Source organism: Paracoccus marinus (assembly GCF_007018965.1).
Lineage (GTDB): Bacteria > Pseudomonadota > Alphaproteobacteria > Rhodobacterales > Rhodobacteraceae > Paracoccus > Paracoccus marinus.
On record NZ_VJYZ01000010.1, the window covers coordinates 56,901 to 277,597 of the forward strand.

The following is a 220,697-nucleotide window of genomic DNA, read 5'->3' on the forward strand; positions in this document are numbered from 1 at the left end:
GGGGTCTCGCTCGAGGGGTTGGTCACCGCCTATGGCGGCCTTGCGCGCGGCGGGCGGGCGGTCGCGCTGCATGCGCGGGTTGAGCCCGCGCGCGAGCTCGCGCCCTTCGTGGGGCCGGTCGCGGCGTGGTATGCGGGCGCGATCCTTGCGCAGCTGCCGCCGCCGGGGGGCCGCGCGGCGGGGCGCGTGGCCTACAAGACGGGGACGAGCTATGGCCACCGCGATGCGCTGGCGGTGGGGTATGACGGGCGTTTCGTGGCGGGGGTGTGGATGGGGCGGCCTGACGGGACCCCGGTGCCGGGCGCGTTCGGCGGCGATCATGCCGCGCCGCTGCTGTTTGACCTGTTCGACGCGCTCGCCGCGCGCGCGGTGCCGCTGCCGCCCCCGCCCGGCGCGGCGCTGACGGTTCCGAACGCGGCGCTGCCGCCGCCCCTGCGCCGCTTCGCGCCCCCGGGCACACTGCGCGCGCCATCCTCGGCCCCGGCGCGATCCGAGCCGCTGGCGATCCTGTTTCCGCCCGACGGGGCCGAGGTCGAGCTGACCGGCGACCGGCTGGTCGTCCGGGCGCGGGGCGGGCGCGGGCCTTATACCTGGCTGATCGACGGGCGGCCGGTCGCGGTGGGGGTTGCGGACCCGACCGCCGATCTGCCCGCCGCGCCGGGCTGGGGCCGGATCTCGGTCATCGACGCGGACGGCGCATCGACCCGCGCGGGCGTCCGGCTGACGCGACCGGGGCAGGGCTGATTTCAGCCAAGCCCGTGCTCGCGCAGCAGCGCCTGTTCGTCGCCCGAAACCCAGCCGAACACTCGAACGCCCGCGTCATCGCGCCGGACAAAGTAGTGGACGGTGAAGGCAAGCACCTCGGTCGTCCCGTCGGCGCGCGCGTAGGTGGCGGACCAGGCGACGTGGGCCACGCAGTGGTCGGGGCCGAGCGGCGTCAGATCGACCCGGTCGACCCGCATCTCGCGCGCGCCGGTGTCGCGGTAGTGGCGAAATCCCTGCGAAAGCGCCTGTTTCAGCGCCTCGTCGTTCACGCCGGTCATCAGCCCCTCGGGCGAGGCCGCGATGTAGCAGGGGGCATAAAGCCGCGCCGCCTCGTCCACGTCCGCCCGACCCGCGAGCGCGCGGTTCATCGACGCGGCGTAGCGGTCGAACAGGGCGGCCACGTCCTTTTCCATCGTCACCCCGCTGACAGGTCCTGCGGGACGTCCACGTCCACAAGCTCGGCCGCGGGGGCCGAGACGCAGGCGGCGTCCTGCAAAAGCTCGCCCGCGCCGCGGTCGCCGTGCAGGTTCGACAGCGCCGGGAACAGGCTTTCGGGAAAGCAGGCCGGCGCGCCGGGGCGGCCGTCGGGATGGCGCGCCGCGGACGGGGTGTCGTCGGTGCAATCGTCGAGGATGGTGACCGCCAGCCCCTCGGTCACAAAAGGCATGTCGCCCAGCAGCACCAGCAGCCGCGACGCGCCCACCTGCCCGGCCCAAGCGACCGCCGCGCGCAGGCTGCCGGCCTGGTCGTCGCCGTCGGGCGACAGCAGCGTCGCCTGGTCGATCTGCGCGCCGACCTGGGGATCGTGGACCACCGCCGCTCGCAGGTCCACCGGCACCCGGCACAGCAGCGTCGCCGCATAGGACACCAGCGGCCGCCCGTTCCACGGCGCCAGCAGCTTGTTGTCCGCGCCCCAGCGGCGCGAATGGCCCGCCGCCAGCAGCACGGCGGCGGTTCGGACGGTAGCGGTTCGGAGGGGGATTGGCGAAGGTTCGGTCATCGTTCGGCCTCGGACAGGATTTCGGCTAGGACGGACACCGCCAGCACCTGGGGGTCGCGCGCCGACGGGATCAGCCCGATCGGTCCGCGCAGGCGGGCGATGTCGGCGTCGGCCACGCCCATTTCGCGCAGCGCCTGCACCCGCGCGCGGTGGCTGCGCAGGCTGCCCTGCGCGCCGACGTAGAACGCGGGCGAGGCGAGCGCGCGGGCCAGCACCGGCGGCTCCCGGTCATGGTCGTGGTAGAACAGCGTGACGGCGGTCCACGGGTCGGCGTCCAGCGGTGCTGCGCCGCTTGCGGGGGTTGCATCGCGCAGCGGCGACAGGCCTTGGGCGCGGGCCGCGTCCGCTGTCGCCTCGTCGTGGGTCGTCAACTGGGCCGGGTAGCCTGCGGCGCGGGCCAGCGCGGCAAAGCGCACCGCCTCCACCCCCGCGCCCCAGACCATGAACCGCGTCGCGGGCTTCAGCCGCAGCTGGAACCCCGGACCGCCCGGCACCACCGCGCCGCTGTCGAGGTCGATCCCCAGCGTGAAATCCTGCCGCGCTGCTCGCGCCGCGAGCGCGCGGGCGATGGGCGCGGGGCCGACCGGCGTCAGCGCCACGTCCAGCCCGCCGCCGCAGGGCAGCACCAGGTCGATGAACGGCGATCCCGCGCCGTAGCGCAGCCGCCGCGTCCGGCCATCGTGCGCCACCTGGGCCGCGTGGATGGCCAGGTCGGCCTCGATACAGCCGGAACTCAGCTGCCCGACCGATCCGCCTTGCGCCGGGAACGCCATGAAGGTGCCGGGGCTGCGGTAATGCGGACCCTCGACCCCGGTGATGAGCGCGATCACCCCGCCGCCCGCCAGCGCCGCCAGCGGATCGCCCAGCGGGTCGCCTACCGGGTCGCCTACCAGGTCGCCCAGCGGATCAGGCCGGGCGGCCGCCTGCGGATCGGCCGCTGCCCGGTCGGGCGGGAATGGAAATGGGGTGACGTTCGCCGTCATGGATCGTGCTTTGCCTTTATTTGTCCGCTTGGAAAGGAACACCGCCCCCCGCGAGGTCGTTCCCCCCGCAGCCACGCAGCCGACATGAAGGATCCCACCATGGATGTCACCCTTACCGTCAACGGCGCGCAGCGGACCTTGCAGCTGGACGACCCGCGCGTCTCGTTGCTGGACGCGCTGCGCCAGCGACTCGACCTGACCGGGACCAAGAAGGGCTGCGACCACGGCCAGTGCGGGGCCTGCACGGTGATCGTGAACGGGCGGCGGATCAATTCCTGCCTGTCGCTCGCGGTCATGCACGACGGCGACGAGATCACCACGATCGAGGGGATCGGCCAGCCCGGCGACCTTGCGCCCATGCAGCAAGCCTTCATCCGGCACGACGGATTTCAGTGCGGCTACTGCACGCCCGGCCAGATCATGTCGGCCACCGCGATGCTGGACGAGGTGCGGCAGGGATGGCCCAGCCAGCTGTCGGGCGACCTTGGCCCCGCCGAGCTGACCGACGACGAGATCCGCGAACGCATGTCGGGGAACCTGTGCCGCTGCTCGTGCTATCCCAACATCGTCGATGCGATCCGCGACGCGGCGCAGGGCGGCGACCGCGCGAACGCGGAGGACGCGGCATGAAGGCGTTCGATTACTACCGCGCGGAAAGCCCGGCCGACGTGATCGGCACCGACGCCCGCCCGATCGCGGGCGGGACCAACCTTCTGGACCTGATGAAGCACCAGGTCGAGACGCCGGACCGCCTTGCCGACGTGAACCACGTCGGCCTTGACGGGATCGAGCGGGACGGCGACGGGCTGCGGGTGGGTGCGCTGGTGCGGAACTCGGACCTTGCCGCCGACCCGTCGGTGCGCGAGGGCTGGCCGCTCTTGTCGCGGGCGATCCTTGCAGGCGCAAGCGGGCAGATCAGGAACCGCGCGACCACCGGCGGCAACCTGATGCAGCGCACGCGGTGCTATTACTTCTATGACCTCGACACGCCCTGCAACAAGCGCGCGCCGGGGTCGGGATGCAGCGCCATCGGCGGCGTGAACCGGATCCACGCGATCCTGGGCGCGTCCGGCGACTGCATCGCCACCTATCCGGGCGACATGGCCGTCGCGATGAGCGCGCTGGACGCCGTGGTCGAGGTCGAGGGGCCGAACGGCCGCCGCGAGATCGCCGCGACCGATTTCCACCGCCTGCCCGGCGACGCGCCGCAACGCGACAACGACCTGCAGCCGGGCGAGATGATCCTGTCGGTCCGCCTGCCCGCGCCTCTTGGCGGCAAGCACATCTACCGCAAGGTCCGCGACCGGCGGTCCTATGCCTTTGCGCTGGTGTCGGTCGCCGCCGTGGTGGTGATGGACGCGGGCCGCATGTCCACCGTCCGCCTGGCCTTCGGCGGCGTCGCCCACAAGCCGTGGCGGGTGCCCGCGGCCGAGGCGCTGTTGCAGGGCCAGGCGCCCTCGCCCGACCTGTTCGACCGTGCCGCCGATGCCGTGCTGGACGGCGCAACGGGGCAGGGCCACAACGATTTCAAGATTCCGCTGCTGCGGCGCACGCTGAACGCGGTGCTGGCCGAAGCCACGGAAGGGAGCAAGTGATGTCCGATCCGATCGAAGTCAGCCTGACCCACCGGATGAACTTTCCCGACAAGGAAGACCTGCTCGACCGCACCGCGCAGGGCATCCTGGGAACGCCGATGGACCGCCCCGAAGGGCCGCTGAAGGTCAGCGGCACGGCCACTTATGCCGACGAGGATCACCCGCCCGGCACGGTTTATGGCTGGCTGGTCCGGTCCTCGATCTCCAAAGGGTGGGTCACGGGGTTCAACACCCGCGACCTGCGGGCCATGCCGGGCGTGCTGGCGGTGATCCGCGACAAGCGGATGCTGCGGAACCCGGCCCAGGGCCAGGCGTCGAAGGCGCCCTATCAGGGCCCGGCCGAGATATTCTACAAGGGCCAGCCGATCGCGCTGGTCGTGGCCGAGACGTTCGAGCAGGCGCGCGACGCCGCGCTGAACGCGCGGGCCGACTATGACGACCGCAGCGCCAAGGGCGTGTTCGTCCCGGCCGAGGCGAAGTACGAGGCGCCGCGTTCGCAGCAGGCGTCCAAGGGCGATCTGGATGAGGCGATGGACGAGGCGGCGTTCGCCGTGGATGTGGAATACCACACCCCGTCGATGAGCCATGCGGCGATGGAACCCCACGCTGCCGTGGCGTGGTGGGACGGCGGCCACGTGACCCTTCGCGGCAGCTACCAGATGCTCGGGTCGAACAAGGCGGAACTGGCGGATGCGCTGGGGATCAGCCCCAGGAACGTGCGGATCCTGTCGCCCTATGTGGGCGGCGGCTTCGGCAGCAAGCTGGGGATCAGCCACGAGGGCGTCGCCGCCGCCATCGCCGCGCAGAAGCTGGGGCGGCCCGTGGCCGTCGCGCTGCACCGCCGCCAGCAGTTCGAGACGACGCACCGGCGCAGCGAAAGCCGCCAGCGCATCCGCCTGTCCTGCGGCGCGGACGGTCGGATGACCGGCGTGGGCCACGACGCCTGGGTGTCGAACCTGCCGGCGGAAAGCTTCAGCGAGCCGGTGACGCAGGCCACGCCCTTTACCTATGACGGCGAAAACCGGCAGATCGGCCACCACGTCGGCCGCCTGAACATCACCTGCGCCGGATCGATGCGCGCGCCGGGCGAGGCGATCGGCGTGCCCGTGACCGAAGCCGCGATGGACGAGCTGGCCCAGGCGGCGGGCATCGACCCGGTGGAGTTCCGGCTGCGGAACATCCCCGAAAAGGACCCGTCCTCGGGCCGCCCGTTCAGCAGCAACCGCCTGGCGGACTGCCTGACGCGCGGGGCCGAAAGCTTTGGCTGGAAGGACCGGCGCGAAAACGGCGCCCGGCGCGAGGGGGAATGGCTGATCGGCATGGGCGTCGCCTCGGCGATCCGCGTCAACATGCTGGTGCCCAGCACCGCCCGCGTGATCCTGCTGCCCGACGGCACCGCGCGGGTGGAAACCGACATGACCGACATCGGCACCGGCAGCTATTCGATCCTGACCCAGATCGCGGCCGAGGTGCTGGGCCTGCCCGCCGACCGCGTGACGACGGTGCTGGGCGACAGCGACCTGCCGCAGTCGTCCGGTTCGGGCGGGTCGTTCGGCGCTGCCTCGTCGGGCAGTTCTGTCATGCTGGCCGCCAAGGCCGTGCGCGAGAAGCTCGCCAAGCGGATGGACTGCGATCCCGACGACCTGACCCTGAAGGACGGCTACGCAATCGCCGAAAACCGCCGTCGTACGTTGGCCGAGGTGCTGGAAGGCGACACGCTGCAAGGCACCGGCACGATCAAGAAGGGCCTGACTTCGGTCGATCACCAGCAGGCGTGCTGGGGTGCGCAGTTCGCCGAGGTCGCGGTCAGCACCGTCACCGGCGAGGTTCACGTCCGCCGCCTTGCCGCGACCTTCGCCTGCGGGCGGATCCTGAACGCCAAGACCGCGCGGTCGCAGTGCATCGGCGGCATGATCTTCGGGATCGGCCAGGCGCTGCACGAGGAAATCTCGACCGACGCCCGCGACGGCAGCTTCGTGAACCGCGACCTTGCGGAATATCACGTGCCCGCGAACCTCGACGTGCCGCATATCGACATCGAGTTCCTGAACGACCGCGACCCCTACGCCAACCCGATGCAGGCCAAGGGCATCGGCGAATTGGCCTGCTGCGGCACCGCGGGCGCGATCGTGAACGCGATCGCGAACGCGACCGGCGAGCGGTTCCGCAGCTTCCCGGTGACGCTGGACAAGGTGCTGGAGCGGCTGGGGTAAGGGGGCCGTCAAGCCGTCCCCGTCACCCGCCGCAGGATAAGCGGCAGCAGCCCGCCCTGCAGCAGCGTCTCGACTTCCAGCGAGGTTTCGATCGCGGCGGTGGCGGTGAAGCGGGCGGTCCGGCCGTCGGCGTAGCGGATGGTCACGGGGACCTCGCCGCGCGGGGTGATGTGGGCGGGGGCGGCGTCGATGTCCGCCATGTCGTGGACAGTCAGCGCCAGCGTTTGCGGCGTAACGCCCTGGGGCAGGCGCAGGGGCAGGACGCCCATGCCGATCAGGTTGGCGCGGTGGATGCGCTCGAAGCTGGCCGCCAGCACCGCGCGCGCGCCCAGAAGCGCCGCGCCCTTCGCAGCCCAGTCGCGTGACGAGCCCATGCCGTAGCGTTCATCCGCGACGATGACGACCGCCTCGCCCGCCTCGCGGTAGCGCGCGGCGGCCCGCCATAGCGGCAGCACCTCGCCATCCGGCAGAATGGTCGCGCCGGGCGGGACCCCTTCGCCCAGCAGGTTCACCACGTTGCGGTTGGTGAACAGGCCGCGCAGCATCACCTCCCAGTTGCCGCGGCGCGAGGAAAAGACGTTGAGGTCCCGCGGGTTCTCGCCGCGTTCGGTCAACCAGCGTCCCGCCTCGCCCGACGCGGGGATCGCCCCGGCGGGGGAGATGTGGTCGGTGGTGATGTCGTCGCCCAAGACCAACAGCGGACGCGCGGCGTAGCGGCCCAGCCGCGTGCCCGCGTCCATCGCGGCGAACGGCGGCCGGCGGATATAGGTCGAGGCGGCGTCCCACGGGAACAGCGGCGTGTCGGGCGCGTCGAGGTCGGCCCACAGGCGGCTCGCCCCGGCCTCGTCATAGGCTGTGGCGAAGTCGCGCGGGTCGGCACCGTCGGCGAGCGCCGCGTCGATCTCGGCCCCCGTGGGCCACAGGTCGGCCAGCCGCACCCCCGGCGCGATGTCGTCGCGCAGGATGTCGCGTTCCACGTCGCCCGCCAGCGCGAATGCAACGACGAGCGGCGGCGAGGCGAGGAACCCGGCCTCGAGCTGCGGATGGACGCGGCCGGGAAAGTTGCGGTTGCCCGACAGCACCGCCACCTGCAGCCGCCCGTCCGCCATGGCGTCCTGCGACAGGGGCGTCAGGTCGCCCGAGTTGCCGATGCAGGTGGTGCAGCCGAAGCCGACAATGCCGAAGCCGACCGCTTCCAGGTCATCGAGCAGCCCCGCGCGTTCCAGGTAGCGCCGCGCGGTGGGCGATCCGGGCGCGAGCGAGGTCTTGACCCAAGGCGGCGGCGCGAGCCCCAGCGTTCGCGCCCGGCGGGCGACGAGGCCGGCTGCGACCAGCAGGCGCGGATCGGTGGTGTTGGTGCAGCTGGTGATCGCGGCGATGGCGACGGCGCCGTCGGGAACCTCGCCCGGCGGGGTGCGGCGGGGCGGGGCGCCGCGCACGTCGGCCGCGCCCCGCGCGGTGGCGGAGGCGGGCAGGCGGTCCTGCGGGCGGCGCGGTCCGGCGACGCTGACCTCCACCTGCGACAGGTCCAGCTCCACGACCTGGCTGAAGGTCGGCGCTTCCTCAGGGTCGAACCACAGGCCCTGCCTGCGACAGTAGGCGGAGACGCGCTCGACCACGTCAACCGCGCGCCCCGTCGCCGACAGATAGTCCAGCACCGCCTGATCCACCGGAAAGAAGCCGGTGTTCGCCCCGAACTCGGGCGCCATGTTGGCGACGGCGGCGCGGTCGCCCGCCGAAAGGGTGGACACGCCCGGGCCGAAGAACTCCACGAAGCGGTCGGACAGGTCGATCCGGCGCAGCCGCTCGGTCACCGTCAGCGCAATGTCGGTCGCGGTCACCCCGTCGCGCAGGCGGCCCGTCAGGCGCATCCCGACCACGTCGGGGACGCGCAGCATGACGGGCATGCCGAAGAAGACGCTTTCCGCCTCGATCCCGCCGACGCCCCAGCCGAGGACGCCGATCCCGTTTATCATCGGCGTGTGGCTGTCGGTGCCGATCATCGCGTCGGGCATCAGCCAGCCGTCGCGCGCCGCCACGACGGTCGCGAGGCGTTCCAGGTTCAGCGTGTGCATGATCCCGGTGCCGGGCGGGTGGACGCGGAACCCGTCCAGCGCCGCCGTTGCCCACTTCATGAAGCGGTAGCGTTCGCCGTTGCGGCGGTATTCGTTGGCGAGGTTGCGTTCCATCGCCCCGCGCCCGCCGAAGAAATCGACCGCGAGCGAGTGGTCCGTGGACACGTCCACCGGCAGCACGGGGTTGAGGAGGGTCGGGTCGAACCCCGCCTCGGCCAGCGTCGCGCGCAAGCCCGCGATGTCCACCAGCGCCGGGCCGCAGGTGGTGTCGTGCATCAGGACGCGGCCCGGCAGGAACGGGATTTCCGCATCCGACGGGCCGTCGAGCGCGGCCATGATCGCGGCGTGGGCGGCGCGGGCATCCGGTCCGCCGGTCCGCAGGACGTTCTCCAATAGGATGCGGTGGATGTGGGGCATACGCCCGATCCGGCCCGCCGCCGCGGCGGGCAGGTCGATGATCCGGTGGCGGGTGCCGCCCAGCGACAGCTCGGTCTCGAACTCCATCGGCGTCGTCCGGGATCGGCCCGGATCAGTCCTCTTCCTTGCGCAGCCTGGCGAGGCCCCTGAACAGGAACGGCGCCAGCAGCGCGAGGACCGCGATCACGATCATGATCGCCGATCCCGGATGCTGGAACAGCACCATCGGGTCGCCAAGGCTCATCTGCAGCGCGCGGCGCAGCTGGCTGTCGGCCATGGGTCCGAGGATCAGCCCCACGATCACCGGCGCGACCGGGTAGTCGTATCGTCGCATGATGAAGCCCACGACGCCGAAGCCCGACAGCAGCAGCAGTTCCACGACCGAGGGGTTGGCCGCGATCGTGCCCATCGTCGCAAAGACCAGGATGCCCGCGTAAAGCCACGGCATCGGGATACGCAGCAGCTGCACCCACAGCCCGACCAGCGGCAGGTTGAGGACCAGCAGCATGACGTTGGCGATGAAGAGCGAGGCGATCAGCGCCCAGACAAGGTCGGCGTGCTGGACGAACAGCAGCGGGCCCGGCTGGATGTTGTATTGCTGGAACCCCGCCAGCATCACCGCCGCCGTGGCCGATGTCGGCAGCCCAAGCGTCAGCAGCGGCACCAGCGATCCGGCGGCCGAGGCGTTGTTGGCGGCCTCGGGGCCGGCCACGCCCTCGATCGCGCCCTGCCCGAACTCCTCGGGGTGGCGCGACAGCTTCCGCTCGGCGGTGTAGCTGAGGAAGGTCGGGATCTCGGCCCCGCCCGCCGGCAGCGCGCCGATCGGAAAGCCGATCGCGGCGCCGCGCAGCCAGGGTTTCCACGACCGGCCCCAATCCGCGCGGGTCATCCACACCGAGCCCTTGATCGGGATCGGCTTTTCCGGCGCAAAGGCGTGGCGCGAGACGACGTAAAGCGCCTCGCCGATGGCGAACAGGCCGACGGCCAGCGTCGTGACCTCGATCCCGTCGAACAGGTTCGGGACGCCGAAGGTCAGGCGGGTCTGCCCGGTCAGCTGGTCGATCCCGATCAGCCCCAGCCACAGGCCAAGCGCGAGGCTGGTCAGCCCGCGCAACGGCGACGATCCGAACGTCGCCGATACGGTAACAAAGGCGATCAGCATCAGTCCGAAGTAATCCCACGGCCCGAACCGCACAGCGACCTTGACGAGCCACGGGGCGAGGAACGCAAGCCCCGCCGTCGCGATCAGCGCGGCCACGAACGACCCCAGCGCCGCGGTGGCGAGCGCCGGGCCGCCGCGGCCGCTGCGGGCCATGCGGTTGCCCTCCAGCGCGGTCACGACCGACGCGGCCTCGCCCGGCGTGTTCAGCAGGATCGCCGTGGTCGAGCCGCCGTACATCCCGCCGTAGTAGATGCCCGCGAACATGATGAGCGAGCCGCCCGGGTCCAGCTGGAAGGTGACGGGCAGCAGCAGCGCCACCGTCAGAGCCGGGCCGATGCCGGGCAGGACGCCGACGGCGGTGCCCAGCAGCACGCCGATCCCGGCGAACAGCAGGTTCACGGGCAGGATCGCCGCGCCGAACCCCTGGAAAAGATGCGTCAGCGCGTCCATGGCGACCTCAGAACAGCCGCTCCAGCGGACCCATCGGCAGGGCCAGCTGCAGCAGCTTGTTGAAGAGAAGGAAGATCAGGGTGGACAGCGCCAGCCCGATGAGAAGGTCGGCCGGCAGCGCCCGGCGTCCGAACGACCGCGCGGTGAAGGCGAAAAGCAGCGTAGACCCGATGATGAACCCGGCCCCCGCCCAGATCGACCCGATCAGCCCGACCAGCGCCAGCATCACCCAGCCCACGCCCGCCCAGTCGGTGTCGCCGGCGCGGATGCCCGGCCGCATCGCGGCGATCAGGTGACCCGCGCCGAGAGCCGCGAGGAAGGCCGCGACGAAATAGGACGCGGCGTCGGCCCCCATGCCGTAGTTCGCCCGGATCGTCATCGACCGCGCGTCGAACCACGTGACCGCGGCCAGCGCGAACAGGCCCACGCCGATGATGAGGGTGGGGCGATGGAAGCCCGGACGGGCGGGCGGCTGCATGGCGGCGATCCTTGCGAAGGGCGTGGGGTGGCGCGCGAAGGGCGGGGACGACCCCGCCCTGCGCCTGCTTTCTTACTTCGCCAGGCCGATGGCGCGCAGGGTGGTGCCGACGCGCTCGTTTTCCGACGTGATGAACGCCGCGAAATCGTCGGCGGGCGCGTAGTAGTCGGTCCAGCCGCGCGCCTTCAGGATTTCCTGCCATTCGGGCGACTTCACCGTGTTGGCGATAGCGGTGGACAGCGCGGCCTTGGTCTCGTCCGGGATGTCCGGGCCCGCGAACACGCCGCGCCAGTTGACCAGTTCGACATCCACGCCCTGCGCCTTGAGCGGTTGCGCGGCGATCCCCTCGATCGGCTCGGGGTAGGAAATCGCGAGCGCGCGCAGGTCGCCGGATTCGATCTGGCCCTGCCATTCGCCGTAGCCGGAAATCCCGGCCGTCACCTGCCCGCCCAGCATCGCCGCCAGCGCCTCGCCGCCGCCCGAATAGGCGACGTAGTTGACCTTGGACGGATCGGCACCCGCCGCCTGGGTGATGAGCGCGGCAAGGATGTGGTCCGCGCCACCGGCCGAGCCGCCGGCCCAGATGGTGTTGGCGACATCGCCCTTGATCGCGGCGGTCAGGTCCGCGAGCGTCTGGTGGGGCGAGTTCTTCGGCACCACGACGACCAGCGGGTCGCCGGTCAGCCGCGCGATCGGGGTGACGCTGGTCAGGTTTACCGGCGAGTTGTTGGTCAGGATAGCGCCGACCATGGTGATGCCGCCGACGAGCAGCTGGTCATCGGCGCCGCGCGCCTGCTGCGCGAACTGCGCCAGGCCCACGGTGCCGCCCGCGCCCGGGACGTTCTGCACCTGCACGCTGCGGGCGTTGCCCGACTTGACCATCGCGTCCTGCAGCGCCCGCGCCGCGCTGTCCCAGCCGCCGCCCGCGCCCGCGGGCGCGATGATGCTGAGTTCCAGATCCTGCGCCACGACCGGCGAGACGCTGGCCGCGACGGCGATGCATGCGGCCAGAAGCCGCGACTTGAAGAATGACATGAGTTCCTCCCCGGTTGCTCTTTTGCCCTGTGTGTTCCCCGTTCCGCCGAAAAGCAACATCGTTGCTGCCGTGGCGCTGGCGGGGGCAGGCGGTGTCAGCGCAGCCCCAGCAGCCGGCCCAGCCGCGTGTCGGCCAGTTCGCCGACGATGCCGCGCCGGAACAGAAGCACGCAGACCATGAACACGACCCCCGTGACGACCGTGACCGGCACGTTCGAGGTGGCGAGCCGGTCCTGCAGCGCGACGATGACGCCCGCGCCGACGACCGGGCCGGCCATCGTCCCGATCCCGCCCAGAAGCGTCATCAGGATCACCTCGCCCGACATCTGCCAGGCCACGTCGGTCAGGGTCGCGAACTCCATCACCAAAGCCTTCATGCCGCCGGCGAGGCCCGCGAAGGCCGCCGACATCACGAACGCGCCCAGCTTGTAGCGTGCGACCGAATAGCCGAGCGAGATCGCCCGCTGCTCGTTCTCGCGGATCGCCTTGAGGATCATGCCGAACGGCGAATGCACGATCCGCCAGATCGCCCACAGCGCCAGCGCGAACACGACCGCGACGAACCAGTACATGTTGAGGCCACGGTTCAGCTCGATCACGCCGAAGAGCACGCCCTTGGGAACGGACTGGATCCCGTCCTCTCCGTGGGTGAAGGGCACCTGCAGGCAGGCGAAGAAGAACATCTGCGACAGCGCCAGGGTGATCATGGCGAAGTAGATGCCCTGCCGGCGGATCGCGATGGCGCCCATGACAAGGCCCAGGACCGACGCCCCGGCGACCCCCAGAAGGATGGCCCATTCCGGCGGCCACCCCCAGACCTTGGCCGCGTGGGCGGTGAAATAGGCCGCCCCGCCGAAAAACGCCGCGTGGCCGAAGGACAAAAGCCCGGTGAAGCCGAGCAGCAGGTTGAACGCCGCCGCGAACAGGCCGAAGCACAGAAGCTTCATCACGAACACCGGATAGGCCACGAACGGCGCGAGGATCAGGGCCGCCAGCGCGATCAGCACCAGGACCAGCAGCCCGGCACGGCGGCGCGGCGCGGCGGCGGCGGCCCGGGGGGTGGCCGCGGTCTGCATGTGGTCGGCCATCTCAGGCTTCCTTTCCGAACAGGCCCGCCGGGCGCAGGATCAGGACGATCGCCATGATGACGAAGATCACGATGTTGGACGCCTCGGGGTAGAAGACCTTGGTCAACCCCTCGGCGATGCCCAGCAGGTAGCCGGTGACGATGGCGCCCATGATCGACCCCATCCCGCCGACCACGACGACCGCGAAGACGACGATGATGATGTTGGACCCCATCAGCGGCGACACCTGATAGATCGGCGCCGCCAGCACGCCCGCCAGCGCGGCGAGGCCCGCGCCAAGGGCGTAGGTCAGCGTCAGCAGCATCGGCACGTTGATCCCGAAGCTTTGCACCATGACCGGGTTTTCGGTCGCCGCGCGCAGGGTCGCGCCCAGCCGGGTCTTTTCGATCAGCGCCCAGACCGCAAGGCAGACGACCAGCGAGGCGACCACGACCCAGCCGCGATACAGCGGCAGGAACATGAAGCCCAGGTTGACCGCCCCGGTCAGCGCGGGCGGCGCGGCATAGGGCTGACCCGACGCGCCGAACTGCCAGCGGAACAGCCCCTCGAGCGTCAGGGCAAGGCCGAAGGTGAAGAGCAGGCCGTAGAGATGGTCCAGCTTGTAAAGCCGCGACAGCATCGACCGCTCGACCAGCGCGCCGAACGCGCCCACGATCAGCGGCGCGAGGATCAGCGCGAACCAGTAGTTCAGCCCCAGCCATTGCTGCACCAGAAGCGCCACGAACGCCCCCAGCATGTACTGCGCCCCGTGGGCGAAGTTGATGACCCTGAGCAGGCCGAAGATCACCGCGAGTCCCAGCGACAGCAGCGCATAGAACGACCCGTTGATGAGCCCGACCAGCAGCTGCCCCATCAGGGCCTGGACGGGGATTCCGAATATCATCGGCATGTCAGACCCCCAGCGTTTCGTGCAGCATGCCCATGCGGGCGGAAAGCTCGCCCACCGGAAACTCGTGCGCCATCTGCCCGTGGTCCATGACGTAGAACCGGTCCGCGACCCGGGACGCGAAGCGGAAGTTCTGTTCGACCAGCACCACCGTCATGCCTCGCGCGCGCAGTTCCTGCAGCACCTCGCCGATGGCGTCGATGATGACGGGGGCCAGCCCCTCGGTCGGCTCGTCCAGAAGCAGGGTCGTGGCGCCGGTCCGCAGGATGCGGGCGATGGCCAGCATCTGCTGCTCGCCGCCCGACAGTTTCGTGCCGGGGCTGCGGCGCCGTTCCAGCAGGTTCGGGAACAGCCGGTAGATTTCGTCGAGCGTCATCCCGCCCTGGGCGATGACCGGGGGCAGCAGCAGGTTTTCCTCGACCGACAGGGTGGCGAAGATGCCGCGTTCCTCGGGGACGAAGCCCAGGCCCGTGCGGGCGGTGCGGTGCAGGGGCATGGCGATCAGGTCCCGCCCGCCCAGCGTGATGGTTCCCTTGCGCTGCCGCACGATCCCCATGATCGAGCGCAGGGTCGTCGTCTTGCCCATGCCGTTGCGGCCGAGGATGCAGACCGTCTCGCCCTTCTGGACATGCATGTTCACGCCGTGCAGGACGTGGCTTTCGCCGTACCAGGCGTTGAGGTCGCGGACTTCCAGCAGCGGCGTCATGCCTCGGATCCCATATAGGCGGTCCGCACGCGCGGATCGGCGGAAACGGTCGCGTAGTCGCCTTCGGCGAGGATCTCGCCGCGCTGCAGGACCGTGACGTGGTGGCAGATGTCGGCGACGACCGACAGGTTGTGTTCGACCATCAGCACCGCGCGCGTGCGGGCCACGTCGCGGATGATGTCGGCGACCATCCGCACGTCCTCGCGGCCCATGCCGGCCATCGGCTCGTCCAGCAGCAGCACCTCGGGGTCGAGGGCGAGGGTCGTGGCGATCTCCAGCACACGCTTGCGGCCATAGGACAGGTCGGCGGCGCGGGTGTCGCGCCAGGGCGTGAGGCCGAGGTTGTCGATCAGCTCGTCCGCGCGGGCGTTCAGCCGTTCGAGCGCGCCCATGCCGCGCCAGAACTGCACGTGCAGCCCGGCCGGTCGCTGCAGCGCGACGCGGACGTTTTCCAGGACAGTCAGGTCGGGAAACACCGCCGAGATCTGGAACGACCGCACCAGCCCCATCCGCGCCACCGCGTCGGGGCGGGTGCCGGTGATGTCGGTGCCCAGCAGCGTGATCCGCCCGCGGGTCGGTTGCAGGAACTTGGTCAGCAGGTTGAACACGGTCGTCTTGCCGGCCCCGTTGGGACCGATCAGCGCATGGATGCGGGCGTGATGGACGTCGAGGTTCACGTTGTTCACCGCCGTGAACCCGGAAAAATCGCGTCCGAGGCGGCGGGCGGTCAGCACCACCCGCGGCCCCTCGTCGGTTCTGATCGCGTCCACGGCCGTCACTGGACCAGCGGGCAGCCGGACTGCGCCGGGTCCATGTAGGCCTGTTCGCCCGGGATCTCGGCCACGATCTTGTAGTAATCCCAGTCGTACTTGCTTTCGTCCGGCGTCTTGACCTGCATCAGGTACTGCGTGTTCATCAGCCGCCCGTTGGCCGCGACCTTGGCGCCGCGCCCGAACACGTCGTCCACCGGCATTTCCTTCAGCTTCGCGGCGACCGCTGTCGCATCGTCGCCGCCCGCCGCGTCGATCGCCTTGAGGTACTGCGTCACCGCCGAATAGACGCTGGCGTGGACCATCGACGGCATCCCGCCGGTGCGGTCCATGAAGCGCTTGCCGAACTCGCGCGACTGGTCGTCGCGGTCCCAGTAGAAGCCCTCGGTCAGGTACAGACCCTGCGCGGTATCAAGGCCCAGGCCGTGGATGTCGGTGATGAACAGCAGCAGGCCGGCCAGGCTTTGCCCGCCCTGGGTGATCCCGAACTCGGCCGCCTGCTTGATCGCGTTCTGGGTGTCGAGACCCGCCGACGCCAGCCCGATGACCTTGGCGCCCGACGCCTGCGCCTGAAGCAGGAACGCGGAATAGTCGTTGTTGTTCAGCGGATGGCGGACCGACCCCAGCACCTTGCCGCCCGCGGCCTCGACGGTTTTGGTGGTATTCTCCTCGAGCGAATAGCCGAAGGCGTAGTCGGCGGTCAGGAAGAACCAGCTGTCGCCGCCGGCCTTCACGACCGCGCCGCCGGTGCCCACGGCCAGCGCGTGGGTGTCATAGGCCCAGTGGAAGCTGTAGGGGGTGCAGGCCTTGCCCGTCAGGTCCGAGGTGCCGCCGCCGGTCACGATGTCGATCTTCTGCTTCTCGCCCGCGATCGCCTGCACGGCCAGCGCCACGGACGAGGTGGTCAGGTCCATGATCGTGTCCACCTGCTCGGCGTCGAACCACTGCCGGGCGATGGTCGCGCCGATGTCGGCCTTGTTCTGGTGGTCGGCGCCGACGACCTCGACCGGGGCGCCCTGCACGGTGCCGCCGAAATCCTCGACCGCCATCTTCGCGGCTTCGAGCGAGCCTTGCCCGCCCAGCGCCGAATACGGCCCCGACATGTCGTTCAGGATGCCGATCTTGACGACGTTGTCCGAGATTTCGGCGTGCGCGGCAGAAGCCATCAGCGCGGCCGCGCCGACGGTCATCAGGATGTTCTTCATGCTTCCCCTCCCCAGGTGCCGGTCCGACCGGCTTGATCGACGTTGTTTGACGGACGGCCGCGACGCAAGCGAAGGATGGCGGGCGCGGTGCGACCCGCGCCGCCATCCCGTTCGCGGATGCGTCACTTGACCAGCGGGCAGCCCGCCTTGGCCGGGTCCAGATAGGCCTGGTCGCCCGGGATCGTCGCGCGGACGTTGAAGTAATCCCACTCGCCCTTGCTCTCGTCCGGCTTCTTGACCTCGAGCAGGTACACGTCCGAGATCATGCGCCCGTTCGCGCCGACCTTGCCGTTCTCGGCGAAGAAGTCGCTGACCGGCATCTCGCGCATCTTGGCGGCGACCGCCTCGGTCTCGTCCGTGCCGGCTTCCTTGATCGCCTTGAGATAGTGCATGACGCCCGAATAGGTCCCGGCCTGCACCATGTTCGGCATCCGCCCGGTGCGTTCCTTGAAGCGGTTGCCGAACTCGCGCGAGGCGTCGTTGCGGTCCCAGTAGTAGCTTTCGGTCAGCGTCAGCCCCTGCGCCGTTTCCAGCCCCAGCCCGTGGACCTCGGCCAGCGTGAACAGCAGCGCGGCCAGCCGCTGGCCGCCCTGGGTGATCCCGAACTCGGCAGCCTGCTTGATCGCGTTCTGGGTGTCGAGGCCCGCGTTCGCCAGCCCGATGACCTTGGCCCCGGACGCCTGAGCCTGCAGCAGGAACGACGAGAAGTCGGTCGTCGCCAGCGGGTGCTTGACCGCGCCCACCACGGTGCCGCCCTTTTGCGTGACCACGCCGGCGGTGTTTTCTTCCAGCGAGTAGCCGAACGCGTAGTCGGCGGTCAGGAAGAACCAGCTGTCGCCGCCCTGATCGACCAGCGCGCCGCCGGTCCCGACCGCGAGCGCGTGGGTGTCATAGGCCCAGTGGAAGCCGTAGGGCGAGCATGCCTTGCCGGTCAGGTCGGCGGTGGCCGCGCCGGTGACGAGGTCGATCTTCTTCTTTTCCTGGCTCAGCGCCTGAACGGCCAGCGCCACGGACGAGGTCGTCAGCTCCATGATCGAATCGACCTGCTCGGTGTCGTACCACTGGCGGGCGATGGTGCTGGCGATGTCGGCCTTGTTCTGGTGGTCGGCGCTCACGACCTCGATCGGGGCGTCCAGCACGGTGCCGCCGAAATCCTCGACCGCCATCCGCGCCGCCTCGACCGAGCCGGTGCCGCCGAAGTCGGCATAGACGCCCGACTGGTCGTTCAGGATGCCGATCTTGACGCGGCCGTCGGAAACCTTTGCGTCCTGCGCAAGGACAGGCGTGGAAACAAGCGCCGCCGCGGCGACGCCAAGAAGAAGCTTGGTCATGTATCCCCCCATGGACCGGCCTCCCCGCCGGTCCTTGGGCGGCAGCGTTGCCGATGTGGCGAGGCTTTGCAACAGATGACGAAAGGAGGAGGGGGCGCGGCGGGGCGCGGCCCGGGGCGGTCAGCCGCGGACGAAGACCCGGCTGGGATGGACCTCGCCGCCCATGTAGCGGCCGATGGCGATGGCGCGGCCGTCGTGGCTGACCACGACCTCGGTCCCGAACTCGGCGTGGCCAAGCACCTGGCCGGGGTTGCCGTTCGCGATCCGCACCGCGCCCATGTCGGTCGCCTGCAATCGCGGCAGGTCCAGCGCCGCCTCGACCGGCAGCAGCGCGGCGTCCAGCTCGTCGATGTTGGCGCGGTCGATGCGGTCGAACGGGATCGCCTGGTCCACGTCGAACGGTCCCGACCAGACGCGGCGCAGGCCGACCACATGGCCAAAGGTGCCCAGCGCACGCCCCAGATCGCGGGCGATGGCGCGGACATAGCCGCCCTTGCCGCAGACCATGTGCAGGTCGGCCGCGTCCGCGCGCGCGTCCAGCAGTTCCAGCTCGTCCACCCACAGCGGGCGGGGCTGCAAGTCCACCGCCTCGCCCTCGCGCGCGAGGGCATAGGCGCGCGCGCCGTCCACCTTCACGGCGGACACCGACGGCGGCACCTGCACGATGTCGCCCCGGAACCGCCCCAGCGCCGCGGCGATGGCGGCCGCGTCGGGCCGCGCGTCGGACGTGCGCAGCACCGCGCCTGACACGTCGTCGGTCGATGTCTCGGCCCCCCAGCCCACGGTGAAGTCATAGGCCTTGAGCGCGTCGGTGAGATAGGGGACGGTCTTGGTCGCCTCGCCCAGCGCCACCGCCAGCAGGCCGGTCGCGTCCGGGTCCAGCGTGCCCGCGTGGCCCGCCTTCTTCGCGTCCAGCGCCCAGCGGACGCGGCCCACCACGTCGGTCGATCCGATCCTTGCCGGCTTGTCCACGATCAGCCAGCCGGACACGTCCCGGCCCTTCTTGCGCGCCATCAGGGCCCCGCCTTGGCGTGTGCCTTGGCGCCCGCTTCGGCCGCGTCGGTGACAAGGCCCACGATCGGCCCCATCGTGCGGCCCCAGTCGGCACGGCTGATGTCGGGCGCATACAGCCGCGAGATCGAGCCGTCGAAATAAAGCGCGTTGTGCGCGGACAGCTCGTCGCGAAAGAAGCGGGCGAACTCGTGGAACGTCACCGCCCCGTCCGAGATCACGAACCACGCCGTGTTGAAGTCGCGCGACACGCCGACGCCGTTCCTGATGTAGCGGCTGTCGCTTTCGGCCAGGAAGCGCGGGTGCAGTTCGCCCTGGATCAGCAGCATCGGCCCCGATTGCGTGGCCAGCCGGCAGTCGGGCCGCACCTCGGCGAAACGGCGGCTTTCGATCACCTGGAACGGCGCCTTGGCGCCCACGCAGAACACCCCGTTCGGGCGCATCCCGAAATTGCCGCCGCCGCCTGCGGTCACGAGCGCGCCTTTCTCCACCCCGTCGGCGCGGAACAGCCCCACCGGGCTGAAGTCGGGATGATACATGCCCGCGTTCATCGCGAAGGCCAGCACCTGCCCTTGCGGCAGGGTGCCGCGAACGCTACGGAAATCGCCCAGCACGCGGCCGTCCGGCCCGTCCAGCCACAGGCGCAGCTTGTCCTGGTCGGCGGCATCGACGGTGCAGACGGCGTAGCTCTTGCCCTCGAACTGGCGCTTTTCGCAGCTGTCGGCGACGGCGGGCAGGGTCATCGCGATCAGCGCGCCGATGGCGAGGCCGAACCGGCGGGTCAGGTCAAGTCTCATCGCGACCGCCGCTTTCGTCATCGTCGCCGTCCTGTTCCACGTCGCGGCGCACCCGGTCCTGTTCCAGCAGGCGGCGGGTGTCGTCCATCCGGTCGAACGTCTCGTCCAGCACGAAGCGCAGGTTCGGCGCGTATTTCAGCGTCATCTCCTTGGCGACGTGGTGGCGCAGTTCGCCCGTGTTGCGGCGCAGCGCGGCCAGCGCCTCTTCCGCGTCATGGCCGCCCAGCGGCAAGACATAGGCCGTCGCCACCTTGAGGTCGGGCGAGGTGCGGACCTCGCCCACGGTGATGGAAAAGCGGTTCAGGTGGGGGTCGTGCACGTCGCCGCGCAGTAGCACGTCGCTGAGCGTGCGGCGGATCAGTTCGCCCACCCGCAGCTGGCGCTGCGACGGACCGTGCCCGGTATTGAAGCGGTTGGATGCCATGCGCCCCCATCTAGGGTCTCGCGGGGGCCGCCGCAACGGGCTAGGACATCGGGGCAACAGTTCCGGGGCCGCGCATGGATCAGCAATCGACAGGCATCGTCGTCACCGGCGCGTCGGGCCGCATGGGCCAGATGCTGGTGCGCGAGGTCATGGCGACCGACGGCTGCCACCTCGTCGGCGCGGTGGAACGGACGGGCAGCGACTGGGTCGGGCAGGACGTGGGGGTTGCGATGGGCGGGGCGCCCGCAGGCGTCATCGTCACCGACGACCCGGTCGAGGCGATCGCCCGCGCACAGGCGGTGATCGACTTCACCGCGCCCGCAGCCACAGTCGCCTTTGCCGAACTGGCCGCGCAGGCCCGCGCGGTCCACGTCATCGGCACCACCGGGCTGTCGGCGGACGACCTGAGGAAACTTTCCGCCGCTGCCCGCCACGCGCCGATCGTCCGCGCGGGCAACATGAGCCTTGGCGTGAACCTGCTGGCGGGCCTGACGCGCCGCGTCGCCGCCGCGCTGGGCGAGGACTGGGACATCGAGATCGTCGAGGCGCACCACCGCATGAAGGTGGACGCGCCTTCGGGCACCGCGCTGATGCTGGGCGAGGCGGCGGCCGAGGGGCGGGGCGCCACGCTGGACGCGCTGCGGACGCCCGCGCGCGAAGGTGACACCGGCGCGCGCGCCCCCGGCAGCATCGGCTTCGCCGCGATCCGGGGCGGCGACATCGTGGGCGAACACGACGTGATCTTCGCGGGCGCGGGCGAGCGGGTGATCCTGCGCCACGTCGCCACCGACCGCGCGATCTTCGCGCGCGGCGCGGTCAGGGCAGCGCTGTGGGGACAGGACAAGGGCCCGGGCGAATACGACATGGCGGACGTGCTGGGGCTGTAGCGGGCGCGCGTCCGGCCTCCCGTCGCATCGACGCAAGGATCGCGCGCAGGATCCGCGTCGCACCGCATGTTCTTGCGTCGCATTGTCGAACGCCCGAACAGTTTCGCAGTACATTCGCAGCGGTTTGCCGCATCTTCCCCCGGGTTCTTTTCGGGGATGGAAAGCCATGCGAATCGTCGTTCTGGGTGCGGGTGTCATCGGTGTGACCAGCGCGTGGTATCTTGCCCGCGCCGGGCACGAGGTCACAGTCGTCGACCGCCAGCCCGCCGCCGCGCTGGAAACCAGCTTCGCCAACGCTGGCGAGATCTCGCCCGGCTATTCCACCCCCTGGGCCGCGCCCGGCATCCCGCAAAAGGCGCTGCGCTGGATGTTCCAGCAGCACGCGCCGCTGGTGCTGCACGCCTCGCTCGATCGCGGCCGCGCGTCGTGGATGGCGCAGATGCTCAAGAACTGCACCGCCGACGCCTACGGGATCAACAAGCAGCGGATGATGCGGATCGCGATGTATTCGCGCGACTGCCTGGAACAGCTCCGCAAGGAAACCGGCATCCGCTATGACGAGCGCACGCAGGGCACGCTGCAGGTGTTCCGCACCGACAAGCAGGTTCAGGCGGTCGCCAAGGACATCAAGATCCTGAAAGCCGACGGCGTCGCCTATGAGGAGCTGGACGTGGACGGCTGCGTCCGCGCCGAGCCGGGGCTGGCCCATTCGCGCCACCTGCTCGCGGGCGGCCTGCGGCTGCCGGGCGACGAGACCGGCGACTGCAACATCTTCACCCAGTCCCTCGCCGCGATGGCCGAGGCCGAGGGGGTGCGGTTCTTTTATGACACCAGCATCGTCTGCCTGGAATCGGGCACGACCGGCCGGGTCGAGGCGGTCCGCACTTCCGCCGGGCGGCTGACGGGTGACCTGTTCGTCGTGGCGCTGGGCAGCCATTCGCCGGCGCTGGTGCGCCCCTTTGGGGTCCGACTGCCGGTCAACCCGGTCAAGGGCTATTCGCTGACCCTGCCGATCGTGGACGAATCCCGCGCGCCCGTCTCGACCGTGATGGACGAAACCTACAAGGTTGCGATCACGCGGCTGGGCGACCGCATCCGCGTGGGCGGGCTGGCCGAGCTTGCGGGGTTCGACCTGTCGCTGTCGCCGCGCCGCCGCGCGACGCTGGCGAAATCGGTGGGCGAGCTGTTTGGCGGCGCGGGCGATCTGGACCGGGCGACGTTCTGGACCGGGCTCAGGCCGATGACGCCGGACGGAACCCCGATCATCGGGCCGACCTCGGTCGGGAACCTGTGGGTCAACACCGGCCACGGCACGCTGGGCTGGACGATGGCCGCCGGGTCGGCGCGGGTCCTGTCGGACCTCATCAGCGGCCGCACGCCGGAAATCCGGGCCGACGACCTGTCCTGCGCGCGCTACGACCGCAAGGGCCAGGCGCGGCAGTCGGCGCTGGAGCCTGCGGCGGCCTGACAGGCCGGAACCGCCCGTCAGAAATCGACGGCGATTCCCTTGCGTTCGTAATCGCCGTAGCGCACCGGCTCGGGCCCGTCGCGGCCGCCGAGTTCGACCGGCAGGTCCAGCGGCGCGGCGCTGCGGCGGCGTTCCTCGGCCTCGGCCAGTGCGCGCTGGGCGGCTGGCGGCAGCTGCGCGCGATCGCGGCTTTCCGCTTCGGTGCCGGTCGCGTCCGTCGGTTCGGTCATGGCAAAACCCGCCTCGTGTGGATATCACTGTCCCCCAGCTAAGCAGCGGAGCGGCGATGGACAAGCGCGACGACACCGACCAAAGCGGCGCCGAGGCGCGGCCGCGCCGCAAGGCCAAGCCGGTGGCAGAGATTGCGCCCGTGCTGGCGCCGGTGGCGGAACCCGCGCTGGTGGCGGAACCCACGCCCGCCGAACGCCCCGCCCGCGCGCCAAAGCCGCCGCGCGCGCCCCGGCCCCCGCGCCAGCACCGCGCCGAGAGGGCGGAGCGTTCCGTCATCCCGGCACCTAAAAACGCCCGCCCGGAACCCGGCCCGGCAAACCCCCGCGCCGGCGCGCTGGCGCTGATCGCCGCTGTGCGCGGCGGGGCCACGCTGTCCGAGGCGGCGGGCCTGCTGGACCAGCTGACCCCGGCCGAGCGCGCCCGCGCGCAGCGGCTCGCCGCCGAAACCCTGCGCCACCTGGGCCGCGTCGAAGCCACGCTTGACCCCCTTCTCCAGCGTCGGCCCCGGCCCGAGGTCATGGACATCCTCGCCCTCGGCACGACCGAGATGCTGGCGCTGGACGAGGCGCCGCACGGCGTCGTCAACGCCGCCGTGGCGCTGGCGCGGGCCGGATCGCCCAAGGTCGCGGCGGCGTCAGGGATGGTGAACGCGGTCTTGCGCCGCGCGGCCGACGCGAAGGGCGCATGGGCGGCCGCCGCCCCGTCGACCATGCCGGGCTGGTTGCGCGGTCCCGTCGCCGCCGCGTGGGGCGAGGATAAGGCCCTGGCGATCGAGGCCGCGCATGAGCGGGGCGCGCCGATCGACCTCAGCGGTAAGCCGGGCGCGGACCTGCCCGGCGAGGCGCTGCCGACCGGCAGTCATCGCCTGCCCCAGGGCGTGCAGGTGACGGCGCAGCCGAGATATGACGCGGGCGACTGGTGGGTGCAGGATGCCGCCGCCGCGCTGCCGGTCATGCTGCTGGACCCGCGTCCGCGCGAGCATGTCGCGGACCTGTGCGCGGCGCCGGGCGGCAAGACGATGCAGATCGCGGCCGCCGGGGCCACGGTGACCGCCATCGACCTGAGCGCCGCGCGGCTGGACCGGGTGCGCGAAAACCTGGCCCGCACCGGCCTGAACGCCACGCTGGTCATGGGCGACGCGCTGAACTGGCGGCCGGATGCGCCGCTGGACGCGGTGCTGCTGGACGCGCCCTGTTCCGCCACCGGCACCATCCGCCGCCACCCGGAACTGCCGCTTTTGCGCGACGGCGGCGGCATCGCCGAGCTGACCGCGCTGCAGGCGGCGCTGATCGACCACGGGCTGAGCCTGCTGAAACCGGGCGGGCGGCTCATCTATGCGGTCTGTTCGCTGCTGCCGGCCGAGGGCGAGGACCAGCTTGCCGCCGCGCTCGCCCGCCATCCCGGCCTGCGGGTGGAACGCCCCGACCTGCCGGGGATCGAGCCCGCGTGGATCACCGACGCGGGCGGGCTGCGCCTGCGCCCGGACCATTGGCCCGGGCAGGGCGGCATGGACGGGTTCTTCATCGCCCGGCTGGTGCGGGACGCCTGAGCGATCAGGCGGCGCACAGCTCGCGTTTGGCGGCCGCGTATTCCTCGGCCAGCCGGTCCACCAGCGCCGCCGCCGGCTGCACCGACTTGACCGCGCCGATGCCCTGGCCGGAACCCCAGATCTCGCTCCACGCCTTGGCCTTGGCGGTGCCCTTGCCGAAGTCCATCGACGACGGATCGGCGCTTTCCAGCGCGTCCGGGTCCATCCCGGCGTTGCGGATCGACGGCTTCAGGTAGTTGCCGTGGATGCCCGTGAAGAGCGACGAGTTCACGATGTCGTCCGCGCCGCTGTCCACGATCATCTGCTTGTAGCCCTCGACCGCGTTCGCCTCGGCCGTGGCGATGAAGGGGCTGCCGATATAGGCCAGGTCGGCGCCCGCCGCGCGCGCGGCAAGGATCGCGCGGCCCGTGGCGATCGCCCCCGACAGAAGCAGCGGGCCGTCGAAGAACTCGCGAATTTCCTGGATCAGCGCGAAGGGGTTCTGCTTTCCCGCGTGCCCGCCCGCGCCCGCCGCCACCGCGATCAGCCCGTCCGCGCCCTTTTCCAGCGCCTTGCGGGCGTAGGTCACGTTGATGATGTCGTGCAGCGCGATGCCGCCGCAGTCGTGGGCGGCGTGGTTCACCTCGGGCCGGGCACCAAGGCTGGTGATCCAGATCGGGACCTTGTGGCGGTGGCAGATCTCGATGTCGCGTTCCAGCCGGGTGTTCGACTTGTGGACTATCTGGTTGACCGCGAAGGGCGCGGCCGGGCGGTCGGGATTGGCCTGGTTGTGACGGTCCAGTTCCTCCTCGATCCGGGTCAGCCACGCCGCGAGCAGCGGCGGCTCGCCGTCGCGCTCGCGCGCGTTCAGCGCCGGGAAAGACCCCACGATGCCGGCCTTGCACTGTTCGATGACCAGTTCCGGCCCCGACACGATGAACATGGGCGAGGCGACGACGGGGATGCGCAGGTTCTGAAGGATGGGGGGCAGCATGGGTCCTCGCGGCGTTTGGGGTCAGAAGGGCAGCGGGTGGGCGCGGTGGAACGCGTCGATCTGCTTGGCGGCGGCGGCGTCGATGGCCACGTCGAGACCGGCGAGCAGGTGGTCGAGCTGGGTCACGGTCGTCGCGCCGATGATCGGGATCGCCGGGAACGGACGCGCGCGGACGAACGCGATGGCAAGGTGGACCGGGTCGTGGCCCAGGTCGCGGGCCAGCGCCACCCAGTCGTTGGCCGCGGCCACGCCGCGATCGGTGCGCCGCGCGCCCAGGTTGCCCGGCCCGCCGTGTTCCACGTCCACCGCCGCGCGGCTGCCCGGGGGCGTGGCGCCACCCGAATACTTGCCGGTCAGCAGCCCGGCGGCCAGCGGCGAATAGGCCAGCAGGGTCACGCCCTCTTTCTGGCCGACCTCGGCCATGTCGGTGTCGTAAAGCCGGTGCAGCGGCCCGTATTCGTTCTGGATCGACACGACCCGCGGCCCGCCGGTGCGGTCGGCCGCCGCGTTCCACGACATCGTGCCCCACGCCGTCTCGTTCGACAGGCCGAACTCGCGCACCTTGCCGGCGGCCACGATCCGGGCCATCGCCTCGGATATGCCGTTCATGTGGTCCTCGACCCGCGCCTTGCTCGACGTCGAGGGGTCGAACGTCCAGTTGCCGCGAAAGCCGTAGGTGCCGCGCTTGGGCCAGTGCAGCTGATAAAGGTCGATGACCTCGGTCTGCAGCCGTTCCAGCGACAGGTCCACCGCCTCTTCGATGTTGCCCGGCTCGAACCCGGCGTCGTTGCGGGAAAACCGGCCGCTGCCGCCCCTGCCGGATGCCTTGGTGGCGATCTGCACCTCGCCCCGCCGGCCGGTGCGGGCGAACCATTCGCCGATGATGATCTCGCTCAGCCCATAGGTTTCTTGCGTGGTCGGGTTGACCGGATACATCTCGGCCGTGTCCCAGAAGGTGATCCCCGCATCCATCGCCCGGTCCATCTGCGCAAAGGCATCCTCGCGCGGCGTGGCGTTGCCGTAGGTCATCGTGCCCAGGCACACGTCCGGGACGGTCAGCCCGCCGAGCTTGAAGGTCTGCATGCGTGTCGTCCTTTGACGTCAGAGTGGTGCCGCGCGGCGAACCTGCCAGCCCGCCCGGGCGGGTGCAACCTGCCGGGCGGGCGCACCCGCGCCCGACGTTGCGGCGCGCGGGCGGCGGCGTTCCGGCGAACGTGATGCAACGATCCTGCGCGTTTCGCGTAGAACCCCGTGACCGATGAAGGAGGCTGCCATGATGCGTGGCGCAACGATGATGATGGCCGCCGCAGCCCTGGCGCTGACGGGAACCACGGCGCTGGCCGATCCCGGCAAGGGGAACGGGAACGGCAACGGCAAGGGGAACGGCAAGGCCGGGCATGCGCGCCATCAAGCCCCCGCAGCCGGCCATGCCGGGTATGGCCGGGGTTGCCCGCCCGGGCTGGCCAAGAAGGATCCGGCCTGCGTGCCGCCCGGTCAGGCGCGAAATGACGACGACCGCCGCTACGGCAACCGGGTGGGCGACGTGCTGCGGATCGGGGACTATCGCGTGATCCGCGACTTCGACCGCTACGACCTCGATCGCCGCGACGGCTGGGACTACTACCGCGACGACGACCGGGTGTACCGGGTGGACCGGGACACGCGAAAGGTGCTGGCGGTGCTGAACCTGATCGACGCCTTTGCGAACTGACGCCCGGCTGAGCTGATCCTGCCTTGCAGACGCGGCGAGCGGGCCGGCGTATTCACGCCGGCCTCACGCGTCTGTCGGTTGCGGCGCCGGGCGGGCGCGGCCACCCTGCGCCCACATCCATCCGCCGAGGAGCCGCCGATGCCCTGCGTCCGTCCACCCCGCACGGGGCGCCGCGCCCGAAAGCTTCATGCCGCGAGCGCCGCGGCGGCGCTTGGTCTGCTGGCCGCGCCCCTGCCGGCACTGGCCGAAATGCCGCCCGGCGTCGGCAGCTTCACGCTCGACAACGGCCTGCAGGCGGTGGTGATCGAGGATCACCGCGCCCCGGTCGTCGTGCAGATGGTCTGGTACCGGATCGGGTCCGCCGACGAGGTGGCGGGCAAGACCGGCCTTGCCCATTATCTGGAACACCTGATGTTCAAGGGCACCGACACGCTGGCGCCGGGCGAACTGTCCAAGACCGTGACCGCGAACGGCGGGTCCGACAACGCCTTTACCAGCTACGATTTCACCACCTACTTCCAGCGCATCGCCGCCGACCGCCTGCCGCTGGTCATGCGGATGGAGGCGGACCGGATGGCCAATCTTCGCATCGGCGAGGATGACTGGCAGGCCGAGCGGCAGGTCGTGCTGGAGGAACGCGCGCAGCGCACCGACAGCGACCCCTCGGCGCTCTTTGGCGAAGAGGTGTCGGCGGTCCAGTACTACAACCACCCTTACGGCCGCCCCGTGATCGGCTGGCGGGCCGAGATGGAAGGGCTGACCCGCGCCGACGCGCTGGACTGGTACGACCGCCACTATGCGCCGAACGCGGCCGTGCTGGTCGTGGCGGGCGACGTGACACTGGATCAGGTCAAGGCGCTGGCGCAGGAATACTATGGCCCGATCGCGGCGAAACCCACAGCCGAGCGCGCGCCGCGCCCGCAGGAACCCGCGCAGCGCGCCGACCGCCGGATCGAGATGGCCGACCCCCGCGTCCCGCAGCCGGTGCTGACCCGCAGCGTGATGGCCCCGGAACGGAACGCGGGCGACCAGAAGACGGCGGCGGCGTTGTCGGTGCTGGCCGAGCTGCTGGGCGGATCGGCCCAGACCTCGGTTCTGGGGCGCGAGCTGATGCTGACCGGCAAGGCCGTCTATGCGGGCGCGAGCTATGACGGGCTGGCGGTCGATCCGACCACCTTTGCGCTGACGGTCGCGCCTGCGCCGGGCGTCTCGCAGGACGATGCCGAGCGGCTTCTGGACGAGGCGGTGGCCAAGTTCCTGCGCGAAGGGCCGGACCCGGCCGCGCTGGAACGGGTGCGGACCGGGCTGCGCGCCGCGCGCATCTATGAACAGGACTCGGCTCACGGCCGCGCCTACGACTACGGGCAGGGGCTGGCGGTGGGGCTGACGGTCGACGACGTGAACGACTGGCCGGACCTGCTGGCGCAGGTGACGTCCGAGGACGTGATGGCGGCGGCCGCGCTGGTCCTGAACGACGCGCGCGGCGTGACGTCGTGGCTGCTGCCCGCGGCCGAGGGGCAGGTGGCGCAGGCGGATCAGCCCGCCGCGCCGGTGCCGCCCGCCGCCGTCGATCCGGCGACGACCCCCGCTGGCCGCGAGCCGCCGCCCGCCGCCGACGGCGCCGCGCCGATGCCTGAGGCTGACGCGGCCGCCGGTCCGCCGGCGGGCCCGGATGCGCCGGTGGCAGGCCCCGGGGGACCCCCACCCGCTGCTCCGCCCCAGCCTCAATCCGCGCCCGCCGCACCCCCACCCGCACCCCCGGTGCCGCCTTCCCCCGCCCAACCCCAGCCGCCGGAGCCCAAGCCATGATCCGCGCCATCCTCACCGGCGTCGCGCTGGCCGTCATGGCCGCGCTGCCCGCCCGCGCCATCGACATCCAGGACGTACAGTCGCCCGGCGGCCTCACCGCATGGCTGGTCGAGGATCACTCGATCCCGTTCGTCTCGGTCACGATCCTGTTCAGGGGCGGGGCCTCGGTCGATGCGGCGGGCAAGCGCGGCGCGGTCAACCTGATGACCGCCACGCTGGAAGAGGGCGCGGGCGACATGGACGCCAGCGCTTTTGCCGAAGCCGTGCAGGAACAGGCCGCCAGCATCGGCTTTGATGCGGGCGACGATGCGGTGTCGGTGTCGGCCCGGATGCTGTCCGAGAACCGCGACGCCTCTGCCGACCTGATCCGCGCGGCGCTGGTCCAGCCCCGCTTCGACGCCGACGCGGTCGAGCGGGTGCGCGCGCAGGTGCAGGCCGTGATCCGGGCCGAGGATACCGACCCGAACGCCATTGCGGCCAAGACCCTCGCGCGCGAGACGTGGGGCGACCACCCCTATGGCAGCTCGATCAACGGCACGGCGGACAGCGTGGCGGCGCTGACGGCGGACGACCTGCGCGCGGCCAAGGACCGGGTGATGGCGCGAGACCGGGTTCTGGTCGCCGCCGCGGGCGACATCACCCCCGACCAGCTTGGCGCATTGATGGACCGGGTGCTGGGCGACCTGCCCGCGACCGCGACGGCGCCGCTGCCGCCCGAGGCGCCGCTGGCGCTGACCGGCGGCACCACGGTCGTCGACTGGGACAGCCCGCAGACGGTCGTGGCCTTTGCCCAGCAGGGCCTGCCGATGGACGATCCCGACTACTTCGCGGCCTTCGTCTTGAACCACATCCTGGGCGGCGGCGGCTTCTCGTCGCGGCTGATGGACGAGATCCGGGAAAAGCGCGGCCTGACCTACGGCGTTGGCACCGACCTGTCGAACAAGGTGCTGGGCGACACCTGGACGGGCGGGATGGCCACGGCCAACGCATCGACCGCGCAGGCGACGCAGATCCTGCGCGAGGTCTGGGACGGCATGGCCGCGGGCGTGAGCGAACAGGAACTGACGGACGCCAAGACCTACCTGACCGGCGAATACCCGCTGCGCTTCGACGGAAACGGCCGGATCGCGGGAATCCTGGCGGGGATGCAGCTGGTCGGGCTGCCGCGCGATTACGTCAACACCCGCAACGCGCGGGTCGAGGCGGTGACGGCCGAGGACGTGAAGCGGGTCGCGGGCGAGTTGCTGGACGCGGGCAAGCTGCGCGTCGTGCTGGTGGGCCGGCCCGAGGGGATCGACGGGGCCGCGCCCGACGCGGCGCCGAAGGGCTGAGTGATTGTTGGACAAGGAAAGGCCGCGCCATCCGTCGGGATGCGCGGCCTTTCTGTTCTGCGCGGCGCCGGGGGTGGTTTCCCGCGCCCCGCCGCTGGATCAGGGGTTGACCTGAACCGCGCCGGTGGCGCCGGCGAGCCCGCCGGCCGCGGCGCCCACCGGGCCCGCCACGACCGCACCGGTCGTCGCGCCGGTCACGGCCCGCTCGGTCGGGTTCTGGCCGCACGCCGCGACGCCGAACACCAGCCCGCAGGCCATCACAACACCAAGTTTCTTCATCGCTCATTCTCCCGTTACGAAAATCCGGTGGCCCTGCGGCCTGTGATAAGTAGCGCGCGAGGCACTGTTTTTGTTCCCGGAAAGTTGAGCGGGGGTAGCGCGGTGGCCGTCGGACACGGCACGGTCATCCACGCCCCGCGCCGCGAATCTCTGGCGACCACACAAGCCCCCGTGCTACATGTTGCGGCATGACCCGCCATGACCCCCATATCCGCCCGGTCATCCGCCAGCTGGACGAGGCTGCCGCCAACCGCATCGCGGCGGGCGAGGTGGTCGAGCGTCCATCGTCGGCGGTCAAGGAGCTGGTGGAAAACGCGCTCGACGCGGGTGCGCGGCGTATCGAGGTGGCGATCGCGGGCGGCGGCAAGCGGCTGATCCGGGTGACCGACGACGGCTGCGGCATGACGCCCGCCGACCTGCCGCTGGCGCTGTCGCGGCACGCGACGTCCAAGATCGACGGATCGGACCTTCTGGACATCCGCAGCTTCGGGTTTCGGGGCGAGGCGCTGCCGAGCCTGGGCGCGGTCGGCCGGCTGACAATCACCAGCCGGGTCGCGGGCGGCGACGCCGCGCAGATCACCGTCACCGGCGGCCGCCAGTCCGAGGTGCGCCCCGCCGCCGGCAATCGCGGCACGGTGGTCGAACTGCGGGACCTGTTCTTCGCGACGCCCGCCCGCCTGCGCTTCCTGCGCGGCGACCGGGCCGAAACCCAGGCCATCGCCGAGGTCGTGCGCCGCCTGTCCATGGCCGAGCCGCTGGTGACCTTTGCCCTGATCGACGAGGATGACGGCCGCACCCTGTTCCGCGCCGACGCCGAAAGCGGCGGGGGTGACGGGGGGACCGCGACGAACGCCCGCATCGCGCGGGTGATGGGGCGCGAGTTCGCCGAGAACGCGATCGCGATCGACGCCGCGCGAGACGGGCTGCGGCTGACAGGCCTTGCCGCGCTGCCGACCTATTCGCGCGGCGCGGCGGTGGCGCAGCATCTTTTCGTCAACGGCCGCCCGGTGCGCGACAAGCTTCTGACCGGCGCGCTGCGGGCGGGGTATTTCGACGTCCTCGCCTCGGGCCGGCATCCGGCGGCGGTGCTGTTTCTCGCCTGCGATCCGCATGGCGTGGACGTGAACGTCCACCCCGCCAAGGCCGAGGTGCGGTTCCGCGAACCCGACGCCGCGCGGGGGCTGGTGGTGTCGGCGCTGCGGCACGGGCTGGCGGCGACGGGGCCCCGCGCCGCGACCACCGGCGGCGCGGCGACGCTGGCCGCGTTCCGCCCCCAAGAGCTGTCGCGGGCGCCGTCACAGCGGGCAGTGCAAGCCGCCTGGACGATGCAGGCGCCGCTTGCTGCCGACGAGGGGCGCGGCTTCTTCGAGGCGAGCGGCCGGATCGAGCCGCCCGGCCCCGAGGCGGCTATCCCGACCGACATGCCCGCCGACGCTCCACTTGGTGCCGCGCGGGCGCAGCTGCACGAGAACTGGATCGTCGCGCAGACCGCCGACGGTATCGTCATCGTGGACCAGCACGCCGCGCACGAGCGGCTGGTTTACGAGCGGCTGAAGGCGCAGGCGGCGCGGGCGCGCGTTCCCGCGCAGGCGCTGCTGGTGCCGGAAATCGTCGATCTGGGGGACGCGGCGGCGGCGCTGCTGGCGCTCGCGGGCGATCTGGACCGGCTGGGGCTGGTGGTGGAGCCGTTCGGCCCGGGCTGCGTCGCGGTGCGCGAGGTTCCGGCGGCGCTGGGGCGCTGCGACGTGGCGGCGCTGGTCCGCGACATCGCCGACGATCTGGCCGACGGCGACGGCACCGACCGGCTGCGGGGGCGGCTCGACGCGGTGCTGTCGTCGATGGCCTGCCACGGGTCGGTCCGGTCGGGGCGGCGGATGTCGGGGGACGAGATGAACGCGCTTCTGCGCGAGATGGAGCGGACCCCGCGCTCGGGCCAGTGCAACCACGGCCGGCCGACCTGGGTGGAGCTGAAGCTGTCGGACATCGAGCGGCTGTTCGGGCGGTAGCAGGCGATCACCCAACTCTGCTGTCGGCGACGTTCGTCTGCTCCGTCAATGTTGCTGAAGGAAACGGCCTTCAAGGCCGTTTCCGGGCGATTCATTGAAGCCAGCACTCCGGAGGGACGCGTCCGCACGGGTGGGTGCGAAAGCGCACGCCTGAGGGCGGGCGGGCGCGTCCCGGTCCGCTTTGGGCGGACCGGGGGGGTGCATCGAAGGATCGGAGCTAAGGAACAGATCCTGTGGGCCGCAAGTCGGACAATTCCACGCGCTGCCCGCCAATCCCCGAATCCATGGTCAAGTATTAACTGATTTGGCTTCGCAGCTTTGCTGCAGGCAATCGGTCACGCACGACTGTAGATGGGTGCGAGACACGCCCGCTGGTGGGCGGGCGCGCGCGTCGTGCCCCGCATCCGCGGAACGGGCGAAAACGGCAGCGTTGCCTCCCAACGTCCCCGCGGATCACTCCGCCCGCGTCACCCGCACCATCTGCCCGTTGTCGGCGTCGGTCAGCAGCATCAGCGACCCGTCGGCCGCCACCGCCACGTCGCGGACCCGGCCGATCCCTTCCAGGTAGCGCGCCTCGCCCGCGACCCGGTCGCCGTCGAGGTCCAGCCGCACCAGCGCCTGCGCGGCCAGGCCGCCGACAAGGATGTCGCCGTTCCATTCCGGGAACATCGCCCCGTCGTAGATCACAAGGCCCGAGGGCGCGATCACCGGGTCCCAGTAATAGACCGGCTGCTCAAGCCCGTCCTGCGCGGTGATCCCTTCGCCGATCGGGGTGCCGTCGTAATCCTCGCCATAGGTGATGATCGGCCAGCCGTAGTTCAGGCCCTTCTGCGGCTGGTTCAGCTCGTCGCCGCCCTGCGGTCCCATCTCGACCGTCCACAGCCGCCCCTCGCCGTCCAGCGCCGCGGCCTGCACGTTGCGGTGGCCCTTGGACCAGACGTCGGGCAGCCAGCCGGCGGTTCCCGCGCCCGCGGGCTTTCCGTCGGGCGAGATGCGGACCAGCTTGCCGATGTGGTTGTCGTCGTTCTGCGCGGTGGCGCGCGGTTCGGGGTCGGACCGTTCGCCCAGCGTCACGAACAGCATGCCGTCGCGGTCCAGCACCAGCCGCGACCCGAAGTGCTTGTCGCTGGCCCACGCCGGCTGCTGGCGGAAGATCTCGGTCACGCCATCCAGCGTGCGGCCGTCCTGCGACAGCGTGGCCGTGGCGACCCCGGTCGAGTTCTTGCCCGGCTCGGTCGCGGACGGGGCGGCATAGCTCAGCCAGATGCGGCGCGACTGGGCGAAGTCCGGCGCGACCAGCACGTCCAGCAGCCCGCCCTGGCCGCGCGCGTCCACCTGCGGCACGCCCGCGATCGGCTCGGACAGCGTGCCGTCGGCAGCGACCATCCGCAGCGCACCCGACCGTTCGGTCACGAGCCAGCTTCCGTCGGGCAGCGGGTCCATGCCCCACGGGTGGTCCAGCCCGTCCGCTACCACGGCGGTGTCCAGCTGGACTGACCCCTGCGCCTCGGGCGCGCGGGTTTGGCCCTGAAAGGCGGGCGTCTGGCCGTCGGCGTTCGCGCCCTCGTCGTTCCAGTCCTGGGCGCAGGCGGGGGTCGCCAGCAGTACCGACGCGGCGAAAAGGGCGGCGGTGCGTCCGCGTGACGGAACCGGGGGGTCGGGTTGGGGTGTCATGATGATCTCCTCCTCCTGTCAGGGCGAACGCCTGCGACAAGGCGGCGTTCCGGGCGCGCACGCGGGCTTGATCGCGGGCGAGCGGGCGGGAAGGAGCGTTGGCGTCAGGCGCGGGCGAGGGGCGCGCGGTCAGCGGCTTTCCGGGCGCATGACCTGCGGGGTCTCGTCCATGTGGTTCACCTTGGCCATGTGGTCGGCCACGTGCCCGACTTCGGCCAGCCATTCGCCGACCATCAGGGGATCGTCAGGGGCGGCGTGGACCCCCGGGGGGAAGGCGCCGCCATCCACCGCCGCCGCCGCCAGCGCGACCGGGTTCGACACCAGCCGCGCCATCGCCGAGCCCTTGTGCGAACCCTGCGCGTCCAGCACCCATTCCTTGTCGAACACCGCAGCGCCGTCCCGTTCGGCACGCAGCCGCACGAACAGGACCACCCGGTCTGGTTCCTGCGGGTCATAGGCGTGGCTGGCCCACAGCTCGTCCGCCATCTGCTGCAGGCGCACGTCGCCTTCGGGGCCGGTCAGCCCCTCGACCTCGGCGAAGATGTCGGCCCATGCCTCGGACCAGCCCTTCAGGCGGATGGTGCCGCGGACGAAATCGTGCAGCGTCCATTGGGGATCGAAGCCGTAGTGGTCGATGAACTCGGTCGAGTCGCGGTTGGGATAGATCTCGAACCGCTCGGGCGTGGGCAGGGGCGCGTCATAGGGTTCGATCGCGTGCCACGGACGTTCGACCACGCGGTCCGCGCCGCCCCGGATCGACCGCGAGGGGGCGCGCAGCGCGCGCAGCACGCCCAGCGGCGACCAGCTGAACTTGTAGCGGAACGGGTTGGGATGGCGCGGGATGCCGCCGCAATAGCTCGTAAAGCTGACCACATCGCCCGGCTGCGCGATCTGGCGGTAGTCGGCGACCAGGTCGTGGGCCATCAGGTGGTCGATGCCGGGATCCAGCCCGACTTCGTTCACCAGCGCGACGCCGGCGTCGCGCGCGCGCGCGTCCATCGCCGCCATCGCGGGCGAGATGTAGGACGAGCTGACGAAGTTCGCGCCCGCGTCCAGGCACAGCTCGGCGATGCCGGGATGCAGGTCGGCGGGCAGCATCGACACGACCGTGTCGCCGGGCCGGACGGCGGCGCGGATGTCGTCCAGCGAAAAGCCGTGGATGTCGTCGGTGAGGTCGCCCACCGCCGCCTGCGCCACGTCCAGTTCCCGGTTCCAGACCGTGACCTTGCGCCCCTCGGCCAGAAGCCTCCGCAGGCCGGGGACCGACGACAGCCCGGTGCCTATCCAGTGGATCGTCATGCGGGAACCCCCTTCAGCGTGGTGTCGAAGACGTCGGCCGCGCGGCCCCACGGCCCTGTGTCCAGCCGGTCAAGCTGGCGCAGCACCGGCAGCAGCTGCTGGGAATAATCAAGGCTCGATTCACGCGGCAGCAGCGACGGCAGGTTGTCGATCGCCATCACGTCGAGCGGCGGGTGGTCGGCCACCCGCACGGCGGGCGCGATCCAGTTCGTGATCCGGTCATAGACCGGCACCGGGTTGTAGGGCCCGTCGGGGTCGCAGGCCACGTCGCCGATCACCGTCAGGCGGCGCGGGCCGCCGAGCGCCGCGTGCGGGACGAACACCGGGCTGCCGGGGCGGGCGAAGATGCAGTTCAAAAACAGGTCGTGGGCCATGATTTCGGGGAACGGCCCGCCGTGGCTCGTATCCGCCGATCCCCAGCGGGTGACGGGCAGGCCCATCTCGGCCAGCAGGTCCGACGCGCCGGTGCCGACCCGCCCGCGCGCGCCAACGACGATCGCGGTGGGTCGCGCCTGCCCGGTCGCGTCGATTTCGGCCCGCAGCGCATCGGTCAGCGCGTGGCGGTCGGGATAGGGATCGACCGGGCCGCAGATCTCGCCCCGCTGCTGGGCGGCCCAGCATTTCAGGCTGACCGCCGCGCCCGCGAACCCGGCCCAATAGCCGAACGCGGCCAGCCTGCGCCCGCTTTCGTCCACCAGGTATTCCAGATCGTAAAGCCGCCCCCCGCCGGCGCGGAACCGCCTGAGCAGCGTCTCGGCCGAGCGCTGGCCCTTGAAGGCGTGGCCGAACATGATGTGGCGGTGCGGCAGGACGGAATTGTCCTCGGGCAGTTCCTTGAGGCCAAAGACGATGGCGTCGGGCGGGGCTGCGGTCCACGATCCTTCGGGGGCGATCCGCGCGCCCGCCGCCGCGTAGCCGTCGATCGGCAGGATGCGGCGGGCGCTGTCCTCGACCGTGACGGTGAAGCCCTGGGCGATCAGGTCGGCCACGCCGTCGGGGGTGATCCCGACCCTGTCCTCGTTCCGCCGGCTTTCGGCGCGGACCCACAGATGCGTCATGCGGCGATCCTTTTCATCAAAGACCCGTCAGGGAAACTGGTGCGCCGGGGTGGCCGTGGGCCGCCGCGCGCCCCGGAACGGCCCGTCGCCCGCCGCGTCGATGCGGGCGATGGCGGCGGCGATATCCTCGGTCACGACCGACATGGTGAAGGCGGTCGCGTGGACCATGGTCGAGCCGTCCAGCGCCATGGCGACATGGCCGGGCCAGAACAGCAGGTCGCCGCGCCGGATGTCGGCGGTTTCGGGGAACGCCTGCGCCTGCAGGTCGCTGTCGCCGGGGCAGGCGATGGCACAGGCGTGAAGCGCCGCCTGCGCCAGACCCGAGCAGTCGATCCCCGCGCGGCTGTTTCCGCCCCAGAGATAGGGCGTGCCCAGCAGCGACAGCGCCACGGCGGCGGGATCGGCGGCGGGTTCGGCGGCGATGTGCTGGACCGGGACGTAAAGCCCGTCGGTCAGGCGGACGAACCTGCCCTCGATGCCTGCGACCGACAGCCGCGCGCCAAGGGACAGGCCGATCCGCTCGCCCTGCTTGAAGTCGGGATGGGGATACAGATGCGTCGCGGGCGCGCTGACGCGGTGGGTGATCGGCGTCAGGTCGTCGGTCAGGTGGCTGGTCACCACCCAGCCGCAATAGCCGTCGGCGGCGGCCTGCACAAAGGACCAGCCGTCGCGATCCTCGATCACCGTCACGTCGGCGCCCAGAAGCAGCTGCCGGTCACGGGCGCCCTGCGGCGCGCGGCGCAGGTCCGACAGCGCGGCGGCGATCCGCATCGGGCGGCCGTCGGTCATCGTCTCGCGCGCGATGCCCACGCCGCGAAGCGCGGTGCGGTCCGACGCCGGGCTCAGGCGGCGGTCCATCAGGCGATGCCCGGCAGCGCGTGCAGGATCGCGCGCATCCCCTGGCCCACGCCGCCCTTGGCGCGTCCGGGCGCAGGCGAAGGCTGCCAGCCGTAGATGTCGAAATGGGCGTAGGCGGCCGCGCCTTCGGTGAAGCGGCGCAGGAACAGCGCGGCGGTGATCGCGCCCGCGAAGCCGCCGCCCGGCGCGTTGTCGAGATCGGCGATCGTCGGCTCGATCAGCGCCTCGTAGGGTTCCCAGAACGGCATCCGCCAGATCGGGTCGGCGTTGTCGCGGCCCGCGTGGTAAAGCGCGTCCGCGATCCGCTCGTCATCGCAGAAGAACGGCGGCAGGTCCGGGCCCAGCGCGACCCGCGCGGCCCCCGTCAGCGTCGCCATGCTGACGAGCAGCGCGGGCTTTTCCTCGGCCGCGAGCGCCAGCGCGTCGGCCAGCACCAGCCGCCCTTCGGCGTCGGTGTTGTTGATTTCGACCGTCGGGCCCTTGCGGCTGGTCAGCACGTCGCCGGGACGGAAGGCGTTGCCCGCGATCGCGTTTTCCACCGCCGGGATCAGCACCCGCAACCCGCCCGCGCGCCCCAGCCGGGCCAGCGTCTCGGCAAGGCCCAGCACGTTCGCGGCCCCGCCCATGTCCTTTTTCATCAGCAGCATCGAGGCGGCGGGCTTGATGTCCAGCCCGCCGGTGTCGAAGCACACGCCCTTGCCGACCAGCGTGACCGCGGGCCCTTCGCCCGGAAAGCGGATGTCGATCAGCCGCGGCGCTTGCGCGGCGGCGCGCCCGACCGCGTGGATCATGGGAAAGTTCCGCGCCAGCAGGTCGTCGCCCGCGATGACCGTGATCCCGGCGCCGTGGCGTTCCGCCAGCGCGCGCGCCGCCGCTTCCAGCGCGTCCGGGCCCATGTCCGAGGCGGGTGTGTTGATGAGATCGCGGGCGAGGTATTCGCCCGCCGCCTGCGCCAGCACCAGATCGGCGTCCACGCCCGGCGGGCAGACCAGCCGCGCGCGCGGCGGCTCGCCCTTCTTGTAGCGGTCGAAGCGGTATTCCGCGAACAGCCAGCCGAGCGCGCCGTGGGCGAGGTCGTAGTTTTCGGGCGCCGCCTTGATCCGCCAGCTTCCCGCAGGCAAGGCGTCGGCCGCGCGGGCCAGGGTGAAGCGTTCGCGCGCGGGCCGGTCGGCGGGTGTCGCGGGCGTGCCGATGCCGAACAGCGCGCCGCAAAGGCCGGCGTCGCCCGGCAGCAGGCAGACCTGCCCCGGCTTGCCCGTGAACCCCGTCGCCGCGGGCCACGCCGGATCGACGCCGTCGGGCAGGATCGGCCCGTCCGCGCCCTGCGGCACCAGCCACAAGGGGCGGCTGTCTGCGTCGGCGGCGGCAAAGGCGGGCGGGGTCATCGGCAGGCTCCTGCTGGCAGTGGAATGTTTGTCGGCGCGATCATGGCACAATGGAAGCCCGGCGGGCATCCTGCCAGCGCACGGCTTCAATCCGCCAGCGCGCAGGGGGCGCGGCCCACGCACCGTAAATCCTGCGCCCTTCACTTTTCCCGGCGTTTCCGCTAACCGCGCACGTCTGCACCTGAAAGGAACGTCGATGGGCTACAAGGTCGTCGTCGCGGGCGCCACGGGGAACGTGGGCCGCGAAATGCTGAACATCCTCGCCGAGCGGGAGTTTCCGGCCGACGAGGTCGTGGCGCTCGCCTCGCGCCGCAGCCTCGGGACCGAGGTCAGCTTCGGCGACAAGACCCTCAAGACCCGCGATATCGAGGGCTTCGACTTCACCGGCTACGACATCGCGCTGTTCGCGATCGGGTCCGAGGCGACGAAGCAGTATGCCCCCATCGCCGCCAAGGCGGGCTGCGTCGTGATCGACAACTCCAGCCTTTATCGCTACGACCCCGACGTGCCGCTGATCGTGCCCGAGGTGAACGCCGACGCGATCACGGGCTATGCCAAGCGCAACATCATCGCCAACCCCAACTGCTCGACCGCGCAGATGGTCGTGGCGCTGAAGCCGCTGCACGACCGCGCCCGGATCAAGCGCGTCGTCGTCGCGACCTACCAGTCGGTCAGCGGCGCGGGCAAGGACGGCATGGACGAGCTGTGGTCACAGACCAAGGGCATGTACGTGCCGGGGCAGGAGGTCGCGCCGAAGAAGTTCCAGAAGCAGATCGCCTTCAACGTGATCCCGCAGATCGACGTGTTCCTGGATTCCGGCGACACCAAGGAAGAATGGAAGATGGTCGCCGAGACCAAGAAGATCCTCGACACCAAGGTGAAGGTCACGTCGACCTGCGTCCGGGTGCCGGTGTTCGTCGGCCACTCCGAGGCGATCAACGTCGAGTTCGAGGACTTTCTGGACGAGGACGAGGCCCGCGACATCCTGCGCGAGGCGCCCGGCGTCCTGGTGATCGACAAGCGCGAGCCCGGCGGCTACGCGACCCCGGTCGAATGCGTCGGCGACTACGCGACGTTCGTGTCGCGGATTCGGCAGGATTCCACGGTCGAAAACGGCCTGAACCTGTGGTGCGTCAGCGACAACCTGCGCAAGGGCGCGGCGCTGAACGCGGTGCAAATCGCCGAGCTGCTGGGGAATCGGGTGCTGAAGAAGGGGTGAGGGGCGGCCGCAAACAGTCCGGTGGACTGTTTGCAGCCCCGAACGCCCGAAGCGCAAGCGAAGGGCCGGAGGAGGGGCGGCCGCAGCGGCAGCGAAGGCCAGAGGATCGCCACCCCCCCCCACGCAAAAGGGCGCCCCACCGGCGCCCTTCCCCCCTCAGATCACGTGAAACCCGCTGTCGTCCAGCTGCCACAGCCGTCCGTCGCCGATGTCGTGGACGAGGCCGTGCAGCGTCATCTCGCCCGCCTCGACCTTGGCCGCGACGAACGGGAAGGTCATCAGGTTTTCCAGCGACACGACCACCGCCTGCCGTTCCAGTTCACCGATCCGCTCGGGCTCGGGCAGGTCTTTCACCCGCTCGTAGCCGGGGCGCAGGATGTCCATCCAGCGGCCGACGAAGCTGGTCTTTTCCTCGAGCTCGGGCGCGTGGCCCGAACACATCGCAAGGCAGCCCGCGACGCCGCCGCAATTCGTGTGCCCCACGACGATCAGGTGCGCGACCCGCAGCGTCTGCACCGCGTATTCCACCGCGGCCGACGTCCCGTGCTGTTCGCCGTCGGGCGCGTAGGCCGGCACCAGGTTTGCGATGTTGCGGTGGATGAAGAACTCGCCGTTGTCGGCCCCGAAGATCGAGGTGACGTGGACCCGCGAATCGCAGCAGGAAATCACCATCGCCCGCGGCCGCTGGCCATCCTCGGCAAGCCTGCGGTACCAGGCGCGGTTTTCGGTGAACGCTGTCGCCTTCCAGCCGTGATAGCGCTGGACGAGATAGCTCGGCAGGGCCGTGACGTTCCGCATGGCGCACCCCTCGGGTTGTTTCGCGCCCGAGTCTTAGAAGCGAAAAGCCTAAAGTTCGAGAGGCTTATCCGGGCCCGTGTAAGCTTTTCTTGACCCCGACGTGACAATGTTCCTGCGACCCAAGAGGAAGCGACAGGATCGACATGGCGACGTTGGCCAGGCTGGACATCACCGAGGACGTGCGCTTCGACGGGCGCAGGCTGGGCGCGATCATGGACGAGCTGGGCGAAAGCACGGCCGAAAGCGTCATCTGCGCGGCGCTGGAACAGCTGGCGAACGGGCTGTCGGCGACCCGCCGCGCGGCCCTTGCGGGGGATCGCGCGGGGACGGTGGCGCAGGCGGAATCGGTGGCGCGGCTGGCGTGGCAGCTTGGCCTCGTGTCGCTGGCGGGCGTCGCCGTGGACGTGGGGCGCTGCGCCGATCACCGCGATCAGGCGGCGCTGTCGGCGACGATGGCGCGGATGATGCGGGTCGGCCGCCGCTCGCTGACCGAGATCTGGGACGGGGTGGATATCGTCGCCTGACGCGGGGGACGGGCGCGGCCCGTATCAGTTCAGGTGCAGGCGGGGGTCCGACCGGGCGCGCGCGCGGACCCAGCCCGCCTCGGCGGCGAAGTCATGGGGCACGTCCGCCGCGGTGCGCCGCCCCGACAGCGACTGCGAGGCGAAGAAGTCGAAGCCGTAAAGGTCGAGCCGCGCCAGCCCCGACCGCAGGCACAGGTCGATCATCATCGCCCCGGTGGTGGGCGGCGCGGCCAGCCGCGCCTTGAGCGCGCGATAGTCGCTCAGCGGGTGCAGGTAGAAGCCGGGCGCGCGCGCCGTGCGCCAGTCCAGCCGCTTGCGCTTGGGCGACATCCACAGGACCCGCCCCGGCGCGATCCGGTCGCGGTCGGCGCCCGGCAGGCGCGTCGCCAGCGCCAGCCAGTCGGTGCGGATGCCGTGGCTTGTCCGCGCGGGCATCGGAGCGCGGTTGATGCGGATCACCAGATCGGCCGCGTCGATCGCCGCGCCGTGGCGCGCGGCCGCAAGCGCGCGGGCGTTGCCCACAAGCGCGACCCGGCGGCCGTCCAGTGCCGCCAGAAGATCGCGCTGCGGCACCGACAGCGCCGCCAGCGCGGTCTCGTCGCGCAGGGTCCGCGCAAGCAGGAAGCGCCAGCGCGTCACGCGAGAAGCTTCAGGTAGATGTCCACGATCGCCCGCGCCTCGACCTCGATTGCGTGGTTGCGGACCACGTGGCGGCGCGCGACCTCGCCCGCCCGCGCCCGCGCCGCGTCGTCGCCCAGCCAGCGGTCCAGCGCCCGGGCCAGCGCGTCCGCGTCGTCGCGCGGGACCAGCGTGCCGGTGTCGCCGTCGCGGATCAGCGCCTCGTACGCGCCGGCGCGGCTGGCGATGACGGGAACCCCGCAGGCCATCGCCTCGAGCGGGGTCAGGCCGAACCCTTCCCACCGCGCAGGCGCGGCGAACAGGTCCAGCGCCTGGTAGTGGCGGACGACCTGCTCCCACGGGATCTCGCCCAGGAAGCGGACGCGGTCACCGATCCCGGCGGCGCGGGCGCGGGCCATCAGGTCGCCGGCGAAGGCGCGGTTGTCGGGGGTGATGCGGCCGGTGAAGATCAGCTGCGCGCGGGGGTGGCGCGGAAAGACGCGGATCGCCGCCTCGACCAGCAGGTCCACGCCCTTTTGCGCCCGGACCCGCCCGAAGCAGCCGACCAGCACCGCGTCGGGGTCAAGGCCAAGGTCGCGGCGCAGCGCCGCCCGGTCGGGCGCGGGGCGGAACACGTCCGTATCGACCCCGTGCAGGATCACCGTCGCCGGCCGTTCCAGAAAGCCCGCGGCCTGCGGCGAGGTCGCGATCACCGCGTCCTGCCGCCGGATCAGCCAGCGGGTCAAACCGGTATGCGCCCGCTGCGCCGCGCTGGTGAACAGCAGCCGGTAGCGCCGCCGCAGCAGGTGGCGCAGGACCAGCCCCAGCAGCATTTCGGTGTTCCGCCGCGCGTGCCAGACCCGCCAGCGGTCGCGCGGCAGGGTCGCCGCGCGGGCGAGGGGGACGTGGGGCAGGTTGTCCGGCAGCCCCGGCCCCGTGGTCACGATCCCGATCATCCGCGCCTGCACCGGCACCAGCCGCACCACGGTCGCGGTCACGCCCGACAGGCGGCGCTTGAGGTTCGGGGCCACGACCTCGATCAGGCTGCTGCGGGGGGCGGGCGTGGGCATCGGCGGACCATCGGACAAGGGGCGACCCGCCAACCCATACACGGGATGCGGCCGGGTTCGCCACTGCCGGGCGGCGGGGTGGCGCGGCGTCGGCGTGCGGCCTCAGTTCGCCGCCAGCCGCGCACCGGTCGCCGACCGGAACCAGTCGCGCAGCACGGCGCGTTCCGGGGGCTCGATGTAGCTGACGTTGGCGGGCGGCATCGCATCGGTCAGCCCGGCCTGAAGGTAGATGCCGCGGGCCGCGCGGGCGATCTGGGCGTCGGTTTCCAGCATCACGCCGCGCGGGGCGGTGGCGATGCCGGGCCAGCCGGGTTCGGCCGCGTGGCACATGGAACAGCGGCTGAACACCACGTCGCGCACCCGCTCGAAATGCGGATCGGCGACAAGGGCCTGCTCGCGCGCCGACAGCCGGGCTTCCTCGTCGGGCAGCGCCTGCGTGCCCACCGTGGACAGCCACACGACGCCTGCGAACAGCAGCGCCGTCACCCCCCAGGTCCACCACGGCCATGTCCGCCGCGCGTGCTTGGTGTTGAAGAAATGCCGGATCGTCACGCCCATCAGGAACACCAGCGCCGCGATCAGCCAGTTGAACCGGCTGGCGAAGGCAAGGGGGTAATGGTTCGACAGCATCAGGAACACGACCGGCAGCGTCAGGTAGTTGTTGTGGGTGCTGCGCAGCTTGGCGATCTTGCCGTATTTCGGGTTCGGCTTGCGCCCCGACTTGAGGTCGCGGACGACGATCCGCTGGTTCGGCATGATGATGAAGAACACGTTCGCCGTCATGATCGTGGCCGTGAACGCGCCCAGGTGCAGCAGCGCCGCGCGTCCCGTGAACACCTGGTCATAGCCCCAGGCCATCACCACCAGCAGCACGAACAGAAGCAACATCAGCGCGATCGGCCGCTCGGCCAGCTCGCTCTTGCACAGGCGGTCGTAGATCAGCCAGCCGATGCTGAGCGACGCGGCCGAGATCAGGATCGCGGCCCGGACCGACAGTTCCATCTTGGCCGGGTCGATCAGGAACAGCTCGGCCTGCGCCCAGTACACGACCATCAGCAGCGCCGCGCCGGACAGCCAAGTGGCGTAGCTTTCCCATTTGAACCAGGTCAGATGCTCGGGCATCCGCTCGGGCGCGACGAGGTATTTGGTGATGTGGTAGAAGCCGCCGCCGTGGACCTGCCATTCCTCGCCGTGCGCGCCTTGCGGCAGCCCCGGCGCGCGCTGCAGGCCAAGGTCCAGCGCGATGAAATAGAAGGACGACCCGATCCACGCGATGGCGGTGATGACGTGCAGCCAGCGGATCGCGAACGACGCCCAGTCGTGCAGGATGACATAGTCCATCAGCTTCCCCGATAGGTCGAATAGCCGTAGGGCGAAACCAGCAGCGGCACGTGGTAGTGATCGTCCGCGGCCATCCCGAAGCGGATCGGCACCTCGTCCAGAAACCGCGGCGCGGGTCCGGGCGCATCCTGCGCGTCAAGCCACGCGCCGACGTGGAACACCAGCTCGTAGGCGCCGGCGGCGAAGCGGGCCTCCGGCAGGATCGGCCCGTCGGTGCGGCCGTCGGCGTTGGTCGTGACCTGCGCCAGCTCGCGCCGCCCGCCGTCCAGCGCGTAAAGCGTGATCCGCATCCCGGCGGCCGGGCGACCCGTGGCCGTGTCCAGAACATGCGTGGTGAGATAGCCTGCCATGCGTCCCCCTTTGTCAGTCCCTGCCGGCGCTTCGTCCGGCGCTCGGCGTTCTTCTGCATCATGCATAGCGCGTGGCCGCGCGCCACGCCCAAGGGTGCGGCGCCGTCCGGTGTTTATCGTTCCGCAGAATACTGGCATCAGGAAGGGCGCGCAAAGAAGGAGCAGCCCTTGACCCGCCGGATCGTCGCCCGCCTTCTGACACCCACGGATTTCGCCCCCTTCGGGCAGGTGATCGAGGCCGCGGGCGCGCCCGACCGGATCATCAACGCCGGCCGCTGCGGCCGCTTCCACGATCGCGCCCGTCCGGAGATCGAGGGGAGGACGGGGATATCCGTTTTTCGCTCGGAAACCGTGGCGCTTCCTTACAGCTTCACGCTGGTGGAACGGCACCCCCTCGGCAGCCAGGCGTTCCTGCCGATGGCGCAGGACCCGTTTCTTGTCATCGTGGTGCCCGATGCGGGCGGGCGGCCGGGCGCGCCGCTGGCATTTGTCGCGGCGCCGGGGCAGGGGATCAACATCGGCCGCAACGTCTGGCACGGCGTGCTGACGCCGCTGGCGGGTCCGGGCCTGTTCGCCGTGGTCGACCGCTGCGACGAGGGGCCGAACCTGGAAGAATACCTGTACGACGAGCCGTGGACGGTGGTCGCGGGCTAGCCCCCGTTTATCAGACCCCGCCCATCAGCCGCCGTCCATCAGCCGCCGTCCATCAGCCGCCGCACCGCGCGGTTCGCGTCGGCCGCGATCGCGGTTTCGTCGGCGGTCGTCAGGCGGTGGTCGTCGACGACCGCGCGGCCTTCGACATAGACCGCGCGCGGCCGGATCGGCGCGCCGAACACAAGCGCCGCGACCGGGTCCCAGTGCCCGGCGGCGGCGATGTCGCCCAGGTTCCACAGCACGAGGTCCGCCCGCATCCCCGGCGCAAGGTGGCCGATGTCGGACCGACCCAGCACCCGCGCGCCGCCGCGGGTCGCGATCTCAAGCGCCTCGCGGGCGCCCATCGCGGCAGGGCCGTCCCGAAGCCGGGCGACCAGCATTGCCTGCCGCGCCTCGAGCCCAAGGTGGCTGCTGTCGTTCGACGCCGACCCGTCCACGCCAAGCCCCACGGGGACGCCCGCGTCGCGCATCGCGCGCACCGGCGCGATGCCGCTGGCAAGCCGGGCGTTGGAACAGGGGCAATGTGCGACCCCGGTGCCGGTGCGGGCGAACAGCGCGATTTCCGCGGGCGACAGCTTCACGCAATGGGCGTGCCACACGTCCTCGCCCGTCCAGCCGACGCTTTCGGCGTAATCGCCCGGGGTCAGGCCGAACATGCGGCGGGAATAGTCCACGTCCTCGGCGTTCTCGGCCAGGTGGGTGTGCAGCCGCACGCCCTTTTGCCGCGCGAGGATGGCCGCGTCGCGCATCAGCTCGCGGCTGACCGAGAAGGGCGAGCACGGCGCCAGCGCCACCTGCACCATCGCGCCGGGCTGCGGGTCGTGAAAGGCGCCCACGACCCGCTCGCAGTCGCGCAGGATCGCGTCCTCGTCCTCGACCAGCGCGTCGGGGGGCAGGCCGCCCTTGCTTTCGCCGATCGACATCGACCCGCGCGTCGCGGTGAAGCGGATGCCGATGTCGGCCGCCGCCTCGATGCTGTCGTCTAGCCGCGCGCCGTTCGGGAAAAGATACAGGTGATCCGACGAGCAGGTGCAGCCCGACAGCGCCAGCTCCGCCAGCCCGAGCCGGGCCGAGGCGCGGATGTCGCCGGGCGTCATCCGCGACCAGATCGGATAAAGCGTCCGCAGCCACCCGAACAGCGCCGCGTCCTGCGCGGCCGGCACCGCGCGGGTCAGGGTCTGGAACAGGTGATGGTGCGTGTTGACGAGGCCGGGGGTGACGACGCAGCCCCCGGCTTCGACCACATGGGCCCCGTCGCGCGGCAGGTCGGGCCCGACCGCGGCGATCACGCCGCCGTCGATCAGGACGTCGCCGCCCGCGATCTCGCGCCGCTGGTCGTCCATGGTGACGACCGCCAGCGCGCCCCGGATCAGCGTGCGCGCCATGTCAGTGGCTGTCCGCTGCGTGACCGGCGCGGCGGATGTCCGCCTCGTCGGCGTGCGGCGCGCCGTTGAAGAACCAGTTCAGCAGCACCGCCGCGATCGCCGCCAGCAGGATCCCCGAGTGCAGGAGCGAATCCAGCGACTTGGGCATCCACTGCCCGAAGTTCGGCGCGGCCATCGGGATCATCCCCAGCCCTACCGCGATGGCCACGATGAACATGTTGTGCCGGTTGCCCTTGAAATCGACGTTGGACAGGATGCGGATCCCGGTCGCGGCGACGGTCCCGAACATCACCAGTCCGGCGCCCCCCAGCACCATCGTCGGCAGCGATTCGATCAGCGCGCCCATCTTGGGGATCAGCCCCAGCACGATCATGATCGCCCCGCCCGCCACGCAGACGAAGCGCGACCGCACCCCGGTGACGCCGACGAGCCCCACGTTCTGCGAAAACGAGGTATAGGGAAAGGTGTTGAAGATGCCGCCTATGGCGGTTCCCAGACCGTCCGCGCGCAGCCCGGCCGACAGGGCCGCGGGCGTGACCTTCCGCTCGCAGATGTCACCCAGCGCAAGGAACATGCCGGTCGATTCGATCATCGTCACGAACATGACCAGCACCATCGTCAGGATCATCACCGGATCGAACATCGGCGCGCCGAAGTGGAACGGCGCGATCGGCGCGAACCACGGCGCGGCGGCCACCGCGTCGAAGTCCATCTTGCCCAAGCCCAGCGCCAGCAGCGCGCCCGCCGCGATCCCCAGCAGCACGGCGATGTTGGCGACGAACCCGCGCGCGAAGCGCGAGATCAGCAGGATGATCGCCAGCACCGCAAGCGCCACCGCGATGTTGCCCGGCGCGGCATAGGCCGCGTTCGGAACCGACGGGGCCAGCGCCACGCCCTGCGGAACGCCGCCCGCCGTCCGCGCCGCCTCAAGCCAGGCCGCGTGGGCGGGGTCCACCAGCTGCGGCGCGGTCGGTCCGACCGGCAGGCCGAAGATCCAGTTGATCCCGACCGGCATCAGGCTGATCCCGATCACCAGGATCACCGTGCCGGTGACGACGCTGGGAAAGAACCGCAGCAGCCGCCCGACCAGCGGCGCGATGAAGATCGCGATCACGCCCGCGGCCATGATCGCGCCGAACAGCATCCGCGCGCCGTCGGGCCCGGGATGGCTGCCCGCGATCGCGACCATCGGGCCCACGGCGGCGAAGGTCACGCCCATCATCACCGGCAGCCGCACGCCAAACCACTGCGTGGCGCCGAGGCTCTGGATGATCGACACGATCCCGCAGACGAACAGGTCGGCCGAGATCAGGAACGCCACGTCGCGCGGTTCCAGCGCAAGCGCGCGGCCCACGATCAGCGGCACGGCGATCGCGCCCGCGTACATCACCAGCACATGCTGGAACCCCAGCGTGAGCAGCCGGGGCAGCGGCAGCATCTCGTCCACCGGGTGCACGCGCTGCGGGCCGGGCTTGCGGAACGGTTCGGTCGCGTCGGTCATCACTATCTCCTTCCCTCGCCGGCGGCGCGTGGCCGGCCATCGTTGCGGCCCCCGCCGGGCGCCCGTTGGCCGGGCGTCCCGCGACTGAAGGTGGCTCGGGCTCGATGATCATCGGGCACGCGGCGGGTCGCAAGATCGAAACGGTGAAAGCCGCATCCGGCGCGTGCGCGCAGCGCGGCAGGGCCGCAGCGCGGGGGCCCGCAGCGTGGGGGGTGGAGTGCGCAGCCCCGAAGGGCTGCGCACGAGGGCCGGCAAAGCCGATCCGTGAACCTGCGCGCGATCCGCCGTCAACAACGTAACGGTCAAACTTTCACACCGGCGGTGCGCACAATCCGGCTCAGGCCGGACTTTCCGCTGATCAGCGGCACGGAAATTGTGCCGCTGCCGATCCGGCCCCTCCGACGAGACGCCACGAATGTCGCATCCTCATCGTCCCGGCCGCAGGCGTGCAATACTCGCCAACCTTCACGCTCGTCTCGACGAGACGGGTACCGGCTGCGCTGCCTGCGCCCTTCGGGCAATCAACGGTCTTCGGAAATGTTGCACGTCTACGCAGCGGAATGGTTGCATTATCGGTGCGACTTGACAGGGTGGGTGCGAGTTTTTTACGGCGTATCAAGATTTCATGACCGGAACTGATTTAGACGGCTTCGACATCGCCATTCTGTCCGCCCTTCAGCAGGATGGCGCCCTGACCGCCGCGGCCCTTTCCGAAGTCGTCAATCTTTCCCCCAGCCAGTGCGCGCGCCGGCGTTCGGCGCTGGAATCGGCAGGCATCATCCAGGGATACAGCATCCGCCTTGACGCGGACGCGCTGGGGCTGGGGTTGCGGGCCATGGTGCGGATCACGCTGCGCCGGCCGTCGGCCGATAGCGACGCCGACTTCATCCGCTTCGTCAACGCCCAGCGGCAGATCGAATCAGCGTATTCGATTTCCGGCGATGCCGACTACGTGCTGGACGTGCGCTGCCGCGACCTGGCCGAGTTCGGGACGTTCGTCCACGAATGCCTGCTGTCCCATCCGCTGATCGGGCAGGTCCGGTCGGACGTGGTGCTTCGAACCGTCAAGGACCGCGCCGCGCTGGACCTTCGTCCCGACCGGCGATAGGGGACGGCAACGCCGTTCGCCACTGGACGGCGCAGCTGTCCAGAGGGCCCGCATGACCCGCACCATCCCGCTTCGCCGCGCGCTGATTTCCGTATCCGACAAGTCCGGCCTGATCGACTTCGCCCGCGCGCTGGCGGATCGCGGGGTCGAGCTTCTGTCCACCGGCGGCACCTCGGCCGCGCTGCGGCAGGCGGGGCTGCCGGTGCGCGACGTGGCGGACGTGACGGGTTTCCCCGAGATGATGGACGGCCGCGTCAAGACGCTGCACCCGGCGGTCCATGGCGGCCTGCTGGCACTGCGCGACGACGCGGGCCACGTGGCGTCGATGAAGGAACACGGGATCGAGCCGATCGACCTGCTCGTGGTGAATCTGTATCCGTTCGAGGCGACGGTGGCCAAGGGCGCGGCGTATGACGACTGCGTCGAGAACATCGACATCGGCGGCCCGGCGATGATCCGCGCGGCGGCCAAGAACCACGCCTTTGTCACCACCATTGTCGACGTGGACGACTACGCCACGCTGCTGGAGGAGATGGACGCCAACGAAGGCGCGACCACCGAACCCTTCCGCAAGCGCATGGCGCAGGCGGCCTATGCCCGCACCGCGGCCTACGACGCGGCCGTGTCCACGTGGATGGCGGGCGCGATCGGGGCCGACACCCCGCGCCGCCGCGCCTTTGCGGGAACGCTGGCGCAGCCCCTGCGCTACGGCGAGAACCCGCACCAGCAGGCGGCGTTCTATACCGACGGCTCGAACCGCCCCGGCGTCGCCACCGCGCGCCAGTGGCAGGGGAAAGAGCTGTCCTACAACAACATCAACGACACCGACGCCGCGTTCGAGCTGGCGGCCGAGTTTCCCGCCGCCGCCCCCGCCGTGGCGATCATCAAGCACGCGAACCCCTGCGGCGTGGCGCAGGCGGACACGCTGGAAGCGGCCTACCGCCGCGCCTTCGACTGCGACCGCACCTCGGCCTTCGGCGGCATCGTCGCGCTGAACGGCACGCTCGACGAGGCGACGGCTCGCGCCATCGCCGAGATCTTCACCGAGGCGGTGATCGCCCCCGATGCGACCGACGCCGCGCGCGAGGTGTTCGCGGCCAAAAAGAACCTGCGCCTGCTCACGACCGGCGGCATGCCCGACCCGCACGCGGGCGGGCTGACGTTCCGGCAGGTCGCAGGCGGCTTTCTTGTCCAGGGGCGCGACAACGGCCACGTGGCGCGCGCCGACCTGCGCGTCGTCACCCAACGGGCGCCGACCGAGGCCGAGCTTGCCGACCTGATGTTCGCGTGGACCGTCGCCAAGCACGTCAAGTCGAACGCCATCGTCTATGCCCGCGACGGCGCGACCGTGGGAATCGGCGCGGGCCAGATGAGCCGGGTGGACAGCACCCGCATTGGCCGCCGCAAGTCCGAGGACATGGCCCAGGCGCTGGGCCTGCCCGCCCCGCTGAGCGAAGGGGCGGCGGTCGCGTCGGACGCGTTCTTCCCCTTTGCCGACGGGATCGAGGCGCTGGCCGAAGCCGGCGCCCGCGCGGTGATCCAGCCCGGCGGGTCGATGCGCGACGCCGAGGTGATCGCGGCCGCCGACCGGCTTGGCCTTGCGATGGTCTTTACCGGCCAGCGCCATTTCCGGCACTGAGGGCGGGGCGATGACCGACGATCCCGATCGCGGCCCTGCCGTCGCCCCCGATTCGGCCCCGGCCGAAAAGCCCGCGCCGAAGCCGCGAAAGCCGCGCGCCACGCCCAGCGTGAAAAAGCCCGCCGCGTCGGGCGCGCGCCTTGGGCCCGCGTCCTCGAAACAGGTGGTCAGCCGCAAGCGCATGGTCCCCGCCGCGCCCCCGCCTGCGTCGTCCGCGTCCCCCGCGCGCCCGGCGCTGCGGCTTGCGCTGATCGTGGCTGCGCTGATCGTGGCCGTGGACCAGCTGTCGAAATACGTCGTCGTCCACGCGCTGAAGCTCAAGGACATCCAGGAAATCACCGTGTGGGAGCCGTGGCTGAACCTGCGGATGGCGTGGAACCAGGGCGTGAACTTCGGCCTGTTCAGCTCGGACGTCGAGGTGATGCGCTGGGTGCTGGTCGCGGTCGCGCTGGCGGTCTGCGTCTGGGTCGCGGTTTGGCTGTGGCGGACGCGCCCGGGGCGGCTGGCGCAGCTGTCGGCGGGGCTGCTGGTGGGCGGCGCGCTGGGCAACGTCATCGACCGGGTGGCCTATGGCGCGGTCGCGGATTTCCTGAACATGTCGCTGCCGGGCTGGCGCAACCCCTACAGCTTCAACGTGGCCGACATCGCGATCTTCGCGGGCGCGATCGGGCTGGTGTTCCTGCCCGCGCGCGAGGCGGCGGACGGCGGCGGCGCGGGGCCGGGCGACAAGACCCGTGACGGGCGCGGCAAGACGCGCTAAGACGGCGCGACGATTTCTGCGGGAGTGTGAGATGCGGCTGATCGCGCTGGGACTTTCCCTTGCCATGCTGGCCGCGTGCAGCGGCGGCACCGCGCTGCGCAACCCGCAAGCGGGCGGCGACGGCCCGGACGAATTCGCGATCGTTCCCACCCGCTCGTTGCAGATGCCCCCGGACCTCGCGCAGCTGCCCGCGCCGACACCGGGCGGCGGCAACATCACCGACCCGACCCCGGTCGCCGATGCGGTGGCGGTGCTGGGCGGCAACCCCGGGCAGCTTTCGGCCAGAGGGATCGGCGCGGCCGATGGGGCGCTGGTCGCCTATGCCTCGCGCGGCGGGGTGGAACCCGGCATCCGCACCGTCGTCGCGCGCGAGGATGCTCAGGTGCGGTCCGGCCAGCGGCGGCGCCCGCTCGAGGTGCTGGCGGGCACCGACGTCTATAACCGCGCCTACCGCCGCCAGACGCTGGACAGCTGGGCCGAGCTTGGCCGCTGGCGCCCGACCGGGGTCCAGACCCCGTCGGCCCCGCCGCCGGCCGAGTGATCCTGGTTCCGTGATCGCGGACCGGCCCTTTGCGGCCGACCGCTTGACAGACCCGCATTGAAGCCCGTAAGCCGCCCCCGTCCCGAACGCGGGCGGCAATCGGCCGCTCGCTTCCCCGGGGCCGAGTTGTCCGCGACCTTGTAAAACGGAACTTCCGATGCGCTTTCTTCTGCCCGCCATTCTGGCGATGGGCTCTGTCGTCGTTGCCTCCAACATCCTCGTGCAGTTCAGGCTGGGCGAATGGCTGACCTGGGGGGCGATGACCTATCCCTTTGCATTCCTCGTGACCGACATCACCAACCGCATCCACGGCGCGGCCGCCGCGCGGCGCGTGGTGCTGTTCGGGTTCCTGGTCGGGATCGTCTGTTCGCTGATCGCGGCGGGCGCCGGCACCACCACGGTGCGGATCGCGCTCGCCTCGGGGGCCGCGTTCCTGATCGCGCAGATGATCGACGTCGCGATATTCGAGCGGCTGCGCCATGTCGGCTGGTGGCAGGCGCCGTTCCTGTCGTCGGTGGTCGGATCGGCGCTCGACACGCTGCTGTTCTTCGGCATCGCCTTCGCCGCGTTCCTGCCGCACGACGCCAACACCGGCTGGGCGACCCAAGGCGTGCCGCTGCTGGGCGCGGGCCCGCTGGCGCCGGTCTGGGCCTCGCTCGGGATGGCCGACTGGCTGGTCAAGATCTTGCTTGCGGCACTTGCGCTTGTGCCTTTCAGGATGGCTATCGACAAAATATTGTCCCGGCCTGCGTGATTTGCCGTTGACAGGAATCATGGCTGTGGCAGGCTTCCAATCAGCGTCAACGCATTGAAAGGAGGTGGTCCAGTGTCGAGAGTGATGTTGGAGAGGAGTGCCGGGACAAACAGGGGGACGATCGCCTGAGGGCAGCCCCAAGGGTGAGATTCCCTGACTGGGACCGGACTAGTCCATCCCTAACCGTACCATCTCCCAGATCTCGCGGGCCGTCCCCAGGGGGCGGCCCGTTTCGTTTCTGCCGGCCGTCAAGTGCTGGCAGGCGGTCACGGAAAAGCCCGGCCGCATCGCTGCGGCCGGGCCGGCTTCAAGCCAGGTGTGGGGCCGGATCAGATCCGTTCGATCGCCACCGCGATGCCCTGGCCGCCGCCGATGCACATGGTGATGAGGGCCTTCGACCCGCCGGTCCGTTCCAGCTCGTACATCGCCTTGACAGTCAGGATCGCGCCGGTCGCGCCGACCGGGTGACCCAGCGCGATGGCGCCGCCGTTCGGGTTCACCCGCGCCGGGTCCATGCCAAGCTCGTTGCCGACGGCCAGCGCCTGCGCGGCGAAGGCCTCGTTCGATTCGATCACGTCGAAGTCGCCGATCGACAGGCCGGTCTTTTCCATCAGCTGGCGCACGGCGGGTATCGGGCCGTAGCCCATCACCTCGGGGCGGACGCCCGCAACGGCATAGCCAAGGACGCGCGCTTTCGGCGTCAGCCCCGCGGCCTGCGCCGCATCCGCGCGCGCCAGCACGATCGCCGCCGCGCCGTCGTTGATGCCGCTGGCGTTGCCCGCGGTCACGGTGCCGTTTTCCTTGCGGAACGCCGGTTTCAGCCCGGCCAGCGCCTCGGCGCTGGTGGATTTCGGATGCTCGTCGGTGTCGAACGACACGGTGCCCTTGCGGGTCTTGACCTCGACCGGGACGATCTGGTCCTTGAAGCGCCCTTCCTCGATCGCGCGGGCGGCGCGGGTCTGGCTTTCCAGCGCAAAGGCGTCCTGGTCCGCGCGCGAGACGTTGCTTTCGCTCGCCACGTTCTCGGCGGTGATGCCCATGTGGCCGGTGCCGAAGGGGCAGGTCAGCGCGCCGACCATCATGTCGACGGCCGTCTGGTCGCCCATCTTGGCGCCGTGCCGCATGGAGGGGATGACATAGGGCGCGCGGCTCATCGATTCCGCGCCGCCGGCCACGGCGAAGTCCGCGTCGCCCAGCATCAGCGCCTGCACCGCAGACACGATCGCCTGCGCGCCCGATCCGCACAGGCGGTTCAAGTTCATCGCGGGCGTGGTGTCGGGGATGCCCGCGTTGATCATGGCGACGCGCGCCAGGTACATGTCGCGCGGCTCGGTGTTCAGGACGTGGCCGAAGACGACCGTTCCGATCTGCGCGGGCTCGACGCCCGCCCGTTCCATCGCGGCCTTGGTCACGGTCGCGGCAAGGTCGATCGGGGGCACCGAGGCAAGGCTTCCGCCGAAGCCGCCGATGGCGGTGCGGGCCCCGGACAGGATCACGATTTCAGTGTCGGCCATGGCGGCTTCCTTTTTCGGATGAATGGCTGCGTCGGCGGCAAGATAGACGCGGGACCGGCGATGGAAAAGGCCGCCGTGTGGGGACGCGCCCGCGCCCGGCGGGCAGGGTTCCGCCATCTGACACAAAGCTGATTTGCCCGGCCCCCGATTTTCCGTACATTCACCGGCAAAAATACCAAGAAAAAACGAGGCGGCAGATGAACAGGTACCTGAAACTGGGGATCATCCTTCTGGTGGCGTCCTGCGGCGGCGGCGGCGGCGGCACGCCCCCGCGCAACATCGAGAACGCCTGCGCGCTGGTGCGCGAGCGGCCCGCCTATCTGCAGGCGATGCGCGCGGCCGAGCGGCGCTGGGGCGTCCCGATCCACGTCCAGATGGCGGCGATCCACCAGGAATCCAAGTTCGTGGGCAACGCCCGCACCCCGCACCAGTATGCGCTGGGGATCATCCCGATGGGCCGGCAAAGCAGCGCCTTCGGCTATTCCCAGGCGCTGGACGGCACGTGGGAGGAGTATCTCAAGGAAACCGGCCGCGGCCGGGCGCGCCGCGACAACATCCGCGACGCGACCGACTTCATGGGCTGGTACATGAACGGATCGACCCGGCGGCTGGGGATCTCGCCCGGCGACGCGCAAAGCCATTACCTCGCCTATCACGAGGGGCGGACGGGGTTCGCGCGGGCGTCCTATCGCGGCAAGCCGTGGCTGATGACGGTGGCCGCGAACGTGGGCGTCCGGGCCGAGGTCTATCGCCAGCAGCTCGCCGCCTGCCGCTGATCCGCCACGAAAAAAGGGGCCGCGCGGCCCCTTTTTCATCCGTCTCTGCGTCCGGGCGTCCGGGCGTCAGGGCGAGGTGAAGGTCGAGGACGGGATCTGCACGCCCGTCTGCAACTCGCCCAGGATCACGGTCGTCTTCTTGCCCGAGTCGTCGGTCACGATCCACTGGCGCAGCTGCGTCGGGTTGGCCGTGAACACCATCTGGATGTTGCCGTATTCCGGGTGGGCCGGGTCCTGCGCCGTCACGACGGTCGAGTTCTTGACCTCGGAATGGGCGATGACGTTCGCTTTGCCCAGCTTGACGTTCTCGGCCAGGATGATCGAAAGCGGCGTCTTGGACAGCGGATAAACCTGCGGTCCGGTGTTCGACTTGCCGTCCTTGACGGTGACCTGCCCGGCCGATGCCACCACCAGCGTGCCGTCGCCCTTGTATTCGAACCGCACCCGGTTGGGGCGCTGGATATAGACCTTGCCGGTGCCGACCGACCCGTCCGCGTTCACCTGGGTGAAGTCCGCGACCGCCGAGCGCACCGTGTTGAGATAGCGCGACACTTCGTTGAGGGGGATCTTCTCGGCCATCGCCGGCATGGCCGAGGTGAGGGCGAAGGCGAGGGCGAGGGCGGGCGCAAGCGCGAAGGACCGAAGGTTCATGGGGGGGATCATAGCGCCTTTACAAAGCGTTGCACGTCACGAAACGGGGACGGCTCGGGCGGAAAACGCTCGCGCTGTCGTGACGGTTCCGGGGCCGGGCCGCGCGGGTAAGGGGCGCTACAGCGGCCGGCCTTCCAGCAGGCGCGGCATGGGGTCCATCGACAGCCCCGCCGCCTGCCGCATGAAGGCGCGGCGCAGCGGCCCGACCGAATTGATCGCGCCCATGCCCAGCCCGCGCGCCGTCCGCAGGACCGGGTTTCCGTTGGAAAAGAGCCGGTTCACCCCGTCCATCCCCAGCCCCATCAGCGTGGCGTCGAACCGCCGCCAGCCTTGATAACGGGCCAGCACGTCCGCCGCGCCGATGTCCTCGCCCCGCCGCTTCGCCTCGACCAGCACTTGCGCCAGCGCGGCCACGTCGCGCAGGCCGAGGTTCAGCCCCTGGCCCGCGATCGGGTGGACGCCGTGGGCGCTGTCGCCCGCCAGCGCCACGCGCGGGGCGACGTAGTCATGGGCAAGGCCAAGGGCGAGCGGATAGCTGAAGCGTGGCCCGGCCAGCGCGATCCGCCCCCGGAAATCGCCGAAGCGCGGGCGCAGCAGGTCAAGGAAGCCGTCGTCGTCCAGCCGCGCGATGGCGGCGGCGCGGGCCCTGTCCTCGGACCAGACGATCGAGCTGCGGTTGCCGGTCAGCGGCAGGATCGCGAGCGGCCCTGTCGGCATGAAGAACTGATGCGCCTCGCCGTCGTGGGGGCGCTCGTGTTCCACCGCCGCGACCAGCGCCGTCTGCGGATAGTCCCAGCCCGCCCGCCTGATCCCGGCGCGCGAGGCCACGCCGGACTGCCGTCCGTCCGCGCCGACCAGCAGCCGCGCGGACATGCGGCGCCCGTCCGACAGCACCGCCTCGATCCCGCCGGGCACGGCGTCCTGGCCTACGACCGAGGTGCCCGGAACATGCGTCACCCGGCCCTGCATGGCGTCCAGCAGCGCGCGGTACAGGTGCCGATCCTCGACCATGTGGCCGACCGCGCCTTCCTCGATTTCGGCGCTGTCGAAGACCATTGCGAACCGGTCCGCGCCTTCGCCGGGCAGCCCTTGGGTGGCCACGACCTTGCCGATCGCCTGCGCGTCGGGCGCGAGCGTCCCCCACAGCCCCAGCGCCGTCAGCAGCCTGCGCGAGGCGAGCGCCAGCGAATAGGCGCGCCCGTCGAACCCGCGCACGGCGCGGTCCGGCGCGGGGCGGGCGTCCACCACCGCGACCGCCAGCCCCGCCTGCGCGAGCGCCAGCGCCAGCGTCGGCCCGTTCAGCCCGCCGCCCGCGATGATGACGTCGTGATCGTGATCCATGTCGTGTCTCGCGCGGCGGGGTCCGCGCCAAGCTTACCCGCCGCCCCGGCCGGGGTCCATGCGGGCCGGACGCGCGCCCCCGCCCGCCCGCCGCCCGCCCCCCGCGCCATTGCCCGCGCGGCGGGGCGGGGCTAGCCTTTGCGCGTCACCCGAACCGGCGAGGGATAGCGCATGGACTGGCTCAGATCTTCGGCGACCGAACAGGGGCGGGCCGTCATGGCGGGGCTGGTCAGCCCGGTGGACCTGGCCGAGGGCTATCTTGACGCCATCGCCCGCCACCCCGACGCCGCGCGCGTCTATGCCCGCACCACGCCCGACCGCGCCCGGACCGAGGCCGTCGGCGCCCATGACCGCGCCCGCGCCGGGCTGCGGCGGGGCTTGCTGGACGGCGTGGCGCTGAGCTGGAAGGACAACATCGACAGCGCAGGCACCGCGACCGAAGGCGGGACGCGCCTGCTTGAGGGGCGGGTGCCCGGCACCGATGCGCGGCTGCTGGCCGACGCGGCCGCGCAGGGGCTGGTGTGCCTGGGCAAGACCCACCTGACCGAACTGGCGTTTTCCGGCCTTGGCGTGAACCCGTCCACCGCGACGCCGCCCAACAGCCTTGACCCGGCGCTGTGTCCGGGCGGGTCGTCGTCGGGCGCGGCGGTGTCGGTCGCGCTCGGCCTCGCGGCGGCGGCGATCGGGTCGGATACCGGCGGCTCGATCCGGGTGCCTGCGGCGTGGAACAACCTCGTGGGCTTCAAGCCGACCCACGGCGCGACCCCGATGGACGGCGTCCTGCCCCTTTGCACCAGCTTCGACAGCGTAGGCCCCATCGCCCGCACGGTCGAGGACTGCGCCGAGATCATGGCGCTGCTGACCGGCGCCCCGTCCGCCGACCTGCGCGGCGCGGACGACGTGCGCGGCCTGCGGCTGCTGGTCCTGGGCGGGCTGCCTTACGTGGACGCGCGCGAAGCCCCGGTGCAGGCGTTCGAAGAGGCGGTCCACCACCTGTCCGCCAAAGGCGCGGTCATCAGCCACGCCACGCCGCCCGAAGGCCAGCTGGCCATGGACCTCGGCACGCCCCTGTTCGGGCCCGAGGCCTACGGCCTTTGGCGCGCGCAGATCGACGTCGCGCCCGAAATGCTGGGCGCGTTCACGCTGAACCGCTTTCGCAGCGGCGCGGCGATGACGGCGATGGAGTTCGTGGAACGCTGGGCCGACCTGAAACGCGCGCGGCTTGCCTGGGCCGAGGCGGTCGCGGGCATGGACGCGGTAATCCTGCCCAGCGTCGCGTCGCTGCCGCCACCCATCGCCAGGGTCGCGGACGACGCCGACGCCTTTGTCGCGGAAAACATCCTCGCGCTTCGGAACACGCGCTTTGCGAACGTGCTGGGCCTGCCCGCGGTCACGCTTCCCACCGGGCGGCCCGCCTGCGGGATCATGCTGATGGGCGCGGGCGGGCGCGATCGCGCGCTTCTCAGGATCGCGGCGGCGGTCGAGGCCGCGCTGCGGGACCACGGGTGATTCGCGCAAGCCTCGCCCGCCTGCCAGCTGCGCCCTGTGGCTGGACGCAATGGCGAAATGCCGGTAATGTTGCCCCAAACGGGGCGACAACGATCCCGTAACCCGAGGCAGCAATGGCAGATCCCGAGCGGTTTTCGAACCTGCCCGAATACGCGTTTCCGCGCCTGCGCCGGCTTCTGGCCGACGTGACCCCGCCCGCTGGCGTGGCCCCCGTCGTCATGACCATCGGCGAGCCGCGCCATGCCATCCCCGACTTCGTCGCGCCCACGCTGGCGCGCTCGGTGGGCGAGCTTGCGAAATACCCGCCGAACGAGGGCACGCCCCAGTTCCTCGACGCCGTGTCGGGCTGGCTGCAGACCCGCTACGGGCTCGACATCGCGCCCGACCGGATCACCGCGCTCAACGGCTCGCGCGAGGGGCTGTTCAACGCGGCGCTGGCGCTGTGCCCGGAACGCAAGAACGGCGGCCAGCCGGTCGTGCTGATCCCGAACCCGTTCTATCAGGTCTATGCCGTCGCCGCCGCCGCCGTGGGGGCGCGCGCGGTGTTCGTGCCGGCGACCGACGCCACCGGGCACCTGCCCGACTATGCCGCGCTGGACCCGGCGGTGCTGGACGCGACCGCGATCTGCTATCTGTGTTCGCCCGCGAACCCGCAGGGGTCGGTCGCCGACCGCGACTATCTGGAACGGCTGATCGCGCTGGCCGAGCGGCACGACTTCGTCGTCTTCGCCGACGAGTGCTATTCCGAGATCTGGCGCGACGCCCCGCCCCCCGGCGCGCTCGAGGTGGCCGAGGCGATGGCCCTGCCCGAGCGCGTCGTCGTCTTCAACTCGCTCAGCAAGCGGTCGAACCTGCCGGGTCTGCGCGCAGGGATCGCCGTGGGATCGCGGGCCAACATCTCCCGCCTGCGGGTCCTGCGCAGCTATTCCGGCGCGCCGGTGCCGCTGCCGATGCAGCGCGTGGCCGAGGTCGCCTGGGCGGACGAGGCGCATGTGGCGGCGAGCCGGGCGCTCTACCAGGAAAAATACGCCATCGCCGACCGGGTGCTGGGGAACGTGCCGGGCTACAAGGGTCCGGCGGGCGGGTTCTTCCTGTGGCTGCCGGTCGATGACGGCGAGGCGTCGACGATCCGGCTGTGGCGCGAGGCGGGCGTGCAGGTGCTGCCGGGCGCCTATCTCTCGCGCGAGGTGGACGGCGTGAACCCCGGCGCGGGCTTTGTCCGGGTGGCGCTGGTGGGGCCCGCGGACGAAACCGAGGCCGCGCTGATCCGCATCCGCGACGTGCTGTACGAAAGGGGCTGAAAGATGGCGAGCTGGCAGGCCAAGCAACGCAATCCGCTGTTCGACCAGTCCACGCAGGCGGCGCTGGAACGGCGCGGCAAGGAAGTGGTCGGCGCGGCGCTGGTGGCGCTGGGCGCGCTGATCGCGCTGATGCTGCTGAGCCATTCGCCCGACGACCCCAGCTTTCAGTCCGCGACCGACGCGCCCGCGCAGAACCTGCTTGGCGGGATCGGGGCCTATGTCTCGTCCGCGCTCTACATGATCACCGGCTACGGCAGCTACATGCTGGCCGTGGGCGCGGTCGGCTGGGGCCTGCGCCTGATGCTGCACCGGGGCGAGGACCGGCTGATGCGGGCGGTGTTCCTGCCGATCGCGATGGTGCTTCTGTCGGTCTATGCGACCTCGATCGTGCCGCCGCCCGGGTGGCGCGAAAGCTTCGGTCTGGGCGGGCATCTGGGCGACATGCTGATGGGCGCGATGCTGGGGCTGGTGCCGGTCAAGGCGTCGATCGCGATCAAGATCCTGGCGCTGCTGACGGCGGTCGCGACGGTCGCGTTCTCGGCCTTCGTGCTGGGCTTTTCGCGGGCCGAGGCGATCGCGATCGCCCGGTTCCTGCAAAACGGCCTGCGCTTCGCGGCCCACCTGTTCCTGCAGGCCATCGGCCGCGGCGCGGGCGCATCGGCCGGGGCCGCGCGCGCGATCCGCGGCCGGGCCGATGCGCGGCGCGCCCGGCTTGCCGCCGCCGCCGGTGCCGACGTGGCGCTGCCCGACGACGACGCCGGCCGCCCCCGCGCCGGCCGCCAGATCGGCCGTTTCCGCATCGGCGCGCCCGCGCCGGAACCGGACGAAGCCGAACACGCCGCCCACCGCGACCCCGAGCCCGAACTGGTCGATACGCTGCGCGACTATGCGGACGACGATGAGGCCCCGTCGCAGGACGAGATCGACGCCCGCATCAGCGACGCGATCAGCGCCCGCACCGGCGGCGCGGGCGGCACGGGGGGCGCCGGCGGGCCCATCGGCGCGCTGTCGGCCCTGACCGCGCGGCTCGGCCGCAACCGTCCGCCGGGCGATCCCGAACCGGCCGAGCCCGCCCCCTTCGGCGCCGACCGCCAGCGCGTCGTCGTGCCGCCGATGCGCAAGCCCGCACCGTCAAAGCAGGCCCGCAGCGAGGCGCAGCCCAGCCTCGACTTCGACCGGGCGTCGCCGCACTACGAACGCCCGCCGCTGGCGCTGCTGTCCGCCCCCTCGACCGTCGAACGCCACCAGCTGCCCGAAGAGGCCCTGATGGAAAACGCGCGGATGCTGGAGGCGGTGCTGGACGACTATGGCGTCAAGGGGCAGATCACCGCCGTCCATCCCGGCCCGGTGGTCACGCTTTACGAACTGGAACCCGCGCCGGGGCTCAAGGCCAGCCGGGTGATCGGCCTGTCCGACGACATCGCCCGGTCGATGTCGGCGCTGTCGGCGCGCGTGTCCACCGTGCCGGGCCGCACCGTGATCGGGATCGAACTGCCGAACCAGCGCCGCGAAAAGGTCGTGCTGCGGGAAATCCTCGCCGCCCGCGCCTTCGGCGATACCTCCATGCCGCTGCCCTTGGCGCTCGGCAAGGACATCGGCGGCGAGCCTGTGGTGGCGAACCTCGCCAAGATGCCGCACCTCCTGATCGCCGGGACCACCGGGTCGGGCAAGTCGGTCGCCATCAACACGATGATCCTGTCGCTCCTCTACAAGCTCACGCCCGAGGAATGCCGGCTCATCATGATCGACCCGAAGATGCTGGAACTCAGCGTCTATGACGGCATCCCGCACCTGCTGTCGCCGGTCGTGACCGACCCCAAGAAGGCGGTCGTCGCCCTCAAATGGGTCGTCTCCGAGATGGAGGAACGCTACCGCAAGATGTCCAAGATGGGCGTCCGCAACATCGAGGGCTACAACGGCCGCGTCCGCGAGGCGCTGGCCAAGAGCGAGATGTTCCGCCGCACCATGCAGACCGGCTTCGACGAGGACACCGGCGAGCCCGTGTTCGAGACCGAGGAGTTCCAGCCCGAGGCGTTCCCCTACATCGTCGTCATCGTGGACGAGATGGCCGACCTGATGATGGTCGCCGGCAAGGAAATCGAGGCCTGCATCCAGCGCCTTGCCCAGATGGCGCGGGCTTCGGGCATCCACATCGTCATGGCCACGCAGCGCCCGTCGGTCGATGTGATCACAGGCACGATCAAGGCGAACTTCCCGACCCGGATCAGCTTCCAGGTCACGTCCAAGATCGACAGCCGCACGATCCTGGGCGAACAGGGGGCCGAGCAGCTTCTGGGCATGGGCGACATGCTCTACATGGCCGGCGGCAGCCGCATCACCCGCGTCCACGGCCCGTTCGTGTCCGACGAGGAAGTCGAGGAGGTCGTGAACCACCTCAAGTCCTTCGGCCCGCCCAGCTACATGTCGGGCGTCGTGGACGGACCCGAGGACGAGGTCGCGTCCGACATCGACGCGGTGCTGGGCCTTGGCGGCGAGGGCGGGGACGCCGAGCTTTACGACCTGGCGGTGCAGATCGTCGCCAAGGACCGCAAGTGTTCCACCAGCTACATCCAGCGCAAGCTCGCGATCGGCTACAACAAGGCCGCGCGCCTCGTCGAGCAGATGGAGGAGCAGGGCGTCGTGAGTTCCGCCAACCACGTCGGCAAGCGCGAGGTGCTGGTGCCGGAGGTCTGATGCCCTACTGGCAGGTCCATTTCCTGAACGCGCGGCACGACCTGACGGGGATCATGCCCGAACTGCGTACCGCCATCGCCGACAGCGTGGCGCTGGCGTCGGACCATGCGCGCGTTCCCGATTTCGACGTGGTGGTGCGCGCGGGCGAGGGGATCCCCGACTGGGGCGTCGGCGGTGCCGCGCCCGCGCCGGGCGTGATCGAACTGACCGTCGCGCCCGCCCGCTTTGCCGACGGCGATCCGGTGCCGCTGATCCGCACCATGCTGCACGAACTGCACCACATCCTGCGCTGGGACGGCCCCGGCTACGGCCGCAGCCTGGGCGAGGCGCTGGTGAGCGAGGGGCTGGCCGGGCATTTCGTTACGCAGGTGCTGGGCGGCGCGCCCGATCCGTGGGACCAGACGCCGCCCACCGCGGGGCTTGCCAAGCGCGCGATCACCGAATGGGCGCGGCGCGACTATGACCACGCGCTGTGGTTCCAGGGCCGGGGCAACCTGCGGAAATGGGCGGGCTACGGGCTGGCCCACCGGCTGCTGGCAGATCATCTGGACGCGAACCCCGGCGAAACGGCTGTGACGCTGGCCCATGTCCCGGCCGAGACGCTGCGCCCCGCCATGCGGCGATTGTCAGGCAGCGACTTTCCCGAGGAACCGGCGGATGCACCCGGGAATGCGCCCCCCGCCGAACCGGACCAAGGGCGCGAACGGGATGCCGCGAAGGTGGAGCCTTCGGCGCCCGCACCGGCCTCCGAACCGGGCCTCGGCCCGGCAGCCGAGCCGGGAACCACGCCCTGAATACCGCTGCACGATCTTTGTTAAGCTGACCGGAAATGCCGGGACCATCGCCGGTCCTTCGGGTTGTCGCATGGATGCCGATGTCGGCATCCGCCCAAGCGAGGACCGAAAACCATGTTCATGCGCGTCGATCAGCTTCAGACCGAACTGCCGCCCCCCACCCGCGCCGACCCCAACGCCGCCGCCGCCCTGCAGGAGCTGCTCGGCGGCAAGTACGGCGAGATGTCGACCCTTGGAAACTACATGTTCCAAAGCTTCAACTTCCGGTCGAAGTCGAAGCTGACGCCGTTCTACAACCTCGTCGCCGCGATCACGGCCGAGGAACTCGGCCATGTCGAGCTGGTCTCGCACGGGATCGCGATGCTGGCGAACGGCCCCGACAAGCCCGGCGCGGATGAGCGCACCGGCGGCGACGTCTCGGGCGCGCCGGCCGAGGCCATGAAGGACATCCGTTCGGCCGCGTCGTTCTTTTCCCACGCGGGCGGGGCGGTGCCCGTGAACTCGAATTCCATGTCGTGGAACGTCGACATGGTCACGACCACCGGCAACGTCGTCTTCGACCTGCTGCACAACTTCCACCTGGAATGCGGCGCGCGCCTGCACAAGCTTCGGGTCTATGAATCGCTGACCCACGACAACGCCACCGGACGCGAGGTCTGCGGTTACCTGCTGGTGCGCGGCTCGGTCCACGCCCATGCCTACGCGCTGGCGCTGAAAAAGCTGACGGGCGTTGCGATCGAGCAGATGCTGCCGACGCCGAACATCCCGCTGGACAAGATCCCCGAATGCCAGAAGTACCTGGACGAAGGGTCGCACCGGCGGCTGTATACCTTCTCGCAGGGCGACTATCAGGCGATCCGCGGGATCTGGGAAGGCGAGCAGGCGCTGCCCGGCGATCCGCCCGGCGACCTCGTGGTCGTCGAAGGGATGCCCGAAGGCGGCAAGATCCACGACCTCACCGGGGAGCCGAACGTCTTCACCCCCGACTACGCGCCCGAGGAAATGTTCGAGATCGCCGAACGCCTGACCCGCGCGGCGATGCAGGGCGCAGGCTCGCTTTGACCCTCGCGCGGCGGTGAACGCCGCTTGCTTTCGAACGACCCGCCCGGCGCAGGCCCTGCGCCGGGCGGGCTTATGCGCCGTCTCGACCTCCGCCGAATGGAACGGTTCGGTTTCGTGTGCGGTTAAAGCCACGCTGGTCCGCGGCGCGGGGCACCGGCGGGCCGGCTGTCAGGGCCGGACCCCGCAAGGCGCGTCCGGTCTTACCAACAACATCGGGACGCGAGAGAGCATCATGGCACAGAAACCCACCCCCGGCGCCGGCAAGCGGGACAATCCCGTCGCCGCCACGTCGCTGCAGGCAGGCACCAACACCGACGCGACGAATGCGTCCTACCAGGACCAGCGCGGCAACGGGGGCGAACTGCAGCAGACCACAACCGACCGCGACGCGCGGATCACCACCAACCACGGCGTTCCGATCAGCGACAACCAGAACAGCCTCAAGGGCGGGGCGCGCGGGCCGTCGCTGCTGGAAGATTTCGTGCTGCGCGAAAAGATCTTCCACTTCGACCACGAGCGCATTCCGGAACGGATCGTCCACGCCCGCGGCTCCGGCGCGCACGGCACCTTCACCGTCACCCGCGCGATCCCCGAACTGACCCGCGCCGCGCTCTTCCAGGCCGAAGGCACGACCTGCGACGTGTTCGTCCGCTTCTCGACCGTGGCCGGGTCCAAGGGATCGAAGGACACGCCCCGCGACGTGCGCGGCTTTGCCGTCAAGCTGTACACGAGCGAAGGCAACTGGGACCTCGTCGGCAACAACATGCCCGTGTTCTTCATCCAGGACGCGATCAAGTTTCCCGACCTGATCCACTCGGTGAAGCCCGAGGCGGACCGGATGATGCCGCAGGCGGCATCGGCCCACGACACCTTCTGGGACTTCATCTCGCTGATGCCGGAAAGCCAGCACATGGCGATGTGGCTGATGTCCGACCGCGCGATCCCGCGCAGCTTCCGCATGATGGAAGGCTTTGGTGTCCACACCTTCCGGCTCATCAGCGCGGACGGAAAAGCGTCCTACGTCAAGTTCCACTGGAAGCCGAAGCTGGGCCTGCAATCGACCCTGTGGGACGAGGCGGTCAAGATCTCGGGCGCCGACCCCGACTATCTGCGCCGCGACCTGTGGGAGGCGATCGACGCGGGCGATTTCCCGGAATGGGACCTGGGCATCCAGGTCTTCGACGAGGCGTTCGCGGCCGCCCAGTCCTATGACGTGCTGGACGCGACCAAGATCATCCCGGAAGAGGACGTGCCGGTGCAGGTGATCGGCACCATGCAGCTGAACCGCAACCCCGACAACTTCTTCGCCGAGACCGAGCAGGTCGCCTTCCTGCCCACGAACGTGCCGCCGGGGATCGATTTTTCCAACGACCCGCTGCTGCAGGGGCGTCTGTTCAGCTACATGGACACGCAGAAATCGCGTCTGGGCACGACCAACTTCCACCAGATCCCGATCAACGCGCCGCGCTGTCCGATGCACAACTTCCAGCGCGACGGGCTGATGCAGACGCAGGTGCCGAAGGGCCGCGCGAACTACGAGCCGAACTCGCTCAACGAGGCGGGCGAGGCTGCGGGGCCGCGCGTGGACGCCGAGCAGGGGTTCCGCACGATCGCCCGGATGACCGAGCTTGGGAACGAGCCTGCCGAAAAGCTGCGGGTGCGGGCGGAAAGCTTTGCCGACCACTTCAGCCAGGCGCGCCAGTTCTACCTGTCGCAGACAGAGACCGAGCAGGGGCACATCGTCAACGCCCAGGTGTTCGAGCTGTCGAAGTGCCAGATGCCGCATGTCCGCATCCGGCAGATGTCGCAGCTTCGCAACATCGACGAGGACCTTGCCCGCCGCGTGGCCGAGGGGCTGGGGATGGACCTGCCGGAGGCCGCGCCCGTGGCCAAGGCGCCGGTCGATGCGGCCCCGTCCGATCCGCTGTCGATCCTGAAGAACGCCGACCGCAGCGCCAAGGGGCGCAAGCTGGGCGTCCTCGTGACCGACGGCGCGGACGCCGCGGTGGTCGAGGCGCTGGCGTCGGCGGCCCGGTCGCAGGGCGCGTCGGTGATGATCGTGTCGCCCAAGGTCGGCGGGCCGAAGCTCGCCGACGGCAAGCAGATGGCGGCCGACGCGCAGCTTGACGGCGCGCCCTCGGTCATCTTCGACGCGGTGGCCGTGGTCGCGTCTGCCGACGGCGCGGCCGAGCTTGTCCGCCACAAGCCCGCGATCGACTGGCTGTCGGACGCCTTCGCCCACCTCAAGGCGATCGGCTATTCGGCCGAGGCGCAGCCGGTGCTGGACAAGGCCGGGGTGCAGGCCGACGATTTCGTCCTGCAGGCCAGCGCGGCCGACCAGATCGTGTCCAAGCTGTGCGAGCGGAACTGGGCCCGCGAAAAGACCATCTGGGCGCCCAAGTAAGGGGCGGTCTGCAGGGTTTCACGGGGCCGGTGCGATGCGCCGGCCCTATCCCTTTCGGGTCAGCACCGCCTGCGCGATCCCCAGCACCGCGCCGGTCGCGGCGCCCCCCACATGCGCCTGCCACGCGATCTGCGGCACCAGCAGCGCCAGCGCCACGTTCAGGACCACAAGCGTCGCCGCCGACCTGACCAGCGGCTGCATCGGCAGCCGCCGCCGCACCACCACGACGAAGTTGCGCGCGATCAGCGCCCCGGCCAGCCCGAAGATCGCACCGGACGCGCCGACCATGACCGGCCCCTCGGGCGCAAGCGCCGCCTGCGCCAACGCTGCGCCCACCTGCGACACCGCATAGATCAGCAGCATCGCGCGGGCAGCCATCACCGTGGCCATCTCGCGCGCAAGCTGCGCCAGCGCCAGCATGTTCATGGTCAGGTGCAAGAGGCCCGCGTGCAGGAACCCGTAGGTCGCGAACATCGTCATCCGCTGGCCGGGAAACAGCCCGGGCCAGTCGTCCAGCATTTGCGGGTAGAACCCGCCATAGGCGAATGCGCCCAGCCGGACCGCCGGCCAGCCGGCCAGCGCCGCCCCGGTCAGCGCCAGCTCGACCGTGGCGCAGGCGGCGATGATGAGGACGAAGACGAGCGGCACGGGCGGTCACCTTGAAAAAGCATCCGCTGGATACCCCGCCCCGCCGCCGCCGCAAAGCCGTCGCGGCGTTTGGCGCGCGGGCGCGGCAGGCCCGCAGATCGGCATGGCCCTGCCGCGCCCGCGCAGGTAGAAGGGCCGCGTCCGGCGGGGTGCGGCCCTTCGATCCCCGCGGAACGGCAGGAGGCTTTCGATGGATTGCGGACCGCTCGACTTCCACTCGGACATGGCCGGCTGGAACGCCGTTTCGGTCGCCACGCGCTACGTGACCGTCGTGACCGCGCCCGAAAAGCTTCGCACCCGCGACGGCACCGGCGTTCCCGAAAACCTGCGCGGCCACGTCCTTGAGACCGTGAAGAAGCGCAAGGGCAACAAGGGCGGCACGGCCGACCGGGCGATGGCGGAACTGCGGGGCAGCGGACCGGTGGCGCTGCTGCTGGACCCGGTCACGCGGGAACCGGCGCGGCTTGCCGACGGCCGGCTGCTGACGCTTGATCCGCCGCCGAAGAAGGAACCGGTGCCGGGACTCGGCACGATGGTCAGCTGGCGCGCCGACAGCGGCGTGGACCTGCAGATGGGCGGCAGCGGCGAACAGTTCCTTGCCGCGCTGCAAGGCAGCTTCCCCGAGGTGAATGTCCTGCGGCTGGATTTCAACGCGGCCAGCGTGGACAATGCGGGCGTGACCGAGGACTGGCGCGCCTTCGCCAACCTTGCCGCGCAGGCGGGGATGCGGCTGGTGATCCAGAACTCGGACGGGGTGCTGGCCAAGGGGATGACCCCGGCCGAAAAGGCCATGCTGGGCGGCGCGGACGCGCTGCGCGACGATGCCGACGACACCAAGATCGACGACGTGCGGGACGACTGGGACGCGATGCTGGGCTGGTTCCGCCGCCCCGAGAACGCCGCGATCCTGGACGCGGTCGTGGGGTGGGAACTGGTCAACGAGCCCATCGCCTACGGCAACCGCCCCGAGGCGGGGGCGGTTTACAGCCAGCACATGGCCGACCTGATCGGCGCGCTCGACTGGGGCGACAAGCGGTTGTTCGTGGGCGGGCTGAACGCCTCGGCCCAGTTCGCGAACCTCGATCACGACCTGATCCGCAAGGTGGCCGGGGACCGGCTGGTGTGGTCGGTCCACATGTATCCGGCGTGGGTGGTGCCGGGCCAGCCCGACCCCGACGCGCAGGGCTTCGCCGCGCAGGCTTGCAAGCGGATCGGCGACCTGGTGCAGCCGGGCGATGACCTGATGATCACGGAATCGCAGCTTTACACGGCGTCCGGGTCGCTTGATCCGGGCACGAAGGAACGCGCGAGCCAAAGCTACAACATGGCGCGGCTGCTGCCGTGGATCGCGGACCGGGGGATCGGCTTCACCTGGTGGCCGCCCACCGCCCGCTCATCGCAACTGGTGCGCTGGAACGGGCAGGGCAAGGGCTACGCGGCGATGATCGAATCCGCGGCCTTCGCCCATGACGGCTGGGTGCGGGACGAGGACGCCGCGCCCGCCGGCGCCACCGAGCATTGGGGGACGCCCGGCGCGGACGCGGTGGCGATCGGCGCGGCGGACGGGGACGACCGCGATCACGTCACGGACGGCGTGTCGAACCCGCACGGGCTGTTCTTCGCGCTCGGCGGCGACGACCGGGTCGAGGGCGGCGGGCTGACCGACCTGATCTATGGGGGCGACGGCAACGACGCCCTTTCCGGCGGCGACGGCGACGACTGGCTGTTCGGCGGGCGCGGCCGCGACGCGCTGGACGGCGGGCCGGGCGATGACGCGCTGATCGACCCCGAGGGCGCGAACACCCTGTCGGGTGGCGCGGGCGACGATCACCTGGAAGGCACCGGCGCGCTGTCGGGCGGGGGCGGCGACGACGTGCTGTCGGCGCTGCGGCCCGCCGCCGCGCTGAACCCTGGCCGAGCCGCCGGGCCCCCCACCACGCTGGACGGGGGCGATGGCGCCGACCGCTTCCTGCCCGGCCCGTACGGCGACTTCACCATCGCCGACTTCACCCCCGGCACCGACACGCTGGACCTGTCCCTGCTCGCCCGCCCCAAGGACGGGCCCGAGGTGACGATCCGCATCGCGGACGGGTCGGCCACGCTGGCATGGGGCGCGCTGACCGTGGCGCTGCCGGGCGCGGGCGGCCTGACCTTGCGCGACGTCGTCGCGCCCGCGCAGCGCCGCGTCGTCATTCAGGGCGACTGAGCGATGGCCGGCACCGTCGTCATCACCGGGCACGCGGGGTTCATCGGCTTTCACCTGTCGCAGGCGATGCTGGGGCAGGGCTGGCGCGTGGTCGGGATCGACGATCACAACGACTATTACGACCCGGGCCTCAAGGCCGCGCGCGAGGCGCGGCTGACCCCGTCCGCGGCCTTCCGCGCGGTCCGCGGCGGGATCGAGGAACCGGGGCTGCTGGACCGCATCTTCGCCGAGGAACGCCCCGACGCGGTGGTCCATCTGGCCGCGCAGGCCGGCGTGCGCCATTCGATCGACAACCCGCGCGCCTATGTCCGCGCCAACCTTCTGGGCACGTTCGAGCTGCTCGAGGCGGCGCGCGCCCATCCCCCGCGCCACATGCTGCTGGCGTCCACCAGCAGCGCCTATGGCGCCAGCACCGCGATGCCCTACCGCGAGACGGACAAGGCCGACAGCCAGATGTCGTTCTATGCCGCGACCAAGAAATCGACCGAGGCGATGGCGCATTCCTATGCCCATCTTTTCGGCCTGCCGATCACCATGTTCCGGTTCTTCACCGTTTACGGCCCATGGGGGCGGCCGGACATGGCGCCTTACCTGTTCACCAGCGCGATCATGGAAGGGCGGCCGATCAAGGTGTTCAACCACGGCGACATGCGGCGCGACTTCACCTTCGTGAGCGACCTCGTCCGCGCGACCATGCTGCTGCTCGACGCGGTGCCGGGGACCGAAAGGGCGGGGGACTTCGACAGCCTGTCGCCTGTCGCGCCGTTCCGGGTCGTCAACATCGGCAACGGCGCGCCGGTGCGGCTAATGGACTTCATCGCCGCGATCGAGACGGCGACGGGGCGCACGGCGGAAAAGCGGATGCTGCCGATGCAGCCGGGCGACGTGCCCGCGACCTGGGCCGACACGACGCTGCTGCGGGCGCTGTCGGGCTATGCGCCGCAGACGACGGTGGAAGAAGGCGTTGCCGCCTACGTGGACTGGTTCCGGGACTTCTACGGAACCGGCTAGGCGCGCCGGTCCATCGCGTCCGGCACGATCAGCCGCGTGCCGGGCACGGCATGCGCGGCGATCCACCGCAGATGTGCGCGGGCAAAGGCGATGCAGCCGGCCGTCGGCGCGCCCGGCCGCCGCCACTGGTGCAGAAAGATCGCCGACCCTGCCCCCGGCTGCGCGCGGGGCCAGTTCCAGTCCGTGACCAGCACGATGTCGTACAGCGGATCGGCCCGGCGCAGCCTTTCGTGGCTAGGCGCATAGGGCGCGCGGACATGGTGGTTGTAGTTGCGGTCGCCCGGCGCGTCGGACCACAGGTCGCCCGGCCCGATGGTTTCGGCCCACGGCGCGGGCCGCGCCAGCCGGTCGGGGCGATAAAGCATGCCCACGACGCGGTGGACGCCCACGGGGGTCGCGCCGTCGCCCTCGCGCTTGTCGCGGCGCACGCCGCCGCGGCCGATGCTGCAGGGCCACAGCCTGCCCGCGAAGCGCAGCCCCGCGCGGGTCAGGACCATGTCGGCGGCGCTCACAGCAGGTGCCCCGACTTGCCCGCCTTGACGGCCAGATACCCCTCGTTGAAGCGGTTGCGGCCGACGACCAGCGGCACCCGTTCCGTCACCGCGATCCCGTGGTCCTGCATCATCGCGACCTTGCGCGGGTTGTTGGTCAGCAGCCGCACCGCGCCAAAGCCCAGCTTTCGCAGCATCGCCGCGCCGATGCGGAAGTCGCGCTCGTCATCCTCGAACCCCAGGCGGTGGTTCGCTTCGACCGTGTCGAAGCCCTGGTTCTGAAGGCCGTAGGCGCGCATCTTGTTGGCAAGTCCGATCCCGCGCCCTTCCTGGTTGAGATACAGAAGGACGCCCGCGCCCGCCTCGCCCATCGCGCCCAGGGCGGCGTGAAGCTGCGGGCCGCAGTCGCATTTCAGGCTGCCCAGCACGTCGCCGGTGAAGCAGGCCGAATGCAGCCGCGCCAGCACCGGGCGGTCGCGGTGCGGGGTGCCGATCTCGACCGCATAGTGTTCGGCGCCGCCATCGTCGGGGCGATAGATGTGCAGCTTGCTGTCGTGCGACCACGCCAGCGGCAGCCGCGCCGCCGCGACCGGGGCGAGCGCGGTTTCCGCCGCGATCTGCGCCAGCAGCGGCCCGGCGGGCAGGGTGGTCAGCCCCTCGTGGGCCGCGTCCACCGGCACCATGACCAGCGCGGGCAGCAGCTGCGCCGATTTTGCCAGTCCCAGCGCCGCCCGGTGCGCGGTCGTGTCGCCGCCGCGGTCGGTGAAGAACGGCCCCTTCATCGGCGACATCAGGTCCGACGACGGGTCCGCCACCGACCGCAGCCACGCAAGGTCGGCCGCCCCGTCCAGCCGCACCCGCGCCAGCTCGCCGTCATAGACCCGCGCCTTCAGCGTCTCGGCCCGGCGCGCGGTAATGGCCAGCACCGCCGGTCCCGCCGCCCGCAGCGCCGCCAGCCGGTCGGCGGACAGTGTTTCCACCGCCGCCGCCAGATGGCCGTCGATCACGACCGGCAGCCCCACCCGCAGGTCGGACCGCGCCCGCGCGGCGCGCTCGGCAAGGGTCGGGACAAGGCTCATCGGCGATTTTCCTGAAACATTCCGCAACATAACCGCCCCCACGGACAACTGCATGTGAGAAATGTGGCAACCCGCTGGACCGCAAGGGCCGGCATGCGCACCTTCCCGTCAACGCGATTTGCCGCGCGATTTCCGATGGAGGAAAACATGGCCGGTCTGAAGAAGATCCTGCTGGTGGACGACGAGGACGACCTGCGCGAGGCGCTTGCCGAGCAGCTGGTCGAGACCGAGGATTTCGACGTGTTCGAGGCCGGTTCCGGCGCCGAGGCGGTGGAAAAGACCAAGGGCGCGATCTTCGACCTGGTGGTGCTGGACGTGGGCCTGCCCGACACCGACGGGCGCGAGCTGTGCAAGCGGCTGCGCAAGCAGGGCGTCAAATGCCCGGTCGTCATGCTGACGGGTCACGACACCGACGCCGACACCATCCTGGGGCTCGACAGCGGCGCCAACGACTACATCACCAAGCCGTTCAAGTTCCCGGTGCTGCTGGCCCGCCTGCGCGCGCAGCTTCGCACCCACGAACAGTCCGAGGACGCGATCTTCCAGCTTGGCCCCTATACCTTCAAGCCGGCGATGAAGATGCTGATCGACCAGAAGGATCGCAAGATCCGCCTGACCGAAAAGGAAACCAACATCCTCAAGTTCCTGTACCGCGCGCAGGACGGGGTGGTGCCGCGCGACGTGCTGCTGCACGAGGTCTGGGGCTACAACGCGGGCGTCACCACGCACACGCTGGAAACCCACATCTACCGCCTGCGCCAGAAGATCGAACCCGATCCCTCGAACGCGCGGCTGCTGGTCACTGAAAGCGGCGGCTATCGGCTGGTGGCGTGACGCGGCGTAAGGTTTCGTTAACCTGATCGCACGGGAACTTGGGGGTTCCCCCCGGGTTATCCCCACGAAGCCCAGTGACCGGGGATGCGGTCATGTCTCTCTCTACCCCCCTATGCGTCAGGGTCCCGGTGAAAGCCGGGACCCTGACGCGTTCCGGGCCCCTTTGTTCAGGGTCCGTGTGGATTGGCCGCCCGCTCATCAAGCTTTGCGTCCGGGCCGCCGCGACGCTATCAAGACGGCGGTTTCATGGGGTGAGGTGAGGCATGGCGCACAAGGTGTTCATCGACGGCGAGGCGGGCACGACCGGGCTGCAGATCCGCGAGCGGCTGCAGGACCGGTCCGACGTGACGCTGGTGCAGGTCGATGCCGCGCGCCGCAAGGATCCCGCCGCCCGCCGCGAGGCGATGGAGGCGGCGGATGTCGCTATCCTGTGCCTGCCCGACGCCGCCGCGCGCGAGGCGGTGGCGCTGGCCGAAGGGCTGCCGGTCCGCATCATCGACGCCTCGACCGCGCACCGCGTGGCGGACGGCTGGGCCTACGGCTTTCCCGAACTGAACACGGCGGCGCGCGAGGCGGTGACGTCCGCCCGGCTGGTCGCGAACCCCGGCTGCTATGCGACCGGCGCGATCGCGCTGGCCGCGCCGCTGGTGAACGCCGGGCTGATCGCGGGCGACGAGCCGCTCAGCATCAACGCCGTCAGCGGCTATACCGGCGGCGGCAAGGAACTGATCGCCGAATACGACAACGGCACCGCGCCGGACTTTTTCGTCTATGGGCTGGCGCAGGCGCACAAGCATTTGCCCGAGGTGATGCACCACGCCCGCCTGTCGGCGCGCCCCGTCTTCGCGCCCTCGGTCGGGCGGTTCGCGCAGGGCATGGCGGTGCAGATCCCCCTGCAGCTGAACGGCCGCCGGATCGCGGATCTGCGCGACGCGCTCGCCGCCCATTATGACGGCGCGCGGTTCGTGCAGGTCGTGGACGCCGCGCCGCGCGTGGTGCCGACGACGTTGAACGGCACCAATCTGATGGAGCTGTCGGTCCACGGCAGCGACGACAACGGCGTGGCGGTGCTGGTCGCGGTGCTGGACAACCTGGGCAAGGGCGCGTCGGGCGCGGCGGTGCAGAACCTGAACCTGATGATCGGCGCGGACGAGGCGGCGGGGCTGTAGCCCCGGTGCCGTCCGGCGGATCAGTCCGCCTTGATCTGGCGGGCCTCGCCCACCAGCATGATCGGGATCCCCTCGCGGATCGGGAAGGCGAGGCCGACCGTCCGCGAAACCAGTTCCTGCCGCGCCGCGTCATAGTCGAGCCGCCCGTGCGTCACCGGACACACCAGCGATTCCAGCATGTGCCGGTCGAAGGCGCGGGTCGGGCGGTCAGCCTGCACAGCCTGCCCTGCCTGCCCGGACCCGGGCGGCGTCCCTGTCGTGTCGTCGGTCAATGCACCGTCTCCTCTTCGTCGCCGCCGTGCAGCGCGTATTCCAGCAGCCCGTCCAGCATCTCGCGCCGGGCGGGCAGGGTCTCCGCCTCCAGCAGCGCCTGTTTTTCCTCGGGCGAGAACGGCAGCAGCATCGACAGGCTGTTGACCAGCATCTCGTCGTCGGCCTCGCGCGCGGCTTCCCAGTCAGTCGAAAGCTCGCGCGCCTGCATGTAGCGGCTCAGCCGGTCCAGCATCGCGTCCCGGTCCAGCCCGGGATCGGTCGGAGACTTGCTGTCGCGGTCAGGCCCGAAGCCGGTCCAGGCGATCCGGCCGCGCGGATAGGGGGTGAACCCGTCCTCGACCCCCGAAAGCGAGAACCGCGACACCGCGCGCAGCACGATGTCCATCCGCCCGTCGCAGGTTTCCGAAAACATCACCACCCGCCCCGCGCAGCCGATCCGGGCAAGTCCGTCGCCCATCGGCTGGATCATCCCGATCAGCCGGTCGGGGGTTTTGAGCGTGTCGTCCAGCATCTGCAGGTAGCGCGGCTCGAACAGGTGCAGCGGCAGGCTGGCGCGCGGCATCAGCACCGCGCCCGGCAGCGCGAACAGCGGGATCGTGGCCGGCAGGTCGAAGCCGCGCATCGCCATCAGGCGAAGATCAGCGACGACAGCCGCCGCCGTCCCTTCTGCGCCACCGGGTCGGCAGGGCCCATCGCGTCGAAGATGGTGATGAGCTGCGCCTTGGCCGCGCCGTCGTTCCAGTCGCGGTCGCGCCGGAAAGCTTCAAGAAGCTGGTCGATCGCGGCCTCGACCTGGCCCGCGGCGTGCAGCGCGGTGGCGTAGTCCAGCCGGGCCTGCTGGTCGGCGGGATCGGCCGCGACCTTCGCCTCGGCCTCGGTTAGGGGGCCGGCGGCGCTTGCCTGCCGGGCCAGCGCCAGCATCGCGCGCGCGGCCTCGACCGGGGCGGCGTTGGCCGCCGCCGGGGATACCTGCGCCAGCGCGGCGTCGGCGGCGTCCAGATCCCCCGCCGCGACATGGGCGCGGATCAGCCCGCCCCATGCGGCGGCGTTGTCGGGTTCCTCGCCCAGGATCGCCTGGAACGTCTCGGCCGCGTCCTGGTGCGCGCCTTCGGCCAGCATCGCCTCGGCCGCGTCCAGCGCGTCGGCAAGCCCGCCGTCGTCGCCGCCGAGCGCCAGCAGCTTGTCCACGAACTGCTTGACCTGGCTTTGCGGGATCGCGCCCTGGAACGCATCGACCGGCTGTCCCTGGAAGAAGGCATAGACCGTCGGGATCGACTGCACGCGCAGCTGCTGGGCGATCATCTGGTTCTCGTCCACGTTCACCTTGGCCATGACCACGCGGCCCTTGGCCTTGGCGACCTCGGCTTCCAGCTGCGGGCCCAGCGTCTTGCACGGCCCGCACCACGGCGCCCAGAAATCGACGATCACGGGGACGGACATCGACTTGTCGACGACCTCGGTCATGAAGTCTGCTTCGGTGACGTCCTTGACGAAATCGGTGGTCTGCGGCTGATCGCCCGTGCCTTGCAGCAGCATCGCGAACTCCTTGCTGGGTCATTGCGTTGGGCGGAATATGGAGTGCCGCACCCGCAGTTGAAAGCCCCGCCTCGGCGCCCGGGCGACCCGAAGGAGCTTGACTTGGCAACGACCAACCCCGCCGGAACCGGCAAGCCCGATGTTCAGCCCGACGCGCAACCAGACGAGGGGCCGCGCACGCTGCCGCCGCTGTGGGTCGCGATCCTGCCCATCGTGTTCACGCTGGGCATGCTGGCGTTGCAGCTGTTCTACTATGGCGACTTCACGCCCCATATCCCGCTGGCGCTGGGGCTCGCGTTCACCGGCGTGCTGGGCGTGCTGCGTGGGCAGACCTGGATGGATATCCGCGCGGGCGTGTTCCACGTCATCCACGTGTCGATGCCGTCGCTGGCGGTGCTGATCATCGTCGGCATGCTGATCGGCGTCTGGATCGGCGCGGGAACGGTGCCCACGCTCATCAACTATGGGCTGACGATCCTGAACCCGACCGTGTTCCTGCCGGCGGCGATGGTCCTGTGCGCGGTCGTGTCGGTGTCGCTGGGGACCAGCTGGGGGACGGTGGGCACGGTGGGGCTGGCGCTGATGGGGATCGGCGCGGGCTTCGGGATCCCGCCGGTCTGGACGGCGGGCGCGGTGGTGTCGGGGTCGTTCTTCGGCGACAAGATCTCGCCCCTGTCGGACACGACGAACCTTGCCCCCGCGGTCACGGGCACGAACGTGTTCGACCACATCAGGAACATGATGCCGACCACGATCCCGGCGATGCTGATCGCCCTGGTGATCTATGCGGCGGCCGGCTACTTCCTCGTCCAGAAAAGCGACGCCTCGTTCCAGGGGATCGAGCTGATCACCACGCAGCTGCGGGCGGACTTCAAGCTGGGCCTGATCCCGCTGCTTCCGGCGCTGCTGGTGCTGATCCTCGCGGTGACGAAGAAGCCGCCGATGCCCGCGCTGTTCGCGGGCGTGCTGGCGGGCGGCGCGGTCGCGATCTTCTACCAGGGCGCGGGGCTGCACGACGTGTTCGCGCTGGCGCAGGACGGCTATACCAAGCAGACGGGGATCGAGCAGATCGACACGCTGCTTAACAGCGGCGGGATGCAGTCGATGATGTGGACCATCTCGCTGATGCTGATCGCGCTGGGGTTCGGCGGCGCGCTGGAACGCACCGGCTGCCTTGAGGCGATCATCAACGCCATCGTCGCCCGCGTGAAGTCGTTCGCGGCCGTCCAGATTTCCGCGATCGGCGCGTCGTTCACCACCAACATGGTCGCGGGCGACCCCTATATCTCGATCGCGCTGCCCGGGCGCATGTTCTCGCCCCTGTATCGCGGGATGGGGTATTCCACGTTGAACCTGTCGCGAGCGCTGGAGGAAGGGGGCACGATGATGTCGCCCCTGATCCCGTGGAACGCGGGCGGGGCTTTCGTGATCTCGGCGCTGGGCCTGGGGGTCATGCACGGCAACCTCGGCGACCTGATGTACATCCCGCTCAGCTTCGCGTGCTGGCTGTCGCCGCTGATCGGCTGCTGCTATGCGCTGACGGGCTATTTCTCGCCCCGCGCGAGCGACGCCGAGCGCGCGCAGTGGGATGCCGAGAACCATGCCGTGCTGGACCTGGGCGAAACCGAGCTCGGGTCCGCGATCCAGGATACCGACGAGGCCGAAAAGGTCGCCGAGACGGTGGAATCGCGCGCCCGCCCGCACTGAGCGGTTCCGCGCACGGGCAGGTCGCGGGCCTCGTCAGACGGGCAGGTCGAACGCCGCCAGCACCGGGACGTGGTCGCTGGGCCCGTCCCAGCCGCGCACGGGCCGCAGGATGCGGCTGGCGTGGCCCGCCGCCGCGATGTCGCGCGTGGCCCAGATGTGGTCCAGCCGGCGGCCCCGGTCCGACAGGTCCCATTCGCGGTTGCGATAGCTCCACCAGCTGAACAGCGGCCCGGCGGGAATATCCTGCCGGGTGATGTCCACCCAGCCGCCCGCGTCCATGACGTCGCCCAGATGCGCGACCTCGACCGGCGTGTGGCTGACGATCTTGACCAGCTGCCGGTGCGACCAGACGTCATCCTCGCGCGGGGCGATGTTGAGATCGCCGACGAGGATCGAGCGCGCGGGCGGATCGGCCGCAAAGGCGTCGCGCATGTCGGTCAGGTAGTCGAGCTTCTGCCCGAACTTCTCGTTCACCGCGCGGTCGGGCACGTCGCCGCCCGCCGGGACGTAGAAGTTGTGGATCGTGACGCCGTTCTCCAGCCGCGCGGCGACGTGGCGGGCGTGGCCCAGGCGGGCGTGGTCGCGTTCGCCGGCATCGGTGATCGGCAGCCGCGACAGGATCGCCACCCCGTTGTAGCCGCGCTGCCCGCGCGCGACCGACCAGCGGTAGCCCATGTCGTGAAACAGCTGCAGCGGCATCTTGTCGACCGGCGACTTGCATTCCTGCAGGCACAGGATGTCGGGCGCCTGTTCGGTCAAAAGCCGCGCGACCAAGGCGGCGCGCAGGCGGATCGAGTTGATGTTCCAGGTGGCGACGGTGAACATGGCCGCACATCTGGACCATGCGCGGCCGGAACGGAAGCCCGCGCGCCTACGCGGCGTCGGCGAGCCGTTGTTCCAGGAACCGCAGCACCCGCGCCTCCTCGGCCTGCAGGCCGCTCGCGTCCAGTTCGTCCGCGATCTCCTCCTGCACTTCAAGCACCAGGTCGCGGGCAAGGTAGCTGTCGATCACCTGCGGGTGGATGTAGCACTTGCGGCAGATGGTGGGCGTATTCCCCAGCCGCCCCGCCACCCGCTCGATCGCGTCGCGGACGTTGCGCTTGGCGGCGGCGTCGCTGTCCACCGCCTCGTATTCCGCCAGCGCCATCGCGGCCAGCACCGTGCCGGTCCAGGTGCGGAAGTCCTTGGCAGTGATGTCGCGGCCTGTGATTTCCCGCAGATAGGCGTTGACGTCGCCCGACGCGACCTCGCGCCGGTCGCCGTCCTCGTCGAGATACTGGAACAGGTGCTGGCCGGGCAGGTCCTGGCTTTGCCGCACGATCTTCGCGATCCGGCGGTCGCGGACCGACAGGTCCCACTGCTTGCCCGACTTTCCCTTGAAGCGGAACCGCACCTCAGACCCGGAGATGTCGGCGTGCCGGTCGCGCAGCGTGGTCAGGCCGTGGGACTTGTTCTGCTTGACATAGTCTTCGTTCCCCACGCGGATCATGGTCGTTTCCAGCAGCCGCACGACGGTCGCCAGCACCTTTTCGCGCGGCATCCCCCGGCGCGACAGGTCCTTGTCGACATGTTCGCGCAAAGCGGGCAGGGCGCGCGCGAACTCCAGCATCCGCTCGTATTTCGCGCTGTCGCGCACCTCGCGGAAGCGGGTGTGATAGCGGTACTGCTTGCGCCCCTTCGCGTCGCGCCCGGTGGCCTGGATGTGGCCCATCGGGTCGGGGCAGATCCACACGTCCTCGTAGGCGGGCGGGATAGCGAGCTTGCGGATGCGGGCAAGGTCGGCCTTGTCGCGGATGGGCTTTCCGTCGGTGCCGCGAAAGCTCCACCCCGTGCCGGCGCGGCGGCGGGTGATCCCCGGCTCGGTGTCGTTCACGTAGACAAGGCCCGCGCCCTCAGCCGCGTCCTGCGGATCGACGATGGTTCCGGTATCGTTCGGCATGATGGTTCCGGCGGTGTTCACACGTGCGGAACAGTGGCGGGGCGGGTTTCGTTCCGGCGGCGTCGCCGTGTCGCCTCGTCACCGCGTCGTCCGGGCACGCCCGTCATTCGGTGACGCGGTATTCCACCAGTTCCGTGCGCTGCAGGAACATGAAGTTGTCGTCCGAGATCATCGTCAGCCTGATCCCGCGCCCGTCCTGCCAGACCGAGATCCCTTCGAGGTTGTCGTATTGCAGGTAGCCGGTGGTCAGGATCGTCTCGCCCGCACCGATGTCGTCGGCCAGGGTGCCACCCCCGTCACCCCCGTCACCCACATCACCCAGATCGAACCGCCGCACGCGCGAGGCGAAGCCCAGCACGCCCTTGAAGTCGCGTTCCAGCAGGTAAAGCTTGCCGTCCGGGCCGACATCGGCGCCGACCGGGGCATAGGGGCCGTCGCGCGGGATCGTCCACGGCATCGACCAGCGGTCCCCCTGCCGCAGCCATACGGGATAGGCGTTCATCCCCTCGGGCGGGGCTTCGGGGATGGTCAGCAGCGATCCGTCGGGCAGCACCGCCAGCGCCTCGAGCGCCGTGTTGCGCTTGAGCGAGCGGAAGGCCGGATCGCCCTCGACGGGCTGCGAGGGGGCGTCGGGCGTGTCGAAGCGCGCGATGCGGACCATCCCCTCGAAGCTGACCCAGATGCGGCCCTGCGCGTCGGTGGCCATGCCCTCGCTGTCGCCGATCCAGCCGGGGGGCAGCGGCTTGCCGCGCGTGTCGCGCAGCTGCGACGTGCCCGCCACCGTCAGTTCGCGGATGCGCCCCTGGCTGTCGCGGTGAACGCTGCCCCAGCGCAGCGTCGCGCGGTCCGACAGCGCGGTGTAGCGCGCCCCGTCGGCCGACAGTTCGATCGCCGAGAAGCCGCCGAAATCCTCGGGCGACAGGTCCCAGACATAGGTGCCGACATGGGTCGCGGTGGCGGCGGCCGACGGGGTCGCGGTGGGGGCGGCGGCAAAGACGCACGCGCCCGTCGCCGTGACCGCCAGGAACCCGGCCGCGCCGACCGCCCTCAGCGCCCGACGAGCGCCTGGCATGCGCGCGGCATTTCGCTAAGGCCGTAGCTGCGGGGGTGGCGGTAGTTGGGATCGGAGGGGCCGGCGGGCGGCGGGTCGATCCGGTTGCGAATCCACTGCGCCGCTTCCTCGCAGCCGTCGCCGGCGGGCGGGGGGGCCTGATCCTCGCAGCCGGGCGATCCGGCCTGGCACGACAGGCGGACGTGGAAGTGGAAGTCGTGGCCGTCGATCGGGCGGATCTTGCGCAGGTAGCCGCGGTTGCCGCGCTCGGCCTTGCACATCATCACCTTCGCGACCGGATCGACGAAGATGCGGGCGACGCGCGGGTCGCTGGCGGCGGCGCGGATGATCTGGTGGTGCGCGGCCGACCACAACCCGCTGGGCGCGACCCCGCCCCGCACGACCGACTGCGACGAGATGCTTTCGCGCTGTGCCGGCGACAGCCGCAGCGACGACGGCGGCAGCATCCAGATGTCGGCATCAAGCCCGATCTGGTGGCTGGCGTGGCCGGTGACCATCGGCCCGCCCAGCGGCTGGCTCATGTCGCCGATGTAAAGCCCCTGCCAGCCGACCTGCGTCGCCACCTGCGACAGCCCGACCAGGAAGTCGACCAGCTGCGGCTGGCCCCAGTTGCGGTTGCGCGACAGCCGCATCGCCTGCCAGGTCGGCCCGCTTTCGGGCAGCTGCACGTTGCCCGCCGCGCAGCCGCGCGAATAGCCGCCGATCGCCTGCGCCGGGCCGCCGTTCGAGGCGCGAAAGGACCCGAACACGTCCTTGGCCAGCGGCTCGGCCCGCGCGGGGACTGCCGTCATGGCGACCGCCGCGGCCAGCGCCAGCGCGGCCTTCAGTTTCTTGGGGATCACTGCTCGATCTCTCCTTCTGGATTGACCCATCTTAGCAGCAGGAGCGACAGAAGGAACATCACGATCAGCGGCGAAATGCCCAGCCGCTGGCTGCCGGTCAACTGCGTCACGGCGGCGATGCTGAACGGCGCGAGGAACGCCGTGGCCTTGCCCGACAGCGCATACAGCCCGAACGCCTCGGCCGGGCGGTCGGGGTGGGCGTGGCGCACCATCATCGTGCGGCCCGCCGCCTGCATCGCCCCGCCCGCGCCGCCGATCGCGACCCCGCAGATCAGGAAGATCAGGTCGGGCGCCCGCGATCCGGCCGCGAAGGGGATGCCAAAGGCGCCCGCCCGGTCCATGCCCACCAGCAGCGCGCAGACCGCGGCAAGGATCACCGAGCAGGCGACGATCACCGGCTTCGGCCCCCAGCGCCGGTCCGCGCGCCCGCCGATCCAGCAGATCACCGCCGCCGACAGCGCGCTGATGACGCCGAACACGCCCGACCAGATCACCGGCCAGCCCAGCACGGTGCCCGCATAGATCCCGCCGAAGGAATAAAGCCCGTTCAGCGCGTCGCGCGACAGCATCGACGACACCAGCCACGACGCCAGCGACCGCCGGTGCGCGAGGCTGCGAAGAAGCCGGCCCAGGTCCGCCAGCGCCACGCCGATCCGCACCGGGCGGCGCGGGCCCGCAGGCTCACGCACCCAGGCGAAGAACGGGATCATGAAGACGGCGTACCAGACCGCGGTGAAGGGGCCGACGAAGCGCGTCCCCTCGCGCGCCGCGCCGTCCAGCCCGAAGGCGGGCGGGTTCCCCAGGAGCGTAAGGCCGGTGGTCGCGCTTTCCGCAAACAGCAGCAGCATCACCGCCAGCGACAGGACGCCCCCCACATAGCCGAAGGCGAACCCGCTGCCCGACAGCCGCCCCACGTCGTCCCGGGGTCCGATCGAGGGCAGAAGGGCGTTGGTGAAGATGGTCGTGAACTCCATCCCGATCAGGCCGATGCCGAACAGCATCAGCGTCGGCACCAGCGGCGGGTCCACCGGGGTCAGGATCCACAGCCCCGCCGCCCCCACGACGTAAAGCGCCGAGAACAGCCAGATCCACGGCATCCGCCGCCCCGAGGTGTCGGCGACCGCGCCCAGCACCGGCGCCAGCACGGCGATGAACACGCCCGAGATGGCGAGCGCATAGCCCCAGAGCGACTGCGCCCGCGCGCCCGCCGCGTCCGCCGTCAGGCCGTCCGCCATGAACGAGGTGCGCGCGACCTCGGCGAAGTAGATCGAGAAGATGAAGGTCAGAAGCAGCGTGGCGTAGGGCTGGCTTGCCCAGTCATAGAACCACCAGCCCCAGACCCTGCGCCCGTCGCGGGTTTCCCGCGCCACAGCGCCCCGGCCCTCGGTCACGTCCTGCGTCATGCCTGCCCATCCGCCAAGATGTCCGGGGCCGATCCCCGAAGCTGGCGGCATAAGGCCCGGGCTGCGTCAGGCTGGCAAGTCCCGCGTGCGCTCGGCCGCGGGAACCGGCGGCAGCACCGGGGGCCACGGGCGCGTGCCCTCGGCCGCGATCCACGCCTGCACCCATTCGGGCAGGGGCGGGCTCACGATGTCCTGACCCATCGCCCGGATGATCTCGACCGGCGGCACGATCCCCTTTCGGCCGCTGCCGCCGCCGACGACGGCGACGCGCAGCAGGATCTGGTTGCAGCATTCGCCGCGCGACCACATCGACTGCTCCATGTAGACGAAGCGCTCGTCCCAGCCGACCATCCGCGACACCTCGGTGAACTTCTGCATCACCTTGATGCGGCGGCGATAGCGGACCGAGCTGCCGGCGACCGTGAAGCCCCAGCCTTCTCGCTTCAGCACGTCGGTCAGCCCCATCCGCACCGCCATCGGGATCCGGCCCAGATCGTAAAGCGTCAGCGTGCGGCCGTTGTTCAGCTCCATCCACGGGTCGATGTCCCAGGGCATGCAGCGATGGGTCGAGACGTGGGGGTCGAGCGCGCCGATCCGGGGCGCGCGCCGCGCGCTCGCCAGGCCGGACAGGAAACGGATCATGGGGTACAAGGGGTATCCTTTCGGATCGGGCAGCTTTGCCGTTGGTGGCTAGTGGGGCCGCGAAAGGGCGTCAACCGCGACGCCGCGCAACTCGGACGGGGAAGAACGGCGCGCACGAAGGGGGGACACCGCCGACCTGACGCTTGCGCGCGGGCCCGCCGTCCCCTACCTGACAGCCACGCCCGATCCTGAACCCCGACGATGACGCCCCCAGATCGAACCTGACCGGAAGGACGCCGCCATGACCACGCTCTACCAGGCCCTGATGCTGATCCTGAACGTGGTCTGGTGGATCATGATCGCGCATATCATCATGTCGTGGCTCATCAACTTCCAGGTCCTGAACCTGCGCCAGCCGCTGGTCGCGCAGCTGTGGGACGGGCTGTCGCGCCTGCTCGAGCCGCTCTACCGGCCGATCCGCAGCATCCTGCCGGACACCGGCGGGCTGGACCTCGCGCCGCTGGTCGTGTTCATCGGGATCATCGTCCTGCAGCGGGCGCTCGCCAACAACGCCGGCTTCTTCTTCGGCTACTGATGCCACAGGATCTTCTGCGCGAGGTCTGGGGCTTCGACGATTTCCGCCCCGGCCAGCAGGAGATCGTGCAGGCGGTGGCAGACGGCCGCGACGTCCTGGCGATCATGCCCACGGGCGGCGGCAAGTCGCTGTGCTACCAGCTGCCCGCGCTGGTCCGCGAAGGCGTGACGGTCGTCATCTCGCCGCTGATCGCGCTGATGCGGGATCAGGTCCGCAGCCTGTGCGAGGCGGGGGTGGCGGCGGGCGCGCTGACCAGCGGCAACACCGACGACGAGACGCGCGAGGTGTTCGACGCGCTGGGGCGCGGGGCGCTCAAGATCCTCTACATGGCGCCCGAACGGCTCGCCTCGGGCGGGACGCTGACGCTTCTGCGCCGCGCAGGCGTGACCGCCATCGCGGTGGACGAGGCGCATTGCGTCAGCCAGTGGGGCCACGACTTCCGCCCCGACTACCTGCGCGTGGGCGAACTGAAACGCGCGCTGGGGGTGCCGCTGGCCGCCTTTACCGCCACCGCCGACGCCGAGACGCGGGACGAGATCGTGGCCCGCCTGTTCGACGGCCGTGCGCCCGAGACGTTCCTGCGCGGCTTCGACCGCCCCAACATCCACCTGGCGTTCCAGCCCAAAGACGGGCCGCGCGCGCAGATCATGGACTTTGCCCAAGGCCGCCGCGGCCAGTCCGGCATCATCTACTGCGCCACACGCGCCAAGACCGAAACGTTGCAGGCCGCGCTGCAGGCGGCGGGCATCGCCGCCGTCGCCTATCACGGCGGGATGGAGGCCGAGGCGCGGCGCGAGGTCGAGGGGCGGTTCCAGCGCGAGGACGGGCTGGTCGTGACCGCCACCGTCGCCTTCGGCATGGGGATCGACAAGCCCGATATCCGCTGGGTCGCCCACGCCGACCTGCCGAAGTCGATCGAAAGCTACTATCAGGAAATCGGCCGCGCGGGCCGCGATGGCGCGCCGGCCGAGACGCTGACCCTGTTCGGCCCCGACGACATCCGCCTGCGCCGCACCCAGATCGACGAGGGGCTGGCACCGCTCGACCGCAAGCAGGCCGACCACGCCCGGCTGAACGCGCTTCTGGGCCTGGCCGAGGCCACCGCCTGCCGCCGGCAGGTGCTGCTGGGATACTTCGGCGAGACCGCCGCGCCATGCGGCAACTGCGATCTGTGCGACACCCCGCCCGACGTGTTCGACGCCACGCAGGCGGTGCGGATGGCGCTTTCGGCGATCCTGCGCACGGGCGAAAGCTTCGGCGGCGGGCACGTGATCGACGTGCTGCTGGGGGTGCCCTCGGACAAGGCCGTGCAGCGCGGGCACGACCGGCTGCCGACCTTCGGCGTGGGCAAGGGCACGCCCAAGGGCGAATGGCAGGCGATCATCCGCCAGATGCTGGGGCGCGACCTGATCCGCCCCGACCCGGAACGCCACGGCGCGCTGCGCATCACGGAAACCGCGCACCCGGTCCTGCGCGGCGAGGTGCCGGTCCACCTGCGCCGCGACCTGATCCGCAAGGCGCGCCCCGCCAACGTCGTCAAGACCCAGGTGGACGAGGAGGACGCGCCGCTTCTGTCCGCACTCAAGGCCAAGCGGCGCGAACTGGCCGAGGCGCAGCGCGTGCCCGCCTATGTGATCTTCCCGGACCGCACCCTGATCGAAATGGCGCAGGACCGGCCGCAGACGCTGGACGAGATGGCGCGGGTCGCGGGCGTGGGGGCCAAGAAGCTGGACAGCTACGGCGACGCGTTCCTGCGCGTGATCGCGGGCGAGGTGGCGGCGATGCACCCGGCGCGCCGCGCGCTCGCGGGGCGGGACGCGGGCGCGCTTTACGACCGGCTGACCGAGTTGGCGCGCGACCTGGCGCGGGGCGCCGACGGGACCGAAAAGCCGCTGTCGCTGACACCGTCGCTGCTGCGGCGGATCGCGACGGATCGTCCGGGCGACCTGTCGCGCTATCTAGACGCGCCGCGGCTGGACCGGTTCGGCGCGGCCTTCGCGGCCGAGATCAGCGAGAAGCAAGACGGCTAACGTCTCACGCTCGTAACGGTTCCTTGAACAAATGCTGTGACGGCTCCCGTCTTGACCTGCATCCGCATAGCTGCGCTAGGGTGGGGCGTTCGATTGGACCGGGAGGGCCGTTCTGAGCCAAGCTGGCAATCTTCGCGACAGGCTGCGGGCCGACACCCGTGCCGCGCATGACCGCGTCGATGCCGCTTACCGCGCCTGCGACATCGCGTCGCCGCATGGCCTAGGCCTTTTCCTGTCCGACCACCTGCGCGCCTTTCGCGCGCTGGACCCCGGCCCCCTGGCGGTCCCGCTGCGCGACGAATACTGCGACGCGCTTGCCGCCGACCTCGCCGCTCTGGCGCTGCCGGTGCCGCAGGCGCCGTCGTCGCGGCTGCCGGTCCATCCCGACGCGGCGCTTTACATCTTTCTCGGCTCGCGGCGGGGGGCGCAGATGATGCGGCGGTACTGGGCCGCACACGCGCAAGGCCCGGCGCGGGACGCGGGCGCGTTCCTGTCGCTCGACCCCCGGAACGAGGACTGGCGGCGGCTTTGCGCGGACCTGGCCGCGCGCCCGCCCGACGGCGCGCTGGCCGACCGCATCGTCGCCGACACCATCGCCATCTTCGATCTTTTCGACCCCGTGCCCGCCGCCGCGCTTCCGGAAAGTTGCCATGCCTGACAGCACCACGCCGCAAATCCAGGCAGACCCCGTGCAGTCGGCCGTGTCGCAGGACATGATCGACGCCTGCGCGCAGGAACAGATCCAGTTCCTGGGCCACGTTCAGGATTTCGGCTGCCTTCTGGTGATCACCAGCCAGTGGGTGGTGCGGAACGCATCGGCCAACAGCCAGGCGATCCTGGGGATCGCGCCCGAGGCGCTGGTGGCGCAGCGGCTGACCGATCTTGTGCCCGCGTCCACCATGCACACGCTGCGCGGCAAGGTGCAGGTGATGGGCCGCGGGGACGAGGGGATCCGCCTGTTCGACGTGGACGTGTTCGGCGACGGGCGCGGCTTCGACATCGCGATCCACCGCGACAACCAGACCTTCCTGCTGGAGTTCGAGCCCAAGCGCCCCGACCGGGTCCGCGACCCGGCCGCCGTCGCGCAATCGCTGCTGCCCCGGATGGTGCGCGCCGACACGACCGACGAGTTGTGCGAGATCGCGGCCGACGCGGTCTGGGCGCTGACCGGGTTCGACCGGGTGATGGTCTATCGCTTCGAGCAGGATTTCAGCGGCGTCGTCGTGGCCGAGACGCTGAACGGCGCCGCCTCGAGCTACATGGGGCACCGCTTCCCCGCCTCGGACATCCCGGCGCAGGCGCGCGCGCTTTACCGCCGCAACCTGATGCGGATCATCGCCGACGTGGACGCGCCGGTCCATCCCATCGTGCCCCCGCAGGCCCCCAGCGGCGCGCCGACCGACCTGTCGCTCAGCGTGACGCGGGCGGTGTCGCCGATCCACCTGCAATATCTTCGCAACATGGACGTGGGCGCGTCGATGTCCGTGTCGATCCTGCTTGAGGGCGAGTTGTGGGGCATGATCGCCTGCCACCACGCCGGCGCGCATTACGTCGATTACGAAACCCGCTCGGCGATCGAGCTTTTCACCCAGCTTCTCGCCTACGAGATCGGGTTGCGCGCCGTCCGCGAGGAACGCCGCCAAAGCGAGGCGGCGCTCGACGCCCACGAACGCGTGGCGATGCTGGTCGAAAGCTCGACCAGCCCTACGCCCGACCTTGCCGCCATCGCCCGCGAGATCGAACGGGTGTTCGAGATCGAGGGCGTGGCGATGCTGATCGGCGGCCACTACCACGCCGGCGGCCTTGTCCCCACCCGCGAGGAGTTCACGCGGCTGATGGGCGACGTGGCCCGCAACGGGCTCAGCCGGGTGTTCAGCAGCGACAACCTTGGCCTGTCCAGCCCCGGCGTGGTGGCGCCCGAACGCGGGATCGGCGGGATGCTCGCGATCCCGATCCACAGCCAGCGCGGCGACGGGGTGATCCTGTTCCGGCGCGAGATGACGCGCGACCTGATCTGGGCCGGGCGGCCGGAAAAGGAACGGCTTGCCGACGGGCGCCTGTCGCCGCGCACCAGCTTCTCGACCTGGCGCGAGGAACGGCGTGGCTTCTGCCAGTCCTGGACCCGCGCCGACCAGAGCGCGGCCGAGGTGATGCGGGTCAGCCTGCTGGAAACCACGCTCAGGCTCAGCAGCGACCGCGACCGGATGAGCACCAGCCGCAACGAGCGGCAAGAGGTCGTGATCGCCGAACTGACCCACCGGCTGCGCAACGTCTATACCACCATCGCGGCGGCCATCGACAGCGGCGCCCAGAAGGGCGACGACGCGCTGCGCGGCTTTGCTGCCGAGATGCAGGACCGGCTGGGCGCGATGAAACGCGCAAGCGACGTGCTGACGCGCCGCGACCAGCAGTCAAGCTCGCTGCACCGGCTGATCCGCGACGAGGTGCGCGCTTATGCCGGCGCCGACGACCGGCTGGACTATGCGGGCTGCGACGTGATGCTGACCCCCGTCCAGCGGTCGGCGCTGACGCTGGTGATCCATGAACTGACCACCAATGCCGTCAAGTACGGCGCCTTCGCGGCGGCCGCGGGCCGGGTCGAGGTGACGGTGGACAACACGGCCGATGCGGTCGAGATCGTCTGGCGCGAACGCGGCGGCCCGGCCGTCGCCGCGCCGGGAAGGGTCGGGTTCGGGAGCGCCCTGATCGAACAGACGATCCCGCACGAACTCGGCGGCACGGTCGCGACCAATTTTGCGCCCGAGGGGTTCGAGATGCGGATGCGGATCCCCGGGCTCGCGTCCGCGCCCGCGGGTCAGGCCGCGGCCGAGCGTCCGCGCGTCACCCTGGTTCCGCAGGGCAACCTGCGGCTGTCGGGCCGGGTGCTGGTGGTCGAGGACAACACCATCATCGCCATGAACGCGGCCCAGACCCTGCGCCGCCTGGGCGCCGACGACGTGGTGATCGCGCCCGGCGCGGATGCGGCGATGGCGGCGCTCGATGCCGGCGAGGTGACCTTCGCGGTGCTGGACCAGGACCTCGGCGGCATCAGCTCGCAAGCGGTCGCCGAGCGGCTCGAGGGGGCGGGCGTGCCGTTCGTCATGGCAAGCGGCCTCGTTCCCGACCCGGCCGACACGCAGGGGGTGTTCGGCCGCGCGATCTGGATCGAAAAGCCCTACAGCAGCGAGGCGATCGGGCAGGCGCTTGGCCTGCACTTCGCCGACAGGTTCGCGCAGGCCGACGGCTGAGCCGGCGCCGCGCATCCCCGCCGGACGAAATCCGCTTGATCCGCCCGCCGGGCTGGCTTAAGGCGGGCGTCGGCCTAGGGGTATAGCTCAGTTGGTAGAGCATCGGTCTCCAAAACCGAGGGTCGTGGGTTCGAGTCCCCCTGCCCCTGCCAGCCGCTTTCCGTCCGATCCCTGCGAACCTTGCGACGCCCGTCGGGGCGGCCGCCGGCCGGCAGGCCCCGGACGCTTGCATCCGCGCCGCGGGGTCTTTATCTGAGCCGCTGCACCTGAAGGTATCGCCATGATCAACCCCGCCCAGTTCATCAGCCAGGTCCGCGCCGAAGCCGCCAAGATCGCGTGGCCGGGCCGGCGCGAGGTCGTCACGACGACGATCATGGTATTCGTCATGGCCGCGCTGTTCAGCGTGTTCTTCTCGCTTGTGGACCTCGTGATCCGCACCGGCGTCGGCGGCGTCCTGCGGATCGTTTCGGGCTGAGGACGCGCGCGCCCGTCGCGGGCGCGCAGGGACTGCTGCAGGGCGGACTTGCGGCCCCAAGGCTTGCATTGGCGGTGTTTGGCGGATATGTCCCGGCGACCCGGCCGGACCTGGAAGGCGTGCAGCGAATCGGCATGCGCGCCCTTTGCATTTCCGGGCAGGGGCGATTTACGGATTTTGCGCGGACCCGGTTCCGCGTGCAGGGACGAACGAGGAACGGTCTGGCTATGGCAAAACGGTGGTATTCGGTCAGCGTCCTGTCCAACTTCGAGAAGAAGGTCGCCGAGGCGATCCGCCAGGCTGTGGCCGAGAAGGGGCTTGAGGACGAGATCGACGAGGTCCTCGTCCCGACCGAGGAAGTGATCGAGGTCCGGCGCGGCAAGAAGGTCACGTCCGAGCGCCGCTTCATGCCGGGCTACGTGCTGGTCCACATGGACCTGTCGGACCGCACGCACCATCTGGTGAACTCGATCAACCGCGTCACCGGGTTCCTGGGCGCGCAGGGCAAGCCGATGCCCATGCGCGACGACGAGGTGAACCTGATGCTCAACCGCTCGGGCGACGGCGAGACCAAGGCCGAGCCGCGCAACCTGATCCGGTTCGAGGTTGGCGAGAACGTGAACGTGACCGACGGCCCCTTCGAGGGTTTCGCGGGCATGGTCGAGGAAGTGGACGACGCCGCCGGCCGCGTGAAGGTGACGGTGTCGATCTTCGGCCGGCCGACGCCGGTCGAACTGGAATTCACGCAGGTCAGCAAGGCCTCGTGAGTGTCGTGCGGGAGGCGTCGGCCCACGGGCTGAGCCGCACCGCTATGTCGGCCCGCATGGTGCGGGCGTGATGAAAAAGGAGAAGGCCACATGGCCAAGAAAGTCGTCGGCAGCCTGAAGCTGCAGATCAAGGCGGGTCAGGCAAACCCGTCCCCGCCCGTCGGCCCCGCACTGGGCCAGCGCGGCATCAACATCATGGAATTCTGCAAGGCGTTCAACGCCCGCACGCAGGAAATGGAACCGGGCTCGCCCACGCCGGTCATCATCACCTACTACGCCGACAAGTCGTTCACGTTCGAGACCAAGACCGCGCCCGCGTCGTTCCTGCTGAAGAAGGCCGCCGGCCTGAAGCCGGTGGGCAAGCGCAACCGCGCCAAGGGTTCGGACAAGCCGGGCCGCGCGCAGGCCGGCACCGTGACCGCAGCCCAGGTCCGCCAGATCGCCGAAGCGAAGATGAAGGACCTGTCGGCCAACGACGTCGAGGCCGCGATGCAGATCATCCTCGGCTCGGCCCGTTCCATCGGTATCGAGGTGAAGGGCTAAGTCATGGCAAAGATCGCAAAGAAGAAAGCCGCGGCCCGCGCCGCCTTCGAAGGCAAGGCGAACCTCGCGCTTGAGGAAGCCGTCGCGCTGGTCAAGGCCAATGCCACCGCCAAGTTCGACGAGACGGTCGAGATCGCGATGAACCTGGGCGTCGATCCGCGCCATGCCGACCAGATGGTCCGCGGCGTGGTCCAGCTGCCCAACGGCACCGGCAAGGACGTCCGCGTCGCCGTGTTCGCGCGCGGCCCCAAGGCTGACGAGGCGAAAGCGGCGGGCGCCGAGGTCGTGGGCGCCGAGGACCTGGTGGAAAGCATCCAGGCCGGCAACCTCGACTTCGACCGCGTCATCGCGACGCCGGACATGATGCCGCTGGTCGGCCGCCTGGGCAAGATCCTGGGCCCGCGCAACCTGATGCCGAACCCCAAGGTCGGCACCGTGACGATGGACGTGAAAACGGCCGTCGAGGCGGCGAAGGGCGGCGAAGTCCAGTTCAAGGCCGAAAAGGCGGGCGTCGTCCACGCCGGCGTCGGCAAGGCGTCGTTCGACGGCGAGAAGCTGGCGCAGAACATCCGCGCCTTCGTCGAGGCCGTGAACCGCGCCAAGCCGTCGGGGGCGAAGGGCACCTACGTCAAGAAGGTCTCGATCAGCTCGACCATGGGTCCGGGCGTGTCGCTGGACCTGACCTCGGCCACGCAAGGCTGATCTTTCCGGCAGGCCGCGGCGTCTCGCGCGCGCGGCCTGCCGCTTGCCATCCGGCCCATGCGGACGTATGAGGCCGGTTCCATCCCGGACCAGTCGATTCGGGGTGCCTGTCCGAGACGGAGGGCCGGTGCGTGAACACCGCTAAGTCCTTCCCGAGATGGAAGTCGAGCATTTTTCCGAAGGTTCCACCTTTGGGCGATCTCGGGTCCATCATTGCGGACCCGCCCGGCTGCCGCCCTGGCTGCCGGACATGAGAGCCGGGGGGAAACCCCCATACTTGGAGTGAACCGTGGATAGAGCCCAGAAAGAACAAGTGGTCGAGGAACTCGGCCAGATCTTTGCAAGCTCTGGCGTCGTGGTGGTTGCCCACTACGAGGGGATGACGGTTGCCGAAATGCAGGACCTGCGCGCGCAGATGCGCGAAGCTGGCGGGTCCGTTCGCGTCGCCAAGAACAGGCTCGCCAAGATCGCCCTTGAAGGTAGCCCGGCGTCTTCGATCGCCAGCTACCTGACGGGCATGACCGTGCTCGCCTTTTCCGAAGACCCCGTGGCTGCGGCCAAGGTCTCGGACGCGTATGCCAAGTCGAACGATAAGTTCGTCATCCTTGGCGGCGCGATGGGCGGCTCGGCGCTTGACCCGGCCGGTGTGAAGGCCGTGGCACAGCTGCCGTCGCGTGAGGAGCTCATCGCTTCGATCGTGGCCAGCATCGGTGCCCCGGCGTCGAACATCGCGGGCGCGATCGGCGCACCTGCTTCGAACATCGCGAGCATCCTCACGACTCTGGAAGAGCGCGAGGCTGCCTGAGGCAATCCCGTCCGTCGTGGGGCAGATGCCCCGACGTTGGAACAATCTTTACTGAAAGAACGGAAAAATGGCTGATCTTAAACAACTCGCCGAACAAATCGTCGGTCTGACCCTGCTGGAAGCGCAGGAACTGAAGACGATCCTGAAAGACGAATACGGCATCGAGCCGGCCGCCGGTGGCGCCGTCATGATGGCCGGCCCGGCCGCCGGTGGCGCTGCCGCCGCCGAAGAAGAAAAGACCGAGTTCGACGTCGTGCTGACCGACGCGGGCGCCAACAAGATCAACGTGATCAAGGAAGTGCGCGCGATCACCGGCCTGGGCCTGAAAGAAGCCAAGGACCTGGTCGAAGCCGGCGGCAAGGTCAAGGAAGGCGCGTCCAAGGGCGACGCCGAAGAAATGAAGAAAAAGCTCGAAGCGGCTGGCGCCAAGGTCGAGCTGAAGTAATCGACCGTGGTCCCCGCCGGGGACCCGCGCGTGAGACAGGGCAGGGTCCGGCTTATCGCCGGTCCCTGCCGAGCCCGTCTTGAAGGACGCTTGCCGGGGGCATACATAGCCTCGCTCGAGCGTCCTTCAGGGCGTGTTCGCGGTTCGGGAGCTTCGCGGTGGGACGCGGGGCACGAATGGGACCGCACCCCTGACATTCGTATGCGTGCCGCCGATCGTGCCCCGACGATCCGCCGCGCGCGTTGACGAAAGGCGAAAGACCCCATGGCGCAAGCTTATGTCGGCCAGAAGCGCATCCGGCGCTATTACGGCAACATCCACGAAGTGCTGGAGATGCCGAACCTGATCGAGGTGCAGAAGAGCTCGTACGACCTGTTCCTCGCGTCCGGCGAGGGCGGGGGCCATAACGACGGCGACGGCATCCAGGGGGTCTTCCAGTCGGTCTTTCCGGTCAAGGACTTCAACGAGACGGCGACGCTGGAGTTCGTGAAATACGAGCTCGAGCGGCCGAAATACGACGTCGAGGAGTGCCAGCAGCGCGACATGACCTATGCCGCGCCGCTGCGCGTGACGCTGCGCCTGATCGTGTTCGATGCCGACGAGAACACCGGCGCGAAGTCGGTCAAGGACATCAAGGAACAGGACGTCTACATGGGCGACATGCCCCTGATGACGCAGAACGGCACGTTCATCGTGAACGGGACCGAGCGGGTGGTCGTCAGCCAGATGCACCGCAGCCCGGGCGTGTTCTTCGACCATGACCGCGGCAAGACCCATTCCTCGGGCAAGCTGCTGTTCGCCTGCCGGATCATCCCCTATCGCGGCTCGTGGCTCGATTTCGAATTCGACGCCAAGGACCTGGTGTTCGCGCGCATCGACCGCCGCCGGAAGCTGCCGGTGACGACGCTTCTGTATGCGCTCGGCATGGACCAGGAAGGCATCATGGATGCCTTCTACGACACCGTGGACTACACGCTGCAGCAGGGCCGCAAGGGCGTTCAGGAAGGCTGGGTCACCCGGTTCTTCCCCGACCGGATGCGCGGCACCCGCCCGGCCTACGACCTCATCAACGCCGACACCGGCGAGGTCATCACCAAGGCCGGCGAGAAGGTCACCCCCCGCCTTGTCAAGAAGCTGGTCGATTCCGGCGAAGTGTCGAACCTGCTGATCCCGTTCGAGCGGATCGTGGGCCGCTTCGTCGCGCGCGACATCATCAACGAGGAAACCGGCCTGATCTATGCCGAGGCCGGCGACGAGATCACCGCGGAATACAGCAAGGACGGCACCGAACTGGTGGGCGGCCTGCTGAAAGTGCTGCTGGACAACGACATCACCAACGTGCCGGTGCTGGACATCGACCACGTCAACGTCGGTCCCTACATCCGCAACACGATGGCCGCCGACAAGAACATGAACCGCGAAGGTGCCCTGATGGACATCTACCGCGTCATGCGCCCGGGCGAGCCGCCGACCGTCGAGGCCGCCTCGTCGCTGTTCCAGTCGCTGTTCTTCGACAGCGAACGCTATGACCTGTCGGCCGTGGGCCGGGTCAAGATGAACATGCGCCTGAACCTCGACGCGCCGGACACCCAGCGCACCCTGCGTCCCGAAGACATCATCTCGTGCATCCGCGGGCTGGTTGAACTGCGCGACGGCAAGGGCGAGATCGACGACATCGACCACCTGGGCAACCGCCGGGTGCGTTCGGTCGGCGAGCTGATGGAAAACCAGTACCGCATCGGCCTGCTGCGGATGGAGCGGGCGATCCGCGAGCGGATGTCGGGCGTCGAGATCGACAACGTCATGCCCCAGGACCTCATCAACGCCAAACCGGCGGCGGCGGCGGTGCGCGAGTTCTTCGGCTCGTCGCAGCTGTCGCAGTTCATGGACCAGACCAACCCGCTGTCGGAAGTGACGCACAAGCGCCGCCTGTCGGCGCTCGGGCCGGGCGGTCTGACCCGCGAACGCGCGGGCTTCGAGGTGCGCGACGTTCACCCGACCCACTACGGCCGGATGTGCCCGATCGAGACGCCGGAAGGCCAGAACATCGGTCTCATCAACAGCCTTGCGACCTATGCGCGGGTGAACAAGTACGGCTTCATCGAAACCCCCTACCGCAAGGTCGAGGGCGGGCAGGTGACGGACGACGTGGTCTATATCTCGGCCACCGAGGAAATGCGCCACACCGTCGCCCAGGCGAACGCCACGCTGGACGCCGACGGCCGTTTCGTGGACGAGCTGGTCAGCACCCGGCAGGCGGGCGACTTCATGATGAACCCGGTCGATGCCGTGGACCTCATCGACGTGTCGCCCAAGCAGCTGGTGTCGGTCGCGGCCGCGCTGATCCCGTTCCTTGAAAACGACGATGCCAACCGCGCGCTGATGGGCGCCAACATGCAGCGTCAGGCCGTGCCGCTGCTGCGGGCCGAGGCGCCGTTCGTCGGCACCGGCATGGAAGCGATCGTCGCGCGCGATTCCGGCGCCGCCATCATGGCGCGCCGGGGCGGCATCATCGACCAGGTCGATGCCAGCCGGATCGTTGTCCGGGCGATCGAGGGTCTGGGCGCGGGCGACGCGGGCGTGGACATCTACCGCCTGCGGAAGTTCAAGCGTTCGAACCAGTCCTCGACCATCAACCAGCGTCCGCTGGTCAAGGTGGGCGAGCGGGTGCAGACGAACCAGGTGATCGCCGACGGTCCCTCGACCGACCAGGGCGAACTGGCCATCGGCCGCAACGTGGTCGTCGCGTTCATGCCGTGGAACGGCTACAACTACGAGGACTCGATCCTCGTGAGCGAGCGCATCCACCGCGACGACGTGTACACCTCGATCCACATCGACGAATACGAAGTGGCGGCCCGCGACACCAAGCTTGGCCCGGAGGAGATCACCCGCGACATCCCGAACGTGGGTGAGGAGGCGCTGCGCAACCTCGACGAGGCGGGCATCGTCTATATCGGCGCCGAAGTCGGCCCGGGCGACATCCTTGTGGGCAAGATCACCCCCAAGGGCGAAAGCCCGATGACGCCCGAGGAAAAACTGCTGCGCGCCATCTTCGGTGAAAAGGCGTCGGACGTGCGCGACACCTCGCTGCGCCTGCCGCCGGGTGCCTATGGCACGGTCGTCGAGGTGCGGGTGTTCAACCGCCACGGCGTCGAGAAGGACGAGCGCGCGCTGCAGATCGAGCGCGAGGAAGTCGAACGCCTCGCCCGCGACCGCGACGACGAGATGGCGATCCTGGATCGCAACATCTACGCCCGTCTCAAGACGCTGATCGCCGGCAAGAAGGCGGTCAAGGGTCCGCGCGGCATCCGCTCGGGGTCGGACATCGACGACGAACTGCTGGGCACGCTGAGCCGTGGCCAGTGGTGGCAGCTTGCCGTCGCCGAGGAGGACACCGCCAAGGAAGTCGAGGCGCTGAACCAGCAGTACGACGCGCAGAAGAAGGCCCTGGAAGCCCGGTTCGAGGACAAGGTGGAAAAGGTCCGCCAGGGCGACGACCTGCCCCCCGGCGTGATGAAGATGGTCAAGGTGTTCGTCGCCGTGAAGCGCAAGCTTCAGGCCGGGGACAAGATGGCCGGTCGTCACGGCAACAAGGGCGTCGTGTCCAAGGTGGTCCCGATGGAGGACATGCCGTTCCTTGCGGACGGCACGCCGGTCGACCTGGTGCTGAACCCGCTGGGCGTGCCGTCGCGCATGAACGTGGGCCAGATCCTGGAAGTGCACATGGGCTGGGCCAGCCGCGGCCTGGGCATCCAGATTAACGAGGCGCTGGAAAACTATCGGCGCGACGGTGACATGAGCCCGCTTCGCGACGCGATGAAGAACGGCTACGGCGACGACATGTACGCCGCGGACTTCGCCGACATGGATGACGACCACCTGGTCGAGCATGCGGAATCGGTGAAGGGCGGCGTTCCGATCGCCACCCCGGTCTTCGACGGCGCCAAGGAAGCCGACATCAACGACGCGTTGAAGCGCGCCGGTTTCGACCAGTCGGGCCAGTCGGTGGTCTTCGACGGCCGCACGGGCGAGGCGTTCTCGCGCCCCGTCACGGTGGGCGTGAAGTACTTCCTGAAGCTGCACCACCTTGTCGACGACAAGATGCACGCCCGTTCGACCGGTCCCTACAGCCTCGTGACCCAGCAGCCGCTGGGCGGCAAGGCGCAGTTCGGCGGCCAGCGTCTGGGCGAGATGGAGGTCTGGGCGCTGGAAGCTTATGGCGCCGCCTACACCCTGCAGGAAATGCTGACGGTGAAGTCGGACGACGTGGCGGGCCGGACCAAGGTCTACGAGTCGATCGTCAAGGGCGAGGACAACTTCGAGGCCGGCGTGCCGGAATCGTTCAACGTGCTGGTCAAGGAGGTCCGGGGTCTGGGCCTCAACATGGAACTCCTGGATGCGGAGGGGGACGAGTAACGGCGCGTTCCCGCCGCGCGCCCATCGCCGGGCGCGCGGCCCCACGCTTCGTCAATCCCCACCGCGCCACCTCATAAGGTATTCAGATGAACCAGGAACTTTCTACCAATCCGTTCAACCCCGTCGCGGCACCGCGCCAGTTCGACGAGATCAAGATCTCGCTGGCCTCGCCCGAGGAAATCCTCGCCTGGTCGTTCGGCGAGGTGAAGAAGCCCGAAACGATCAACTACCGCACGTTCAAGCCGGAACGTGACGGGCTGTTCTGCGCGCGCATCTTCGGGCCGATCAAGGACTACGAGTGCCTGTGCGGCAAGTACAAGCGCATGAAGTATCGCGGCCTCGTCTGCGAGAAATGCGGCGTCGAGGTGACGCTGCAAAAGGTCCGGCGCGAGCGCATGGGCCATATCGAGCTGGCCTCGCCCGTGGCCCACATCTGGTTCCTCAAGTCGCTGCCCTCGCGCATCGGCCTGATGCTGGACATGACGCTGCGCGATCTGGAACGCATCCTCTACTTTGAAAACTACGTGGTCATCGAGCCGGGTCTGACCGACCTCAGCTACGGCCAGCTGCTGTCCGAGGAAGAGTTCCTCGACGCGCAGGACCAGTTCGGCGCCGACGCCTTTACCGCCAACATCGGCGCCGAGGCGATCCGCGAGATGCTGGCCAACATCGACCTGCAGGCGACCGCCGACCAACTGCGCGAGGAGCTGAAGGAAGCCACCGGCGAGCTGAAGCCCAAGAAGATCATCAAGCGGCTGAAGATCGTCGAGTCGTTCCTGGAATCGGGCAACCGTCCCGAGTGGATGGTGATGACGGTCATCCCGGTCATCCCGCCCGAACTGCGCCCGCTGGTCCCGCTGGACGGCGGCCGGTTCGCCACGTCCGACCTGAACGACCTCTACCGCCGGGTCATCAACCGCAACAACCGCCTGAAGCGCCTGATCGAACTGCGCGCGCCCGACATCATCGTCCGCAACGAAAAGCGGATGCTGCAGGAATCGGTCGATGCGCTGTTCGACAACGGCCGTCGCGGTCGCGTCATCACGGGCAACAACAAGCGCCCGCTTAAGTCGCTGTCGGACATGCTGAAGGGCAAGCAGGGCCGGTTCCGCCAGAACCTTCTAGGCAAGCGCGTGGACTTTTCGGGCCGCTCGGTCATCGTGACCGGGCCGGAACTGAAGCTGCACCAGTGCGGGCTGCCCAAGAAGATGGCCTTGGAGCTGTTCAAGCCGTTCATCTATTCGCGGCTGGAAGCCAAGGGCTATTCGTCCACCGTCAAGCAGGCCAAGAAGCTGGTCGAAAAGGAACGCCCCGAGGTCTGGGACATCCTGGACGAGGTGATCCGCGAACACCCGGTGCTGCTGAACCGCGCGCCGACGCTGCACCGTCTGGGCATCCAGGCGTTCGAGCCGATCCTGATCGAAGGCAAGGCGATCCAGCTGCACCCGCTGGTCTGTTCGGCCTTCAACGCCGACTTCGACGGCGACCAGATGGCCGTGCACGTCCCGCTGAGCCTCGAGGCGCAGCTGGAAGCGCGCGTCCTGATGATGTCCACGAACAACGTGCTGTCGCCCGCCAACGGCGCGCCGATCATCGTGCCGTCGCAGGACATGGTCCTTGGCCTTTACTACACCACCATGCAGCGCGACGGCATGCCCGGCGAGGGGATGGCGTTCGGCAGCGTGGACGAGGTCGAGCACGCGATGGCCGCGGGCGCGCTGCACCTGCACGCCAAGATCACCGCGCGACTGACCCAGATCGACGAGGACGGCAACGAAGTCGTCGAACGGTTCGAGACGACCGCCGGCCGGATCCGTCTGGGCGCGCTTCTGCCCAAGAACGCCAAGGCGCCGTTCAGCCTGGTCAACCGCCTGCTGCGCAAGAAGGACGTCCAGAACGTCATCGACACCGTTTACCGCTACTGCGGGCAGAAGGAATCGGTGATCTTCTGCGACCAGATCATGGGCATGGGCTTCCGCGAGGCGTTCCGCGCCGGCATCTCGTTCGGCAAGAACGACATGGTCGTCCCCGACAACAAGTGGGACATCGTGGGCGAGGTCCAGGACCAGGTGAAGGAGTTCGAGCAGCAGTACCTCGACGGCCTCATCACCCAGGGCGAGAAGTACAACAAGGTCGTGGACGCGTGGTCGAAGTGCAACGACCGCGTGACGGAATCGATGATGTCCACGATCTCGTCCAGCAAGCGCGACGAGAACGGCGCCGAGGCGGAACCCAACAGCGTCTACATGATGGCGCACTCGGGCGCCCGGGGTTCGGTCAGCCAGATGAAGCAGCTTGGCGGGATGCGCGGCCTGATGGCCAAGCCCTCGGGCGAGATCATCGAGACGCCGATCATCTCGAACTTCAAGGAAGGTCTGACCGTTCTTGAATACTTCAACTCGACCCACGGCGCCCGGAAGGGTCTGTCGGACACCGCGCTGAAGACCGCGAACTCGGGCTACCTGACTCGCCGTCTGGTGGACGTGGCGCAGGACTGCATCATCCGCGACCACGACTGCGGCACCGACCGGGCGATTACCGCGTCGGCGGCCGTCAACGACGGCGAGGTCATCGCGCCGCTGAGCGAGCGCATCCTGGGCCGTGTCGCGGCCGAGGACGTGCTGGTCCCGGGTTCGGACGAGGTCATCGTCGCCCACAACGAGCTGATCGACGAGCGCAAGGCCGATGCCGTGGAAGCGGCCGGCGTGACGACCGTCCGCATCCGCTCGGCGCTGACCTGCGAATCCGACGACGGGATCTGCGCGCTGTGCTACGGTCGCGATCTTGCCCGCGGGACGCTGGTCAACATCGGCGAGGCGGTGGGCATCATCGCCGCGCAGTCGATCGGCGAACCCGGCACGCAGCTGACGATGCGGACCTTCCACATCGGCGGTATCGCGCAGGGCGGTCAGCAGTCGTTCGTCGCGGCGAACCAGGACGGCACCGTGAAGTTCGAGAACACGGCCGTGCTGGAAAACGCGGGCGGCGAGCTGATCGTGACCAGCCGGACGATGCAGCTGCATGTCCTGAACGACCAGGGCACGGCGCTGGCCACGCACAAGCTGTTCTACGGCTCGAAGCTGCTGGTCCGCGACGGCGACAAGGTCGCGCGGGGCGGCAAGCTGTTCGAATGGGACCCCTACACCCTGCCGATCATCGCCGAGAAGGCCGGTATCGCGCGCTTCGTCGATCTTCTGTCGGGCCTTTCGGTCCGGGATGAGACCGACGACGCGACCGGCATGACCCAGAAGATCGTCACGGACTGGCGGTCGGCGCCGAAAGGCAACGACCTCAAGCCCGAGATCATCGTCATGGACGAGAACGGCGAGCCGGTCCGCAACGAACAGGGCAACCCGGTCAGCTATCCGATGTCGGTGGACGCGGTGCTGTCGATCGAGGACGGGCAGGAAATCCGCGCGGGCGACGTGATCGCGCGGATCCCGCGCGAGGGCGCACGGACCAAGGACATCACCGGGGGTCTTCCCCGCGTGGCGGAACTGTTCGAGGCGCGCCGTCCCAAGGACCACGCGATCATCGCGGAAATCGACGGCACGGTGAAGTTCGGCAAGGACTACAAGAACAAGCGCCGGATCATGATCCAGCCCACCGACGAGACCCTTGAGCCGGTCGAATACATGGTGCCGAAAGGCAAGCACATCCCGGTGCAGGAAGGCGACTTCGTGCAGAAGGGTGAGTACATCATGGACGGCAACCCCGCCCCGCACGACATCCTGCGGATCATGGGGATCGAGGCCTTGGCCGACTACCTGATCGACGAGGTGCAGGACGTCTATCGACTGCAAGGTGTGAAGATCAACGACAAGCACATCGAGGTGATCGTCCGCCAGATGCTGCAGAAGATCGAGATCCTCGACAGCGGCGACACCACGCTGCTGAAGGGGGAACACATCGACCGCGAGGAGTTCCAGGAAGAGAACGCCAAGATCGAGGCCCGCGGCGGCCGCCCCGCACAGGGCGAGCCGGTCCTGCTCGGCATCACCAAGGCGAGCTTGCAGACGCGCAGCTTCATCTCGGCGGCGTCGTTCCAGGAAACCACGCGGGTGCTGACCGAGGCGTCGGTCCAGGGCAAGCGCGACAAGCTGGTGGGCCTCAAGGAAAACGTCATCGTCGGCCGGCTGATCCCGGCCGGCACCGGCGGCGCGACGCACCGGATCAACGCCATCGCCGAGGGCCGCGACAAGGATGTCATCGAGATGCGCCGGGCCGAAGCCGAGGCCGCGGCGGCGCTGGCGGCCCCGGTCCAGTCCTCGCCCGAGGTGCAGGCGATGAACATCGACGACGTGATCACCTCGCCCGAGGAATGATCGCTTCGGCATGATCGATAAGGGGGCCCGGCGGCGACGCCGGGCCCTTTTTCGTGCCGCGCCGGGTCCGGCGTCATCGTCCTGGGGATCGGCAATCAGCCGCCGATCCGGTGTTAGCGAGCCCGATTGTCACACAAGCGGCGCCGTCAGTTGTTAACCTTTCCACGAATCGCCAATCGCGGAGCACGCAAGATGGTCAACCCGATCAGGCAAGGTGGCAACGTCCCGGCCCGCCCGGCGCCCGAGCCGCACGCACCGACCGCCAACCAGCCGGGCAGCCCGCAACGCTCGACCCCGCAGGGGATCGACAGCGACCTTGCGCTGGACCTGACGCAGATCGGTCTCGACATCGTCGGGATCTTCGATCCGACGCCGGTGTCGGACGGGGCCAATGCGCTCATTTCGCTGGGTCGGGGCGACTTCCTGGGCGCGGCGCTGTCGGGCGTGGCGATCATCCCCGGGGTCGGGGACCTCGCCAAGTTCGGCAAGCTCGGCCGCTATGTCGAGACGCTGGGCAAGATCGCGGACAAGGCGGCCGGCAACCCGGCGGTCAAGAACGCGCTGGAAGGCGCGATGGGCAAGATCGCAAAGGCGCTGCAGGACATCCCGCAGGGGCTTCTCGACAAGCTGCCGCAGGGCGTGAAGGACAGCGTGCAGGGCCTCAAGGACGCGGTCGCGCGGTTCGACAAGGCGCCGGGCCAGCTGCTGGGCCGCGCCCACGGCATGACCGAACTTGCGGCGGAACGCGCGCGCCGTGGCCTGCCCGCCGCCGGATCGGCCGGCGACACTTCGACCACTGCCATGCTGCGGCTTCGCGGCGAGAACTATTTCGGCGTCAACAGCAGCGTCCAGAACCCGCGCACCAACGTGACGCTGGACCGCGTGAATGCGCAGACCCGCACCCACGCCGAGGCCGACGTGATCCAGCAGGGCCTGAACGGCACCGCGCGGATGAACGGCGGCCGGGCCGAGATGTGGGTGGACCGCGACCTGTGCCGGTCGTGCGGCCAGAACGGCGGCATGCGCTCGCTGGCGCGCAACCTTGGCGTGGACGAGCTTGTCGTCCATAGTCCGTCCGGCACGCAGACTTTCACCCCGACGCGGTAGGCAATGCAGGCTTATATCGAACGTTTCGAAGGGACTTCGGTCCTGACCGACAACCGCGAGATCGCGACCGCCGACGACGCGGCGGCTGCACTGGACCAGCTGGACGGGCGCGAGGTGACGTCGATCACCTATGAGCGCGGCGAGGGCGCGAACCTGATGGTGTCGGGCGGGCCCGGCGCTTATCTGGCGAGCCTGTGGGACGACGAGGCCGGCGAGGGCTGGGTCGCCGAGGAAAAGGGCCCGGGCGAGACCGGCGAGGTCGAGGTCGTCTCGGCCGGTCAGTCCGTCCTGGTTCCCGCCAACCAGGTCCTGTCGCGCGGCCGCGTGGCCGAGATCGTCACGGCCTATGTCGCCGATGGCAGCCGCACCGCCGCGGTGGACTGGGCCGCGAACTGATCCGCAGCTGATCGGACCGGCGCCGCTCGGCCCCCGGGCGGGGCGCCGACCCAGTCGGTCACCGCTTGCGCAGCAGCCGGGCGAAGGGTAGCGGTGGCCGACCCGGGTTTTCGGGCATGCTCAGCTGCGATGGTGCCGAAGTGCGAAGGTCGGTCGAACGAGTGACGCGGGGTGCCCGGTCGGGGGTTGTCCTGCCGGGGCGGGTTGCGCCGGCGTTTCCCCCGACAAGCCGCAGCCGCCGCCCCGTGACCTGACCCATGCGCGCGCCGCTCCTCTCCGTCAGTCGCCGTTTGCGTCCGGCCTCCGCGCCCCGCGCCCGCACGCGCGAGGGGGACAACCTGCACGGCGCGGCGCTGATGGTGATTTCGACCATCGCCTTCACCACCAACGACTCGCTCATCAAGCTAGCCAGCCAGACCCTGCCGCTGTCGCAGGCGATGCTGATCCGCGGCGTGATGATCCTGGCGCTGCTGTCGCTGGTCGCGCGCCGCGACGGCGGTGTTCTCTGGTGGCCGCATGCGGCGCGGGATCGCCTCGTGCTGGTGGCGCGCGCGGCGGCCGAGGTCGGGTCCACGGTGCTGTACCTCAAGGCGCTGCAGTCGATGCCGCTGGGAACGCTGGTGGCGATCCTGCAATCGCTGCCGCTGCTCATCATGCTGGCGGCCGCCGTCGTCTATCGCGAACGGCTGGGGGCGCGGCGGCTTGCGGCGGTGGGCGTGGGGATGATCGGCGTGGCGATGATCGTCCGCCCGGGATCGGCGTCCTTCGACGTCTGGTCGCTGGTCGCCATGGGATCGGTCGTCCTGATCCTCGTGCGCGACCTGCTGACCCGCGCGCTGGGACCGGAAATCCAGACCAGCACCATCGCGTTCCAGGCGGCGCTCGCGGTCACGCTGATCTCGCTGGTGATGCCGACCGAGCCGTGGCGGATGCCCGCCGCGGGCGAGCTTGGGCTGCTGGCGCTGGCGGCGGCGTTCCTGACCGTGGGCTACATCGCGGGCGTGGCGACGATGCGGGTGGGCGAGGTCGGGTTCGTGTCGCCGTTCCGCTATGTCTCGCTGATCTCGGCCGGAACGCTGGGGTTCTTCATCTTCGGCGAGCGGCCGGACGGGATGACGCTGATTGGCGCGGCGCTGATCGCGGCGGCGGGCCTGTATTCGATCTGGCGCGAACAGCGGCTGCGGCGGGTCGCCGGCTGATGCGGGTGCAGGTCCTCGGACTGTGCCGGTTTTCCTATCTGGGCGGTGGCGGGTTCCAGACCGATCATCCGACGATCGAGGAGCGGCGGGCGTATCTTTACGACCCCGCCCGCCTGGCCCGCCGCTGGTTCTGGTTCGAGCATGTGGCGCTGCCCGGCCTGCTGGCCCAGACCGACCCGGATTTCACGCTGGTCGTGATGACCGGCCCCGATCTGCCCGCGCCCTTGCTGGACCGGCTGCGCGACCTGGCCGCGACGGCGCCGCAACTGCGGCTGGCGCTCGTCGATCCGGTCGAGGCGCATCTGGACGCCTGCTTGCAGGCGATCGCGCCCCATGTCGAGGCGGAGGCGGACGTGATCGCCCATTTCCGGCACGACGACGACGACGCGGTGGCCGTGGACTACGTCGCCAAGGCGCGGGCCGATTTCGCGCTGGCCCAGCCGGTGTTCCGCCGCTCGCGCAGGGTGTCGATCGACTATCCGCGCGGCTTCGTCCTGACCGCCGACGCGGGCGGGATCGCGGTCCAGCCGCGCATGATCGCCAACGCCTCGGCCGCGCTGACGATCTATCTCAAGCCCGACGTGCGGCGGACGGCCGTGCATTTCCCGCATTGGAAGCTGGCGCTGAGCATGCCGGGGCTGGTCCTGCCGGCGCAGCCGCGCTTCGTGCGGCTGATCCACGGCGACAACGATTCGGGCGCGGTCGGCGCGGGCTACGAATGGCCGGTGCCCGCGGACGGTGTGGACGCGATCCTGGCCGACCGGTTCCGCATCGACCTGCCGGCGCTGCGGGCGGGGGCCGCGACGCTGCCCGGCTGACGGCGCGCACACCCCTGCGTTGACAGCACCGGCGATTCTCCCTATATGCGCCAGCACCCGACGGGAAACCGTGGGGTGCCCAGAACCTTTCCGTGGTCACGATCCGGGCCGAACCAGCCCCGATCCTCTGGATTTAGGCCCGTCCATCCCGCGCGCGGGGTCGGATGGGTTTGGCGTTTTGCGATGGGCGCAGAATGCTGTCGAGAAGTAGCGCACCACAGCCCGGGTGCGAGTATCGCAAAGCAAGGCGGGGAACCGAATGCCGACGATCCAACAGCTGATCCGCAAACCGCGGCAGCCGAAAGTGCAGCGATCCAAATCGCAGCACCTTCAGGGAAACCCTCAGAAGCGCGGCGTTTGCACGCGCGTCTATACCACGACGCCGAAAAAGCCGAACTCGGCCATGCGGAAAGTCGCCAAGGTGCGGCTGACCAACGGGTTCGAGGTCATCAGCTACATTCCCGGTGAAAAGCACAACCTGCAGGAACACAGCGTCGTGCTGATCCGCGGCGGCCGGGTGAAAGACCTTCCCGGTGTGCGCTACCACATCCTGCGCGGTGTTCTGGATACCCAGGGCGTCAAAGATCGTCGTCAGCGTCGTTCGAAATACGGCGCCAAGCGTCCGAAGTGAGGGTTTAGATAGATGTCCCGTCGTCACGCCGCTGAAAAGCGCGAAGTCCTGCCCGACGCCAAGTATGGCGATCGCGTGCTGACCAAATTCATGAACAACCTGATGGTCGATGGCAAGAAATCCATCGCCGAAACGATCGTCTACAACGCGCTCGACCGCGTTCAGACCCGCCTCAAGCGCGAGCCGATCGAGGTCTTTCACGAGGCCCTCGACAACGTGAAACCCTCGGTCGAGGTGCGCTCGCGCCGCGTCGGCGGTGCCACCTACCAGGTCCCGGTCGAAGTGCGTCCGATCCGCCGCGAGGCGCTCGGCATCCGCTGGCTGATCGACGCCGCCAAGAAGCGCAACGAGAACACCATGGAAGAGCGCCTTGCGGGCGAGCTTGCCGATGCCGTCAACAACCGCGGCACCGCGGTGAAGAAGCGCGAAGACACCCACAAGATGGCCGACGCTAACAAGGCGTTCAGCCACTACCGCTGGTAAGGAAAGCTCATGGCACGCGAATATCCGCTTCCGCGCTATCGCAACTTCGGGATCATGGCCCACATCGACGCGGGCAAGACCACGACAACCGAGCGCATCCTTTATTACACCGGCAAGTCCCACAAGATCGGCGAAGTGCACGAAGGTGCCGCGACGATGGACTGGATGGAGCAGGAGCAGGAGCGGGGGATCACCATCACCTCTGCTGCCACCACCACCTTCTGGCAGCGTCAGGAAGACCCGTCGACCGACACCGCGTCGGCCACCAAGTACCGCTTCAACATCATCGACACCCCCGGCCACGTGGACTTCACCATCGAGGTCGAGCGTTCGCTGGCGGTGCTTGACGGCGCGATCTGCCTGCTGGACGCCAACGCCGGCGTCGAGCCGCAGACCGAAACCGTCTGGCGCCAGGCCGACCGCTACAAGGTTCCGCGGATCGTGTTCGTCAACAAGATGGACAAGATCGGCGCGGACTTCTTCAAGTGCGTCGAGATGATCAAGGACCGCACCGGCGGCACACCGTGCCCGATCGCGCTGCCGATCGGCGCCGAGGACAAGCTGGAAGGCATAGTCGATCTGGTGAAGATGGAAGAGTGGGTCTGGAAGGGCGAGGATCTGGGCGCGTCCTGGATCCGCCAGCCGATCCGCGAAGAGCTGCAGGACCTCGCCGAAGAATGGCGCGGCAAGATGATCGAACTCGCGGTCGAACAGGACGACGCCGCGATGGAAGCCTATCTCGACGGCAACGAACCCGACGTCGACACCCTGCGCGGCCTGCTGCGCAAGGGCACGCTGTCGCTGTCGTTCTTCCCGGTGACGGCCGGCTCGTCCTTCAAGAACAAGGGCGTGCAGCCGCTGCTGAACTCGGTCATCGACTACCTGCCGGCCCCGACCGATGTTCCCGACCTGCTGGGCTTCGCCCCCGACGACGAGACGGAAACCCGCAACATCGTCCGCAAGGCCGAGGACACGGAACCCTTCTCGGCGCTGGCGTTCAAGATCATGAACGACCCCTTCGTCGGCTCGCTGACCTTCACGCGCATCTATTCGGGCGCGCTGAAGAAGGGCGACCAGATGATGAACTCGACCAAGGGCAAGCGCGAGCGCGTCGGCCGCATGATGATGATGCACGCCATCAACCGCGAGGAAATCGACGAAGCCTTCGCGGGCGACATCATCGCGCTGGCCGGTCTGAAGGAAACCACGACCGGGGACACGCTCTGCGATCCCAACAAGGCGGTCGTGCTTGAAACGATGACCTTCCCGGAACCGGTGATCGAGATCGCCGTGGAACCGAAATCCAAGGCCGACCAGGAAAAGATGGGCCTCGCCCTTCAGCGCCTGGCTGCCGAAGACCCCTCGTTCCGCGTCGAGACCGATCTGGAATCGGGCCAGACCATCATGAAGGGCATGGGCGAACTTCACCTCGACATCCTCGTCGACCGCATGCGTCGCGAGTTCAAGGTCGAGGCGAACATCGGCGCCCCGCAGGTGGCCTACCGCGAGACCATCTCGCAGCCGGCGGAAATCGACTACACCCACAAGAAGCAGACCGGCGGCACGGGCCAGTTCGCCCGCATCAAGCTGCAGATCGACCCGACCGAACCCGGCGAAGGCTACACGTTCGAATCCAAGGTCGTCGGCGGTGCGGTGCCCAAGGAATACATCCCGGGTGTCGAAAAGGGGATCAAGTCGGTCATGGACTCCGGTCCGCTGGCGGGCTTCCCGGTCATCGACTTCAAGGTCGCGCTGATCGACGGCGCCTACCACGACGTCGACTCGTCGGTGCTGGCGTTCGAGATCGCGTCGCGCGCGGCAATGCGTGAGGGCCTGAAAAAGGCCGGCGCGAAGCTGCTGGAACCGATCATGAAGGTCGAGGTGGTCACGCCCGAGGAATACACGGGTTCGATCATCGGCGACCTGACCAGCCGTCGCGGCATGGTCCGCGGGCAGGACAGCCGCGGCAACGCCAACGTCATCGACGCGATGGTCCCGCTGGCCAACATGTTCGGCTACATCAACAACCTGCGCTCCATGTCCTCGGGCCGCGCGGTGTTCACGATGCAGTTCGACCACTACGACGCCGTGCCGCAGAACATCTCGGACGAGATCCAGAAGAAATACGCCTGATGCGCCTGGGCGGGGGTCGTTCCCCGCCCGGCCTTCACCAGACATTTTGAAGGAGCTTTGCAATGGCAAAGGCAAAATTCGAACGGACGAAACCGCACGTCAACATCGGGACGATCGGTCACGTCGACCACGGCAAGACGACGCTGACGGCGGCGATCACGAAGTACTTCGGCGAGTTCCGGGCCTACGACCAGATCGACGGCGCGCCCGAGGAAAAGGCGCGCGGGATCACGATCTCGACCGCGCACGTGGAATACGAATCGGACACCCGCCACTACGCGCACGTGGACTGCCCCGGCCACGCCGACTACGTGAAGAACATGATCACCGGCGCGGCGCAGATGGACGGCGCGATCCTGGTCGTGAACGCTGCCGACGGCCCGATGCCGCAGACGCGCGAGCACATCCTGCTGGGCCGCCAGGTCGGCATCCCCTACATGGTCGTCTACCTCAACAAGGTCGACCAGGTGGATGACGAAGAGCTGCTGGAGCTGGTCGAGATGGAGGTGCGCGAGCTGCTGTCCTCCTACGACTACCCGGGCGACGACATCCCGATCGTCAAGGGCTCGGCCCTGGCGGCGATGGAAGGCCGCGACGCCGAGATCGGCGAGAACTCGATCCGCGCGCTGATCGCGGCGGTCGACGAATACATCCCGACGCCCGAGCGCGCCGTGGACCAGCCGTTCCTGCTGCCGATCGAGGACGTGTTCTCGATCTCGGGCCGCGGCACGGTGGTGACCGGCCGGATCGAGCGCGGGGCTGTGAACGTCGGCGACGAACTGGAGATCGTGGGCATCCGCGACACCAAGAAGACGACCTGCACCGGCGTCGAGATGTTCCGCAAGCTGCTGGATCGCGGCGAGGCGGGCGACAACGTCGGCGTCCTGCTGCGCGGCATCGACCGTGATGGCGTGGAACGTGGGCAGGTGCTGTGCAAGCCGAAATCGGTGAACCCGCACACCAAGTTCGAGGCCGAGGCCTATATCCTGACCAAGGAAGAAGGCGGCCGCCACACGCCGTTCTTCGCGAACTACCGCCCGCAGTTCTACTTCCGCACGACGGACGTGACCGGGACGGTGAAGCTGCCCGAGGGCACCGAGATGGTGATGCCGGGCGACAACCTGAAGTTCGAGGTCGAGCTGATCGCCCCGATCGCGATGGAAGAGAAGCTGCGGTTCGCCATCCGCGAGGGCGGCCGCACCGTGGGCGCGGGCGTGGTGTCGAAGATCATCGCGTAAGCTAAGGGGGGGGCGTCCTGGCGGCGCCCCACCGCAACGATGCAAAGCCCGTCCTTGGAAGGGACAGGTAGTTTTCTGACTTGGGCGTTTAAGTGGCCAGGACTTTCGTCATTCTCACGCTAATGACGGAAGGTCCGCCGCCCTGACGGACCAGTGTGCCTCCGGAGAACTGTTCAAACTCCCAGCTATCAAATAGTGTCAAGGAACCCGTTTTCTCGTCGGCACTCAGCGCGACCGAGTAGTGCGTAAAGTCATCGCCCTCGAAATACACGATCACGCCCTTGTTCTTACTCAGCAAATTCGCCACGGACTCAATCGTGGCGGGCGAGACTTCCTTGAACTTTGGGCCCCCAAGTTGGGTCGAGAGCCAGATCAAGTCCATCGCGTCCAAACCCTCGGTAACGGTTTTCACGAGGTCGCCCTCGGTATCACTCGCAACAGCGTGGAGGGCGCGGACGAAAAATTCCGCCTCGACGGAAAGACCATCTTCCTCAACATCTCGAGGATCGGTTTCTACATCGCGCTGTAACCGTTGAAGGTTCATGAGGGCGTAGATACCACATAGCGCGTCAACGTCACCCTGGCGTACGGGAACTGGCAAATCTGATCCTCCGTTCATCAGCTCGATGAATTGTGAAACCGTTAACACGCAGTTGTTGACAAGGATAGTGCAGCGCTCCATACACCCCCATCGCCGCCGGTCCCCACAGAATCGGTTGCATCCGCCAGGGCCGCCCGCTATGGGGGCGGCCTTGCGGTTTTTCTATACCAAGGTCCGATGCTGGCGCCGCGTGGTGTGTCGTCAGCCTCTCGACTGAAATCCCCGAAAGAGGGATGCTTTGATGCAAAGCCAGACCATTCGTATCCGGCTCAAGGCGTTTGACTATCGCGTGCTCGATGCCAGCACGCTGGAAATTGTCAACACCGCCAAGCGGACCGGCGCGCAGGTGCGCGGCCCGATCCCGCTGCCGAACAAGATCCAGAAGTTCACCGTACTTCGCGGCCCGCACATCGACAAGAAATCCCGCGACCAGTGGGAAATCCGCACGCACAAGCGCCTGCTGGACATCGTCGATCCCACGCCGCAGACCGTGGACGCCCTGATGAAGCTCGACCTCGCCGCCGGCGTGGACGTCGAGATCAAGGTCTGAGGGGGTCATCATGCTGCGGACTGGTCTTATCGCCAAGAAGCTGGGCATGACCCGGCTGTTCCTGGAAGACGGGCGTCAGGTGCCCGTTACCGTTCTTCACCTCGACAACCTGCAGGTCGTCGCCCAACGCACCGCCGAGCGCGATGGCTATGTCGCCGTCCAGCTGGGCGCGGGCGAGGCGAAGGCCAAGCGCGTGTCGGCGCCGATGCGCGGCCACTTCGCGAAAGCGAACGTCGCCCCCAAGCGCAAGATCGCCGAGTTCCGCGTCGCCGCGGAGAACATGATCAACGTCGGTGAGGAAATCACCGCCGACCACTACTTCGCCGGGCAGTACGTCGACGTGGCCGGCACCTCGATCGGTAAAGGCTTCGCCGGTGCCATGAAGCGGCACAACTTCGGCGGCCTGCGCGCCTCGCACGGTGTGTCGGTCAGCCACCGCTCGCACGGCTCGACCGGGCAGTGCCAGGATCCGGGCAAGGTGTTCAAGGGCAAGAAGATGGCCGGCCACATGGGCGCCGTGCGCGTGACCACGCAGAACCTGCAGGTCGTCCGCACCGATGCCGACCGTGGGCTCATCATGGTCAAGGGCTCGGTCCCCGGCTCCAAGGGTGGCTGGGTCACGATCAAGGATGCCGTCAAGAAAGCGGTCCCCGAGAACGTGATCTACCCCGCCGGCCTGCGCTCGATGGCAGAGGAAGCTCGCCGTCTGGCCGAGGAAGCCGCCGCTGCCGCCGCCGCCGAAGAGGAAGCCGCGCGTCAGGCCGCCGCCGAGGCCGAAGCCGCCGCGATCGCCGCTGCCGAGGCTGAAGCCGCGAACGCTCCTGCCGCCGACGCCGACGCCGCGCCCGAAGGAGACAAGGAATGAAACTCAACGTGATTTCTCTGTCCGCGGGCACCGCCGGGGACATCGACCTGTCCGACGAGATCTTCGGGCTGGAGCCGCGCGCGGACCTTCTGCACCGTGTGGTCCGCTGGCAGCGCGCGAAGGCGCAGCAGGGCACGCACTCGACCCTCGGCAAGTCCGACGTGTCGTATTCGACCAAGAAGATCTATCGCCAGAAGGGCACCGGCGGCGCACGCCACGGGTCCCGCAAGGCGCCGATCTTCCGCAAGGGTGGCGTCTACAAGGGCCCGGTCCCGCGTTCGCATGCGTTCGACCTGCCCAAGAAGGTGCGCGCGCTTGGCCTCAAGCACGCCCTGTCGGCGAAAGCCGCGTCGGGTGAGCTGGTGATCCTCGACAACCTCGACTTCGGCGCCGCCAAGACCGCGGCGGTGGCGAAGGCGGTCAAGGAACAGGGCTGGAAGCGCGTCCTGGTCATCGATGGCGCCGACGTGAACGAGAACTTCGCCCGCGCCGCCCGCAACCTGGAAGGCGTGGATGTGCTGCCCTCGATGGGCGCCAACGTCTATGACATCCTCAAGCGCGACACGCTGGTGATCACGCGCGCGGGTGTCGAAGCCCTGGAGGCTCGACTGAAATGAGCGCGACGGATCGCAACAAGCCCGAGCATTACGACGTGATCGTCAAGCCGATCATCACCGAAAAGGCGACGCTGACCGGCGAGACCTCGAACGCAGTGGTGTTCCAGGTCGCGAAATCGGCCACCAAGCCGATGATCAAGAACGCGGTCGAGGCGCTGTTCGGCGTCAAGGTGAAGGCGGTCAACACCACCATCACGAAGGGCAAGACCAAGCGTTTCCGCGGCCGCCCCGGCGTCCGCAGCGACGTCAAGAAAGCCTACGTCTCGCTGGAAGCCGGCAACACGATCGACGTGAACACCGGTCTTTGACGACCGACCGCGCGGCCCTGCCTAGCCGGGGCCGCGCGGCTTTCGACTGAAACGGACCTTCCGGTCCGCGACTGAAACGGACCTTTGGTCCAAGGCAACGGAAGACAGAAAGCATGGCACTCAAGTCGTATAAACCGACGACGCCTGGCCAGCGTGGGCTGGTTCTGATCGACCGTTCGGAGCTTTGGAAAGGCCGCCCCGTGAAGACCCTGACCGAGGGTCTGACCAAGACGGGTGGCCGGAACAACACCGGACGCGTCACGATGTGGCACAAGGGCGGCGGGGCGAAACGGCTCTACCGCGTCGTCGACTTCAAGCGTCGCAAGTTCGACGTGTCCGCGACCGTGGAACGGATCGAATACGACCCGAACCGCACCGCGTTCATCGCCCTGATCCGCTACGAGGACGGCGAGCAGGCGTACATCATCGCCCCGCAGCGCCTCGCGATCGGCGACAAGGTCGTGGCCGCGGCCCGCGCCGACATCAAGCCGGGCAACGCGATGCCGTTTTCCGGCATGCCGATCGGCACGATCGTTCACAACGTCGAGCTGAAGCCCGGCAAGGGCGGCCAGATCGCGCGCTCGGCCGGCACCTACGCCCAGTTCGTCGGCCGTGACGGCGGCTACGCGCAGATCCGCCTGTCCTCGGGCGAGCTGCGTCTGGTGCGCCAGGAATGCATGGCGACGATCGGTGCGGTGTCGAACGCCGACCACTCGAACCAGAACCTCGGCAAGGCCGGCCGCAAGCGGCACATGGGCGTCCGCCCGACCGTCCGCGGCGTCGCGATGAACCCGATCGACCACCCGCACGGCGGTGGTGAAGGCCGCACCTCGGGCGGGCGTCACCCGGTGACCCCGTGGGGCAAGCCCACCAAGGGCAAGAAGACCCGCAGCAACAAGTCGACCGACAAGTACATCCTGCGGTCGCGTCACGCGAAGAAGGGGCGCTGATCCATGGCACGTTCTATCTGGAAGGGGCCGTTCGTCGACGCCTATGTCCTTCGCAAGGCCGAAAAGGCCCGCGAATCCGGCAAGTCGGACGTCATCAAGATCTGGTCGCGTCGTTCGACCATCCTGCCGCAGTTCGTCGGCCTGACCTTCGCCGTCTACAACGGGCACAAGCACATCCCCGTTGCCGTCAGCGAAGAGATGATCGGCCAGAAGTTCGGTGAATACTCGCCGACCCGGACCTATTATGGTCACGCGGCCGACAAGAAAGCGAAGAGGAAGTAATCCCCATGGGTAAGGAAAACAATCCGCGCCGCGTGGCGGAGAACGAGGCGTTCGCCAAGACCAAGATGCTGCGCACCTCGCCGCAGAAGCTGAACCTGGTCGCCGCCATGATCCGCGGCAAGAAGGTGGACAAGGCGCTGGCCGACCTCACCTTCTCGAAGCGCCGGATCGCGGGCGACGTCAAGAAGTGCCTGCAGTCGGCCATCGCCAACGCCGAGAACAACCACAACCTGGACGTCGACAACCTGGTCGTCGCCGAGGCGTGGGTCGGCAAGAACATGGTCCTCAAGCGCGGCCGTCCGCGTGCGCGGGGCCGGTTCGGCAAGATCATGAAGCCGTTCTCGGAAATCACCATCAAGGTGCGGGAGGTCGATCTGGCCGCCGCCGAAGCCGCCAAGAAGGCCGCGAAGCTGCAGAAGCGCACCGCGTCCAGCCGGCAGGCCGAAGCCACCGCCACCCCTGAAGCCGCCGTCGAGGAGCACGCGTAATGGGACAGAAGGTCAACCCCATCGGGATGCGCCTCCAGGTCAACCGCACCTGGGACAGCCGGTGGTATGCAGACGACAAGGACTACGGCAAGCTGCTGCTCGAGGATCTCAAGATCCGCGAGTTCATCCACGATGACGCCAAGCAGGCCGGCATCAGCCGCGTGATCATCGAACGCCCGCACAAGAAGGCGCGCGTCACGATCCACGCCGCTCGTCCCGGCGTGATCATCGGCAAGAAAGGCGCCGATATCGAAACCCTGCGCGGCAAGCTCGCAAAGTTCACCGATAGCGAGCTGCACCTCAACATCGTCGAAGTCCGCAAGCCGGAACTCGACGCCCAGCTGGTGGCGGAATCGATCGCCCAGCAGCTGGAACGCCGGGTCTCGTTCCGCCGCGCGATGAAACGCTCGGTCCAGAACGCGATGCGGATGGGTGCGCTGGGGATCCGGGTCAACGTCGCCGGCCGTCTGGGCGGCGCCGAGATCGCGCGGACGGAATGGTACCGCGAGGGCCGGGTGCCGCTGCACACGCTGCGGGCGGACATCGACTATGCGCTGTCGGAAGCCACCACCCCTTACGGGATCATCGGCGTGAAGGTCTGGATCTTCAAGGGCGAGATCATGGAACACGACCCGCAGGCCCACGAGCGCCGCGCCGCCTCGGCGCAGGAAGGCCCGGCCTCGCGTGGTCCGCGCCGCGACCGCGACGCGCGCTAAGGAGACAGGGAAATGCTGCAACCGAAACGGACCAAGTTCCGCAAACAGCACAAGGGCCGCATCCACGGCGAGGCGAAGGGCGGGTTCAACCTGAACTTCGGCTCGTTCGCCCTGAAGGCAACCGAGCCGGAGCGGGTCACCGCCCGCCAGATCGAGGCGGCCCGCCGCGCGATCACCCGGCACATGAAGCGCCAGGGCCGCGTCTGGATCCGGATCTTCCCGGACGTCCCGGTCTCGTCCAAGCCGACCGAGGTGCGGATGGGCAAGGGCAAGGGCTCGATCGACTTCTGGGCGGCCCGGGTCCACCCCGGCCGGATCATGTTCGAGATCGACGGCGTCAGCGACGACATCGCCCGCGAGGCGCTCCGCCTCGGCGCGATGAAGCTGCCGGTGCTGACCCGGATCGTGCATCGGGAAGACTGGTAAGGTCTTACGCGAAGTCATTCTACGCAAAGCCCCGCCGGAAACGGCGGGGCTTTTTGCATTGGAACTGGTATGCGGGACGAAGCTACCGTTCATTGTTCTCAGTGTGAAATGCTACTCGTACCTATCCAGAAGTCTCTGACCCGCGTCGGTCCAGCTTGCGAAGCGCACCCCGCCATGCAGCCAAGTCACGAGTCCATGTTCGGCCAATACCTCCAAAGCGAGTTCACCTGAGCTCATAGCCAGGTTGTCTAGTGCGCCTTCATCGCGTCCCAAGTACTGCTCGGCCATCCAAGCCAAGGCCCTGAGTGCCTTCTGCTCCGCGCTCTCTCCCTGGAAGGTCTTCCGCTCGGCACCTGCCGCGATCCGCTCATGGGCGTCACCTGTCATCCCGGTTAGTCATGGATTAACCATACCACGCCAGCGACTGACGGCTATGGACTCAAGGTGGACTAAAGTCTTCTTGCTTCTTTCCCCTTGCCACGTTGGCTGAAACCCCGTATGAGCCACGCTTCATCTCGAACTCCACCGGGAATCAGGGTGGCCCAGGTTTCTGGGGCCCTCCGGTGATGTTGAAAGGAAAACGGCATGAAAGCCGCTGAACTGAACGACAAGACGCCGGAACAGCTGCGCGAGCAGCTGGTGGCGCTGAAGAAGGAAGCGTTCAACCTGCGCTTCCAGCAGGCGACCGGCCAGCTTGAATCGACCGCCCGCATGCGCGCCGTGCGTCGCGACGTGGCCCGCGTCAAGACCGTCATGAACCAGAAGGCCGCGTCCGCGGCCGCGACGAACTGAGGAGCTTGACCCATGCCGAAACGCATCCTGCAAGGCAAGGTGACCAGCGACAAGAACGAGCAGACCATCACGGTTCTCGTCGAGCGCCGCTTCAAGCATCCGCTGCTGCACAAGACCGTCCGTTCGTCCAAGAAGTACCGGGCGCACGACGCACAGAACCAGTTCAAGGTCGGGGACACCGTCCGCATCGTCGAATGCGCGCCGATTTCCAAGACCAAGCGCTGGACCGTCCTGTCCGACGAGGCGCAGGCCGTTCAGGCCTGAACCGCACCAAGACTGATCGAAACCCTGGGGCCGGACCTGCATCCGGTCCCCAAAGGTCGGGAGAAACCGAATGATCCAGATGCAGACCAATCTGGATGTTGCTGACAACTCCGGCGCTCGCCGGGTGCAGTGCATCAAGGTTCTGGGTGGCTCGCACCGTCGCTATGCGTCGGTCGGCGACATCATCGTCGTTTCCGTCAAGGAAGCCATCCCGCGCGGCCGCGTGAAGAAAGGCGACGTCCGCAAGGCCGTCGTCGTGCGCACCGCCAAGGAAGTGTCGCGCGAAGATGGCACGTCCATCCGCTTCGACCGCAACGCCGCCGTCATCCTGAACAACCAGGGCGAGCCGGTCGGGACCCGTATCTTCGGGCCGGTCGTCCGCGAACTGCGCGCGAAGAACTTCATGAAGATCATCTCGCTTGCGCCGGAGGTGCTGTGATGGCTGCCAAGCTCAAGAAGGGTGATACCGTCGTCGTGCTCGCGGGCAAGGACAAGGGCAAGACCGGCGAGATCACGCAGGTCATGCCCAAGGACAACAAGGCCGTGGTCGATGGCGTGAACATCGCGCTGCGTCACACCCGCCAGTCGCAGACCAGCCAGGGCGGCCGCGTTCCCAAGAACATGCCGATCGACCTGTCGAACCTTGCGCTGCTGGACAAGAACGGCAAGGCAACCCGCGTCGGCTTCCGCATGGAAGGCGACCAGAAGGTGCGCTTCGCCAAGACCACGGGAGACGTGATCTGATGCTCGACCAAGCAAGCTACACCCCGCGTCTGAAGGCCGAGTTCCGCGACCGCGTCCGCGCGGCGATGAAGGAAGAGTTCGGCTACAAGAACGACATGCAGATCCCGCGCCTGGACAAGATCGTCCTGAACATGGGCGTCGGCGAAGCGGTCAAGGACACCAAGAAGGTCAAGCAGGCCGCCGAGGAACTGTCCCTGATCGCCGGTCAGAAAGCCGTCATCACCCACGCCAAGAAGTCGATCGCCGGCTTCCGCGTCCGGGAAGAGATGCCGCTGGGCACCAAGGTGACCCTGCGCGGCGACCGGATGTACGAATTCCTGGACCGCCTGATCAACATCGCGCTGCCCCGCGTCCGCGACTTCCGCGGCGTCAAGGGCACGTCCTTCGACGGCCGCGGCAACTACGCCATGGGCCTGAAGGAACAGATCGTGTTCCCGGAGATCGAGTTCGACAAGGTCGACGAGGTTCTGGGGATGGACATCATCATCGCGACCACGGCCAAGACCGATGCCGAGGCGAAGGCGCTGTTGAAGCACTTCAACATGCCCTTCAACAGCTGATCGCGCGAGGAATCTGATAATGGCTAAGAAATCCATGATCGAACGTCAGAAGAAGCGCGAGCGGATGGTGGCGAAGTTCGCCTCCAAGCGCGCGGCTCTGAACGAAATCATCAACGACCAGGAACGCCCGATGGAAGAGCGGTTCAAGGCGACGCTGTCGCTTGCCGAACTGCCGCGCAATTCGTCGGCGACGCGCCTGAACAATCGCTGCGAGCTGACCGGGCGTCCGCGCGCGTATTACCGCAAGCTGCGCCTGTCGCGGATCATGCTGCGCGAGCTCGGCTCGCAGGGCCAGATCCCCGGCATGGTCAAGTCGAGCTGGTAAGGGGGTAACAGATGTCGATGAACGATCCGCTCGGCGATATGCTGACCCGCATCCGCAACGCGCAGATGCGCGGCAAGTCCACGGTCCGCTCGCCCTCGTCCAAGCTTCGCGGCTGGGTCCTGGACGTGCTGAAGGCCGAGGGCTACATCCGCGGCTACGAACAGGTGACGACCGACGCCGGTCACACCGAGCTTGAAATCAGCCTGAAATACTTCGACGGCACCCCCGTGATCCGCGAGCTTGCCCGCGTGTCCAAGCCGGGTCGTCGGGTCTATGCAGGCGCCAGGGAAATCCCGTCGGTCCGTAACGGCCTCGGCGTTTCCATCGTCTCCACGCCCAAGGGCGTGATGTCGGACGCAGCGGCTCGCAACGCCAACGTTGGCGGCGAAGTCCTCTGCACCGTGTTCTAAGGAGGGCAGGATGTCTCGGATTGGTAAGAAGCCGGTCGAACTGCCCAAGGGCGTCACGGCCGAAGTGAAGGGTCAGACCGTCGAGGTGAAGGGGCCGAAGGGCACCCGTTCGTTCACCGCGACGGACGATGTCACCCTGTCGCTGGACGAAGGCAAGGTCACCGTCACCCCCCGCGGCTCGTCCAAGCGCGCGCGCCAGCAGTGGGGCATGACCCGCTCGATGGTGGAAAACCTGGCCACCGGCGTCAGCACCGGCTTCCGCAAGGAGCTGGAGATCCAGGGCGTGGGCTACCGTGCGAACATGCAGGGCAAGGTCCTGAAGCTGGCGCTTGGCTACAGCCACGACGTCAACTTCGAGGCGCCCGAGGGCGTGACGATCACCGCTCCCAAGCAGACGGAGATCGTGGTGGAAGGGATCGACCAGCAGCTGGTCGGCCAGGTCGCCGCGAACATCCGCGAGTGGCGCAAGCCCGAGCCTTACAAGGGCAAGGGCATCCGCTACAAGGGTGAGCAAGTCTTCCGCAAGGAAGGCAAGAAGAAGTAAGGATCACGCAAATGGCACTGAACAAACGAGAGCTGTTCCAGAAGCGCCGTCTGCGCGTCCGGAACAAACTGCGGGCGATGTCCAACGGCCGTCCCCGCCTGTCCGTCCACCGTTCGTCCAAGAACATCAGCGCGCAGCTGATCGACGACGCGAACGGGATCACGCTGGCTTCGGCCAGCACGCTGGAAAAGGACCTGGGCTTCGTCGGCAAGAACAACGTCGACGCAGCGGCGAAGATCGGCTCGGCGCTGGCCGAGCGGGCCCGCGCCAAGGGTGTCGAAGAGGTCGTGTTCGACCGCGGCGGCTTCCTGTTCCACGGCAAGATCAAGGCCCTGGCCGACGCCGCGCGCGAAGGTGGCCTGAAGTTCTGATGACTGCGGGTGGCGTTCGCGCCACCCCGATGATCCGGGGGCACGGCCCGTCGCAGGGCGGCCCACCTGGATCGGCACCAACGGCGCCGCCCGTGCGCCAGACATAAGGAATGCCGCATGGCAGAACGTGAACAACGCCGGGACCGTCGCGACGGTCGCCGTGAAGAGCGTGAAGAAACCCCGGAATTCGCCGACCGCCTGGTCGCGATCAACCGGGTGTCCAAGACGGTGAAGGGCGGCAAGCGCTTCGGCTTTGCGGCGCTCGTCGTCGTGGGCGACCAGCGCGGCCGCGTCGGCTTCGGCAAGGGCAAGGCCAAGGAAGTGCCGGAAGCGATTCGCAAAGCGACCGAACAGGCCAAGCGCGGCCTGATCCGCGTGCCGCTGCGCGACGGCCGGACGCTGCACCACGACATCGAGGGCCGTCACGGCGCCGGCAAGGTCGTGATGCGGACCGCCGTCCCGGGGACCGGCATCATCGCCGGTGGTCCGATGCGCGCCGTGTTCGAGATGCTGGGCGTCCAGGACGTCGTCGCCAAGTCGATGGGGTCGCAGAACCCCTACAACATGATCCGCGCCACCATCGACGGTCTCAAGGCGGAAGCCTCGCCCCGTTCGGTCGCGCAGCGTCGCGGCAAGAAGGTCGCCGACATCATGCCGTCGCACGATCGCGCGCCGGAAGCCCAGACGGGCACCGATGCGACGGTGACGTCGGCCGAAGTGCAGGAGGCCTGATCCATGGGTACCATCGTCGTCAAGCAGATCGGCTCGCCGATCCGCCGCCCCAAGGAACAGCGCGCGACGCTCGCGGGTCTGGGCCTGAACAAGATGAACCGCACGCGCGAGCTGGAAGACACGCCCGCCGTCCGCGGCATGGTCGCGAAGATCCCGCACCTCGCGGTGATCGTCGAGGTCAGGAACTGATCCCGGTCGCCTGACCCGGACGTTCCGCAAGGAAACATCGAACGCCCCGGCTCGCCGGGGCGTTTCGCTTTTCAGGTGCCGCCGATCCGGGCGGACCGGAAGGAAGGGACATCCCATGCGCGCCGTCGTCCACGAACAGTTCGGCGATCCCGCCGATGTCCTGCAACTCTCCGACCGCCCCGACCCGCAGCCCGGCCCGGGGCAGGTGCGGCTGAAGGTCACGCTGACCCCCATCCACAACCACGACCTGTCCACCGTGCGCGGGCAGTACGGCTATCGGCCCGACCTGCCCGCGATCGGCGGGTCCGAGGCGGTGGGCCTCATCGAGGCGGTGGGCGAGGGGGTGGATACCGGCATGATCGGCCGCCGTGTCGCCGCGGCGGGGATCCATGGATCTTGGGCCGAGTATGTGCTTGCCTCTGCCAAAGGGCTGGTGCCGGTGCCCGACGGCGTCCCCGACGAAAGCGCCGCCCAGATGGTGGCCATGCCGTTCAGCGCGATCAAGGTGCTGTTCCGGCCCTGACCGGCCGCGCGGGCGCGTTGTCACGCGCCTGACGCACACTTGACGCGCGGGCGCCGGTTCTGTACCGACCCGCGGGTGGCTTCGCGCCACGACTCACGAACAACGCATGCCGTGTCCGCCCCATCATCGCTTCGGGGGATGTGTCCGGCGATTGGAGAAGCGACATGAAACTGAACGAACTGCGCGACAACGACGGCGCGACCCGCAAGAAGAAGCGCGTCGCGCGCGGCCCGGGTTCGGGCAAGGGCAAGACCGCCGGCCGCGGCATCAAGGGCCAGACCTCGCGGTCGGGCGTGGCGCTGAACGGCTATGAAGGCGGCCAGATGCCGCTGTACCGCCGCCTGCCCAAGCGCGGCTTCACCAAGCCGAACGCGCTGAAGTTCGCGGTCGTCAACCTGGGCCAGCTGCAGTCCATGATCGACGCAGGCAAGCTGACCGCCGGCGCTGACCTGACCGAGGACGCGCTGATCGAGGCCGGCGCCACCAAGCGCAAGCTGGACGGCATCCGGGTGCTGGCCAAGGGCGAGCTGACCTCGGCGCTGAACCTGACCGTCGCGGGCGCGTCCAGGACCGCCGTCGAGGCGATCGAGCGCGCGGGCGGCAAGATCACGTTGACCCGCCCGGTGCGCGAGCGCGCGGAAACCGGCGCCGAAGTCTCGGCCGAATAACCTGTTGAAGGCGTGCCTGCGCGCCAATAGATAGAAGTCGAGTTTCCAAGCGCCGCCGACCGGGAACCGGGCCGGCGGCGCTGACATGACAGCCGACGCGCTGCGTCGGTCCGCATTCACGAGGGCAGCATGGCGTCAGCCGCAGAACAGATGGCCGCCAACCTCAGCTGGGGACAGCTGGGCAAGGCGACCGAACTTCGGAACCGCATCTGGTTCACGATCGGCCTTCTGATCATCTATCGGCTTGGGACCTACATCCCCGTTCCCGGCATCGACGGCGGCGCGCTGCGCAACTTCATGGAACAGGCGCAGTCGGGGATCGGCGGCATCCTGTCGATGTTCACCGGCGGCGCGCTGGGGCGGATGGGCGTGTTCGCGCTGGGGATCATGCCCTACATTTCGGCCTCGATCATCGTCCAGCTGCTGGCGGCGATGGTGCCTTCGCTGGAGCAACTGAAGAAAGAGGGCGAGCAGGGCCGCAAGAAGATCAACCAGTACACCCGCTACGCGACGGTGGCGCTGGCGTTCTTTCAGGCCTACGGCCTTGCCGCCAGCCTCGAGGCGGGGAACCTTGCCCATGATCCGGGGCTGTTCTTCCGCGTGGGCGTGGTCATCACGCTGGTCGGCGGCACCATGTTCCTGATGTGGGTGGGCGAGCAGATCACCTCGCGCGGGATCGGCAACGGCATCAGCCTTATCATCTACGTCGGCATCCTGGCCGAGATCCCGGCCCATATCGCGCAGTTCCTGGCGCAGGGGCGGTCGGGCGCGATCTCGACCCCCGTGGTGCTGGGGATCATCCTGCTGGTCGTCGTCGTGATGGCGTTCGTGGTGTTCATGGAACGCGCCCTCCGCAAGATCAGGATCCAGTACCCGCGCCGCCAGGTCGGGATGAAGGTCTATGACGGCCAGTCCTCGCACCTGCCGATCAAGGTCAACCCGGCGGGCGTGATCCCGGCGATCTTCGCCAGTTCGCTGCTGCTGCTGCCGACCACGATCGCGACCTTCTCGGGCGGCCAGACCAGCCCGGTGATGTCCACGATCCTCGCCTATTTCGGGCCGGGACAGCCGCTGTATCTGCTGTTCCTGACGGCGATGATCGTGTTCTTCAGCTACTTCTACACGCAGAACGTGGCCTTCAAGTCGGACGACGTGGCCGACAACCTCAAGAACCAGGGCGGCTTCATCCCGGGCATCCGCCCCGGCAAGCGGACCGAGGAATACCTCGACTATGTGGTGAACCGGGTGCTGGTGCTGGGGTCGATGTATCTGGCGGCGGTCTGTCTGTTGCCCGAGGTGATCCGGGGTCAGTTCTCGGTGCCGTTCTATTTCGGCGGTACCTCGGTCCTCATCATCGTCTCGGTCACGATGGACACGATCAACCAGGTCCAGAGCCATCTGCTGGCGCACCAGTACGAGGGCCTGATCGAGAAATCGCAGCTTCGCGGCCGGCGCAAGCCCGGCGCGCCGAAGCCGCGCAAGGCACCCGCGCGGCGCTGACCGCCGCGCAAGGCATCCGCCCGGCGTATTTCGCCGCGCGGCCATTCTGATCCGAAGGGGGGACGACACGGTGGCGACGAACATCATCCTGCTGGGGCCGCCCGGCGCCGGCAAAGGCACGCAGGCGCACCGGCTGGTCAACGATCGGGGGCTCGTCCAGCTGTCCACCGGCGACATGCTGCGCGAGGCGCGGACCTCGGGCACCGAGATGGGGCGCGTGGTCGCCGACGTGATGGACCGCGGCCACCTGGTCACGGACGAGATCGTGATCGGCCTGATCCGCGAGAAGCTGGAAGGCGGCGCGGGCGCGGGTTTCATCTTCGACGGTTTCCCGCGCACGCTGCAGCAGGCTGACGCGCTTGAGGATCTGCTGTCCGGCATGGGTCAAAGGATCAACGCCGTGATCGAGATGCAGGTTGACGACGCAGCGCTGGTGGACCGCATCAGCGGCCGCTTCACCTGCGGCAGCTGCGGCGAGGTCTATCACGACCTGACCCGCCCGACCGAACGCGCCGGGGTCTGCGACGTCTGCGGGTCAAGCGACCTGCGCCGCCGTGCCGACGACAACGCCGAAAGCCTGAAGACGCGGCTGCTGGAATATTACAAGAAGACGTCGCCGCTGATCGGTTATTACTATGCCAAGGGAAAGCTGCGCCCGGTGAACGGTCTTGCCGCCGTGGCGGACGTCGCGGCGCAGATCGCGGGGTATCTGCCGGCGGTTGGCGGAGCCGACGGACAGGACGGCGACCGCACCCGTGAAGCGTTGACAGCGGGTGACAGTTCCACTACGGCACAGTCTCTCGTTTGAGAATCGGCCGATGGGCTGATCGAATCGGGCCCGAAGGCACGCCTTCGGGTCTTTGGTTGTGAAAAAAGGTTCCGGCACGACGGAACCGCAACGATAAGGAAAAACGCGTGGCTCGTATTGCTGGCGTCAACATTCCGACTGGGAAACGTGTTCCCATCGCACTGACCTACATTCACGGCATCGGCTCGATGTATGCCGACCAGATCGTCCAGGCCGTGGGGATCGACCCCGCGCGCCGCGTGAACGACCTGTCGGACGCCGAGGTTCTGGCGATCCGCGAATACATCGACGCGAACCTGACCGTCGAGGGCGACCTGCGCCGCGAAAACCAGATGAACATCAAGCGCCTGATGGACCTGGGTTCGTATCGCGGCCTGCGCCACCGTCGCGGCCTTCCCGTGCGCGGCCAGCGCACCCACACCAACGCCCGCACCCGCAAGGGCCCGGCGAAGCCCATCGCCGGCAAGAAGAAGTAAGGAGGGTTCGGGACAATGGCACGCGACAAGACGCGCATGAAGCGCAAGGAACGCAAGAACATCGCCACGGGCGTGGCGCATGTGAACAGCTCGTTCAACAACACCAAGATCCTGATCTCGGACGTGCAGGGCAACGCGATCTCGTGGTCGTCGGCCGGCACCATGGGCTTCAAGGGTTCGCGCAAATCGACCCCTTACGCCGCCCAGATGGCCGCCGAAGATGCCGGCAAGAAGGCGCAGGAACACGGCGTCCGCACGCTTGAAGTCGAGGTGCAGGGCCCCGGTTCGGGCCGCGAGTCGGCGCTGCGCGCGCTGGCCGCCGTCGGCTTCAACATCACCGCGATCCGCGACGTGACCCCGATCGCGCATAACGGCGTTCGCCCGCCCAAGCGCCGGCGCGTCTGACCCGACGACACTTTCGCCGGCCCGCGTCATTTCCGGCGCGGGCCGGTCGTTCGCATTTTACCTCGGGCGTTCGCGGCGGCTTGGACATGGCGCCGGGAACTGGAATGGAGGCAATCGCATGATCCACAAGAACTGGGCCGAACTCATCAAGCCGCAGCAGCTTGACATCCGTTCCGGCGCCGACGCGTCGCGGGTGGCCACGGTCGTCGCCGAACCGCTGGAACGCGGCTTCGGGCTGACGCTGGGCAACGCGCTGCGCCGCGTGCTGATGTCGTCGCTGCAGGGCGGCGCGATCACCAGCGTGCAGATCGACAACGTGCTGCACGAGTTTTCGTCGGTCGCCGGCGTCCGCGAGGACGTGACCGACATCGTCCTGAACCTCAAGGGCGTGACGCTGAAGATGGACGTGGACGGGACCAAGCGCCTGACCCTGTCGGCCCAAGGGCCGGGCGAGGTCAAGGCCGGTCAGATCCAGGAAACCGCCGGCATCACGATCCTGAACCGCGACCACGTCATCTGCCACCTCGACGAGGGCGCGGACCTGCACATGGAACTGACCGTCGCGAACGGCAAGGGCTACGTCGCCGCCGACCGCAACCGTCCCGAGGACGCGCCGATCGGCCTGATCCCGATCGACGCCATCTTCTCGCCGGTCAAGCGCGTCAGCTACGAAGTCACGCCCACCCGCGAGGGGCAGGTGCTGGACTATGACAAGCTGACGATGAAGGTGGAAACCGACGGCAGCCTGTCGCCTGAGGACGCGGTGGCCTATGCCGCGCGCATCCTGCAGGACCAGTTGGCCGTGTTCGTCAACTTCGACGAGCCGGAATCGGCCGTCCGCGGCGACAGCGACGAGGGGCTGGAGTTCGACCCCCGCCTGCTGAAGAAGGTGGACGAGCTGGAGCTTTCGGTCCGTTCGGCCAACTGCCTCAAGAACGACAACATCGTCTATATCGGCGACCTGATCCAGAAGACCGAGGCAGAGATGCTGCGGACCCCGAACTTCGGCCGCAAGTCGCTGAACGAGATCAAGGAAGTGCTGTCGGGCATGGGCCTGCACTTGGGCATGGACGTCCAGGACTGGCCGCCCGAGAACATCGAGGACCTCGCCAAGCGGTTCGACGACCAGTTCTGATGGAATTCGCGGGGCGGCGACGCTGCCCCGCGGTTTACCGGGCCAACAGCCCGACACGACCGGGCACCTGCCCCAAGGAGAGCGGCCGAAACGCATCGCCGCCGGACAAAGCAAAACACGACGATAGGAGATCACCATGCGTCACGCCCGCGGCTACCGCCGCCTGAACCGTACCCACGAACACCGCAAGGCCCTGTTTGCGAACATGGCCGGCAGCCTGATCGAGCACGAGCAGATCAAGACCACCTTGCCGAAAGCCAAGGAACTGCGTCCGATCATCGAAAAGCTGATCACGCTGGCCAAGCGCGGCGACCTGCACGCCCGCCGCCAAGCGGCCTCGCAGCTGAAGCAGGACGCGTATGTCGCGAAACTGTTCGAGATCCTCGGCCCGCGCTACGCCGAGCGCCAGGGCGGCTACGTCCGCGTCCTGAAGGCCGGTTTCCGCTACGGCGACATGGCGCCGATGGCGATCATCGAGTTCGTGGACCGCGACACCTCGGCCAAGGGTGCGGCCGACCGCGCCCGTGTCGAAGCCGAATTCGAAATGGACGACGCCGAAGCCTGATCGGAAATAAACGGGGGTCGGGCGCGCGAGTTCCCGCCTGCCGGATGGCCGTACTCGAATCGGCAATTAACCGGCGATGAAATGCGAAACCCCCGCCGTGAAAAGCGGGGGTTTTCGATGTGCGGCTAATGTGTTGACTGTCGTTCCTGCCGGACTGCGTCACTTGTTTCAGTCCCGCACGGGCCGGGACCGCCGCCGGGGCGGTTCTGATTGCAGGCGGGCGACCAGCCTGCGCGCCACCTCGGCCGCTTCGTCGTGGGTCAGGGCGCCCGAATCACGCATCGCCAGCAGCGCGTCAAGCTCGCGCTGCGCGAGCGGAAAAACGTCATCGCTCAAAGAATCAGCGCGTGGCACTTTAACACCGGACCAGGAACATACACCTACTGCGAGAGTTTTCACGTTGACGAAAGCTTTGGCAATTTGTCTAAAAGGCCATGTCACAACGTTCTGATATAAACGCGGCGATGGCACGCCTGCGGAAGATAGCCCCGGCGGGCTACTTCCTTGCGCTGCACATCCGGTTTGCCGCCCCCCTGATGCAGTTTCAGACCTATCCGGTCGCCTGGACCGACAGGTACGCGCAGAACGCCTATGCGCTGCGCGACCCCACGATCGCGTGGGGCTTTTCCACCACGGGCTCATGCCGCTGGTCTTCGCTGCCGGTGCCCGACCCGTTCGGCATCTGCAAGGACGCCGCCGCCCACGGCCTGACCTACGGGCTGACGGTGTCGTGCGGCCCGATCGGTTCGCGGACCATTTGCAGCTTCGCGCACGACAAGCGCGAATTCACGGATGACGAGGTCGAATCGATCTTGGACACGGTACGACGGCTTCACGAGATCACCGAGCCGCCGGAGAGCCTGACGAAGGCTCAGCAAGAAGCCCTCCGGTGCATCGCGGAGGGTGACCGTCATGCAGCGGCGGCTGCGAAGTTGGGTATCACGGAAAGCGCCTTCAAGGCCCGTCTGATCGCGGCGCGCGAGCGGCTTATGGCGCGCACGACCGCCGAGGCGTTGCAACGTGCCAAGGAGTACCGCTTGCTGTAGCGATGGCGCCCTGACCGCGCCGCTCCCGGGGGGGAAACCCTTTCAAACCCCCAGGAGACTTCCCATGCAGACCACCACTCTTTCTTTCAGCAACCTTCACGTTCACGGCGAACTGTTTGCGAACCTGTTCCGCGCCCGGCGCGAAAGCTTCATCGTCCAGAAGAACTGGGACCTTCCGCAAGCGGACGGGATGGAGTTCGATCAGTACGACACCCCGCAAAGCCGCTGGATCGCGGTGCACGACGCGGGCGACGTTCTGGGCGGCTTCCGCCTGACGCCCACCACCGCGCGCTGCGGTGTCTATTCCTACATGATCCGCGACGCGCAGAACGGCATTCTCGGCGGGTCGATCCCGCGCGACCTGCTGTTCGAGGATGCGCCCGTGGACCCCACCGTGTGGGAATGCACCCGCGTCTTCGTGAACCACGCGACGCCGCAGGCGATCCGTCGCAAGGTCCATTTCAGCATGGTCGACGCGATGACGGCGTCGGCGCGTGAGGTGGGTGCCTCGCGGCTGATCGCGCTGACCGGCGCGACGTGGCCGCGCTGGTACGGGCGCTGCGGGCTGGAAGCGACCGCGATCGGCCGGGTCATGTGGATCGACGACGGCGACTTCCAGTGCGTGTCGATCAACCTCGCGAGCAAGCTGCACTGACAGCCATGTTCAGCGGGGGGATACCAAGCGACTGGCGGGCAGCGTAACATCTGCCCGCCATGGCCGATCTTTTCGACACACCGCCCGGCGCTGCATTTCCCGGCGCCGCATCGCCCGGCGCCGCGTTGCCGGACCGTTCGTCCGCGCGGGCGGCGCCGCGACCGCTTGCCGACCGGATCCGGCCCGCGTCCCTGTCCGAGGTCATCGGCCAGGACCGGGTGCTCGGGCCCGACGCGCCGCTGGGCGCGATGCTGGCCGCGGGCAGCCTTGGCTCGCTGATCCTCTGGGGCCCGCCCGGCGTCGGCAAAACGACCATCGCCCGGCTTCTGGCGCATGAAACCGACCGCAGCTTCGTCCAGATCTCGGCGATCTTTTCCGGCGTGGCGGACCTGCGAAAGGTGTTCGACAGCGCCCGGCTGCGGCGCGAACAGGGGGACGGGCAGGGGACGCTGCTGTTCGTCGATGAAATCCACCGCTTCAACAAGGCGCAGCAGGACAGCTTTCTGCCGTTCATGGAGGACGGGACCATCCTTCTGGTCGGCGCCACGACCGAGAACCCGTCCTTCGAACTGAACGCGGCGCTTCTGTCGCGCGCGCAGGTGGTCGTGCTTGAGCGGCTGAACCTGACCCATCTGGAACTGCTGGCGCAGCGGGCCGAACGCGAGATGGCGCGGGCGTTGCCCCTGACCGGCGAGGCGCGGGACGCGCTATTGGAGATGGCCGACGGCGACGGCCGCGCCGCGCTGAACCTGATCGAGCAGGTGATGGCGTGGAAGGTCGATGCACCGCTCGGCCCTGACGAGCTGGCCCGGCGCCTGATGAAACGCGCGGCCAAGTACGACAAGGCGGGGGATGAGCATTACAACCTGATCTCCGCGCTGCACAAATCGGTCCGCGGGTCGGACCCCGACGCCGCGATCTACTGGCTGGCGCGGATGCTGGAAGGGGGCGAGGACCCGCGCTATCTCGCCCGCCGCATCACCCGGATGGCGATCGAGGATATCGGCCTTGCCGATCCCGCCGCGCAGCGCCAGTGCCTGGACGCGTGGGCGCTGTACGAACGGCTGGGCTCGCCCGAGGGGGAGCTCGCGCTGGGGCAGGCGGTGATCTATCTCGCGCTCGCGCCCAAGTCGAACGCGGGCTACGTCGCCTACAAGGGCGCGCGGGCCGAGGCGCGGCGCACCGGCAGCCTGATGCCGCCCGCCCACATCCTGAACGCGCCGACCGCGCTGATGAAGGATCAGGGCTACGGGGCGGGCTATGCCTACGACCACGACGCCGAGGACGGGTTTTCGGGGCAGAACTACTTTCCCGACGGGATCAGGCGCCCGGTCCTGTATCAGCCGGTCGAGCGCGGGTTCGAGCGCGAGCTGAAGAAGCGGCTGGACTGGTTCGTCAGCCAGCGCGCGAAGCGCGGCGGTTGACTTTGGGCGGGCGGCCCTACAGGTCAGCGGGATGATGAATCCGTATCTTCAGGTGGCGCTTGGCGGCGCGATCGGCGCGACCGCGCGGTTCGGCGTGACCCGCGCGGCGCGGGCCGCGTTCGGGCCGGGGCTGCCCGGGGGCATCCTGCCGCTGCCGACCTTGTTCGTGAACGTCGCCGGGTCGTTCCTGATGGGCGTCCTCGTGGTGCTGCTGGCCGGGCGCGGCAACGCGCTGTCGCCGTTCCTGATGACCGGCGTTCTGGGCGGCTTCACGACCTTCTCGGCGTTCTCGCTGGACACGGTGGCGCTGTGGGAACGGGGCGCGCCGGGGACCGCCGCCGCTTACGTCGCGGCCAGCGTCGGCCTGTCGCTGCTGGCGCTGGTGGCGGGATCGGCCGTCGCGCGGGGGATCGGGGCATGAGTTCGGTGCAGGTGATCCGCGTCGGCGCGGACGAAGGCGATCAGCGGCTGGACCGCTGGCTCAGGCGGCAGTTCCCGCAGCTGAACCAGATCGCGATCGAAAAGCTGTGCCGCACCGGCCAGCTTCGGGTCGATGGCGGCCGGGTCAAGCCCGCGACGCGGCTGGAGCCGGGGCAGGAGGTGCGGGTGCCGCCGCTGCCCGACGCCGCCCCCCCGCCCGCGCCCCGCGCCGGCGCGAGCGAGGCGGACGCGCGCATGATCCAGGGCGCGGTGATCTGGAAGGACGAGCATGTCATCGCCCTGAACAAGCCGCCGGGCCTGCCGAGCCAGGGCGGCAGCGGGCAGGGCGATCGTCACGTGGACGGGCTGGCCGGGGCGCTGATGTTCGGGTTCAAGGACAAGCCGAAGCTGGTCCACCGGCTCGACAAGGACACTTCGGGCGTCCTGCTGCTGGCCCGCACCGACCGCGTCGCGCGGCGGCTGTCGGAATCGTTTCGCGCGCGCACCACGCGCAAGATCTACTGGGCGGCGGTCGCGGGCGTGCCTGCGCCCGCGATGGGCACCGTCCGCTTCGGGCTGGTCAAGGCGCTGGGTCACGGGCGCGGCGGCGAGGGCGAAAAGATGATCGCCGTCCACCCCGCCAAGGTGGACCAGACCGAAGGCGCCAAGCGCGCGACCACGGATTATGCCGTTCTCGACAGCCTCGGCACCCGCGTGAGCTGGTGCGCGCTGGTGCCGATCACCGGCCGCACCCACCAGCTGCGCGCGCATATGGCCGAGCTTGGGCACCCGATCATCGGCGACGGCAAGTATGGCGGCTCGGGGCAGGAAAACCTGGGCGACGGCTGGGGCGCGCAGCTGGGCGGAGAGATCAGCCGCAAGCTGCATCTGCACGCCCGCTCGATCAGTTTCGACCACCCGGTCACCGGCAAGCGCATCACGCTGACCGCGCCCCTGCCCGACCACATGGCGCGCACCTGGAAGACGCTGGGCTGGCACGAGAACGACGTGCCCGCCGATCCGTTCGAGGACCTGACGTGAAGGACCGCAGCCCGTTGAAGCTGGTGATCTGGGACGTGGACGGCACACTGGTCGACAGCGCCGACATCATCATGCGCTCGATGGCGCGCGGCATGGCCGCGGCGGGGCTGCCGGAACTGCCGCCCGCGACCGTCGGCAGCATCGTCGGGCTGTCCTTGCCGGTGGCGGTCGCGACGCTGCTGCCGCAGGCGGACGAGCCGACCCGCGCCGCCGTCGTGTCGGGCTACCGCCAAAGCTATCACGACGACCGCACGCGGGCGGAATCGCCCCTGTTCGACGGGGCGCGGGCGCTGCTTGAACGGCTGGACGCGCGCGGCGACGTGGTGATGGCGGTGGCCACAGGCAAGTCGCAGCGCGGCCTGACCGCGCTGATGGCCGCGCACGACCTGTCGCGGTACTTCGTGGCGATGCACTGCGCCGACGGGCATCCGTCGAAGCCCGCGCCGGGAATGGTTCTGGCCTGCCTGGCCGATGCGGGCGTCCAGCCGGACCGCGCGCTGATGATCGGCGACACCACCTACGACATCGCCATGGCGGGCAATGCGGGCGTGGCGGCGGTCGGCGTGTCCTGGGGCCACCACGACGCCGCCGACCTGACCGAGGCGGGCGCGATCGCCGTCGCCCACGACTTCGCCGAGCTGACCCGGCTGATCGAGGGCTGGATCGACGGGGCCGCGCCATGACCGAATGGAAGCCGCGCAGGTTCTGGACCTCGGTCGGGCTGCGCGCCGCCGATGGCGGCTGGCAGGTTGCGCTGGACGACCGGGTGGTGAACACGCCGGGCAAGCTGCCGCTGGTGCTGCCCACGCGGGCGCTGGCGCAGGCGGTGGCGGACGAATGGGACGCGGTGGACCAGGCGATCGACCCCGGGGCGATGCCGGTGACACGGGCCGCGAATTCGGCCATCGAAAAGGTCGCGCCGCAGTTCGACGCGGTGGCCGGGATGCTGGCGGAATACGGCGGCACCGACCTTCTGTCCTATCGCGATGACCGGCAGGACGCGCTGGCGCGCGAGCAGGCGGCGGGCTGGGACCCGATCCTCGACTGGGCGGCCGACGCCCTGGGCGCGCGGCTGGCGGTGACCGGCGGCGTGATCCCGGTCGCGCAGGACCCGGCCGCGCTGGCGGCGCTGCGCGGGCACGTCGCGGCGCTGGACCCGTGGGGGCTGACCGCGCTGCATGACCTGGTGACGCTGCCCGGATCGCTGATCCTGGGCCTCGCCGTCGTGAACGGCCGCCTGACGGCGGAGCAGGCGCACCGACTGTCGCGGCTGGACGAGGACTATCAGGCCCGCATCTGGGGCCGCGACGACGAGGCGGACGCGGCCGCGCGCCGCCGCCTTGCCGCCATGCAGGATGCAGAGCGGTTCTGGAAGCTTTCCCGCGCCGATTGATCGCCGCACATGTTTTAAGCAATCACGATCAACTTGGCCGTGTTTGGCCGCGCGATTTTCTTGACGCATCAAGCGGCATCGTGATGATGACATTCATTCGGGCACCCGCCCGCAAAGCAAAGGGCCGGACCACGGCCCGTCGTCGTTCCCGAACAGGTCGGGCGAACAGAGAGGTCCTGATGACGAAAACTGTGTTCTTCGGAGCGGTTGCCGCGGCAGCCGTGCTGGGTTCGACCGGTGCCTATGCGGCCGAGGGTGATACCCTGCGGACGGTCAAGCAGCGTGGCGAGCTGATCTGCGGCGTGAACCCCGGCCTCGTCGGCTTTGCCGCGCCGGACGCCAACGGCAACTGGTCGGGCTTCGACATCTCGCTGTGCCGCGCCATCGCGGCGGCGGTCGTGGGCGACCCCAACAAGGTGCGCTTCGTGCCCACCACCGGCCAGACCCGCTTCACCGCGCTGTCCTCGGGCGAGGTGGACGTGCTGACCCGGAACTCGACCTGGTCGTTCCAGCGCGATACCGAGCTGGCGCTCGATTTCCCGGCCGTGAACTACTATGACGGTCAGGGCTTCCTGGTCCGCAAGGATCTCGGCGTGACCAGCGCCAAGGAACTGGACGGCGCGACGGTCTGCATCCAGACCGGCACCACGACCGAGCTGAACCTGGCCGACTACTTCCGCGCCAACAACATCACCTACCAGCCGGTGAACATCGATTCGAACGCCGAGGGCGAGCAGCAGTACCTGGCCGGTGCCTGCGACGCCTACACCACCGACGCCTCGGGCCTCGCGGCCACCCGCGCGGCGTTCGCGGACCCGGAAAACCACATCATCCTGCCCGAGATCATCTCGAAGGAACCGCTGGCTCCGGCAGTCCGCCACGGCGACAACAACTGGGGCGACATCGTCCGCTGGACCCTGTTCGCGCTGGTCGCGGGCGAGGAATACGGCGTGACCTCGGCCAATGTCGAGGAACTGTCCAAGTCCTCGACCAACCCCGAGGTGCAGCGCCTGCTGGGCCAGACCGACAACCTGGGCGGCATGATCGGGCTGGATGCCGAATGGGCCAAGCGCGCCATCATGGCGAACGGCAACTACGGCGAGATCTTCGCCGCCACCATCGGCGAGCAGACCCCGATCGGCCTTGCCCGCGGCCTGAACGCGCTGTGGACGCAGGGCGGCCTGATGTACGCGCCGCCGTTCCGCTGAGCATGACCCGGATGAGGGCGCGCGAACCCGCTTCGCGCGCCCTTTTTCCATGACGGACGACAGACGGCCGACAACAACGGGCAGCAAAGACGGGGGAAGCCCCGCGCTCTGTGGCCAACAGGGGAAAGACATGACGCACCTGCAACCGGCGGAACACCAGCCGTTCCGCCTGTCGATGCTGATCTATGACCGGCGTTACCGATCGCTGACGATCCAGGCGGTGGTGTTCATCGCCGTGATGCTGGCGGGCGCGTGGCTTGTCCACAACACGCTCGAAAACCTGGCCCGGATGGGCAAGACCTTCAGCTTTTCGTTCCTGTGGGCGCGCGCGGGCTACGACATCCCGTTCTCGCTGATCCCCTATACCGCGACCGACACCCATTTCCGCGCGCTGGTCGTGGGGCTGCTCAACACGCTGTTGGTGTCGTTCATCGGCTGCATCCTGGCCACCATCGTGGGCGTGATCGCGGGCGTGCTGCGGCTGTCGAACAACTGGCTCGTCTCGAAGATGATGACCGTCTACGTCGAGATCTTCCGCAACGTGCCGCTGCTGCTGTGGATCCTCGTGATCCTCGCGATCTTCACCGAGGTCATGCCCTCGCCCCGCGACTACAAGGGCGACAATGCCGCCGCCTCGATGATCCTTTTCGACAGCGTGGCGCCGACCAACCGCTACACCGCCGTGCCGCGCCTGGCGATGGAATCCCCGCCCGAGCCGCTGACGATCGCGGGCACGCCCATCAGCGGCACCCTGATCGCGTTCGGCGGCGCGCTGCTGGCGGCCTACCTGATCTTCCGCTGGGTGCGCCGCCGCGCGACCGACCGCCAGAATGCCACCGGCCGCCGCCCCGCGACGTGGTGGATCGGCCTTCTGCTGTTCGCGGTGCCGCTGGCCGCGCTGATGCTGCTGTTCAAGGTCCACCTGATCCCGCCGAAGCTGACCGGCTTCAACTTCACCGGCGGCGCGAACCTCGACAACGGGTTCGTCGTGCTGGTGCTGGCGCTGACCCTGTACACCGGCGCCTTCATCGCCGAGATCGTGCGCGCGGGCATCATGTCCGTCAGCCGCGGCCAGTCCGAGGCGGCGTTCGCGCTGGGCCTGCGGGCGCGCCCGACGATGGGGCTGGTGATCCTGCCGCAGGCGCTGCGGGTGATCGTGCCCCCGCTGATCTCGCAATTCCTGAACCTCACCAAGAACAGCTCGCTCGCCATCGCGGTGGGCTATCCCGACCTTCGCGCGACGCTGGGCGGCACCACGCTGAACCAGACCGGCCGCGAGATGGAGGCGATGATGCTGATGATGGGCATCTACCTTGCCCTCAGCCTGCTGATCTCGGCCGCGATGAACGTCTACAACGCGCGCGTGCGCCTGAAGGAGCGGTGAGATGAGCGAAGTCCACGCCGAAACCGTCCCCTTCGTCCGCGGCACGATGCTGCCCGAGGCGCCGCCCCCTGCGGCCGAGCGCGGCGCGATCCACTGGCTGCGGGCCAACCTGTTCTCGGGCTGGGTCAACACGATCCTGACCTTCGTCGGGCTGTTCGTCCTGTGGTGGCTGTTCCAGCACTTCTATCCGTGGTTCCGCCATTCGGTCTGGAACGCGTCCAGCATGGCCGAATGCCGCACTCTCATCACTGAACGCTGGGGTGAGGGCGCGGGCGGCGGCTGCTTCGGGCTGGTGCGCGAACGCTGGAACCAGTTCCTGTTCGGCTTCTACCCGCCGGCCGAATACTGGCGCCCGATCTCGGCCTTCTGGCTCTTGTTCCTGGCGCTGGCGCCGGTGCTGTTCACCGAAAGCCGCAAGCTGCGCTGGATCGTGGTGGGCGTCGCCAGCGTCATGGCCTTCGCGCTGTCGATGCTGATGGGCGCGCCCGACCCGGTGCTGATCTGCCTTGCGGTGGGCATCGTGCTGTGGGTCGTGCTGATCGAATACATACCCCGCGCGGCGCTGATCGTCAGCGTGATCTTCCCGTTCCTCGCCGTGTGGCTGCTGTGGGGCGGGTCGATCTGGGGTCCGGCCACCATCCTCGCCGGGGCGGTGCTGGGGCTGGCCGTATGGGGGGCGCTGTCGCGGTTCGGCGCGCTGGCGGTGCTGGCGGGTCTTGCCGTCGCGGTGCTGTGGTGGTGGTTCCTGTCGTCGCAGGCGGCCATCGACCTGCAGCGGCTGCTGCCGCTGGAACTGCCCAAGATGGAATCGCGCGGCTTCGGCGGCTTCCTTCTGGCGATCACCATCGGCGTGTCGGCGATCGTCATGTCGCTGCCGCTGGGCATCATCCTCGCGCTCGCCCGGCAGTCCGACCTGCCCATCGTCAAGGGCTTCGCGGTCATCTTCATCGAGTTCATCCGCGGCGTGCCGCTGATTACCCTGCTGTTCGTGGCCTCGCTGCTTCTGAACTACTTCCTGCCGCCGGGGACGAACTTCGACATCATCCTGCGCGTCATCATCATGGTGACGCTGTTCGCCAGCGCCTACATGGCCGAGGTGATCCGCGGCGGTCTCGCCTCGCTTCCCCGCGGGCAGTACGAGGCGGCGGGGGCGCTGGGGCTGAACTACTGGAAGATGCAGCGGCTCATCATCCTGCCGCAGGCGCTCAAGGTGTCGATCCCCGGCATCGTCGGCACCTTCATCGGCGTCTTCAAGGACACCACGCTCGTGACCTTCGTGGGGCTGTTCGACCCCTTGAAGCAGCTGGCCGACACGATCCGCGCGACCTTCGAATGGAAGGGCGCCTACTGGGAGCCGTATATCTTCAGCGGCCTCATCTTCTTCATCCTCTGCTTCAGCATGTCGCGGTATTCCATGTACCTGGAACAGCGGCTGAAGCGCGATCACCGCTGAGGGGCGACCATGACCTATTCCGACAACAGCACCGCCCGCATGACCGCCGACCGGTCCGCCATGTCCGTGGGCGACGAGGTGGCGATCGACATCGTCAAGATGAACAAGTGGTTCGGGACGTTCCACGTCCTGCGCGACATCGACCTGACGGTGCGCCGGGGCGAACGGATCGTCATCGCGGGCCCTTCGGGGTCGGGCAAGTCCACCCTGATCCGCTGCATCAACCGGCTTGAGGAACACCAGTCCGGGCGGATTGTCGTGGACGGGGTCGAACTGACCCACGACCTCAAGAACATCGACAAGGTCCGGTCCGAGGTCGGGATGGTGTTCCAGCACTTCAACCTGTTCCCGCACCTGACGGTGCTGGAAAACTGCACGCTGGCGCCGATCTGGGTGCGCAAGCTGCCCCGGCGGCAGGCCGACGAGATCGCGATGCGCTACCTTGAAAAGGTCCGCATCCCGGAACAGGCGCACAAGTATCCCGGCCAGCTGTCGGGCGGCCAGCAGCAGCGCGTGGCCATCGCCCGCTCGCTCTGCATGGAGCCGCGGATCATGCTGTTCGACGAACCGACCAGCGCGCTCGACCCCGAGATGATCAAGGAAGTGCTCGACACCATGATCGAGCTGGCGCAGGACGGCATGACGATGATCTGCGTGACCCACGAGATGGGCTTCGCGCAGGCGGTGGCCAACCGCGTGATCTTCATGGACCAGGGCCAGATCGTCGAACAGAACAGCCCGCGCGAGTTCTTCAACAACCCGCAATCCGAGCGGACAAAGCTGTTCCTCAGCCAGATTCTGGGGCATTGAACGTCTGAACGGGTCACGTCAGGGAGAGTGCGATGAACCAGATGTATCTGATGCTGCTGGGTATCCTGGCGCTGGGCGGGCTGGTGGGGCTGGTCGGCGGGTCGGACGACGACGATGACGACGACCTGCCCCCTCTGCCCGACGACATCTTCGAGGGCCGCGAAAGCATCGAGGGCACGGACGATGCCGACACCCTGACCGGCAGCGGCGTGGACGAGGTGGTGCAGAGCTACGCGGGCGACGACCGCGTCACGGCGGGCGCGGGCGACGACTATGTCTATACCGGCGCGGGCAACGACACGGTGGCGGCCGACCTGGGCGACGACGCGGTGTTCCTTGGCGCCGACGACGACGTCTATTCGCCGGTCGCGCAGGCCGACGACATGGGCGACGATACCGTCGCCGGCGGCAGCGGCGACGACACGATCTTCACCGGCGTCGGCGATCACGTGATCTACGGCGACGACGAGGACGACGACGTTCAGGGCGGCGATGACAGCATCACCGCGTTGAACGGCCGGGACGAGATCCACGGCGGCGGCGGCGACGACTTCATCAGCGGCCTTGACGCGGCGGGCACGCAGCAGGACCGCGCCGACCTGCTGGAAGGCGGCGAGGACGACGACACCATCCACGGCGACGGCTTCGACACGCTGGATGGCGGCGACGGGTCGGACGACTATGTGCTGGGCGCGGGCGCGGACGGGGCGGCGCAGGTGAACTACGGTTCCGGCGACCGGATCGTCGTCACCTACGACGACAGCTACGAGGGCGCGGGCGAACTCACCGTCGAACAGGACGGGGAAAGCTCGCAGGTGCTGCTGGACGGCCGCGTGGTCGCCGTGCTGCCCGAGACGCTGGCCGACGACGTGGACGTGGAACTGCAGCGGGTCTGACGCCGCCGCGGGAAGCGAAAATGGCCGCGCACGGGCGCGGCCTTTCTTGTGTCAGGGTTGCCCCTCTTGGTCGCGGTCAGATCGCCGACTTGCGGCTTTCCTCAAGATAGATCTCGCGCAGGCGGGCGGCGACCGGGCCAGGCTTGCCGGTGCCGATCTCCGCGTCGTCGATCTGCACGACCGGCATCACGAACATGCTGGACGAGGTGATGAACGCCTCGTCCGCCGCCTGCGCCTCGGCCACGGTGAAGTTGCGCTCCTCGACCTTCATCTGCGCCTCGTCGGCGAAGCGCAGGACCGCGGCGCGGGTGATCCCGTGCAGGATGTCGTGGGACAGCGCGCGGGTGACGATGGTGCCGTTCGCGACGATATAGGCGTTGTTGGACGTGCCTTCGGTCACGAACCCGTCCTCGACCAGCCAGGCGTCGTCGCGGCCCGCCGCCTTCGCCTGCATCTTGGCCATCGACGGATAGGCCAGCATCACCGACTTGATGTCGCGCCGTTTCCAGCGGATGTCGGGCAGCGTGATGACGCGGATGCCCGTCTGCGTCAGCGGATTGTCCGCCATGCCGGGCTTGTTCCAGGTGAACATCACGACCGTCGGCGGCGTGTCCTCGGGCGGAAAGACGAAGTCGCGGTCGCCGCCGTTGCCGCGGCTGATCTGCAGATAGACCATGCCGTCGGTGATGCCGTTCAGTTCAAGCAGCTTGCGGTGCGCGGCGAGATAGGCATCGTCGTCCAGCGGGTTGCGGATCGAGAACTCGCCCAGAGACCGCTTGAGCCGCGCCATGTGCCCGGGAAAGTCGATGAGCTTGCCATCCAGCACGGCCGTCACCTCGTAGATCGCGTCGCCCATGACGAAGCCGCGATCGAAGATCGACACCTTGGCCTCGGTCTCGGGGATGTAGTCGCCGTTCAGGTAGACGGTGCGGGTCATGGCTGCCTCATGCGCGGACGGTGGGGTGACCCGGTGGTGCGCGACGACGCGGCTTGCGTCAAGGGCGGGGTGGCGTTCCCCGTTCCAGGTGTCGCGCATCTTCGGTATGCAAAGGTTGACAGCCTGCCCGCCCGTCAGGCAGAAGTGATCGACGCCGCGTCCGATGTGATCGCGCGGCAGGCATTCCCAGGGTGGCGCGCGGGGGAGGCGCGGCACCCGTTCCGGGGGGAGGGAGACAGGCCCCGAGCCGCCAGCGGCCGGGGCCTGTTCGTTTGCCGCGCCCGCCGCGAACGCGGGCATGGACCTCAGGAAGTTTCTCCGGGCATCCGCGGCATCGCCGCCACCAGCCGCCTGGCCGCCGCGCTTTCGGGCGCGTCCAGCACCCGCCGCGTCGGGCCGTCCTCGACGATCCGGCCCCGGTCCATCACCAGCACCCGGTCGGTGATCGACCGCACCACCGACAGGTCGTGGCTGATGAACAGCCACGCGATCCCGTGGCTTTCCCGCAGGCGCGACAGCAGGTCCAGCACCTGCGCGCGGACCTGCACGTCAAGCGCGCTCACCGCCTCGTCCAGCACGATCAGGCGCGGGCGGATGATGAGCGCGCGGGCGATGGCGATGCGCTGCCGCTGGCCGCCGGAAAACTGGTGGATGTGGCGGCGCATGGCGTCGGCGGGCAGCCCCACCTCGGCCAGCGCGGCGGCGACCTGGTCCTGCCAGTCGCGGGGGCGCCCGGTCAGGTGGAACGGTTCGGCCACCAGCCGCTCCACGGTCCAGCGCGGGTCGAAGCTGCCGAAGGGGTCCTGGAACACGACCTGCACCCGCGCCCGCAGCGCGCCCGGCATCCGCCCCGCGACGACCGGCTGCCCATCCAGCAGGATCCGCCCGCCCTGCACCGGATCAAGGCCAAGGATCATGCGCGTCAGTGTCGATTTCCCGCAGCCCGACTCGCCGACCAGCCCGACGCTTTCGCCCGGCTGCATCGAAAAGCTCACGTCATCGACGGCGCGCAGATGCCCGGTCGGCGCAAAGGGCGCGCGGCGGGGCAGGGCATAGCTGCGGGTCGCGCGCTCGACCCGCAGGATCGGGGGGCCGGGCAGGGCGGGGGCTTGCGCGCGCGCCGGGCGGTGCCGCGCCGCCGCCAGCAGGGCGCGGGTATGGGGGTGGCCGGGGGCGCGGAACAGGTCGGCGGTCGCGCCTTCTTCGACGATGCGGCCGCCCTGCATGACCGCGACCCGGTCCGCCGTCGACCCCACCACGGCAAGGTCGTGGGTGATGAGCAGCAGCGCCATCCCCTCGTCCGCGACGAGGCCCCGCAACAAATCCATGATCTGCGCCTGCGTCGTCACGTCGAGCGCGGTGGTGGGCTCGTCCGCGATCAGCACGTCGGGCGCGTCGGCGATGGCCATGGCGATCGCGACCCGCTGGCGCTGGCCGCCCGACAGCTCGTGCGGGAACAGCCCCAGCGGGAACCGCGCGCCGGGCAGTCCGACGCGGTCGAGCCGCAGGCGGGCGACCGTGGCGGCGGCGTCGCGGGCCATGCCGTGGTGGCGGATCAGCACCTCGGCCACCTGATCGCCGATGGTCATCAGCGGGTTCAGGGCCGTCATCGGCTCTTGAAAGATCATTCCGATCCGGCGGCCGCGCAGGTCCGACATCCGCCGGTCGTCCAGCGCCAGCAGGTCCCGCCCGTCCAGATCGACCCGGCCGGTGGCACGCGCGCCGTCGGGCAAAAGCCCCATGATCGCCAGCGCCGTCATCGACTTGCCCGACCCGCTTTCGCCCACAAGACCGGTGATCCGCCCGGGCGGCAGGGCCAGCGACACGTCGTCCAGCACCGGGCGTCCGCCGATGGCGACCGAAAGCCGCTCGACCCCGATCATGCGGCGCGCGCCTTCAGCCGCGGGTCCAGCGCGTCGCGCAGACCGTCGCCCAGCAGGTTCAGCCCGAGCACCGTCAGGACGATCACGATCCCCGGCACGATCGCCACATGCGGGGCCAGCGTCACCATCGTCTGCGCCTCGGCCAGCATCCGGCCCCAGCTGGGCGTGGGCGGCTGCGCCCCAAGGCCGACGTAGGACAGCCCCGCCTCGGCCAGGATGCCAAGGCTGAACTGGATCGTCGCCTGCACGATCAGCGTGCCGGCGATGTTGGGCAGGATATGCTCGGCGCTGATGCGGGGCGCGCGCTTGCCCGCGACCTGCGCGGCGCGCACGTAGTCCAGCGTCCACAGCGGCAGCGCGGCGGCGCGGGTCACGCGGGCAAAGACGGGGATGTTGAAGATCCCGATCGCGACCATCGCGTTCGCGGCCGACGGCCCCAGCGCCGCCGTGATGAGGATCGCGATCACGAGCGAGGGGAAGGCGAAGATCAGGTCGTTGCCGCGCATGATCGCGTCGTCGAGCCAGCGCCCCCGCATCGCCGCCGCGGCCAGCCCCAGGGGCACCCCCGCCCCCGCCCCGATCGCCACCGCCAGCACCGCGACGCCAAGCGAGGTGCGCGCGCCCGCCATCAGCATCGACAGGATGTCGCGGCCCAGGTGGTCGGTGCCCAGCCAGTGGACCGCGCCGGGCGGTTGCAGCCTTGCGGCCACCGACATCGCCGTGGGGTCGAACGGCGTCCACGCCAGCGACAGCGCCGCCGCACCCAGCGCGACGGCCGCAAGCGCGCCCCCGGCGATCAGCCCCGCCTTCACCTTGCGCCCCTGAGGCGCGGGTCAACAAGCGCATAGGCCAGATCCACGACGAACGTCACCAGGATGACCGCCGCCACCATCACCAGCACCGACGACTGCACCACCACCAGATCGCGCTGGGTGATCGCCTGAAAGATCAGGCGGCCAAGTCCGGGCAGGTAGAACACGTTCTCGATGATGATCGCGCCCGCCAGCAGGAACGAGAACTGCATCCCCAGGATCGTCAGCACCGGGATCATCGCGTTCCTGAGCGCGTGGCGGCGCAGCGCCTGCGCGCGGGTCAGCCCCTTGGCGCGGGCGCTGCGGACATAGTCCTGCCCCAGCGTCTCGATCAGGGCCGAGCGCAGGACGCGGGCAAGGATCGCGGCCTGCGGCAGCGCCAGCGCCACTGCGGGCAGCGCCAGCGACCGGATCGCGGCCAGCGGCTGGTCCCAGCCCGGAAAGCCGCCCGCGGGCAGCCAGCGCAGCTTGACCGCGAAGACGAGGACCAGCAGCATCGCGAACCAGAAGTTGGGGATCGCCACGCCGACCTGCGTTCCGGCCATCACCGCCGCGTCCCCCGCACGTCCACCGCGCGAGGCGGCGTACAGACCGGCCGGAAACGCCACCGCCGCCGCCAGCGCCAGCGCCGCGAGCGCCAGCGGCAGCGACACCTGCAACCGCTCGACGATCATCCCGGCGACCGGGGTGCGATAGGCAAGGCTGGTGCCCAGGTCGCCGGTCAGGACGCCGCCCAGCCAGCGGGCGTAGCGGACGGGCCAAGGCAGGTTCAGCCCCATCTCGGCCCGCAGCGCGGCCAGCGTGTCGGGCCGGGCGCCGGTGCCCAGCATGAAGCTGGCGGGATCGCCGGGAACAAGGTCCACGACCGCGAAGATCACCGCCGACGCGACCAGAAGGCTGACCGCCAGCGTCATCAGCCGGCGAAAGACGGCGCGCGTCACCCCGGCGCCCGTTGCGTCAGGGCCGCCCGCCGGGCCGCGCGGGAACGCCCGGCGCGCGTCATGTGCCCGGCACCTGCACCTTGCCGACCAGCGGCATGTCGTCGGCGGGCGTGACCTCGTGCCGCTCGATCATGCGGTGGACGGGCGGGTCGCCCTCGCCCCGGTGCAGCGCCCGCAGCAGGACGGCGGATTCCGCGTCGGCCTTGGTTCGGCGCAGGTTGTGGCGGATGTATTCGTCCCAGGTCGCGATGTGGTAGGTTTCGGACCATTGCTCCGGCTTTTCCAGATCGCGCAGCAGGGCCCAGTTGCGTGCCCCGTCGCGGCGGCGGATGTTGCGCCGCTCGGCCATCAGGGCGAGGAACCGGGGCACGTCGCGCTGGTCGATGACGTAGTCCACCATCACCATGATCGGGCCCGACCGGCTGCGCAGGTCAAGCGCCAGCGCCGGCTCGCGGAACAGGTCGGCGGGGTCGAGATCGCGCTTGCCGAACTCGGGCTGGCGCAACCACAGGCCCACGACCGCGCCGAAAAGCAGCACCCCGCTTGCCACCAGCAGCGAGGTCGAGACCGAGTGCGCGCCCGCAATCGCGCCCCAGATCCACGCCCCCGCCGCCATCCCGCCGAAGGTGGCGGTCTGGTACAGCGCCAGCGCGCGCGCCACGACCCAGCGCGGCGTGGACAGCTGCACCGTCACGTTGAACAGGGACAGCGCCAGCACCCAGCTTGCGCCCGCGGGCAGCAGCGCAAGCCCCTGCAGCCAGACGCGGTCGGTCAGCCCCAGCACCAGCGTCGACAGCGAAAAGCCCAGAAAGGCGATGCGGACGACCTGTTCGTTCGTCAGCCGCTTGCGGATGCGCGGGTTCAGCCCCGCGCCAAGGATCGCGCCGACGCCGAAGCAGCCCAGCAGCAGGCCCAGCAGCAGCGAACCGCTGCCCGGATGGTCGCGCGCGATCAGCGGCAGCAGCGCCAGCACCGACACCGCCGACACCCCGAACAGCGCGGCCCGCGCCAGCACCCGGATCAGGTTGGGCGACAGCGCGACATAGCGCAGGCCCGCGGCAAGGGCGGGGCCCAGCGGCTCGCGCGCGATCCGCGCGGTGCGGGGCGGCGGCGACCAGCGGGTCATCGCGACGGCCAGCGGCGCATAGCTCGCCGCGTTGACGGCGAACGCGGCCGCCGCGCCGAAGCCCGCGGTGATCAGCCCGCCGATCGCCGGGCCCACGCTGCGCATCAGGTTGAACCCGACCGAGTTCAGCGTCACCGCCGACGGCAGGTCCTCGCGCGAGACGAGATCGCCCATGCTGGCCTGCCAGGGCGGGTTGTAGATCGCCTGCCCCAGCCCGATCGCGAAGGTGAAGATCAGCAGGCTCCACGGCCGGACCCCGCCCATGTAGGTCAGCACCGCCAGCGCGACCGACATGATTGTCATCACCGCAAGCGCGATCAGCATCAGCCGGCGGCGGTCGAACAGGTCGGCCAGCGCGCCCGACAGCAGCGCGAACAGCATGATCGGCAGGGTATTGGACGCCTGCACCAGCGCGATCAGCGTGGCGCTGTGGGTCAGCTGCGTCATCATCCAGGCCGCGCCCACGGCCTGCACCATGCCGCCGAAGTTCGACACGATCGTCGCCCCCCACAGGCTGCGGAACGCGGGATAGCGGAACGGCGCGAGAGCGGAGCCTTGCCTCATCTGTGCCTTGTCAGCGACCGGCGGTCGCGTGCGGGACGTTCGGGGGACCGGATGGTGCGGCACCATGCGGCAGGGCAGGCCGGGGTGCAAGGCCCGGGGTTCGCGGGGCGGGCCGCGCAGGTGCAGTCGGGCCGGTCAGGCGCGGGCGGCGCGCCCCGGCCCGTCACGGCCGCGGGCGGCGCAGCAGCCGCACGGCGACCAGCAGGATCGCGGCGCCCGCCGCCGAAAAGAGGATCCGTCCCGCAAGCCCCGCTTCCGCCGTCATCCGCCAGCCGATGCGCGGCAACAGCACCGCCGCCAGCAGCGCGCCGACCATCCCGGCCGCCACGTTGGCGGCGACCGTCGTGCCCGCCGGTCGCGTCCGGCGCCCGTCGCGGTCCTTCACGATCATGCCAGCGAGCCATCCCAGGATCGCCCCCACGATCAGCGGGACGACCAGCCCCGCGCCACTCAGCACCATCGCCCGGCCCTCCGCCCCAGCACCCATATCCTGTTCAACCGGCGCGGCTTTTCCGGGTTCCCGCGACCGGCCAGCGCCGGGTTCACCGCGCGGGCCCCGGCCCCGCACGCGGGCGCAACAAATATGTCACGCTCGGCCTTTGTCCCCGGGCCGGTCGTTGACCTTTCGCTTGCGTCAGCCGCGAATGATCGCCAGACGAATCGTCCCTCCGGCTCTGCCGTCGGAGGCGGCGATTGCTCTCAAGCTGCCCCAAGGGCGCGCGCCGCGCCGCCCGACGAACACGAAGGATACCGCGATGCGTTTCGCCACCCTCACGCTGGCGGTCGCGCTGGGCCTTGCCGCCTGCGCGCCGGCCCCGACCGTGCCCACCGCCCCCGACACCTCGAACATCGTGCCCGGCATCTACGGCGCCCGCACCGACACCGGCCCCAATGGCGAGCCGATCGAGATCGCGGCGGTGAAGCCTGCCTATCTCACCGACCGCAACCAGCGCCAGCGCGTCCCCTATAACGGTCCCGAAGCGCCCGGCACCATCGTCGTCGATCCCTATGCCCGCGTCCTTTACGACGTGCTGGAAGGCGGCGAGGCGATGCGGTTCGGGATCGCGGTCGGCCGGGCGGGCACGGGCTTCGCCGGCAGCGGCACGATCCGCCGCAAGGCGGCCTGGCCGTCGTGGACCCCCACCGCCAACATGGTGCGGACCGAGCCCGAGCTTTACGGCGCCGTCCGCAACGGCCTGCCGGGCGGCCCGCAGAACCCGCTGGGGTCGCGCGCGCTGTATCTGTATCAGGGCGGCCGCGACACGATGTATCGGATCCACGGCACGCTCGACCCGTCGTCGATCGGCAAGGCGACCTCGGCCGGCTGCATCCGCCTGTTCAACCAGGACATCCTCGACCTGTATGACGAGACCCCGCTGGGCACCCAGGTGAAGGTCCGCAGCCAGGCCGAAAGTGCGCGGCTGGAAGGCCCGCTGCTGGAAACCCCGGACGGCTATCTGCAGCCGGTGTCGCAGGTCGCGCAGACTGCGCCTGCGGGGCAGGTCGTGCAGTAACGCACGGTCGATTTCGCTTGCGTCCAAGATCGCGCCCCGGGTTCTATCCCGGGGCGTTTCGCGTTGCGGCGGCGCGCACGATCCACATCCAGCAGGGTTGATCCATGGCCAAGACCTTTGCCGCCGACGGCGCCGCCCGCGCGTCCGGCGACGCATCCCCGGAACCCGCGGCTGCGGAGGGTGCGCCCGCCGACCCCGCGCTTCTGGGCCCCGCGCTTCTGGGCCCCGCGCTTCTGGACCGCGCGCTTCTGGACCGCGCGCGCAAGAACGCCCTTGCCGGGCTGGACCGGGCCGAGCTGAACGACCTCGTGCGCGACCTGCGCGCCCGCAAGAAGGCACTGGCCGACGCCGAGGACGCGGACCGCAAGCCGATCACCCAGGCGCTGCGCCGCGCGGTCGAGGAAAAGCGCGCCCGCGAGGATGGCGCGGACGAGGGCGAGGATGACGCGCCGAGGACGCCGGGCAAGGGCGGCAAGCGCGCGGGTCACGGGGCCGGCGCCGGCGCGAGAACCGATCTGCCCGCCGCCGGGGCGCGCATGCGGCCGGCCGAGATCATCGATCGCGGCGACACCGCCGCCGAACCGGTCGCGAAACCAGCGGGCAAGTCCGACGCCCGGGCCGAGCGCGAGGCGCGCAGGCAGGCCAACATCGCCGAACGCGCCGCCCGGAAGGAAGCGCGGCAGGCCGGCGAAAGGCTGACCCCCGCCAAGCGGCCCAAGGACGATGCGACCGGCCGGGACGGCGACGCCTGACCGCCCGCCGTCCCGCCGCGTCCCGCCGCGTCCCGCCGTTCCACCCGCGTCTTTCCGTTCCAAGCCGCCGCCGAATCTGCTAACCGGGCGCTTGTTGGCGTGGGGACGTGAATGACGCGGGCTTGGGTGACGATTGTGCTGGCGCTGTTCTGCGCGACCGGGGTGCCGCTGGTCGCGCCCGCGCGCGAGGCGGTCGATGTCTATGAGGGGCTGCCCGCCCCGCGCCTGACCGAGAACCGGCGCTGCACCGACGACGGACGCAGCTGCATAGAGGCCGCGACCTACGTCGCTGACGTCTGCACCACGATCGAGCGCGCGGCCGCCGACAATCGGCTGGACCCCAACTTCCTCGCCCGGCTTCTGTGGAAGGAAAGCCTGTTCGAACCCGATGCCGTGTCCCCCGTGGGGGCGCTGGGGATCGCGCAGTTCATGCCCGAAACCGCGCGCATCCGTAAGCTCGACGACCCCTTCAACCCGGCCAAGGCGATCCACGCCTCGGCCACATACCTCGCCTACCTCGCCGACGGGTTCGGCAATATCGGCCTGGCCGCCGTCGCCTATAACGGCGGCGAGGGGCGGGCGATGCGGTTCTTCAACGGCAGCCAGGTCCTGCCCTACGAGACGCAGGACTACGTCGAGGCGATCACCGGCGAGAACGCGTGGAAATGGCGCGACGACCCGCCCAAGGGCGTGGACCTGCGGCTGGACAAGAAGCGCCCCTTCCACGAGGCGTGCATCCAGCTGGCGGCGAACCGCACGCTGAAAGAGTTCGGGACACCGAACCGGGTCTGGCCGTGGGGCGTGATCCTGGCCGCCCATCCCAGCCAGTCGGGCGCGCAGGCGCAGGTCAGCAAGCTGAACCGGCAACTGCGCCCGATCCTCGGCGGCAGGAAGATCAGCTATGTGCAAAAGGCGCTGACCGGGAACCCGCGCCGCGTCTTCACGGCGCAGGTCGGCTATTCCTCGCGGACCGAGGCGGCGGCGTTCTGCAACCAGCTCAAGCAGCTTGGCGGCCGCTGCATCGTCCTGAAGAACTGACCGGCGGCCCCGCGCCCGGCATGAAAACGGCGCCCCGAAGGGCGCCGTCATGTCACCGGCGGACCCGGTTCAATCGGTCCAGCGCACCGCCGTCAGGTCGTTCGCGGGCGTGGGCGAGTTTTCCCACAGGCCCTCGATCTTCGCGTTGGCGACTCCGGTCTTGGCCAGCTGGAACAGCCAGGCCACGACGTAGTCGTCGGCCAGCGCCGCCTGCGCCTGCTTGACGAGCGCGCTGCGTTCGGCCGGATCGACCGCCGCCTTCAGCTTGTCCATCAGCGCCACGTAGTCGGGCTTGGCATAGTGGATGTAGTAGTCGGGGCGCGCATAGATATCGAGGTCCATCGGCTCGACATGGCTGATGATGGTCAGGTCGAAGTCGCCGCCGTTGAACACGGTTTCCAGCCACTGCGCCCATTCCATGTTGGTGATCTCGGTCTCGATCCCGACGGCGCGCAGTTCGGCCGCCACGATCTCGCCGCCGCGCCGGGCGTAGGGGGGCGGGGGCAGGGCAAGCCGCAGGCGCAGGTCCGACACGCCCGCCTCCTTCAACAGAGCCTTCGCCTGTTCGGGATCGTGCGGCGACTTCGCCGTCTCGTCCACGTAGTCGGGGCTGTGGGGCGGGGTGTGGCTGCCGATGGGCGTGCCATAGCCGAACATCGCGCCCTCGATGATCTCCTGCCGGTCCAGCGCGAGCGCGATCGCCTTGCGGACCCGGACGTCGTCCAGCGGCGCCTTGGCGTTGTTGATCGACAGCATCGTCTCGCCCTCGGTCGTGCCGACGATGACCTTGAAGCGCGGATCGGCCTTCAGCACGTCCAGCGTTTCGGGCGCGGGGTAGTTGGGAAACGCGTCCACGTCCTCGGCCATCATGGCCGCAAAGGCGGCGGTCGGGTCGGCGATGAATCGGAACGTGGCCTGCGCGAGCTCGGGCCTGGCGCCCCAGTAGCCGGGGAACGCCGCGATCGTCACGCGGTCGCCCTGCCGCCAGTCCTGGAACGCGAAGGGGCCCGTGCCCACGGGCCGCGTGGCGTTGCCGTCGGCCGAGGCGGGATCAACGATCACCGCGTCGCCCCAGGCCATTTTGAACGGGAACGCCCCGTCCGGCGACTTGAGCGTCACCCGCACCTGCGTCGGGGACACCGCCGTCACCGTCTCGATCCCCTCGAACAGGGCCTTTTGCGCGTTCACCGAACCTTCGGCCCGCGCCCGGTCCAGCGAGAACACCACGTCGTCGGCGGCGAAGTCCGCCCCGTCGTGGAACTTGACGCCCGCGCGCAGGTGAAAGTCATAGACGCGCCCGCCCTCGGTCACGTCCCAGCGTTCGGCCAGACCGGGCTGAATCGAGCCGTCGGGGCCGAACTTCGTCAGCCCCTCGAACAGGTTGGAATAGGTGATCTCGTCAATCGCCGCCGCCGCGCCCGCGGTCGGGTCCAGCGTCGGCGGTTCCAGCACCATGCCCAGCGTGATGGTGTCGCGGGCAAGCGCGGGCGCGCAAAGCGCGCCCAGCATCGCCACGGTGGTCAGAAGCCTGCGGATCATCGTCATCCCCCTTCAGCCGACATCCGGGCCCCGCGGCAGAGCGGGCCCGGTTTTCTGCGGCGCAGCGTTACCGCAATGTCATACTGGATCAAGCCCGGGATGAACGTCCCTGACGTTCGGGAACGATCTGCTGGACCAGCCCCGCGAGCATCAGCCAGACCGAGGTCACCACCAGCCCCCACACCGCCCAGCTTTGCGGATGGAAGTGGACCCACACCGCCCAGCTTGCGAACACCACCCAGCCCACCGCCATCGGCAGCGACACGGCCCGCCAGCGTTCGGTGCGGACGGGGTGGATGAACTTGATGTTGGTGAACATGGTGAACGCCAGCGCCACCACCACGACCAGCGTGACGCGCCAGTCGGGTTTCAGCGCGAACAGGACCAGCACGACCATGTTCCAGCAGGCCGGGAAGCCCGCGAAGCTGTTGTCGCGTGTCTTCATCCGGGTGTCGGCGAAGTAGATGATCGAGCCGTAGACGATGCAGATGATCGCGACCCAGCCGGTCCACCCGTCCAGCAGCCCCGACTTGAACAGCGCGAAGGCGGGGATGAACACATAGGTCATGTAGTCGATGATGAGGTCCATCAGCACCCCGTCATACATCGGCCAGTTGTCCTTGACCCGGTAGCGGCGCGCCAGCGGCCCGTCGATCCCGTCCACGACCAGCGCGACGACGAGCCAGCCGAACATCAGCGACCAGCGTTCCTCGACGGCGGCCAGCATGGCCAGCATCGACAGGATCGCGCCGGTCGCCGTCAGCATGTGGACGGACAGGGCCTGAAGGCGTTTCTTCATGACGGGTCTTGTCGCATCTGGGCGGGGGCGGCGCAATGCGCGCGATCGGAGATCGGATCGGGCGCGCAAGTTTTGCCCGCGTTTTGCCCGACGTTTCACCCGGCGTTTTGCCCGTGCGTTTCAGTCGGGCTTTCGCTCGCGCGCCGCAGCGCCTAGATGCAGGACGTGGAAAGCCCGGCAGCGGCCGGGCGGGCGAATGCGGGTGCAGGAGCGATGATGGACGACACGACGAAATCGCGCGCCGCGCCCCCGGCGGCCCGCACGCCCGACACGCAGACCGTGACCGACGTCCGGCACTGGTCCGAATGGCTGATGTCGTTCCGCTGCACCCGGCCCGCCTCGCTTCGGTTCCGGTCGGGGGAGTTCGTGATGATCGGCCTGCCCGGCGACAACGGCAAGCCGATCCTGCGCGCCTATTCCATCGCCTCGCCCTGTTGGGACGAGGAGCTTGAGTTCTATTCGATCAAGGTCGCGGACGGGCCGCTGACCTCGCGGCTGCGCCATATCCGCCCCGGCGATCCGCTGATCCTGCGCCCCAAGCCCGTGGGGACGCTGGTCCTCGACGCGCTGCTGCCGGGGCGGCGGCTGTGGCTGCTGGCGACCGGCACGGGATTCGCGCCCTTCGCGAGCCTTCTGCGCGACCCCGAGACGTTCGAGCGCTACGAGCAGGTCGTGATGATGCACACCTGCCGCACCGCCGACGAACTGGCCTATGGCCGCGAACTGGTCGCCGACCTGACCCGCGACCCGCTGCTGGCCGAGATCTTCGGCGAGGGGATCGCGGACCGGGTGCTGTATTACCCGACGACCACGCGCGAGCAGGGGCCGCGCATGGGGCGCATCACCGACAACCTGACCTCGGGCAAGGCGTTCGCCGACATGGGGCTGCCGCCGATGGATCCGGCGGTGGACCGGGCGATGGTCTGCGGCAGCCTTGCCTTCAACCTTGACGTCAAGGCGGTGCTGGAAGGGTTCGGGCTGACCGAGGGGGCCAACAGCGACCCCCGCGAATTCGTGATCGAGAAGGCCTTCGTGGGCGAGGGCGTCTGACCGCCCTTGGCGGCGGCCCGCACGGGTCGCCGTGGTTTGATCTTTATTCAGGAAACCTTGCGCGCCGCCCCGGTGTTGCTTCGCCAGACGCTTGTGTCTGAGGAGTATTCCCATGAAGACCGCAATCCTTGCCGCCGCGATCGGCCTTGCCGCCGCTGGCGCCCTGTCCGCCCAGACCGCCACCCCGCCCACCGCCGACACCTCGGCCGCCGTGCCCACGGTGCCGACCGATGGCGCGACCACGACCACCCCCGCCGCTACCGCGACCGTGGGCAGCACGGACGTCGCGGTCTCGGCCCTGACCCCGCAGGAGTTCGTGAACCGCGCTGCCTCCAGCGGGATGTTCGAGGTGATGTCGAGCGAGCTTGCGCTGGAACGGGCCGCGACGCCTTCGGTCAAGGAATTCGCCCAGATGATGGTCACCGACCACACCAAGGCGAACGACGAGCTGAAGATCGTCGCCGCCGCGAACGGCCTGACCGTCCCGGCCGAGATGTCGGGCACCCCCGCCGACGACTGGGAAATGCTGCAGAACGCCGATGCCGGCGTGTTCGAGCAGTCCTACGTGGACATGCAGATCAAGGCGCACTCGACCGCGATCGACCTGTTCTCGGCCCAGGCGCAGGCGACCACGAACCCCGAACTGGCGGCCTTTGCCCAGAAGACCCTGCCGACGCTGCAGTCGCACCGCGAAATGCTGACCGGCATGGGCGGCTGATCGCAGCCCCCAAGGCCCTGCATCCACGCAGTCCCGCCGCCGCATCCGAAAGGGTGCGGCGCCTTTCATTCGCCGGGCGCGGACCCCGCCTCTCCCGGCTGCGGCGCAACCGGGGTGCGTTGACACCGCTGCGCGCGGTGCCCATGTTCCCGCGTCAAGTCGTCCCCCCGGAGGTGCCATCATGCCCGTCGTCGTCGTGGAATCTCCGGCAAAGGCCAAGACCATCAACAAGTATCTGGGCGACGACTACACGGTCCTGGCGTCGTTCGGGCATGTCCGCGACCTGCCGCCCAAGGACGGGTCGGTCGATACAGACGCCGATTTCGACATGAAATGGGAAGTCGCCGCCGACAGCCGCAAGCACGTCAAGGCGATCAAGGACGCGCTCGCGTCCGACCCCAACCTGATCCTCGCCACCGACCCCGACCGCGAGGGCGAGGCGATCAGCTGGCACCTGCGCGAGGCGCTGGCGCCGGCGCTGAAAAAGGCGGCCGTCAGCCGCGTGACCTTCAACGCGATCACCAAGTCCGCCGTGACCGAGGCGATGGCCAACCCGCGCGAGATCGACCAGCCGCTGGTCGATGCCTATCTGGCGCGGCGGGCGCTGGATTACCTCGTCGGCTTCAACCTGTCGCCGGTGCTGTGGCGCAAGCTGCCGGGGGCGAAATCGGCCGGCCGCGTCCAGTCCGTCGCCCTGCGCGTCATCGTCGACCGCGAGATGGAGATCGAGGCGTTTCGCGCCCGCGAATACTGGACCGTCCACGCGACGCTGGCGACGCCCGGCGGCACCGAATACGCGGCGCAGCTGGTCAGCTATGCGGGCAAGAAGCTGGAACGCTACGACCTGGCCGACGCCGAGGCCGCCGCGCTCGCCGTCAGCGCGGTGCAGTCGCGCGACCTCACCGTGACCTCGGTCACGTCGAAGCCCGCCAGCCGCAATCCCTGGCCGCCCTTCATGACCTCGACGCTTCAGCAGGAAGCCAGCCGCAAGCTGGGCCTGGGCGCGCGGGCCTGCATGTCGGCGGCGCAGCGGCTGTATGAGGCGGGCTACATCACCTACATGCGGACCGACGGCATCGACATGGCGCCCGAGGCGGTCCACGCCGCCCGCGACGCGATCAAGGCGCGCTTTGGGGCCGAGTACGTCCCGTCCAGCCCGCGGATGTACAAGAACAAGGCCAAGAACGCGCAGGAAGCGCATGAATGCATCCGGCCCACGGACATGATGCTGTCGCCCGACCGCCTGAACGTCGAGGCCGAGCAGCGCAAGCTGTACGACCTGATCTGGAAGCGCACGATCGCCTCGCAGATGGAAGCCGCGCGGATGGAGCGCACGGCGGTCGAGATCGGCAGCGCCGACGGGCAGGTCGGCCTGCGCGCCACCGGGCAGGTGATGCTGTTCGACGGCTTCCTGCGGGTCTACGATCAGGGCCACGACGACGACGAGGGCGAGGACAGCGCCCGCCTGCCGCAGATCGCCGAAGGCGAGGCGGCGGCCAAGCGCGACGTGGTGCCCGAACAACACTTCACCCAGCCGCCGCCGCGCTACACCGAAGCCACGCTGGTCAAGCGGATGGAGGAGCTGGGGATCGGCCGTCCGTCCACCTATGCCAGCATCGTCACGACCATCCAGGACCGCGACTATGTCCGCAAGGACAAGAACCGCCTGATCCCCGAGGACAAGGGGCGGCTGGTGACGGTGTTCCTGACCCGCTACTTCCCGCGCTACGTCAGCTACGACTTCACCGCCGACATGGAGGAAGAGCTTGACGACATCTCCAGCGGCAACCGCGCCTACCGCGAGGTGCTGCGGCGGTTCTGGCGTGACTTCACCGCCGCGCTGGAAGGGACGAGCGAGCTTCGCATCAGCGAGGTGCTGACCGCGATCGACGACGCGCTGGCGCCGCACCTGTATCCGCCCCGCGCGGACGGGGGCGATCCGCGCGAATGCCCGCTGTGCGGCAAGGGGCGGCTGAACCTCAAGACCGCGCGGTCGGGCGGGGCGTTCATCGGCTGCACGAACTATCCCGAATGCCGCTACACCCGCCCGCTGTCCGGCCCCGAAGGCGAGGTCATGGGCGACGTGGTGCTGGGGCAGGACCCGGCGGGGCTGGACATCAGCCTGAAGAACGGCCGCTTCGGGCCTTACGTCCAGCGCGGCGAGGCGTCGGCGGACGAACCCAAGCCCCCGCGCGCGTCGATCCCCAAGGGCTGGGACGTCGCGGCGATGGACCTGGAAAAGGCGCTGCGGCTCTTGGACCTGCCGCGCCCGATCGGCCCCCACCCCGAGGACGGGGTGATGGTCGAGGCGGGGATCGGCCGCTATGGCCCGTTCGTGAAGCACGGCCCGAAATACGCCAATCTCGCCGAGGTGGACGAGGTGTTCACCATCGGCATGAACCGCGCGGTCGAGGTGCTGGCGCAACCGCCGCGCCGGGGCCGGGCCGCGCCCTCGGCCCCGCTGGCCGACCTGGGCGAACACCCCGAAGGCGGGTCGGTGCAGGTGCTGAACGGGCGGTTCGGCCCTTACGTCAAGTGGGGCAAGGTCAACGCCACCCTGCCGCGCGACGTGGCGCCCGAGGCGATGACGATGGACCGGGCGGTCGAACTGATCGCGGCCAAGGCCGCGAAGGGCGGCAAGCCGGCAAAGAAGCCGGCGGCGAAGAAGGCGACCGCGAAAACGGCCCCGGCGGCCAAGAAGCCCGCCGCCAAGAAGCCGGCGGCGAAGAAGGCCACGGCGAAGAAGGCGACGGCGGACGGGGCAGAGGGCGAAGCCGCAAAGGCGCCCGCCGTCCGCAAACCCGCCGCGAAGAAGCCCGCCGCGAAGAAAGCGGCCACACCGGACACCTGACCCTAACCGGCAGGCAACCCGCTTCGGCCCGCGCGCCCCGCTCCCCGCCGCGTTGACAGCGTGGCGCCCGTGTGCAGACATCCTGCCGACCCTTCGCCCGGCGAAACAACGCGCGGGTGCGGGACCGGCCAGACCAAAGGGGGGTACATGCACAAGGTTTACGACAGCGCCGCCGCCGCGCTCGACGGGGTGCTGAAGGACGGCATGACCATCGCCGCCGGGGGCTTCGGCCTGTGCGGCATCCCCGAACTGCTGATCGCCGCGATCCACGAGGCGGGCACCCGCAACCTGACCATCGCGTCCAACAACTGCGGCGTGGACGGGTTCGGCCTGGGCATCCTGCTGGACAGCAAGCAAATCAAAAAGATGATCTCGAGCTACGTGGGCGAGAACGCCGAGTTCATGCGCCAGTACCTGTCGGGCGAGCTGGAGCTTGAGTTCAACCCGCAGGGCACGCTGGCCGAGCGGATGCGGGCGGGCGGTGCGGGCATCCCCGGCTTCTACACCAGGACCGGCGTCGGCACCGTCATCGCCGACGGCAAGGAGGTGAAGTCCTTCGACGGCGAGGACTACATCCTCGAACGCGGCCTGGTCGCCGACCTGGCGATCGTGAAGGGCTGGAAGGCCGACACCTCGGGCAACGTCGTGTTCCGCAAGACCGCGCGCAACTTCAACGTCCCCGCCGCCACCTGCGGCCGCGTCTGCGTGGTCGAGGTCGAGGAGATCGTGCCCGTGGGCAGCCTTGACCCCGACGCGATCCACCTGCCGGGGATCTACGTCCACCGGTTGATCCAGGGGCAGCACGAGAAGCGGATCGAGCAGCGCACCGTGAGGAAGGGGTAAGCCATGGCCGACACGAAACCCACCGCCGCCGCCGGTTCCGAAGCCGGCGCGCCTGCGGCCGCCCCCGCCGCGAAGGGCTGGGACCGCAACCAGATGGCCGCCCGCGCCGCGCGCGAGTTGCAGGACGGGATGTACGTCAACCTCGGGATCGGCATCCCGACGCTGGTCGCGAACTACATCCCCGAGGGGATGACCGTGACGCTGCAATCCGAAAACGGGATGCTGGGCATCGGCCCCTTCCCGGCCGAGGACGCGGTGGACCCCGATCTCATCAACGCGGGCAAGCAGACGATCACCGAACTGCCGCACTCGGCCTATTTCGACAGCGCGCAGTCCTTCGCGATGATCCGCGGCGGCAAGATCGCAATGGCGATCCTGGGCGCGATGGAAGTGGCGGAAAACGGCGATCTGGCGAACTGGATGATCCCCGGCAAGCTCGTCAAGGGCATGGGCGGGGCGATGGACCTGGTGGCGGGCGTCAAGCGCGTGGTCGTGGTCATGGACCACACCAACAAGGCCGGCGAATCCAAGGTGCTGCGCGAATGCACCCTGCCGCTGACCGGCAAGGGCGTGGTGGACCGCATCATCTCGAACCTCGGCGTGCTGGACGTGGTGGACGGCGGGCTGCGGATCGTCGAATGCGCCGACGGCGTCAGCGAGGATGAACTGCGCGCCGCGACGCAGGCCACGATTGTCGCCTGAGGCGGGCGTCCGCGCCGTTCGCTGGACCGGCGAGGACGGGCAGGGGCTGGAACACTGCGTCCTGACGCTGAAGCGCGGCGGGCTGGTGCTTGAAGGCATGGTCGCAGGCAACCGCGAAGGCGGCAGCTACGGCGCGCATTACATCGTGCGCGCCGACGCGCAGGGCCGCACGCGCGAGGTGCGGGTGCGCTATGCGGGCAGCTATTCGCTGCATGTCACCGCCGACGGCGAGGGCAACTGGCACGACGAGCAAAGGGGCAGGGCGATCCCCCGCCTTCGCGGCTGCATCGACGTGGACATCGGCGCGACCGCCGCCACCAACACCTTGCCGATCCGGCGGCTGGGGCTGGCGATCGGCGAGGCCTGCGCGATCAGCGCGGCCTATGTTCCGCTGCCGGGCGAACTCGCGGGCCAGCTTGAAGGGGCATTCCTGCCCGAGCCGGTGGACCAGCGATACACCCGGCTCGGCGACCGGCTGTGGCGGTACGAGGGGTTGTTCCGCGACTTTGTGGCCGACCTGCCGGTGGACGACATGGGCCTTGTCCTCGACTACCCGCAGCTGTTCCGGCGCGCGCCCCTCGGGGGCAAGGCGTGACCGCGGACGATATCGCGGCGCTGTTCACGCAGGGCGACGATTTCCTCTGCGCGCGCTGGGGACGTCCCGTCGCGCCGGTGGTGTTCGGGCTGGACGACGCCTCGCTTGCGATCTTTCGCGATGCGTTGAAGGCGGTGGTGGCCCATGCCCGCCACCCGCTGGCCGACACCGACCCGGAAACCGGCGCGAACCTGATGATCTTCGCGGTGGCGGACTGGGACGATCTGCGGGCGGTGACCGACCTCGACCGCCTCACCGGGATCGCGGACCTGCCCGGGCGGCTCGCGGCGCAATCCGCCGATCGCTACCGCCTGCTGCGGTTCGACGCTGATGGCGCGATCCGCGCCTGCATGACCTTCCTGCGCCTGGGCGGCGCGCTGGGGCAGGCGCATCCGGCCGCGCTGGCCGAGGACGCGGGCGTCAACGCGATGCTGAGCTTCGCCCGCCACGTGACGCCATCGCCCGACCTCGCGCGCCTGATCCGCGTCGCCTACGATCCCGCGCTGCCGTCCTGCGCCCGCGATCCCAGCCACGCCCTGCGGCTTGCGGCAAGGCTGGCCGCGCCATGACCCACCGCTTCCCGGTCCGCGTCTATTACGAGGATACCGACCTGGGTCAGGTGGTCTATTACGCCAACTACCTGCGCTTCATCGAACGCGCCCGCAGCGAATGGCTGCGCGCGGGCGGGATCGACCAGCTGGCGCTGATGCAGCGGGACGGCATCGCCTTTGTCGCGCGGCGGGTGAACGCCGACTATCTGTCGCCCGCCCGCTACGACGACCTGCTGGACGTGGTGTCCGACCTGCGCGGCATCCACGGCGCGCGGATCGCGCTGACGCAGCGCGTCGAACGCGCCGGTCGGGTGCTGTTTTCGGCCGAGGTGGACCTTGTCTGCGTCGCCGTGCCGTCGATGCGGCCGGTCCGCGTGCCGGCGGCGGTCCGGGCCGCGCTGGGGCAGGGGGAACCCGCCGGCGCGCCGCCCACCTGACGCACATGTGTTGCCCCGCAGGGGTGCGTTCTGGTTAAATCCCGGCCAAAAGACCGCGCGAAGCGGCCAGATCCCGCATCGATCACCCGCCGGCGCGCCGTCGCCCGGGCAAGGACAGGCACCGACCCATGGAACAAATCGCCGCCGGAACGCCGGTCGACTTTTCGCTCATCGCGCTGTTCACGCGCGCCTCGCCGATCGTGCAGGCGGTCATGGTGCTGCTGGTGCTGGCGTCGGTCTGGTCGTGGGCGGTGATCATCCAGAAGATCATCACCTTCGGCGCCGCCAAGCGCGAGACCGGGCGGTTCGAGCGCGCGTTCTGGTCCGGCCAGCCGCTGGACGACGTCTACGACCAGATGAGCGGCCGCCCCCGCGGCGCGGCGGAACGCGTGTTCGCGGCCGGGATGCTGGAATGGCGCCGCTCGCAGCGGGACGACGGCGGCATCATCCCGGCGGCGCAGTCGCGGATCGACCGGGCGATGAACGTGGCCATCGGGCGCGAGGCGGACCGGCTGAACCGGGGCCTGCCGCTGCTCGCCACGATCGGGTCGGTCGCGCCGTTCGTGGGCCTGTTCGGCACCGTCTGGGGGATCAAGAACGCGTTCGAGGGCATCGCGCTCAGCCAGAACACCAGCCTCGCCGTGGTGGCGCCCGGCATCGCCGAGGCGCTGCTTGCCACCGCGCTGGGCCTGCTGGCCGCGATCCCGGCGGTCGTCGCCTACAACAACCTGTCGTCCGACGCCGACCGCATCAGCGGCAGCCACGAGGCGTTCGCGGACGAGTTCTCGACCATCCTGTCGCGCCAGCTCGAGGAGGACTGAGTTGGGCGCGGGCACCATGCGCCGGGGCGGCGGCCGGCGCGGCCGGGGTCGGCGCAGCCAGCCGATGTCGGAAATCAACGTGACGCCGTTCGTGGACGTCATGCTGGTGCTGCTCATCATCTTCATGGTCGCGGCGCCGCTTTTGACCGTGGGCGTGCCGCTGCAACTGCCGCGCACGGCGGCCGAGGCGATCACCTCGGAACCCGAAGAGCCGCTGACGATCAGCGTCCCGCCGTCGGGGCCGCTGGTCCTGATGACGAGCGAGGTGCCCGAGGACCAGCTGATCGCCACCCTTCGCGCCGTGGCCGCCGAACGGCAGAGCGGGCGGATCTACCTGCGCGCCGACGGCGGCATCCCCTATGCCCGCGTGATGCAGGTGATGGGGGCGCTGAACGCGGCGGGGTTCCGCGACATCGTGCTGGTGACGGACACCGGCGGTCCCCGGATGGACGCCACCGCGGTGGACGCCCCCGTGGTGGACGGCTGACGGAATGGAACGCGCCGACCGGATCGGGGCCTGGGTCTCGGGCGTCGCGCACGCGGCGCTGATCGCGTGGGTCGCGGTCGGCGGCGCGCTGTTCCGGGGCCAGTCCTCGGCCCCGATCCGCATGACCAACGTCCAGACCATGACCGAGGCGGATTTCCAGCAGATGGCGGCGGCGACGCGCGGGGCGGGGCCGGTGGGCGAGACCGCGCAGGTCCAGCCCGCGCAGCCGCAGGCGCCGGGCGACGAGGTCGTGGCGGGCGGCAACGTCTCGGTCGCGCCGCCCGCCGATCAGGTCGATCCGCTGGCGATGCCCGCGCCCGAGGTCGCGCCCGAAGCCGCGCCCGACCTGTCGGACCTGCGCGCCCCGCAGGAAGCGGTGGCGGTGGCGACCGTCGCCCCGGTCCAGCCCGACACCCCGTTCGAGGCGAGCGGCACCGTCATCCTGCCCGATGCCGCGCCCGGCCGCGCGGTCGCCGCCGCCGCACCCCAGCCGCTGCGTCCCGGCGCGCCCACGGGCGAGGCGCCGGCCCGACAGCCCGCGCCGCCGCCCGAGCCGGGCATCGCGCCGCTGACCTCGGTCACGCCGCTGGATGCGACCCAGGCGCGGGGCCGTCTGGCCGAACGCCAGGCCGCCGCGGCGGTGGAACTTGCCCGCCAGCAGGCCGAAGCGGCCGCAGCCGCCGAAGCCGCCGCCGCTGCCGAGGCCGCGCGCCAGGCCGCCGCGGACGCCGCGCAGGCCGAGGCCGAACGCCAGGCCGCAGCCGCCGCGCAGGCCAGGGTCGAGGCGGAGCGCCGGGCCGAACAGGACCGCCTTGCCGCCGCTGCCGCCGCCCGCCAGCAGGCCGAGGCCGCCGCCGCGCAGGCCCGCGCCGACGAGGAAGCGCGGGAGGCCGAGGCGCGCGCCCAGGCCGAAGCCGAGGCCCAGGCGGAAGCCGAGGCGCAGGCGAAACCTCAGGCCGACCGCATCGCCGAAGAACAGCGCCTCGCCGAAGAAGAAGCCGCCGCCGCCGAAGCCGCCGAGGCGGACGCGCGCGAGGCGGAAGCCGCCGCCGCCCGCGAGGAAGCGCGGCTCGAAGCCGAGCGGCGCGCCGTCGAGGAACAGGCGCGCGAGGACGCCGAGCGTCAGGCGGCCGAGGAAGAACGCCTTGCCGCCGAGGCGGCCGCCGAGGAACAGGCCCGCGCCGACGAGATCGCCGCCCGCGCCGAGGCCGAGGCCGAGGCGCGCAGGCAGGCGGAAACCGAGACCCCGTCCGCGCTGGACGACCCGCTGACCGCCGCGCTGAACGAGGCGATGAACGACGACGCCCCGCCCGAGGGCGCGGCGGCCGAAGGCGGCGGCGGGCGGGCCGAGACCGGGCCGCCGCTGACGCAGGGCGAACGCGACGGGCTGCGGGTCGCGATTCAGGACTGCTGGAACGCGGGCGCGCTGTCGCGCGAAGCGGCGCAGGTCCGCGTCACGATCGGCTTTTCGATGACGCCCGAGGGGTTGCCGCGCGAAGGCTCGGTCGAGCTTCTGGATTCCGACGGCGGGTCCGAACAGGCCGTGCAGCAGGCGTTCGAGGTCGCGCGTCGGGCGATCATCCGCTGCGGCTTCCAGAAGGAAGGCTACGACCTGCCGTCCGACAAGTACGACCGCTGGCGCGACGTGGTCGTGGACTTCACCGCCAGCGGCAGCGGCGTCAACCTTCGCTGAGGCGTAATGGTAAGTGCTGAATGCGTGGGATATGGTGCCCGCGAACCCGGAAGGACCGACGATTTGATGTGCCGCCCCCTGCTGATCGCCCTGTCTGCCGCGCTGACGCTGGGCGTCCTCGCCGCGCCCCCGGCGCTGGCGCAGGAAGACACCGGCCCCCTTCGGATCGAGATCACCGAAGGCGTGGTCGAGCCGATGCCGATCGCGGTCGCGCCGTTCTTCGACGCGGGCGGCGGGGCCGCGATGGTGGCGCAGGTCCAGCAGGTGCTGACCGACGACCTGACCGGCACCGGCCTGTTCCGCACCATCGCGAACGAGGCGCAGATCGCGCCCCCCGACAGCTTCGAGGCGCCGATCGCCTATGAGGACTGGCGCGCCGTCAACGCCGAGGCGCTGGTCACCGGCGCGGTGTCGGTCACGGGCGACGTGGTGACCGTGCGGTTCCGGCTTTACGACGTGTTCTCGGGCCAGCCGCTGGGTGACGGGATGCAGTTCGACGCGCCCGTGGACGGCTGGCGCCGCGCCGCGCACAAGGCGGCCGATCAGGTCTATTCCCGGCTGACCGGCGAGGCGCCCTACTTCGACAGCCGCGTCGTGTTCGTGAACGAGACCGGGCCCAAGGACGCGCGCCTCAAGCGCATCGGGATCATGGATTTCGACGGCGAGAACCAGAAGTGGCTGACCGACGACGCGACGCTCGTCCTGTCGCCCAAGCTGTCGCGCGACGGCAAGCGGCTGCTTTACACCTCGTACGAGACCGGCTTTCCCCGCGTGATGGCGCTGGACATCGACACGATGGCCGAGGTCGAGGTGCCGACCGATCCGCAGACGATGACCTTCGGCCCGCGCTTTTCGCCCGACGGGCGCTGGATCATCTTCTCGCGCGAGCAGAACGGCAACACCGACATCTGGCAGATGGACCCGTCCAGCGGCGCCGCCCGCCCGCTGATCCAGGGGCCGTTCATCGACACCGCGCCGAGCTACAGCCCCGACGGCACCCGGATCGTGTTCGAAAGCGACCGCTCGGGCAGCCCGCAGCTTTACGTCGTGTCGGCCGACGGCACGGGCGAGCCCCTGCGGATCAGCTTTGGCCAGGGCCGCTACGGCGCGCCCGCGTGGTCGCCCATCGGCGACCTGATCGCCTTTACCCGCCAGGATGGCGACAAGTTCCACATCGGCGTGTTCGGCCCGGACGGGGCCGAAGAAAAAACCCTGACGGAATCGTTCCTTGACGAAGGCCCCACCTGGGCCCCCAATGGCCGGGTGGTGATGTTCACCCGGCAGACGCCGGGGGGCGACGGGGTGGCCAGGCTGCATTCGGTGGACGTGACCGGGCGGAACATGCGCCCCGTCACGATCGAGGGCGCCGCGTCCGATCCCGACTGGGGACCGCTTCTGCCGTGACGAGGATGGCTGCAATGACGACGATCCGGATGTCCGCCGCAAAACCGGCCGCAGCGCTCGTGCTGGCGCTTGGCCTGTCCGCCTGCGCGGCCCCGCCGCCGCCCCCGGTGGTGGTGGACCCCTATGCCGGAACGGCGGGTGGCGGCGCGGTCTATACCGGCGCGGTGCCGGCAGGATCGCTGAACGGCACGGCCGAGTATTTCCGCACCAATGTCGGCGATACGGTGCTGTTTGACCGCGACCAGACGACGCTCAACGACGGCGCGCGCACGGTGCTTGCCCGGCAGGCCGACTGGCTGCAGCAGAACGGCAGCTTCTCGACCGTGATCCAGGGCCATTCGGACGAACAGGGCACGCGCGAGTTCAACCTGGCCCTTGGCGCGCGGCGCGCGGGCGCGGTGCAGGAGTACCTGATCTCGCGCGGGGTCGGCGCGAACCGGATCCGCACCGTCAGCTACGGCAAGGAACGCCCCGCGGCGACCTGCTCGGACGAGTCCTGCTTTTCGCAGAACCGCCGCGTGGTGACGGTGGTGCAGCCGGGCGCCGGAACGTAATGCTGCGGCTGCTGCACGGGGCCGTCTGCGCCGCGGCGCTGGCGGCGCTGCCCGGCGTGGCGGCGGCGCAGGATGCGGCGATCGAAGCGGTGCCCCCTTCGGCAGAGGCCGCCGTGCCCGCGTCCGCTGAGGACACGCCGACCGCCCCCGACGCAGCCACGCTTGCCGACATGCGCGCTTCGCTCGACCAGCTGTCCGCCGCGCTGCAGTCGCTTCGGGCCGAGCTTCGGGCTGGCGGCGCGCCCGCGTTCCAGGCGGCGGGCGGCGACAGCGCCATCGACCGCATGAACGCGATCGAGGTGGAAATCGCCCGCCTCACCGCCCGCAGCGAGGAACTGGGGAACCGCATCGACCGGATCGTCGCGGACGGCACGAACAGGCTGGGCGATCTTGAGTTCCGGCTGTGCGAGATGACCGAGGGCTGCGACCTTGGCGCGCTGACGACGCCCCCCTTGGGCGGCATGCCGTTCCAGCCCGGCGCGCTGGCCACGCAGGCCTCGTCCACCACCCCCAACGGCGACGTGTCGCGCGGCGCCGATGCAGCGCCGGGCGGTGCCTCGACCGCGGCCGAGCGTGCGGCGTTCGACCGCGCGACCGAGACCTTGCGGGCGGGGGACGCCGCGGGCGCTGCGGACCAGTTCGCGCGCTTTGCCGCCGATCACGCGGGCGGCCCGCTGGCGATCGAGGCGACGTGGCAGCAGGGCGTCGCGCTGGAAGCGGCCGACGACAGCGCCGGGGCGGCTGCGGCGTGGCTGCAGGTGTTCTCGTCCGATCCCAACGGCACCCGGTCCCCGGACGCACTGCTGGGGCTGGGGCGGCTGGCCGCCAACGCCGGCCGGACCGAGCAGGCTTGCAATTACCTGGGCGAGGTTTCGGCCCGCTTTGCTGGAACGCCCGCCGCCACCGACGCCGAAGGTCGCCGCGCCTCGCTGACCTGCCCGACGGCCCCGACGGTCCCGGCAGGCGACGTCGACCCCGAGGCCGCGGCAGATGCGGCCGATCCGGGGCTGGATGTCGGCGCGGGCGCCACCCCCGACCCCGACCCCGACCCCGTCCCCGGCGCGGTTCCGGTGGATGGCGGCTGAGCCGCCGTCCGACGCCCCGACCGTCGTCCACCGCGCGCTGGACCGGCTTGCCGGGGATTGCCCCGCGCTGGGGATCGCGCTGTCGGGCGGCGGTGATTCGACCGCGCTGATGCACCTGGCGCACGACTGGGCCACGCCGCGCGGCGTGGCGCTGCGGGCAGTTACGGTGGACCACGGCTTGCGCCACGAATCCGCGGCCGAGGCGCGGGCGGCGGGCGACGCGGCGGCGGCGCTGGGGATCGCGCATCAGGTTCTTCGCTGGGACGGGCCCGGGGCCGGCAACCTGATGGCGCAGGCGCGCGCGGCGCGGATCGCGCTGATCGCGGACTGGGCCCTGGGGCACGGGATTGCTGCCGTCGCGCTTGGCCATACCCGCGACGACCAGGCGGAAACGGTCCTGATGCGGCTGATGCGGGGGGCCGGGGTGGACGGGCTGTCGGGCATGGCCGCGACGCGCCGCGCGAGCGGCGTCCTGTGGCTGCGGCCGATGCTCGACGTGTCGCGCGACGCCCTGCGGGCCGAGCTTCGGGCGCGCAACGCGGGCTGGATCGACGATCCCAGCAACGACAACACCGAGTTCGACCGGGTGCGGGTGCGGCAGGCGATCGCGGCGCTGGGGCTGGACGCGGGCGCGCTGGCCCGCACCGCGGGCGACCTGCGATCCGCCCGCGCAGCGCTGGACCATGCCGCGCGCGAGACGGCGCGCGGCTTTTCGACCGATCGCGGCTCGCTGACCCTGCCGCTTCCCCCGCTTCTGGACGCCCCGTCCGAGATCCGCCGCCGCCTGGTCGCTGCCGCGCTGCGCTGGGTCAACGGCGCGGATTACCCGCCGCGCCGCGATCCGCTCGCGCATTTGCTGGACGAGATCGGGCGCGGGCGAAAGGCCACGCTGGACGGCGTGATCGTGCGGCCCGGCGCGGGCGCGCTGCGGCTGATCCGCGAACCCGCCGCCGCCCGCCGCGCACCGCCGTCACAGGACGGCCGCGCCTGGGACCGGCGCTGGCGGGTGACCGGCCTGCCCCCGGGCGCCGCCGTTTGCGCGCTGCCGCCCGACATGCTGGCCCGGTTCGACTGGCGCGCATCCGGTCTGTCGCTGGACGAGGCCGCATCGACCCCGGGCGTTCGCCTGCCGTCGGGCCGGTGGCTCGCGCCGGTGCTTTCGCCCGGCGAAGGCTGCACCGCTGCGCCATTGCGCGCCGATCGGGCGTTTGTGTCGCTGCTGTCGCATTGATACCGACCCCCGCAATCCTTACCTTGTGCCACAAAGTTATATCCCCGCGGAGGACCTGCCTTTGGGCAACGCGCGCAACATCGCCTTCTGGGTGGTTCTGTTTCTGATGATCCTGGCGCTGTTCAACGCGTTCAGCGGGAACACGGCCCAGCTCAACAGCCAGCAGATCAGCTACTCGGACTTCATCCGGCGGGTGGACGACGGCGACGTCGCGTCGGTCACGATCGACGGCGAACTGATCGGCATCACCGGCCGCGACAACAAGACCTACGCGACCGTGCGCCCGCAGGGCGAGGAAATCGCCGACCGCCTGATCGGCAAGGACGTCGAGGTCAAGGTCGAGCGCCAGCAGAAATCCGGCTTCATGTCGGCGCTCAGCCTGTGGCTGCCGTTCATCCTGCTGATCGGCGTCTGGATCTTCATGATGAACCGGATGCAGGGCGGCGGCAAAGGCGGGGCGATGGGCTTTGGCAAGTCCAAGGCCAAGCTGCTGACCGAAAAGCACGGCCGCGTCACCTTCGACGACGTCGCCGGCATCGACGAGGCGAAGGAGGAGCTTGAGGAGATCGTCGAGTTCCTGCGCAACCCGCAGAAGTTCTCGCGCCTCGGCGGCAAGATCCCGAAGGGCGCGCTGCTGGTCGGCCCGCCCGGCACCGGCAAGACGCTGCTGGCGCGCGCCATCGCGGGCGAGGCGGGGGTGCCGTTTTTCACCATCTCGGGCTCGGACTTCGTGGAGATGTTCGTGGGCGTCGGCGCAAGCCGGGTCCGCGACATGTTCGAGCAGGCGAAGAAATCCGCGCCCTGCATCGTCTTCATCGACGAGATCGACGCCGTGGGCCGCGCCCGGGGCGTGGGCATCGGCGGCGGCAACGACGAGCGCGAGCAGACGCTGAACCAGCTGCTGGTCGAGATGGACGGGTTCGAGGCGAACGAGGGGATCATCATCATCGCCGCCACGAACCGCAAGGACGTGCTGGACCCCGCGCTGCTGCGCCCCGGCCGCTTCGACCGCCAGATCCACGTCCCGAACCCCGACATCAAGGGCCGCGAGAAGATCCTGAACGTCCACGCCCGCAAGGTCCCGCAGGGCCCCGACGTGGACCTGCGGATCATCGCCCGCGGCACGCCGGGCTTTTCCGGCGCGGACCTGATGAACCTCGTCAACGAAGCCGCGCTGATGGCCGCGCGCATCGGACGCCGCTTCGTCACGATGGAGGATTTCGAGAACGCCAAGGACAAGGTGATGCTGGGCGTCGAGCGCCGCAGCATGGTCCTGACGCCCGAGCAGAAGGAAAAGACCGCCTATCACGAGGCCGGTCACGCCGTCGTCGGCCTGTCGCTGCCGAAATGCGACCCGGTCTACAAGGCCACGATCATCCCGCGCGGCGGCGCGCTGGGGATGGTGGTGTCGCTGCCCGAGGTGGACCGGCTGAACTTCCACAAGGACGAGGCCAAGCAGAAGATCGCGATGACGATGGCCGGCAAGGCCGCCGAGATCATCAAGTACGGCGAAGAGGGGGTGTCGAACGGCCCTGCCGGCGACATCCAGCAGGCCTCGGCGCTCGCGCGCGCGATGGTCATGCGCTGGGGCATGTCCGACAAGGTCGGCGCGGTCGATTACGCCGAGGCGCACGAGGGCTACCAGGGCAACACCGGCGGCTTCTCGGTCAGCGCCCACACCAAGGAGCTGATCGAGGAAGAGGTCCGCACCCTGATCGAGGAAGGCTACGACGTTGCCCGCTCGATCCTGCTGGAAAAGTCCGAGCAGTTCGAGCGGCTGGCGCAGGGCCTGCTGGAATACGAGACGCTGACCGGCGACGAGATTGGCAAGATCATCCGCGGCGACAAGCTGGGCGGCGACGACGACACGCCGCCCTCGGCGATCCCGTCCGTGCAGTCGATCCCGCGCGTGACCCCGCCCAAGGGCGACCCCGCGCCGGTGCCGACGGCCTGACCACGCGGACCTTGCAACGATACCGCGACCCCGGCCCGCGCGGCCGGGGTTTCGTTTTACCTCCGTCCCGGCCCCGACGGGGTTGCACGCGAACCGCTTGCCGGGCAATGAACGCGCCATGACCCAGAACGATCTTTCGCACATCGCCGACATGCCCGCCCTTCGCGCGGCGATCGACGATCTCGACCGCAAGCTCGCGCGGCTGCTGGCCGAACGGACCCGGCTGATCGACCGCGCGGCCGAGATCAAGTCGGGCATCGGCTGGCCCGCCCGCATCGATTCCCGCGTCGAAGAGGTCGCCGCCAACGCCCGCGCCAACGCCCTTGAAGCGGGCTACGACCCCGATCTGGCCGAGGCCCTGTGGCGGCTGATGATGGAACATTTCATCGCCCAGGAAGCCCGCGCGCTGGAGGAACCCGATGACCGCTGACCTGATCGACGGCAAGGCCACCGCCGCCGCCTTGCGCGCCCGCATCGCCGCGCAGGTCGCGGCGATGAAGGCCGACCACGGCGTGACGCCGGGCCTTGCCGTGGTGCTGGTCGGCGACGATCCGGCGTCGGCGGTCTATGTCCGCTCAAAGGGGCGGGCGGTCGAAGAAGCCGGGATGGCGGGCTGGCAGCATCGGCTGGCGGCGGACGCCTCGCAGGACGAACTGCTGGCGCTGATCGGGCGGCTGAACGCGGATGACGCGGTGAACGGGATCCTCGTCCAGCTGCCGTTGCCCCGGCACATGGACGATGCGGCGGTCATCAACGCGATCGCGCCGGAAAAGGACGTGGACGGGTTCACGGTGCTGAACGCGGGGCGGCTGGCCGTGGGGCAGAAGGCGATGGTGCCCTGCACGCCGCTGGGCTGCCTGATGCTGCTGCAGGGCCGGCTGGGGTCGCTTGCGGGCAAGCACGCGCTGGTGATCGGGCGGTCGAACATCGTCGGCAAGCCCATGGCGCAACTGTTGCTGGCAAGCGACGCGACGGTCACGGTGGCCCATTCGCGCACCGCCGACCTGCCGGCGCTGTGCCGCCAAGCCGACATCGTGGTCGCGGCCGTGGGGCGTGCGCATTTCGTCAAGGGCGACTGGATCAAGCCGGGCGCCGTGGTGATCGACGTGGGCATCAACCGTACCGACGCCGGTCTGGTGGGCGACGTGGATTTCGACGCGGCGCGCGAGGTTGCGGCCGCGATCACCCCGGTTCCCGGCGGTGTCGGCCCGATGACCATTGCCTGCCTGCTGGCGAACACGCTGACCGCTGCCGCCCGCGTGAACGGCCTGCCCGATCCGCAGGGGCTGACGGGCTGAGGTCGAGAGGCGCCAAGCGTTCCGGTTTGCATGGCGAGGCTTGATCGCAGAGTTGGCTGACAGACCCGGTTAGTGCTCCGCCCGCGCAGCACCCCCCGGACGCGTCCCGCGCCTTGGCAGGAATGCCGGACATCGGCTCGCCCCGGCCATTGACCAGCTCGGGCCGGACCGCCAAGGCCCGCAGGCGCGGCGAGTTGGTTTGAGCGCCGCCGTAAAGCAGCAAGCGGCAGGCGGCCTGGCTTGCGCCGCTCACAGGAACTCGGACCCGCCGCACGGAACGGCGTTCAACGGTCTGCCCCGTCCGTCGACAAGTTCGGCGCGTGCGGCAAGCTCGCGCAGCCGGGGCAGGTCGTTTTCCGTCTCGCCGTAAAGCGCGGCCCGGCATGCCTTCCACGCCGCCGTGTTTCCTCCGGTCTGCGCCGGTTGCGCCTTGAACATCCGGACGAGCGGCGGCGGCCCTTCCGGCAGGTCGCCCCAGATCAGCCGATAGCCAAGCTCGATCAGGGGCAAGGCGTCCTCCGGGTCGTTCCAGGTAAGAAGATACGACACCTGCCGCTCGGGCGCGGCGCGGATCAGCCACTCGGATGCCAGCTGCATCAGGTTCTCGCCGTGCAGCCTTGCCCCAAGATGGACGCTTCGGATCAGGTCGTGCTCAAGGGTCAGTCCTTCTTCGGAGACGCGTCCTTCCACAAAACCCATCTCTCCGGTGAGTGCGGACCAAACATCGAATAGCGCGAACCTGTCGATGGCGATCAATGAGAAGTTCCTCCGACGTATGAACGAGTTGCCTGATCCCAGCCCTGCACTTGCGGAAAGTGCTGAACCACTCGCCACTTGGCCTGCCGAGCGTCGCAGAGACGGTCGTCGATGTCACGGTCACGCCGGAAACCTCCTTCGCGCCTAGTTCTCGGCTCCTGCGGCATGCCCCCAGATACTTTCCGCGTCTTTGCACGGAATATCGGTCATGTGCTTGCCCCGGCCGTCGACCAGTTCGGGCCGAATTGCCAGCTCCCGCAAGCGTGGCAGGTCGTTCTCAACATCGCCGTAAAGCAGCTGCCGGCATGCGGCCCACCTTGCGGTCGGCGCTGTCTGTCCGTCGCTTGCCATCCTGAACATCTGCACGAGCGGCGGCGGCCCGTCGGGCATCGGACCCCAGATGAGCTCGTGGGCGATGGTGAACAGCGGGATGACGTCCTCGGGATCGTTCCAGGTGAGCAGCGCGCCGACATGGTCTTCCGGTGCCGCCCGGATCAGCCATTCGGTCGCGAGACGCATGAGGTTGTCGCCGTGGCGGGCGGCCTTCACGCGGACGTCGTAAATCAGCGGATGATCGGGGGTGAGGTCTTCAAAGTCGATTGTTCCCTCGACGAACCCCGTCTCCATGATCAATGGCGACAGGGTGTCGAAGATGGCGAAGGCATTGATGGCGATCATCCTGGGTTCTCAGGAATGTAGGAAAGCGATGACTGATCCCGGCCTCTTACGACGGGAAAGTGCTGAGCTACATGCCAAGCACGACCGCCGCCGTTCCGCTCGACCTTGGTCATCATTGCTCAATACCCGAAACCGGGTTCATGCTAGAGGATGACTGCCCCCTCGCAAGGTATCGAGGGGAGCGGGTTGCCTCCTCCGTCCACGAGGTCGGGCCGGATCGCGAGTTCGCGCAGGCGGGGAAGGTCGTTCTCGACCTCGCCATAAAGCCGCATCCGGCACTCGGCGCACCGGATCGCGGGATCACCGATCGACCCGGCAACCCTGAACAGCTTGATCCGGGGCGAAGGGCCGCCGGGCAGATCGCCCCATATCGCGCGGTAGAAGGGGTCGATCAGCGGCCTGAAATCCTCAGGCTCCACGCTGACCAGCAGCCCGTCGATCTCGTCGTCAGAGGCCGCATCAAGCATCCACTCCAGCGACAGACGGACAAGGTTCTCCCCCTGCCGTCGCGCGAGAATGGCGGTGTTGCGGATCAGGGGGTTCTCCGGGGTCAGGCTATCGCCGGCCAGCGTTCCATTGGAGATCGCTTCTTCGCTGCTGAGCAAGGCGAGCGCCTCCCGAAGGGCATAGCGTGACACAGCGATCATTCTATCAAGCCATTCGGGTAAGACTGTGTTGCTTGGCTCCACCCTTTCACGACAGGGAAATGTTGCGTTACCTGCCATCGCTGCGCACTTTGGTTCCAAGCGACCCGCGTGAAGGTACCAGTCACTCCTGAGACGGGCTCGGCTTCCTGCCACGCCTTCCGTTTGCCCGTTGGGCTTTCGCTGACAATGTGCTTTCCAGTTCCCTGCGGCGCAAAGAACCCGTGATCGATAGGTCGCCCGTGGTTGAGAGTGACAGGATGTTCAACCAGTTCGCCAAACCCCGGCGCTTTGGTCAAATCGACGCCCTGTGCCCTCAATGCTTCAAACGCTGCATCCCGCGTCTCTAACAGATCGCGATACGTGTTGAAGCGCCCCGAGTATCTGCTCGGGTTCCAAGTACCGTCGGGCGCATAGCCGGTCGTGACGCGGGCGCGCAGGGCTTCATCGGACACCTCCGGCCCATGGCGGCTGACGACGTGACCGCCCTCGATCCCATCCAGCTCCAGCGCGCGCAGCCTCGCTTGCGCCTCGCCCGGCGGCTGATGATTTTCGTCGGTTCTTTTCCGCTCGCGAAGCGGCGCCGAATCCGGGGCTGACGCGTCTCGCGGATGCGGTTCGTTCACAGGCGTTCGCTTGACGCGAGCGAGCCTTCCCATCACCCCTCCGGTGAGGAGCGAACCTGCCGCGCGAAGCGGGTCGTCCTTGAGTTCTTCGGCGATCGAGCCGACGATTTGCATGCTGCTCTTGCCGCGCTTCGCCTCGATGACGGTTGCCCCGTCGGCCAGGCGGTCGATCATGCCGATCGAGGTCTGCTCGTAGGCGAGTTGGCCCAGGTCGGCCATGCCTTCACCCGTCGCCGACAGCGAGTTCCGGTAGTAGGCTCCGGGCTCGGTTCCCGGCGGGTCGCGGTCGCTGCTGGGCCGTATGTGGCCCTTCCAGACATCTTCGACCAGGTGCGGCAGGGCGCAAACCGCGTCGTCGACTCCGGCACCGACGCGCAGCACACCCGTCGAAAGCCAGTTGGCGTCCTCTGTCAGCTTTTCATATGCGTGCTCTTTCGCCTCGGGCCGCATGCAGAGGCCCGACGCCAGATATCCGTCATCGTTGTTGATCTTGTCGGCCGCCGACTGAAGCACCGGGCCGATCCGCCGCATCGGCGGCACGCCGGCGGCGACGACCGGAACAGGTGAGCCGGAGAAGATGAAGGGAGAGACGGGTTGCGAGCTGCTGATCTTGGGTTCGGAACGTGGCGCCATGGAAAACCCCTGGTGATAATATAAACGGCCGATCGCTCCGGCAAGGCTGCCTGCTGCGTTCCCCATCCCGCAACGGTTATTCGTTCAGGCGGCGCCCCCTACGGCTCGACCGGCAGCATCGTGCCGAGGAGCGTCGCGGCGTGTTTGCGGGTGCCGCCCGTCTCGGCCCACACCTCTGCCGCCACCACCACGATCCGGCGGCCGGCGCGCAGGACGCGGCCCTCGGCCACCAGCCGGTCGCCAAGCGCGGGGGAAAGCAGGTTGATCTTCATCTCGACGGTCATCACCTCGACGCCCTCGGGCATCGTGGACAGCGCCGCATAGCCCGCGGCGCTGTCGCCCAGCGAAAAGGCGAGGCCGCCGTGCCCCGCGCCGTGCTGTTGCAGGACATGGGGCGCGATCGGGGCCGCGATCACGGCGCGGCCGGCGCCGGCTTCCAGAAGCTCGGCGCCCAGCGTCGCCATCATCGTCTGCCGTGCGAAGCTGTCCCGCAGCCGCCGTTCCGTGTCGTCCATCAACCGATCCCCCTGCTCGTCGCCGCGCGCCATTCGGGCATGGGTCGGCGGAACGATCAAGGGATCAGCCGTCGAACAGCCCCACCTGCGCCGCCTTGGGCTGGTCCAGGCCAAGGTGCCGCCAGCCCAGTTGCCCCAGCATCCGGCCACGCGGCGTGCGCTGGATCAGGCCCTGTTGCAGCAGGTAGGGCTCGATCACCTCCTCGATCGCGTCGCGGCTTTCAGACAGGGCGGCGGACAGGGTTTCTACCCCGACCGGGCCGCCGCCGTAATGTTCGGCCATCAGCGTCAGGTAGCGGCGGTCCGCGCCGTCAAGGCCAAGGTCGTCCACGCCCAGCCGCGTCAGCGCGCTGTCCGCGATCTCGCGCGACAGGCGGCCGTCGCCCTCGACCAGCGCAAAGTCCACGACCCGGCGCAGCAGTCGCCCGGCGATGCGGGGGGTGCCACGGGCGCGGCGGGCGATCTCGCGCGTGCCCTGCGGGTCGGCCTTGATCCCCATCAGCCGCGCGCCGCGGGCGACGATCAGGTCCAGTTCCTCGATGGTGTAGAACTGCAGCCGGGTCGGGATGCCGAAGCGGTCGCGCAGCGGCGTCGTCAGCAGGCCAAGCCGCGTCGTCGCGCCGACGAGGGTGAAGGGTTGCAGCTCGATCCGGACCGTCCGCGCCGCCGGGCCCTCGCCGATCACCAGATCCAGCTCGAAATCCTCCATCGCCGGGTACAGGACCTCCTCGACCGCCGGGTTCATGCGGTGGATCTCGTCGATGAAGAGGACGTCGCGCGCCTCGAGGTTGGTGAGGATCGCGGCAAGATCGCCCGCCCGCGCCAGCACCGGGCCTGATGTCATGCGGAAGTTCACGCCAAGTTCGCGGGCCATGATCTGCGCGAGCGTGGTCTTGCCCAGACCGGGCGGGCCGTGGAACAGCGTGTGGTCCATCGCCTGACCGCGCATCCGCGCGCTGTCGATGAACACGCGCAGGTTCGCGCGCGCCTCGGCCTGGCCCACGAACTCCTCCAGCCGCTGCGGGCGGAGCGCGCGGTCGTCGGCGTCGCCCTCGACCGGCTCGGGGCGCAGGGTCGGGTCGGGGCCGGACGAAAAGGCCGTCATCCGCGCCGGACCGGGGGCACGCGGCTGGCCTGCGCGGGGGCAGAGGTCGGCGCGCCCGTCATCGCGGCAAGCCGGTCGATCCGGTCCTGCGTCGGCGGGTGGGTCGCGAACAGCCTGTCCGCCTTCAACGCCGACAGCGGGTTGATGATGAACATCGCGGCGCTGGCCGGGTTGCGCTCGGCCGGGACGTTGACCGTTCGGCCGGCCGCGTTCGCGATCTTGGCCAGCGCCGAGGCGAGCGCCATCGGCTTGCCCGAAATCTCGGCCCCGCCGGCGTCGGCCGAGAACTCGCGCGTGCGCGAGATCGCCATCTGCACCAGCCCGGCCGCGAGCGGCGCAAGGATCATGGCGAGGATCCCGCCAACTGCGCCGCCGCGTTCCCGGCTACTGCTGCTGAACATCGCCATGTTGCCCATCATCGCGATCGCCCCGGCCATCGTCGCGGTGACCGTCATCGTCAGCGTGTCGCGGCTGCGGACATGGGCCAGCTCGTGCGCGATCACGCCCGCAAGCTCGTCGCGCGACAGGATCCGCATCAACCCCTGCGTGACCGCCACGGCCGAGTTCTGCGGGTTGCGGCCGGTGGCAAAGGCGTTCGGCTGCTCGGTCTGAAGAACGTAGACCTTGGGCATCGGCAACCCGGCGTTTTGCGCGAGTCCGCCAACCAGCGCCACGAGGTCGGGGGCGGTCGTCGCGTCCACCTGCACCGCGCCCTGCTGGCGCAGCACCGCCTTGTCGCTGTTCCACCACGCCCACAGGTTGCCCGCGCCCGCGAACACCAGCGCGATGACCGCGCCGCCGCGCCCGCCCAGAAGCCAGCCAAGCGCCATGACAAGCGCGGTCATGGCGGCCATCAGGATGAAGGTGCGGATGTTGCCCTGCATGTCGTGACCCTTTCGAACGCTACTGCCGGGGAGCCAGCGCCCGCAGCGCCGCGCGGATCAACGCGGGCGTGGCCGCCTGCGGTTCCGCGGCGGCGGCTTCGGTGACGGCGGCGGCGGCCTCGGACGGGCCGTAGCCTAGGTTGGTGAGCGCCGACAGCGCCTCGGCGGTCGCCTGCGCGGACGACGGGGCCGGGGGGGCGGCGGCGCGGCGGGTGGGGGCGGGGGGCGCGTCGCCCTCGATCACCTCGGGGGCGGGGTCCAGCGTCACCGTCAGCGCGCCGCCCATGGCGATGACGCCCGGGGCCTTGTCTTTCAGTTCCAGCACGATCCGCTGCGCGAGTTTCGGCCCGACCCCCGGCGCGCGGCGGATCGCGCCGGCGTCCGCCAGCGCGATCGCCCGGCCCGTGCCTTCGGCGCCGAGCGTGCCCAGGATCGCCAGCGACGCCTTGGCGCCCACGCCCTGCACGCTGGTCAGAAGCCGGTGCCATTCCTTTTCCAGCAGGGTCGGGAAGCCGAAAAGCTGCAGCAGGTCCTCGCGCACCAGAAGGTCGGTGTAAAGCGCCGCCGCCTCGCCCACCGGGGGCAGCGACGCGGCGGTGCGTTCGCTGACGTGGACGAGGTAGCCCACCCCCCGCACGTCGATCAGGACGTGGTCGGGGGCGCGGTGCAGGATCACCCCGGCGACGCGGCCGATCATGCGACCACCTTGATGCGGAGGCTGCGCGATTGCAGGTGCCGGGCGTGGCAGATCGCGATCGCCAGCGCGTCGGCGGCGTCGGGCCCGGCAAGGTCCACGCCCGGCAGGGTCAGGCGGACCATGTGTTCCACCTGCTGCTTTTGCGCGTGACCCACGCCCACGATCGCCTTCTTGACCGCGTTCGGGGCGTATTCCCCGACCGACAGCCCCGCCTGCGCGGGCACCAGCAGCGCCACGCCCCGCGCCTGCCCCAGCTTCAGCGTGCCGACCGCGTCCTTGTTGACAAAGGTCTGTTCCACCGCCGCCTGATCGGGCAGGTGGGCCGCGAACACCTCGGTCAGGCCGCGATACAGGTCGGCCAGCCGCGCCGCGAGTTCGGTGCTGCGTGAGCGCACGATCCCGTTCGCGACATGGCGGATGCGCGAGCCGTCCACGGCGATCACGCCCCAGCCCATGTTGACCAGCCCGGGATCGATGCCCAAGACGCGCATTGTTGCCTGCCCTTCGAACTGCTTCTTGTTTTTCCGACGGTTAGCACGAAACGCGAACACCGCCTAGCGGGATTTGCGGATGGCGGCGGCCTTGCCGCACCCGCCTTGACCCTTGCGGGTCGATCTGGAACAACGTCCCGAACTCACGAGGTCGCATGTCCCCTGCGCTGATTGCCGTGCTGCCGTTCCTCGGCGCGCTTCTGCCCGGACTGCTGGTGCGGTCGGGGCGGGGGGTCGCGGCCGTGGCTTGCGGGGTCGTCACGCTGACGGCGCTGGTCGGGCTGGGCCTGCACGCCCCGGCCGTCATCGCGGGCGAGGTCGTGGCGTCGCGGCTGGACTGGATGCCGCAGATCGGCCTTGCCGCCGATTTCAGGCTGGACGGACTTGGGCTTCTGTTCGGGCTGCTGATCCTGGGGATCGGGCTGCTGGTGATCCTGTATGCGCGGTTCTATCTGGACGCGAAGGATCCGGCGGGGCGGTTCTTCACCTTCCTGATGCTGTTCCAGGGCGCGATGCTGGGGATCGTCCTCAGCGACAACCTGCTGCTGCTGCTGGTGTTCTGGGAGCTGACGTCGCTCAGTTCCTTCCTGCTGATCGGCTACTGGCGGCACCTGCCCGAGGCGCGGCAGGGCGCGCGGATGGCGCTGGCGGTCACGGGCCTGGGCGGGCTGGCGCTGATCGCGGGCGTGCTGATGCTGGGCCACGCGGCCGGGGCGGACGACCTGACGGGCCTTCTGCGGGCGCGGGACGCGGTGCAGGCGTCGCCCCTGTATCTGCCGGCGCTGGTCCTGATCCTGATCGGCGCGTTCACCAAGTCGGCGCAGTTCCCGTTCCACTTCTGGCTGCCGCGCGCGATGGCCGCGCCCACGCCGGTCAGCGCCTATCTTCATTCCGCGACGATGGTGAAGGCGGGGATCTTCCTTCTGGCGCGGCTCTGGCCGGTGCTGTCGGGCACGCCCGAGTGGTTCTGGATCGTCACGACGACCGGGCTGGTCACGATGTGCCTTGGCGCGGTCGTGGCGCTGTTCCAGGACGACCTCAAGGGGCTGCTGGCCTATTCCACCGTCAGCCATCTGGGCCTCATCACCATGCTGCTGGGGTTCGGGACCCAGGGCGCGGTGGTCGCGGCGATGTTTCACATCGTGGCCCATGCGACCTTCAAGGCGTCGCTGTTCATGGCGGCGGGCATCGTGGACCACGCGGCCCACACCCGGTCGATCCGCAGGCTGTCGGGACTGGGCGCGCTGATGCCGCTGACCTTCGTCATCTCGGCGGTGGCGGCGCTGTCGATGGCGGGGATCCCGCCGCTCGGCGGCTTCATCTCGAAAGAGCTGATGCTGGAACAGGCGGCCGCGACCGCGTGGCTGGGCGGGCCGCGGCTGCTGGGCTGGGTGGCGGTCGCGGCGACGATGTTTTCGGTGGCCTATTCGCTGCGGTTCGTCTTTCACGTGTTCACCGGACGGGTGGCGTCGGGCTATCCCGCGCCCGCGCGCGATCCGGGCGTGGGGCTGTGGCTTGCGCCCGCCGTGCTGGCAATGCTGACGGCGCTGGTCGGGGCGGCGCCCGACCGGGTCGCGAGTTGGCTGGTCGGCGCGGCCGCAAGCGGCGTGACGGGCACGGCGCTGCACCCGCATTTCAGCGTCTGGCACGGGATCACCCCGGCGCTCGTCATGTCGGGGATCGCGGTCGCGGGGGGCGTGGCCGCGCTGCTTGCGTGGCCGCTGCTCGACCGGGTGCGCGCGGCGCTGCCCGATCTTGACGCGAAGCGGTGGCACGATGCGATGGTGCTGACGGCCACGCGGTGGTCGTGGCGCGTGGCCGACGGGCTGACCGACGGGTCGATGGCGCGCGCGCTTGGGGCGATGGTCGCCGCGATCGTGGCGGCCGGGATCGCCGCGTGGGGGTCGGGAACGGCACCCGCATTCGACCGGCCGATGCTGCCGGTCACGGGGGCCGCAGCCGCGGGCTGGGCGATGCTGGTCGCCGCGACCGGGGCGATGGTGTTTTTCCACCGCAGCCGCGTGCTGGCGCTGGTGCTGGTGGGGATCGTCGGCCTGATGGTGTCGGCGGCGTTCGTCCATCTGTCGGCCCCCGACCTCGCGCTGACGCAGATCAGCGTCGAGGTGGTGACCGTGATCGTCCTGCTGCTCGCGCTGAACTTCCTGCCCAAGGTGACGCCGGTCGAATCCGGCGCCGCCCGGCGCGCGCTGCACGGGGTGGTCGCCGTCGTGGCGGGGGGCGCGTTCGGGGCGCTGGCCTATGCCATCATGCGGACCGGCGCGGCCTTTCCGACGATCGCCGGTTACATGGTCGAGAACAGCTACCGGCTTGGCGGCGGCGACAACGTGGTGAACGTGATCCTCGTCGATTTCCGGGGCTACGACACGTTCGGAGAGATCACCGTGCTGGGTATCGCCGGGCTCGCGATCTTCGCGCTGGCGCGGACGCTGGTCGAAGGGCCGACCGGCGACCGGCTGCGGGCGATGTTCGGCGACCGGCCGCGCGTGGGCGACCGTCACCCGATGCCGCTGGTGGTCGTGACGCGGCTGCTGCTGCCGCTGGTGCTGGTGGTCGCGACGTATATCTTCCTGCGCGGGCACAACGCGCCGGGGGGCGGGTTCGTGGCCGGGCTTCTGGTTTCGATCGCGCTGGTGATGCAGTACATGGCCTCGGGCTTTGCCTGGGCCGAACGCCGCCAGCGCGTACCCTATCACGGGCTGATCGGTCTGGGGGTGCTGGCGGCGGGGATCACAGGGATCGGCGCGTGGTTCGCGGGGCGGCCGTTCCTGACCTCGGCCTATGGCTATTTCAAGCTGCCGGGGCTTGAGGAGTTTGAGCTGGCGACCGCCATGGGCTTCGATTTGGGCGTGTTCCTGTGCGTCGTGGGGGCGGTGATGCTGATGCTGGATTCCCTATCGCGGATCGCGCGGCGCGCGGGCGAGACGGTGAATGCCGGCCCGATGGACATCCTGAGCGGCGACCCTGACCGCGATCCCTCGGGCCCCGCGTGATGGAGATGCTCGTCGCCTCGGCCATCGGCATCATGACGGCGGCCGCCGTCTATCTGATCCTGCGGCGGCGGACATTCGCCGTCGTGCTGGGGATGACGATGCTCAGCTATGCGATCAACCTGTTCCTGTTCGCCACCGGTAGGCTGGTCCGGGGCGCGCCGCCGGTGCTGGCGGATGGCGTGGCCACCTATACCGACCCGCTGCCGCAGGCGCTGGTCCTGACCGCGATCGTGATCGGGTTCGGGATGACGGCGGTGGTGGTGGTGATGGCGCTTGGCGCCTTCGTCGAGGGGGGCGACGATCGCATCGACCTGCCGCCGGGCGACGGCGACGGCCGTGCCAATGCGGGTGATACGGGCGGGGCGCCATGACCGGAGCGCTTGGCCACTGGCTCATCGCGCCGGTCCTGCTGCCCGCCGTGGTCGGGCCGCTCATCATCCTGTGGATGAGCGAGGATCTGCTGCTGGCGCGCGTCTTTTCGCTGTGCGCCACCGCGGCGCAGCTGGTGCTGGCGGCGTGGCTGCTGGCGCAGGCGGCGGGGGGCGAGATCTTCGTCTACCGGCTGGGCAACTGGCAGGTGCCGTTCGGGATCGCGCTGATGCTGGACCGTCTGTCGGCGCTGATGCTGCTGCTGACGGCGGCGCTGGCGCTGCTGGTCCAGCTTTACGCCATCGGATCGGGCTGGGACCGGCGCGGCGCGCATTTCCACGCGCTGTTCCAGTTCCAGCTGATGGGGCTGACGGGCGCGTTCCTGACCGGCGACGCCTTCAACCTGTTCGTCTTCTTCGAGGTGCTGCTGATCGCGAGCTACGGCCTGATGGCGCATGGCGGGGGCGGGATGCGGCTGCGCGCGTCGATCCAGTACGTCATCACGAACCTTGCCGGGTCGGCGCTGTTCCTGGCCGCGCTGGGGACGATCTATGCCGCGACCGGCACGCTGAACATGGTGGATCTGGCGCAGCGCACGGCGGCGCTGCCCGCCGACCAGACGGCGCTGCTGCGGGTGGGCGCGGTGCTGCTGATGCTGGTGTTCGCGATCAAGGCGGCGCTGGTGCCGCTGCATTTCTGGCTGCCCGCGACCTATGCCAACGCGCCCGGCCCGGTCGCGGCGCTGTTCTCGATCATGACCAAGGTCGGGCTTTACGGGATCGAGCGGTTCTACACGCTCGTGTTCCCGCCGGGCGGCAACGCGGGCACGCTGGTCGCGGACCTGCTGCTGCCGGCCGCGGTCGCAACGCTTGTGCTGGGGCAGGCGGGGGTGATGGGCAGCCGCGATCTGGGGCGGATGGCGTCCTGGGCGGCGCTGGCCTCGGTCGGCACGCTGACGCTGGCGGTGGCGCGATTCACGCCGCAGGGGATTTCGGCCGGGCTGTTCTACCTGATCCATTCCACCCTCGCGACCGCCGCGCTGTTCCTGGTGGCGGACCTGATCGCGCGGCGGCGCGGCAGTCTGCGGCTGGTGCCCGGACCGTCCATCCCACAGGGCGGGCTGATCGCGGTGTTCCTGATGGCGGCCGGCGTGGCGATCGTCGGCCTGCCGCCGCTGTCGGGGTTCCTGGGCAAGATCGCCGTCCTGAAGGCGTCCACGGGCACCGGCTGGACCGTGGCGGTGTGGACCGCGGTCCTCATGACCTCGCTCATGGCGATCGTGGGGCTGGCCCGCGCCGGATCGGCGATCGTGTGGAGCGCGGGGGCCACCCCGCCCCCCGCCCGCGCGGCGGACCCGGCGGCCCCGGCAGAGTGGCTGGCGCTCGCCGCGACCGGCGCCATGCTGGCGGGGCTCGCGGTCCTTACGCTGGCGGCGGGCCCGGTCATGCGCTTCACCGACGCGACCGCCGCGCAGCTGTCCGACCCGGCCCCGTATGTCGAGGCGGTGCTGGTCCGGCAGGAGGGGGCGAAGTGATCCGCCGCATCCTGCCGCATCCGGTCCTGTCGCTGCTCATCGTGCTGGTGTGGATGGCGCTGGTGAACCGCTTTGCCTGGGGGTCGCTGGTGTTCGCGGCGATCCTTGCGCTGGTGATCCCGTGGCTGACCGCGCCCTACTGGCCCGGCAGCCCGCGCGTGCGCGGCCCCCTGCGGATCGCGGCCTATCTGGCGCTGGTCCTGTGGGACATCGTGCGCGCCAATATCGAGGTCGCGCGCATCGTCCTGTTCACCCCGAACGGCGACCTGCGCCCCGCATGGATCGCGGTGCCGCTGGACCTGACCAGCCCGGAAGGGATCACCGCCCTTGCCGCCACCATCACCCTGACGCCCGGCACCGTCACCGCCGACGTCAGCCAGAACGGCAACGCGCTGCTGGTCCACTGCCTGCACGCCCCCGACCCCGACGCGGTCGCGGCCGACATCAAGTCCCGCTACGAATCGCGGCTGCTGAGGATCTTTTCATGACGCCCGACCTGATTCTTGAGGGCGCCGTGTGGCTGTCGCTCGGCTGCTTCGGGTTGTCGCTGCTTTTGTGCCTTTACCGGGTCGTGTTCTCGACCGCGTTGCCCGACCGCATCCTTGCGCTGGACACCATGACCATCAACGTGATCGCCGTGTTCGTGATCGTGGGCATCGCCGAGGGCACCCCGGTCTATTTCGAGGCGGCGATGCTGTTCGCGATGGTCGGCTTCATCTCGACCGTGGCATTTGCCAAGTTCCTGCTGCGGGGGGACATCATCGAATGACGACGCTGGTGCAGCTTCTGGTCGCGGCGATGCTGGTGATCGGCGGCGGCTTCGCGCTGGTCGGCGCCTGGGCGCTGGTGCGGCTGCCCGATGCCATGACCCGGCTGCACGGCCCGACCAAGGCCGCGACGCTGGGCGTGGGCGCGGTCCTGATTGCGTCGATGCTGTATTTCTGGGGCGTGCGCGGCGTGCCCAGCTGGCACGAGCTGCTCATCACCCTGTTCCTGTTCGTGACCGCGCCGGTCACCGGCTTCTTCCTTGCCAAGGCGAACATGCACCTGTCGTGGACCGCGTCCGAGATCCCGCCGCCCCCGGGCAATGGAAACGACTGGGCGACCTTCGGCGATGAGCCGGGGCCGGGCGCGGGGCCATTGCCAGCGCGCAAGCCGGGCGGCCACGGTCGCCCCTGACGCCTTCAGCCGCGCGGGTGCGCGGCGCCGAACACCGCCAGCAGATGGGCGTCGTCCACCGCCGTATAGACCTGCGTGGTGGACAGGCTGGCGTGGCCCAGCAGTTCCTGGATCGTCCTCAGATCGCCGCCCGCCGCCAGCAGATGGGTGGCGAAGCTGTGGCGCAGCGCGTGGGGCGTGGCGGTGGGCGGCAGGCCAAGCGCGTGGCGCAGGCGCACCATCGCCTTTTCCACCGCGCCCGCCGACAGCCGCTTGCCGCGCACCCCGCGAAACAGCGGATCGTCGGGGCCGAGACCCCAGGGCTGCGCCCCGAGGTAGGCCGCGATCGCCGCCCGCGCCACCGGCAGCACCGGCACCTGCCGTTCCTTGCCGCCCTTGCCGCGCACCCGCAGCGCCTCGCCCATCGGCCAGTCGCGGCCGTCGAGCGCCAGCGCCTCGGATATCCGCAGCCCGCAGCCGTAAAGCAGCGTCAGCACCGCCTCGTCGCGGGCCGCGACCCAGGCGGTCGGATGGCTGGCCGCGGCAAGGTCGATGACCGCGCGGGCCTGGTCGGGGGCGAGCGGGCGGGGCAGGCTGCGGCGATAGCGCGGGCTGCGCTGCGACAGGGCGCGGCTGGCGTCGAAGCCCTCGCGGTCGGAAAGCCAGCGCAGGAAGGACTTCACGGCCGACAGGCGGCGGGCGAGCGACCGCGCCGACAGGCCGCGCGCGCGTTCGGCGGCGGCGAAGGCGCGCATGTCCGACTGGGTCAGCGCGCCCATGCGGGCGGGCAGGGCGGGTTCGCCGTGATGGCCGCCCATGAACGACAGGAACGCCAGCAGGTCGGACCGGTAAGCGGTGATGGTGTGGCCGGACCGGTCGCGCGTGGACCGCTCGCCGTCGAGCCAGCGCGCGAGCGCGTCGGCCATCGCGGGCGCGAGGGCGAGCGGGGCGTGAAGCGGCGTGGCGCCAGTCATCCCCGCCAGCCCTTCATCACCGCCCGGCCTTCATTCCCGCAGCCAGCCCATCAGGACCAGCCGGAACACCTGTCCGAAAAATCGCAGCAGGTCGGTCCCTTGGGCGGGCGAGAACCGGCCCGGCTCGGCCGACCCGATCAGCAGCAGCGCCGGGTGGCGGTCGGGGCCAAGGTCGATCGGCAGCAGCGCCTCGGACGCGACGGACTGGCCGTGGATGGCAAGGGTTTCCGACGCCGCCTTCCGCAGCACGATGTCGGCCCCGCGCGGGGCCCGCCGCCCGGCCGAGATCAGGTTCGCGATGGTCCCCGCCGGCATCATCTGCAGCGCCGCGTCGGGGTCGGTCTGCGGTTCGTCCAGCGCGTCGGTTTCCATCACCAGCCGCAGCGTGTCCACGCGCAGCAGGGGCGCGACCTCGGCGTTCAGGATCTCGACGAAGCCCGCGAAATCCACGGGCTCCAGCAGCGCGATCACCGCGCGGTGGATCGTCTGGGTGCCGGTCTGGTTCTCGTAGGCGGCCGAGATCACCGTCTCGTGCGCCGATTCCAGCCGGTCGAGCCGATGTTCCAGCGCCTCCATCGCGCGGCCGCGGATGTCGATGACGTTGGCCCCAAGCTCCGCCTCGCGCGCGGCAACGAGGGCCCGCATCAGCCCGCGGTCGTGCAGGATCAGCGCCGGATCGGCCAGCAGCCGGTCGCGGGTGGGGGCGTCCAGCGCCGGGTCGTCGTCCGCCGCCCGATCGTCGTCGGGCGTCACCCGCTCGCTCATGCGCCGATCTTCTGGCCGGTCTTGGCCCAGTCGGCGTTGAACTGGTCAAGGCCCTTGTCGGTCAGGACGTGGCTCGCCATCGCCTTGATGACGGCGGGCGGCGCGGTGATGACGTCGGCGCCGATGCGGGCGCAGTCGATGACGTGGTTCACCGACCGGATCGAGGCGGCCAGCACGTTTGTCTCGAACCCGTAGTTGTCATAGATCGTGCGGATGTCCGCGATCAGCTCCATCCCGTCCAGCCCGATGTCGTCCAGCCGCCCGATGAAGGGGCTGATGAACGTGGCCCCGGCCTTGGCGGCCAGCAGCGCCTGCGCGGCGGTGAAGCACAGCGTCACGTTGACCATGTGGCCGTCGTCGGAAAGCGCCTTGCAGGCCTTGAGCCCGTCCCAGGTCAGCGGCACCTTGACGGCGATGTTGGGCGCGATTTCCGCCAGGTGCTTGCCCTCGCGGATCATGCCTTGGGCGTCGGCCGCCACCACCTCGGCGCTGACCGGGCCCTCGACCAGCTCGCAGATCTCGCGCGTGACCTCGGCGATGGCGCGGCCGGATTTCAGGATCAGCGAGGGGTTGGTCGTGACGCCGTCCACCATGCCCAGTTCGTGCAGTTCGCGGATGGCGGCGATGTCGGCGGTATCGACGAAGAATCTCATGTCGTGGCTCCTGCGCGGGGTTTCGCGGAATGGCGGAATGCTTGGGCGCGGGTGTATCGCAGAACACCCGCCCGCGAAAGGCCGGGGGCGCGGATGAGCGGGGCGGAGGCGCGGTTCTTCCCGCCCGGCGAACGGGTCGGCGTCCTGACGACCGAGCCGGTGGGAATGCTCGACTATCTCGCGCCCGAGGGGGGCGTCAGGGCCGGGCAGCTCGTGATGGTGCCGCTGGGGCCGCGGCAGGTGATGGGCTGCGTCTGGGGCGCGGGCGACGGCGGCTTCGACGCGGCGAAGCTGCGCCCGATCCTGCGGCTGGTCGAGGCCGAGCCGCTGACCCCGCGCATGGTCGAGTTCCTGTCGCGCGCCGCCGACTACACCCTGACGGCGCTGCCGGTCATGCTGCGGATGGCGCTGCGCGCGCCCGATCTGGGCCAGCCCCCCGCCGCGCGCCGGGTGATCCACCGCGCCGGGCCGCCGCCCGAACGGATGACCGACGCCCGCGCCGCCGTGCTGCGGGTGATCGACGAACACGGCGGCGCGGGGTTCTCGCCCGGCGAGCTGGCGAGCCTTGCGGGGGTCGGGTCGTCGGTGGTCAAGGGGCTGGTCGCCGCCGGGACGCTGGCCGAAACGCAGGCGCCGCGCGACGCGGCGTTCCCGCAGCTGGACCCGGGCCTGCCGGGTAAACCGCTCGCGCCCGATCAGGCGGACGCGGCCGACACGCTGCGCGCCGCGATCCGCGCGGGCGGCTACGGCACCACGCTTCTGCGCGGCGTCACCGGCTCGGGCAAGACCGAGGTCTATCTGGAAGCCGTCGCCGAGACCCTGCGGCAGGGGCGGCAGGCGCTGGTCCTGCTGCCCGAGATCGCGTTGTCGGCCGAGTTCCTGGACCGGGTCGAGGCGCGGTTCGGCGCGCGGCCCGGCGAATGGCATTCCGGCGTCACCGGGGCCGAGCGGCGGCGGCTGTGGCATATGGCGGCACGCGGGGCTGGGGGCGTCGGCATGGTCGTCGGCGCGCGCTCGGCCCTGTTCCTGCCGTTCCGCGACCTCGGCCTGATCGTCGTCGATGAGGAACACGACGGCAGCTACAAGCAGGACGAGACGGTCTATTACAACGCCCGCGACATGGCCGTGCTGCGCGCCAGCATCGAAGGGGCGCAGGTGGTGCTGGCGTCCGCCACGCCGTCAGTCGAAAGCTGGGTGAACGCGGGGGCGGGCAAGTATCGCCGGATCGACCTGCGGTCCCGCTATGGCGAGGCGGAGCTGCCCGAGATGGCCGCGATCGACCTGCGGGCCGAGGAGATGCCGTCCGGCCGCTGGATTTCCCCCACGCTGGCGCGGGCGGTGGACGAGCGGCTAGCGCGGGGGGAACAGTCGCTGCTGTTTCTGAACCGCCGCGGCTATGCGCCGGTCACGACCTGCCGCGCCTGCGGGCAACAGGTCGGCTGCGACGACTGCGACGCGCGGATGGTGGAACACCGCTTCCAGAAGCGCCTCGTCTGCCACCAGTGCGGGGCGACGAAGCCGATCCCGGTGGCCTGCCCGGCCTGCGGGACCGAAGGGAAGATGGCCGCGATCGGGCCCGGCGTGGAGCGGGTCGCCGAGGAGGTGGCGGAGCGGTTTCCCACCGCCCGTTCGGCGGTGCTGTCGTCGGACCTGTTCCAGTCGGCCCGGGCGCTGAAGGCGACGATCGCCGACATCGCGCAAGGCGGGGCCGACATCATCATCGGCACGCAGATCGTGGCCAAGGGCCACAACTTTCCCGGTCTGACGCTGGTGGGGGTGATCGACGCCGATCTTGGGCTGCAGGGCGCGGACCTGCGCGCGGCGGAACGGTCGTTCCAGCTGATGCGGCAGGTCGCGGGCCGTGCCGGGCGGCAGGCGGGCGACCGGCCGGGGGTTGCGCTTTTGCAGACCCACCAGCCCGACCACGCGGTGATCCGCGCGATCCTGTCGGGCGACGACGAGACCTTCTGGAACGCCGAGGCCGAGGCGCGCCAGGCGGCCGCGATGCCCCCGTTCTCGCGCCTTGCCGGGATCATCCTGTCGCATCCCGACCAGCCGGTGGTGGAAGGCTACGCCCGCGATCTCGCCCGCGTGGCGCAGCCCTTGCGCGACATCGGCGCCGACCTGTTCGGCCCCGCGCCCGCGCCGATCGCCCGGGTGCGGGCGCGCTACCGGGTGCGGATGCTGGTCCGCGCGCCGCGGCAGGCGCCGCTGCAGGACGCGATCGCGCGCTGGCTGGCCGGGGCGCCGAAGCCGCCCGCGAACCTGCGGCTGAGCGTGGACATCGACCCGCAGAGCTTCCTGTGAGGTCGCGCCGGGGGTTTTCCACCCCCGGACCCCCGGAGGATATTTTCGGCCCGCCCGAGTCAGAGGCCGGAGCAGGCCAGCACCCGTTCGAGGACCGGGGCGAGGCGTTCCGCCCATTCCCGCTGCCCCGCGTCGTCGGCGATCAGGTCGTTCCTGACCTCGACCAGCACGTTCGGGCGGCCGTGCGCCAGCGCGTGACGGTCGATCGCGTCGCCCTCCAGATGGCCGGAATAGGGCTGGTTGTCGCCCGTGATCCAGCCCGCGTCTCGGCAGGCGCGGACCATCGCCGGGCCCAGCCGCTCGTCGCGGTGGGAATACAGGATCCCCACCTGCCACGGGCGGGGCGGGCGGCCGCGCAGCTGCGGGGTGAAGCTGTGGACCGCGCAGATCGCGCGCGCGGGATGGCGCGCCGCTACCCGGGCCAGCGCCGAGTGATAGGGGCGGTGGAGAAGCCTCAGGCGGCGTTCGCGCTCGGCCGCGTCGGCGCGGCGGTTCGCCGGGATCACCGTCCCGTCGTAAAGGCGCATCAGCAGCGTCGGGTCGTCCTCGCCCCGGTTCGGGTCGATCACGAGGCGTGAAAAGTCCGACAGGACCGCCGGCGCATCCAGCAGCGTGGCGAGATGCAGCGCCACCCCCGCCGCGCCCACGTCAAAGGCGATGTGGCGCGCCATGTCGCAGGCCGCGATCCCCAGATCGCCGCCGTTCACCCAGTCGGGCACCCGGTTCGAGGCGTGGTCGCAGGTCACCAGCCAGCGCGACGGGCGATCCTCGCCCTCGATCCGGTATGCCGGCGCGTTCACCAATTCTTGTTGCATTGCTGCGATATAGCTTGCGCGTTGCCGGTCTGCCAGTTGCCGCCACGGGGCGGTTGCGACATACAGACCTCGCGACCGGAAGCGCCGCGCGACGGGACGGAAGGACATCGGATGAGACGGCACCGCAACGTCAAGATCGTGGCGACCCTGGGGCCCGCGTCGGCCGACGAGGCCACGATCCGCGCCCTGTTCGAGGCGGGGGCGGACGTGTTCCGTCTGAACATGAGCCACGGCAGCCACGAGGATCACCTTGGCCGGCTGAAGATCATCCGCAAGATCGAGGCGGACAGCGGCCGCCCCATCGCCGTTCTGGCCGACCTGCAGGGGCCGAAGCTGCGGGTGGGCACGTTCGCCGTCGGGCCGGTCGAACTGGCGGTGGATCAGCCGTTCCGCTTCGATCTGGATGCCGCGCCGGGCGACGAGCGGCGGGTGCAGCTGCCGCACCCCGAAATCTTCGCCGCGCTCGAACCAGGGTCCAAGCTGCTCGTCAACGACGGCAAGATCCGCCTGCGCGTGGATGCGTGCGGGGCGGACTTCGCCGACTGCACGGTGCTTGCGGCCGGCACCATCTCGGACCGCAAGGGCGTGAACGTACCCGACGTGGTGCTGCCGCTGGCGGCGCTGTCGGAAAAGGACCGCGCCGACCTGGAATTCGCCTGCGAGGCGGGGGTGGACTGGCTGGCGCTGTCGTTCGTGCAGCGCCCCGAGGACGTGATCGAGGCGCGGGGGCTGGCTCGCGGCCGCGCCGCGATCCTGTCCAAGATCGAGAAGCCGGCGGCGGTGCGCGCGTTCTCGGAAATCCTCAAGGTCTCGGACGGGATCATGGTCGCGCGGGGCGACCTTGGGGTCGAACTCCCGGTCCATGCCGTGCCGCCGATCCAGAAGCGGCTGGTGCGCGCCTGCCGGCAGGCCGCGACCCCGGTGATCGTGGCGACCCAGATGCTGGAAAGCATGATCGAAAGCCCGATGCCGACCCGGGCCGAGGTCAGCGACGTCGCAACCGCCATCTACGAAGGCGCCGACGCGATCATGCTGTCGGCCGAATCGGCCGCCGGTCACTTCCCGGTGGACGCGGTCCGAACGATGGATGCGGTCGCCCGGTCGGTCGAAAGCGACCCGGTCTACCGCGAGGTCATCGAAAGCTCGCGCAGCACAGCCAACCGCACCTCGGTCGCCGACAGCATCGCCGTCGCCGCGCGCGAGATCGCGGAAACCACCGACATCGCCGCGATCTGCGCCTATACCCAGTCGGGCACCACCGTGCGGCTGGCCGCGCGCGAACGGCCGCGGGTGCCGATCATCGCGATGTCGTCGCAACTGAACGTGCTGCGGCAGATGGCGCTGGTCTGGGGCGCGCATTGCGTCCTGACGCCCGCGCTGGAACGGTTCCGGCAGGCGGTCGTCAACGCCGTCGTGGCGGCGAGGGAGTTCGAGTTCGCCGACGCCTCGCGCCAGATCATCGTGATCGCGGGCGTGCCGTTCAACACGGCGGGATCGACCAACATCCTTCGCGTCGCGCCCTGCGACGAGCGGTTGATCTACCGAACCGACCCGGAATAGACGGCCACCCGACCGAACCGCGGACCCGACTGCGGCCGACCCCGCAGGCAAATCAACGGATACCGAATGACCGACATCCTGATCCTTCTCGGCACCGCCGCCGTGGCGCTGTCCATCGTTCTGCTGGTCGCGGCGCTGGCCCGCACCGAACCGCCGCGCGGCGCGGCGATCGCCGCCATCGCGGGCATCGCCGCGATCGTCGTGGCCGCGTGGATCGACCCCACCCCGTTCCAGGTCCACGACCTGGGCCTTGCCTGGCAGCGCCTGTTCAGCGGCGAGATCCGGGCCTGACCGCCACAAAGCGCGGCCTTGCCGAAACCGCCGCTTGCGCGCGGCGACCACGGCCTGTATAGGGCGCCCTTCGATCCCGTGCGGCCGGCCAAATGGCATTGCCGAGTCGCGCGTTCACTCTGACTTCGAGGAGAAGAAAATGCCGAAGATGAAGACCAAGGCGGCCGCGAAGAAGCGGTTCTCGATGACGGCCTCGGGCAAGGTCAAGGCCGGCCCCGCAGGCAAGCGCCACGGCATGATCAAACGCTCGACGAAATTCATCCGCGACGTGACCGGGACCATGATCCTGTCCGAAGCGGACGCGAAGATCGTCAAGAAATACATGCCCTACAATCGCTGATCGAGGAGCCGAGACATGTCCCGTGTGAAATCCGGCAAGGTCACCCACGCCCGCCACAAGAAAGTCCTTGACGCCGCCAAGGGCTATTACGGCAACCGCTCGCGGAACTTCCGCACCGCGACCCAGGCCGTCGACAAGGCCAACCAGTACGCGACCCGCGACCGCAAGACCCGCAAGCGCAACTTCCGCGCGCTGTGGATCCAGCGGATCAACGCCGCCGTCCGTGCGGTCGATGCCGAGATGACCTATTCGCGCTTCATCGCCGCGCTGTCGAAAGCGGGGATCGAGGTCGATCGCAAGGTCCTGGCCGACCTCGCCGTGCACGAGCCCGAGGCGTTCGGCGCCATCGTCGCGCAGGCGAAAGCCGCCGCCGGCACCGAAGCCGTCGCCGCCTGACCGGCCCGACCTTTTCAGGCTACCCGAACCCGCGCCCCGGCGCGGGTTCTTTCGTTTCCGCGCGTCGCGCCCGCAGCCGGGTGGCTTCCGCGCCAACCCGCCGCGTGCTAAGCCCGCCCGGCAATTTCCGCGAGGCCCCGATGACCGACACCGAAACCCTGCGCTCCACCTGGCTTGCCCGCGTGGCCGATGCGGGCGACGCCCCCGCGCTGGAAGAGGTGCGGCTGGCCGCGCTGGGCAAGAAGGGCGAGATCAGCGGGCTGATGAAGGAACTCGGCCGGATGACGCCCGAGGAACGCCAGACCCGCGGCGCCGACCTGAACCGCCTGCGCGACGAGATCGACACGGCGCTGCGCGTCCGCCGCACGGCGATGGACGATGCGGCGCTGGACGCGCGGCTGAAGTCGGAGTGGCTGGACGTGACGCTGCCCGGCCGCCCGCGGCCGAGCGGCACGATCCATCCGGTGTCTCAGGTCATGGACGAGGTCACGGCGATCTTCGCCGACATGGGCTTTTCGGTGGCCGAGGGGCCGCAGGTGGAAAGCGACTGGTTCAACTTCGACGCGCTGAACATCCCGCCCGAACACCCCGCCCGGCAGGAACACGACACCTTCTTCATGGCCCGCGCCGAAGGGGACGACCGCGCGCCCCACGTCCTGCGCACCCACACCTCGCCGGTGCAGATCCGCGCCATGCAGGCCCAGGGCGCACCGATCCGCGTGATCGCGCCGGGCCGCGTCTACCGCATGGACATGGACCAGACCCACACGCCGATGTTCCACCAGGTCGAGGGGCTGGCGATCGGCCGCGACATTTCCATGGCGAACCTGAAATGGACGCTGGAGGAGTTCTGCCGCGCCTTCTTCGAGGTCCCGGCGGTCGAACTGCGCTTTCGCGCCTCGCATTTCCCCTTCACCGAGCCGTCGGCCGAGGTCGATATCCGCTGCGACTGGTCGGGCGGGCAGCTGAAGATCGGCGAGGGGGAGTCGTGGCTGGAGATTTTGGGATCGGGGATGGTGCATCCGAAGGTGCTTTCGGCGGCGGGGGTGGACCCGGCGGAGTGGCAGGGGTTCGCGTTCGGGATGGGGATCGACCGGATCGCGATGCTGAAATACGGGATCCCGGATCTGCGGGCGTTCTTTGAGAGCGATTTGCGATGGTTGCGGCACTATGGGTTTGCGGCGGGGGATGTGCCGAGTGTAGCAGGCGGATTGAGCCGCTAGCGAATATCTGAAGGTGGATTTCGGATTATGGGGCCTAGGGGAAGCATGAAGAATCTCAAGATTGTTGCGCCTCTTTTGCTTGTAGGCGGACTTGCTGCGGAAGCTAATGGTGCTGTGTGCGACTATCGTCCTAGCAGGCTTGTCGGTTCGGCGGTAACGACGACGGCGGGCGTTGCGGGCGCTGGGTTGGCAGCTACTGGTAGTGCGGCAAACGCGGTCGGCGTCTACACACTGGTAAACGCGACTACCGGCTTGACGATGGTGGGCGGCACCTGGGCAGGTGCATCAGCGGCCGGGACTGCGGGTATCATCGCTGGAACGGGTGGAGCTATTGGCACGGCGACGGCAGTCGTTACGGCCCCCGTAACCATCGCGGTGGGCGCCGTCGCTGCCGTCACCGTCGCCGCCTATGAAGGTGCCTGCTATTTCACCGACACGAGAATTACGGATTACAAGGAAGTCGACGCGATCGTACGTAACATTGCCCTGACATCGCCTCCAGATCTTTATTCTTATAATGCCGGCGACAAGGAGCAGGAGGGTGCAACGATTACGGTGAGGGATCCTGACAGCGATGAAGTCAGGTATGACACTTACGACGTCGCAGACCTCTATGTTGTTAATGGCGTGTTGAAGAACCGGGATTGGGGATCAAACACGACGATCGGGATCGTTGGCCTTATCCAAGGCGCCAACTAGCAACGCACCGTCCCTCTCTGGAGTCCGGGGAAAGTCGGCTGTAAGAGGACTGCGACTAGTTGGATATGCCGCATGAAACTCACCCTCTCCTGGCTCCGTGACCACCTCGACACCACGGCCTCCCTCACCGAGATCGCGGACGCGCTCACCGACCTCGGGCTCGAGGTCGAGGATATCCACGACCCCGCCGCGCGGCTCCACGCGTTCACCCTCGCGCAGGTCACCCATGCCGAACAGCACCCCGATGCCGACCGGCTCCGCGTCTGCCGCGTCATGACCGACGAGGGCGAGAAGCAGATCGTCTGCGGGGCGCCCAACGCGCGGGCCGGGATCACCGTCGTCCTCGCCAAGCCCGGCGACTACGTGCCCGGGATCGACACGACCCTCGGCGTCGGCAAGATCCGCGGCGTCGAATCCCACGGGATGATGGCGTCCGAGCGCGAGCTTGAGCTTTCCGACGAACACAACGGTATCATCGAACTGCCCTCGGGTGAGGTCGGGCAGCGGTTCACCGACTGGCTTGCCGCGAACGCGCCCGAGAAGATCGATCCGATGATCCATATCAAGATCACCCCGAACCGCCCCGACGCGCTCGGCGTGCGCGGCATCGCGCGCGATCTTGCGGCGCGGGGTCTGGGGACGCTGAAGCCGCTGGAGATCGCGCCGGTCGAGGGCGGCTTCGACAGCCCCATCGGCGTGACCATCGCCCCGGACGCCGCCGAACGCGCGCCGCATTTCACCGGCCGGCTGATCCGCGGCGTGACGAACGGCCCCAGCCCCGACTGGCTGCAGAGCCGATTGCGGGCGATCGGGCTGCGGCCGATCTCCACCCTGGTGGACATCACCAACCTGTTCACATTCGACCTGAACCGCCCGCTGCACGTCTTCGACGCCGCCCGGGTCCACGGCGACTTGACCGTGCGCGGGGCGGCGGCGGGTGAAAGCCTGCTCGCGCTCGACGGCAAGACCTACGACCTGCGCGCGGGCGACCTTGTGATCGCCGATGCGAACGGCCCCGAAAGCCTCGCCGGGATCATGGGCGGCGAGGCGTCGGGCGTGACCGGGGCGACGACGGACGTGTTCCTGGAAAGCGCCTACTGGCAGCCGATCGGGATCGCGGCGACGGGCCGCGCGCTGAAAATCAACTCGGACGCGCGCTACCGCTTTGAACGGGGCGTGGACCCGGCGTTCACGCGCGACGGGCTGGAACGGGCGACGCGCATGATCCTCGATCTTTGCGGGGGCGAGGCGAGCCGGGTGGTCGAGGCGGGGGCGGCGCCCGACACCTCGCGCGCCTATCGGCTGGACCCCGCGCGCACGCAAAGCCTCGTGGGCATGGACATCCCCGAGGCGCAGCAGCGCGCGACGCTTGAGGCGCTGGGGTTCGTCATGGACGGCGACATGGCCCAGGTGCCGTCTTGGCGCCCCGACGTGCAGGGCGAGGCCGACCTGATCGAGGAAATCGCCCGCATCGCCAGCCTGTCGCGGCTGCAGGGCAAGCCGCTGCCGCGTCCGCGCGCGGGCGTGCCGCTGCCGGTGCTGACGCCGTTGCAGCGCCGCGAGGGGGCGGCGCGGCGGATGGCGGCGGCCTTGGGTTACAACGAATGCGTCACCTACAGCTTCATCGACGAAGCCTCGGCGGCGCTGTTCGGCGGCGGCTCGGACGCGGTTCGGATCGAGAACCCGATCTCGTCGGAAATGTCGCATCTGCGCCCCGACCTGCTGCCGGGCCTGCTGGCGGCGGCGGCGCGGAACCAGGCGCGCGGCTTTGCCGATCTGGCGCTGTTCGAGCTGGGGCCGGTGTTTTCGGGCGGCGAGCCGGGCGAGCAGACGGTGCAGCTGACCGGCCTTCTGGTCGGGGCGAGCGCGCCCCGCGACGCCTTCGGGTCGCGCCGCCCGGTCGATGTCTATGACGCCAAGGCCGATGCCGAGGCGATCCTGTCCACCATCGGCGCGCCCGCCCGCGCGCAGGTGGATCGCAAGCTCGACGGCTGGTGGCATCCGGGGCGCGCGGGCAACATCGCGCTGGGGCCGAACCGCCTTGCCACCTTCGGCGAGGTGCATCCGCGCGTCCTGAAGGCGATGGAAGTGAAGGGGCCGGCGGTCGCGTTCACGGTCCACGTCGCCAATGTGCCGCTGCCCAAGGTCAAGACGCCGACGCGCCCCGCGCTCAACCTCAGCGACCTGCAGGCGGTCGAACGCGACTTCGCCTTCGTCGTCGATGCGGGGGTCGAGGCGCTGACCATCGTCAACGCGGCGCAGGGCGCGGACAAGGCGCTGATCGAAAGCGTGCGCGTGTTCGACCAGTTCGCGGGCGACAAGGCCGAGGCGCAGATGGGCGCGGGCAAGAAGTCCGTCGCGATCACCGCGCGGCTGCAGCCCCGCGACAAGACGCTGACCGACAAGGACATCGAGGCGGTCGCGGCGAAGATCGTGGACAAGGTCGCCAAGGCGACCGGCGGCACGCTGCGAAGCTGAGAGGAAAGGGGCGTCGGTCCCCCGACGCCCCTTTCTGTCACTGCCGCGGCGGGATGTTCAGGCCCCGTTCGACCGCCGGCCGGGCCGCGAAACGGTCCACCCACGGGCCGATATTCGCGAAGTCGTCCAGGCCGACCAGCTCCGCGGCCTCGTAGCCCGTGCGCAGGTTGCGGACCCACGGCGCGATCGCGATGTCGGCGATGGAATAGTCGCCGGTGATCCACTCGCGCCCGTCGAGCTGCCGGTCGATGACGCCCAGCAGCCGCTTCGCCTCGTTGACGTAGCGGTTGAGCGGGCGCTTGTCCTCGATCTCGCGGCCCTTGTAGCGGTGGAAGAAGCCGATCTGCCCGAACATCGGCCCCACACCGCCCATCTGGAACATGAGCCATTGCAGGGTGTGATAGCGCGCCGCCCCCTCGCGCGGCAGGAAAAGCCCGGTCTTGTCGGCGAGATAGACGAGGATCGCGCCGGATTCCCACAGCCCCATCGGCTCGCCGCCCGGGCCGTTCGGGTCGATCAGCGCCGGGATCTTGTTGTTGGGGTTGAGCGACAGGTACTCGGGCGTCATCTGGTCTTCGGGATCGCCGATGCTGATGCGGTGAACCTCGTAGTCCAGCGCGCATTCTTCGAGCATGATCGACGCCTTGACCCCGTTGGGCGTCGGCAGCGAATACAGCTGGATCGCGTCGGGGCGCTGCGCGGGCCAGCGATCCGTGATCGGAAATCCACTCAGGTCAGCCATTCTCGGGCCTCCGTTAGTTCAATAATTGTTTACCGGTTTCCGCCATGCTAGCGGCAAGGTGCAGGACCTTGTCTGCGGCAAACGACGAAAGGGATCCGTCATGATCAAGGAGTTTCGCGATTTCATCGCAAAGGGCAATGTCATGGACATGGCCGTCGGCATCATCATCGGTGCGGCGTTCACGGCCATCGTGACTGCGCTCGTCGCCGACCTGATCGAGCCCATACTGGGCCTGATCACCGGCAACACCGACTTTTCGAACTACTTCTACCCGCTCGACGGCAACGACTATCCGACGCTCCAGGCTGCGCGCGACGCGGGCGTCGGCGTGTTCGCCTATGGCAGCTTCATCACCGCGGTGATCAATTTCCTGATCATCGCCTTCGTGGTGTTCCTGCTGGTCAAGGGCGTGAACGGCATCAAGGAACGCGCGCTGCGCAAGCAGGAAGCCGACGCATCCGCCGCCGGCCCCTCGCAAGAGGCGCTGCTGGCCGAGATCCGCGACCTGCTGGCCGCCCGCACCGACGTGGGCCGGACCTCGGGGCCGGCCGGTTCCTACGATCCAGCGCCGCTGCGCTGATCTGACGAAGCAAGGGCGGGCCGGGAACGACCCCCGGCCCGCCTTCCTCGCGCGCGGTCGGCGTCGGGGCTTACAGGCCCAGCAGCGCCTCGGGCGTGCGGGCGTCCAGACCCAGCGCCTCGCCCACCGGGGGCGATGTCAGGATGCCTTCGTGAACCGCCAGGCCCGCGCGCAGATGCGGGTTCGCGGTCACGGCGTCGCGCCAGCCACGGTCCGCCAGCGCGACCACGAACGGCAGGGTCGCGTTCCCCAGCGCCTGGGTCGAGGTGCGGGCGACCGCGCCCGGCATGTTGGCCACGCAGTAGTGCAGGACATCGTCCACCGTATAGACCGGGTCCTCGTGCGTGGTCGCGTGCGAGGTTTCGAAACAGCCGCCCTGATCGATCGCCACGTCCACCAGAACCGATCCCGGCAGCATGTCCGACAACTGCGCGCGGCTGACGAGCTTGGGCGCCGCGGCGCCGGGGATCAGCACCGCCCCGATCACCATGTCGGCGGTGGGCAGCAGTTCGGCGATCGCACCCGCGTTGGAATAGCGGGTCTTGAGCCGCCCCATGTAGATGTCGTCGAGATAGGCGAGCCGGGCGAGCGAGCGGTCCAGCACCGTCACGTCCGCGCCCATCCCCACGGCGACCCGTGCCGCCGATGCGCCGACCACGCCGCCGCCGATCACCACCACCCGCGCGGGCTGCACGCCCGGCACCCCGCCCAACAGGACGCCGCGCCCGCCATTCGCCTTTTGCAGCGCCCACGCCCCCATCTGCGGCGCAAGGCGGCCCGCGACCTCGGACATCGGCGCCAGCAGCGGCAGCCCGCCGCGCGGATCGGTCACCGTCTCATAGGCGATGGCGGTCGCGCCCGACGCCAGAAGGTCGCGGGTCTGGTCGGGATCGGGCGCGAGGTGCAGGTAGGTGAACAGAAGCTGGCCCTGCCGCAGCATCGCGCGTTCGCCCGGCTGCGGCTCCTTGACCTTCACGATCATGTCGGCCGCCGCGAATACGGCCTGCGCGTCCGGCGCGACCTCGGCGCCCGCGGCGACATAGTCCTGGTCCGTGAACCCCGCGCCCGTCCCGGCCTCGGCCTGGATCGTGACGCGGTGGCCGCGCTCGACCAGCTCGCGCGCGGCGTCGGGCGTCAGGCCGACGCGGAACTCCTGCGGCTTGATCTCTTTCGGGCAACCGACATGCATGTGCAAACTCCCCCCTGCAAAAGCATCCGTGGCGCCGATCCTGTCATGACACGGGTGCAACTTTCTGCTTATCTGCCGCGCAGTGCCGCGCGTCCGCGGCAGGTTCTTCTATCAACCCGCGCTTTCGTCGAAGGAAACGCCAACTTGATCGCGATCGACGAAACCGACCGCCGGATCCTTACCACGCTGCAGAAAGAGGGCCGGATCTCGAACGCAGATCTGGCCGAGCGGGTGAACCTGTCGGCCAGCGCCTGCCACAGGCGGGTGCAGCGGCTGGAACAGGCGGGCGTGATCGCGGGCTATGTCGCGCTCTTGGACCAGCGCAGCCTTGACCGCAACACCACCGTGTTCGTGGAAATCACCCTGTCGGGGCAGGGCGACGCGGTGCTGGACGCGTTTGAAAAGGCAGTCCGGGCGATCCCCGACGTGCTGGAATGCCACCTGATGGCGGGCACGGCGGACTACTTGGTGAAGGTGCTGGCCGCCGACACCGACGACTTCGCCCGCATCCACCGCCAGCACCTCGCCCGGCTGCCCGGCGTGGCGCAGATGCAGTCGTCATTCTCGCTGCGAACGGTGGTGCAGACGACGGCACTGCCGGTGTGAGGCTGGGCATCCCGGCGGCGTTGCGCCACAGTAGGTCCGCATTGCCGATGAAGGAGACCGCCGTGCCCGCCGCAGAGATCGAAGCCGCCGTCCGCAACCTGATCCGCGCTGGATCGACATACGACCTGGACGCCCTCGACCCCTGCTACGCGCCGGAACTGGAAATCGTGATGGTGGCGCCGGATGGGCAGGCGATGGTGTTCGACCGCGCGGCCAACATGGCCTTCTTCCGCGATCGCCGGGACGGCGGCGCGCCGCCGCTCAGCCAGGACGTGCGCTTCATCCACACGGCCGCGACGGGCGACATCGGCTGCGCGGTCGTGGAACGGCGGATGGCGCTGACCGGCCCCGAGGTGCAGACGATCGTCTTTACGCTGATGCTGCGGCGTGACGGCGGCGGCTGGACGGTCTTTCGGGAAACCGCGGTCGTCCGCTGAGCCGCGTCGATCCGCGCCCGCGCCGCGCATGAAGAAACCCCCGCGGCCAAGGCTGCGGGGGTTTCCTGAACTCATGGCTCGCTCGTCTTGCAGCGCGCCGTCGCAAGACCCTTGGCGGGGCTTTCTCAAGTCCCTTAAAGGGCGCCTTCGCGCTGGGCCTTTTTACGGGCCAGCTTGCGGGCGCGGCGGACGGCCTCGGCCTTTTCACGGGCTTTCTTGACCGACGGCTTCTCGAAATGCTGCTTCAGCTTCATTTCGCGGAAGACCCCTTCGCGCTGAAGTTTTTTCTTCAGGGCACGAAGCGCCTGTTCGACGTTGTTGTCGCGAACGCTCACCTGCATGTGGTTGTCACCACCTTCCTAGGTTAGAGTTGATAGATTGCAGGAAGCGGCCCTATAGCCCGGCCGCCCCCGATTGTCCAGTGAGGGATGACGATGCCGGACCGGACCGAAAAGCTGCTGGACGCGGTGCTGCCGCATGTGCCGTTCGAGGGGATGAACGATCGCGCGCTGGTCGCGGGCGCGCGCGACCTGGGGATCGCACCCGACGTGGCGCGCGCGCTGTTCCCGCAGGGCGGGGCGGGGCTTGCCGCGGCCTATCACCGCCGCGGCGACGCGGCGCTGCGGGCGTCGCTTGGCGAACACCCCGCGACCGGCCGCTTCCGCGACCGCGTGGCCGAGGCGCTGTGGCGGCGGCTGTCGCTCGCCGATCCCGAACTGGTGCGCGCGGGCGCGGCGGTCATGGCGCTGCCCCAGAACGCGGGGCTCGGCGCGCGCCTTGTCTGGGAAACCGCCGACACGGTCTGGACGGCGCTCGGCGACACGTCGGACGACGTGAACTGGTGGACCAAGCGGGCGACTCTTTCGTCGGTCTGGGGGGCGGTGGTCCTTTACTGGCTGGGCGATCTGTCCGAGGGGCGCGCCGACACCCGCGCCTTCATCGACCGCCGGATCGACGACGTGATGCGGTTCGAGACGTTCAAGGCCAATGCCCGCCGCGTGCCGGGCGTCGCGCGGCTTGCGGGCCTCGCCACCGGCTGGATCCGCAAGCCGCGCGCGGGCGACCGCTTCGCCGCGCCGGGGGGCCGCGCGGGCCAGGGCATCGGCGAAGGGGCGAAGTGATGGACCTGCCCGACGACATGACCGCGATCGAGATCACGGCCCCCGGCGACCCGTCGGTCCTGCGGCCCGCGCGGCGCGCGCTGCCGATGCCCGGACCGGGGCAGATCGTGATCCGGGTGGCCTTTGCCGGCGTGAACCGGCCCGACGTGCTGCAGCGGCTCGGGGCCTATGCGCCGCCGCCCGGCGCGTCCGACCTGCCGGGGCTGGAATGTTCCGGCCACGTCGCCGCCGTGGGGCAGGGCGTCACCCGCTGGCAGATCGGCGACCCGGTCTGCGCGCTGACGCCCGGCGGGGCGTACGCCGAATACGTCGCGACCCACGCCGACCACGCACTGCCGGTGCCGCGGGGGCTGCCCCTGCGCGAGGCCGCGTGCCTGCCCGAGACCTGCTTTACCGTCTGGTCGAACGTCGTCACCCGCGGCCGCCTGCAGGCGGGCGAACGCTTCCTTGTCCATGGCGGATCGTCCGGGATCGGCACGACCGCGATCCAGATCGCCCGCGCGCTCGGCGCCCGCGTCTGGGCGACGGCCGGATCGGACGAGAAATGCGCGGCCTGCGCCCGGCTCGGCGCGACCCCCATCAACTACCGCACCGAGGATTTCGTCGAGCTGCTGCAGGACGAGGGCGGCGCCGACCTGATCCTCGACATGGTGGGCGGCGACTACATCGCCCGCAACCTGCGCGCGCTGGCGGACGACGGGCGGCTGGTGTTCATCGCCTTTCTCGGCGGCCCCAAGGCCGAGATCAACTTCGCCCAGATCATGGCGCGCCGCCTGACCGTCACCGGCTCGACCCTGCGCCCGCAATCCGACCTGTCCAAGGCCGCGATCGCGGACGACCTGCGCCGGCACGTCTGGCCGATGGTCGAGGCGGGCAAGCTGCGCCCGGTCATGGACGAGGAGTTCGCCCTGACCGACGCGGCCGCCGCCCACGCGCGCATGGAAGCGGGCGATCACATCGGCAAGATCGTGCTGCGGGTGGCGGGGGAGGACTGACCGGAACGCTACGCCGCCGCGGCAGACCGGACCGGCAGCGACTGCAGGACGCCGAAGGCAAGCTCCACCGCCAGAAAGCCCCATAGCAGCGGCGTTGCGCCATGCGCCAGCGCAACAGCCATCCAGGCCGAGAAAAGCCAGCGCCCGACGGCGTCGAATCGCGCATAGGCCGGATCGCCCGACCGCAGCCGAACGATCGCCCACAGCGCCACGATCGTGCCGAAGAAGTTCGCGAACAGCGCGCCATGCGCGTCAAGATCGGGCAGCGCCGGCAGCCCCGCCGCGAGGTGGACCCATTGCAGCGCGGCCCATGCGACTGCCAGGAACATCGGCGTGGCAAAGGGCAGCGCAACGGCCAGGTCGTACCACGCGGAGACGCGATAGATGCGGTTCATTCGGGCAGGTTCGAGCATCGTTCATCGTCCTGATGATTTCCAATGCGGACGCTGCTACACCTTGGACCACGCTTAAGGGTCAAGAGATTTCGATGCGGATAGGAGAGCTTGCCCGGCGGGCGGGGGTAAGCCCCGACACGCTGAGGTTCTACGAAGCGCGCGGGCTGATCGCGGCCGATCGCCGGCCGAACGGCTATCGCGACTATCCGACCGGGGAGCTGGCGCGGGTGGCCCTGATCCGGCAGGCGAAAGCGCTCGGGTTTTCGCTGGCTGAGATCGGTGTGCTGCTCGATCAGATCGGTGGCGAGCTGCCGCCCGCCGAGGTCGCGGCGCTGCTGCAGCCGAAGCTTGACGAGATCGACGCGCGCATCGCCGCGATGACATCCCTGCGCCAGCTGCTTGCAGACCGGATCGACCGTCCCTGCCCGCTGGCGGTCGGGGCGCGGCCGGCGGGCGGGCCCGGTCAGCCCGGCGCTTCCATCAGCAGGGCGCCGGCGCAGTCGCGGCGGCTGTCGGGGGCGCAGTCGCGCGGCTGAAGGTCGCGGGTCAGGCAGATCCGCACCTCGTCCAGGCGCTTTCCGTTGCAGGTGACGGTGATCCCGTTGCGGGTCATGTCGGGGTTGGCCTGGATGAAGGCGTCCTCGACCACCCCGGCGGGCAGGGTCACGTCGCGCGGCAGCATCTTCAGCAGCGCCGGCACCTCGGCCCCGGCGGCGGCGTCGCGCACCGCCGCGTAGTAGCCCTGCGCCGACAGCCCCGAACAGCGGCCGTGCTTCTGCCACTGATACCAGGCCAGCCCGCCCGACCCCATCACGTCGGCCATCGCCGCGCTTTCGCGGCGCGAGGGGTCGCGTTCGGCGGTGCGGCAGTCGGCGGGCCAGCCGTCCTCGTATTGCGGCCACAGCCCGTGGACCACGAAGGCGGTGCGGCGGCGCGGGTCGCACTGCGCCTCGTCCCGGCCGCGACCCTCGGTCGCGCACCATGACGGCGACCAGCTGAGCGCCAGGACGTAATAGTCGAAATCGCCGGCCACGTCCTGCGCGGCGGCCGCCGGCGGCAGGGTGCAAAGGGCCGACAGGAAGGCTGCGGCGGCGGCGGCGATGGTTTTCATGGCGCCCAGCCTAGACGCGCGCGGGGGCCGGCAAAAGGGGCTTCAAACGTCCCGTCCTTCTGCGTATATTATCCGTCAATTCCCGAAATTCAGGAATGGCGCCCCGCGCCACCCGGTTTCACCGGACAGGACACGTTTGCGAAGGAGCAACCCATGAACAAGCCGCTGATGGCCAAGGCCACCGCCGTCTGGCTGGTCGACAACACCACCCTGAGCTTCAAGCAGATCGGCGATTTCTGCGGCCTGCACGAGCTGGAAGTGCAGGGCATCGCCGATGGCGACGTGGCCACCGGGGTCAAGGGGTTCGATCCCGTCGCCTCGAACCAGCTTGACCCGGTCGAGATCGAGAAGGGCCAAAAGGATACCGCCTACAAGCTGAAGCTGAAGCACAACCCCGCCGCCGAGGGCGAGGAAAAGCGCCGCGGCCCGCGCTACACGCCCCTGTCCAAGCGCCAGGACCGCCCGGCCGCGATCCTGTGGCTGGTCAAGTTCCACCCGGAGCTTGCGGACGCGCAGATCGCCAAGCTGGTCGGCACCACCAAGCCCACCATCGCGGCGATTCGCGACCGCACCCACTGGAACATCCAGAACATCACCCCGATCGACCCGGTGGCGCTTGGCCTGTGCCGCCAGACCGAACTGGACGCCGCCGTCCAGAAGGCCGCGAAGTCCAAGCCCGAGGTGATGACCGACGACGAGCGCCGCAAGCTGGTGTCCACCGAAAGCAGCCTTGGGATGAGCGACGAGGCGCGGCTGCCGTCCGCGATCGCCGGGCTGGAAAACTTCACCCTGACCCGCGACGAACCCCGCCGCCCGACCGAGGTGGACGCCGACAGCTTCTTCAACCTGCCGGGCGGCGACGAGGAGGAGTGAGGCGCGGGCGGGCGGCTGCCGGACGCTATTGCGAACCGGATGGCTGCCCGGGTCGGGTTGCACAGTTGTGATGTTTCACCCTTAACGTGTATGGGGGACGACAAGCGGGGCGCAATTAAGGCGTTCCGATCGCGGGTCGTCCGCGTGCATGAGAAGGATATTTCGTGGCGTTCATCTTTCGCGACGACCCCACCAACGTGGGCGACCACGTCTGCCCCCCGTACAAGTATTTCGACTTCCGCGATGCCCCCGTCTACGACGTGATGGACCCCTCGGCGGACCTGTCGACCGAGAAGGTCGTCGTGGTCGGCGGCGGCGGGCTGGGGCGCAGGTATTTCCGCAAGCAGCTTGACCGGATCGCGGCCTCGCCCCGTCCCTACAAGCTTGTCGCCTGGGGTGTCGGCGCCGACACGGTGATCGACAAGTCGGGCGCGGCGCTTGATCCCGCTGGGGATTACGACCTGTTCAGCCCGTTCTTCGACGCCTTCGACATCGTGGGCATCCGCAGCTGGTCCGAGGACCAGCGGTTCACCTGGGTGCCCTGCGCGTCGTCGATGTCGGGCCTGCTGGACATCTATCGCGACAAGCCGCCGACCAGGACGATCGGCTATTACCAGCACAAGCACACCCGCATGGGGGTGGGCACCGGCGACACGGTAATGACGAACAACGGCACGGACCTGGAAAGCAAGTTGCGCTTCCTTGCCGACCACGAATACATCGTGTCAAATACCTACCACGGCGTGTTCTGGGCCACGCTTCTCAACCGCAAGGTCCTGTGCCTTCCATTCAAGTCAGGGTTGTTCTCGTACAAGCACAAGCCCGCCTACATCACCACGGAACGTCCCGGCGACGATGATCTGCATCGGGCCGTGTCGTACGACAGCAGCCTGGAGGAATGCCGGGCGGCCAACGTGGCCTTCTACGACCGCCTGCAGGATGAGATTGGCCCGTTCTGATGACAGCTGACAAACCCCTCGCCGATATTGCGTCGCTCTGGATCGAGGGGCCGCTGTCCTGGATGGAGCGGGCCTCGATCCAGAGCTTCCTCGACCTGGGGCACCGCTATACGCTTTACAGCTACGGCGAGGTCCCGAACGTGCCCGAAGGGGCCGTTCACCGGGATGCGCGCGAGATCTGGGCGCAGGACGAGATCGTCGTCCATGCCAAGGCGAAAAGCCCCGCGATCCACGCCGACGTGTTCCGCGCCATCATGACGTGCAAGACGCGGCAGGTCTGGGCCGATACCGACATCATCGCGGTGCGCCCCTTTGCGCTGGCCGGTGGATGGTATCTTGGCTACGAGCGCGGCGCGAAGCTTGGCAACGCGATCATGGGCTTTCCCGAGGGGTCCGAGACGGCGCGCCTGCTGTCCGAGTTCCTGTCGTCGGAAAACATGGTGCCGCCGTGGTTCAACGCGGGCGGGCAGAAGCAGCTTCGCAAGATGCTGGAGAACGGCCAGACGATCCGCCTGGGCGATCTGCCCTGGGGCAGCACCGGGCCCCAGGCGCTGAGCTATTATGCCGAGCTGACGGGCGAGATCAGCCACGCCCAGCCGGTCGCCACGTTCTTCCCGGTCGATTTCGGCGCGCGGAAGATGCTGGTCGATCCCAAGCAGGCCGACCGGGTCGCCGCGTTCGAGGCGGACGAGCGCTGCCTGTCCATCCATCTTTATTCGCGCTGGCTGCGGAAATACACCGAAGGCCGCTTCCCCAAGCAGGGCTCGTGGCTGGGCGACAAGCTGGTCCAGCTGGGGATCGCCGAGGCGGATCAGCTCGCCTCGGCCGAGAAGAAGAAAAAAGCAAAGGCGCCCAAGGCGAAGCCGGTGCCGATCGATCCCGAGGCTTTCTTCGCCGATCTGGATGCCCGCAAGGATGCCGTGCCGGGCGGGGCGAACACCTCGCCCCACGGGCGCATCGTCGCGGTGACCATGGCCAAGGACGAAGGCCCCTACGTGCTGGAATGGGTGGCCTATCACCACCTGCTGGGGTTCACCGACCTGCTCGCCTTTACCAACGACTGCACCGACGGCACCGACGAGATGCTGGACGCGCTGGCGAAGCTTGGCCTTGTCACGCGGATCGACAACCCGCCGCTGGGCACCAAGCCGCCGCAGTCGCGTGCGTTGCGCCGGGCTCAGGTCCATCCGCTGGTCAGGGCAGCCGACTGGGTGATGGTCTTTGATTTCGACGAGTTCGTCAGCATCAAGGCGGGCGAGGGCCGGGTGGACGACGCGATCGACATCATCAAGGACCGGGGCGCCACCGGCATGGCGATGACCTGGCGCTTCTTCGGAAGCGGGGGCGTGCCGCGCTATTCCGACCGCCTGGTGACCGAGCGGTTCACCAACGCGGCGGGCGACGACTTCGTGAAGGGCTTCGGGGTCAAGACCCTGTTCAGCCACCAGCCCGGCATCAAGCTGGCGATCCACCGCCCCAACATCGCGGGCAAATCCGACAGCGAGCGGGTGGTGTTCAACTGGGTCAACGGATCGGGCAACCCGGTCGACGGTCGGGTGATGACCTGGCGCCAGACCCGCAACACGGCGGGCTACGATTTCGCGCAGGTGAACCACTACGGCGTGAAGTCGGGCGAGGAGTTCCTGATGCGCCGACTGCGTGGCGACGTGCTGAACAACCACGGCAAGTACGACGACGCGTATTTCCAGCAGTTCGACCGCAACGAGACCACGGACCGGTCGGCCGCGGACCGGGGCCGCAAGGTCAAGGCGTTCATCGCCAAGCTGCTGAAGGACCCGGACGTCGCGGCGGCGCAGAAGCTGATCGAGTCGCGCTATGCCGAAAAGCTGGAACGGCTGCGGACGTCGGATGGCTACGACGACCAGATGCGCAGCCTGCGCGAGGTCGCCGATCAGCCCTTGGCCAGCGCCACGAGTTCGTAGACCAGTTCCAGCGCCTCGCGCGGGGTCAGCGCGTCCGGCGTGATGGCGTGCAGGCGGGCCTCGGCCGCAGACTGCTTCGGCGGGGTGGCCCTGGCCGCAGGCGCCGCGCGGAACAGCGGCAGGTCGTCGATCAGCGCCGCGGGTTCCGCGCCCCCCTCTCGCGCACCCGATTCCAGCGCGGTGAGGATGTCGCGCGCGCGGTCCACCACCGCTGCCGGCAGGCCCGCCAGCCGCGCGACCTGCACCCCGTAGCTGCGGTCGGCCGCGCCCCTTGTGACCTCGTGCAGGAAGATCACCTCGCCTTCCCACTCGCGCACCGCGACGGTCGCGTTCTCGACGCCTTCGAGCTTCGCGGCAAGCTGCGTCATCTCGTGGTAGTGGGTCGCGAACAGCGCGCGGCAGCGGTTCTGGGCGTGCAGGTGTTCCAGCACCGCCCAGGCGATCGACAGCCCGTCCCAGGTCGCGGTGCCGCGCCCGATCTCGTCCAGGATCACCAGCGCGCCCGCGTCGGCCTGATTGAGGATCGCGGCGGTTTCCACCATCTCGACCATGAAGGTGGACCGCCCGCGCGCCAGGTCGTCGGCCGCGCCCACGCGGCTGAACAGCTGCGACACCAGCCCCAGATTCGCGCTTTGCGCCGGCACGAACGCGCCCGCCTGCGCCAGCACGGCGATCAGCGCGTTCTGGCGCAGGAAGGTCGATTTCCCGGCCATGTTCGGCCCCGTCAGCAGCCAGATCGCGGGGGTGTCGCCCGTCGTCAACGCGCAGTCGTTGGCGACGAACGGCTCGCCCTTGCGCCTGAGCGCGCGTTCCACGACCGGGTGCCGCCCGCCCGTGACCACAAAGGCGCGGCTTTCGTCCACGCGGGGCCGGGTCCAGCCGTCGGCGGTGGCGAGGTCGGCGAAGGCGGCGGCAAGGTCGATCTCGGCCAGCGCCCGCGCCGTCTGGCCGATCGTCGGCCCCGTGGCCAGCACGGCGGCGACGAGGCGGGCGTAGATCTGGCGTTCGATCTCAAGCGCGCGGTCGCGGGCGTTGAGGATGCGGGTTTCCAGCTCGCTCAGTTCGACGGTGGTGAAGCGGATCTGATTGGCGGTGGTCTGGCGGTGGATGAAGCGCGCGTTCAAGGGCGGGGCGAGCATCCGTTCGGCGTGGGTGGCGGTCGTCTCGATGAAGTAGCCCAGCACGTTGTTGTGCTTGATCTTCAGGCTGGACACGCCGGTATCCGCGATGAACTCGCCCTGCATGCGGGCAATGACGCCGCGCCCCTCGTCGCGCAGCGCGCGGGTGTCGTCGAGGTCGGGATCAAAGCCCTGCGCGACGAAGCCGCCGTCGCGGGCCAGCAGCGGCGGCTCGGCCACCAGCGCGTCATCCAGCCGCGCGATCAGCTCGTCGTGGCCGATCAGGTCGCGTGCGGCGTCCCCCAGCAGCGGGTCGTCGCCGCCCAGCATCGCGGAGATGCGGATCGCGGCGGCAAGGCCGTTGCGGATGGCGGCAAGGTCGCGCGGCCCGCCGCGTTCCAGCGCCAGCCGCGACAGCGCGCGGTCCATGTCGGGCACGCGGGCCAGCGCGTCGCGCAGGTCGGCGGTCAGGCGCGCGTCGTCCACGAGATGCGCGACGGCGGCCTGGCGGCGGTGGATTTCGGGCAGGTTGCGGCTGGGCGCGCTGAGGCGGCGTTCCAGCAGGCGCGCGCCGGGCGCGGTCACGGTACGGTCCACGGCGGCCAGCAGCGATCCTTCGCGTCCGCCCGACAGGGCCTGCGTCAGTTCCAGGTTGCGCCGCGTCGCCGCGTCGATCTGCATCGCGCCCGCGCCGCTTTCGCGCACCGGGGGCGCAAGGCGCGGCATCCGCCCGCGCTGGGTCAGTTCCAGATAGTCCACGATCGCGCCCATCGCGGAAAGTTCGGCGCGGCCGAAGCTGCCGAAGCCGTCCAGCGTCTCGACCCCGTAGGCCGCGCACAGGCGGCGCGCGCCGGACTGGCTGTCAAAGCTGGCGGCCGACAGTTCCGTCAGCGCGGCGCCCGCTTCCGCCGCCACCTCGTCCAGCCGCGATCCGTCAAGCGCCAGCAGTTCGCGCGGCGCGTGGCGGGCGAGTTCGGGCGCCAGCCGCGCGGGCGGGCAGGGCGCGACCCGCAGCGCCCCGGTCGAGATGTCCACCCACGCCAGCGCGCAGTCGTCGCGGACCTGCGCGAAGGCCGCGAGGAAGTTGTGGCGCCGCGCTTCCAGCAGCGATTCCTCGGTCAGCGTGCCCGGCGTGACGAGCCGCACGACGTCGCGGGCGACGACGGACTTCGCGCCGCGCTTCCTGGCCTCGGCGGGGTCCTCGATCTGCTCGGCGATGGCCACGCGAAAGCCCTTGCGGATCAGCGTCAGCAGGTAGGATTCGGCGGCGTGAACCGGCACCCCGCACATCGGGATGGGCTGGCCCAGATGCGTGCCTCGCTTCGTCAGCGCGATGTCCAGCGCGGCGGCGGCCGCGACCGCGTCGTCGAAGAACATCTCGTAGAAATCGCCCATGCGATAGAACAGCAGCGCCCCGGGGTTCGCGTCGCGGATCGCGAGGTACTGGGCCATCATCGGGGTCGGCTGATCGGTCATCGGGCACCTTGGGGTTTCGACGGTTCTAGGGCGCGGGCGGGGCGATGGGAACCGCCCCGCGGCAGCTTCCGGTGGACAGGCGGCGCGCCCGCGCGCACCCTTGCCGCATCGGAAAAAGGGGGAGGTTTCCATGAGGATCATCACAGCACTCGCGGCCATGTTCGCGGCCACCTTCGCGGCAGGCCCCGCGCTTGCCGCCTGCCCGCCGCCCGCGCAGATGCAGGCCGCCGCGACCGGCTGGCTCGCGGGCGATCGTCTGCCCGACCCGGGCGTTGCCAGCATGGCCGACGCCGCCTGCGCCTATGCCGCCTTCCGGGGCGGGCTCGAGGCCGCGATGGGCAAGCCGGTGGGGGTCAAGGTCGGCTTCACCTCGAAGCCCGTGCAGGAAAGGTTCGGGGTGACCGAGCCCGCGACCGGCGCCCTGTTCGCGCCCATGATCGTGGCGGACGGCGAGGCGGTGTCGCTTTCGGGCAGCCGAGCGCCCTTTTACGAGGCCGACCTGATCGTGACCGTGGCCGATCCCGCGATCATGCAGGCGACCACGCGCGAACAGGTCGCGGCCGCCCTGGACGAGGTGCGGCCGTTCATCGAACTGCCCGATCTCGCCATGGCCGAAGGGGTGAAGCCGACCGGGCCGGTGATGGCGTCCTACGGCGTGACGCCATGGCGCGGCGTGCTGGGCGAAGGGGTCAAGGTGGCGGAGCTGTCCGATCCGGTCGCGAACCTCGCCGCGCTGACGGTGGACCTGAAGGCCGACGGCACGTCGGTCGCGCAGGGCACCGGCGACATGCTGCTGGGGCATCCGCTGGACGTGGTGCTGTGGCTGGCCGGGCAGGGCGGCTACGACCTGCCGGCGGGCACCATGATCTCGCTGGGGTCGCTGAGCCCGCTGACGGAGGCCGCGCCCGGTATCGAGGTCAGCGCCGACTACCTGATCGACGGCAAGCCGATGCGCGTCGCCACGCGGCTGACCGAATGACTAAAGCACCCGCTGCAGGAAGGCGCGGGTGCGCGGGTCCGTCGGGTCGGAAAAGATCCGCTCCGGCGGCCCTTCCTCGACGATGACGCCGCCGTCCATGAAGACGACGCGGTCCGCGATCTCGCGCGCGAACTGCATCTCGTGGGTGACGACGACCATCGTCTGCCCGGCCTCGGCCACGCGGCGCATCAGCGCCAGCACCTCGCCCACCCATTCGGGATCAAGGGCGCTGGTGGGTTCGTCCAGCAGCATCAGGTCCGCATCCAGCGCCATCGCCCGGGCGATCCCGATCCGCTGCTGCTGACCGCCCGACAGATTCGACGGGTAGGCATCGGCGCGGTCGGCCATTCCGATGTCGCGCAGGATCGACATGGCGCGCGCGTCGGCCTGCGCCTGCGGCATGCCGCGCACCACGGTCAGCCCCTCGGCGATGTTCTGGCGCGCGGTCTTGTTGGCGAACAGCGCATAGCTTTGAAACACGAACGCGGTGCGGCGGCGGATCGCCAGCACCTCGGCCTTGGTGGCGGTCGCGGAATCGACCGAAAGGTCGCCGATCTGGATCCGGCCCGCCTGCGCGCGTTCGAGAAAGTTCCAGCAGCGCAGCAGGGTGGACTTGCCGGTCCCCGAGGGGCCGATGATGGCCACGCATTCCCCAGGATCGACGCACAGGTCGATGCCGCGCAGCACCGGCGTCTCGCCAAAACGCTTGGCCAGCCCCGTCAGGCTTGCGCCGCACCGCCCGCTCATGCCCGCGTCCCCCCGGTGGCCCGCCGCTCGGTCCGCCGTTCAAGCCACGCCTGCACGCGCGACAGCACCTCGACCATGATCCAGTAGATGATCGCCACCACCAGGAACGATTCGAGATAGCGGAAGCTGCCCGCCGCTTCCTTCTGCGCCGCGCCCATCATCTCGGTCACGCCAAGGGTGAAGGCGAGCGAGGTCGATTTCAGGATGTCCACGAAGTAGTTCACCATCGTCGGCGCGAACACCCGCGCCGCCTGCGGCAGGATGATCCGGCGCATCGTCTGCCCCTCGGTCATGCCGACGGCGCGCGCGGCTTCCCACTGGTCGCGGGCGACCCCCAAGATCGCGCCGCGCAGCGATTCCGCCATATAGGCCGCGAAGTGCAGCGTCAGGCCCAGCATCGCGGCGGTGACGCCGTCGATCGCGACGAAGGCGGGGATCGCCTGCGGCAGGCCGTAGTAGAACAGGAACAGCTGCACCAGCAGCGGGGTGCCGCGGAAGAAGCTGATGAACACCCCCGCCGCCTGGTTGGCGACGGGAATGCGCAGGACGCGGATCACGGCCAGGATCGCCGCAAGGATCAGCGCGCCGATCATCGACCCCACCGCCATGCCGAAGGTCAGCGGCACGAAGCGCAGGATCACGGGCAGCAGCCCGGCCATGTAGTCGAGGTCGATCACCCGCGCATCACTTGGCCGCGGCGGGCGCGGCGGGCTTGGTGATGTCGGTGCCGAACCATTTCTGGCTGATCTTCGTCAGCGTGCCGTCGGCGGCCAGTTCGGTCAGCGCGCCGTCCACCTTGTCGCGCAGCGCGGTCCCGGCCTCGTCCTTGCGGAACGGCAGGGCGTTCTGGATCTCGCTGAACGGGGTCCCGGCGAGTTGCAGCGGCAGGCCGCTTTCCTTGATCGACTGGATCGAGCTCACGCGGTCCATCACAAAGGCATCGACCCGGCCAAGCGCGGTGTCTTGTTCGATGTTGCTTTCGTAGGTCTTGATGTCGATTTCCGAGGCATAGGGCAGCTCGCGCAGCAGCTGTTCGTAGTTGGACCCCAGGTTCACGGCGACCGTCTTGCCCTTCAGGCTTTCGGGGCCGGTGACCTCGTCATTGCCCTTGCGGGTGACGACCTGCGCCCCGTCAAAGACGTAGGGCTGCGAAAAATTGAACTGCGCCTGACGTTCCGGGGTGATGGTGATCTGGTTGGCGACGGTGTCGATGCGGTTCGCGCCAAGCGCGCCGATCAGGCCCGAAAAGCCCATGGTGACGAACTCGATCTCGTCTCCGGTCTTTTCGCCGACGGCGTTCAGCACGTCGACCTCGAACCCCTGCAGGACCCCGCCCTCGGTGAAGGTGAACGGGAAATAGCCGCCCGACATCCCCACCCGGATCGTTTCGGCCTGCGCCGCACCGGTCATCATGGCGAGAGCCATCGCCGCCGACATCAGCATCTTGTTCATGGAAAAAGCCTTTCCGGTGTGAAGCCTTGTGGCAACGATGTAGCCATCGTTCCTGTTCCTTGCCAGTGCGCTTCTGCGCGGGCCTTGCCAGTGCGCTTGTGCGCGGACGAGCCTCGACAGCCGTGCCCGTGCGCGACATCCTGAACCCGGCCGGGTGTGGCCGGGAAAGGGGTCGCGATGAGCTGGGAAGGTTTGCTGGCCGAGGCGCGGGCGGGGTCACGGTTGAAGGCGTCGCCCGACCACGGCGAGCGGCACTGGCGCGCGGTGGCGGCCACGGGGCTGGAGATCGCCCGCCGCGACGACCGCGCCGATGCGGCGATCTGCGTGGCCTTCGCGGTCCTGCACGACTGCCGCCGCGTCAGCGAATACCGCGACCCGCAGCACGGCCCCGCGGCCGCCCGCGTCGCGCGGGAAAGCCGGGCCCTTCGCGATCTTCTCGGCGAGGAACGGGCCGATATCGTGGCCACCGCCTGCCACGATCACGAGGGCACGATCCACAGCCGCGAATGGCCGCTGGTCGGCGCCTGTTTCGACGCCGACCGCTTCACCCTGGGCCGTGTCGGCATCGACCCGGACCCGCGCTATTTCTCGCTGATCCTCGACGATCCGGCTTTTTCCGAGATGGTGCGCTTCGCCCGGGCTGCCAGCGACGCGCCGCCGAAATGGGCCGACCTGTTCGCCGAATTCGCGTCGGCCTGACGCGCCATCAGTCCGCGAACAACTCGCCCCGTTCCACCTGCCGCTGCCGATCGCGGAAACGCGCGCGGTCCGCGTCGGAATATTCGCCCTCGCACAGGTGGCAGCGCACCCCTTCCTCGTATTCCGCGCGCGCGGTGTCCGCAGGCGTCAGCGGGCGGCGGCAGGCGTGGCACATGACGTGGCCGCCGGGTTCCAGCCCGTGGGTCAGGCTGACGCGCTGGTCGAAGACGAAGCAGGCGCCGTCCCACAGGCTGTCCTCGCGCGGGACATCCTCGAGGTATTTCAGGATCCCGCCCTGCAGGTGGAACACCTCCGCCACGCCCTGTGCCAGCAGGTAGTTCGTGGATTTCTCGCAGCGAATGCCGCCGGTGCAGAACATGGCGACGCGCTTGCCCTGGAAGCGGTGGGCGTTCGCCGCCCACCACGCGGGAAAGTCGCGGAAGGACTGGGTGCCAGGATCGACCGCGCCGCGGAACGTGCCGACCGCGACCTCGTAGTCGTTGCGGGTGTCGATCACCGCGACATCCGGCGCAGAGATCAGCGCGTTCCAGTCGGCGGGCGCGACGTAGCGGCCGACATGCGCGGTCGGGTCCACCTGCGGCACGCCCATCGTCACGATCTCGGCCTTGACCCGCACCTTCATCCGCCCGAATGGCATCGCGCCGGCGGCGCTTTCCTTGCACTCCAGCGCCGCGCATCCGGGCAGCGCGCGCAAGCCCGCCAGCACCGCGTCGATCCCGTCGCGCGTGCCGGCGATGGTGCCGTTCACCCCCTCGCCCGCGAGGATCAGGGTGCCGCGCACGCCCGCCCCCTCGCACAGCGCCAGCAAGCCCGGCTTCAGCGCGGCGGGGTCGGGGAAGCGGGTGAAATGGTAAAGGGCGGCCACGACGAACATGCGCGGGGCGTTAGTCGGCCCCCCGGTCCTTGGCAACCCCGCATTGACGCTGCCCGCCGGCCTTTCTACCGTTCGCCGATCCGCGAAGGGGACGATCATGCGCGCGCTCATCATCATCGACATGCAGGTCGATTTCTGCCCCGGCGGGGCGCTGGCCGTGGCGGGCGGGGACGAGATCGTGGACCCGATCAACGCCATGATGGGCGACTACGACGCGGTCGTTCTGACGCAGGACTGGCACCCGGCGGATCATTCGAGCTTTGCCGAAAGCCACCCGGGCGCGGCGCCGTTTTCCACCGTGACGATGGATTACGGCCCGCAGGTCCTGTGGCCCGCGCATTGCGTGATCGGCAGCGCGGGCGCGGCATTCCACCCTGGCCTGGCAGTGGACCGTGCCGACCTGATCGTCCGCAAGGGGTTACGCCGCGGCATCGACAGCTACTCGGCGTTCCGCGAAAACGACCGCGCGACCCCCACCGGCCTTGCGGGTTACCTGCGCGAATGGGGCGCGGACGACCTTCATTTCGTCGGCCTCGCCCATGATTTCTGCGTCGCCTGGTCGGCGATGGACGCGCGGCACTTCGGCTTCGACGCCACCGTCATCGAACCCGCGACCCGCGCCATCGACCTGAACGGCTCGCGCGACGCGGCCCGCCGCGCGATGCAGGACGCGGGGGTGAACCTCGCATGATGATCCCGACCATCGACATCGCGACCCGCGTCTACAACCACAAGTGGAAGATCGACCCGATCGTCCGCTCGCTGATCGACACAGACTTCTACAAGCTCCTGATGTGCCAGTCGGTGTTCCGCAACCGGCCCGACGTGGACGTAACCTTCCGCCTCATCAACCGGTCGAGGTCCATCCGCCTCGCCGACCTGATCGACGAGGGCGAGCTGCGCGAACAGCTGGACCACGCCCGCAGCCTGTCGCTGGCGCGCGGCGAAAGCACCTGGCTGCGCGGCAACACCTTTTACGGCAAGCGGCAGATGTTCCGCCCCGACTTCATGGAGTTCCTCGAACGGCTGCGCCTGCCCGCCTATCACCTGGAAAAGCGCGACGGCCAGTACGAGCTGACCTTCGAGGGCCGCTGGCCCGAGGTGATGCTGTGGGAAATACCCGCGCTGGCGATCATCATGGAACTGCGGTCGCGGGCGGTGCTGAAGGATCTGGGCCGGTTCGAGCTGCAGATCCTCTACGCCCGCGCGATGACCCGCGTGTGGGAAAAGATCGAGGCGCTGCGGGCGCTGGGCCCCGACCTGCGGATCGCCGATTTCGGCACCCGGCGGCGGCACAGCTTCCTGTGGCAGGACTGGTGCGTGCAGGCGATGATCGAGGGGCTGGGCCACCGCTTCACCGGCACCTCGAACTGCCTGATCGCCATGCGCCGCGACATCGAGGCGATCGGCACCAACGCCCACGAACTGCCCATGGTCTATGCCGCGCTGGCGGGCAGCGACGAGGAACTGCGCCAGGCCCCCTACCGCGTGCTGGCCGACTGGCACGAGGAACACGACGGCAATCTGCGCATCATCCTGCCCGACACCTACGGCACCCGCGGTTTCCTTGACGGCGCGCCGGACTGGCTGGCGGGCTGGACCGGCATCCGGGTCGATTCGGGCGACCCGGTGGCGATCACCGAATACGCGATCGCGTGGTGGAAAAGCCGGGGCGAGGACCCGACGCAGAAGCTGGTGATCTTTTCGGACGGGCTGGACGTCGACCAGATGGCGGCGCTGTTCCAGCGCTTCAACGGCCGGGTGAAGGTGAGCTTCGGCTGGGGCACGCTGCTGACCAACGACTTTCGCGGCCTGGTGCCGGGCGACGGCCTGGCGCCGTTCAGCCTGGTGTGCAAGGCCGCATCCGCAAACGGCGAGCCCACGGTCAAGCTGTCGGACAACCCCGAAAAGGCAACCGGTCCCGCGGACCTGATCGCGCATTACCGGCAGGTGTTCGGGGTGGGCGAGCAGGTGGGGATGGAGGTTGTGGTGTGAGGGGGGTGGCGCGAGAGACTGCGCGCGCCTTGACGAGCGGCTGATCGGAGGGATTTGCCAGGTGGGGCTTTTCGACTTGATCAGACCGGGTCGCCCGCAGCGTCCCGAATGGGAACCGCGTCTGTCCGATGCGCTGCACGAAACCGGTTCGTACCGCGTCACCTACGACGGCTGGACGCCTGCGTCGCTGCCCGGTGACCCGATCCTGGATTGGACGGCAAGGTTTCCAAGGCGCGAGGCCATCCGCGTCTCGGACAGTCTGATCGCGATCGCGCCGGCGCGCGCCGAAGTCGCAGCCTTGATGCTGGAACGAGCGGGCCTCGCGCCGCGCCGCGATGCCGAGGACTGGAACGGGATCGAGCGGTATCTGATCGCATTGGCAGAGCCCAGCAAGGAGCCGCGCGACGCGTCCCTGCCTCATCCGGTGATGCGCCCGGCCTATTGCGCGTTCTTGCTGGACGTCGCCCTGCTGTTTGCCGAACGGGCAATGCTGCATCGCCCCGCGCTGCGGCTGGTGCGCGCCGATGCGGAGCGCGCGTGGAACGCGCGATGGCTACGGCAGGCACCGCGAATAATCGACCACCAGGGGGAGTTCTACCTGTATCCGGTCGAAGTGCTGTTCGACCTCGGCGCCCGCGCCGTTCTTGGCGATACGCGCGAGCGCAACCTTGCATGCCATCTTGACGCTGAGTTGTGCGACGACATCGACGAAGACGACGAAGTCCGGCTGTTCTGGGACGGCTTCGTCAAGCAGCACGGCCGCTTCCCGACCCATGAGGAGCTAGCCGAGTTCGCCGTCAAGAACGAGTACAGAGCCAAGGACATCCCGGTCGAACTTTACCGGCTGCTGCTCGATCCCTGACCCGCCGTCACCCCCCGCCGATACCTCTCGCCGTCACCCCTCGTCGCGCCACTTGTTCACCAGCGGATAGCGCCGGTCCAGCCAGAAGCTGCGGGGCGACAGGCGGGGCCCCGGCGCGGCCTGGTAGCGCTTCCATTCGCTGCCGTAGAGCAGGCGTTCGACATGCTTCACCGTCTCGCGCTCGAACCCCTGCGCGACCAGTTCGGCGACCGAGGCGTCGCGTTCCACGAGGCCGGTCAGGATCGCGTCCAGCACCTCGTAGGGGGGCAGGCTGTCCTGGTCGGTCTGGTCCGGGCGCAGTTCGGCCGAGGGGGGCTTGTCGATGATGGTCTGCGGGATCACCTCGCCGCCCGGCGCCGCCATCCAGTCGCGGTGATTTCCGTTCCGCCAGCGGCAGGTCTGGAACACGCGCGTCTTGTAAAGGTCCTTGAGCGGGTTATAGCCCCCCGCCATGTCGCCGTAGATGGTCGCGTAGCCGACCGCGACCTCGGACTTGTTGCCGGTCGACAGCAGCAGTTCGCCGTGCTTGTTCGAAATCGCCATCAGCAGCAGGCCGCGCAGGCGGGACTGGATGTTTTCCTCGGTCAGGTCGGGTTCCGTTCCGGCCATGACGCCGGCGAGCGCGGCGCCCACCGCCTCGCGCGGGCCCTCGATCGGGATCGTGTCCAGCCGGATGCCGAGGCGCGCGGCCAGCTCTGCCGCGTCGTCCAGCGAGTGCTGGCTGGAATAGGCCGAGGGCAGGCGGACGCCGCGCACGTTTTCCGGCCCCAGCGTGTCGGCGGCGATGGTCGCGACCAGCGCGCTGTCGATCCCGCCCGAAAGCCCCAGCACGACCTTTCGGAAGCCCGATTTCCGCATGTAGTCGCCAAGCCCCACGCACATCGCGCGGTAGTCCTGTTCCCATTCGCCGGGCTGCGGCGCCATCGTCCCCGGCCCGGCCCGCCAGCCCGCGGCGGTGCGGACGAAATCGACATGCTCGATCGCGGGCTCGAACGGGGCCAACTGCACGACCTTGTGCCCGCCCGGGTTCAGCACGAACGACGCCCCGTCGTAAAGCTGGTCGTCCTGCCCGCCCACCATGTTCAGGTAGGCTGCGGGCAGCCCGCTTTCGACCACGCGGGCGACGATGTGGCCCATCCGCAGGTCCAGCTTGTTGCGGTGATAGGGGCTGCCGTTCGGCACCACGAGGATCTCGGCCCCGGTTTCCGCCAGCGTTTCCGTCACCGGCTGCCACCACGCATCCTCGCAGATCGGGCTGCCGATGCGGACCCCGTCCACCACATAGGGGCCGCTGATCGGACCGGGGTCGAACAGGCGCAGTTCGTCGAAGAGCTGCTTGTGCGGCAGTTCGTGCTTGAACACCCTGGCCGCGATCCGCCCGCCCTGAAGGATCAGGTAGCCGTTATACAGGCTTTCGCCCTCGGACCACGGCGCGCCGATGGCCAGCGTCGGGCCGTCCGCGCAGGCGGCGGCAAGGGCGTCCAGCGCCGCGTGGCAGTCGCGCAGGAAGGCCGGTTTCAAGACCAGGTCCTGGGTCTGGTAGCCGGTCAGGAACATCTCGGGCAGGGCCACCATGTTCGCGCCCGCGTCGCGCCCCTGCGCCCACGCGTCCAGCGCCAGCGCGGCGTTGCCGGCAAGGTCGCCCACGGTCGCGTTCAGCTGGGCGAGGGTCAGGCGGAAGCGGTCGATCATGGGTCTATCCTGCGGGGCGTCGGGCGGACGATAGGGCAGCCGCCGGGCGAGGGAAAGCGGCCCGGAAGGCGGCCCCGCGCGCGGGTGCGGCAAAGCAGGGCTTTGCCCCGTAGGGCGGCATGGGCTAAGGCTGGGCCCATGGCAGGACGGCACTTTACGGCGGCGGGGATCGGGCAATGAAGGCGGCAATCGGCAAGACATTCGCGGGGCTGGCCGTGGCGGCGATGCTTGCGGCCCCGGCCCTGGCCGAGCCGGTCGTGACCAAGCAGTACGAGGACGGCGGCGTCTACGAGGGCACGTTCCGCAACGGCCGCCAGCACGGGCAGGGGTCCTATACGCTGCCCTCGGGCTATCGCTACGAAGGCGACTGGGTGGACGGGCAGATCGTGGGCCAGGGCCGCGCGACCTATCCCAACGGCTCGACCTATGAAGGGCATTTCGACGCCGGCAAGCCGAACGGAAAGGGCAAGATCACCTATGCCGACGGCGGCACCTATGACGGCGACTGGGTTCAGGGCGAGATCACCGGCCAGGGCACCGCGACCTATGCCAACGGCTCGACCTACAGCGGCGGCTTCTCGGGCGCGCTGCACGACGGCAAGGGCACGCTGACCCAGCCCAACGGCTACCGCTACGAAGGTGACTGGATTCAGGGCGCCAAGGAAGGAACCGGCAAGATCACCTATCCCGACGGCTCGATCTACCAGGGCGGGATGCTGGCGGGGATGCGCGCGGGCCAGGGCAAGCTGACCATGCCCGACGGGCTCGTCTATGAAGGCGTCTGGGCGGCGGGGCGGATGAACGGCAGCGGCAAGCTGATCCAGCCCGGCGGCGACGTCTATCAGGGCCAGATGAAGGACGACCAGCGCCAGGGCACCGGCACCGCCACCTACGCCAACGGCGACACCTATGCGGGCGGGTTTCGCGCCGACAAGCGCCACGGCCAGGGCAAGTTCACCGGCACCGACGGCTACGTCTACGAAGGCGAGTGGGTCGATGGCCGGATGGAGGGGCAGGGCCGCGTGACCTTCCCCGACGGCTCGATCTACGAGGGGGCGCTGGTCGCGGACCAGCCGCAGGGGCGCGGCCGGATCACCTATCCTGACGGCGCAAGCTACGAGGGCGACTGGGCCGCCGGCGTGATCGAGGGGCAGGGCCGCGCGACCTATGCCAACGGCATGGTCTACGAGGGCAGCTTCAAGGGCGCGCGGAACGACGGGCAGGGGCGGATGACCTATCCCGACGGCTACGTCTATGACGGCGCGTGGCGGGACGGGCAGCGCCACGGCAACGGCACCGCGACCTATGCCGACGGCACCACCTATGCGGGCGGCTTCGTCGCCGGCATGCGCGAGGGGCAGGGGACGCTGACCACGAAAGACGGCTTTCGCTACGAGGGCGGCTGGCGGTCGGGCGAGATCGACGGCGAAGGGGTCGCGACCTATGCCAACGGCGACGTCTACACCGGCAGCTTCGTGGCCGGAAAGCGGCAGGGGACCGGGGTGATGCGCTATGCCTCGGGCCAGGTGGCGCAGGGCGAGTGGCAGCAGGACCAGCTGGCGCGGCCGACGCTGGCCGACCCGGCCGCGACGCAGGACGGCGCGGAGGCCGACCCCGCCGCGACGCCAGGCGACGCGCCGGCCGACGCGGTCGCGACGCCCGCGATCCCGGCCGAGGCCGCGCCGGCAGACGCCGCAGGCCAGCCGGCCCCCGTGCCGGCGGTGCCCACGCCGCCTGTGGATGCCGCCTCTGGCGATCAGGCGTCGGTCGAACAGGTGTCGGGCGATGAAGCGACCGGAGAACAGGCGCCCGGCACCGAAGCCGCGCCCGCCGGTCCGGCGGCCGATCCGACTGCCGATCCCGCCCCCGCCACAGCCCCGGTTGCGCCCGCCGCTCCGCCCGCCGCCGACTGACGGCCACGGATTACGCCCGCGTTTTCCGCCCCGTGCCCTGCCGACGCGCGAATCCCACACTGCGACGATATGCGCGCACCGTCACCGCGTGGCCGCTGGACTGGCCGAAACAACGCCGCTAGAAGCGCCTACGCGAGGGCCGCATTTTTGCGGTCCGAAGACCTGTCGCACCGGCCCGCCGACGGCCAGGAATTGGAGAAAGCCCGTGTCCCACGCAGACGATCACGCAGGAGATCACGGCACCACCCGGAGGGACTTCCTCTACTACGCGACCGCCGGTGCCGGCGCCGTCGCGGCGGGGGCTGCCGGCTGGACCCTGATCAACCAGATGAACCCCTCGGCCGACGTGCAGGCGCTGTCCTCGATCCAGGTCGACATCAGCGGGGTTGCCGAAGGCACGCAGCTGACCGTCAAGTGGCTGGGCAAGCCCGTTTTCATCCGCCACCGCACCCCCGCCGAGATCGAGAAGGGCCGCGCCGACGACAGCGCCGCGCTGATCGACCCGCAGGCCGAGAACGCCAACAAGCCCGGCGAGCCCGCGACCGACGTGAACCGCACGATGGACGAGGAAGGCAAGTGGCTGGTCATGCTGGGCGTCTGCACCCACCTCGGCTGCGTGCCGATCGGGGACGGCGCGGGCGACTTCGGCGGCTGGTTCTGCCCGTGCCACGGGTCGCACTACGATACCGCGGGCCGCATCCGTAAGGGTCCGGCGCCGCAGAACCTGCACATTCCCGTCGCGACCTTCGTCAACGACACCACCATCCAGCTGGGCTGAGGAGACGCGACCAATGGCCGGTATTCCCACGGAACACTACGAACCCAAGTCGCGGGCCGAGCGGTGGATCCACCGCCGCCTGCCGGTGGTGGAACTGATCGTCGACTTCGTCACCCTGCCCACGCCCAAGAACCTGAACTGGATGTGGATCTGGGGCATCATCCTGACCTTTTGCCTGGTGCTGCAGATCGTCACCGGGATCGTGCTGGCGATGCACTATACCCCGCACGTGGACATGGCGTTCCGTTCGGTCGAGCACATCATGCGCGACGTGAACGGCGGCTACATGCTGCGCTACCTGCACGCGAACGGCGCCTCGCTGTTCTTCTTTGCCGTGTACATGCACATCTTCCGCAACCTCTACTACGGCAGCTACAAGCCCCCGCGCGAGATCACCTGGATCATCGGGATGCTGATCTACCTCGCCATGATGGCGACGGCGTTCAT

General features: G+C 69.5%; 222 protein-coding genes, 1 tRNA gene and 2 pseudogenes (2 of these 225 cut by a window edge). 144 read left to right on the forward strand and 81 right to left on the reverse strand.

The window, feature by feature from the left end:
• Positions 1-744, forward strand: partial view of a penicillin-binding protein 1C gene (gene pbpC / locus FNF32_RS06020; RefSeq protein ID WP_221930675.1) — the 3' end only. It extends 1,362 nt beyond the left edge of the window; the window shows 744 of its 2,106 coding nt (coding positions 1,363-2,106); its start codon lies off the left edge, out of view; its stop codon occupies positions 742-744.
• Positions 745-746: 2 nt separating this feature from the next.
• Here the strand turns inward: pbpC and FNF32_RS06025 are convergent, their stop codons facing one another.
• Genes FNF32_RS06025 through FNF32_RS06035 form a run of 3 tightly spaced genes read right to left on the reverse strand, consistent with a single transcriptional unit; the run spans position 747 to position 2,748 of the window.
• Positions 747-1,178, reverse strand: a complete 432-nt coding sequence (locus FNF32_RS06025) for a DUF6841 family protein (protein ID WP_131675442.1) — start codon at positions 1,176-1,178, stop codon at positions 747-749.
• A 2-nt stretch (positions 1,179-1,180) separates the two neighbouring features.
• Positions 1,181-1,765 carry a nucleotidyltransferase family protein gene (locus FNF32_RS06030; protein WP_131675441.1) on the reverse strand — a complete coding sequence of 195 codons (585 nt, stop codon included), beginning with the start codon at positions 1,763-1,765 and terminating at the stop codon, positions 1,181-1,183.
• A complete protein-coding gene (locus FNF32_RS06035; protein WP_143796531.1) occupies positions 1,762-2,748 on the reverse strand; it encodes an XdhC family protein in 987 nt (328 codons plus the stop codon). Before FNF32_RS06035 ends, FNF32_RS06030 begins: the two co-directional genes overlap by 4 nt.
• 99 nt (positions 2,749-2,847) lie before the next feature.
• Here FNF32_RS06035 and FNF32_RS06040 point away from each other — a divergent pair, with 99 nt between their 5' ends.
• The 3 genes from FNF32_RS06040 to FNF32_RS06050 are packed head-to-tail and all read left to right on the forward strand — an operon-like array spanning position 2,848 to position 6,556.
• Positions 2,848-3,378 (forward strand): 2Fe-2S iron-sulfur cluster-binding protein, encoded by a 531-nt coding sequence (locus tag FNF32_RS06040; RefSeq protein ID WP_131675439.1) that lies wholly within the window; start codon positions 2,848-2,850, stop codon positions 3,376-3,378.
• Complete coding sequence (locus FNF32_RS06045) at positions 3,375-4,343, forward strand: FAD binding domain-containing protein (RefSeq protein WP_131675438.1); 969 nt, start codon at positions 3,375-3,377, stop codon at positions 4,341-4,343. Before FNF32_RS06040 ends, FNF32_RS06045 begins: the two co-directional genes overlap by 4 nt.
• On the forward strand, positions 4,343-6,556 hold the full coding sequence (locus FNF32_RS06050; RefSeq protein ID WP_131675437.1) for a xanthine dehydrogenase family protein molybdopterin-binding subunit: 2,214 nt from the start codon (positions 4,343-4,345) through the stop codon (positions 6,554-6,556). The genes FNF32_RS06045 and FNF32_RS06050 overlap by 1 nt, the downstream gene beginning before the upstream one ends.
• Positions 6,557-6,564: 8 nt before the next feature.
• On the opposite strand, the gene acnA is transcribed toward FNF32_RS06050, so the two are convergent.
• The 13 genes from acnA to rbfA form a co-directional block, all read right to left on the reverse strand.
• Positions 6,565-9,135 carry an aconitate hydratase AcnA gene (gene acnA, locus FNF32_RS06055; protein ID WP_143796532.1) on the reverse strand — a complete coding sequence of 857 codons (2,571 nt, stop codon included), beginning with the start codon at positions 9,133-9,135 and terminating at the stop codon, positions 6,565-6,567.
• A 25-nt stretch (positions 9,136-9,160) separates the two neighbouring features.
• Positions 9,161-10,660 (reverse strand): tripartite tricarboxylate transporter permease, encoded by a 1,500-nt coding sequence (locus FNF32_RS06060; protein ID WP_131675109.1) that lies wholly within the window; start codon positions 10,658-10,660, stop codon positions 9,161-9,163.
• Between the two features lie 7 nt (positions 10,661-10,667).
• Positions 10,668-11,138, reverse strand: coding sequence for a tripartite tricarboxylate transporter TctB family protein (locus tag FNF32_RS06065; RefSeq protein ID WP_131675108.1), 471 nt, complete (start codon positions 11,136-11,138; stop codon positions 10,668-10,670).
• A 72-nt stretch (positions 11,139-11,210) separates the two neighbouring features.
• Positions 11,211-12,173: a Bug family tripartite tricarboxylate transporter substrate binding protein gene (locus FNF32_RS06070; RefSeq protein ID WP_131675107.1), complete on the reverse strand. Its 963-nt coding sequence runs from the start codon at positions 12,171-12,173 to the stop codon at positions 11,211-11,213.
• 95 nt (positions 12,174-12,268) lie between these two features.
• Complete coding sequence (locus FNF32_RS06075) at positions 12,269-13,261, reverse strand: branched-chain amino acid ABC transporter permease (protein ID WP_131675106.1); 993 nt, start codon at positions 13,259-13,261, stop codon at positions 12,269-12,271.
• 1 nt (position 13,262) lies between these two features.
• On the reverse strand, positions 13,263-14,150 hold the full coding sequence (locus FNF32_RS06080; protein WP_131675105.1) for a branched-chain amino acid ABC transporter permease: 888 nt from the start codon (positions 14,148-14,150) through the stop codon (positions 13,263-13,265).
• A 1-nt stretch (position 14,151) separates the two neighbouring features.
• Entirely contained in the window at positions 14,152-14,853 is a 702-nt protein-coding gene (locus tag FNF32_RS06085) for an ABC transporter ATP-binding protein (RefSeq protein WP_131675104.1), read from the reverse strand.
• Entirely contained in the window at positions 14,850-15,623 is a 774-nt protein-coding gene (locus FNF32_RS06090; protein ID WP_425467892.1) for an ABC transporter ATP-binding protein, read from the reverse strand. Before FNF32_RS06090 ends, FNF32_RS06085 begins: the two co-directional genes overlap by 4 nt.
• A gap of 5 nt (positions 15,624-15,628) precedes the next feature.
• A complete protein-coding gene (locus FNF32_RS06095; RefSeq protein WP_131675103.1) occupies positions 15,629-16,828 on the reverse strand; it encodes an ABC transporter substrate-binding protein in 1,200 nt (399 codons plus the stop codon).
• 122 nt (positions 16,829-16,950) lie between these two features.
• Positions 16,951-18,159, reverse strand: coding sequence for an ABC transporter substrate-binding protein (locus FNF32_RS06100; protein ID WP_131675102.1), 1,209 nt, complete (start codon positions 18,157-18,159; stop codon positions 16,951-16,953).
• A 120-nt stretch (positions 18,160-18,279) separates the two neighbouring features.
• Positions 18,280-19,173 (reverse strand): tRNA pseudouridine(55) synthase TruB, encoded by an 894-nt coding sequence (gene truB, locus FNF32_RS06105; protein ID WP_131675101.1) that lies wholly within the window; start codon positions 19,171-19,173, stop codon positions 18,280-18,282.
• Positions 19,173-19,913, reverse strand: coding sequence for a phosphodiester glycosidase family protein (locus FNF32_RS06110; RefSeq protein WP_246087725.1), 741 nt, complete (start codon positions 19,911-19,913; stop codon positions 19,173-19,175). The genes truB and FNF32_RS06110 overlap by 1 nt, the downstream gene beginning before the upstream one ends.
• A 43-nt stretch (positions 19,914-19,956) precedes the next feature.
• The gene (rbfA, locus tag FNF32_RS06115) at positions 19,957-20,391 is read right to left on the reverse strand and encodes a 30S ribosome-binding factor RbfA (protein WP_131675100.1); all 435 of its coding nucleotides are present in this window, start codon (positions 20,389-20,391) and stop codon (positions 19,957-19,959) included.
• Positions 20,392-20,465: 74 nt separating this feature from the next.
• Between rbfA and dapB the strand changes: the two genes are divergently transcribed.
• Both dapB and FNF32_RS06125 read left to right on the forward strand, forming a co-directional pair.
• The gene (dapB, locus tag FNF32_RS06120; RefSeq protein WP_131675099.1) at positions 20,466-21,278 is read left to right on the forward strand and encodes a 4-hydroxy-tetrahydrodipicolinate reductase; all 813 of its coding nucleotides are present in this window, start codon (positions 20,466-20,468) and stop codon (positions 21,276-21,278) included.
• A gap of 124 nt (positions 21,279-21,402) precedes the next feature.
• Positions 21,403-22,746, forward strand: a complete 1,344-nt coding sequence (locus FNF32_RS06125; protein ID WP_281285648.1) for a D-amino acid dehydrogenase — start codon at positions 21,403-21,405, stop codon at positions 22,744-22,746.
• Between the two features lie 17 nt (positions 22,747-22,763).
• On the opposite strand, the gene FNF32_RS06130 is transcribed toward FNF32_RS06125, so the two are convergent.
• Positions 22,764-22,976 carry a DUF1674 domain-containing protein gene (locus FNF32_RS06130; protein ID WP_131675097.1) on the reverse strand — a complete coding sequence of 71 codons (213 nt, stop codon included), beginning with the start codon at positions 22,974-22,976 and terminating at the stop codon, positions 22,764-22,766.
• 56 nt (positions 22,977-23,032) lie between these two features.
• Here FNF32_RS06130 and FNF32_RS06135 point away from each other — a divergent pair, with 56 nt between their 5' ends.
• Positions 23,033-24,526, forward strand: a complete 1,494-nt coding sequence (locus FNF32_RS06135; protein ID WP_131675096.1) for an RsmB/NOP family class I SAM-dependent RNA methyltransferase — start codon at positions 23,033-23,035, stop codon at positions 24,524-24,526.
• Positions 24,527-24,530: 4 nt separating this feature from the next.
• Here the strand turns inward: FNF32_RS06135 and FNF32_RS06140 are convergent, their stop codons facing one another.
• Together FNF32_RS06140 and FNF32_RS06145 are read right to left on the reverse strand one after the other, a co-directional pair.
• On the reverse strand, positions 24,531-25,499 hold the full coding sequence (locus FNF32_RS06140) for an NAD(P)H-dependent flavin oxidoreductase (protein ID WP_131675095.1): 969 nt from the start codon (positions 25,497-25,499) through the stop codon (positions 24,531-24,533).
• Positions 25,500-25,520: 21 nt separating this feature from the next.
• A complete protein-coding gene (locus FNF32_RS06145; RefSeq protein ID WP_131675094.1) occupies positions 25,521-26,582 on the reverse strand; it encodes an aldo/keto reductase in 1,062 nt (353 codons plus the stop codon).
• Positions 26,583-26,772: 190 nt separating this feature from the next.
• Here FNF32_RS06145 and FNF32_RS06150 point away from each other — a divergent pair, with 190 nt between their 5' ends.
• The 3 genes from FNF32_RS06150 (at position 26,773) to FNF32_RS06160 (ending at position 30,350) form a co-directional block, all read left to right on the forward strand.
• A complete protein-coding gene (locus FNF32_RS06150; protein ID WP_342778030.1) occupies positions 26,773-27,210 on the forward strand; it encodes a hypothetical protein in 438 nt (145 codons plus the stop codon).
• Between the two features lie 138 nt (positions 27,211-27,348).
• Positions 27,349-29,019 carry a M16 family metallopeptidase gene (locus FNF32_RS06155; protein ID WP_221930669.1) on the forward strand — a complete coding sequence of 557 codons (1,671 nt, stop codon included), beginning with the start codon at positions 27,349-27,351 and terminating at the stop codon, positions 29,017-29,019.
• Positions 29,016-30,350, forward strand: a complete 1,335-nt coding sequence (locus tag FNF32_RS06160) for a M16 family metallopeptidase (protein ID WP_131674753.1) — start codon at positions 29,016-29,018, stop codon at positions 30,348-30,350. Before FNF32_RS06155 ends, FNF32_RS06160 begins: the two co-directional genes overlap by 4 nt.
• Before the next feature lie 99 nt (positions 30,351-30,449).
• On the opposite strand, the gene FNF32_RS06165 is transcribed toward FNF32_RS06160, so the two are convergent.
• Positions 30,450-30,629 carry a hypothetical protein gene (locus FNF32_RS06165; RefSeq protein ID WP_131674754.1) on the reverse strand — a complete coding sequence of 60 codons (180 nt, stop codon included), beginning with the start codon at positions 30,627-30,629 and terminating at the stop codon, positions 30,450-30,452.
• A 188-nt stretch (positions 30,630-30,817) separates the two neighbouring features.
• Here FNF32_RS06165 and mutL point away from each other — a divergent pair, with 188 nt between their 5' ends.
• Positions 30,818-32,635 (forward strand): DNA mismatch repair endonuclease MutL, encoded by a 1,818-nt coding sequence (gene mutL, locus FNF32_RS06170; RefSeq protein WP_143796533.1) that lies wholly within the window; start codon positions 30,818-30,820, stop codon positions 32,633-32,635.
• Positions 32,636-33,088: 453 nt separating this feature from the next.
• Here the strand turns inward: mutL and FNF32_RS06175 are convergent, their stop codons facing one another.
• The 5 genes from FNF32_RS06175 to FNF32_RS06195 form a co-directional block, all read right to left on the reverse strand.
• Entirely contained in the window at positions 33,089-34,309 is a 1,221-nt protein-coding gene (locus FNF32_RS06175; protein ID WP_131674756.1) for a PQQ-dependent sugar dehydrogenase, read from the reverse strand.
• Positions 34,310-34,438: 129 nt separating this feature from the next.
• A complete protein-coding gene (locus FNF32_RS06180; RefSeq protein ID WP_131674757.1) occupies positions 34,439-35,608 on the reverse strand; it encodes a saccharopine dehydrogenase C-terminal domain-containing protein in 1,170 nt (389 codons plus the stop codon).
• Entirely contained in the window at positions 35,605-36,666 is a 1,062-nt protein-coding gene (locus FNF32_RS06185; RefSeq protein ID WP_131674758.1) for a saccharopine dehydrogenase, read from the reverse strand. Before FNF32_RS06185 ends, FNF32_RS06180 begins: the two co-directional genes overlap by 4 nt.
• 27 nt (positions 36,667-36,693) lie before the next feature.
• Positions 36,694-37,524 carry a C40 family peptidase gene (locus tag FNF32_RS06190; protein ID WP_131674759.1) on the reverse strand — a complete coding sequence of 277 codons (831 nt, stop codon included), beginning with the start codon at positions 37,522-37,524 and terminating at the stop codon, positions 36,694-36,696.
• Positions 37,524-38,909 carry a leucyl aminopeptidase family protein gene (locus tag FNF32_RS06195; RefSeq protein ID WP_131674760.1) on the reverse strand — a complete coding sequence of 462 codons (1,386 nt, stop codon included), beginning with the start codon at positions 38,907-38,909 and terminating at the stop codon, positions 37,524-37,526. Before FNF32_RS06195 ends, FNF32_RS06190 begins: the two co-directional genes overlap by 1 nt.
• Positions 38,910-39,105: 196 nt before the next feature.
• Here FNF32_RS06195 and FNF32_RS06200 point away from each other — a divergent pair, with 196 nt between their 5' ends.
• Positions 39,106-40,128: an aspartate-semialdehyde dehydrogenase gene (locus tag FNF32_RS06200; protein ID WP_131674761.1), complete on the forward strand. Its 1,023-nt coding sequence runs from the start codon at positions 39,106-39,108 to the stop codon at positions 40,126-40,128.
• A gap of 156 nt (positions 40,129-40,284) precedes the next feature.
• On the opposite strand, the gene FNF32_RS06205 is transcribed toward FNF32_RS06200, so the two are convergent.
• Positions 40,285-40,926, reverse strand: a complete 642-nt coding sequence (locus FNF32_RS06205) for a carbonic anhydrase (RefSeq protein ID WP_131674762.1) — start codon at positions 40,924-40,926, stop codon at positions 40,285-40,287.
• A gap of 143 nt (positions 40,927-41,069) precedes the next feature.
• Here FNF32_RS06205 and FNF32_RS06210 point away from each other — a divergent pair, with 143 nt between their 5' ends.
• Positions 41,070-41,450: a hypothetical protein gene (locus tag FNF32_RS06210; protein WP_131674763.1), complete on the forward strand. Its 381-nt coding sequence runs from the start codon at positions 41,070-41,072 to the stop codon at positions 41,448-41,450.
• A 24-nt stretch (positions 41,451-41,474) separates the two neighbouring features.
• Here the strand turns inward: FNF32_RS06210 and FNF32_RS06215 are convergent, their stop codons facing one another.
• The 4 genes from FNF32_RS06215 to uraH form a co-directional block, all read right to left on the reverse strand.
• Positions 41,475-42,089: a glycosyltransferase family 29 protein gene (locus FNF32_RS06215; protein ID WP_131674764.1), complete on the reverse strand. Its 615-nt coding sequence runs from the start codon at positions 42,087-42,089 to the stop codon at positions 41,475-41,477.
• Complete coding sequence (locus FNF32_RS06220) at positions 42,086-43,138, reverse strand: glycosyltransferase family 4 protein (protein ID WP_131674780.1); 1,053 nt, start codon at positions 43,136-43,138, stop codon at positions 42,086-42,088. Before FNF32_RS06220 ends, FNF32_RS06215 begins: the two co-directional genes overlap by 4 nt.
• Before the next feature lie 102 nt (positions 43,139-43,240).
• The gene (locus FNF32_RS06225) at positions 43,241-44,482 is read right to left on the reverse strand and encodes a urate hydroxylase PuuD (RefSeq protein ID WP_131674765.1); all 1,242 of its coding nucleotides are present in this window, start codon (positions 44,480-44,482) and stop codon (positions 43,241-43,243) included.
• Positions 44,479-44,829 (reverse strand): hydroxyisourate hydrolase, encoded by a 351-nt coding sequence (uraH, locus tag FNF32_RS06230; protein WP_131674766.1) that lies wholly within the window; start codon positions 44,827-44,829, stop codon positions 44,479-44,481. The genes FNF32_RS06225 and uraH overlap by 4 nt, the downstream gene beginning before the upstream one ends.
• 168 nt (positions 44,830-44,997) lie before the next feature.
• Between uraH and FNF32_RS06235 the strand changes: the two genes are divergently transcribed.
• Complete coding sequence (locus tag FNF32_RS06235) at positions 44,998-45,483, forward strand: ureidoglycolate lyase (protein WP_246087710.1); 486 nt, start codon at positions 44,998-45,000, stop codon at positions 45,481-45,483.
• Positions 45,484-45,521: 38 nt separating this feature from the next.
• Here FNF32_RS06235 and FNF32_RS06240 read toward each other — a convergent pair whose 3' ends face one another.
• Both FNF32_RS06240 and FNF32_RS06245 read right to left on the reverse strand, forming a co-directional pair.
• A complete protein-coding gene (locus FNF32_RS06240) occupies positions 45,522-46,868 on the reverse strand; it encodes an 8-oxoguanine deaminase (protein ID WP_131674768.1) in 1,347 nt (448 codons plus the stop codon).
• 1 nt (position 46,869) lies between these two features.
• On the reverse strand, positions 46,870-48,369 hold the full coding sequence (locus FNF32_RS06245; protein WP_131674769.1) for a nucleobase:cation symporter-2 family protein: 1,500 nt from the start codon (positions 48,367-48,369) through the stop codon (positions 46,870-46,872).
• A 625-nt stretch (positions 48,370-48,994) separates the two neighbouring features.
• Here FNF32_RS06245 and FNF32_RS06250 point away from each other — a divergent pair.
• The 5 genes from FNF32_RS06250 to FNF32_RS06270 all read left to right on the forward strand — a co-directional run bounded on the left by FNF32_RS06250 (position 48,995) and on the right by FNF32_RS06270 (position 53,171).
• A complete protein-coding gene (locus tag FNF32_RS06250; protein WP_131674770.1) occupies positions 48,995-49,477 on the forward strand; it encodes an Lrp/AsnC family transcriptional regulator in 483 nt (160 codons plus the stop codon).
• Positions 49,478-49,529: 52 nt separating this feature from the next.
• Entirely contained in the window at positions 49,530-51,116 is a 1,587-nt protein-coding gene (gene purH / locus FNF32_RS06255) for a bifunctional phosphoribosylaminoimidazolecarboxamide formyltransferase/IMP cyclohydrolase (RefSeq protein WP_131674771.1), read from the forward strand.
• 235 nt (positions 51,117-51,351) lie between these two features.
• Positions 51,352-51,876, forward strand: coding sequence for a signal peptidase II (gene lspA, locus FNF32_RS06260; protein ID WP_185961884.1), 525 nt, complete (start codon positions 51,352-51,354; stop codon positions 51,874-51,876).
• A 31-nt stretch (positions 51,877-51,907) separates the two neighbouring features.
• Positions 51,908-52,417 (forward strand): DUF3035 domain-containing protein, encoded by a 510-nt coding sequence (locus FNF32_RS06265; protein ID WP_131674772.1) that lies wholly within the window; start codon positions 51,908-51,910, stop codon positions 52,415-52,417.
• Between the two features lie 157 nt (positions 52,418-52,574).
• Complete coding sequence (locus FNF32_RS06270) at positions 52,575-53,171, forward strand: VUT family protein (RefSeq protein ID WP_131674773.1); 597 nt, start codon at positions 52,575-52,577, stop codon at positions 53,169-53,171.
• A gap of 329 nt (positions 53,172-53,500) precedes the next feature.
• On the opposite strand, the gene FNF32_RS06275 is transcribed toward FNF32_RS06270, so the two are convergent.
• Positions 53,501-54,685 (reverse strand): acetyl-CoA C-acyltransferase family protein, encoded by a 1,185-nt coding sequence (locus tag FNF32_RS06275; protein WP_131674774.1) that lies wholly within the window; start codon positions 54,683-54,685, stop codon positions 53,501-53,503.
• Positions 54,686-54,882: 197 nt separating this feature from the next.
• On the opposite strand from FNF32_RS06275, the gene FNF32_RS06280 reads away from it, so the two are divergent.
• Positions 54,883-55,461, forward strand: coding sequence for a transglycosylase SLT domain-containing protein (locus tag FNF32_RS06280; protein ID WP_131674775.1), 579 nt, complete (start codon positions 54,883-54,885; stop codon positions 55,459-55,461).
• A 66-nt stretch (positions 55,462-55,527) separates the two neighbouring features.
• Here the strand turns inward: FNF32_RS06280 and FNF32_RS06285 are convergent, their stop codons facing one another.
• Positions 55,528-56,112 (reverse strand): LolA family protein, encoded by a 585-nt coding sequence (locus FNF32_RS06285; RefSeq protein WP_131674776.1) that lies wholly within the window; start codon positions 56,110-56,112, stop codon positions 55,528-55,530.
• A gap of 117 nt (positions 56,113-56,229) precedes the next feature.
• A complete protein-coding gene (locus tag FNF32_RS06290; protein WP_131674777.1) occupies positions 56,230-57,453 on the reverse strand; it encodes an FAD-dependent monooxygenase in 1,224 nt (407 codons plus the stop codon).
• Positions 57,454-57,624: 171 nt separating this feature from the next.
• Between FNF32_RS06290 and FNF32_RS06295 the strand changes: the two genes are divergently transcribed.
• The 6 genes from FNF32_RS06295 to FNF32_RS06320 all read left to right on the forward strand — a co-directional run bounded on the left by FNF32_RS06295 (position 57,625) and on the right by FNF32_RS06320 (position 67,217).
• Positions 57,625-58,962, forward strand: coding sequence for an amidase (locus tag FNF32_RS06295; RefSeq protein WP_131674778.1), 1,338 nt, complete (start codon positions 57,625-57,627; stop codon positions 58,960-58,962).
• 113 nt (positions 58,963-59,075) lie between these two features.
• Positions 59,076-60,263, forward strand: a complete 1,188-nt coding sequence (locus FNF32_RS06300) for an aminotransferase class I/II-fold pyridoxal phosphate-dependent enzyme (RefSeq protein WP_131674779.1) — start codon at positions 59,076-59,078, stop codon at positions 60,261-60,263.
• A gap of 3 nt (positions 60,264-60,266) precedes the next feature.
• On the forward strand, positions 60,267-62,957 hold the full coding sequence (locus FNF32_RS06305) for a DNA translocase FtsK (RefSeq protein ID WP_143796534.1): 2,691 nt from the start codon (positions 60,267-60,269) through the stop codon (positions 62,955-62,957).
• Entirely contained in the window at positions 62,957-63,751 is a 795-nt protein-coding gene (locus FNF32_RS06310) for a DUF2268 domain-containing putative Zn-dependent protease (RefSeq protein WP_131673246.1), read from the forward strand. Before FNF32_RS06305 ends, FNF32_RS06310 begins: the two co-directional genes overlap by 1 nt.
• A 114-nt stretch (positions 63,752-63,865) precedes the next feature.
• Complete coding sequence (locus FNF32_RS06315; RefSeq protein WP_131673247.1) at positions 63,866-64,813, forward strand: manganese catalase family protein; 948 nt, start codon at positions 63,866-63,868, stop codon at positions 64,811-64,813.
• Positions 64,814-65,045: 232 nt separating this feature from the next.
• Complete coding sequence (locus FNF32_RS06320; protein WP_143796535.1) at positions 65,046-67,217, forward strand: catalase; 2,172 nt, start codon at positions 65,046-65,048, stop codon at positions 67,215-67,217.
• Positions 67,218-67,262: 45 nt separating this feature from the next.
• Here the strand turns inward: FNF32_RS06320 and FNF32_RS06325 are convergent, their stop codons facing one another.
• Complete coding sequence (locus FNF32_RS06325) at positions 67,263-67,865, reverse strand: rhomboid family intramembrane serine protease (RefSeq protein WP_131673249.1); 603 nt, start codon at positions 67,863-67,865, stop codon at positions 67,263-67,265.
• Between the two features lie 190 nt (positions 67,866-68,055).
• Between FNF32_RS06325 and FNF32_RS15575 the strand changes: the two genes are divergently transcribed.
• Positions 68,056-70,071, forward strand: coding sequence for a cellulase family glycosylhydrolase (locus tag FNF32_RS15575; RefSeq protein WP_131673250.1), 2,016 nt, complete (start codon positions 68,056-68,058; stop codon positions 70,069-70,071).
• Positions 70,072-70,074: 3 nt separating this feature from the next.
• The gene (locus FNF32_RS06335) at positions 70,075-71,082 is read left to right on the forward strand and encodes an NAD-dependent epimerase/dehydratase family protein (RefSeq protein ID WP_131673251.1); all 1,008 of its coding nucleotides are present in this window, start codon (positions 70,075-70,077) and stop codon (positions 71,080-71,082) included.
• Here FNF32_RS06335 and FNF32_RS06340 read toward each other — a convergent pair.
• Both FNF32_RS06340 and ribA read right to left on the reverse strand, forming a co-directional pair.
• Positions 71,079-71,579: a L,D-transpeptidase family protein gene (locus FNF32_RS06340; RefSeq protein WP_131673322.1), complete on the reverse strand. Its 501-nt coding sequence runs from the start codon at positions 71,577-71,579 to the stop codon at positions 71,079-71,081. The genes FNF32_RS06335 and FNF32_RS06340 overlap by 4 nt on opposite strands.
• A gap of 11 nt (positions 71,580-71,590) precedes the next feature.
• Positions 71,591-72,652, reverse strand: a complete 1,062-nt coding sequence (gene ribA, locus FNF32_RS06345; RefSeq protein WP_131673252.1) for a GTP cyclohydrolase II — start codon at positions 72,650-72,652, stop codon at positions 71,591-71,593.
• A 147-nt stretch (positions 72,653-72,799) separates the two neighbouring features.
• Here ribA and FNF32_RS06350 point away from each other — a divergent pair, with 147 nt between their 5' ends.
• Positions 72,800-73,486 carry a response regulator transcription factor gene (locus tag FNF32_RS06350; RefSeq protein ID WP_131673253.1) on the forward strand — a complete coding sequence of 229 codons (687 nt, stop codon included), beginning with the start codon at positions 72,800-72,802 and terminating at the stop codon, positions 73,484-73,486.
• Between the two features lie 263 nt (positions 73,487-73,749).
• Complete coding sequence (gene argC / locus FNF32_RS06355) at positions 73,750-74,655, forward strand: N-acetyl-gamma-glutamyl-phosphate reductase (protein ID WP_131673254.1); 906 nt, start codon at positions 73,750-73,752, stop codon at positions 74,653-74,655.
• A 20-nt stretch (positions 74,656-74,675) separates the two neighbouring features.
• Here the strand turns inward: argC and FNF32_RS06360 are convergent, their stop codons facing one another.
• From FNF32_RS06360 to trxA, 3 genes are all read right to left on the reverse strand, one after another.
• Positions 74,676-74,834 carry a Trm112 family protein gene (locus tag FNF32_RS06360; protein WP_131673323.1) on the reverse strand — a complete coding sequence of 53 codons (159 nt, stop codon included), beginning with the start codon at positions 74,832-74,834 and terminating at the stop codon, positions 74,676-74,678.
• 89 nt (positions 74,835-74,923) lie between these two features.
• On the reverse strand, positions 74,924-75,550 hold the full coding sequence (locus tag FNF32_RS06365) for an LON peptidase substrate-binding domain-containing protein (protein WP_131673324.1): 627 nt from the start codon (positions 75,548-75,550) through the stop codon (positions 74,924-74,926).
• Positions 75,551-75,555: 5 nt separating this feature from the next.
• Positions 75,556-76,464 (reverse strand): thioredoxin, encoded by a 909-nt coding sequence (gene trxA / locus FNF32_RS06370; RefSeq protein WP_131673255.1) that lies wholly within the window; start codon positions 76,462-76,464, stop codon positions 75,556-75,558.
• A 180-nt stretch (positions 76,465-76,644) separates the two neighbouring features.
• Here trxA and nhaC point away from each other — a divergent pair, with 180 nt between their 5' ends.
• The gene (nhaC, locus tag FNF32_RS06375; RefSeq protein ID WP_281285657.1) at positions 76,645-78,171 is read left to right on the forward strand and encodes a Na+/H+ antiporter NhaC; all 1,527 of its coding nucleotides are present in this window, start codon (positions 76,645-76,647) and stop codon (positions 78,169-78,171) included.
• Between the two features lie 33 nt (positions 78,172-78,204).
• Here nhaC and FNF32_RS06380 read toward each other — a convergent pair whose 3' ends face one another.
• The 6 genes from FNF32_RS06380 to FNF32_RS06405 form a co-directional block, all read right to left on the reverse strand.
• The gene (locus FNF32_RS06380; protein ID WP_131673256.1) at positions 78,205-78,996 is read right to left on the reverse strand and encodes an exodeoxyribonuclease III; all 792 of its coding nucleotides are present in this window, start codon (positions 78,994-78,996) and stop codon (positions 78,205-78,207) included.
• A gap of 46 nt (positions 78,997-79,042) precedes the next feature.
• Positions 79,043-80,110: a DNA topoisomerase IB gene (locus FNF32_RS06385; RefSeq protein ID WP_131673257.1), complete on the reverse strand. Its 1,068-nt coding sequence runs from the start codon at positions 80,108-80,110 to the stop codon at positions 79,043-79,045.
• A gap of 103 nt (positions 80,111-80,213) precedes the next feature.
• Positions 80,214-81,182 (reverse strand): esterase-like activity of phytase family protein, encoded by a 969-nt coding sequence (locus FNF32_RS06390; RefSeq protein WP_131673258.1) that lies wholly within the window; start codon positions 81,180-81,182, stop codon positions 80,214-80,216.
• Positions 81,158-82,021 carry a penicillin-insensitive murein endopeptidase gene (gene mepA / locus FNF32_RS06395; RefSeq protein ID WP_425467895.1) on the reverse strand — a complete coding sequence of 288 codons (864 nt, stop codon included), beginning with the start codon at positions 82,019-82,021 and terminating at the stop codon, positions 81,158-81,160. Before mepA ends, FNF32_RS06390 begins: the two co-directional genes overlap by 25 nt.
• Positions 82,021-83,427 (reverse strand): MFS transporter, encoded by a 1,407-nt coding sequence (locus FNF32_RS06400; RefSeq protein WP_131673259.1) that lies wholly within the window; start codon positions 83,425-83,427, stop codon positions 82,021-82,023. Before FNF32_RS06400 ends, mepA begins: the two co-directional genes overlap by 1 nt.
• Positions 83,428-83,493: 66 nt before the next feature.
• A complete protein-coding gene (locus FNF32_RS06405) occupies positions 83,494-84,078 on the reverse strand; it encodes an acyl-CoA thioesterase (protein ID WP_131673260.1) in 585 nt (194 codons plus the stop codon).
• A gap of 232 nt (positions 84,079-84,310) precedes the next feature.
• On the opposite strand from FNF32_RS06405, the gene FNF32_RS06410 reads away from it, so the two are divergent.
• From FNF32_RS06410 to tuf, 21 genes are all read left to right on the forward strand, one after another.
• Complete coding sequence (locus tag FNF32_RS06410) at positions 84,311-84,604, forward strand: YggT family protein (RefSeq protein ID WP_131673261.1); 294 nt, start codon at positions 84,311-84,313, stop codon at positions 84,602-84,604.
• On the forward strand, positions 84,604-86,634 hold the full coding sequence (gene recQ, locus FNF32_RS06415; protein ID WP_131673262.1) for a DNA helicase RecQ: 2,031 nt from the start codon (positions 84,604-84,606) through the stop codon (positions 86,632-86,634). The genes FNF32_RS06410 and recQ overlap by 1 nt, the downstream gene beginning before the upstream one ends.
• Before the next feature lie 346 nt (positions 86,635-86,980).
• Positions 86,981-87,292, forward strand: coding sequence for a heme oxygenase-like domain-containing protein (locus FNF32_RS06420; RefSeq protein ID WP_131673263.1), 312 nt, complete (start codon positions 86,981-86,983; stop codon positions 87,290-87,292).
• On the forward strand, positions 87,285-89,882 hold the full coding sequence (locus tag FNF32_RS06425; RefSeq protein WP_131673264.1) for a GAF domain-containing protein: 2,598 nt from the start codon (positions 87,285-87,287) through the stop codon (positions 89,880-89,882). Before FNF32_RS06420 ends, FNF32_RS06425 begins: the two co-directional genes overlap by 8 nt.
• 76 nt (positions 89,883-89,958) lie before the next feature.
• A tRNA-Trp gene (locus FNF32_RS06430) sits at positions 89,959-90,034 on the forward strand.
• Positions 90,035-90,156: 122 nt separating this feature from the next.
• Positions 90,157-90,357, forward strand: coding sequence for a preprotein translocase subunit SecE (secE, locus tag FNF32_RS06435; RefSeq protein WP_131673265.1), 201 nt, complete (start codon positions 90,157-90,159; stop codon positions 90,355-90,357).
• Positions 90,358-90,584: 227 nt separating this feature from the next.
• Positions 90,585-91,124, forward strand: coding sequence for a transcription termination/antitermination protein NusG (gene nusG / locus FNF32_RS06440; RefSeq protein WP_131673266.1), 540 nt, complete (start codon positions 90,585-90,587; stop codon positions 91,122-91,124).
• 90 nt (positions 91,125-91,214) lie between these two features.
• On the forward strand, positions 91,215-91,667 hold the full coding sequence (gene rplK, locus FNF32_RS06445) for a 50S ribosomal protein L11 (RefSeq protein ID WP_131673267.1): 453 nt from the start codon (positions 91,215-91,217) through the stop codon (positions 91,665-91,667).
• 3 nt (positions 91,668-91,670) lie between these two features.
• Entirely contained in the window at positions 91,671-92,369 is a 699-nt protein-coding gene (gene rplA / locus FNF32_RS06450; protein WP_131673268.1) for a 50S ribosomal protein L1, read from the forward strand.
• Between the two features lie 289 nt (positions 92,370-92,658).
• Positions 92,659-93,174: a 50S ribosomal protein L10 gene (gene rplJ / locus FNF32_RS06455; RefSeq protein WP_131673269.1), complete on the forward strand. Its 516-nt coding sequence runs from the start codon at positions 92,659-92,661 to the stop codon at positions 93,172-93,174.
• Positions 93,175-93,241: 67 nt separating this feature from the next.
• Positions 93,242-93,619: a 50S ribosomal protein L7/L12 gene (rplL, locus tag FNF32_RS06460; RefSeq protein ID WP_131673270.1), complete on the forward strand. Its 378-nt coding sequence runs from the start codon at positions 93,242-93,244 to the stop codon at positions 93,617-93,619.
• A gap of 264 nt (positions 93,620-93,883) precedes the next feature.
• Entirely contained in the window at positions 93,884-98,038 is a 4,155-nt protein-coding gene (rpoB, locus tag FNF32_RS06465; RefSeq protein WP_131673271.1) for a DNA-directed RNA polymerase subunit beta, read from the forward strand.
• Between the two features lie 86 nt (positions 98,039-98,124).
• The gene (rpoC, locus tag FNF32_RS06470; protein ID WP_131673272.1) at positions 98,125-102,363 is read left to right on the forward strand and encodes a DNA-directed RNA polymerase subunit beta'; all 4,239 of its coding nucleotides are present in this window, start codon (positions 98,125-98,127) and stop codon (positions 102,361-102,363) included.
• A 192-nt stretch (positions 102,364-102,555) separates the two neighbouring features.
• Positions 102,556-103,470 (forward strand): deaminase, encoded by a 915-nt coding sequence (locus tag FNF32_RS06475; RefSeq protein WP_131673273.1) that lies wholly within the window; start codon positions 102,556-102,558, stop codon positions 103,468-103,470.
• 3 nt (positions 103,471-103,473) lie between these two features.
• A complete protein-coding gene (locus tag FNF32_RS06480; RefSeq protein WP_131673274.1) occupies positions 103,474-103,866 on the forward strand; it encodes an Imm1 family immunity protein in 393 nt (130 codons plus the stop codon).
• Positions 103,867-104,222: 356 nt separating this feature from the next.
• Entirely contained in the window at positions 104,223-105,065 is an 843-nt protein-coding gene (locus tag FNF32_RS06485) for a DMT family transporter (RefSeq protein ID WP_246087711.1), read from the forward strand.
• Positions 105,065-105,883, forward strand: coding sequence for a glycosyltransferase (locus tag FNF32_RS06490; RefSeq protein ID WP_131673276.1), 819 nt, complete (start codon positions 105,065-105,067; stop codon positions 105,881-105,883). Before FNF32_RS06485 ends, FNF32_RS06490 begins: the two co-directional genes overlap by 1 nt.
• Positions 105,884-106,142: 259 nt before the next feature.
• On the forward strand, positions 106,143-106,514 hold the full coding sequence (rpsL, locus tag FNF32_RS06495; protein WP_073068257.1) for a 30S ribosomal protein S12: 372 nt from the start codon (positions 106,143-106,145) through the stop codon (positions 106,512-106,514).
• A 12-nt stretch (positions 106,515-106,526) separates the two neighbouring features.
• Complete coding sequence (rpsG, locus tag FNF32_RS06500) at positions 106,527-106,997, forward strand: 30S ribosomal protein S7 (protein WP_131673277.1); 471 nt, start codon at positions 106,527-106,529, stop codon at positions 106,995-106,997.
• Positions 106,998-107,006: 9 nt separating this feature from the next.
• Positions 107,007-109,130 carry an elongation factor G gene (gene fusA, locus FNF32_RS06505; RefSeq protein ID WP_131673278.1) on the forward strand — a complete coding sequence of 708 codons (2,124 nt, stop codon included), beginning with the start codon at positions 107,007-107,009 and terminating at the stop codon, positions 109,128-109,130.
• 62 nt (positions 109,131-109,192) lie between these two features.
• Entirely contained in the window at positions 109,193-110,368 is a 1,176-nt protein-coding gene (tuf, locus tag FNF32_RS06510) for an elongation factor Tu (protein WP_131673279.1), read from the forward strand.
• Positions 110,369-110,456: 88 nt separating this feature from the next.
• On the opposite strand, the gene FNF32_RS06515 is transcribed toward tuf, so the two are convergent.
• Positions 110,457-111,050 carry a hypothetical protein gene (locus tag FNF32_RS06515; protein WP_131673280.1) on the reverse strand — a complete coding sequence of 198 codons (594 nt, stop codon included), beginning with the start codon at positions 111,048-111,050 and terminating at the stop codon, positions 110,457-110,459.
• Positions 111,051-111,210: 160 nt separating this feature from the next.
• Here FNF32_RS06515 and rpsJ point away from each other — a divergent pair, with 160 nt between their 5' ends.
• The 28 genes and pseudogenes from rpsJ to rplQ all read left to right on the forward strand — a co-directional run bounded on the left by rpsJ (position 111,211) and on the right by rplQ (position 127,182).
• Entirely contained in the window at positions 111,211-111,519 is a 309-nt protein-coding gene (rpsJ, locus tag FNF32_RS06520) for a 30S ribosomal protein S10 (protein ID WP_143796536.1), read from the forward strand.
• A gap of 10 nt (positions 111,520-111,529) precedes the next feature.
• Positions 111,530-112,384, forward strand: coding sequence for a 50S ribosomal protein L3 (rplC, locus tag FNF32_RS06525; RefSeq protein ID WP_131673281.1), 855 nt, complete (start codon positions 111,530-111,532; stop codon positions 112,382-112,384).
• Positions 112,381-113,001 (forward strand): 50S ribosomal protein L4, encoded by a 621-nt coding sequence (rplD, locus tag FNF32_RS06530; protein ID WP_131673282.1) that lies wholly within the window; start codon positions 112,381-112,383, stop codon positions 112,999-113,001. Before rplC ends, rplD begins: the two co-directional genes overlap by 4 nt.
• The gene (locus FNF32_RS06535; RefSeq protein WP_131673283.1) at positions 112,998-113,309 is read left to right on the forward strand and encodes a 50S ribosomal protein L23; all 312 of its coding nucleotides are present in this window, start codon (positions 112,998-113,000) and stop codon (positions 113,307-113,309) included. The genes rplD and FNF32_RS06535 overlap by 4 nt, the downstream gene beginning before the upstream one ends.
• Before the next feature lie 113 nt (positions 113,310-113,422).
• Positions 113,423-114,259: a 50S ribosomal protein L2 gene (gene rplB, locus FNF32_RS06540; protein WP_131673284.1), complete on the forward strand. Its 837-nt coding sequence runs from the start codon at positions 113,423-113,425 to the stop codon at positions 114,257-114,259.
• Between the two features lie 3 nt (positions 114,260-114,262).
• Positions 114,263-114,541, forward strand: coding sequence for a 30S ribosomal protein S19 (rpsS, locus tag FNF32_RS06545; RefSeq protein ID WP_131673285.1), 279 nt, complete (start codon positions 114,263-114,265; stop codon positions 114,539-114,541).
• A gap of 5 nt (positions 114,542-114,546) precedes the next feature.
• Positions 114,547-114,915: pseudogene (gene rplV / locus FNF32_RS06550) on the forward strand (50S ribosomal protein L22); the annotation flags it as partial.
• 113 nt (positions 114,916-115,028) lie between these two features.
• Complete coding sequence (gene rpsC, locus FNF32_RS06555; protein ID WP_131673287.1) at positions 115,029-115,745, forward strand: 30S ribosomal protein S3; 717 nt, start codon at positions 115,029-115,031, stop codon at positions 115,743-115,745.
• A 12-nt stretch (positions 115,746-115,757) separates the two neighbouring features.
• Positions 115,758-116,171: a 50S ribosomal protein L16 gene (rplP, locus tag FNF32_RS06560; protein WP_131673288.1), complete on the forward strand. Its 414-nt coding sequence runs from the start codon at positions 115,758-115,760 to the stop codon at positions 116,169-116,171.
• A gap of 585 nt (positions 116,172-116,756) precedes the next feature.
• The gene (gene rpmC, locus FNF32_RS06565; RefSeq protein WP_131673290.1) at positions 116,757-116,963 is read left to right on the forward strand and encodes a 50S ribosomal protein L29; all 207 of its coding nucleotides are present in this window, start codon (positions 116,757-116,759) and stop codon (positions 116,961-116,963) included.
• 12 nt (positions 116,964-116,975) lie between these two features.
• Positions 116,976-117,227 carry a 30S ribosomal protein S17 gene (gene rpsQ, locus FNF32_RS06570; RefSeq protein ID WP_131673291.1) on the forward strand — a complete coding sequence of 84 codons (252 nt, stop codon included), beginning with the start codon at positions 116,976-116,978 and terminating at the stop codon, positions 117,225-117,227.
• 70 nt (positions 117,228-117,297) lie between these two features.
• Positions 117,298-117,666 (forward strand): 50S ribosomal protein L14, encoded by a 369-nt coding sequence (gene rplN, locus FNF32_RS06575; protein ID WP_131673292.1) that lies wholly within the window; start codon positions 117,298-117,300, stop codon positions 117,664-117,666.
• Positions 117,666-117,971, forward strand: a complete 306-nt coding sequence (gene rplX / locus FNF32_RS06580; RefSeq protein WP_131673293.1) for a 50S ribosomal protein L24 — start codon at positions 117,666-117,668, stop codon at positions 117,969-117,971. Before rplN ends, rplX begins: the two co-directional genes overlap by 1 nt.
• The gene (gene rplE / locus FNF32_RS06585) at positions 117,971-118,531 is read left to right on the forward strand and encodes a 50S ribosomal protein L5 (RefSeq protein ID WP_131673294.1); all 561 of its coding nucleotides are present in this window, start codon (positions 117,971-117,973) and stop codon (positions 118,529-118,531) included. The genes rplX and rplE overlap by 1 nt, the downstream gene beginning before the upstream one ends.
• 19 nt (positions 118,532-118,550) lie before the next feature.
• A complete protein-coding gene (rpsN, locus tag FNF32_RS06590; RefSeq protein WP_131673295.1) occupies positions 118,551-118,856 on the forward strand; it encodes a 30S ribosomal protein S14 in 306 nt (101 codons plus the stop codon).
• 11 nt (positions 118,857-118,867) lie between these two features.
• Positions 118,868-119,266 carry a 30S ribosomal protein S8 gene (rpsH, locus tag FNF32_RS06595; protein ID WP_143796537.1) on the forward strand — a complete coding sequence of 133 codons (399 nt, stop codon included), beginning with the start codon at positions 118,868-118,870 and terminating at the stop codon, positions 119,264-119,266.
• A gap of 10 nt (positions 119,267-119,276) precedes the next feature.
• A complete protein-coding gene (rplF, locus tag FNF32_RS06600; RefSeq protein ID WP_131673297.1) occupies positions 119,277-119,810 on the forward strand; it encodes a 50S ribosomal protein L6 in 534 nt (177 codons plus the stop codon).
• An 11-nt stretch (positions 119,811-119,821) separates the two neighbouring features.
• Positions 119,822-120,181: a 50S ribosomal protein L18 gene (gene rplR / locus FNF32_RS06605; RefSeq protein WP_131673298.1), complete on the forward strand. Its 360-nt coding sequence runs from the start codon at positions 119,822-119,824 to the stop codon at positions 120,179-120,181.
• A gap of 117 nt (positions 120,182-120,298) precedes the next feature.
• The gene (gene rpsE, locus FNF32_RS06610) at positions 120,299-120,913 is read left to right on the forward strand and encodes a 30S ribosomal protein S5 (protein WP_131673299.1); all 615 of its coding nucleotides are present in this window, start codon (positions 120,299-120,301) and stop codon (positions 120,911-120,913) included.
• A gap of 3 nt (positions 120,914-120,916) precedes the next feature.
• Positions 120,917-121,102, forward strand: a complete 186-nt coding sequence (gene rpmD / locus FNF32_RS06615; protein WP_131673300.1) for a 50S ribosomal protein L30 — start codon at positions 120,917-120,919, stop codon at positions 121,100-121,102.
• Positions 121,103-121,217: 115 nt separating this feature from the next.
• On the forward strand, positions 121,218-121,625 hold the full coding sequence (locus FNF32_RS06620) for an alcohol dehydrogenase catalytic domain-containing protein (protein ID WP_131673301.1): 408 nt from the start codon (positions 121,218-121,220) through the stop codon (positions 121,623-121,625).
• 164 nt (positions 121,626-121,789) lie between these two features.
• On the forward strand, positions 121,790-122,293 hold the full coding sequence (gene rplO / locus FNF32_RS06625; RefSeq protein ID WP_131673302.1) for a 50S ribosomal protein L15: 504 nt from the start codon (positions 121,790-121,792) through the stop codon (positions 122,291-122,293).
• Between the two features lie 129 nt (positions 122,294-122,422).
• A complete protein-coding gene (secY, locus tag FNF32_RS06630) occupies positions 122,423-123,793 on the forward strand; it encodes a preprotein translocase subunit SecY (RefSeq protein ID WP_131673303.1) in 1,371 nt (456 codons plus the stop codon).
• A 70-nt stretch (positions 123,794-123,863) separates the two neighbouring features.
• Complete coding sequence (locus tag FNF32_RS06635; RefSeq protein WP_131673304.1) at positions 123,864-124,601, forward strand: adenylate kinase; 738 nt, start codon at positions 123,864-123,866, stop codon at positions 124,599-124,601.
• Positions 124,602-124,708: 107 nt separating this feature from the next.
• On the forward strand, positions 124,709-125,077 hold the full coding sequence (rpsM, locus tag FNF32_RS06640; RefSeq protein ID WP_131673305.1) for a 30S ribosomal protein S13: 369 nt from the start codon (positions 124,709-124,711) through the stop codon (positions 125,075-125,077).
• Positions 125,078-125,092: 15 nt separating this feature from the next.
• Positions 125,093-125,482: a 30S ribosomal protein S11 gene (rpsK, locus tag FNF32_RS06645; protein WP_131673306.1), complete on the forward strand. Its 390-nt coding sequence runs from the start codon at positions 125,093-125,095 to the stop codon at positions 125,480-125,482.
• A gap of 118 nt (positions 125,483-125,600) precedes the next feature.
• Entirely contained in the window at positions 125,601-126,617 is a 1,017-nt protein-coding gene (locus FNF32_RS06650; protein ID WP_131673307.1) for a DNA-directed RNA polymerase subunit alpha, read from the forward strand.
• Positions 126,618-126,753: 136 nt separating this feature from the next.
• Positions 126,754-127,182: a 50S ribosomal protein L17 gene (gene rplQ, locus FNF32_RS06655; RefSeq protein WP_131673308.1), complete on the forward strand. Its 429-nt coding sequence runs from the start codon at positions 126,754-126,756 to the stop codon at positions 127,180-127,182.
• A gap of 168 nt (positions 127,183-127,350) precedes the next feature.
• Here the strand turns inward: rplQ and FNF32_RS15285 are convergent, their stop codons facing one another.
• A complete protein-coding gene (locus FNF32_RS15285; protein WP_185961873.1) occupies positions 127,351-127,518 on the reverse strand; it encodes a hypothetical protein in 168 nt (55 codons plus the stop codon).
• Positions 127,519-127,616: 98 nt separating this feature from the next.
• On the opposite strand from FNF32_RS15285, the gene FNF32_RS06660 reads away from it, so the two are divergent.
• The 12 genes from FNF32_RS06660 (at position 127,617) to FNF32_RS06715 (ending at position 138,912) form a co-directional block, all read left to right on the forward strand.
• The gene (locus FNF32_RS06660; protein ID WP_131673309.1) at positions 127,617-128,228 is read left to right on the forward strand and encodes an autoinducer binding domain-containing protein; all 612 of its coding nucleotides are present in this window, start codon (positions 127,617-127,619) and stop codon (positions 128,226-128,228) included.
• A gap of 64 nt (positions 128,229-128,292) precedes the next feature.
• A complete protein-coding gene (locus FNF32_RS06665; protein WP_131673310.1) occupies positions 128,293-128,883 on the forward strand; it encodes an acyl-homoserine-lactone synthase in 591 nt (196 codons plus the stop codon).
• 59 nt (positions 128,884-128,942) lie between these two features.
• Complete coding sequence (locus tag FNF32_RS06670; RefSeq protein ID WP_131673311.1) at positions 128,943-130,307, forward strand: replication-associated recombination protein A; 1,365 nt, start codon at positions 128,943-128,945, stop codon at positions 130,305-130,307.
• Between the two features lie 31 nt (positions 130,308-130,338).
• The gene (crcB, locus tag FNF32_RS06675) at positions 130,339-130,728 is read left to right on the forward strand and encodes a fluoride efflux transporter CrcB (RefSeq protein WP_131673312.1); all 390 of its coding nucleotides are present in this window, start codon (positions 130,339-130,341) and stop codon (positions 130,726-130,728) included.
• On the forward strand, positions 130,725-131,768 hold the full coding sequence (locus tag FNF32_RS06680) for an RluA family pseudouridine synthase (protein WP_131673313.1): 1,044 nt from the start codon (positions 130,725-130,727) through the stop codon (positions 131,766-131,768). Before crcB ends, FNF32_RS06680 begins: the two co-directional genes overlap by 4 nt.
• Positions 131,765-132,451, forward strand: coding sequence for an HAD-IA family hydrolase (locus tag FNF32_RS06685; RefSeq protein ID WP_246087712.1), 687 nt, complete (start codon positions 131,765-131,767; stop codon positions 132,449-132,451). The genes FNF32_RS06680 and FNF32_RS06685 overlap by 4 nt, the downstream gene beginning before the upstream one ends.
• Positions 132,448-133,161, forward strand: a complete 714-nt coding sequence (locus FNF32_RS06690; RefSeq protein WP_131673314.1) for an ATP12 family chaperone protein — start codon at positions 132,448-132,450, stop codon at positions 133,159-133,161. Before FNF32_RS06685 ends, FNF32_RS06690 begins: the two co-directional genes overlap by 4 nt.
• 179 nt (positions 133,162-133,340) lie before the next feature.
• Positions 133,341-134,369: an amino acid ABC transporter substrate-binding protein gene (locus FNF32_RS06695; RefSeq protein WP_131673315.1), complete on the forward strand. Its 1,029-nt coding sequence runs from the start codon at positions 133,341-133,343 to the stop codon at positions 134,367-134,369.
• A 130-nt stretch (positions 134,370-134,499) separates the two neighbouring features.
• Complete coding sequence (locus FNF32_RS06700) at positions 134,500-135,753, forward strand: amino acid ABC transporter permease (protein ID WP_246087713.1); 1,254 nt, start codon at positions 134,500-134,502, stop codon at positions 135,751-135,753.
• A 1-nt stretch (position 135,754) separates the two neighbouring features.
• Positions 135,755-137,206 (forward strand): amino acid ABC transporter permease, encoded by a 1,452-nt coding sequence (locus FNF32_RS06705; protein WP_131673316.1) that lies wholly within the window; start codon positions 135,755-135,757, stop codon positions 137,204-137,206.
• A gap of 9 nt (positions 137,207-137,215) precedes the next feature.
• On the forward strand, positions 137,216-138,016 hold the full coding sequence (locus FNF32_RS06710) for an amino acid ABC transporter ATP-binding protein (RefSeq protein ID WP_281285653.1): 801 nt from the start codon (positions 137,216-137,218) through the stop codon (positions 138,014-138,016).
• 32 nt (positions 138,017-138,048) lie between these two features.
• Positions 138,049-138,912 carry a calcium-binding protein gene (locus FNF32_RS06715; RefSeq protein ID WP_131673317.1) on the forward strand — a complete coding sequence of 288 codons (864 nt, stop codon included), beginning with the start codon at positions 138,049-138,051 and terminating at the stop codon, positions 138,910-138,912.
• Positions 138,913-138,988: 76 nt separating this feature from the next.
• On the opposite strand, the gene FNF32_RS06720 is transcribed toward FNF32_RS06715, so the two are convergent.
• From FNF32_RS06720 to FNF32_RS06745, 6 genes are all read right to left on the reverse strand, one after another.
• A complete protein-coding gene (locus FNF32_RS06720) occupies positions 138,989-139,849 on the reverse strand; it encodes a D-amino-acid transaminase (RefSeq protein WP_131673330.1) in 861 nt (286 codons plus the stop codon).
• Positions 139,850-140,154: 305 nt separating this feature from the next.
• Complete coding sequence (locus tag FNF32_RS06725) at positions 140,155-141,732, reverse strand: ABC transporter ATP-binding protein (protein WP_131673318.1); 1,578 nt, start codon at positions 141,730-141,732, stop codon at positions 140,155-140,157.
• Positions 141,729-142,544 (reverse strand): ABC transporter permease, encoded by an 816-nt coding sequence (locus FNF32_RS06730; protein ID WP_131673319.1) that lies wholly within the window; start codon positions 142,542-142,544, stop codon positions 141,729-141,731. The genes FNF32_RS06725 and FNF32_RS06730 overlap by 4 nt, the downstream gene beginning before the upstream one ends.
• Positions 142,541-143,485: an ABC transporter permease gene (locus tag FNF32_RS06735; protein ID WP_131673320.1), complete on the reverse strand. Its 945-nt coding sequence runs from the start codon at positions 143,483-143,485 to the stop codon at positions 142,541-142,543. The genes FNF32_RS06730 and FNF32_RS06735 overlap by 4 nt, the downstream gene beginning before the upstream one ends.
• 58 nt (positions 143,486-143,543) lie before the next feature.
• Positions 143,544-145,175, reverse strand: a complete 1,632-nt coding sequence (locus FNF32_RS06740) for an MFS transporter (RefSeq protein ID WP_131673321.1) — start codon at positions 145,173-145,175, stop codon at positions 143,544-143,546.
• A gap of 163 nt (positions 145,176-145,338) precedes the next feature.
• Positions 145,339-145,635, reverse strand: a complete 297-nt coding sequence (locus FNF32_RS06745) for a GlsB/YeaQ/YmgE family stress response membrane protein (protein ID WP_185961874.1) — start codon at positions 145,633-145,635, stop codon at positions 145,339-145,341.
• Positions 145,636-145,930: 295 nt separating this feature from the next.
• On the opposite strand from FNF32_RS06745, the gene FNF32_RS06750 reads away from it, so the two are divergent.
• The 3 genes from FNF32_RS06750 to FNF32_RS06760 all read left to right on the forward strand — a co-directional run bounded on the left by FNF32_RS06750 (position 145,931) and on the right by FNF32_RS06760 (position 148,479).
• On the forward strand, positions 145,931-146,689 hold the full coding sequence (locus tag FNF32_RS06750) for a L,D-transpeptidase (protein WP_131675244.1): 759 nt from the start codon (positions 145,931-145,933) through the stop codon (positions 146,687-146,689).
• Between the two features lie 104 nt (positions 146,690-146,793).
• Complete coding sequence (locus FNF32_RS06755; protein WP_131675245.1) at positions 146,794-147,441, forward strand: hypothetical protein; 648 nt, start codon at positions 146,794-146,796, stop codon at positions 147,439-147,441.
• A 126-nt stretch (positions 147,442-147,567) separates the two neighbouring features.
• Entirely contained in the window at positions 147,568-148,479 is a 912-nt protein-coding gene (locus FNF32_RS06760; protein WP_246087714.1) for a lytic transglycosylase domain-containing protein, read from the forward strand.
• Positions 148,480-148,548: 69 nt separating this feature from the next.
• On the opposite strand, the gene FNF32_RS06765 is transcribed toward FNF32_RS06760, so the two are convergent.
• Positions 148,549-150,024, reverse strand: a complete 1,476-nt coding sequence (locus FNF32_RS06765; protein WP_131675247.1) for an ABC transporter substrate-binding protein — start codon at positions 150,022-150,024, stop codon at positions 148,549-148,551.
• Positions 150,025-150,106: 82 nt separating this feature from the next.
• Positions 150,107-150,817: a CDP-alcohol phosphatidyltransferase family protein gene (locus tag FNF32_RS06770; RefSeq protein WP_131675248.1), complete on the reverse strand. Its 711-nt coding sequence runs from the start codon at positions 150,815-150,817 to the stop codon at positions 150,107-150,109.
• 216 nt (positions 150,818-151,033) lie between these two features.
• Here FNF32_RS06770 and FNF32_RS06775 point away from each other — a divergent pair, with 216 nt between their 5' ends.
• The 18 genes from FNF32_RS06775 to folD all read left to right on the forward strand — a co-directional run bounded on the left by FNF32_RS06775 (position 151,034) and on the right by folD (position 169,091).
• On the forward strand, positions 151,034-151,867 hold the full coding sequence (locus FNF32_RS06775) for a ferredoxin--NADP reductase (protein WP_221930670.1): 834 nt from the start codon (positions 151,034-151,036) through the stop codon (positions 151,865-151,867).
• Between the two features lie 112 nt (positions 151,868-151,979).
• Positions 151,980-152,585, forward strand: coding sequence for a DUF4142 domain-containing protein (locus tag FNF32_RS06780; protein ID WP_131675249.1), 606 nt, complete (start codon positions 151,980-151,982; stop codon positions 152,583-152,585).
• A gap of 181 nt (positions 152,586-152,766) precedes the next feature.
• Positions 152,767-155,436 (forward strand): type I DNA topoisomerase, encoded by a 2,670-nt coding sequence (gene topA, locus FNF32_RS06785; protein WP_143796539.1) that lies wholly within the window; start codon positions 152,767-152,769, stop codon positions 155,434-155,436.
• Positions 155,437-155,583: 147 nt separating this feature from the next.
• On the forward strand, positions 155,584-156,279 hold the full coding sequence (locus FNF32_RS06790; protein WP_131675251.1) for a CoA transferase subunit A: 696 nt from the start codon (positions 155,584-155,586) through the stop codon (positions 156,277-156,279).
• Between the two features lie 93 nt (positions 156,280-156,372).
• On the forward strand, positions 156,373-156,981 hold the full coding sequence (locus FNF32_RS06795) for a 3-oxoacid CoA-transferase subunit B (RefSeq protein ID WP_185961886.1): 609 nt from the start codon (positions 156,373-156,375) through the stop codon (positions 156,979-156,981).
• Positions 156,971-157,576, forward strand: coding sequence for a putative glycolipid-binding domain-containing protein (locus FNF32_RS06800; protein ID WP_221930671.1), 606 nt, complete (start codon positions 156,971-156,973; stop codon positions 157,574-157,576). Before FNF32_RS06795 ends, FNF32_RS06800 begins: the two co-directional genes overlap by 11 nt.
• Positions 157,573-158,145, forward strand: coding sequence for a hypothetical protein (locus tag FNF32_RS06805; protein WP_131675254.1), 573 nt, complete (start codon positions 157,573-157,575; stop codon positions 158,143-158,145). The genes FNF32_RS06800 and FNF32_RS06805 overlap by 4 nt, the downstream gene beginning before the upstream one ends.
• Entirely contained in the window at positions 158,142-158,564 is a 423-nt protein-coding gene (ybgC, locus tag FNF32_RS06810) for a tol-pal system-associated acyl-CoA thioesterase (protein ID WP_131675255.1), read from the forward strand. The genes FNF32_RS06805 and ybgC overlap by 4 nt, the downstream gene beginning before the upstream one ends.
• A gap of 128 nt (positions 158,565-158,692) precedes the next feature.
• Positions 158,693-159,385: a protein TolQ gene (gene tolQ / locus FNF32_RS06815; RefSeq protein ID WP_131675256.1), complete on the forward strand. Its 693-nt coding sequence runs from the start codon at positions 158,693-158,695 to the stop codon at positions 159,383-159,385.
• Position 159,386: 1 nt separating this feature from the next.
• Positions 159,387-159,872, forward strand: a complete 486-nt coding sequence (locus FNF32_RS06820; RefSeq protein ID WP_131675257.1) for an ExbD/TolR family protein — start codon at positions 159,387-159,389, stop codon at positions 159,870-159,872.
• A 4-nt stretch (positions 159,873-159,876) separates the two neighbouring features.
• The gene (locus FNF32_RS06825; protein WP_143796540.1) at positions 159,877-161,565 is read left to right on the forward strand and encodes a protein TolA; all 1,689 of its coding nucleotides are present in this window, start codon (positions 159,877-159,879) and stop codon (positions 161,563-161,565) included.
• 66 nt (positions 161,566-161,631) lie between these two features.
• Positions 161,632-162,969, forward strand: a complete 1,338-nt coding sequence (tolB, locus tag FNF32_RS06830) for a Tol-Pal system beta propeller repeat protein TolB (RefSeq protein WP_131672712.1) — start codon at positions 161,632-161,634, stop codon at positions 162,967-162,969.
• Between the two features lie 29 nt (positions 162,970-162,998).
• A complete protein-coding gene (gene pal / locus FNF32_RS06835) occupies positions 162,999-163,523 on the forward strand; it encodes a peptidoglycan-associated lipoprotein Pal (RefSeq protein WP_131672713.1) in 525 nt (174 codons plus the stop codon).
• Positions 163,523-164,608, forward strand: coding sequence for a tetratricopeptide repeat protein (locus tag FNF32_RS06840; protein WP_185961875.1), 1,086 nt, complete (start codon positions 163,523-163,525; stop codon positions 164,606-164,608). Before pal ends, FNF32_RS06840 begins: the two co-directional genes overlap by 1 nt.
• A complete protein-coding gene (gene tilS / locus FNF32_RS06845) occupies positions 164,598-165,839 on the forward strand; it encodes a tRNA lysidine(34) synthetase TilS (protein WP_131672714.1) in 1,242 nt (413 codons plus the stop codon). Before FNF32_RS06840 ends, tilS begins: the two co-directional genes overlap by 11 nt.
• A gap of 61 nt (positions 165,840-165,900) precedes the next feature.
• Complete coding sequence (ftsH, locus tag FNF32_RS06850; protein WP_131672602.1) at positions 165,901-167,793, forward strand: ATP-dependent zinc metalloprotease FtsH; 1,893 nt, start codon at positions 165,901-165,903, stop codon at positions 167,791-167,793.
• A 118-nt stretch (positions 167,794-167,911) separates the two neighbouring features.
• A complete protein-coding gene (locus FNF32_RS06855) occupies positions 167,912-168,223 on the forward strand; it encodes a chorismate mutase (protein ID WP_131672603.1) in 312 nt (103 codons plus the stop codon).
• Entirely contained in the window at positions 168,213-169,091 is an 879-nt protein-coding gene (folD, locus tag FNF32_RS06860) for a bifunctional methylenetetrahydrofolate dehydrogenase/methenyltetrahydrofolate cyclohydrolase FolD (RefSeq protein ID WP_131672604.1), read from the forward strand. The genes FNF32_RS06855 and folD overlap by 11 nt, the downstream gene beginning before the upstream one ends.
• Positions 169,092-169,340: 249 nt before the next feature.
• Here folD and FNF32_RS06865 read toward each other — a convergent pair whose 3' ends face one another.
• The 9 genes from FNF32_RS06865 to ruvC all read right to left on the reverse strand — a co-directional run bounded on the left by FNF32_RS06865 (position 169,341) and on the right by ruvC (position 176,120).
• On the reverse strand, positions 169,341-169,847 hold the full coding sequence (locus FNF32_RS06865) for a hypothetical protein (protein ID WP_143796541.1): 507 nt from the start codon (positions 169,845-169,847) through the stop codon (positions 169,341-169,343).
• Between the two features lie 144 nt (positions 169,848-169,991).
• On the reverse strand, positions 169,992-170,525 hold the full coding sequence (locus FNF32_RS06870) for a hypothetical protein (RefSeq protein ID WP_131672606.1): 534 nt from the start codon (positions 170,523-170,525) through the stop codon (positions 169,992-169,994).
• Between the two features lie 143 nt (positions 170,526-170,668).
• Positions 170,669-171,172: a hypothetical protein gene (locus FNF32_RS06875; protein ID WP_131672607.1), complete on the reverse strand. Its 504-nt coding sequence runs from the start codon at positions 171,170-171,172 to the stop codon at positions 170,669-170,671.
• Positions 171,169-172,494 carry a hypothetical protein gene (locus FNF32_RS06880; protein WP_143796542.1) on the reverse strand — a complete coding sequence of 442 codons (1,326 nt, stop codon included), beginning with the start codon at positions 172,492-172,494 and terminating at the stop codon, positions 171,169-171,171. Before FNF32_RS06880 ends, FNF32_RS06875 begins: the two co-directional genes overlap by 4 nt.
• A gap of 32 nt (positions 172,495-172,526) precedes the next feature.
• The gene (locus FNF32_RS06885) at positions 172,527-172,943 is read right to left on the reverse strand and encodes a PaaI family thioesterase (protein ID WP_185961876.1); all 417 of its coding nucleotides are present in this window, start codon (positions 172,941-172,943) and stop codon (positions 172,527-172,529) included.
• Between the two features lie 64 nt (positions 172,944-173,007).
• A complete protein-coding gene (ruvB, locus tag FNF32_RS06890; protein ID WP_131672609.1) occupies positions 173,008-174,048 on the reverse strand; it encodes a Holliday junction branch migration DNA helicase RuvB in 1,041 nt (346 codons plus the stop codon).
• Positions 174,045-174,932 (reverse strand): M48 family metalloprotease, encoded by an 888-nt coding sequence (locus FNF32_RS06895; RefSeq protein WP_143796543.1) that lies wholly within the window; start codon positions 174,930-174,932, stop codon positions 174,045-174,047. The genes ruvB and FNF32_RS06895 overlap by 4 nt, the downstream gene beginning before the upstream one ends.
• A gap of 19 nt (positions 174,933-174,951) precedes the next feature.
• Positions 174,952-175,629: a Holliday junction branch migration protein RuvA gene (ruvA, locus tag FNF32_RS06900; protein ID WP_143796544.1), complete on the reverse strand. Its 678-nt coding sequence runs from the start codon at positions 175,627-175,629 to the stop codon at positions 174,952-174,954.
• The gene (gene ruvC / locus FNF32_RS06905) at positions 175,626-176,120 is read right to left on the reverse strand and encodes a crossover junction endodeoxyribonuclease RuvC (RefSeq protein ID WP_131672613.1); all 495 of its coding nucleotides are present in this window, start codon (positions 176,118-176,120) and stop codon (positions 175,626-175,628) included. Before ruvC ends, ruvA begins: the two co-directional genes overlap by 4 nt.
• A gap of 155 nt (positions 176,121-176,275) precedes the next feature.
• Between ruvC and FNF32_RS06910 the strand changes: the two genes are divergently transcribed.
• The 6 genes from FNF32_RS06910 to FNF32_RS06935 are packed head-to-tail and all read left to right on the forward strand — an operon-like array spanning position 176,276 to position 182,213.
• On the forward strand, positions 176,276-179,131 hold the full coding sequence (locus FNF32_RS06910; RefSeq protein WP_143796545.1) for a monovalent cation/H+ antiporter subunit A: 2,856 nt from the start codon (positions 176,276-176,278) through the stop codon (positions 179,129-179,131).
• Complete coding sequence (locus tag FNF32_RS06915; RefSeq protein WP_131672615.1) at positions 179,131-179,502, forward strand: Na+/H+ antiporter subunit C; 372 nt, start codon at positions 179,131-179,133, stop codon at positions 179,500-179,502. The genes FNF32_RS06910 and FNF32_RS06915 overlap by 1 nt, the downstream gene beginning before the upstream one ends.
• Entirely contained in the window at positions 179,499-181,034 is a 1,536-nt protein-coding gene (locus FNF32_RS06920; protein ID WP_131672616.1) for a monovalent cation/H+ antiporter subunit D, read from the forward strand. The genes FNF32_RS06915 and FNF32_RS06920 overlap by 4 nt, the downstream gene beginning before the upstream one ends.
• Entirely contained in the window at positions 181,031-181,522 is a 492-nt protein-coding gene (locus tag FNF32_RS06925) for a Na+/H+ antiporter subunit E (protein WP_131672617.1), read from the forward strand. Before FNF32_RS06920 ends, FNF32_RS06925 begins: the two co-directional genes overlap by 4 nt.
• On the forward strand, positions 181,519-181,803 hold the full coding sequence (locus tag FNF32_RS06930; RefSeq protein ID WP_425467893.1) for a K+/H+ antiporter subunit F: 285 nt from the start codon (positions 181,519-181,521) through the stop codon (positions 181,801-181,803). Before FNF32_RS06925 ends, FNF32_RS06930 begins: the two co-directional genes overlap by 4 nt.
• Positions 181,800-182,213, forward strand: a complete 414-nt coding sequence (locus FNF32_RS06935; protein ID WP_131672618.1) for a Na+/H+ antiporter subunit G — start codon at positions 181,800-181,802, stop codon at positions 182,211-182,213. The genes FNF32_RS06930 and FNF32_RS06935 overlap by 4 nt, the downstream gene beginning before the upstream one ends.
• Before the next feature lie 5 nt (positions 182,214-182,218).
• Here the strand turns inward: FNF32_RS06935 and FNF32_RS06940 are convergent, their stop codons facing one another.
• The 3 genes from FNF32_RS06940 to fsa are packed head-to-tail and all read right to left on the reverse strand — an operon-like array spanning position 182,219 to position 184,584.
• Positions 182,219-183,166 (reverse strand): tyrosine recombinase XerC, encoded by a 948-nt coding sequence (locus tag FNF32_RS06940; RefSeq protein ID WP_131672619.1) that lies wholly within the window; start codon positions 183,164-183,166, stop codon positions 182,219-182,221.
• 30 nt (positions 183,167-183,196) lie between these two features.
• On the reverse strand, positions 183,197-183,931 hold the full coding sequence (locus FNF32_RS06945; protein WP_131672620.1) for a DUF484 family protein: 735 nt from the start codon (positions 183,929-183,931) through the stop codon (positions 183,197-183,199).
• Entirely contained in the window at positions 183,928-184,584 is a 657-nt protein-coding gene (gene fsa, locus FNF32_RS06950; RefSeq protein WP_131672621.1) for a fructose-6-phosphate aldolase, read from the reverse strand. Before fsa ends, FNF32_RS06945 begins: the two co-directional genes overlap by 4 nt.
• A gap of 93 nt (positions 184,585-184,677) precedes the next feature.
• On the opposite strand from fsa, the gene FNF32_RS06955 reads away from it, so the two are divergent.
• Positions 184,678-186,891 (forward strand): primosomal protein N', encoded by a 2,214-nt coding sequence (locus FNF32_RS06955; protein ID WP_131672622.1) that lies wholly within the window; start codon positions 184,678-184,680, stop codon positions 186,889-186,891.
• Between the two features lie 59 nt (positions 186,892-186,950).
• On the opposite strand, the gene FNF32_RS06960 is transcribed toward FNF32_RS06955, so the two are convergent.
• The gene (locus FNF32_RS06960; protein ID WP_131672623.1) at positions 186,951-187,706 is read right to left on the reverse strand and encodes an N-formylglutamate amidohydrolase; all 756 of its coding nucleotides are present in this window, start codon (positions 187,704-187,706) and stop codon (positions 186,951-186,953) included.
• A 111-nt stretch (positions 187,707-187,817) separates the two neighbouring features.
• On the opposite strand from FNF32_RS06960, the gene pyk reads away from it, so the two are divergent.
• From pyk to pheT, 7 genes are all read left to right on the forward strand, one after another.
• Entirely contained in the window at positions 187,818-189,266 is a 1,449-nt protein-coding gene (gene pyk, locus FNF32_RS06965; protein WP_131672624.1) for a pyruvate kinase, read from the forward strand.
• A gap of 66 nt (positions 189,267-189,332) precedes the next feature.
• Positions 189,333-189,557: a hypothetical protein gene (locus FNF32_RS06970; RefSeq protein ID WP_131672625.1), complete on the forward strand. Its 225-nt coding sequence runs from the start codon at positions 189,333-189,335 to the stop codon at positions 189,555-189,557.
• 139 nt (positions 189,558-189,696) lie between these two features.
• The gene (gene rpmI / locus FNF32_RS06975) at positions 189,697-189,897 is read left to right on the forward strand and encodes a 50S ribosomal protein L35 (protein ID WP_131672626.1); all 201 of its coding nucleotides are present in this window, start codon (positions 189,697-189,699) and stop codon (positions 189,895-189,897) included.
• A 15-nt stretch (positions 189,898-189,912) separates the two neighbouring features.
• Positions 189,913-190,293, forward strand: a complete 381-nt coding sequence (gene rplT, locus FNF32_RS06980) for a 50S ribosomal protein L20 (RefSeq protein ID WP_131672627.1) — start codon at positions 189,913-189,915, stop codon at positions 190,291-190,293.
• Between the two features lie 140 nt (positions 190,294-190,433).
• Complete coding sequence (gene pheS / locus FNF32_RS06985; RefSeq protein WP_131672628.1) at positions 190,434-191,516, forward strand: phenylalanine--tRNA ligase subunit alpha; 1,083 nt, start codon at positions 190,434-190,436, stop codon at positions 191,514-191,516.
• A 45-nt stretch (positions 191,517-191,561) separates the two neighbouring features.
• Entirely contained in the window at positions 191,562-192,215 is a 654-nt protein-coding gene (locus FNF32_RS06990) for a hypothetical protein (protein ID WP_131672629.1), read from the forward strand.
• Between the two features lie 72 nt (positions 192,216-192,287).
• Positions 192,288-194,693: a phenylalanine--tRNA ligase subunit beta gene (gene pheT / locus FNF32_RS06995; protein WP_131672630.1), complete on the forward strand. Its 2,406-nt coding sequence runs from the start codon at positions 192,288-192,290 to the stop codon at positions 194,691-194,693.
• A gap of 37 nt (positions 194,694-194,730) precedes the next feature.
• Here the strand turns inward: pheT and FNF32_RS07000 are convergent, their stop codons facing one another.
• Complete coding sequence (locus tag FNF32_RS07000; RefSeq protein ID WP_131672631.1) at positions 194,731-195,435, reverse strand: glutathione S-transferase N-terminal domain-containing protein; 705 nt, start codon at positions 195,433-195,435, stop codon at positions 194,731-194,733.
• Between the two features lie 100 nt (positions 195,436-195,535).
• On the opposite strand from FNF32_RS07000, the gene mscL reads away from it, so the two are divergent.
• Positions 195,536-196,015 (forward strand): large conductance mechanosensitive channel protein MscL, encoded by a 480-nt coding sequence (mscL, locus tag FNF32_RS07005; RefSeq protein ID WP_143796546.1) that lies wholly within the window; start codon positions 195,536-195,538, stop codon positions 196,013-196,015.
• Between the two features lie 70 nt (positions 196,016-196,085).
• Here the strand turns inward: mscL and ald are convergent, their stop codons facing one another.
• Positions 196,086-197,204: an alanine dehydrogenase gene (gene ald, locus FNF32_RS07010; RefSeq protein ID WP_131672633.1), complete on the reverse strand. Its 1,119-nt coding sequence runs from the start codon at positions 197,202-197,204 to the stop codon at positions 196,086-196,088.
• A 147-nt stretch (positions 197,205-197,351) separates the two neighbouring features.
• Between ald and FNF32_RS07015 the strand changes: the two genes are divergently transcribed.
• Together FNF32_RS07015 and FNF32_RS07020 are read left to right on the forward strand one after the other, a co-directional pair.
• Positions 197,352-197,810 carry an Lrp/AsnC family transcriptional regulator gene (locus FNF32_RS07015; protein WP_185961887.1) on the forward strand — a complete coding sequence of 153 codons (459 nt, stop codon included), beginning with the start codon at positions 197,352-197,354 and terminating at the stop codon, positions 197,808-197,810.
• Between the two features lie 62 nt (positions 197,811-197,872).
• On the forward strand, positions 197,873-198,247 hold the full coding sequence (locus FNF32_RS07020; RefSeq protein WP_185961877.1) for a nuclear transport factor 2 family protein: 375 nt from the start codon (positions 197,873-197,875) through the stop codon (positions 198,245-198,247).
• A 134-nt stretch (positions 198,248-198,381) separates the two neighbouring features.
• Here FNF32_RS07020 and rpsU read toward each other — a convergent pair whose 3' ends face one another.
• Positions 198,382-198,588 carry a 30S ribosomal protein S21 gene (gene rpsU, locus FNF32_RS07025; RefSeq protein ID WP_011748553.1) on the reverse strand — a complete coding sequence of 69 codons (207 nt, stop codon included), beginning with the start codon at positions 198,586-198,588 and terminating at the stop codon, positions 198,382-198,384.
• A 93-nt stretch (positions 198,589-198,681) separates the two neighbouring features.
• Between rpsU and FNF32_RS07030 the strand changes: the two genes are divergently transcribed.
• A complete protein-coding gene (locus tag FNF32_RS07030; protein ID WP_131672636.1) occupies positions 198,682-199,368 on the forward strand; it encodes a COQ9 family protein in 687 nt (228 codons plus the stop codon).
• The gene (locus tag FNF32_RS07035) at positions 199,368-200,363 is read left to right on the forward strand and encodes an NAD(P)H-quinone oxidoreductase (protein WP_185961878.1); all 996 of its coding nucleotides are present in this window, start codon (positions 199,368-199,370) and stop codon (positions 200,361-200,363) included. Before FNF32_RS07030 ends, FNF32_RS07035 begins: the two co-directional genes overlap by 1 nt.
• A gap of 8 nt (positions 200,364-200,371) precedes the next feature.
• On the opposite strand, the gene FNF32_RS07040 is transcribed toward FNF32_RS07035, so the two are convergent.
• Positions 200,372-200,758 carry a hypothetical protein gene (locus FNF32_RS07040; RefSeq protein WP_221930672.1) on the reverse strand — a complete coding sequence of 129 codons (387 nt, stop codon included), beginning with the start codon at positions 200,756-200,758 and terminating at the stop codon, positions 200,372-200,374.
• A 92-nt stretch (positions 200,759-200,850) separates the two neighbouring features.
• Here FNF32_RS07040 and FNF32_RS07045 point away from each other — a divergent pair, with 92 nt between their 5' ends.
• Positions 200,851-201,294, forward strand: coding sequence for a heavy metal-responsive transcriptional regulator (locus FNF32_RS07045; RefSeq protein WP_131672638.1), 444 nt, complete (start codon positions 200,851-200,853; stop codon positions 201,292-201,294).
• Here FNF32_RS07045 and FNF32_RS07050 read toward each other — a convergent pair.
• A complete protein-coding gene (locus FNF32_RS07050; protein WP_143796547.1) occupies positions 201,222-201,869 on the reverse strand; it encodes a ribonuclease T2 family protein in 648 nt (215 codons plus the stop codon). The two genes, FNF32_RS07045 and FNF32_RS07050, sit on opposite strands and share 73 nt — an antisense overlap.
• A 153-nt stretch (positions 201,870-202,022) precedes the next feature.
• On the opposite strand from FNF32_RS07050, the gene FNF32_RS07055 reads away from it, so the two are divergent.
• The 3 genes from FNF32_RS07055 (at position 202,023) to FNF32_RS07065 (ending at position 205,644) form a co-directional block, all read left to right on the forward strand.
• Positions 202,023-202,742: a DUF1013 domain-containing protein gene (locus tag FNF32_RS07055; RefSeq protein WP_131672640.1), complete on the forward strand. Its 720-nt coding sequence runs from the start codon at positions 202,023-202,025 to the stop codon at positions 202,740-202,742.
• 164 nt (positions 202,743-202,906) lie between these two features.
• The gene (locus FNF32_RS07060; protein WP_131672641.1) at positions 202,907-203,701 is read left to right on the forward strand and encodes a hypothetical protein; all 795 of its coding nucleotides are present in this window, start codon (positions 202,907-202,909) and stop codon (positions 203,699-203,701) included.
• Positions 203,701-205,644 carry a glycosyltransferase family 2 protein gene (locus FNF32_RS07065; protein ID WP_131672642.1) on the forward strand — a complete coding sequence of 648 codons (1,944 nt, stop codon included), beginning with the start codon at positions 203,701-203,703 and terminating at the stop codon, positions 205,642-205,644. The genes FNF32_RS07060 and FNF32_RS07065 overlap by 1 nt, the downstream gene beginning before the upstream one ends.
• On the opposite strand, the gene mutS is transcribed toward FNF32_RS07065, so the two are convergent.
• Complete coding sequence (gene mutS / locus FNF32_RS07070) at positions 205,614-208,238, reverse strand: DNA mismatch repair protein MutS (protein ID WP_131672643.1); 2,625 nt, start codon at positions 208,236-208,238, stop codon at positions 205,614-205,616. The genes FNF32_RS07065 and mutS overlap by 31 nt on opposite strands.
• A gap of 130 nt (positions 208,239-208,368) precedes the next feature.
• On the opposite strand from mutS, the gene FNF32_RS07075 reads away from it, so the two are divergent.
• On the forward strand, positions 208,369-209,217 hold the full coding sequence (locus FNF32_RS07075; RefSeq protein WP_246087716.1) for a 2-keto-4-pentenoate hydratase: 849 nt from the start codon (positions 208,369-208,371) through the stop codon (positions 209,215-209,217).
• On the opposite strand, the gene FNF32_RS07080 is transcribed toward FNF32_RS07075, so the two are convergent.
• Genes FNF32_RS07080 through FNF32_RS07090 form a run of 3 tightly spaced genes read right to left on the reverse strand, consistent with a single transcriptional unit; the run spans position 209,218 to position 211,416 of the window.
• Complete coding sequence (locus FNF32_RS07080; RefSeq protein ID WP_131672644.1) at positions 209,218-209,964, reverse strand: amino acid ABC transporter ATP-binding protein; 747 nt, start codon at positions 209,962-209,964, stop codon at positions 209,218-209,220.
• Positions 209,961-210,623: an amino acid ABC transporter permease gene (locus FNF32_RS07085; RefSeq protein WP_131672719.1), complete on the reverse strand. Its 663-nt coding sequence runs from the start codon at positions 210,621-210,623 to the stop codon at positions 209,961-209,963. The genes FNF32_RS07080 and FNF32_RS07085 overlap by 4 nt, the downstream gene beginning before the upstream one ends.
• A gap of 25 nt (positions 210,624-210,648) precedes the next feature.
• Positions 210,649-211,416: an amino acid ABC transporter substrate-binding protein gene (locus FNF32_RS07090; RefSeq protein WP_131672645.1), complete on the reverse strand. Its 768-nt coding sequence runs from the start codon at positions 211,414-211,416 to the stop codon at positions 210,649-210,651.
• Positions 211,417-211,593: 177 nt separating this feature from the next.
• On the opposite strand from FNF32_RS07090, the gene FNF32_RS07095 reads away from it, so the two are divergent.
• Entirely contained in the window at positions 211,594-212,115 is a 522-nt protein-coding gene (locus FNF32_RS07095; RefSeq protein ID WP_131672646.1) for a hypothetical protein, read from the forward strand.
• A 7-nt stretch (positions 212,116-212,122) separates the two neighbouring features.
• Here FNF32_RS07095 and trhO read toward each other — a convergent pair whose 3' ends face one another.
• Positions 212,123-213,010 (reverse strand): oxygen-dependent tRNA uridine(34) hydroxylase TrhO, encoded by an 888-nt coding sequence (gene trhO / locus FNF32_RS07100; RefSeq protein WP_131672647.1) that lies wholly within the window; start codon positions 213,008-213,010, stop codon positions 212,123-212,125.
• Positions 213,011-213,107: 97 nt separating this feature from the next.
• On the opposite strand from trhO, the gene pncA reads away from it, so the two are divergent.
• From pncA to FNF32_RS07115, 3 genes are all read left to right on the forward strand, one after another.
• Positions 213,108-213,701: a bifunctional nicotinamidase/pyrazinamidase gene (gene pncA, locus FNF32_RS07105; protein WP_185961879.1), complete on the forward strand. Its 594-nt coding sequence runs from the start codon at positions 213,108-213,110 to the stop codon at positions 213,699-213,701.
• Complete coding sequence (pncB, locus tag FNF32_RS07110; RefSeq protein ID WP_131672648.1) at positions 213,698-215,005, forward strand: nicotinate phosphoribosyltransferase; 1,308 nt, start codon at positions 213,698-213,700, stop codon at positions 215,003-215,005. Before pncA ends, pncB begins: the two co-directional genes overlap by 4 nt.
• A gap of 61 nt (positions 215,006-215,066) precedes the next feature.
• Entirely contained in the window at positions 215,067-215,867 is an 801-nt protein-coding gene (locus FNF32_RS07115; protein ID WP_131672649.1) for a hypothetical protein, read from the forward strand.
• A gap of 33 nt (positions 215,868-215,900) precedes the next feature.
• On the opposite strand, the gene FNF32_RS07120 is transcribed toward FNF32_RS07115, so the two are convergent.
• Positions 215,901-217,559 carry an NAD+ synthase gene (locus FNF32_RS07120; protein ID WP_143796548.1) on the reverse strand — a complete coding sequence of 553 codons (1,659 nt, stop codon included), beginning with the start codon at positions 217,557-217,559 and terminating at the stop codon, positions 215,901-215,903.
• Between the two features lie 176 nt (positions 217,560-217,735).
• Here FNF32_RS07120 and FNF32_RS07125 point away from each other — a divergent pair.
• The 3 genes and pseudogenes from FNF32_RS07125 to petB all read left to right on the forward strand — a co-directional run.
• Positions 217,736-219,181, forward strand: a pseudogene (locus FNF32_RS07125) (MORN repeat-containing protein); the annotation flags it as partial.
• A 496-nt stretch (positions 219,182-219,677) separates the two neighbouring features.
• Positions 219,678-220,250 carry a ubiquinol-cytochrome c reductase iron-sulfur subunit gene (petA, locus tag FNF32_RS07130; protein WP_131672652.1) on the forward strand — a complete coding sequence of 191 codons (573 nt, stop codon included), beginning with the start codon at positions 219,678-219,680 and terminating at the stop codon, positions 220,248-220,250.
• Between the two features lie 13 nt (positions 220,251-220,263).
• Positions 220,264-220,697, forward strand: the beginning of a protein-coding gene (gene petB / locus FNF32_RS07135; RefSeq protein WP_131672653.1) for a cytochrome b. It continues 892 nt past the right edge of the window; 434 of the gene's 1,326 nt are visible here — the first part of the coding sequence; the start codon lies at positions 220,264-220,266; the stop codon falls past the right edge of the window.

What these genes read in the sequence shown, in the direction of transcription:
- FNF32_RS06025 (WP_131675442.1), bottom strand. Translation starts at nt 1,178, where the DNA reads ATGGAAAAGGACGTGGCCGCCCTGTTCGACCGCTACGCCGCGTCGATG.
- FNF32_RS06030 (WP_131675441.1), bottom strand. Translation starts at nt 1,765, where the DNA reads ATGACCGAACCTTCGCCAATCCCCCTCCGAACCGCTACCGTCCGAACC.
- FNF32_RS06035 (WP_143796531.1), bottom strand. Translation starts at nt 2,748, where the DNA reads ATGACGGCGAACGTCACCCCATTTCCATTCCCGCCCGACCGGGCAGCG.
- FNF32_RS06040 (WP_131675439.1), top strand. Translation starts at nt 2,848, where the DNA reads ATGGATGTCACCCTTACCGTCAACGGCGCGCAGCGGACCTTGCAGCTG.
- FNF32_RS06045 (WP_131675438.1), top strand. Translation starts at nt 3,375, where the DNA reads ATGAAGGCGTTCGATTACTACCGCGCGGAAAGCCCGGCCGACGTGATC.
- FNF32_RS06050 (WP_131675437.1), top strand. Translation starts at nt 4,343, where the DNA reads ATGTCCGATCCGATCGAAGTCAGCCTGACCCACCGGATGAACTTTCCC.
- acnA (WP_143796532.1), bottom strand. Translation starts at nt 9,135, where the DNA reads ATGGAGTTCGAGACCGAGCTGTCGCTGGGCGGCACCCGCCACCGGATC.
- FNF32_RS06060 (WP_131675109.1), bottom strand. Translation starts at nt 10,660, where the DNA reads ATGGACGCGCTGACGCATCTTTTCCAGGGGTTCGGCGCGGCGATCCTG.
- FNF32_RS06065 (WP_131675108.1), bottom strand. Translation starts at nt 11,138, where the DNA reads ATGCAGCCGCCCGCCCGTCCGGGCTTCCATCGCCCCACCCTCATCATC.
- FNF32_RS06070 (WP_131675107.1), bottom strand. Translation starts at nt 12,173, where the DNA reads ATGTCATTCTTCAAGTCGCGGCTTCTGGCCGCATGCATCGCCGTCGCG.
- FNF32_RS06075 (WP_131675106.1), bottom strand. Translation starts at nt 13,261, where the DNA reads ATGGCCGACCACATGCAGACCGCGGCCACCCCCCGGGCCGCCGCCGCC.
- FNF32_RS06080 (WP_131675105.1), bottom strand. Translation starts at nt 14,150, where the DNA reads ATGCCGATGATATTCGGAATCCCCGTCCAGGCCCTGATGGGGCAGCTG.
- FNF32_RS06085 (WP_131675104.1), bottom strand. Translation starts at nt 14,853, where the DNA reads ATGACGCCGCTGCTGGAAGTCCGCGACCTCAACGCCTGGTACGGCGAA.
- FNF32_RS06095 (WP_131675103.1), bottom strand. Translation starts at nt 16,828, where the DNA reads ATGAAGAACATCCTGATGACCGTCGGCGCGGCCGCGCTGATGGCTTCT.
- FNF32_RS06100 (WP_131675102.1), bottom strand. Translation starts at nt 18,159, where the DNA reads ATGACCAAGCTTCTTCTTGGCGTCGCCGCGGCGGCGCTTGTTTCCACG.
- truB (WP_131675101.1), bottom strand. Translation starts at nt 19,173, where the DNA reads ATGGCGCGCAAGAAGGGCCGGGACGTGTCCGGCTGGCTGATCGTGGAC.
- FNF32_RS06110 (WP_246087725.1), bottom strand. Translation starts at nt 19,913, where the DNA reads ATGACCCTGCCCGCCGTCGCCGACAGCTGCGAAAAGCGCCAGTTCGAG.
- rbfA (WP_131675100.1), bottom strand. Translation starts at nt 20,391, where the DNA reads ATGGCATCCAACCGCTTCAATACCGGGCACGGTCCGTCGCAGCGCCAG.
- dapB (WP_131675099.1), top strand. Translation starts at nt 20,466, where the DNA reads ATGGATCAGCAATCGACAGGCATCGTCGTCACCGGCGCGTCGGGCCGC.
- FNF32_RS06130 (WP_131675097.1), bottom strand. Translation starts at nt 22,976, where the DNA reads ATGACCGAACCGACGGACGCGACCGGCACCGAAGCGGAAAGCCGCGAT.
- FNF32_RS06135 (WP_131675096.1), top strand. Translation starts at nt 23,033, where the DNA reads ATGGACAAGCGCGACGACACCGACCAAAGCGGCGCCGAGGCGCGGCCG.
- FNF32_RS06140 (WP_131675095.1), bottom strand. Translation starts at nt 25,499, where the DNA reads ATGCTGCCCCCCATCCTTCAGAACCTGCGCATCCCCGTCGTCGCCTCG.
- FNF32_RS06145 (WP_131675094.1), bottom strand. Translation starts at nt 26,582, where the DNA reads ATGCAGACCTTCAAGCTCGGCGGGCTGACCGTCCCGGACGTGTGCCTG.
- FNF32_RS06150 (WP_342778030.1), top strand. Translation starts at nt 26,773, where the DNA reads ATGATGCGTGGCGCAACGATGATGATGGCCGCCGCAGCCCTGGCGCTG.
- FNF32_RS06155 (WP_221930669.1), top strand. Translation starts at nt 27,349, where the DNA reads ATGCCCTGCGTCCGTCCACCCCGCACGGGGCGCCGCGCCCGAAAGCTT.
- FNF32_RS06160 (WP_131674753.1), top strand. Translation starts at nt 29,016, where the DNA reads ATGATCCGCGCCATCCTCACCGGCGTCGCGCTGGCCGTCATGGCCGCG.
- FNF32_RS06165 (WP_131674754.1), bottom strand. Translation starts at nt 30,629, where the DNA reads ATGAAGAAACTTGGTGTTGTGATGGCCTGCGGGCTGGTGTTCGGCGTC.
- mutL (WP_143796533.1), top strand. Translation starts at nt 30,818, where the DNA reads ATGACCCGCCATGACCCCCATATCCGCCCGGTCATCCGCCAGCTGGAC.
- FNF32_RS06175 (WP_131674756.1), bottom strand. Translation starts at nt 34,309, where the DNA reads ATGACACCCCAACCCGACCCCCCGGTTCCGTCACGCGGACGCACCGCC.
- FNF32_RS06180 (WP_131674757.1), bottom strand. Translation starts at nt 35,608, where the DNA reads ATGACGATCCACTGGATAGGCACCGGGCTGTCGTCGGTCCCCGGCCTG.
- FNF32_RS06185 (WP_131674758.1), bottom strand. Translation starts at nt 36,666, where the DNA reads ATGACGCATCTGTGGGTCCGCGCCGAAAGCCGGCGGAACGAGGACAGG.
- FNF32_RS06190 (WP_131674759.1), bottom strand. Translation starts at nt 37,524, where the DNA reads ATGGACCGCCGCCTGAGCCCGGCGTCGGACCGCACCGCGCTTCGCGGC.
- FNF32_RS06195 (WP_131674760.1), bottom strand. Translation starts at nt 38,909, where the DNA reads ATGACCCCGCCCGCCTTTGCCGCCGCCGACGCAGACAGCCGCCCCTTG.
- FNF32_RS06200 (WP_131674761.1), top strand. Translation starts at nt 39,106, where the DNA reads ATGGGCTACAAGGTCGTCGTCGCGGGCGCCACGGGGAACGTGGGCCGC.
- FNF32_RS06205 (WP_131674762.1), bottom strand. Translation starts at nt 40,926, where the DNA reads ATGCGGAACGTCACGGCCCTGCCGAGCTATCTCGTCCAGCGCTATCAC.
- FNF32_RS06210 (WP_131674763.1), top strand. Translation starts at nt 41,070, where the DNA reads ATGGCGACGTTGGCCAGGCTGGACATCACCGAGGACGTGCGCTTCGAC.
- FNF32_RS06220 (WP_131674780.1), bottom strand. Translation starts at nt 43,138, where the DNA reads ATGCCCACGCCCGCCCCCCGCAGCAGCCTGATCGAGGTCGTGGCCCCG.
- uraH (WP_131674766.1), bottom strand. Translation starts at nt 44,829, where the DNA reads ATGGCAGGCTATCTCACCACGCATGTTCTGGACACGGCCACGGGTCGC.
- FNF32_RS06240 (WP_131674768.1), bottom strand. Translation starts at nt 46,868, where the DNA reads ATGGCGCGCACGCTGATCCGGGGCGCGCTGGCGGTCGTCACCATGGAC.
- FNF32_RS06245 (WP_131674769.1), bottom strand. Translation starts at nt 48,369, where the DNA reads ATGACCGACGCGACCGAACCGTTCCGCAAGCCCGGCCCGCAGCGCGTG.
- FNF32_RS06250 (WP_131674770.1), top strand. Translation starts at nt 48,995, where the DNA reads ATGACCGGAACTGATTTAGACGGCTTCGACATCGCCATTCTGTCCGCC.
- purH (WP_131674771.1), top strand. Translation starts at nt 49,530, where the DNA reads ATGACCCGCACCATCCCGCTTCGCCGCGCGCTGATTTCCGTATCCGAC.
- FNF32_RS06265 (WP_131674772.1), top strand. Translation starts at nt 51,908, where the DNA reads ATGCGGCTGATCGCGCTGGGACTTTCCCTTGCCATGCTGGCCGCGTGC.
- FNF32_RS06270 (WP_131674773.1), top strand. Translation starts at nt 52,575, where the DNA reads ATGCGCTTTCTTCTGCCCGCCATTCTGGCGATGGGCTCTGTCGTCGTT.
- FNF32_RS06275 (WP_131674774.1), bottom strand. Translation starts at nt 54,685, where the DNA reads ATGGCCGACACTGAAATCGTGATCCTGTCCGGGGCCCGCACCGCCATC.
- FNF32_RS06280 (WP_131674775.1), top strand. Translation starts at nt 54,883, where the DNA reads ATGAACAGGTACCTGAAACTGGGGATCATCCTTCTGGTGGCGTCCTGC.
- FNF32_RS06285 (WP_131674776.1), bottom strand. Translation starts at nt 56,112, where the DNA reads ATGAACCTTCGGTCCTTCGCGCTTGCGCCCGCCCTCGCCCTCGCCTTC.
- FNF32_RS06290 (WP_131674777.1), bottom strand. Translation starts at nt 57,453, where the DNA reads ATGGATCACGATCACGACGTCATCATCGCGGGCGGCGGGCTGAACGGG.
- FNF32_RS06295 (WP_131674778.1), top strand. Translation starts at nt 57,625, where the DNA reads ATGGACTGGCTCAGATCTTCGGCGACCGAACAGGGGCGGGCCGTCATG.
- FNF32_RS06300 (WP_131674779.1), top strand. Translation starts at nt 59,076, where the DNA reads ATGGCAGATCCCGAGCGGTTTTCGAACCTGCCCGAATACGCGTTTCCG.
- FNF32_RS06305 (WP_143796534.1), top strand. Translation starts at nt 60,267, where the DNA reads ATGGCGAGCTGGCAGGCCAAGCAACGCAATCCGCTGTTCGACCAGTCC.
- FNF32_RS06310 (WP_131673246.1), top strand. Translation starts at nt 62,957, where the DNA reads ATGCCCTACTGGCAGGTCCATTTCCTGAACGCGCGGCACGACCTGACG.
- FNF32_RS06315 (WP_131673247.1), top strand. Translation starts at nt 63,866, where the DNA reads ATGTTCATGCGCGTCGATCAGCTTCAGACCGAACTGCCGCCCCCCACC.
- FNF32_RS06320 (WP_143796535.1), top strand. Translation starts at nt 65,046, where the DNA reads ATGGCACAGAAACCCACCCCCGGCGCCGGCAAGCGGGACAATCCCGTC.
- FNF32_RS15575 (WP_131673250.1), top strand. Translation starts at nt 68,056, where the DNA reads ATGGATTGCGGACCGCTCGACTTCCACTCGGACATGGCCGGCTGGAAC.
- FNF32_RS06335 (WP_131673251.1), top strand. Translation starts at nt 70,075, where the DNA reads ATGGCCGGCACCGTCGTCATCACCGGGCACGCGGGGTTCATCGGCTTT.
- FNF32_RS06340 (WP_131673322.1), bottom strand. Translation starts at nt 71,579, where the DNA reads ATGGTCCTGACCCGCGCGGGGCTGCGCTTCGCGGGCAGGCTGTGGCCC.
- ribA (WP_131673252.1), bottom strand. Translation starts at nt 72,652, where the DNA reads ATGAGCCTTGTCCCGACCCTTGCCGAGCGCGCCGCGCGGGCGCGGTCC.
- FNF32_RS06350 (WP_131673253.1), top strand. Translation starts at nt 72,800, where the DNA reads ATGGCCGGTCTGAAGAAGATCCTGCTGGTGGACGACGAGGACGACCTG.
- argC (WP_131673254.1), top strand. Translation starts at nt 73,750, where the DNA reads ATGGCGCACAAGGTGTTCATCGACGGCGAGGCGGGCACGACCGGGCTG.
- FNF32_RS06360 (WP_131673323.1), bottom strand. Translation starts at nt 74,834, where the DNA reads ATGCTGGAATCGCTGGTGTGTCCGGTGACGCACGGGCGGCTCGACTAT.
- FNF32_RS06365 (WP_131673324.1), bottom strand. Translation starts at nt 75,550, where the DNA reads ATGCGCGGCTTCGACCTGCCGGCCACGATCCCGCTGTTCGCGCTGCCG.
- trxA (WP_131673255.1), bottom strand. Translation starts at nt 76,464, where the DNA reads ATGCTGCTGCAAGGCACGGGCGATCAGCCGCAGACCACCGATTTCGTC.
- FNF32_RS06380 (WP_131673256.1), bottom strand. Translation starts at nt 78,996, where the DNA reads ATGTTCACCGTCGCCACCTGGAACATCAACTCGATCCGCCTGCGCGCC.
- FNF32_RS06385 (WP_131673257.1), bottom strand. Translation starts at nt 80,110, where the DNA reads ATGCCGAACGATACCGGAACCATCGTCGATCCGCAGGACGCGGCTGAG.
- FNF32_RS06390 (WP_131673258.1), bottom strand. Translation starts at nt 81,182, where the DNA reads ATGCCAGGCGCTCGTCGGGCGCTGAGGGCGGTCGGCGCGGCCGGGTTC.
- FNF32_RS06400 (WP_131673259.1), bottom strand. Translation starts at nt 83,427, where the DNA reads ATGACGCAGGACGTGACCGAGGGCCGGGGCGCTGTGGCGCGGGAAACC.
- FNF32_RS06410 (WP_131673261.1), top strand. Translation starts at nt 84,311, where the DNA reads ATGACCACGCTCTACCAGGCCCTGATGCTGATCCTGAACGTGGTCTGG.
- recQ (WP_131673262.1), top strand. Translation starts at nt 84,604, where the DNA reads ATGCCACAGGATCTTCTGCGCGAGGTCTGGGGCTTCGACGATTTCCGC.
- FNF32_RS06425 (WP_131673264.1), top strand. Translation starts at nt 87,285, where the DNA reads ATGCCTGACAGCACCACGCCGCAAATCCAGGCAGACCCCGTGCAGTCG.
- nusG (WP_131673266.1), top strand. Translation starts at nt 90,585, where the DNA reads ATGGCAAAACGGTGGTATTCGGTCAGCGTCCTGTCCAACTTCGAGAAG.
- rplK (WP_131673267.1), top strand. Translation starts at nt 91,215, where the DNA reads ATGGCCAAGAAAGTCGTCGGCAGCCTGAAGCTGCAGATCAAGGCGGGT.
- rplA (WP_131673268.1), top strand. Translation starts at nt 91,671, where the DNA reads ATGGCAAAGATCGCAAAGAAGAAAGCCGCGGCCCGCGCCGCCTTCGAA.
- rplL (WP_131673270.1), top strand. Translation starts at nt 93,242, where the DNA reads ATGGCTGATCTTAAACAACTCGCCGAACAAATCGTCGGTCTGACCCTG.
- rpoB (WP_131673271.1), top strand. Translation starts at nt 93,884, where the DNA reads ATGGCGCAAGCTTATGTCGGCCAGAAGCGCATCCGGCGCTATTACGGC.
- rpoC (WP_131673272.1), top strand. Translation starts at nt 98,125, where the DNA reads ATGAACCAGGAACTTTCTACCAATCCGTTCAACCCCGTCGCGGCACCG.
- FNF32_RS06475 (WP_131673273.1), top strand. Translation starts at nt 102,556, where the DNA reads ATGGTCAACCCGATCAGGCAAGGTGGCAACGTCCCGGCCCGCCCGGCG.
- FNF32_RS06480 (WP_131673274.1), top strand. Translation starts at nt 103,474, where the DNA reads ATGCAGGCTTATATCGAACGTTTCGAAGGGACTTCGGTCCTGACCGAC.
- FNF32_RS06485 (WP_246087711.1), top strand. Translation starts at nt 104,223, where the DNA reads ATGGTGATTTCGACCATCGCCTTCACCACCAACGACTCGCTCATCAAG.
- FNF32_RS06490 (WP_131673276.1), top strand. Translation starts at nt 105,065, where the DNA reads ATGCGGGTGCAGGTCCTCGGACTGTGCCGGTTTTCCTATCTGGGCGGT.
- rpsL (WP_073068257.1), top strand. Translation starts at nt 106,143, where the DNA reads ATGCCGACGATCCAACAGCTGATCCGCAAACCGCGGCAGCCGAAAGTG.
- rpsG (WP_131673277.1), top strand. Translation starts at nt 106,527, where the DNA reads ATGTCCCGTCGTCACGCCGCTGAAAAGCGCGAAGTCCTGCCCGACGCC.
- fusA (WP_131673278.1), top strand. Translation starts at nt 107,007, where the DNA reads ATGGCACGCGAATATCCGCTTCCGCGCTATCGCAACTTCGGGATCATG.
- tuf (WP_131673279.1), top strand. Translation starts at nt 109,193, where the DNA reads ATGGCAAAGGCAAAATTCGAACGGACGAAACCGCACGTCAACATCGGG.
- FNF32_RS06515 (WP_131673280.1), bottom strand. Translation starts at nt 111,050, where the DNA reads ATGGAGCGCTGCACTATCCTTGTCAACAACTGCGTGTTAACGGTTTCA.
- rpsJ (WP_143796536.1), top strand. Translation starts at nt 111,211, where the DNA reads ATGCAAAGCCAGACCATTCGTATCCGGCTCAAGGCGTTTGACTATCGC.
- rplC (WP_131673281.1), top strand. Translation starts at nt 111,530, where the DNA reads ATGCTGCGGACTGGTCTTATCGCCAAGAAGCTGGGCATGACCCGGCTG.
- rplD (WP_131673282.1), top strand. Translation starts at nt 112,381, where the DNA reads ATGAAACTCAACGTGATTTCTCTGTCCGCGGGCACCGCCGGGGACATC.
- FNF32_RS06535 (WP_131673283.1), top strand. Translation starts at nt 112,998, where the DNA reads ATGAGCGCGACGGATCGCAACAAGCCCGAGCATTACGACGTGATCGTC.
- rplB (WP_131673284.1), top strand. Translation starts at nt 113,423, where the DNA reads ATGGCACTCAAGTCGTATAAACCGACGACGCCTGGCCAGCGTGGGCTG.
- rpsS (WP_131673285.1), top strand. Translation starts at nt 114,263, where the DNA reads ATGGCACGTTCTATCTGGAAGGGGCCGTTCGTCGACGCCTATGTCCTT.
- rpsC (WP_131673287.1), top strand. Translation starts at nt 115,029, where the DNA reads ATGGGACAGAAGGTCAACCCCATCGGGATGCGCCTCCAGGTCAACCGC.
- rplP (WP_131673288.1), top strand. Translation starts at nt 115,758, where the DNA reads ATGCTGCAACCGAAACGGACCAAGTTCCGCAAACAGCACAAGGGCCGC.
- rpmC (WP_131673290.1), top strand. Translation starts at nt 116,757, where the DNA reads ATGAAAGCCGCTGAACTGAACGACAAGACGCCGGAACAGCTGCGCGAG.
- rpsQ (WP_131673291.1), top strand. Translation starts at nt 116,976, where the DNA reads ATGCCGAAACGCATCCTGCAAGGCAAGGTGACCAGCGACAAGAACGAG.
- rplN (WP_131673292.1), top strand. Translation starts at nt 117,298, where the DNA reads ATGATCCAGATGCAGACCAATCTGGATGTTGCTGACAACTCCGGCGCT.
- rplX (WP_131673293.1), top strand. Translation starts at nt 117,666, where the DNA reads ATGGCTGCCAAGCTCAAGAAGGGTGATACCGTCGTCGTGCTCGCGGGC.
- rplE (WP_131673294.1), top strand. Translation starts at nt 117,971, where the DNA reads ATGCTCGACCAAGCAAGCTACACCCCGCGTCTGAAGGCCGAGTTCCGC.
- rpsN (WP_131673295.1), top strand. Translation starts at nt 118,551, where the DNA reads ATGGCTAAGAAATCCATGATCGAACGTCAGAAGAAGCGCGAGCGGATG.
- rpsH (WP_143796537.1), top strand. Translation starts at nt 118,868, where the DNA reads ATGTCGATGAACGATCCGCTCGGCGATATGCTGACCCGCATCCGCAAC.
- rplF (WP_131673297.1), top strand. Translation starts at nt 119,277, where the DNA reads ATGTCTCGGATTGGTAAGAAGCCGGTCGAACTGCCCAAGGGCGTCACG.
- rplR (WP_131673298.1), top strand. Translation starts at nt 119,822, where the DNA reads ATGGCACTGAACAAACGAGAGCTGTTCCAGAAGCGCCGTCTGCGCGTC.
- rpsE (WP_131673299.1), top strand. Translation starts at nt 120,299, where the DNA reads ATGGCAGAACGTGAACAACGCCGGGACCGTCGCGACGGTCGCCGTGAA.
- rpmD (WP_131673300.1), top strand. Translation starts at nt 120,917, where the DNA reads ATGGGTACCATCGTCGTCAAGCAGATCGGCTCGCCGATCCGCCGCCCC.
- FNF32_RS06620 (WP_131673301.1), top strand. Translation starts at nt 121,218, where the DNA reads ATGCGCGCCGTCGTCCACGAACAGTTCGGCGATCCCGCCGATGTCCTG.
- rplO (WP_131673302.1), top strand. Translation starts at nt 121,790, where the DNA reads ATGAAACTGAACGAACTGCGCGACAACGACGGCGCGACCCGCAAGAAG.
- secY (WP_131673303.1), top strand. Translation starts at nt 122,423, where the DNA reads ATGGCGTCAGCCGCAGAACAGATGGCCGCCAACCTCAGCTGGGGACAG.
- rpsK (WP_131673306.1), top strand. Translation starts at nt 125,093, where the DNA reads ATGGCACGCGACAAGACGCGCATGAAGCGCAAGGAACGCAAGAACATC.
- FNF32_RS06650 (WP_131673307.1), top strand. Translation starts at nt 125,601, where the DNA reads ATGATCCACAAGAACTGGGCCGAACTCATCAAGCCGCAGCAGCTTGAC.
- rplQ (WP_131673308.1), top strand. Translation starts at nt 126,754, where the DNA reads ATGCGTCACGCCCGCGGCTACCGCCGCCTGAACCGTACCCACGAACAC.
- FNF32_RS06660 (WP_131673309.1), top strand. Translation starts at nt 127,617, where the DNA reads ATGTCACAACGTTCTGATATAAACGCGGCGATGGCACGCCTGCGGAAG.
- FNF32_RS06665 (WP_131673310.1), top strand. Translation starts at nt 128,293, where the DNA reads ATGCAGACCACCACTCTTTCTTTCAGCAACCTTCACGTTCACGGCGAA.
- FNF32_RS06670 (WP_131673311.1), top strand. Translation starts at nt 128,943, where the DNA reads ATGGCCGATCTTTTCGACACACCGCCCGGCGCTGCATTTCCCGGCGCC.
- crcB (WP_131673312.1), top strand. Translation starts at nt 130,339, where the DNA reads ATGATGAATCCGTATCTTCAGGTGGCGCTTGGCGGCGCGATCGGCGCG.
- FNF32_RS06680 (WP_131673313.1), top strand. Translation starts at nt 130,725, where the DNA reads ATGAGTTCGGTGCAGGTGATCCGCGTCGGCGCGGACGAAGGCGATCAG.
- FNF32_RS06690 (WP_131673314.1), top strand. Translation starts at nt 132,448, where the DNA reads ATGACCGAATGGAAGCCGCGCAGGTTCTGGACCTCGGTCGGGCTGCGC.
- FNF32_RS06695 (WP_131673315.1), top strand. Translation starts at nt 133,341, where the DNA reads ATGACGAAAACTGTGTTCTTCGGAGCGGTTGCCGCGGCAGCCGTGCTG.
- FNF32_RS06700 (WP_246087713.1), top strand. Translation starts at nt 134,500, where the DNA reads ATGACGCACCTGCAACCGGCGGAACACCAGCCGTTCCGCCTGTCGATG.
- FNF32_RS06705 (WP_131673316.1), top strand. Translation starts at nt 135,755, where the DNA reads ATGAGCGAAGTCCACGCCGAAACCGTCCCCTTCGTCCGCGGCACGATG.
- FNF32_RS06710 (WP_281285653.1), top strand. Translation starts at nt 137,216, where the DNA reads ATGACCTATTCCGACAACAGCACCGCCCGCATGACCGCCGACCGGTCC.
- FNF32_RS06715 (WP_131673317.1), top strand. Translation starts at nt 138,049, where the DNA reads ATGAACCAGATGTATCTGATGCTGCTGGGTATCCTGGCGCTGGGCGGG.
- FNF32_RS06720 (WP_131673330.1), bottom strand. Translation starts at nt 139,849, where the DNA reads ATGACCCGCACCGTCTACCTGAACGGCGACTACATCCCCGAGACCGAG.
- FNF32_RS06725 (WP_131673318.1), bottom strand. Translation starts at nt 141,732, where the DNA reads ATGATCGGGGTCGAGCGGCTTTCGGTCGCCATCGGCGGACGCCCGGTG.
- FNF32_RS06740 (WP_131673321.1), bottom strand. Translation starts at nt 145,175, where the DNA reads ATGAGGCAAGGCTCCGCTCTCGCGCCGTTCCGCTATCCCGCGTTCCGC.
- FNF32_RS06745 (WP_185961874.1), bottom strand. Translation starts at nt 145,635, where the DNA reads ATGGTGCTGAGTGGCGCGGGGCTGGTCGTCCCGCTGATCGTGGGGGCG.
- FNF32_RS06750 (WP_131675244.1), top strand. Translation starts at nt 145,931, where the DNA reads ATGCGTTTCGCCACCCTCACGCTGGCGGTCGCGCTGGGCCTTGCCGCC.
- FNF32_RS06755 (WP_131675245.1), top strand. Translation starts at nt 146,794, where the DNA reads ATGGCCAAGACCTTTGCCGCCGACGGCGCCGCCCGCGCGTCCGGCGAC.
- FNF32_RS06765 (WP_131675247.1), bottom strand. Translation starts at nt 150,024, where the DNA reads ATGACGATGATCCGCAGGCTTCTGACCACCGTGGCGATGCTGGGCGCG.
- FNF32_RS06770 (WP_131675248.1), bottom strand. Translation starts at nt 150,817, where the DNA reads ATGAAGAAACGCCTTCAGGCCCTGTCCGTCCACATGCTGACGGCGACC.
- FNF32_RS06775 (WP_221930670.1), top strand. Translation starts at nt 151,034, where the DNA reads ATGGACGACACGACGAAATCGCGCGCCGCGCCCCCGGCGGCCCGCACG.
- FNF32_RS06780 (WP_131675249.1), top strand. Translation starts at nt 151,980, where the DNA reads ATGAAGACCGCAATCCTTGCCGCCGCGATCGGCCTTGCCGCCGCTGGC.
- topA (WP_143796539.1), top strand. Translation starts at nt 152,767, where the DNA reads ATGCCCGTCGTCGTCGTGGAATCTCCGGCAAAGGCCAAGACCATCAAC.
- FNF32_RS06790 (WP_131675251.1), top strand. Translation starts at nt 155,584, where the DNA reads ATGCACAAGGTTTACGACAGCGCCGCCGCCGCGCTCGACGGGGTGCTG.
- FNF32_RS06795 (WP_185961886.1), top strand. Translation starts at nt 156,373, where the DNA reads ATGGCCGCCCGCGCCGCGCGCGAGTTGCAGGACGGGATGTACGTCAAC.
- ybgC (WP_131675255.1), top strand. Translation starts at nt 158,142, where the DNA reads ATGACCCACCGCTTCCCGGTCCGCGTCTATTACGAGGATACCGACCTG.
- tolQ (WP_131675256.1), top strand. Translation starts at nt 158,693, where the DNA reads ATGGAACAAATCGCCGCCGGAACGCCGGTCGACTTTTCGCTCATCGCG.
- FNF32_RS06825 (WP_143796540.1), top strand. Translation starts at nt 159,877, where the DNA reads ATGGAACGCGCCGACCGGATCGGGGCCTGGGTCTCGGGCGTCGCGCAC.
- tolB (WP_131672712.1), top strand. Translation starts at nt 161,632, where the DNA reads ATGTGCCGCCCCCTGCTGATCGCCCTGTCTGCCGCGCTGACGCTGGGC.
- pal (WP_131672713.1), top strand. Translation starts at nt 162,999, where the DNA reads ATGTCCGCCGCAAAACCGGCCGCAGCGCTCGTGCTGGCGCTTGGCCTG.
- FNF32_RS06840 (WP_185961875.1), top strand. Translation starts at nt 163,523, where the DNA reads ATGCTGCGGCTGCTGCACGGGGCCGTCTGCGCCGCGGCGCTGGCGGCG.
- tilS (WP_131672714.1), top strand. Translation starts at nt 164,598, where the DNA reads ATGGCGGCTGAGCCGCCGTCCGACGCCCCGACCGTCGTCCACCGCGCG.
- FNF32_RS06855 (WP_131672603.1), top strand. Translation starts at nt 167,912, where the DNA reads ATGACCCAGAACGATCTTTCGCACATCGCCGACATGCCCGCCCTTCGC.
- folD (WP_131672604.1), top strand. Translation starts at nt 168,213, where the DNA reads ATGACCGCTGACCTGATCGACGGCAAGGCCACCGCCGCCGCCTTGCGC.
- FNF32_RS06870 (WP_131672606.1), bottom strand. Translation starts at nt 170,525, where the DNA reads ATGATCGCCATCAATGCCTTCGCCATCTTCGACACCCTGTCGCCATTG.
- FNF32_RS06875 (WP_131672607.1), bottom strand. Translation starts at nt 171,172, where the DNA reads ATGATCGCTGTGTCACGCTATGCCCTTCGGGAGGCGCTCGCCTTGCTC.
- FNF32_RS06880 (WP_143796542.1), bottom strand. Translation starts at nt 172,494, where the DNA reads ATGGGGAACGCAGCAGGCAGCCTTGCCGGAGCGATCGGCCGTTTATAT.
- FNF32_RS06885 (WP_185961876.1), bottom strand. Translation starts at nt 172,943, where the DNA reads ATGGACGACACGGAACGGCGGCTGCGGGACAGCTTCGCACGGCAGACG.
- ruvB (WP_131672609.1), bottom strand. Translation starts at nt 174,048, where the DNA reads ATGACGGCCTTTTCGTCCGGCCCCGACCCGACCCTGCGCCCCGAGCCG.
- FNF32_RS06895 (WP_143796543.1), bottom strand. Translation starts at nt 174,932, where the DNA reads ATGCAGGGCAACATCCGCACCTTCATCCTGATGGCCGCCATGACCGCG.
- ruvA (WP_143796544.1), bottom strand. Translation starts at nt 175,629, where the DNA reads ATGATCGGCCGCGTCGCCGGGGTGATCCTGCACCGCGCCCCCGACCAC.
- ruvC (WP_131672613.1), bottom strand. Translation starts at nt 176,120, where the DNA reads ATGCGCGTCTTGGGCATCGATCCCGGGCTGGTCAACATGGGCTGGGGC.
- FNF32_RS06910 (WP_143796545.1), top strand. Translation starts at nt 176,276, where the DNA reads ATGTCCCCTGCGCTGATTGCCGTGCTGCCGTTCCTCGGCGCGCTTCTG.
- FNF32_RS06915 (WP_131672615.1), top strand. Translation starts at nt 179,131, where the DNA reads ATGGAGATGCTCGTCGCCTCGGCCATCGGCATCATGACGGCGGCCGCC.
- FNF32_RS06920 (WP_131672616.1), top strand. Translation starts at nt 179,499, where the DNA reads ATGACCGGAGCGCTTGGCCACTGGCTCATCGCGCCGGTCCTGCTGCCC.
- FNF32_RS06930 (WP_425467893.1), top strand. Translation starts at nt 181,519, where the DNA reads ATGACGCCCGACCTGATTCTTGAGGGCGCCGTGTGGCTGTCGCTCGGC.
- FNF32_RS06935 (WP_131672618.1), top strand. Translation starts at nt 181,800, where the DNA reads ATGACGACGCTGGTGCAGCTTCTGGTCGCGGCGATGCTGGTGATCGGC.
- FNF32_RS06940 (WP_131672619.1), bottom strand. Translation starts at nt 183,166, where the DNA reads ATGACTGGCGCCACGCCGCTTCACGCCCCGCTCGCCCTCGCGCCCGCG.
- FNF32_RS06945 (WP_131672620.1), bottom strand. Translation starts at nt 183,931, where the DNA reads ATGAGCGAGCGGGTGACGCCCGACGACGATCGGGCGGCGGACGACGAC.
- fsa (WP_131672621.1), bottom strand. Translation starts at nt 184,584, where the DNA reads ATGAGATTCTTCGTCGATACCGCCGACATCGCCGCCATCCGCGAACTG.
- FNF32_RS06955 (WP_131672622.1), top strand. Translation starts at nt 184,678, where the DNA reads ATGAGCGGGGCGGAGGCGCGGTTCTTCCCGCCCGGCGAACGGGTCGGC.
- FNF32_RS06960 (WP_131672623.1), bottom strand. Translation starts at nt 187,706, where the DNA reads ATGCAACAAGAATTGGTGAACGCGCCGGCATACCGGATCGAGGGCGAG.
- pyk (WP_131672624.1), top strand. Translation starts at nt 187,818, where the DNA reads ATGAGACGGCACCGCAACGTCAAGATCGTGGCGACCCTGGGGCCCGCG.
- FNF32_RS06970 (WP_131672625.1), top strand. Translation starts at nt 189,333, where the DNA reads ATGACCGACATCCTGATCCTTCTCGGCACCGCCGCCGTGGCGCTGTCC.
- rpmI (WP_131672626.1), top strand. Translation starts at nt 189,697, where the DNA reads ATGCCGAAGATGAAGACCAAGGCGGCCGCGAAGAAGCGGTTCTCGATG.
- rplT (WP_131672627.1), top strand. Translation starts at nt 189,913, where the DNA reads ATGTCCCGTGTGAAATCCGGCAAGGTCACCCACGCCCGCCACAAGAAA.
- pheS (WP_131672628.1), top strand. Translation starts at nt 190,434, where the DNA reads ATGACCGACACCGAAACCCTGCGCTCCACCTGGCTTGCCCGCGTGGCC.
- FNF32_RS06990 (WP_131672629.1), top strand. Translation starts at nt 191,562, where the DNA reads ATGAAGAATCTCAAGATTGTTGCGCCTCTTTTGCTTGTAGGCGGACTT.
- pheT (WP_131672630.1), top strand. Translation starts at nt 192,288, where the DNA reads ATGAAACTCACCCTCTCCTGGCTCCGTGACCACCTCGACACCACGGCC.
- FNF32_RS07000 (WP_131672631.1), bottom strand. Translation starts at nt 195,435, where the DNA reads ATGGCTGACCTGAGTGGATTTCCGATCACGGATCGCTGGCCCGCGCAG.
- mscL (WP_143796546.1), top strand. Translation starts at nt 195,536, where the DNA reads ATGATCAAGGAGTTTCGCGATTTCATCGCAAAGGGCAATGTCATGGAC.
- ald (WP_131672633.1), bottom strand. Translation starts at nt 197,204, where the DNA reads ATGCATGTCGGTTGCCCGAAAGAGATCAAGCCGCAGGAGTTCCGCGTC.
- rpsU (WP_011748553.1), bottom strand. Translation starts at nt 198,588, where the DNA reads ATGCAGGTGAGCGTTCGCGACAACAACGTCGAACAGGCGCTTCGTGCC.
- FNF32_RS07030 (WP_131672636.1), top strand. Translation starts at nt 198,682, where the DNA reads ATGCCGGACCGGACCGAAAAGCTGCTGGACGCGGTGCTGCCGCATGTG.
- FNF32_RS07035 (WP_185961878.1), top strand. Translation starts at nt 199,368, where the DNA reads ATGGACCTGCCCGACGACATGACCGCGATCGAGATCACGGCCCCCGGC.
- FNF32_RS07040 (WP_221930672.1), bottom strand. Translation starts at nt 200,758, where the DNA reads ATGAACCGCATCTATCGCGTCTCCGCGTGGTACGACCTGGCCGTTGCG.
- FNF32_RS07045 (WP_131672638.1), top strand. Translation starts at nt 200,851, where the DNA reads ATGCGGATAGGAGAGCTTGCCCGGCGGGCGGGGGTAAGCCCCGACACG.
- FNF32_RS07050 (WP_143796547.1), bottom strand. Translation starts at nt 201,869, where the DNA reads ATGAAAACCATCGCCGCCGCCGCCGCAGCCTTCCTGTCGGCCCTTTGC.
- FNF32_RS07055 (WP_131672640.1), top strand. Translation starts at nt 202,023, where the DNA reads ATGAACAAGCCGCTGATGGCCAAGGCCACCGCCGTCTGGCTGGTCGAC.
- FNF32_RS07065 (WP_131672642.1), top strand. Translation starts at nt 203,701, where the DNA reads ATGACAGCTGACAAACCCCTCGCCGATATTGCGTCGCTCTGGATCGAG.
- mutS (WP_131672643.1), bottom strand. Translation starts at nt 208,238, where the DNA reads ATGACCGATCAGCCGACCCCGATGATGGCCCAGTACCTCGCGATCCGC.
- FNF32_RS07075 (WP_246087716.1), top strand. Translation starts at nt 208,369, where the DNA reads ATGAGGATCATCACAGCACTCGCGGCCATGTTCGCGGCCACCTTCGCG.
- FNF32_RS07080 (WP_131672644.1), bottom strand. Translation starts at nt 209,964, where the DNA reads ATGAGCGGGCGGTGCGGCGCAAGCCTGACGGGGCTGGCCAAGCGTTTT.
- FNF32_RS07085 (WP_131672719.1), bottom strand. Translation starts at nt 210,623, where the DNA reads ATGGCCGGGCTGCTGCCCGTGATCCTGCGCTTCGTGCCGCTGACCTTC.
- FNF32_RS07090 (WP_131672645.1), bottom strand. Translation starts at nt 211,416, where the DNA reads ATGAACAAGATGCTGATGTCGGCGGCGATGGCTCTCGCCATGATGACC.
- FNF32_RS07095 (WP_131672646.1), top strand. Translation starts at nt 211,594, where the DNA reads ATGAGCTGGGAAGGTTTGCTGGCCGAGGCGCGGGCGGGGTCACGGTTG.
- trhO (WP_131672647.1), bottom strand. Translation starts at nt 213,010, where the DNA reads ATGTTCGTCGTGGCCGCCCTTTACCATTTCACCCGCTTCCCCGACCCC.
- pncA (WP_185961879.1), top strand. Translation starts at nt 213,108, where the DNA reads ATGCGCGCGCTCATCATCATCGACATGCAGGTCGATTTCTGCCCCGGC.
- pncB (WP_131672648.1), top strand. Translation starts at nt 213,698, where the DNA reads ATGATGATCCCGACCATCGACATCGCGACCCGCGTCTACAACCACAAG.
- FNF32_RS07120 (WP_143796548.1), bottom strand. Translation starts at nt 217,559, where the DNA reads ATGATCGACCGCTTCCGCCTGACCCTCGCCCAGCTGAACGCGACCGTG.